Source organism: Streptomyces sp. NPDC032198, assembly GCF_040636975.1.
GTDB lineage: Bacteria > Actinomycetota > Actinomycetes > Streptomycetales > Streptomycetaceae > Streptomyces.
In genome coordinates, this window is record NZ_JBEZVL010000008.1 from 222,071 (window position 1) to 445,911 (window position 223,841).

Genomic DNA, 223,841 nt, shown 5'->3' on the forward strand with positions numbered 1-223,841 from the left:
GCGTTCATGCCGCCTTTGACGTCGACCGCCTCCCGGCCGCGCTGGGTGAGGAGTTTCGCGGCCTGCTGGGAGCGGTGTCCGCTGCGGCAGATCACCACCAGCGGGCGGCCGGAGGTCTCGGTCGGCAGGTCGGCGCCGGCCACCAGCTTCGACAGAGGCATATGAACGGCGCCGGGAGCGTGGCCCGCGTTCCACTCGGGCCTCTCGCGGACGTCGAGCAGGACGGCGTCCGGCCTGTCGCCGCTGGTGCGGCTGCGGGCCCGGTCCACGCTGACGCGGGGCTGGCTGCGGCGGAAGAGGAACATCGAGTTCTCCCCTCTCCTTCTCGTGCGGTGGACGGGGTGTCAGCCGGTGGTCAGGGGCAGGTTGGCCTCGGTGGCGGCGTCGAATCCGTCGTCGACGGCGACGACATCGCGACCGGCGGCATCCAGCAGGGACGCGGCGATCGCGGCGCGCATGCCGCCGGCGCAGTGCACCCACACCGTCCCCGGTGGAACCTCACCGAGGCGGCCGTGGAGTTCGTGGACAGGTATGTGCACCGAGCCTTCGATCCAGCCGCTCGCCCGCTCGGAGTCACGGCGCACATCCAGGACCACCACTCCGTCGCCGCTGTGGGCGGCGAGCTCGGCGAAGGTGGAGCGCGGGAAGGAGGCCGGGGCCTGCCCGGCGGACAGCCAGTCGGCGGGGGTGCCGGTGGCTGCGGCGGCCGGGCGGTCGATGCCCACCCGCACCAGTTCGCGCTGGGCGCCCGCGAGCTGCTCGGCCGATTCGGCGAGCAGGGTGACCGGCTTGCCCCAGGGGATCATCCAGGCCACGTAAGTGGCGATCTTGCCGTCGGCCTCGAAGTTGAACGACCCGGCCACGTGTCCTTCGGCGAACGCGACGCGGTTGCGCAGGTCGACGACCCATTCGCCGACCGCGAGGCGGGCGGCGATCTCTTCGGCATCCGCGAGGGCGGGCGGTGTCAGGTCCAGCGGTGCGGGGCCCTCGGCGTTGGCCGGGCCCATGTGCGCGTAGTAGGCGGGCACGTCCTCCAGGCCGGCCAGCAGGTCGTTGACAAAGGTGTCCACGTCGACGGTGAGCGCGGTGTTCGCACTCTTCTCCTTGCCGATGGTGGTCGCCTCACCCTCCGAAGGGGCCGAGGAGCAGAAGCTGCCGAAGCCGTGGGTGGGCAGCACCGCCGTCTCGTCGGGGAGATCGGCGGCCAGCCGGTGGGCGGAGGCGTGCTGGGCACGGGCCAGCTGCTCGGTCAGCCGCGGCTCGACCAGGTCCGGCCGGCCCACCGTGCCTATCAGCAGCGACCCGCCGGTGAAGACGGCCACCGGCCGCCCCGCCTCGTACAGCGCGTAGGAGGTGTGGTGGGGGGTGTGCCCCGGGGTCGCGATCGCTGTCAGCGTCAGCCGGCTGCCGGGATCGATGTCCGCCGTGTCACCGTCGGCGACGGGGACGCGGGCGAAGGCGACGTTCGCGCCGGTCGGCACGAGGTACTGGGCGCCGGTGATCCGGGCGAGTTCGAGGCCTCCGGTGACGTAGTCGTTGTGGATGTGGGTCTCCACCACATGGGAGATCCGCACACCGTGCCGGGCGGCGACCGCCAGGACCTGGTCGACATCGCGTGGCGGGTCCACCGCCACCGCGGCGCTCTCGCCGCCGGCCAGGTAGCTGCGGTTGCCGAGACCCTCCAGCTCGATGGTGTCAACGAAGAACACGCGGATACTCCTTTCGCCTGAAAATTACCCCGGGGGGTATCTGCTTTTCACCGTAACACTTGTACCCCCGGGGGTATATTTCATGCTCTGCCGCGCGCGAGGCACTGGCCGAGCAGGGCTTCGGGATCCTGACCGAGATTGATGTGCAGGCCACGTCGAAAGAGAAGCTGGGCCACGGGCTGGAGGCATGGCCACCGGCCGGACGGGACGCCCCCCAGCCCGTCGCGACGAGCTGCACGCCGCTCACGGCGAACAAGCCGTACGCCGACCATGGTTGATCCGGGCCTCACACCGTTGCGGCAACCTCCGTCCGGGGTGCGGTGAGGTGCCCGGTGCGGTGCAGGCGGGCCACGAGTCCCGCGCAGGCGAAGCCGGTTGCGGCGAGCGCCAGCCACGGAAGCCAGCTGACCCCTGTGTCGAACAGGGCGCCCACCGCGAGGTTGCCCAGGGAGATCGCGACGCCGGAGACGGTGTTGTAGGCGCCGTAGTACGTGGCGACCAGGCGGTCGCCGGACAGCCGTACGACGGTGTCCATCTCGAAGGGGTAGAGCAGCGCGCCACCCCAGGCGAGCAGCGCCGCGCACGACGCGAGGGCCACTCCGGCCAGGATGCGGTGGGATCCGCCCGGCAGCAGCGGCAGGAAGGATGCCCCCATCACCGCGAGCCCCCAGGTGATGGCACGCGGCCCCGGCATGGTCCGTTTCGCCCACGCGGTCAGCCGCAACTGGCCGGACAGGGCAGCCAGCGCGGACACGGCGAAGATCGCCCCGGTCACCACGCCGGTCTGTTCGCCGAAGAGGTCACCGGCCCGCAGGGGTAGGGCCAGATAGACCTGGAAGGCCAGGACGTAGCTGCCCGTCATCGCGACCGCGAAGAGCAGGAAGGGCCGGTTGGTGGCGATGGTGCGCCAGTCTGCGGCCACCGCGCGCCAGGCCGGCTCGGCGCTGCGGTCCTTGGGCGGGCGGGCCGGGAGCGCCCGCCACTGCAGCACGGCCAGAAGCCCGAAGACGATGGCCGCCGTGGCACATACCGCGCGGAAGTCCCAGGCCAGCAGGGCGAGTCCGGCGAGCGGGCCGATGAGGATGCCCGCCTGATAGAAGACATTGAAGGTGGCGAACGCCTCGACCCGGCGTTCCTCGCCCGCTTCGGCCGCGAGGTAGGCGCGTACGGCCGGATTGAACAGTGCGCCCGCGAGCCCGGTGGCGGCCGAGGCCGCGATGAGGGCGGGCAGGGACTCCACCATCCCCAGGAGCCCGAAGGCGAGGGTGCGCAGCACGCATCCGGTCATGATCATGGGCTTGCATCCGTACCGGTCGGCGAGGGTGCCGCCGATGAGGAACATGCCCTGCTGGGAGAGGTTGCGTACGCCGAGCACCAGGCCGACCGTCCATGCCGCGAGGCCGAGGCCGTGCGCGAGATGGTCGGCGAGGTAGGGCATCAGCATGTAGAAGCCGAGATTGATGGCGAACTGGTTGGCCATCAACAGACGGACGGCAGGCGGGAAGGAAGCCACCTGCGAACGGAAACTCTTCATCGCACGACCGCCTTCGCCGTGCCGGGCGTCATGCCGGGCGCCAAGCCGGGATTGCGCTCCCGGCCCAGTGGGTCACGCACATTGGTGCAGCGGGTCCAGGCGGTGACGGTGCACGCGTCGGGAGCGGCGATCTCGTCCGGTTCGTGCGGCTGTTCCTGCTCAACGAGGTCGTTCTCCTGGCACCAGGAGTCGTTGAACACCGTCTCGAGGTAGCGGTGCGGGCCGTCCGGGAAGACCGCGGCGATCCGGGTGCCCGCCGGCAGCGTGCGGGCCGCCCAGCCCGCGACCAGGGTGACGGCACCTACGCTCCAGCCGCCGGAGGCGTAGTGGCGGCGGGCCAACTGGCGACAGGCCCAGACCGCTTCGGACGGTGCCACCCAGTGCACCTCGTCGAAGGCCGGATAGTCCACGTTGCCGGGATGGATGCTGGAGCCCAGGCCGCGCATCAGGCGGGGCCCGGCGGGCTGCCCGAAGATCGCCGAACCCACTGTGTCGACACCGATGAGCTTGAGGCCCGGGAAGCTCTCGCGCAGCACGGAGGCGATCCCGGCCGAGTGACCCCCGGTGCCGACGGCGGAGACCAGGACGTCGATACGTCCGAGCTGGGCGATGAGCTCAACGGCCAGGGGCCGGTAGGCGGCCACGTTGTCAGGGTTCTGGTACTGGTCCGGGCAGTACGCGCCCGGCGCTCCGGCCAGCAGTTCGGCGACCCGTTCACGGCGGGCCTGCTGCCAACCGCCCTGCGGGTGCGGCGCGGTGACCTGGTCGACGCGCGCGCCGAGTGCGGTGAGCAGGCGCACCATGGCCGGCTCCATGCCGGGGTCGGAGACGACGGTCACCGGGTGGCCGTACGTCATCCCGGCGAGCGTCAGGCCAAGGCCGAGGGTGCCGCTGGACGACTCGACGACGGGCGCTCCGGGCGAGAGCTCGCCGCGCAGCTGGGCCTCGCGGATCATGTGCAGGCCGGGGCGGTCCTTGATGCCGCCGGGGTTGGCCCCTTCCAGCTTGGCGAAGAAGCCGCGTCCGTGAGCGGCGAAAGGCTCGTCGATCCATAGCACCGGGGTGTTGCCGACCAGTTGGGCGGGGCGTCGGGCGCTGAGGGGTGCGGGGGCGAGGGCGCCCGGGGAGAACGTTTCGAGCAGGCTGAAATCCATGAAGGGGTTCGACTCCTTCGCACACCGAGCCAAAGGGCAGGGGTGCGGATGCAGATCGGTCAGGGACGCGGGACACGCCGGGACCCGGCCCGCGAGGGCCGGTGAAAGGGCATGCGGGGGCGCCTACTGCCGCCAGGTGCAGTTCAGGACCAAGGCCGCACGGCCGCTGGGGACGCACGGGGCCCTGTTCCGAGGTCCTCCGGGGCACGGGAAGCTGAACGCAGTGGTGTCGGCAGCCGGTTGCAGCGTGCCGAGATCGTCCAGGGGGGCGGCGGCCGTATCTCCGGAACCGACACGCGGTCGGTCCACGGTGTGGTCGAAATGACTGTTCGCGTGGTGATCGTGGCCCGGGCGGTGCTCGCCTCCAGCGATTCCGGGGAGTTCGGTGTCGTCCCCAAGACCAGAGCAGGCGGCTGCCCCGACGACCGCGTGAGGCCCGGCGAACGTCGCGCTGTGCACGCCCCCTGAGAGGTGCGCCGTGATCAGCAGCACCAGGCCGAACAGCAGCGCGATTCGCCCCGCTCGCCCGGTGGGCACCTCACCGATCCACAACCTGATCACCAACACAAAGTAGCCGATTGGGTACTCATGGTCATAATGGTGCAGCCGTGCTTGCAGCTCGAATTGGGCGGCCAGCGGTGTCCGGTGCGCTGCGTGGACCTCGCCGCACAGGCGCACGTCGTTGCCGTGGGGCGAGGGCAGAACAAGCAGGAGGTCATCGGTGAAGCAGTCGCGCACGGCTGGTCCCGGATGCTGGGGCGCACCGGCGAAATGACAGCGGCCCGGGGACGGCTCCCTGGAAGGCCGGCGTCTCGGCCGGAGCCGAGCCCGCGGAGCGGACCACCGCCGCAACGCCTTCGCTGGCCGCCCGCTATGTGGTGAGCAGGTGCCCGCGGTTGTCCAGTACGGCGCGGACTTCCGGCACGTGGTCGAAGTCCTGAAGGCGCCGGAGGACGATCCTTCGCCCCTCTTGCTGCCGGGCGGGGGCATCGTGCTGTTCAGGGCCAGTCCAGCACGTATGCACCGAAAGCTGGGCCACCGACCGCGACGATGGAAATCGGGCTGGTCGGGTAGCCCGTTGCTCATGGGCCGGTGATCATCGCCGCGCACGACACCTTGCAGACCTCGTCACCTGAGCGGCCTCATCCCCTCCATCAGACCGCGAGCAACTGACCACCGGACCGGTCGGCGATGCGCATGGCCCCTGAACTCACTCCGAGCCCATTCCCGGTCGTCTTTCACGCGATTCACGCGATTCACCGCGGTGACATTCTGTGCGTCACATTCTGTGAAAATCGATTGCTCTTCATGTGTCCCTCGCTACGATTCAGAGAAATCGAAAGCGGGGGACATTTTGATGCGCTACCAGACACTACAGAAGGCCATGCCGCTGCAGGTGGACAGTACTTCGGTGAAGGACAAGGCTGATGGGGAATCTGCTTCTGGAGAGGGCTACAGGACGGCTGTGAGGGCACCGGTCAGCACACCCGCCGCTACCTCGTCCAAAAGCTCCTTCGAAACCCCGGGAACCACTCAGGAACCACCCGCGACTTTCCTCCCGGCTGAGAGGTTTTCCCCGCCGGTCACCCAGAACAACTACTACATCACCGCGCACCAATCGAATGTGGCCGTGAACAATGGCACAGTGAAACAGTCGCAGCACCAGGTCGAGCTGGAACGAGCGGCCGGAAAATTCCGTGCCGAACTTGGCGGGGACCTGGAGACGTTCGTCCGCGAGGCCTTCCCGAACACACAGCACACTCCGCGACCTGCCCCACCGTCGTTCCATCCCGCACCGCAGAATGGCGCGTACCCGGGCCTGAGCCGCCACCGCGAACTGGTCCTGCAGAGCGTGCGGGACACCGTGGACATGGTTCTGGCCGGGCTCCCCGACCTGGGCCTCGACCGGCCGGCCCAGGAGCGCGTCAGGCAGGCCGCCGCCGAGATCGACGCCGAACTGCAGCGCCCCACAAGTGATCCCCTGCGCGTTGGCAGCAGCCTCAGCAGCATGCTCGACGGTCTGACCAGGGCAAGGCAGACCGGCGGCGCAGCGATGGGCCAGAGGGCGACCGTGGCGGAGAGCATCAGGAACGTGCGGGGTCAGGTGCGCGCCCTCCCGACCGTGGGGACGGTGCAGCCATGACGCGGGCGGACGGAGCGCAGTTCTTCGGCCCGATCACCGGCAGTCAGATCGCCATCGGCAATCGCGAGGTGGTGCAGAAGCAGAACCAGTACGCCGCCACGGCCGCGCCCGACGCCGCCGGTCAGCAACTCGCCGCGACCCTGACGGCGTTGCTCGCCACCGTGGACGTCCTGCGACTCTCCGCCGCGCAGGCGACAGCTCTGCGCCAGGATGCCCAGGCGGTCCTCGCGGAGGTGGCGAGCGAGGAACCGGACGAGGGGCGACTGCGCCGCCTGGTGGCCCGGGTCAGGAACGTCCTGGCCACGGTCACGGCCGGGGCGGTGACCGGAGCCGCGACGGGCGCCGGGACCGGTGGGGCCCAGTGGGCGCAATCCCTGCTCGACGACCTGCAGCGCGCCCTTCCCTGACGAGCGGCACCTCAAAGACAAGCGGCCCCTCACATGCCCGCCGTGGGCCGGGTCACCACCGGGGGATGAGAGGCGTGTCCGGTTCGTGTTGCCGCCAGGCTTCGGTGAGGCGGGCGAGCCGGGTGGGGGGCGGCGAGGTCCGCTACCTCTTCCTGCACCCCGCGGTCCGCGACCTCTTCCCCGAGTGGGACCGGCAGATCACCGCGTGCGTCGCCCGCCTGCGCGCCATCGTCGGCACCGCTCTGGACGCCCCTGACCTCACCCAGCTGGTCGGCGAACTGCTTTTGAAAAGCCCGGACTTCGCGGGCCTGTGGGAGCGCTAAGAGGTGACCGGACGCAAACCCGCCCACAGGACGTTCCGGCACCCGCAGGTCGGAACCATCACCCTCACCTCGCAGTCCCTGCACGTCGAAGGCACTCCCGGCCAGCGCATCGGCGTCTACACCGCCGAACCCGGCACCCCCGACCACGACGCCCTGCTCCTCCTCGACATGGCGGCTTCATCCACCGCGACGTCCAGTACCACGTCCCACAGGAGTCGACTGCTGTCCCAGCACCATCGCCATCTGGCGTAGGTGAGGCTGGATCTTCGCGATAGGCCCCACGCCGCTGGCCGGGTCGGGCGAACGCCCCGGGGCCACCTCACTGGCGGCCCGCTATGTGGTGCGGCGTCGGCGAGGGCAACCGCCAGCCGTGAGCGGTACAGGGCCGGTTCGCGCGCGCTCATGCGAAGAAGCACAGAGATGCGTCCCGTGACAGCAGGGGGATCTCGGCGCGCTGTGGGGCAAGGGGTGGGTTCAGGGCGGTGTGAGGGTGTCGAGCCGGGCGGCAAGGTCGGGGTGGGCGGCGGCCAGGTGGGGACGGGTGGCGGCCAAGGGGGCGATGAGGTCGGCGGGGTCGTCATGGGCGAGGGCCGCGTGGAGCTTGTTGAGCGGGCGGCGGGCGGCGGCGGGGAGGTCGGTGAGGGCGGTGATCTGCCCGGCGAGGCGACGCAGATCGGCGGCGTTGTTGCGGGCCCAGGTGGCGGTGGTGCGCTCGGTGGCCCGGGCCTGGCGGGTGGCCGTCACGCGTTGCTCGCCGGTGGTCCCGGCGGGACCGGGGCGGCCGCGCAGATAGCGGCGTTCGGCGGCCTGGCGGCTGGCGACGCCGAGAGGGTGAGCGAGGTCCGCCCAGCTGGCGCCCGCGTCGCGAGCGGTCTCGATCAGGCCGGACTCCCATCCGGCGAGCTGCTCGCGCACCTGCCGCAGCAGCATCAGGGAGGCCAGCGCCCGCTCCGGTCCGGGACCGGGACCTTCGGGCGTGTCCGGAGAGTCCCGCTGGGCGTCGCGCAGGGCGTCGTCTATGGCGTCGAGAGCCGCCGCAGCGGCGAGGAACGACGCCGGGCTGTGGGCGTTCGTGCTGGTCGTGGGCGGTTGGTCGGCTGCGGTCACGGGGACCTCCCTCGGGTTGTCATCACTTCGACGACATCATGTTTGTCATCCATTGGATGACATGTTACAACAGTGTCAGTGCAGCGCATTGGCAGCAACTGCCTGAACCTGCTGGAGGTGTTCTCACATGTTGATGCGCACTGACCCCTTCCGCGAGCTCGACCGGATGGCACAGCAGCTGCTGGGCCCGGGAACGTCCCCCCGCCCGTCGGTGATGCCGATGGACGCCTACCGCGAGGGCGACGAGTACGTGGTGGCCTTCGACCTTCCCGGCGTCAGCCCCGACGCGCTGGACATCGACGTCGAGCGGAACATGCTCACCGTCAAGGCCGAGCGCCGGGCTTCGGCGAAGCCCGATGACGTGCAGATGGAGCTGTCCGAGCGGCCGGTGGGCGTCTTCTCCCGCCAGATCGTCCTCGCCGACACCCTCGACACCGAGCACATCCATGCCGACTACGACGCGGGCGTGCTCACCCTGCGCATCCCGATCGCCGAGCGCGCCAAGCCCCGCAAGATCTCCGTCGGCGTCGGTTCCGGCCACAAGGAGATCTCCGGCTGACACCGGCCGGACGCGTGCGGAGGACGGGCATCTGAACTCCCCTTCACCCCGCCCTCCGCACCCCCTGGGCAGTCCGAAGAGGAAGAGGTGACGGCCGAGATGACTCTGCGACGCGAAGCGTTCCTCGATCACGTGAAGGAACGCGGCACATACGGCACGGCGGAGGAGGCCGAGCGCGCGGCCCGTGTGGTGCTCGCCCTGCTCGGCGCGCATCTGGTCGGCGACGTCCGCGCCCAACTCGCGGCGCGCCTGCCGGAGGGCTTCGCCCTGATCCTGCTCAACCCGCTGCAGAGCGCCGAACCTCTGCCTCCTGAGCGGTTCGTGCGGGCGACCGCCGCCTGGATCGAGGGTGCCACCGAGCGGACCGCGGCCTGGGATGTCAGCGCCGTGCTGTCCACCGTCGCCGACGCAGCCGGCGACGACCTGCTGGGGCAGATCCTGCTCCAGCTGCCCGTCGGCTACGACCTCCTCTTCGGCCGTCCCCAACCCACCTGACCAGGACGGGGGGTGCCGCACGCCCGGTGCCGCCCCGTCCACCCTGGCCCCACGAAAGGAAAGCACCGCAGTGATCTCCGACGTACGCGTACCGTTTGGGCACCGGCAGCCGTACGGAACGGCGTATGAGCAGATGCTGGAGAGGGTCCGCTACGAAGGCGCCTACCCCACCCGCGAGCGGGCCGACGAAGCTGTCCGCTTGGTCCTCGGGGGGCTGGGGCGCCAGCTGACAGGCGATGAACGCGTCGATCTCGCCGCACGTCTGCCGTTGGAGGCCGCCTGTGTGCTCACCGCTCAGATCCCCGACCCCCATCCCATGACCGGCTGGGCCTTCGTCAAGGACCTTGCCGCCCGCGCCGGTAGCTCCCTGGCCACCACTCGCTGGGACACCGGATCCGTCTTCTCCGCCGTCGCCGCCCAGGCCGGCCCCGACCTCATCACCCGCATCTTGGGCCAGCTCCCCACCGGATACGCCCTGCTGTTCGGCCGCGCCGAACTCACCCCCGCCGCATAGACGGCGAGCTGCGTACTCGGGGCGGGCGCAACGACCGCCGCGTCTGATGCGCCCGCTCGCTGGAGGGACGCGACCGTACCGAGTACCGGCAGGCTGCCCGCGACCAGGTGCGGTGGGACCGTCCCGCAGGCTCCTACAAGTCCTCCAGCCGAGGCGGCTTCGGTGCGTCCGCTGATGGGGCGATCTTCGCGTACTCCCGGGCCGTGGTCGGGGCCGAGGTCTCCTGGGCTTCGAGGGTCTCCCGCGCCTGCGCAGGCAGGAGCTTGTCGCGCGCGGCTCCCGGGTCCCAGCCGGTGTCGACGACCTTCTTCTGCCAGGCGATCGCGGCGACGAGGACGGCGACGCCGATCAGGAGCATGAGGACGATGCCGGCCACCGAGCCCGCCTTCGCCGCGTTGCCGATGATCAAGCCGAACCAGCCGAAGTCGGCGTCCCCGAACGTCGTGTTGGCCGAGCCGAACGAACCGAGCACCCCGAGCAGGAATGCCGGCAAGAGCGTGATCAGGACCCCGTTGAGGAAGGTGCCGACGGCGGCGCCGCGGCGGCCGCCCGTCGCATTGCCGAAGACGCCCGCCGCGCCACCGGTGAAGAAGTGCGGGACCAGGCCCGGCAGGACGAGGGCCGTGCCGAACACCGGGTTGATGACCCCGGCCAGTAGCCCCAGGGGCACCAGGCCGCCGGTGAAGGAGCAGATGAAACCGACGAGGACCGCGTTCTGCGCGTACGGGAAGACGATGGGCGCGTCCAGGGCGGGGATGGCGCCGGGCACGACCTTCTGAGCGATTCCCTGGAAGGCGGGCACGAGTTCACCAAGGATCGTGCGGGCGCCGAAGAGGATGACGGCGACGGCGATGCCGAACTGGAGGCCCTGACCGAGCGAGGACATCAGGTAGTTGCCGATGCAGGTCGAGCCGGGGTCTCCCTTGCCCGACGAGTACGCCTGGAACGCTTCCGCCTTGCCGACCTTGGCCAGGAAGACAACGGCCATGATCATGTAAATGAGGACCATGGACAGGGCCGTCGCCACCATCGAGTCGCGCGGGAAGCCCAGGCCCTCGGGGAGGTCCATCTCCTCCGTGGAGCGGCTCTTCTTGCCGATGACCTGTCCGGTCGCGCCGGAGGCTATGTAGCCGGCCGTGCCGAAGCGCCCCACGGCGACGGTGTCGTTGCCGGTGACGCGTTTGGTCCAGGGATGGGCGAAGGCCGGCATCGCGACCAGCATGATGCCGAGCAGGATGTCGCCGGCCACCACCACGACCCAGGAGGTGACTCCCGCCGACCGCGACATGCTCGGCTCGGCACTCTTCTGGCACACGCAGCCCGCCGGGGGCCTGGCCTCCAGTTGGGACGCCTCCCCGCTCACCCGCGTGGGAGGCGATCGGCCGCGAAGGGGGGGTATTGCTGACGAGGGTCTCTTGCCTGCTGGGTGCCCTGTGCCATATGAATGCTTACACGTGTAATCATCTCTGTGGAAGGGCTTCCATCGATGAAGCTGAACATTCATGACAGCGGTCCCCATGACAGCGGTCCCCATGACGGCGGTCTTGCTGGTGACAAGGTCGCGCTGCTGATCCACGGCGGCATGTCCGATCACCGCACCTGGCATGCGGTCGAGGAGCACCTCATCGGCCTCGGATACCGGGTCGTGGCACCTGATCTGCGCGGCCATGGTCACAGCCCGCGCGGTGAGTACCGACCGGAGCTCCTCGCCGAGGACTTGGTGGAGAACCTGCCGACCGACGCGGACGTGGCGATCGGGCACTCGTTGGGCGGCCTGTCCCTGGCACTGGCGGCCTCCCGGCTGCGGCCCAAGCGTGCCGTGTACTCCGATCCCGGTTTCCTGCTGCGCAACGTGCCGGCCGGGGCGACGGCGGGCATGCGCCACATGGTCGCCTCCGCGACCGCCGAGAGCGTCCGTGCCATGAACCCGCGCTGGTCGCAGGAGGATGTGGAGGCGGAGCTGGCGGGCTTCGCGCTGTTCGACCCCGAGTTCCTGTCCTCCATGGAGTACTTCGAGCAGGCCTACCTGCCGGAGTCGGCCGTGGTGCCGTCACTGGTGCAGCTCGCCGACCCCAGCCTGTGCATCGACTCGCGCGGCATGGCACAGCTCGAGGAACGCGGCTTCGAGGTGTGCCGGGTGCCGCGGGCGGGGCACTGCATTCACCGCGACGACCCGCAGGCGTTCCTGAAGTCCCTGGACGGCTGGATCTGAGCTCATCTCTGACATCAGGTCCTAGGCACCGCATCGCACGCATCGAACCCGTGGTGTGGAGGCCCTGATGTCGTGCCGGGGTCCGGGCGCCCCCCGAGCGCTCGGACCCCGGCTCGTGGTGGTGGGGGTGGGAGCCGCGGAATGGGCCGCTCGGCTCCTACCCCGGCCCTCAGCGCCCGCCGCGCACGAAGCGTTCCAGACCCCGGGTCGCCCGGCCGGTGTGCGTACGGTCCGGGCTGATCGGTGTCACGGTGACGTAGCCCTGCTGGAGCAGCGCGAAGTCCGCTCGGGGCTTGGTCTCGGGGCGGCAGTCCGGTGAGCGCGGCACGCACAGCTCCGAGCCGATGGTGAACGTGTCGCCCGTGGCCGTGTAGTGAGAGTTGACGATCTTCTGCGTGCCGACGGACGTCCAGGCCGTCCCCCGCGGACGCTGCCGTTCCGCACGGTGCGGATAGTTCACGTTGACGACGTACGTCGCTGTGAGCAGGTCGCGTTCGCGCAGACCGGCGATGAACTCGGCCCCGAATGCGGCGGTCCTGCGGTAGGTGTGGTCCGCGACCTCGAACGAGTCGGTGACGGCGGGGTCGTACGCGCTGTTGAGGGCGACGGCGGGTACGCCCTCGTCGATGGCGGCGAGCGCGGCTCCGAGCGTGCCCGACTCATTGACGACCGAAGCGACGTTCGGGCCGAAGTTGCTCCCGGTGACGACCAGGTCCGGGCCGTCCTTCCAGCCCACCTTGGCGGCAAGGCCGCCGTTGATGCCAAGGCGCACGGTGTCCGCGGGTGTCGCGCTCGGCGTGGACTGCCCGCAGGTCGCCGCGCCCTTGCAGACCCCGTACACCGCGCCGCCACTGCGCGCTCCCGAGCAGTCGTCCGCGTACCCGGCGGGCAGTGCGGTCCGGCGCTGGACGGTCAGCCGGCCACCGCTCGTGGCGCTGGTGCCCGCGCCGCTCTGGTTGGCCCAGGGAGCCATGACGACGACGTCCGCGCCGGCCGCGCACAGCGCGCGGCGAACCTCGTACAGGCCCTTGCCGTCGGAGGCGTTGGGGCGGGCCATCTGCATGGAGTCGTCATTGCTGAGCAGGACGCGCAGGCCGGTGAGCGCGGGCCGGTCATGTGCGGATCCCGGCCGGCCGTGGGCGGCCTGCGCCTGGGTGCAGGCGAACAGCATGGCGCTGGTGGCGGCAAGGGCGCCGAGTGTCTTGCATCGGTTCACGGTGAGTTCCTCAGAAGGCGGTGGCGGAGGGGGCAAGCTCGGGGACAGCAGGCGGTGTTGTGCTGGACGGTCGACGGTTCACCGGACACCGCGGACGCGCAGCACGCCCAGCGCGCCGATGAGCGAGAAGAGTGCGGCGATCGGGAACAGGGCCTCGTAGCCACCGACGGCGACGATCCAGCCGGCGATGGAGGGGGCCAGGATCTGCGGGCCGGCATTGGCGATGTTGATGACGCCCATGTCCTTGCCCGCGTCCTCGCTGCGCGGCAGCACCTTGGTGATCAGGGCCATGTCGACGGCCATGTACACCCCGAAGGCCAGCCCGCCGACGATGTTGTACGCGAGCATGCCGCTCTCCGTGGGCCACAGCATCGGCAGGGTCAGCGCGAGCGCGGCGGCGATCCCGGAGGTGAGCACGAAGGGCTTGACCCTGCCGATCCGGTCGGCGATCGGCCCCGCCAGGACGGACGCGACCACCGTGCACAGGGCGTTGACGATCATCAGGAAACCGACCGTCGGCAACAGGTCCTGCGGCGGGATCTTGATGTGCTCGGCGAGCAGGAACATGTTGTACGTGAGGACGATGAAATAGCCGAGCATGACGCCGAGGCGCGACAGGAACGCCCAGCCGAAGTCAGGGTGACTCCTGGGGCGGACCCAGAAGTTGGCGAGGAACGACCTGAAGGAGAAGCGCTTGCGGGGCAGGGTGCGCGCGTCCCGGTCCGGCGACACGACCACGAAGATGACGGCGGCTGCGACGACGGCCGCCGCGATCAGGTAGTACCCGTTCTCCCCGGCGAACCGGCCGCCGAAGCCGCCGATCACTCCGTCCAGGCCGAACTTCACACCCGGCACACCGCCGATCACCAGTGCCGCGACGATCGTGCCGAGCGGTACGCCGAGGCCCACCAGGGCGGAGAAGGTGCCGTACTTGGCAGTCGGCACCCGGTCGGGCATCGTGGCGGTCAGGGCCGCCTGATAGCCGTTCATGATGAACTGCACGACACCCCAGCTCAGTCCGAGCATGGCGATGCCGGCGGCGTGGGCCTGCGCCACCAGGGCCAGGGCTCCCAGGAAGGCGCAGAGCAGGATCCAGGGGGCACGGCGGCCGAGCCGGGAGCGGGTGCGGTCGGAGAGCTGGCCGAAGACCGGGTTGCCGACGGTCGCGAGGACCGCGCCGATGGTGCTGGCCGTGGACAGGGCGGCGGTGTCGTTCGTGCCGGTGATTCGCGCGACCTGGAGAGGGAGCAGAAAGCTGCCCACGCCGAACCAAAGCAGATAGAGGGCGACGTTGGCGACCGGCAGCGTGACCTGGAGCAGGCGCAGCCGCGAGGCGACGACGGGCTCGCCGACGTGCGCGCCCGCGTGATCGGCCACGACGGTTGCGGGCGCGTCTGCAGGAAGTGAATGACTCATGAGGGCCCCTTGGAAGGCGATGCCTAAGAGAACGGGACGCGTCTGGGGGCACGCGTTCCGCAGGAGCGTAGATGACACGTGTAAGCGTGGGAAGGTGTCGTGCTGCCCGCGATGGTTTCGTTACTTAAGGCGTGGATGGCTCGCGCACGAGAACGGTGTTGAGAAGTTGAAGGCAGCAGGCAGCAGGCAGCAGGCAGCAGGCAGCAGGCAGCAGGCAGCAGGCAGCAGGCAGCAGGCAGCGCGAGGCTTGCCGGGAGTCAGGCGGATTCGCGTACGACGAGTCGCGCGCGGAGCATGTCGTGGGTCTCCGGCGGCGTTTGTGGGGCGCCGATCAGCCGGTCGAGCAGCTCGGCGATCTCGCGCGAGGGCATGTAGTCGAGACGGATCGTCGTGAGCCGGGGGCGCAGCAGCCTGCCGATCAGCAGATCGTCCGCGCCCACGACCGCGATGTCCTCCGGTACATGCACGCCGGTGTCCTGCAGTGCGCGCACGGCCAGCGCCGCGTACTCGTCGTTGTACGCGAACAGGCCGTCGGCCCCGTCCGCTGTGCACTGCCGGGCCCATCCCTGCGCCGCTTCCTCGTCGAGCGCGAGGTCATGCCGCACGACGGTGCCCGCGCCATGGGCCCGCACGGCCCGTTCGACACCGGTCAGCCGGGGTTCGGCGAAGCCGCGCAGCGAGGAATCGGCGGGCATGATCACGCCGAGGGTTCTGCGGCCGGTCGCCAACAGATGGGTCGCCGCGTGGAAGCCGACCTGCTCCTCGTCGGTGACCAGGGCGTGCGCGCCCGGGACCGGCGCAGGGCCGAAGCCGAGTACGACCTCGACGCCCGCCTGGTGCAGTACGGCCACGGCGTCCTCGTCCAGGCTGTCGTCCATCAGTGACAGCACGGCGTCGGGCCGCAGCTCGGCCCAACTGCGGCCGGCCGCCGCACCCCGGGTCCCGGTCGGGCCGTACAGCACGGCCGTGTGACCCAGGTCCGACAGGGCCTGCTGCAGCTCGGAGAACGCCCGTGCGAACAGCTGCCCCACCGTCACCGCCGGTGCGGTCAGCAGGACGATCCCGCTGCGCCCGGACCGCAGGGCCCGTGCTGAGGCGTGCGGCACGTACCCGAGCTGCCGGGCCGCCTCCCGTACCCGTTCGCGCGTCGCCTCGCCGACTCGTCCGCCCTCGGTGTTGTTGAGGACGTAGGAGACCGTGGCCCGGGAGACTCCGGCGGCCCGTGCCACATCACTACTGGTGGGCGGGGTACGGACAGGGCGGGGCGGAGACGGGGCCATGGTGGTCATCTTGGCAGAGGAGGGGATGCAGGCCTTGAAGGAGGTCGCACCGCCACGCAAAACTCGCCGCCACGCAAACTCGCCGCCACGCAAAACCGGCGCCCACGTAAATCCCGCCCCCTCAACTCGTTCGGTTCAAGGTGAAGGAGAAGGCGAACCGGCCGAAGGAAGCTTCGGGGCCAAGGCGTCCGGCCGTGGGTCAGGGTTTGCGTGCAAGTGCACCGAACTGGGGCAGCACGGAAGCAGAGTTGGGCTCGGGTCGCCATTGCGAGCACGACACCAGGCCGGGGGTGACAAGGTCCAGGCCGTCGAAGAAGGAGCTGATCTCCGCGCGGCTGCGCGCGGTGATCGGCGGGGTGGCGTTCTCGTTCCAGAACGTCATGGCCTCGACGTTGCCCTCGCCACCCAGGTCGGTGTCGGTGGTGGGGTGTGTCAGGGCTAGATAGCTGCCGGAGGGGACCGCGGCCATGACCCGGCGCACGATGTCCCGTGCCTCGTCCGTGTCGAGGACGAAGTTGAGGATGCCCAGCATCATGACCGCGACGGGTTGGTCGAGGTCGAGGGTTGCCGATGCGCCCTCCATGACACCGGCCGGGTCGCGGACGTCGGTGTCGATGTAGTCGGTGGCTCCCTGGGCGGTACCGGTCAGCAGGCTGCGCGCGTGGACCAGCACGATGGGGTCGTTGTCGACGTAGACGATCCGGGATTCCGGTGCGATCCGCTGGGCGATCTCGTGGGTGTTGTCGAGGGTCGGCAGGCCGGTGCCGATGTCCAGGAACTGCCGTACGGCACAGTCGGCCGTCAGGAATTGGACCGCGCGGCCGAGGAACTGGCGGTCGGCGCGGGCCACGTCCCGGATCACCGGGAACATCGTGGCGACCTGGTCGCCGACTTGCTGGTCGACCTCGTAGTTGTCCTTCCCGCCGATCCAGTAGTTCCACACGCGTGCGTTGTGCGCGACTGCGGTGTTCAGCCTGCCCGGCATGTCTGACGGGTACTGGCTCTCACTCACGTCTTCCTCTTTTCTCGTTCACCCGCTCGGCTGTTCAGGCGGGTGTTCCGCCCGAGGCGTGCTGGACGGGCGGCCGCCGCGGCGGCGACGGATTGTCCGCCATTGTGGAGTACGTAGATCACGGCGTCCGGGGATTGGGCGTCCCCGGGGGAGTGGCCAGCGGATTGCCAAGGGGCTCTGGTGCTTCTTTTGGGATCGCCTCGCCAGAGGTCTTGACAACTTGATTGGTCTGGACCAGCTTTGCGCACAGTAGCGGTGGCCACCGGCTCTCACCTTCGTCCTTCGCTTCTCCCTGGAGGCATTCCGTGGACCGTGTACGTAAGGGCAGATCCGGTGTTCGACAGAGAATCGGCGCGGCGCTCGCCGTCGGTGCGGCCGCCGCGCTCGCCGTCACCGGTCTCGCCGCGCCCGCGCAGTCGGCGGACGCCGAGGCGGCAGACGTCAACGTTGCCAAGAACGCAGGGTTCGAGTCGGACCTGAGCAACTGGACATGCACCGAGAACAGCGGTGTCGCCGTCACCTCCCCCGTGCACGGCGGCACGAAGGCGCTCAAGGCCACCCCGGCGGGCCAGAGCAGCGCCGAGTGTTCTCAGATCGTCAAGGTGAAGCCCAACTCCACGTACAAGCTGAGCAGTTGGGTGCAGGGAAGTTATGTCTACCTCGGTGCCCGGGGCACCGGCACCACCGACGTGTCGACCTGGACGCCGGGCGCCTCGTCCTGGCAGCAGCTCTCCACCAGTTTCACCACCGGCGCGAACACCACGTCGGTCACCGTCTACACGCACGGCTGGTACGGGCAGAGTGCGTACTACGCGGACGACATAAGCGTTCTTGGACCCGACGGGGGCGGCGGCACCGACCCGGTGGAGATACCCGCCGTGCCGGCCGGCCTCAAGGCGGGCACGACGACGTCCACGTCGGTGGACCTGTCCTGGACCCCGGTGTCCACGGCCACCGGCTACACCATTTACCGCGACGGCACGAAGGTCGCCTCGACCAGCGGCGCCTCCACGACCGTCACCGGTCTCACCCCGGAGACCACCTACAGCTTCCAGGTCAGCGCCTCGAACGCGGCGGGGGAGTCGGCGAAGTCGACGGCGGTGTCCGCACGGACCACCAAGGGCGGCGGCGGAGACGGCGGCACCGTACCCAAGCACGCGCTGACCGGCTACTGGCAGAACTTCGACAACGGTGCCACCGTGCAGAAGCTGCGTGATGTGTCATCGCAGTACGACATCATCGCCGTCTCCTTCGCCGACGCCACCACCACGCCGGGGCAGATCACCTTCAACCTCGACCCGGCCGTCGGCTACTCCTCCACCGCCGACTTCAAGGCGGACATCGCGGCCAAGCACGCCGCGGGCAAGTCCGTGATCCTCTCGATCGGTGGCGAGAAGGGCACCATCTCGGTCAACAGCGACGCCTCCGCGACGGCATTCGCCAACAGCGCCTACGCGCTGATGCAGGAGTACGGATTCGACGGCGTCGACATCGACCTGGAGAACGGCCTCAACCCCACCTACATGACAAAGGCGTTGCGCCAGCTGGCGGCGAAGGCGGGCTCGAAGCTGGTGCTCACGATGGCGCCGCAGACCATCGACATGCAGTCCACGTCCGGCGGGTATTTCCAGACGGCGCTGAACGTGAAGGACATTCTCACGGTCGTCAACATGCAGTACTACAACAGCGGTTCGATGCTCGGCTGTGACGGCAAGGTCTACAGCCAGGGCAGCGTGGACTTCCTGACCGCGCTCGCCTGCATCCAGCTGGAGGGCGGTCTCGATCCCTCGCAGGTCGGGATCGGCGTCCCGGCATCGACGCGCGGCGCGGGCAGCGGCTATGTGGCCCCGTCGGTCGTGAACAACGCCCTGGACTGCCTGACCCGCGGCACCGGCTGCGGCGCCTTCAAGCCGTCCAAGACCTACCCGGGGCTGCGCGGCGCCATGACGTGGTCCACGAACTGGGACGCGACGGCGGGCAACGCCTGGTCCAACTCCGTTGGCCCGAAGGTGCACAGCCTTCCGTAGCGAACGGCTTGGCGGGCCGGACAGGCCGAGGGCGCCTGATGGCCGCGCGGAGCTTGTCCCACCTAAAGAATGGCCCTTGACCCCGGCATCGGCGGTGATCGTCTCGATGTCCAGCACCTCGCCCTGGGCGAGGTGCTGGACGTGACCCAGTGCTGAGCATGGCGTGCCGATACCGATCGAAACCGCCGGCAACCGGAGCGTCTAGCGCGGGGGAACCGGGCGGTCGTAGACGTTGTTGGGGTGACGATCTCAGTGATCGCTCGGGCGACCAGCGAGGACGGCTCCTGGCCGTCATGGCTGATGTCGGTGTTGAGCAGCAGAACCAAGGTCGCCTTCTTTGAGTTGCCGGGCCCCGGCCGGTATCAGCGCGCCGCGCTGTTCAGTGCCGCGAGGACCGCTCCGGTGAGCGGGCAAGTTGGCGCACGCCGCGCCGTACCGGAAGCCCCGCCCGGGACGCAGTCGTGCTCAGCTCGCCGGCGGGGTCGTGCTCCGGCGGGCCGCGAGTTTCGTGGCGATCTCCGGGCCGGGCTGCGGCACCCTCTCCCCGCGGCCGTATGCGGGAGCCAACTCGGCTGCGGAGGAGGCCATTTCACTCGCCAGCTGATGCACCGTCATCAGCGGGGGAGCGGCCCGCACCGCGGCCGGCACGCCGTCCACCGGGTCGAAGTACGCCTGCGAGGACCTCCGGCGCATGCACGCACAGCCGGAACTGCACCGGCTCATCCTCGGTGACGGGGGTGACCGGCCGGCCGCCGACGGAATGTTCTACGGTTTCCGGAAGGCGCTCGGAGACTTTCGGGTGCACAGCTACGGAGGTGGGGACTGTGGCCGGGAAACGCGCCCAGCGCGATACAGGCACGGGGAGCCCGGACGGGGCGGTCAAGGTGACGATCAGCGAGATCGCACGGGAGGCCGGAGTGTCCGTGCCGACCGTCTCGCGTGTCGTCAACGGGCGCTCCGATGTCTCGCCCGCCACCCGGGCCCGCGTCGAGGACCTCCTGTACCGGCACGGCTACCGTCGCCGCCCGGTGGCACCCGGGGCCCGGGCGGCCCTGCTCGACCTGGTCTTCAACGACCTCGACAGCCCCTGGGCTGTGGAGATCATCCGTGGTGTGGAGGAGGTCGCGCACGAGCAGGGCGTGGGCACCGTGGTCTCCGCGATCCACGGCCGGGCGGGCGCGGCCCGCCAGTGGATGACCAACCTGCGGGCCCGCGCCTCGGACGGTGTGATCCTGGTGACCTCGGCGCTCGAACCCGGGCTCCACGACGAACTGCGGCGCCTGGGCGTGCCGTTGGTGGTGATCGACCCGGCAGGATCACCTGCCACCGATGCGCCCACCGTCGGCGCCACCAACTGGGCGGGCGGCATGGCCGCCACGGAGCATCTGCTCGGGCTCGGCCACCGCCGGATCGGGTTCATCGAGGGCCCGCCCCGGCTGCTGTGCTCCCGGGCCCGCCTCGACGGCTACCGTGCCGCGCTCGATGCGGCCGGCGCGCCGCTCGACGGCGAGCTGATCGTGCCCGGGGACTTCTACCACGAGTCGGGGTTCACCGGCGCTAACCGGCTGCTGGACCTGGACGTACCGCCCACCGCGATCTTCGCCGCCAGTGACCAGATGGCACTCGGCGCGATCGAGGCGCTGCGCCGGCGCGGCCTGCGCGTGCCGGAGGACGTGAGCGTCGTCGGCTTCGATGACCTGCCGGAGGTGTGCTGGTCGTCCCCGCCCCTCACGACGGTGCGTCAACCCTTGTCCGACATGGGCAAGTTGGCGGCCCGTGCGGTGCTCGACCTGGCCCGCTCCGTGGAGCCGGCCTCGCCGCGGGTGGAGCTGGCCACGGAGTTGGTGATCCGCGCAAGTACGGCGCAGCCACGACTCGCATAGCGAAGGTCGGCCTTCGGGGGGTGTCAACGGCCCGTTCTGTTAAGGCCGTTGACACCCCTTTCGTCTGCCCGCAACTCCCTAGCTGGGCTGTCTCCCGATAATTTGCGGATCGCTTCCGGAAGGACCGTCATGTCGCCCCTCGAGGGATGCAGCAGCACATCCAGCGCTTCGCCGATCTCGGCGTCGACGTCGCCCTGGCCGAGCACGACCTCCGCATGGCCCTGCCCTCCGCCGCGGCGAAACGCGCCCAACAGGCCGACTGGTACAGGCTGATGACCAGCGCCTGCCGGGCCGTGCGGCGCTGCGTCGGCATCACCCTGTGGGCTCCGACCGGCACTCGTGGATTCCCTCCACCTTCCCCGGCGAGGGCGCGGCCCGCCAGTGGATGACCAACCTGCGGGCCCGCGCCGCAGTGGTGCCGGGGCGCGGGGCAGCGGCCGGACGACCGTGGGTCAGCCGCCGATTTCCGAGTCCTGCGCGGCGGCGATGATCGCGGTCGCGTCCTCCGGCAACAGGTATCCGGCGTCGACGGCCGTCTGCGCGGCCCTGCGCACCTTGCCCACGTAGGCGGCGTGGGTCGGGTAGAGCCGACTGAGCACCGGCTCCGCGGTGGCCGGGAGGGACGGATCGGAGGGGTCGCCCTCGTCGTGCCGGTCCCAGGCGTCGGCGTCGCCGTTCCACGGGTCGCGGGCTCCGTACAGGCCGCAGAAGACGCCGCTGCCGGTGGTGTCGCGCGCACCGGTGAGCGTACGGGTGGGCACCGTGACATCCGGCAGGCGGACACCGCCGGTGGCCAGGCCGGTGGCCGGGTCACGCAGAACGGTGCTCATCGGCTGACCACTTGGCGGCCGCGCACCGTCCCGCGCCCAGACGGCCAGGTGACGCAGCGCCGCGTTCATCGCCCAGTGGCCGGGCCCGTCATTGAAGGGAGCCGAACCAGCGGCGCAGTCCGGCGACGGCGCGGCCGAGCCCGCCGACTTCTGCACGGTCGCGCTGCCGAGGTCGAAGGCCCACTGGTCGCCGTGCGCGGTGCCGGCCAGTTCCCAGTGCACGACGCTGCTGGTGTCCGGCTGCCGGGCGGTCGCGGCGCCCGGCACGTCGGTCTCGGTCAGCACTACGAACGTCGGCACCGTCAGGTCGGTCCTGATCCGGGAGGGGTTGGGCATCAGCAGGGTGTCGGCGAGCACACCGCTGATCGGCGCTGGGATCGCGCTGTTGCTGTGCACCATGAAGCCGTCGTAGACCTTGGCCACCGGCTGGACGGCGTTGACATACGTCGTCATGAAGCCCGCTGACTGTGACTCGCCGTCGGCGAGCAGGGTCCGGACCGGGAGCCCGCCGAGCGGGTCCGGCCCGTTCGGGGTGCGCAGCGCCTGGCCCGCCTGGGAGAAGATGTCGTAGGCGAAGGCGTCACCGGGGTGGACCAGGCCGGAGTACCGGGCCGGGTCCCAGCCTTTCAGACCCTTGATCTCACCCCGTCCGCCGTTGACCCCGACGGCCTGCGCCGAGACGCCGACCCAGGCATAGCCCTCGCGCAGCAGCTCGTCCCGCTCGAACCAGTAGTCCGGGGAGAGGTCGAGCTGGCCGCTGACGTTGAGCCACTCCACCACCACGGTGCCGTTGAACTTCGCGGGATCGGCGGGGCGGCGCACCAGCAGACGGCTCTTGTAGGCGGCGGTGCCGGACGCACGGACGTTCCACCGGCCGTCCGAGGTCCACAGGCCGGACTTGGCGTACGACGTGGCGGTGCCAGAGAAGAAGTACTCGCTCTCGGTGTAGCCGAACGAGGCGAGGTCCTCCGCCGCGGCGAGGAACGGGAAGCCATGACTGCCGACGGGCGGGACGGTGACTGTTGGGCTCGCGGTCGTGGCGGGGGAGGCCGCGGCCGGGAGGGCCAGCGGGGCGACGAGGAGGGCGCCGCAGAGCAGCGCCCCCAGCGCGGTGGCGGTGACGGACCGCCGGAATAACCGAGCAAGCATGCGCACGGGTTGCCTCCGTGAATGCGTGTCCCAATGGGTTGAGACCGCAGTCTCGACGGACCGTGAAGGGCTGCCATCGGCAAATCCACCGGTGTCCCGAGAGCGGTGATCGGTGGCCGGTGGCCGGTGACGGCCGGACCGCTGGATGGCTACCAGCCGTCCGGGAGCCGGCACACAGTCCCGGCAGGCCGAGGTGTTTCTGGCAGAGCGAAGGTGCTTCTGGCAGACGTAGGCTGACCGGAGGGCTGGGTGGGGTGGCCGGGTTGGCGAAACATTGAGGTCAGCGCCGGGAACGCCGGCGCTGAACACCTCAACTCCCCTCAGGAGAAGCCCCCTCATGAGCAGCCTTCCCGCCACCTCGCACAACACCCCCGGCAGCGACAACGCTCCTGTTGGCTCCGATGTGTGGTTCGTTACCGGTGCCTCCCGCGGCTTCGGCCTGGCGATTGTCCGCGAGGCGCTGGCTCGCGGCCACAAGGTGGTCGCCACCGCCCGCCGCTCCGACCGCATCGTCGCCCTGCTGCCCGAGGCAAGCCAGAACCTGCTCGCGCTGGACGTCGATGTGACCGATGCAGCGGAGGTCACGAGGGCGGTCGACGCGGCCACCGAGTGCTTCGGCCGGATCGACGTCGTCGTCAACAACGCTGGCCGTGGCCTGCTCGGCGCGGTCGAAGAGGTCTCCGACCAAGCGGTGCGTGCGGCCTTCGATGTCAACGTGTTCGGTGCGCTCAACGTCCAGCGCGCCATCCTTCCGCAGCTGCGCAAGCAGCGCTCCGGGCACATAGTCAACGTCAGCTCTGTCGCCGGAGTGGTCGGCATCCCGGGCTGGGGCCTGTACAACTCGACCAAGTTCGCCATGGAGGGCTTCACCGAGGCGATGTCCCACGAACTTGCTCCGCTCGGCATCAAAGTGACCCTCATCGAGCCCGGATACTTCCGTACCGACTTCCTCGACACCTCCAGCCTGAGCACGGAGAACAACGTCATCGACGATTACGCCGCCACCGCCGGCGCCACCCGCTCCCATGCCCAGGACGTGAACCACGCGCAACCGGGTGACCCGGTCAAGGGTGCCGAGGCGATCGTGAACCTCACCGAGCTCGCTCAGCCGCCGCTGCGGCTGGTCCTTGGCTCCGACGCCTACGGATTTACCCGGGCCAAGCTCGAGACCCAGGTCGCCGAACTGCACACCTGGCGCAAGGTCTCCGAGTCCACCGACCACGAAGACCAGGCTGTCCATGGCCGATAGGTGGGCAGGTCCGGGCCGGTACCGAAGATCAGTCACGCTCTTCCGTCGCGTACGCCCACTGCCGGGCGCCGCACCAGGTAGGCGCCGGCGGCAGCGGCCAGCAGCACCATGACACCGATGAAGACAAGCCCGGCCTCTTCCAGACCCAGTGGCTCGGAGAGCACGCCGATGCCGATGACGGGGATGGAGATGCCCGTGTACGCGACCACGAAAAGCGACGAGATGACGCCTGCCCGGTGCGCTTGGGGAGCGGCGTCCGCGACGGCTGACACCGCGGCCCGCAGGGCAAGTCCCTGACCCGCACCGCCCACCAGCGCACTGAGCACCACCAACGGAAGCTTCTCCCAGGCCAACGCCCCGGCCAGCAGGCCCAGACCGGCGATCAGCGCCAGGCAACCGAGCGGCAGCGCCCTTGCCACGCCGAGCCTGCTGACCAGGAGTTGGCCGATGGTGGATGCGAAGAACGCCAGGAAGACGATCAGGCCGATGAGGGCGAGGTTCGTGACGTCGAGCGTCCGGGTGAGGAAGGCGGGGGACACCGAGGTGAACACCCCCAGCAGGGAGAAGCCGACGAACGCCGCGAGTGCGGCGGGTACGAAGACCGGCCGGACCTCCGGCGGCAGGCTGGGTCCCTGGGGGCGTGCCGTGCGCAGGGGCCGCGGGTCGCGCACCGTCTCGGACAGTGACCAGATCATGGCGAACGCGACTGCCACCAGGACGAGATGCGTCACGAACGGCAAGGACAGCGGCATCGGCGCGTATTCGGCGAGCAGCCCCGCGAGCAGCGGGCCGCAGCCGAGGCCTCCCATGTTGGCCGCGGTCGACGCGAAAGCGGCCCGCCCCTCCTTGCCGGGAGGGGCGCACTCCATCACATACGCGGTCGCCGCGCCGGTGAACAGTCCGGCGGACAGCCCCGACAGCAGCCGTCCGAGGTAAAGGAGCGGCAGGCCGCCCTCGGCCAGGAAGCACGCAGCACTGAGCGCGGAGAGCCCAAGGCCGCAGAGCAGGACCGGTCTGCGGCCGACGGTGTCCGAGACGTTGCCCGCGAGCAGCAGGACACCGATCACCCCCAAGGCGTAGACGGCGAAGACGACCGTCACGATCAACTCGGAGAAGCCGAGCTCGTTCTGGTACAGGCCGTAGAGCGGAGTGGGAAGCGTGGTGCCGGCCATGCACACGGCGAAGGCCCCGGCGGCCCGGAGATAACCACCCCGTCGACGGTCCGGCATGCTGTTCTGACGATCAGTCACATCAGGAACCGTAGCCGCCGCCGGGAGGAGGCAGGCGTTTTGAAATGCTGGCGTGGTGTCGTCCCCTGGCAGGCTGGGGGACAACTCCCGCGAAGTGCCGACGCTGTCTTCGCGTCGAGGACAGGGCCCCTGGTGGTCGCGCAGAACTCGTCCCACGTACGCGCCCGGCTCATGCGCCAGCCGTGGATCGCTGGTGCGACGTCCGGCCGACCGCGCCTACGGATGCGTGTCCGTGATCGCGATGACCTGGTCGAGACGAGCCAGGGCAACCTGCAGGTCGTCGATCTTGGCTTGGACGCGGTCGCGCTCGGCGCGCAGCATGGCTCGTTGCTCGGCGTCGGTGTGCCCGGAGTCCCAGCACGGAAGGAGTTCCGTGATCCTTCGGCTGGTCAGGCCGGCGGCGAACATCTGCTGGAAGAAGCGGACCAGGGCGATGGCGTCCTGCTGGTAGAGGCGCTGGCCGGATGGGCTGCGCTCCGCGATGAGCAGCCCCTGCTGCTCGTAGTAGCGCACGGCGCGTACCGAGACGCCGGCACCCCGTGCCACTTCGCCGATGCGGATCAGCCGCTCGGTCGCGGCCTCGGTGACGGTCATGGTGATTCCTCTCGCCCCGGCCCTGAGGACCAGCACTTGCCTCTGACGTTAACGTCAGGTTTTAGCGTACTGGTCATGGACATCAACAACTCAGTTGCCCTTGTCACCGGAGCCAACCGCGGCCTGGGCCGCGCCTTCGCCCAGCGCCTGATCGAACGGGGCGCCCGCAAGGTCTACGCGACGGCCCGCCGGCCGGAGGCCGTGGACCTGCCCGGGGTCGAGGTGCTGCCCCTCGACATCGCCGATCCCGCATCCGTGAGGGCCGCCGCCGAGGCCGCCCCGGACGTCTCGCTGCTCATCAACAACGCGGGGATCCAGACGGGGACCGATCTGGTGACCGGGTCGCTGGAGGCAGTGCGGTACGAGCTGGAGACCAACGTGTTCGGCCACCTGGGAATGATCCGGGAGTTCGCGCCGGCGCTCGCCAGGAACGGTGGGGGCGCGATCGTCAACGTCCTCTCCGCCATGTCGTGGTTCGGGGGCAAGGGCGCCAATGCCTATCACCTGACCAAGGCCGCCGCTTGGGCCATGACCAACGGCGTCCGCCTGGAGCTCGCCGAGCAGGGCACCCTCGTAACAGCGGTGCACCTCGGCCTGGCCGACACCGACATGGCCGCGGGCTGGCCCGTGGACAAGATCGCGCCGTCGGACCTGGCCGACGCGGCGCTCGAGGGCGTCGAGGCGGGCTCCGCCGAGGTCCTCGCCGACCAGTGGAGTCGGGACGTCAAGTCCCGGCTGCCGTTGAGGCCGGAAGAGTTCAACGCCGCAATGGACCGCGCCCTGGCGGCGCTGACGGCGGCCTGAGGGGTCCCTGGCAACGGCCCAAGGTCCACAACCATGGTTGGAGTGCTAGGACTCCTAACAAACGTGGTGGGCCTGACCTGGGCAGAGGTCGGTGTCGTGCGCGAGGCCGTCGGGTAGCGAGGGGCGGTCAATCGCGTCGTCGCACGCAATAAACCTGGAGACGTCGGCGATCATCCCCGGGATACTGGTCGCCCATGGATGAGGTCAAAGTCGTCGTCGCCCATTCCGAGCGCGCGACTCTGCGCGTCGGTGACGTGTTCTTGAAGGTGGACGCCGATCAGGCGCGCGTCGACGCCGAGGTCGAGGCGATGTCGCTCGCGCCGGTCCCGACCCCGGAAGTCCTGTGGCGCAACCCGCCCGTGCTGGCGATCGCCGCACTCCCCGGGACGACGCTGGGGCGCCTCGGCGGGCCGTCGACCGGGGCGTCGGCGGCGTGGGCCGCAGCGGGCGCCGCTGTCCGGAAGCTGCACGACGCGCCCCTGCCACCCCGGCGGGGCCGGGCCGGCCGGAGCATCGGGGCGCTGGCGGCGGAACTGGACGACGAGTGCGAGTTGCTCGTGACCAACGGCGTCTTGCCCGTTGATCTGGTCACCCGCAACCGCCAGGTCGCCGAGGCCGCGCTCCGGCCGTGGACGCCGGCGTTCACACACGGCGACCTGCAGATCGCGCACGTCTTCGTCGACGGCGACGAGGTCACCGGCATCATCGACTGGTCCGAGGCGGGCCAGGGGGATGCCCTGTACGACCTCGCCACCTTCACGCTCGGACACGAGGAGCACCTCGACGACGTCATCGCCGGTTACGGCGCCGACGTCGACCTCGACGTGATCCACGCGTGGTGGTCGTTGCGAAGCCTGCTGGCAGTTCGCTGGCTGATCGAGCACGGCTTCGACCCCTTCTTGCCGGGGTGTGAGGTCGACGTTCTGCGATCCCGGATGTGAGGCCGCGCGGGCCGTCATTGCTGCGGCTTGCGTGAACGCAGAGGTCTGTGACCAATGCAGTCGCGAGGTCGGCGGCGAGTAGCCGTAGCCCCCCACATGCGCGACAGCGCCGACCTCGGCCTTTGCTCAGCAGGTCCATCGGCTGATCATTTGTTCCTGCAATTCGGTGACGGAGCGCGCGTCGGGGGGCGGGTCACGCGATTTGTCCGGTGGGCGACCTACATTTCCTCGACAGTGCAGGGTCCCGGACTCCGCTCGGGGCTCACCGCTTCAAGGAGATGGAAATGCTGGTTCGCAATGCCGTCAGCGGGTGTGTGGCCGTAGCCGTCGCCTCCGTGGCAATGACCGGTCTCGCGCATGCAGATGCTCCCACCGTGCAGGCTCCCCATACGGCCGCAGCACCGCGGGTCACGGTCACTCCGACGATGGCCAAGCAGAAGGCCACGGTCACGGTGAAGGTCGTGGGCGCTCCGAAAACGTGCCGTTCGGTGTGGGCGCGGTCCGACGCCTTCGTCAAGACGGCGGCGCTGGCCAAGAAGGGCAACCCGCCGGTGTACGCGGGCCCAGCAGGGGTGAAGGCGAATGCCGCCCCTGGTCCGCACCAGGTCGTGGTCGGGGGAGTCGGCTGCGGAAAGTGGACGGCGAAGGCCAAGCTCACTGTCCTCGCAGCGCCGAAGACGGTGAAGGGCAAGGTCATCTCCAAGACCGGCGTGCACGTACGCCAGCAGCCGAGCTCCAGTTCGCGCATCACTGGGGCCTACCGCAGCGGTCAGACCATCGACCTGATCTGCCGCAAGGTCGGTCAGCCCGTCGGCGGCAACCGCACCTGGTACCAGGTCAAGACACCCAAGGGATGGGTCACCGCTCGCTACGTGAAGGCCAACGGCCCGGTTCCTTACTGCAAGTGACGGATCTTCAGGAAGGGGTTCCTCTCTCCGCCCTGTGATGACGTTGAACTGGGCATGGAGCGGAGCGACTCGGTAGCCGTCCCCCAGCGCGCAGACGAGTGCGAGTCCAGGAGGGGCCCACCCTTGGACTCGCACTCGCCTGCTGTTGCAGCGCTCGTAGCTGCTGTCGTACCCGTGCCGACCAGAGGAGCCCGAGCCCGGCGGACACCGGCCCTTCGCCTGACCACCACCGCCTGCCACAGACTCGACGCCACCACGCCCCGACCACTGGGCCGGGGCGCGTCGCGCGTCGCAATCCTGTGTCAGGCCCGGCGGTACTGTGCGGGCGACCCCTTGGTCTCCGCGTCCTCGTAGGACCCCACCTTGCCCCGGTCCACATGGAACGTCGTCAGCGTACTGACGGGCGAGCGCGGGTCCCGGCGGTCACCCACGACCCGCATGTGCGCGCTGAACCGCTCCGGCGTCACCTCATACACGTCGTAGCCGTACCGGTTGCCCTCGAAGTACTTCAGGTGCGGATTGGCCTTGCCCATCAGGGGGCCGTTGGCCGCGTTCCAGTCCGCGGAGTACGCACCTGAGGTCACCGAGTGTGCGGTGAACTCCGTTCCCAGCAAAGGGGATTCCGGCTCGTCGAAGTCGGTGTGGATGTCATCGACGAACGCCGAGTGCCAGTCACCCGTGATGACGACCAGGTCCTCCAGACCGCTGTCGTGCACGTGCCCGAGGACCTCCTTGCGCTCGGCGAGGAAGCCGTCCCACTGATCGGTGAACATGTACGAGCCGCCGGGACGCCCTCGGAGCTGGCTCAGCATGATCGAGTTGGCCCATATGTGCCAGGCGTCGGGGGCGCGGTCGACGGTCCTCTTCAGCCACGTCTTCTGCTCGGTGCCCAGGATGGTGCCGTCCGGCAGGTTCTGCGCCGAGCGGTACGAGCGCAGGTCCAGGACGGTCAGCTCCAACAGGTCGCCCCAGCGCCGCACCCGGTGGATCTCCGGGTCGGGCAGCGCGGACCCGCCGAAGGAGTCACGGTGCGGCATGTGCTCGAACCACGCCTGGTACGCGGCTGCGCGACGCCGCATGAACGGGGCCCCGCCGCCGGTGCCGCTGTAGTCGTTGACGACCTCGTGGTCGTCCCAGGTCAGGAACCACGGGTGGGCCGCGTGCGCCTCGCGCAGCGACTTGTCGCCCTTGTACAGGGCGTGCCGCTTGCGGTAGTCGGCGAGCGTGAGGATCTCCGGGCCGTCGTGGTCCCGCACATGCTCCTCGGGTACGCCGCCGACCTGGCCGTGCTCGTAGATGTAGTCGCCGAGGTGGACGACGAAGTCGACGTTCTCGCGAGCGATGCCGCGATGAGCTGCGAAGAAACCGTCGTGGAACGCCTGGCAGTTGGCGGCCGCGAAGGTGACCTTGGAGACGTGGCCGCGCGGCGCAGTCTTCGTACGCCCCGTGCGAGATGTCTTTCCGAGTGCCTTGAAGGCGTACCAGTAGTGCCGGCCCGGAGCCAGGCCGCTCACCGGGACGTGCACGCTGTGGCCGAGTGTCGCCGACGCGGGCGCCGTGCCCCGGGCGACGACGCGACGCAGCCCGGCGTCCTTGGCGACAACCCAATCGACCTCGACGATGTCGGGAAGTCTCTGCTCGGCGGCGAGCGGTTCGGGGGCAAGTCTGGTCCACAGCACCACGGAGTGCGGCTGCGGATCACCGGAGGCGACGCCGAGCGTGAAGGGCGCGTGGTCGTACTCGGCCCCCAGGTTCTCGGCGGCCTCGCGGGCCTGCGCCGGGGTGAGGCCCGGGGCGAGCGGCCAGGCGACGCTGAGCGCGCCGACGGCCGCGGCGGACTTCAGGAGGTCACGTCGGTTGACGGTCATCGGCGGCCTCCGGTGGCGCTGAGGGTGAGGGAAAGGGCATCCGCGTAGCCGTCGTTGGAGGTACCGCTGCCGCTGCGGGTGAAGACGAGAAGGACCCGTGCCGAGCGGGAGGTGGGCGGCACGGCTGCCTCAGCCGTGCGTTCCAGGAGTCCGGTCTTGCTCTGCCGGTCGGCCGCGCCGACCGGTCCGAGGACGCTGAGGGCGATCGGGGTGCCCTTGGCGTCGCGGAACTCCACGGACAGGCGCGCGCCGTCTTCCTGCCCGGCGAAACCGCCGAGCCAACCGGCCAGCGTGTAGCGGACCTTGCCCGCGTCGACGGCGCGGCGTCCGGTGGGACCGCTCCTGGGCAGGTCGACGTCCTGCATCAATGCGGTACGCGGGCTGTTGCCGCCCGAGAAGAAGCGGCTGCCGCGGTGGGCCGGGCCGGGGTCCGACGCGGTCGGGTAGCCGCCGCCGAGACTGTAGGCGATGAGTGCCGGGGCTCCCTGGGTGACCTTCCAGCCGCGGACCTTCGAGACGGGGTCGGCACTTCCGCCGGACCCGCTCTCCGCGTCGCCGTTGACGACGAGATTCACGCACGCCTCCTGTGATCGGTGAGTTGAGCGCGGTCAGCCCACCAGCCCCGCATGAACCAGGAGAAGCATTCCGGCGAATTCTGTTACAGCCGTACATCGCTGTACATCGCTGCGCATGGCCGTATGCCGCCGGTTCACGGGGCCGCGCGTGCTCTCGTCCCCTGCCACAGGCCTACGCGGATCGCGTCACCAACGCTCCGTCCCCCAGGCCGGCTCCCACGTCGATGACCGTCAGCCCGTCCGCGTTACGGCGTGGGAGGCCGCTGCGGGGAGCGGAGTACGAGCAGGGTGATCTCGCTGGGCGCGAAGATGCGGAACGGCGGGCCCCAGAAGCCGGTGCCGCGGCTGGTGTAGAGGAGGGTGCGGTCGCCGTGGCGGCTGAGCCCGGCCAGAGCAGGCTGGTCGATGCGGACCAGGTGGTGGAAGGGCCAGATCTGACCACCGTGGGTGTGGCCCGAGAGCTGGAGGTCGACGCCGCCGGCCGCTGCCCGGTCGACGAACTTGGGCTGGTGGGCAAGGAGCAGGACAGGCAGGTCGGGGTCGGCGCCGTCCAGGGCTCCGGCGAGGTGCGCGCGATGGCCGGCCAGGCCGGAGGACTCGGCGGTGACGTCGTCCACGCCGGCGACCACGAGGGTGTCGCCGCCACGTTCGAGCAGCAAATGGCGGTTGCGCAGCGGTTCCCAGCCCAACTCGTCCATCAGGTCGACCCAGCCCTGGGCCTCGCTGTAGTACTCGTGGTTGCCGGTGACGTAGACCCGGGCCCGTGCGGCCCGCACGGTGCCCAGTGGGGCGGCCTGGGCGCGGCGGCGGTCGGCCGTGCCGTCCGCGATGTCGCCGGTGTGGCAGACCAGGTCGGCCTCCAGAGTGTTCACCGTGTCGCAGACCCGTGCCGACCAGCGGGCGCGGTCGAGCGGGCCGTAGTGGGTGTCGGTGATGAGGGCGACACGGGTGCCGTCCAATCCGGCCCCCAGGCGCGGGAGTTGCACGTCGAGGTGGCGCACCCGTGGTACTCGGCGGGCCTCGGCGTACCCCCAGGCGAGCAGCACGGCGGCCGTGCCCAGGACCGCCCAGGTGACGATCCGTGCCCGGTACTGCCCGTCGCCTGCGCCGGCCAGGGCCAGCGCAGTGCGCAGCAGGACACCGAGCAGGACGGACCAGGTGAACAGCACCCAGCTGACCCCAAGAAGGGTGTCGCCGACGATGGCCGCCCAGTCCTGCTGCCGCCGGCCGTGGCCACGCATCATCGCCAGCGGCATACCGATCAGGCCGAGGGTGAATACGGCGGTGCCGCCCAGCATGACGGGGAGCGGCCAGTGCTGGCCTGCGTACAGCAGCACCCCACAAGGCACGGTCCACAGCAGGACCGGCGCGATCAGGGGGATGTAGCGCATCAGGCGGCGCAGGCGGCTCTGCTGGGCCGCCTGCGCCGAATCGTCCCCGGCTCGCGCTTCGCTGGTGTCGGTCACGCTGCCCCTCCTCAAGTAGCCACCCTGTCAACGCGCGCAATGTATCTGGTTGCCTGAGGAGTCGTCTTGTCGCCCACTGCGGCGGGGCAGCCGGGGCGGGGGAGCTACTGCTGTGCAGGCGTGGCCGTGCGCCTACGGGTGGCGCATGAGCACTTCAGCATTTGTGGATCCGTGTGCCCGGTGGGCGGCCACGCCCGACACCCGCAGTTCGGCGGGCCCTCTTCGCGGCAGCCGCCAGTAGGTCCGCCATGGGCGGCCGGACCCGCGGGTCCAGTCGGAAAGTCTGCGCCACACCGGGCATCGGCCTCCGATGACGACCGTGACTCCGGGCGAAGCGCCTTCACCTGCGCGAGGTCTCACACGGCGGCGATATCGAGAACGACTTTGCCTGTAGTCCGTCCCGACTCGATCCGGCGGTGCACCTCGGCGACGTGTGCGAGTGGCGCTGTTTCGACCTGCAGGTGCAGGTCACCGCCGGCCACAGCGGCCACCGCCCGACGCAGGGCCCGCCCCGTCTCCTGGGGATGCGCGGCGGCGAAGGCGGCGAGGTTGAAGCCTGACACCGTCTTGTTGGTGAACCACAGTTCGTTCGCGGAGAACGGCACGTCGTCGGCGTTCGAGGCATTCCCCATGACCACCAGACGCCCCAGCGGCGCCAGGCGTTCCAGGCTCGCCCGCCGGGCGGGGCCGCCGACCATGTCGATGACGACGTCGAACTCGCCGGTGGACGCCACATCCGCGCGCAGGACGACCTCGTCGTACCCGAACGCCTTCGCCTGCTTCACCTTGGCCGCGCTGCCGACCGTGCCGACGATGCGTCCGGCCCCCAGGAGCCGTGCCACCTGGCCGAGTTGACTGCCGACGCCGCCCGCCGCGGCATGGACCAGCACACGCTCCCCGGCGGCGAGACGAGCCACCCGTTCCAGGACCAGGAACGCGGTGGTGCTGTTGGAGGGCAGTGCCGCAGCGGTGGTAAGTGCGGTGAGGTCCTCGGGCAGCGGCGCGACGAGATGCGCGGAGGTGACGACCACCTGGGCGTAGCCGCCGCTGTCGACGATGGTCAGCGCCGCCACCCGCTGGCCCACCGCCAGCCCGCTCACGCCCGCGCCCAGGGCACGGACACGGCCGGAGACCTCTATGCCGGGTACGAAGGGCAACGGCACGTCCACCACCCCGCGCCGGTAAAGGATCTCGGCGAAGTTCGCCCCCGCGTAGGCGACGTCGATCGAGACCTGGCCCGGCCCCGGTTCGGGCACCTGGCGGGTCTCGAGGCGAAGGACGTCGGCGGTGCCGAACTCGGGGATGGTGACGGCGTGCTGTTCTACGGTGTGGTTCGTCATGGGAAAGATTATGGTGCGGCGGGTGAAGGCGAGCCAGGTGGGAACTGATCCTGGGTCTGCCACCACCAGGAACATCACCAGGATGCTGACGTGGACGGTCCCTGGCCCGACACGACCCTCGGCCCGACATGGCGCCACTTCCTCATGTCATGGTCTTTCCTGAGCAGTTGGTGCCAGGACTGGTGTCACGTGGCGTACTGAGGGGCGCGGGTTCGGCCATGGGAGAACGGTCGAACGGCTGCTTCGCAATCGGCCCACGAGGACTCTCGCAGGGCCACGGGGCCCGACGGAAAGCCGATCTGGGTGCACGTCATCCGCTCGCCGCGTCCTCGGCCTCCCAGCGCAGCAGGTCGCCCGGCTGGCACTTGAGTACCTCGCAGAGCGCGGCGAGCGTCGCGAAGCGCACTGCCTTGGCGCGGCCATTCTTGAGCACCGCCAGGTTGGCGGGAGTGATCCCGACGCGGTCCGCGAGGTCCCCCACGGACATCTTCCGTCTGGCCAGCATCACGTCGATGTCGACGACGATCGGCATCAGATCACCTCGTCCAACTCGGCCTGCATCTGCGCCGCTTGGACGTCGCGCGCGACGGCTTGGGCGAGCAGCATCCGCAGGACGAGCACGATGAGAGCGACCCCGAGGATGGCCAGGCCGACCCCGCCCATGATGACGGGGACGCCCGGGTCGTCCCGCTGGCCCGGCGCGTTGAGGGCCGTGACCGTGAACCACAGCAGGGCAGCCGCCACGATCGCACCGATCACGGCGTCCACGTACCGGAAGGCGGCGTGGGAGAACACGGTTCCGCGCCGCACCATCGTCACCAGCCGCCATACGCTGACGAGGGCGACCTGCGCCGACACCATGCCCAGAATGGTGAGCACGCGCAGTGGGGTGAGTGGGAGCGACCCGTCCTCCGGGTCGTTCCCACTGACCAGCACCCACACCATCCCTGCCTGTACGAAGACGGTGCCGGCGAGCATCATCGCGAGCACGGCGCGAAGCGCACGCACAGCCAGTTTTCCCATGACTCACCTTCCATCGACTTGCGATGTGAATCTATCGAATCTCGATAGGTGAGGCAAGGGTCGGTCCGGAGGGTTGGCGGCGGTCGGGCGCCGCGTCGGGAGGCCATGTCAGAGCACGGGGAGTCGGTCCACCAGTAGTTGCACCCTTGCCTCGGCGTCGTCCGGCAGTAGCCGTCCTGTCCGGGCCAGGGTTGCCAGGCCGTGCAGGGAGGCCCAGAACACCTCGGTGAACAGCCCCGGGTGGACGCCGCTGCCGGTGACCTGGCCGAGGGTTTCCTCCAGGGCGGCGAAGGCGTCCTTCAGTTGCTGAGGGGTGTCTTCTTGCGCGTAGGCCAGGCCGCCGTCGAGTTGGAAGAGGGCGTCATAGACGGCCGGGTGGTGTTCGGCGAAGTCGAGGTAGCCGTGGGCCAGTGCGGTGACCTGGGCGCGCGGACCCTCCGCGGCGGAGGTCGCGGCCCGCAGGGCGCGGGCCAGTTCGGCGGCGCCGTCCAGGGCGACGGCGCCGATGATCTCGCGTTTGCCGCGGAAGTGGCTGTAGAGGACGGGCTGGCTGTACTCGATGCGCTCGGCGAGCCGGCGGGTGGTGACCGCGTCCCAGCCCTGCTGCTCGGCGAGTTCGCGGGCGGTGGCCACGATGAGGCGCTCGCGCTCAGCCCGTTCGCGTTCCTTGCGTTCCTTGACCGACATAACTCGAATCCTAGCATCGCTAGACAAGAGAGCGGCAGTAGTACTAGCGTTGACACATCAGCTAGCGACGCTAGATTCCGGACGCTGGATTTCAGAGGGGTCACCATGCTCAGCACACTTGAGGTCATCACCACCGTGCTCGTCGGCCTGATGGTGGGGGTGGAGCTTTCCGTCGCCTTCGTCATGAATCCCATCCTCAACGCCCTGCCCGAGGACAGCGCCCAACTCGGCCAGGCCCACGGCGGCCGGATGCTCGGCGCGCTGATGCCCATCTGGTACATCGGCTCACTCGTCCTCGTCACCCTCTGGGCCATCGCCGGTTGGCAGCACGACGGCGCCGGCCTCGTCGTCACCGCCGGCGCACTGCTGCTCCTCAGCGTGATCATGTCGATCCTGCTGCTGGTCCCGATCAACAACCGGAACAAGACGTGGACCCCGGACAACCGGCCCGCTGACTGGAAGCAGCAGTTGGACCGCTGGAATCGCTACCACTACGTCCGCGTCGCCGTCATCATCGCCGCCTTCACCCTGCTGGTCACCGCCCTCACCTGAGCCCGCCGGCGACACCGCGCGGCCGGGCGCCCGCACCCGCTCGACCGTGCGCTCGACGTACGACGCCTCCACCTACATCCACATCCAGGACCGATAGCGAGAGGAAGTGCCGAGAATGGCCAAGCTGGAGAGTCTCGACCCGCACACGCCGATGTTCGCGCAGTTCAAGGAGAAGACCGGACCCATCGTCCTGGCCAACACCTTCTTCGTTCCGAAGGAGAGGACCGAAGCGTTCCTGGTTCTCTTCCAACGGCAGGCGGAGTTCATGAGGGCTCAGCCGGGATTCGTCTCCCTGCAGATGCACAAGGGAACGGCGGGCAGTCAGCTTCTGATGAACGTCGCGGTCTGGGAGTCGACCGAGGCTCTCGCCGCGGCGTTCGGCAGCCCGCAGTTCCAGCGCATGGCTGCCGACTTCCCCGACGACCTCGTGTCCTACCCGCACATCTTCGAGCAGATCGACGTATGACACGGCAGCTGTAGCCGGGGGAGGGCAGCTGAAAAGGCCCTTCCCCGGCTGCCCTTCCCCGGGCCCGTCACGCATCCGTGCGCCACGCCGGGCCGGCCAGGGCCGCCGAACACCCCATCACACGTAGCACCGCCCTGAAGAGGAGTCACTATGACCGTGGAGCTGAATCACACCATCGTCCCCGCCCGTGACCCGCAAGCCTCAGCGCTGTTCCTGGCCGAAATCCTCGGCCTGCGTGTCGATCCGCCGATCGCGCATTTCACGCCGGTCACGCTGGCCAACCAGGTCAGCCTGGACTACGACCAGCTGGACGACTTTGAACCGCACCACTACGCGTCCATGGTCAGCGAGGGGGAGTTCGACGCCGCCCTCGCCCGCATCCAGCACGGCGGAATTCCCCACTACGGCGATCCCGCATGCCAAGAGATCGGGCAGATCTATCACAGCAAGCACACCAACGGCCGCAAGGGCACCTACTTCCACGACCCTGACGGACACCTCATGGAAATCCTCACCCGGGGCGGCGCCGGGGCATGAGGCCGCTGGCGACCCACCGGACGACCTGACGCCGCTGGACGAGCACCGACGGGGGCACGGCGGGCCGTACGGCCATCTCAACCGGGCCTGCATCGACGTCGACCGGGGCGTGGGCTGCCGGCCGGGCTGCCACTGCCCCGCTCTCCGGACGGCCGGCCGGTCCTGGCCGTCGACGTGTCACCGCGACTGCGCTCGGACGGCCCCACACCACTCAGCAAGCTCCACAAAGTTCACCAAGCCAACCAAGAACTGCAAGGAGAAGAACAATGTCCCTGAAGAAGATCAACACTGTCATGGCCGCCGCCTTCATCCTCTTCATCCTCTGGTTCGGGACGGAGTTCATCCTGAGCCCGGAGACCACAGCGCCGGACTTCGGCCTGCCGAGCTGGCCATCTGGCGACGGTGGCGGCTTCCTGATCATCAAGGGAATCCGCGATGTCGTCCTGGCCCTGGTCCTGGGCATCCTGCTGATCACGGGCCACCGCCGGGCGCTCGGCTGGGCGCTGCTGGTGGAGGCCTTCGCCGCGTACGGCGACATGACCACCGTGCTGGCCCACCACGGCTCCGTGGCCACCGCGCTCGGCATCCACGCCCTGACCGCGACACTGATGGTGGTCAACGGCCTCCTGATAATGCGCGAGACCCGCGAGGTCGCGGCCGCACCGGCAACACCCGCTCCGCAGCCCGCCTGACCCACGCTTTCATGAAGTGGGCTGTCGGCAGGTATCCAGTCAGCAGAGCCTGCAGCCCGTCTCGGGCGTCGAAGCTCTCGATCCCGCGCAATTGGCAGGGCTTCGCCGAGCATGCGCTGGGCGGCTCACAGCCGACGGGGCAGAAGCCCGATCCGGTCGAGGGCCGAGCGCGGGGCACGGCCCGGAGCCTTGCCCCGACCCTCAGTTCTCCATGAGTCGCCGGCGCCAATGTCCGCAAGCACTGAACGGAGTTGCCAGTACGAGGTGCGAGCTGAGGGTGACGGTCCTGCGGTCGAAGTCGGCGTCCAACCTGGCAACGAGCCTGCCGAGGTCAGCCCGAGCACCACGGGGAAGCCACAGCAGCACGTCCTCCAGACGATCTCGCGCCACCAGGGGATCACAGCAGTCGCAGCCCGTCATCGGATCCGGCAGAACGCGCCCCGGTTGCGCCAGATGCCACCGGCACTCCGCCAGGGCAGCGGCCACAGCTCCCGGCCACAATCGCTCGTCTTCCAACTTCCGGATCGCCACGCGAGTCGCCGCGGAAACACCGCGGATCCGGAGGGCCGGGACACCTTTTCTGGGCCGCCAACGCTCCGCGCGCAGCCCCTTCGGACGCCTACGCGGCATCGGCCTTTCGGATCAACATGCCGTCATCTTGCCACGGCCCGCACAACCCCCGCACGCGATCACGGCCAGCCCGCGCCATTTCAAGTGCTCCTACTTCTCACAGATATCCCTGCACTCTCCGGACGACGAGGGATACCGGAACCACCAACATGCGCTCTCGTTCAGGAGCTAGGTAACCAGCCCGTCGTACGAGCCCGGCATCGGTCATCGAGTCAGATGCCTTCACGATGGGGCACGGCATCCGCACGTCCGTAGGCGAGTACCTGGGCGAGGACTTCGCGGAATGCGGATAGATCGGCGGGCGGCGCTTCGATGACCGCTTCGATGTCACTGTCGTTCAACCGCAGGGCTTCAAGTGCTTGCGGGTTGAGGGAGATCCGCAGGATGTTGCCTGTCAGCGTGACCGCACGAACACAGCCGTACGCGGTGCCTTGTCCGGCTGTGACCAGGCAGTGTGTGTCCATCCCCAGAGCGACCTCTTGATCATCGGGCTCCTCCTCACCTGCCATGAACATCAAGATGAAACCGCTTCCGTCTGCTTCCTCGGCAAGGGCGGCTTCTTTGAAGTAGCCATCGGGATCTATCTCCGTCGTGGCGGCACGGGCAGTGAATCGATGTGTCATGACGGCGTTCTACCAGCGTCGCTCTTCTAGGCGTCAGGCAGGCCGGTCTCCGGATGAGGCGGCTCCGACGGCCAGGGCACGGCGCGAGCGCGTCCGGCCGGCTTGCCGCCCAAAGAGGGCACGCCCTTGCTTGTCGACGCCACCAGGAGGCCGAGGCACTGACCGCCTATCGCGAACCGGACCGGCTGTCTCTGGTCCTGCGGCTCGGCCTGGCGCGCAGCCTTAACGGTCAGGCCCGCCACGAAGAGGCCCTCGCCCAGGCGGAGCAGGCCGAGGAGGTGCGCCGCGGTCTGCCCCAGGAGCAGAGCCGCCCAGAGGCCGGCGCCGTCGAACTGGCGGTGGGCACCGCTCTCCTGGGGCTGCGCCGCGGTAACGAGGCCTGCCTATCGGCCGCGGCCGCTCACGACGTGTGCCTGGCTTCCTTCGGCCCGGGCCATCGCCGCACCGTCGAGGCTCGCACGCTGCTCGACCTCATCGACGGCGCCTGACCGGCCGCGCGACGACTCCTCCCAGAAGAGCGGCAGGGGCCACCGTGGGCGCCTCATCCGGCCACCGCGATGAGCCGGGCGACGGCCGAGCACGTCCCCCTGACTGAAACTCTGGCGCGGCGCGCCAAGCGCTTCAGTTGGCCGGTCGTGTCAACTAGCTGATGCCGCAATGATCGTCCGCCTGGGCGGGGATGCGACGGGGTAGGACGTTGGGAAACCAACGACAGGGGTGCGCCGAGTGGACGCTAGCGTCGCAGCGATACTTGGTGCAGCGATCGGTGCTGTCGGCGGCGTAGGCGGCGGACTGCTCACCCTCAGCACGCAGCTCCGGAGTCTCGATGCGCAGCATCGCGCAGAGGAGAAGCGTTGGCTGGCGGATGTGCGCCGCGAGGCCTATACAGGCTTTGTCACCTGCGCGAAGCAACTTTCCAATGCCGTTTGGAAGGCGTCCGATCTGCTTCATGGCGAAGGCGGTGTCGATGATTGGGAGAGTGCCCGCCGCAGCGTGCACGACGCCTGGACCGAGTTCAGTGCCGCGTCTGCGGCGGTCACGATGGCTGGCCCCCACACGGTGGCCGCGGCCGCTGAGGATCTGCGAGAAGCTCTGCGGCAGTGGGAGCTGTTGACTGGCACCTGGATTCGAGCCGCGATCCAGCAGGGTACTGGGCAACTAGCGGAATACGAGCGGCAATTCATGGCTGGGTTCGAGGCCAAGAAACCCCTGGAGGTCGCGTTCCAGGTCGCCGCACGGCGGGCGTTGGGAACCGATACCTGAGTCGCCAGGAGTCGGGGCGGCTCACAACGACAGCAGAGCCCGGATGCGGTTGCTGAGTGTTCGCCCCACTCCGACGTCTCAGTGGCACGAGTTGGCTTGTCAGAGGCATCGGCTACCTTGCGGGCCATGGGAAATTCAGGGGGATCATTGACGACCCGGTCGACAGGGGAACTTGACCAGCTGATGCGGGCAGCCGGGTTCACGGACATCGACGACACGAATGCGTTGGCTGAGGGCTGGCAGGTCGCGGACTTCGCCGACGCTGGACGGAACAGCCTGGCGAACCTCGTCCAGAGAACGGGGACACCAGCCGTCATGGTGACCTTCCACGACAGCGATGTGGGATTCATCGAGGCCCGCACGCCGGACGGCCATAGCTGGGAAGGCCTGCTCAACCGCGAGATGGCGGAGAGCTACGAGATACCTCTGGAGCACTTCCCCATCGAACCCGCCGTTGCCGGAGCACTCGCCTGGTCGACCGCTGCCGGACTGACACCGGACGAGAAAGCCATCCGGGAGACACTCACCGGGTCGGCCGTGTTCGCTGAAGAACTTTCCTCAGCCCTCTTGGCCGCCCTGGGGCTACCCGGCGCAACCCAGACTTCTCACGCCAGGACAGGGGGAATCGCGTGAACTTACCCCTGGGAAATAGCGCGATCGGCCACACACCGTTCCTGGCCTGCCGGTTGGCCCCTCTCCCCGGATCGCTGGGCGTTGGCGAATACGCGGTGGGCCCACCACCTTGAAGGTGGGGGCGCTCACCGTCGTACCGCGAAGAGGAGAGGATCAGGCTGCGAGAGCCCAAGCCTTCACATAGCCAAGCATGTCGCTGACCGAGGGCGGATCTGCGGTTCGACCTTCGCGCGGGCCACAGGCGGCGGCATGCGCGCATGCCTGCGGTTGCGCCGCCTCGGGTTGGGGCTTGCGTGCGGTCAGCCAGACCGCAATGTAGGCAGGCCCGGTCGTAATCACAGCTATGGCAATCTCGGTGAAGGCCATCGGTCTCACCCCCCGGCATGCTGTCGAGTTCGTATCACCATAGGGGCGGGGGGTGTTTCACGGGAAGCAGCCGGCCGAGAAGGAGCAATCGGGGCTGGATCAGGCCCTGTACGTGGCTGGATGCGGTTGTGGAGGAGCGCTGGTTCGCTCCCCCGACACGGTGGCAGGGAGATGGGCACGTGTTGCCGGTCGGGAGTCATCCCCGCGGGCACGGGGCTGCTCCCAGCCACGCCGGTCACAGTGCGGGCCGCAGGATCAACACATGCAGCCGACCCTCGTAGGCAGCCAGGTGCCGCTCAACGGCGGTCGGCGCCGAAGGCTTCGCTCTCGCGCAGCACCACGAGTGCGAAAGCGAGGCGCTTGTCCAGCCACCCTTCCCGCTTGACGAAGTACCAGTTGTAACTCTGGGTAGTGCGCGGGCAGGTCAGTACCGCTTCTCCGTACTCTCCGTCCGCCCCCTCCCCTTCCGCTGCTTCCGCGCCCGCCACCCAGACCACCGGCTTGGAGGTTGAGGCGGAGTCCGCCACTTCGTCGGATCCGAAGGACAGCAGGGATTCGACGACTCCGTCCAGGACATGGCCCACTCCTCGGCCCAGGGCTGCCCCTGAGCCGCCTCTGGCCCAGTTGCGGGGAGCCACGATGGGCGGATACCCGGGCTGTTGCATCCACAGGCTCTGCTGGGTGAGCCGCTTCGTGACCGGGGTGCGGCGGACCGAGCCGAGCTCTCGTCCGGTGGCATCCGTCACCTGGTAGCGGTCGGAGCCCACCGGCAGCACCGTACACAGCAGTTGTCGGCTGTCCTCGTCCTCGAAGAGGCGGAAACCGCCCTTGGAGAGCGACCGGGCCGGCTCCAGGGGGACGATATAGACGCCGGGGACCATGTACTCGTCGCCTGCGCGGCGCGCCATGAACCGGACAGCGTGTGAGCCCTCGCCCCGCTTCGACTTGCGAACCGTGTCCCGCATCATTCGGCCCACCGTGAACCGGGCGATCTCGTCCCAGTGCACCGCCTCAAAGGGCTCGACCCGCTTGCTCTTGCCGAATGCCATCCGCTTCCGCTTCCCCTCCCGGCCGCCCACATTCCGCTGCGGCGGAACGAGGATGAGGATACGGAAGCGACTGCGCACGCCATCGACCGGAGGCGCAGTGCCCGCCCTCGCCAGGCACAGGCCGGCTTGCCGAGCATGCTGACCTGTCCGAGCCGGTGTATTTGGAAGCCGAGCAGCACCTGTGCGAGCCTGCTGCCACTCCTCCGAAAGGGATGACCCTGATGCTTGGCATGGTTGTCTGGGACGTCCGCTCTCGCGCTTCGACGCAAGAGCGGTAACGGCCTCCTGCCTCAACGCACACGCCTGTCCCACGGACAGGCGTGGGTTCAGCCTGCTCCTCGTCGAAGTGCTCTTCGTGCCCCTGCACGTTCGACCACGAGGAGTACGTGGTGTCCACCCTTCACTGGACCACAGGCAACACCCAACAGTCCGCCCGCTGGCATTCCGAGAGCGCCGTTCCCCTTCCACACCGGACCGTCGTCGCCGACGACCGGATGAAGGCCAACGACGCCTACCGCCAGGCATGTGAGGGAACGGCCCTGCTCTGGCAGGGCGACTTCCACAACGCCCGGCAACTGCTGCAGGCCATGGGCCGCCGCATCGACGGCAAAACGCCCAGGTCCAGCACTTCCCTGAGCGAGTCCTTCCACCTGCACCGACGCAGCAGCAGTCACCGTGCCCGTGTCCTCGGCAAGCTCCTGGTGCTGCTCGACGACGACCACAGGCTGGCGTTGCGCCGGGCTCCCGACGTCCGCCAGGCGTGCCTGGAAGCCTATGGACCCCCAAAGGGGCCCACGGCGGTCTCTCTCCGGGAACTGCTCGGAGTGATCGGCGCTCACCAATGGCGCCTGAAAGGCGTCGAGGTGTCGGCGCTCGGCACCCGTATCCACCCCCATTTCGGCGTGTTCGCACCGATCAGAGGCGAGTACGTCGACCTGGTCGCCCACACGCCTTTTCCGCGGGCGATCCGGCTCAGTCCGGCCACCAGCACAGCGTTCGATCTCGGCACAGGAACCGGCGTGCTCGCCGCGGTTCTGGCCCGCCGCGGAATCGACCACGTCGCGGCCACCGACATCAGCCCACGCGCCATGGTTTGCGCCAGGGAGAACGCTCAGCGGTTGGCATTGGCCGACCGTATCGAGGTGTCGGGCCCCGGCCTGTTCCCCGAAGGCCGCGCCGACCTCATCGTGTGCAACCCGCCCTGGCTCCCCGCCCGTCCGACTAGCCCCATCGAACAGGGCGTCTACGACCCGGACAGCACCATGCTCCACAGCTTCCTCGCCGGACTTTCCGACCACCTCCGGCCAGGCGGCGAGGGGTGGCTCATCCTTTCCGACCTGGCAGAGCACCTCGGTCTCCGGACACGTCAGCAACTGCTGGAGACCATCCAAGCAGCCAACCTCCGCGTAGTGGGCAAGATCGACACCAAGCCCCGGCACCCACGCGCCAAGGACACCACCGACCCACTCCACACGGCACGAAGTGCCGAGACCACGTCCCTCTGGCGACTGACCACCTGACCGGAACTCCGATCACGCCACGGCGTCTTGGCAGACAGGGCGACTTGAGGGACCGCCCCCGGAGAGACTCGAGGGCAAGACGTGAAACAGGAGGAACTGTCATGCGTATCCCCGGACCCGAGCACCAGGAGGACGGCGGGCTGAGCGCCGTTGCGGCTGAGGGCGGGCTGCACCGGTACCAGTTACGCCTGCACGAGGCGTACGGACCCGTCGTGCGCTTCCAACTGCCGGGCGCCGGCACGGCCGTGTCGGTCGCCGATCCCGTGCTCCTGGAGGCCACGGCGCACCTCGACAAGCGACCCGAGGAGCTGTTCGCGTTCCTGGACCCACTGTGTGAAGCGGGCAACCTGCAAGTGCTACCCGCCGACGAGCACCCCCCCCTGGCGACGACTGCTGCTCTCGGTACTCGCCGGACGGCCCGCTCACGAGCGGCACTTCGCGCGCTTCACCGAGGTGGCGCGTGAGCTTGCCGACCGCTGGGCCGGGCAAGCGGAGGGCGAACCCGTCGAGCTGCAACAGGAGTTGACCGCGCTGTCGCTCCGTATGATCTGCGGGTTCGCGTTCGACGGCGCGGAAACCGACACGGACCGTGTCGTCGCCGCGTTCGAGGAGGTGCTCACCGAGCACCTCGGACGGCTCTACCAGGTGCCCCGGGCCGACCCGCGCGCGGCGGAGCGGGCCGAGGTGGCCCTGGCGTATCTGCGCGCGACGGTCGACCGTATGGTGGCGGCGCACCGCCCGGGCGGCCGCACCGACCCCAGCGACCTGATCGGGGCCCTCGTCGACGCCGGTCAGAGCCCGGCGCGGATCCGGGACACCGTCATGGTGACACTGTTGGCCGCCCACCACACCACCGGCGTCGCCGTCTCGTGGACGCTGCACCTGCTGGGCCGCCACCCCGACGTGGCCGATCGCGTCGCCGCCGAACTGGACCAGGTGCTGGGCGAGCGCGCCACGCCCGACTACGGCGATCTGCGACGGCTGACATATCTGGACAGGGTGCTCAAGGAGTCGATGCGCCTGTTCCCGCCCGGCCCGTACGGCGCGCGCGAGACGACCGAGGACATGGTTCTGGGCCCGTACGAGATCCCGGCCGGGACGACGGTGTTCTATCCGTTCTGGGCGGTGCACCTGAACCCTGAGTACTGGCCCGACCCGGAGCGGTTCGATCCCGAGCGGTTCACGCCGCAGGAGGTGGCCAAGCGGCCGCGGCTGGCGTACGTCCCCTTCGGGATCGGGCCACGCAGCTGCGAGGGCGCTGCTTTGGCCACGGTCGAGGCCCAGCTTGTGCTTGCGGTCCTCCTCAAGTGCCTGCGTTTTCGGCCTGCGACGGGGCACGAAGTGACGCCGGTGGAACGGTTCGTGCTGTGGGCACGGGACGGCATCCGGATGACGGTGCGGCCACGGGGCCTCTAGGGCCTGGGTGATGTCGTGCCGCCCTGGGAGCCGGCGGGCAGTCGTCCCTTGTGTCCCTCATGCCGGTCCTCCAGCTCGCCCGGGCCGACCGGTGGCCCGCCGATCCCACGCCGTCGCCGCGCACCCGCGCCCGCACCCGCGCCCGAGCTGTGGGTGCGCCGGCGCGAGCGCCACCGGCAGCCACCCGTCCGACCCGGGACGCGCCCTCAGGCAGAACCCTCAGGCAGGGACGAAGACGTCCTCGTCGGCCCCGTCGAGGATGAATCCGTTGTCGAAGCGGACCCGCACGCTCACGCGAGGCGCCCGTTCCTGGAAGGCGGTCCACGCGGGTTCCAGAGAGCCGACCTTCTCTTCGAGCTGCCTCCTGCTCTCCGTGGGCATCCCGCCCCCGAAGGAGTCGAGCAGCGACTTGAGCCGCTCGTACTCGCGCACCTCCTCGCTCTCATCCTGGTGGCCGACCACCTGCTCGACGATCCCCTCGGTGCCCGCCGCCAGGGACAGGAACCCGACGACGACCCCCGACACCTCGGCCGAATCGGTCAGCGGGGTGTCCGCTGCCAGCACCACGCGCTGGCCTGTCTTCAGAGTCATGCGCTCCCCATCTCCCCGGTGTCGGCTACAACCGCTACTTCCGCTACGCCCGCTACATCCGCTACGTCCGCGCGGTGCAGGAAGGCCTCGACGAGGCGGTCGGTGAAAGCCTGGTCGACGGGTTCCGCCGTCACCAGGACGCGGTGGTAGACCGGCCCCACGAGTTGGTCGATCTCCGCCGCCATGTCGAGCCCGGCGGCGAGTTGGCCGCGCTCCACCGCGCGTTCCAGCGGGAGTCGGTCGCGTCGGCGCTGTTCGTCGAGGTACCCGGACCGCAGGGCGGCGGCGAACGTGGGATCGTGCTGGGCGTGCCCGATGAGGGCCTTGAAGACGCCGCCCGCGTCGGACTGCGTGAGGAACAGGGCCAGTTGGCGCAGGTGCGCGCGCAAGTCCGGGGCCAGGTCGCCGTGGTCCGGTGGGCTCAGGGCTTCGGCCGCGTCCTGGAGGAAGGCGTCCAGGAGGACGTCGGTCTTGGTCTTCCACCAGCGGTAGACGGTCTGCTTGGCGACGCCCGCCCGGGCGGCGATGCCCTCGATGGTGACGCCGGTGAAGCCCTTCTCGACCAAGAGGTCGTCGGCCGCCTCCAGTACTGCCTGCCGGGCCTGTTCGCTGCGGCCGTGCCTGTTGCCGTGATGGCGTGCCGCCCGTTCCGACCCGGCCGCCGCGGCGGCCGTACTTCCTCGTTCCATGTCTGCCTCCTGGGGTCAGGGTAGGCCAGAACCTCTAGACGCTACGCAACGGTGCGTCTAGTCTAGGTCCATGACACCCACCAACACCCTCGAAGACCCCCGCGTCGCCTCCGCCCTCGACCGGATGTTCCGGGCTGCCGAGCAGGACGAGTCGACCAGCAGGCGGCTCCGGGCAGCGTGGCCCCAAGGTTCCGCGCCCCTCGGCCCGCAGGCGCAGGCCGACGCCAAGGCGGAGGTGTACATGCCGATTTCCGCCCAGGGCGGCCGCCTCCTCTACAACCTGATCCGGGCCACCCGCCCCGCCACCGTCGTCGAGTTCGGCACGTCCTTCGGAATCTCCACGCTCCATCTCGCCGCTGCGGTACGCGACAACGGGGCGGGGCGGGTGATCAGTACGGAGCTGAGTGCCGCAAAGGCTGCGGCCGCCCGCCGGACGTTCACCGAGACGGGTCTTGACGACCTGATCACCGTCCTCGAAGGAGATGCCCGCGACACCCTCGCCGCCCTCGCCGACCCGGCGGACTTCGTCCTCCTCGACGGCTGGAAGGACCTGTGCCTGCCCGTCCTGCAACTCCTCGAACCACGCCTCGCACCCGGCACCCTCGTCGTCGCCGACGATGTCGACCTGGAGGACCTAGCGCCCTACCTCGACTACGTCCGTGCCCCCCGGAACGGCTACCAGAGCGTCACGTTCCCCGTGGAGGATGGAATGGAGATCAGCTGCCGCCTCTAGGCCTGTGGGACGTCGCGATCAGTTGTGGGCCGCCGTCTTCGGAGCCATGGTCAATCCCTGTGTATCGATGAGTGAGGTCGAACTTCCCAGGTCGGCCGCTGGAGCTGATCGTTGTACACGATGATGTCGGCATGGTCGGTTGGGCGGGCGGTGGCGAAGTAGAGGTGCTGGGAGGGGATATAGCGGTTGCGTCAGGAGCGTTCGATCTCGGAGGCGTCGGCGATGGATCCGGCCGCCGCTGAATCTCGGTCCCGGGCGCGATCCACCGTCTGCTCGAAGGGAACGGACACGAAGATGCGCAGGTCCCACCGGTCGACGAGTTTTGGGCGCAGGAGGAAGACACCGTCGAAGAGCAGGACCCGGCACAGTGCGGCGCGGTCGAGGGCGTCGAAGTAGCAGCCTTCGGCGGAGTACTGGCCGCGTCGATAGCGCTGTGCACGAGGGAAAAGGAAGTCGTCGATGGTCGCGCGAATGACGTCGCGGTCCTGCGCGCGCAGGATGACGGCGAGCTCGTCGGCCAGCGTGGTCCTGCCGGAGGCGGGCGGCACGTCGATGGCGACCCGCAGTGGGTGCGCGGTCCTGACGGACCTGATCGCATCGGCCAGCCGACTGATGAGCTCGCTGCGGGTGCCTTGGTCCATTGCTCGCCTCTCTCACGGTGTCTCTGTTTAGTGCCGCACGTCAGGCTGCGGTCGCCGGCTCGCTTTCGACAAGGACGCGTCGTTCGAAGCGGGCGCCAGCGCAGACGAGGGCAACGAGTTGAGGTGCGGTGATCGCCCGTCAGCGTTGGCGTGGAGAAAGGCCTGTGGCGCACGCTCTTGGCAACAAGGGTTACGTTCCTCAGCCGCCGAGCCGCCGAGCCGCCGAGCCGCCGAGCCGCCGAGCCGCCCAATCGCCACGCTGGTGGGAGTCCGCGCGGGAGATCTTCCTCGGAAACTCGCGCACCGGACTCAACAGAACAGCCCCGGCATCCCTTATGTACTCAGGATCGACAAGCCGGCTCCTGGCAGTGTGCCAGGAGAGGCGAGGGAGAGAGGGAGGGCGCGTTGGCTGACATCGTGGCTGTCGTTGGGCCCATCACCATCGTGGTGCTCACGATGCTCATCCGGCTCCGGAGGGGGCACGGACGGATCGGGCCGTGGGAGGTGCTGCGGGAACTGGCCCGCGGTCGTTCAGCCACCGCAGCGGAGCGTGAATGCCGGGCCACTGCTGTCGAGGTGCTCGACCGTTTGCCCGCTGGCGGCAGATTGGACATGGTGGACGATCGCGGACACCGGCGCACCTACCATGTGTCCCCCCGGAGCGAGGAAAACCCGTGACCTCGGCGCGCGCGAACCGTACGGCACAGTGAGGACCGCATGCCGCAAGGACCACCCGGATTCGAGGAGTTCTTCAGGTGCTACCACTCCGCGGTCTGCCGATATCTGCTCTGGCGTGAGGCGGAACAGAGCGTTCTGGAAGATGCTGCTCAGCTCACCATGCTCGCCGCCTACCGCTACTGGGAACGCGTGGGCGCCATGAATGACCCCCGCGGGTGGCTGTTCAAAGTTGCCGGGCAGCGCCTCGACGACGCCCGGCAGGCTCGCCACCGTCAGGGCCTGCTTCTCGACGCCGCGACGTTACGGGGCCGGATCGCCGCACAGGACGAGGTCGCTGCCTGCGATCTGCGCCTCGACATCGTCCACGCCGTCCGCAAGCTTCCGGCACGCCAGCAGGAAGCTCTCGTCATGCGACTGCAGTTCGGCATGGGGTACGAGGAAATCGCGCAAGTGATGGAAGCGACCCCCGCAACGGTCCGCTCTCACGTCCACGCGGGCAGAAAGACCCTCAGAGCGATACTCGGGGACGGCGACACGGAAGGAGACCGCGCATGAGCATCGAAAGGCGTCTTCGGGCTGCCGTCGAAGCGGTCGACGAGCTGTGGTCTGGCGAGGAGGAGGCCGCCGAGCGGTACCGGCTCTTCCTCACGTCCCTGCAGCCCGGCCCGCTGCCAGATGCTGTGACGGCGTCCATCGGGAGGCTGCTCGACGGACTGCGCGAGGAGGTAGGGGCCTCGTTGTACTTCGCGGTCTATGAAGAGGGCGAGGTGCGGGTTGTCGCCGAGTCGTCCGGGCCGACTACTCCACCTGTCAGCGAGTGGGTTGAATTCGCTGGGACCGCTCACGCCCACTCGTTCGGCAAGTGTCTACTCGCCCAACTCGACGATGATGTCCGGCGCGACCACTTCGTGCGCCACAGGGTAGCGAGGGTGACGTCGCGCACCATCACCAACGAACGCGTCCTCGTTCACCAGCTGCTCAAGGATTCCCCGGGCTCGCTTTTCCTGGACCTGCAGGAGTACGCCGTGGGTTGGGTCTCCGTCGCGGTCCCCGTCGGCGCCGCAGGCCGCATCGGAGCTGTGGCCGCCTATCTCCCCGTGGAGATGGCCCATCGCCTCAGAACCGTGGGCGATACGCTCCTGCGCCTGGCCTGCCCGTCACTCGACCTTGCTCTCACGGGAAGGGGCGACACCCCGCCGGAGAACATTCAATGGGAGGATCGCTTGTCGCCGGGCGGCGACCGAACGATCGCGGACGAGCTTTCGCGGGTTGGCAGGGCGATGGCCAAGGGCTCCTGAGGCGAGCCGACCCGGTGGAACAGTGGCCTGCCGATCACAGGTTGCTCTCTATCGTCCGCGATCGCTACCGGGGGTAAGGACCGGATCAGTGCCACTCTGGGTGTCCATCTTTGCCTGTGGGGATCTCGTGCCCGCGCCGCTGTGGAGGGCTCGGCGCCGAGGGGGCTCTGCACTCACTGGGCCTCCGTTGTGCGTTCGTGCAGCGGTCCACAACGGCAACCTGGTCGGCCACCGCTTCGAGGGCCTGCTGTGCAATGCCATCGACCCCTAGATGTGCGCGGCTGCTACTTCCGCCCGGCCGGAGCCTGGCAGGTCAGGTTCTTGGTGGGGAGCCTGCCCGTGGTCAGGTAGAACGTTGCGGCCTTGTCCGCGCAGGGATTGCCGTCCGGCGCGTAGAGGACGCCGTGTCCCTCGCCGCCGGCGACGGTGAGCATCCGGGAGCCGCGCAGGGCCCGGTGCATGGCCTGGGCGGCGAAGAGGGGCGTCTGGGAGTCCCACTCGTTCTGCGTGATCAGCGCACCGACCTTGGTGTCAATCCTGGTCTGCGGCTCGCTGCCCTGCTTCCAGAAGGCACAGGGTGTGATGGCGGCCGCGAAGTCGCCGTACAGCGGATACCGCACCTTGTCGCGGATCGCCTCGCGGCGGTACTCCGCAGGGTCGTGCGACCAGGTGCGGGTGTCCGCGCACATGAAGGACCAGGCGATGGAGGCGTAGTTGTCGTCGGGATCCTGGACCTGACCGGGCGTGCCGGACGGGGCCGCGTGCTTGTCCTTGGCCGCCTTCTTCAGTGCGGCGATCCGTTCGGCGGCTTTCTCGACGTGGAAGAACGTGCGGTTGTCGGCACGGATGCCGTCGCCGGTGAGGCGCTGTCCCTCAAAGGGGATGGGCTTGCGGTTCGCCCGCGCGATCAGGTCCCAGTAGGTTGTGCGGACCTTGGCCGGAGCGTCGCCCAGGCCGTAGGTCGTGTGCCGATGGGCGGTCCATCTGGTCCAGCGCGTGAACGCCTGCTCGGCCGCCTTCGCCATGTCCTGGAACATCCCCCGGTAGATCCGGGTCGGGTCGGTTGCGCTGTCCAGCACCATCCGGTCGGCACGCTGGGGGAACAACTGCATGTAGACCGCGCCGAGGTAGGTGCCGTAGGACATCCCCAGGTAGGAGATGGTCTTCTCGCCCAGCACGGCGCGGATGACGTCCATGTCACGGGCATTGTTGCGGGTGGTGAGGTGCGGCAGCATGTCACCAGCCCTGGCCCGGCACTTCGCGGCGACGGTGCGGACCCGGTCCACGTCCTTCGCGAAGGTCTGCGGCTTGTACGGATGGTCGGCCTGCTCCTCGGCGGTCAGACCGCAGTTGACGGGGGAGCTCTGCCCGACGCCCCGCAGGTCGAAGCCGACGAGGTCGTAGCGTCGCTTCACTTCCGTGGGGAACTTCATGAGCGGGTCGACAGGCAGTCGCAGTCCCGGTGCGCCGGGGCCGCCCGGGTTGAGCAGCAGAGCGCCGTGACGTGCCTTCGCGCTGCCCGCCTTCAGCCGGGATATCGCGAGGCCGATCGTCTTGCCGCCGGGGTCGCTGTAGTCCCGCGGCACCTTGAGCGTCGCGCACTGGAAGGTGGCGGGGCCCTTCACGTCGCAGCGTTTCCACTGGAGCTTCTGCTGCGTGTACTGCCGCAGGGAGTCCTTGGCACTGGAGGCGTCGAATGCCGTGGGCGCAGTGAAGGCCGTTGCGGGTGTCAGCGCCGCAAGGGCGGCCGCCGCGAGGCCCGCGGCAAGTAGGGGGGCCTTGGGTGTGTTTCTGCTTCGCATGATGATGCTCGTCCTTGTCCAGGAGAGTGGGCAGCCGGATCACCGATGAGGGATGCGGTGAAGGATCCGGTGAGGGAAAGGCAAGACCGGTCAGTTTCCGTTCAAGTGCTCGCGGACGCACTGCGTGTACTGGTGGAAGCTGTCGGGCTGGTAGCACTCCTGGGTCTTGTTCGCGTACCAGACCATGACGACGGCGATCAGCCCGGACACCACGATCGCGAGGGACGACGTCACCACGGCGGTGACGGCCTTGCCCCGGCCCGTACCGGTCCGCTTGGCCGTTGTCAGGGCGGCGATGCCCAGGATCAGGCCGACCAACGCGAGCGGGCCGCCGATGAAGACGACCGAGGTGCCCAGGCCGATGATGCCCAGTGTCATGGCGGCCGTGGCCAGGCTGTTCTTCGGTGCTGTCGGGCCCGGTGCGCTTGCGTTCGGTCCCATTCCGTTCAGTCGCATTCCGTTCGGTGCGGTCCGACTCCGTACGGCTTGGTCCTGTGCGGACACCGAGTGGTTCAGCGGCGTCTCGATTCCCTGAGCGTTCATCAGCTCGTCCTTCCGTCCCGTCAACTGGTGAGAGCCCGATTCTGGTTTTAGGGGCTCACGGGCACATCGCGGGAAGGCGGGAGAATTCGCTCCCCCGATCGGGGGAGGCCGCCGGTGAGCCGTCCGGTCATACTTGCCTGGCCATGTTCAAAGGAATCCGGCCGCTGCTGCGCGGCTCCACGTATTCGGGTGCGCTATTCGCCTATTGCGGCGCGTTGGCGAGCCTTCCCTTGCTGCCTTTCGCCGCACTACCGGCGATGGCGTGGCCATCCGCCTCCGTGGGAGTGCAGCTCGCTCTGACCGCGCTGGTCTGGTCCGGACTGATCGGTGCGATCGGGCTGGCTCGTACGACGCGGCGGGTGCTGATCGCTTGTGCCCGGCGGATGCTGAGGGTGCCGTTGCCGGATCCCGTCGGCGAGCGTCGGCGGGCGGGCTCGCCCGGTGACGGGGCGGCTGCTGCCACGACATCGGGCGCCGACCGCCTGCGTACCCCGCTCTGGCTGCTGTCACATGTGGTGCTGGGGTGGGCAGGCGCACAGCTGAGCGTCCTGCTGTTCGTCGCGGGCCTGCTCCTGCCCGGCGGTTGGGCCGGCGCCGAGGCCGGGGTGAGTGTGAACGGCTGGTCGCTGAGGGCGGAGAGCGGCTGGCAGAGCTGGGCAGCCGCCCTCTGCTGCCTGCTGCTCGCGGCGGCCCTGTGCCTGGCGGTGACGTACGTTCTGCGGTGGCTGGCACCCAGGCTCCTTGGTCCGTCGTCGGCCGAGCGGCTCGCCCTGGCGGCCGAGCGGGAGCGGGCACTGGCGGAACGCAACCGGCTGGCCCACGAGTTGCACGATTCGATCGGGCACACCCTGACGGCCGCCACGATCCAGGCAGCGGTGGCGGGCGAGGTGCTCTGTGTCGACCCGGTGGCGGCGCGGGCCGCCCTGCGCAGCATCGAGGAGTCGACCCGGGCCGCCCTGGAGGACCTGGACTATGTGCTGGGCATGCTGCGCGAGGAGAAGGCGGGAACGGCGCCGGCCCGGACCCTGGCCGACCTGCCCGAACTGCTCGACCGGCTGCGGCACGCGGGCGCGGTGGTGGAGCCGGAGCTGTCGGGCGACTACGCGCAGGTGCGGGGAACGCTCTCCCGGGCGGCGTACCGGATCCTGCAGGAAGGGCTGACGAACGCGCTGCGGCACGGAGCGGGCGGTCCGATCCGGGTCAAGGTGGCGGCCGCGCCGGACTCACTGGAGCTCGACGTGGTCAACCGGACTGGAGGAGCTGGGAGCGGAACGAGCCCGGATGCCTTCCCGACGTCCGGGCACGGACTGCCCGGCCTCATGGAGCGCGTGCGGCTCCTGCACGGCGACATCGAGGCCGGCCCGGACGGACCGGAGCACTGGCGGCTCGCGGTCCGCCTGCCAGTACGCTTGCCCGCATGATCGGCTCACCGGCGAGCGCAGCGGTCGCGACCGGCCCCGACGCGAGCGCAGCCATCACAACTGACACAGCCGACGCCTCCGGCTGCACCACACTCCTGATCGCGGACGACGACGCGGTGACCCGCAGCGGCCTGCGCACGCTGCTCGCCATGCAGCCCGGGATCACCGTCGTCGGGGAAGCCGCCGACGGTATCGAAGCGGTCGAGCGGGCCCGGCAGTTGCGGCCGGACGTGGTCCTGATGGACGTACGGATGCCGCGCCTCAACGGCATAGAGGCCACCCGCCAGCTCCTTGCAGGGCCGACCGCCCCGCCGAAAGTCGTGGTGATCACCACCTTCGAGAACGACGACTACGTCACCGCCGCACTCAGCGCCGGGGCCAGCGGCTTCGTGCTCAAGCGGCTACCCGTCCCCAAGATCGCGGAGGCGGTGCGGGTCGTCGCTGCGGGCGAGGCGATCCTCTTCCCGGCGGCCCTGCGCCAGATGGTCACCGCCCGCCCACGGGAATCCGCCGAGGCGCTGCCGCAGGCGGCGCTGACGGGCCGGGAGGAGGAGGTGCTGCGCCTGATGGCCACCGGCCGCTCCAACCCGGACATCGCGGAGTCGTGCAGGGTGAGCCTGGAGACGGTGAAGACGCACGTCGGGAACGTGCTGACCAAGCTCGGCGCGCAGAACCGGACCCACGCGGTGGTGATCGCGTACGAAACCGGCCTGGTCGTGCCCGGGGTCACGGGCTGACGCGACTTCAGGTGCCTTGCGCCGGCCGTCTGTGCCGCCGGACCAGGCTCCCAGGCGGTCGAGCCCCGGGAAACCTGCGGCCCGGGGCAGGCCCGGCTAGGGGAACCTGGTGAGTTGCCTGCGCTCGCGGTGGGAGAGGGGGGAGGGCCGCGTAGGCGTTGCGGACCGGCTTTGCGCAGGCTTTTCTCGAAGTCAGGTGTGAGCCTGTGGCAAGATCGCGGGATGCTGCGACTCACCGATTTCATTATCGACTGCCCGGACACGATGAAGCTGGCGGCTTTCTACTCCGAGGTGACGGGCCGTCCGATCAAGGAAGGCAGCTCCGAGGACTGGGCCGGCATCCAGTTCGGCGAGATCGAGCTGGCATTCATCCGGGTCGAGGACTACCGAGCTCCGCAGTGGCCCGACACGGAGCACCCCAAGCAGTTCCACCTCGACTTCGAAGTGGATGAGATCGAGCCCGAGCAGCGTCGCGTCCTCGACCTCGGCGCGACGCTGAGGCAGGACTTCATCGGCCCCAACGGCTACGGCTGGCAGGTCTACACCGACCCGATCGGCCACCCCTTCTGCCTGTGCCGCAACAAGGGTGTCGTCTGGACCGACCAGGGCCCGACCTGGCCCAAGGCCAGCTAATCGGCTTGGACGAGGTTGGTTGCTGACTGTCGTGTCCGGTCGCGTTGATGGGGCATGGCTTTCATGGCCTGGGCGACGGCCTTGCCGATGGCGTCGGTGGCGGTCTGGGCGCGTTGCGGGTAGTTCCGGTACTTCGGAGACGTCCAGCGTCGTGCCGGCGCGGCACGGTCGTTGTCGCCGCACACCCTGGCCGAACGCCCCAGGCGTGAGGCGTCCGGCAGGCTTGACCCCGCTGCCGTGGAGGCGGTGGGCCGCCGCGCGGGCCGTGAGCACATCGCACTCCAGCAGGTAGGCGGCCTCCGGGGGCGGCCCTGCCGCGGCCGTGGGGCGGAGCAAGGGCGGTGACCTGCAAAGGGTCACCGCCCTTCGTGCAGATGAGCGATGGGTCAGATGGCGGCCCCGTCGCCCACAACGCCGGAGAAGCCGAGCTTGTCGACGGCCTGGTAGTAGGTCCAGGCCGTTCCGTTGCACGTGGTCTGCGTCGCGCCGCTGTACCGCGCGCACACTCTTTTCAGGTCCTCGTAGAAGGCGCTGTCGACGCGGGCCTTGTTGGCGCTGAAGCTGCCCGCTTCCTTGTAGTTGCGGTACCCGAAGTCGTGCCGGGCGCAGGCCGTCTTGAAGGGGAAGCCGAGGGGGTTGTCGGGCGAGCTGGAGCAGTAGTCGGTGGACCAGTTGAACTGGTACGCGCTCCAGGCCCCCTGGTTGGCATTGGCCGACACCCAGGCGTTGTAACTGCCCGCGTCGGTCTGGGTCCACTGGCTGAGCACCTGCGTCTTGTCAGCGGGCACGGCGGACGCGGGGGCGGCGGCTACTCCTAGGGCCAGGGTGAGGGCAGCTGTGCTTACGGCGAGAGCGGTCAGTCGAGGGCGCATGGGGCCTCCTGCGGGGGGATGACACTTCCGTCTCAACAAGCTCTGTCATTCCCACAGTTGGCACTTCAACAAACGAGGCGTTCGCGTGAACTCCGTTTGACCGACAGGGGTTTGGGGTGACACTGGCAGTGGGTCGCGCGCTGTCGTAGGGGCATCCGTGTGGGCCCTCGGGTTCCTCCGACACGTGCTGTCGTTATGCCTACGGATGTGTTCGGCGTGCTGGCTGATCCGGTACGCCGCAAACTGCTCGAAAGCCTGCGTTCCAGGCCTCGCTCCACTGTTGAGCTGGCCGGAATGTTCGAGCTCGGGCGGCCCGCCGTCTCCGAACATCTGGCGGTGCTTCGTAACGCTGGGCTGGTACGGGAGGAGCCGCGCGGTCGACACCGCTTCTACCACCTCGAAGCGGCCCGGCTGGCCGAGGTGAGCGAGTGGCTGCATCCGTTCGAGCACTACTGGAAACAGCGTCTTGAGGCGCTGTCCGATCTCCTGGACGAGGAAGACGGAACATGACGACCGAAAACGACACGATCACCTGCGAGAAGTTCCTCCCCCACCCCCCCCGGGCGGCGGTGTGGAAGGCCCTGACCGAACCCGAGCTTCATGCCCGCTGGTGGGCCGCCGGAGATGTCAAGCCCGTCGTCGGACACCGCTTCACCTTCGACATGGGCAACAACTTCGGCCACCAGCCCTGCGAGGTGACAGAGGTGGACGACGAGCGTCTGCTGGCCTACCGGTTCGCCGAGGGCGTCCTCGACACCACCATCACCTGGACTCTGCACCCCGAAGACGGCGGCACCCGCCTCGTCCTGACCCACGCTGGCTTCGACCTAGACTCCCGGATGGGACGACAGGCTCTCGCGGGCATGGGCAACGGCTGGCTCCACGTCCTGGACAACCTCGCCCAGACCCTGGCCGCCACCGCCTGACCCGCACCGCGCGATGAGTCAGCCGAGCCGGTTCAGTGCAGTTGAACCGCACGGCCGCTCACCGGCTCTGCCGCCCAACTCGACGGCGACCGCACGAAGCCACGGCTTCGTGCCGAGGCTGGAGTGTCGATGCCGTTCGCTCACCCCGGCAACCCGCTCGCCGAAGGTATTTCGTCGACAGGACGGCCGATAGCAGAACAACCGCAACACTCGAAGCCAGACCCGCAACGTCTGCCCGGTCAGCCGCCGTTCGGCGAAACTTCGCTCGCAAGGGGAGTGCGCCCGCTGGGCTCTCGCCCGACGCCCCGGACACCGTGGCGTCGGGCCGCCGGTGGGACTCCGGTCGGAGTCCAAACGCGGCCCCCATCAAGGCTGAGGATGGGAGGGGGAGTTGGGAGGGGGTGTGGAAGCGGGGGGCGTCTCGTCGGTCTCGGGCTCTTGGGGTGGGTCGCTGAGCTGCTCGCGCAGATAGTTCCAGACCACCGCGATCAGAGCTGCTACCGGTACCGCGAGCAGGCTGCCCACGACGCCCGCCAGGTTCGCGCCCAGGGTGACCGCCAGCAGGACCACTCCCGCGTGCAGCCCCAGCCCCCGGCTTTGGATGATCGGCTGGAACACGTTGCCCTCGAGTTGCTGCACCACGACGATGATCACCAGCACGATCAGCGCGTCGGTCAGACCGTTGGACACCAAAGCGATGAGCACCGCCACGAAGCCGGCGAACAGGGCACCCACGATCGGCACGAACGCCGATACGAAGGTCAGCACCGCCAGCGGGAGCACGAGGGGCACACCCAGGATCCACAGGCCCAGACCGATGAAGACCGCGTCGAGCATGCCGACGAAGGCCTGGGAACGTACGAAGGCGCCCAGAGTGTCCCAGCTGCGCGCCGCCACGATCGGGACGTCGGTGGCGAGCCGGCCGGGAAGCTGACGGGCGAGCCAGGGAAGGAAGCGCGGGCCGTCCTTGAGGAAGAAGAACATCAAGAAGACGGCCAGGATCGCGGTGACCACCCCGTTCAACACGGTGCTCACGCCCGTGAAGAGAGTGGTCACCATGCTGCCGACGCTGTCCTTGATCTGCGCGGTCGCCGAGTCGATTCCGCCTGAGATCTGGGCGTCGCCGATGTTGAGTGGTGGCCCGGCGGCCCACTTGCGCAATTTTTCGATGCCCTCGGTCACGCCGTCGGTCAGTTCGCCGGACTCGGAGGCCACCGGCACCGCGATCAGCGCCACGATGCCCGCGGCGGCGAGGAGGAACAGCACGGTCACCACCGAGGCGGCCAGGGCGGGGGGCCAGCCGCGTCGGCGTAGGAAGTGGGCCAGAGGCCAGGTCAGCGTGGTGAGCAAGAGGCCCACTATGAGCGGCCAGAGGACTGACCACATCTGACCGAGAATCCATAGGCCTGCCATTGCGGCTACAAGAACCAGCAGCAACTCGACGGAGACACGTGCCGATCTGCGGAGCGCGGCGGCGCTTTTCGTGGAACTCAGCGTGGCAGGCATGGGGGACACCCTATTGATACGTCAGCAACACCGGGGCACTGCAGTCGGCCGGAGCGGTCTCGGAGATTATCCGCGGCCCCAACGGGTCCAACGGCCCAACGGCCCACCGGCATCCGGAGCACGACGATGGCGGCTCAGCAGGACGCCCTGCTTGCTGAGGAGGATCGCTCCGACACCGACTGCTGCGTGCGCCACCGGTGGTCTGCTGCTGCGGGGCCGGCTGGAAACCCGTGTCGGCCGGTCGGACAGGCGGCGGGCGCGGATGAGCTGCTGGGTGCTCCTCCGCCATCGCCATCGGGCGGCCGAGTCGGGCGCCGCAGGCACGGACGGCATCTCTGGCCGAATGGCGGTAGTACGTCGGCGAGGGCCTGGGTCCGTGACGCAACCCTTCCCACGGATGGCACCCAGTGCCACAGTGTGAGCATGACTTCTCCAAGCATTTCGGGGGCCTCGCAGGCTTGGGCGGCACTGGGTGCCGATTCTTCGCTGCTCGACCGGGTGTCCTACGGCGGTCCGTCCGGAGGGCTGCCGGCGCGGCTGCCCGTCATGGAGCTGGCGCGGGCCACCGTCGCGGTGTGCTCGCTCGCGGCTGCCGAGCTCACTTCCGTACGCACGGGGCGTCCCGTGCCCCGTGTGCGGGTCGATGACGAGGCAGTGGCGACGGCGTTCCTCAGCGACCGGTTGGTGCGGGTCGACGGGCGAGCGTGGTCGACCTTCTCGCCCCTGTCCCGGTTCTGGCGGGCAACCGATGGATGGGTTCGTACACACGCCAACTACCCGCACCACCGGGCTCGATTGCTCGCCGCTCTCGGGGTGCCGGGGAACGCCGACGAGGAGGCAGTGGACGCGGTGGCCCGGGCGATCGCGGGGCTTACCGCGCTAGAAGTGGAGGAGAGCGTGTACGCGGCGGGCGGTTTGGCTGTCGCGGCTCGCGGCCCCGAGGCCTGGGCCAAGAGCGAGCAGGGGGGCATGGCTGCCGGGCAGCCGCTGCTGACGACGGCGCGCATCGATGATGCCCCGGATCGACTGCTCGGCGGCGCCGCACTACCGTGCGCGGGGCTGCGCGTCCTGGACCTGACCCGAGTGCTGGCCGGACCGGTCGCCACCCGGACCCTTGCGTTGCTCGGCGCTGACGTGCTGCGGATCGACGCCCCACAGCTGCCAGAGAGTCAGGAGGCCCACAACGACACAGGGATGGGGAAACGCTCGACCACCCTGGACCTGCGACAGGCCGCCGACCGTAGGCTCTTCGAGGAACTGCTCGATGCGGCAGACGTGGTGGTCACCGGTTACCGGCCGGGCGCGCTGGAACGGTTCGGACTGACGCCCGAGGCGCTCGCCGAGCGCCGTCCGGGTCTCGTCATCGCCCAGCTCTCCGCGTGGGGCCGTTACGGACCGTGGCGCGAGCGGCGCGGCTTTGACAGCCTGGTCCAGGTGGCCACCGGCATCGCCGAGCTGGAGGGCTCGCCGGACTCGCCCGGTACTCTGCCCGCCCAGGCGCTCGACCACGGCACCGGCTATCTGCTCGCGGCCGGTGTCCTGCGCGCGCTCACCGAGCAGCACCGCACGGGCGGCACCCGGCTGGTCCGCCTGGCGCTGGCGCAGACCGCGCACTGGCTGGTCCACGACCTGGCACCCGCTCCGGGCGAGGATGAGGGCTTCGACGCCGAACACCGGCTGACCGAGACCGACAGCCCCATGGGCCGACTGCGGCACGCGCTGCCGCCGGTGTCGTACGACGGGGGCCCGGCGAACTGGGCACGTCCGCCGGGCCTATGGGGAACGGACGCCCCGGTCTGGGGCGGCGCCTGACGCATACCTTCGAGGCGTGCGCCCGTCACACCGATGCAGTCGTGTCACGGCCGCCGGGAGTCCCACAATGCCTTCCGGACGCAGGTACGGGAACCGGCAGGCCCACGTCGTCGGGCACGCTCGGCGCCCCTGCGCCCAGTGACGGTTCGTAGCATCGTCCCCTCGCGCTTTGTGCACTGTGGCACACGACCCGTGATCTCCCCCGCCTCTAGCCTCGCCGCACCGGCGCGACAACCCAACGATCGAGGGGCGGCCCCTGTGAACTGGCTGATCCATGACTACCGCGAGAGCGATCTCGCCGCTGTGGTCCACCTGATGGATACCACCGCCGAGCTCGGCCAGGAATCCGTCTTCTCCGTGGCGGAGTGCATCAGTGCGCTGACATCACGCCAGCCCGGCGTCGTCGCTGTCCACCGGGGCGTACCCATCGGGACGGCTCTGGCTTGTGTGGCGGGGGAGCGGGCCTGGGTGATGCGGATCGCGATTGCCCCGGCCTGGCGGGGGCGCGGCCTGGCCAGCGCACTGCTGGTCGAGCTGGAGCGGCGTCTGGTCGCCGCGCGGGTCGGGCGGATCTCCTATGTCCTGCCCGAGGAGGACCTTTTCGGCGAGGGACTCCTCAACGCGGGCTACACCCGGCGGCCTGCCGTCGCCTACTTCGAGAAGGTCGAGCCGGTGCACGGGCCCGCCGCCAGCCTTCTCGACGATCTCGGCGGCCGGCTGCTGCCCGCTGACCTGTGGGCCAAGGTCGTCGGCATGGAGCGGGAGAAGGACCTGATCGAACGCCGGGTCGTGCTTCCGCTGGCCGAGCCGGAGCGTGCGGCGCTGCACGGTGTGCGTCCGCCGCGGGCGGTGGGCCTGTTCGGGCCGCCGGGGACGGGCAAGACGACCTTCGCGCGTGCGATCGCCTCGCGGCTCGGCTGGCCGTTCGTGGAGATCCTGCCCTCACGGCTGGCCGATGGGGGCAATCTGGCGGCCGCGCTGCGCTCCGCGTTCGCGGCGATCGGCGAGCTGGAACGCGTCCTGGTCTTCATCGACGAGGTCGAGGAGATCGCTCCGGTCCGCCAGGAACCGGCGCAGCCCGGCGGGATGCACGGGGTGACCAACGAACTGCTCAAGCTCATCCCGGGCTTCCGAGAGGGCGACGAGCGGCTCCTGGTGTGTGCGACGAACTCGATCCGCTCCCTGGATCCTGCTTTCTTGCGTCCCGGTCGTTTCGATTACCTGATCCCGATCGGTACGCCGGACAAGGCCGCCCGGGCGGCGATCTGGGCGCGCTACACGGACGGGCGAGCGGAGGTGGACATCGACGAACTGGTGGCAGCGAGCGACCTGTTCACGCCCGCTGACATCGAGCATGCCGCGCGCATCGCCGCCCAGAGCTCCTTCGAGCGCGATCTGGTTGCGGTTGGCGGGCAGGCGGCCGCCGCGGAGGCATTGCCGGGCGCGAGCACGGCGGACTATCTGGAGGCGATCGCCCAGTGCCGTCCCACGGTGACGCCTCAGATGATCGACCAGTTCGAGTCGGACATCACCACGCACGCCCGGTTCTGACCCAGCACGAGCCCCTGGAAACCCTGTCGGCTTCCGGGGGCTCTGGCCGGGGGTTGTCTGGCCGGATCAGGCTCAGCTGTTGCCGCCGAGCCTGAAATGGAAGATCCCCCAAGTGAGGTGAGCTTCGCGGCCACCGTTGATCCAGTGGCCGAGCCCCTTCTTCATCTGGGCGAGGTAGTCGTGGCTGACCCTTTTGGCCAGTCCTTCGGCCTCTTGGCGCTCGGTCTCCTCCAGGACCCGCGTGTAATGGTTCACCAGTTGTTCGCGGTGCTCTTCGAAACCGCTGTCGACGGAGGTGAACCCGAGTCGGCCGAGCTCGCGCGTGTAGAAGCCGGGCGAGCCCATGTCGTCCAGGTGGATCCGGTCGAGGATCGGCTGCAGCACATCGGTGCGGGCACCGTCCGCGGCCGCCATCGGGTCGGTGAAGATGAGATGGCCGCCGGGCCGCAGCACCCGAGCGATCTCCTCGAGGACCTGGACCCGGTTGCCACTGTGCAAGAAGGCGTCCTGGGACCAGACGACGTCGACATGGTCGTCCGGGTAGGGGATGTCCTCGAAGGACCCGTCGACGACCTCGATCCTGTCGGCGAGTCCGCGGGCCGAGTTCCGCTCCTTGTGGCGCTGGTTCTCCACCTCGCTGAGGTTGAGGGCAAGGACCCGGCAGCCGTACGTCTGCGCCAGGTACCGCGCGGAGCCACCGAACCCGGAACCGAGATCGAGCACCACCGAATCCCGGGTCAACTCCAGCTTCGACGCCATCCGCTCGACGGTCCGCCGGCTGGCGTCCGCGATGGGCTCTACGGAGCTCTCGTAGAGGCCGATGTGAATGTCCTCGCCGCCCCACACCGTGGCATAGAAGGTGTCGGCGTCGGGTGAGTTGTAGTAGCTGCGAGCGGTGCCGACCGCGCCTTTGTACTGTGCCTCGTTCTCCATCCGGTACTCCTTCTCCGCCACGTGCACGAAGAAGTCCGGCTGCTCACCCCGATAGGTGTGCTGGAAGTCGCCGTAGGTCTCGATGTGCTGGAAGCCCACTTCGGACATGAGACGCCGGGTGTAGTTCTTTCGCAGCGGGAACATGTTGAGGTGGTAGATCGAGCTGTCGGGGAAGCTGTACCGCATACGGCACAGGCCCTCATCGACATACTCCGGCTCTACGATGACGTCCTCACCGCAGTAGTAGTACCGGTGCTTGCTGGTATACCCGTCGTCCAGGATCGCATCGTAATTACGCTGGTCCAGTACGAGAATTCCGTCGTGCTTGAGCATCGCGTAGAACTCGGCCAGAGCCTTGCGCCGGTCACGCTCCGAGAAGAGATGCGTGAAGGAGTTTCCGAGACAGACGATGGCGTCGTACTCTCCGTGGACGTCTCTGTTGAGCCATCGCCAGTCCGCTTGCACAACTCGCAGGATGTGCCCTCCCTGCTGCGTACCGTTCTCGAAGGCCCGCGCCAGCATATCCGCGCTGCCGTCGGCGCTGACGGTCTCGAATCCGGCGGACAGCAGGGCTACAGAATGAAATCCCGTGCCTGTCGCGACATCGAGTACGCTCCGTACCCCCCATTTCCGCAGCAGGTCGATGAAGAAATTTCCTTCGCTTTCCGCTCGTTTCTCCCAGTCTATGAGGGAGTCCCATTTCTCGACGAAGCTGGGGACGTACTCCTCCGTGTAGTGCCCGGTTTCGCGTACTTCGACAGGGTTGTCGCCGAACTCTTGGGCCGGTTGCACGATGATGGAGACCCTTCAGCTATGAGGAATCTTGCCCTGGCGCGGCACCCCAAGGCGGCACAGGGCTCCGGGCCTTGAGAGCCGCACGGTCTGAGCGGACGCTATCCAGGACTGTGCGGTCTCATGCCTGCGAGGTTCGTATACGGGAGCGGGTTGCCGCGAAAAGCCTCCTTGGCCAGCGTCTTTGCCGCCTAAAGATTATTTCGCGCAGCGGAGGATTCCGGCCCCTCGCATATAGGGCAGTCGCGGGAAAATCACCGTTTCGTCGACAGTCAGGCGAGTCGCAGCGCGGCGCCTAGCGTCCCGCGCGTTCGGCGGCCCGGTCCCGCATCCCCCACCCGATCACTCACACACGCAGGACGCGCCTTCGCCATTCCTCCTGCGCGGAAGCCCGCCGTGAGCGGGGAGCGAGGCTGCTCGCTGGGCTTACGGGGCGGGAGCGCTGCTCTCAGGTGGGATCGACCCCGCTGGACAGACGAAATTGGTCGACAGCGTCGTCGGAAGCGGCATGAATGTGCACCGAGACCGGGCCGGGAAACGTGTAACCCTGTTCCGCCGCGTGTCGGCAGACCTGAGCGTCGAGCTGGCGTTGCACTTGCGCCTTGTACGGGGCCAGTCGCCGGTGAGAATCTGGTGGCAGTTCAAGCGTGTATGTGTTGGGTGCCAGGATGCATTCCCGATCGACGATGACCGTATTGTCGTCGCACGTCTGGCGAAGTTCGGCCAGAACTTCTGGCTGGTCCCGTTGCCCAGGCAGCACACGCTCCCACAGCGGGTCGGTCCACTTCTCCAGGGCGTTCTCCACGTTGCTCATGATTCCCATACCGATCGGGTGCCCGACGAGACGTGATGCACGCACGCCAACGGATGCTGGGATCGACTCGCCGAGCGGCGCGGCGGATGCGCGGTCCGAGGCAGGTGGAGCCGGCGTGCTGCGGATTCATGCCGAGGATCTCTCTTCGAGATTGAGGTCAGGGGCATGGGGTGTTGCGCGGGTGAGTGTGCTTGATGCATGATTCGCGCGCCTAATGGAGGGGTGGACAGTTGTCTGGAGCGGATCTGCGGGAGGTGTCAACGCAGCGCGTGCTGCTTCAGGACGTACCTCTGCCGCATCCCCGATTCCAGTGGTCCGTGGACGGTCTGTGCGACCGCTTCGGTACCTTGGCCCGCAGGCGCCTCGGTGCGCCACTCGGCAACGGCGCCACCGCCAACGCCTGGTTCGCGGCCCCGCCTTCGGACACCGACGGCGTGCACAAGGACTACAGGGAGTACTTCCTCGGCAGCCAGGATCATCTGCGCCAGGCCCAGACGGCGGCCAGGTCCGTGGTGCTGGCGGAGCTGGGCGACTGACGTGGACGAGGCAGTGATGACGGCGCTCGTCGCCGCGGGGGCCGCGATCGGCGGCGGAGCACTGACGGGGGCATTCACCCTTGCCGCCGCCAGGCGTCAGGCCGCAGCCGCCTGGGCGGCGGGCGAGCGGCAGGCGGCAGCCGCCTGGGAAGCCGGACGGCAACAGGCAGCCGCCGCCTGGGACGCGGGTCAGCTCCAGGCCACGGCCCAGCTCGACGTGGCCCGCCGCACCCTGACCGAACAGACGCTGGCGAACCAGCGGGCGGTGCGGCGGACGGCGTACGTGACCTTTCTGGGCCGCACCGACAGTGCCCAACTGGCGCTGACCGCTTGGCAGAACGCCATCGGCACGGCGGATGAGTCGCCACGGAGGCGGGAGTACGACTTCGCGATGGGCGCGGTAGGAGAGGCGCTCAACGTCGTACGTCTCGAAGGGCCGGACCCCGTGACGGCGGCGGCGGAGACGCTGCGAGGCTCCCTCGCCGTCACCGCTCCCGGAACCCAACACTCCGTGGCACAGGCGGCGTTCCTGGACGCGGCCCGCATGGCGCTCACGCCTGTGTAATGCCTGCTGGGCGGATAAGATCCGAAGCGCCGGAGATGAGGGGGCGCCTGGTGCAGCTGAAGGTGTCGTATGAGGACCAGCGCGACGACATCACCGTCGTGCGGGTCGACAGCGACGGTCCGGGGGGCGTGCTCAACTTCACCTCCGCGCCGGAACTGAGGAAAGTGCTGGTGCAGTTGGCCCAAGAGGGGCGGCTGCTCATGGTCGTCGACCTCAGCGGGGTGGACGAGATCGACGGTAGCGGCTTGGGCGTGCTGGTCGGCGGTCTGAAGCGGGTGCATTTCCAAGGGGGAACACTCTCGTTGGTCGTCACCACCGAGCAAGTGCGCGCCGCTTTGTCCAAGACCCGCCTGACCCGGGTCTTCCAAATCCACGACACCGTGCCGAGCGCGGTCGGAAAGCTGCTCGGGGACTACTCGGACGAAAGCATCGATCAGCGACGTGCGGCCATTGAGGAACGGGCACGCGAGCGGCGCGCCAGGGAAGCCGCCGGAGCGGCGACCCGCGTCGTGGTGTCGGACGGCTACTCCTACGAGCACCTGACCGAGAGCATCAGTCTGGTGAAGGTCGCGGTGGAACTGGACGTCTACACCACGCCGCCCCTGCGTAATGTGTTGGTCGACATGGTGAAACAGGGACGGTTCTTCCTGGTGGTCGACCTGACAGCCGTTGATCACATCGACTCGACCGGGGTGGGTGTCCTCGTCGGCGCACTGAAGCGCGTCTATGTGCACGCCGGCGCGCTGGCGCTGGTCGTGAGCTCCGACAGAGTGCTGAAGCAGTTTCGCATCACTGGATTGAGCAAGGTGTTTCCCATCTTCCGCACGGTGCATCCGGCCATCGAATTCCTCGGTCGGCAAGATCTCCGCGCTCATGGATGACGGTGAGGCTCGCCCCCGCACCGACCCCGATCGGGGCCCGTACGCCTCGGAGCTCACCCTCCTCGGGCCGATAGGATCCGCAGAGGCAGAGACGAGGGGGCGCCTGGTGCAGCTGAAGGTGTCGTACGAGGGCCAGCGCGACGGCATCACCGTCGTGCGGGTCGACAGCGACGGCCAGGGAGCCGTGCTCGACGACCGCTGCGCCCCGGAACTGCACAAGGCGCTGGTAGAGGTGGTCGAAGACGGGCGCCTGATTCTGGTCGTCGACCTGAGTGCGGTCGACGGCGCCGACAAGATGGGCCTGGCCGTGCTGGTCGAAGGCCTGAAGCGCGTGCACTGCAAAGGCGGGACTCTCGCGTTGGTCGTCCCCGGCGAGCGGATGCGCGCCGTGTTGTCCAGGGCCGGCTTGCACAGGGTCTTCCCTCTCCACGACACCGTGCCGAGCGCGGTCGCGACGCTCACCGCTGACTATGTAGAGGAAAGCATCGAGCAGCGACGTACGGCCATGGTGAAACGGGCCCGCGAGCGGCGCGCAGTCGAGCACGGCGTCATCGAAGCGGGCGACCACACGTACGAACACCTCTCCGAGGACATCACCCTGGTGAGAGTCGGGGTCGACGCGTTGGACGGACACACGGTGCCGCCCTTGCGTAACTTGCTCGCTGACCTCGTGAACCACGGAAGGTGCTACTTCGTCGTGGACTTGACTGCCATGGATCACATCAACTCCACGGGGGTGGGTGTGTTGGTCGGTGCCCTGAAGCGGGTCCGCGCCCACGACGGCGGGTTGGCGCTGGTGGTGCAGAAGGAAAGCGTTCTGAAAATGTTCCGGATGACTGGGCTGATCAAGGTGTTCCCCATGTTCGACACCGTGGACCCAGCCGTCGAGCACCTCGGGCGAAACGTGCTCAAGGCGCATGTCTGACAGCGAGGCCCGGCACCGCACCGCCGCCCAATGGAACCCCGTTCGCCTGGGAGTTCAACCCGCGCCGGGCCCCGACGAGACCGCCGACCTGCCGTTGACGGAGTACCTCACGCGCCCGCACGACGAGACCTTGCGGCAGCGGCTGGCCCGCACGGCGGCCACGAACGATGCCGCGTTCGTTCTGTTGGTGGGCCGTTCCGCCAGCGGCAAGACCCGTGCCGCCTATGAGGCGGTGGCGGCCGTCCTGCCCGACTGGCCCGTGGTGCACCCGGCGGACGCGGACGAACTGGCCGCGTGGATCGAGGCGTCGCGCATCGGCCCGCGCACCGTGCTGTGGCTCGACGAGGCCCAGCGGTATCTGAACGGCGCCCCGGGCGAGCGGGCCGCCAGAGCGCTGGGTCGGCTGCTCGATCAGGACGCGCCGCTCGCCGTGGTGGGCACCATGTGGCCGGAACACCTGAGGCGACTGACGGAGAACCGAAGGGACAGCAGGGACGAGTCCCCGCACACGCAGGCGTTGTTGACGGGACGCCACGCGATGATCACGGTTCCGGACACGCTGTCCGGTGATTCCTCGGCCGTCGCCGCGGCAGCGGCCCGTGACCCGCGCCTGGCCGCCGCCGTACGAGCCGCCGGGCCCGGGAACCGCGTGCTGCAACACCTCACGGGAGGACCGGAGCTGGTCCGCTGCTGGGACATGGGCCCCGACCAATGGTTCACCGCGCCCGAGCATGCCGTACTGACGGCGGCCGTCGAAGCGCGCAGGCTCGGCCACACGAGCGCCGTACCGGCCCGTCTGCTGATGGAGGCCGCGGCGGGGTTCATGGACTCCACCGCCCGCGCGACCGCGGGCAAGGAGTGGTTCCCGGCAGCCATCAGCGCGTTGACCACCCCGGCAGGCGGTCCGGTGCCGCTGATCGCGGAACGGTACGCGCGGGACGTCGGCGACCCGGACAGCTACCGCCCGGACGACTACCTCGAGCAGCACATACGCCGGGTCAGAGCACATCGGGCACCACCGGCCGGATTCTGGACCGGAGCGGCCCATGCCAGGACCGCCGATGACCTCTACGCCCTCGCAGGCGCCGCCGAGCTGCGGCGCCGCTACAGCTGCGCCGCCGAGCTGTACAAGCACGCCGTCGAGAAGGGCCACAGCCGGGCCCGGGCCGTCTGGGCCGTGCTGCGGGAGACCACCGACGGCCGGGCCGCCGCCGAAGAAACGGCTGCCACAGACCCCCTCGCCTGGGCGGCCCTGGCAGTGTCTCGGGAGTCCGACGGAGACGATTCTGCCGCCTACGACGCTTACCGACGCGCGGCCGAGGCCGGCGATGTGTGGGCCTGGTCGTCCATGGCCCGAATCCATGAGGAGGAGGGGGACCCGTCCGCCGCGGATGACGTCGCCGCCCGGGCAGCGGCGCCGGGGCAAGCGTTGGCCTGGCGCACGCTCGGCCGGATGCGCGCGGCCCACGGGCCGACGGCGGCGAAGGCGTTCGAGCAGGCGGTGAGTGTGGGCGACGGGTGGGGGCACATGGGCCTCGCGCAGGTCGCCGAACGAGCCGGCGACCTCACCGAGGCGCTGGAGCACGCCACCCGGGCAGCCGACGCGGGCATCACCGCGGCCTGGGCGCGTCTGGTACAGCTGCACTGGTCGCTCGGTGACCACGGGGCGGCCGTGGCCGCGGCCACCGGCGGCGCGGACGCGGCAAACCCCGAGGGCTGGTCGCTGCTGGCTCAACTGCGAAGTGAGGCAGCTGACTTGTCGGGGGCGGCCGCCGCTCATCGCGCGGCGGCCGCTCTGGGCGTCGGCGCGGCCTGGCGCGAACTGGCCCTGCTCGCCGATGCGGACGGCGACAACGTGGCCGCAGAGGAGGCTGCCGCACAGGCGGCCCGGATCGGCGACCCGGAGGCCTGGACCGCACTGGCCGAGGCCCGCGCAGAGCGCGGCTACGGCGCGGGCGCCGCCCGCGCCGCGGCGGAGGCGGCCCGCGCCGGTGACGTGGAGGCCTGGATCACGCTGGCGCGCGGCCGGGAACGCGCCGGGAATGCCGGGGGAGCGGAACTCGCCGCCGACCTGGCCGCCGACCGAGGCTCCGCCGCAGCATGGGCTGCGCTGTCCCGGATGCGGGAGCGTGCGGGAGACCGGGACGGATCTCGGCGAGCGGTGCTCCGGGCCGACGCTCTCGGCGCCTTCGACGCCTGGACCGCACTGGGCCGCGTGCGTGAGGAGCTGGGTGACACCGCCGCCGCCGAACGCGCCTACATCCGGGGCTACCAGGCCGGTGACACCGAGGCGCATGCCGTGCTTGGCGCCCTGTACTTGGAACAGGGACGGTCGCACGAGGCCTGCGACGCCTACCGGTCGGCCGTGGACGCGGGACTCCCCGACGCCTGGGAAGGGCTGCTGTCGGCGCTGGCGGCCCAGGCGCCCCGCCCGACTTCGGCCCAGCTGGTGGGCCGACTGCGTATGACGGGATTGCCGGCGGAGGGATGAGCGGGCAGGGCGGCGGGATCACCGGCTGGTGATCGACGCGATCACCGGCAAGTACCGCACGGGCTGCAGAGGCCACGGCCCGGTTACGGGTGGCGGCCCCTCGGCGGCCCCAGAGCCACCCCGGACGTAGTCCTAGCCGACCGTGAGGTTCGCGAACTGGATCGTGACGCTTTGGGCGTTGCCGGTCTGGGAGTCTTCGACCTTGATGACCTTGGGCTCTTGCAGGGTGTACTGCCTCGTCGCGTTGCCCGCGTAGTCCAACATGGCGAGGGTCGCTGTCGCGGGCTGGGTGCTGCCGTTGATCAGGTCGGTGAACTGCTGGGACTGTCCGTCGCCGCGGAGCACGGTCACCGTGCCCGTCGTCTTCTGCCGGCCGGGGATGAGCTTGTTGGAGGGGATCTGCTCCGTGGGCTGGTCCACGTTCAGTTCGGAGACTTGGGCGAGGGCCTCGGTGCCGCCGTCGATGCTCAACTGGAATTTGTGGGCGGTGAGGGCGTCGCCCTGCTGCAGGTTCGACTCCCCGCCTTCGGCCCGGGTGGACAGCTTCGAGTCGTCCTTCGCGCCGTTGTCGGAGGAGTTGGCACGCGACTCGGCCTTCTGGGAGGAACTGGCGCTCGACGCGCCGGTGTCCGAGGAGTCGGAGCCGCACGCGGTCAGCAGACCCAGGGACAGCAAGGCGGCGGTGGCCACCGCGGCCATGCGGCGGCGCGAGCTGATGGGGGAACGGGGCATGGGGAGACTCCCTGAGCTGTCGGCGCTGGAGCCGCCGACGGCGGGCCGGGATCATTTCCCTGGTGCCCACCTGTCAACGGCTGTGTGTGTTGGACGACTTGAGTCTGCGAGCTGGCCAGTCCCAGCCGCCACAAAAGATGGGCAGAGCGGGAAGCTGGGACGCACTTTCCCGCGCTGACCAGGTGAAACGAAGCACGGATGGAACGCTGGAACGGGACGCCCGCGCGGGAGCGCGGGAGCGGGGGAGTGCGGGAGGTCAGGGTCGGCGGGCGCGGCGCCTTCATCGGAGGAGGTCGGTCAGGAAGATGTGCAACCCACAGGTTGCACAGAAGCCTTCACTGTGCAACCCTGAAGTTGCACATTCTTCGAGTCGGCAGATGCCCGAACAGGCGGATGGCACGGATGGAGTACGCGATGACTGGTGACCGCATCGAGCGCGAGATCCTGATCGAGGCCGCCCCGGAGAAGGTCTGGCCGCTGGTGGCCGAGCCCGGGTTCTGGGTGACCGACGACGAGAGCATGCGTGGCATACAGGCCACCGAAGGCCAGTCCCTGGTGGCCCGGCACTCCGAGCACGGTGACTTCCCGGTACGCGTGGAGAAGGCCGATCCGCCGAGGTATCTGGCATACCGGTGGGTGAGTGCGTTCCCCGGCGAAGCACTGCGCGAGGACAACTCCACCCTCGTGGAGTTCACCCTGACGCCCGAGGGCGACGGCACCCGGCTGCACGTCGTGGAGAGCGGTTTCGCCGCTCTGCCGACGTCCGAGGACAACCGTCGCAATGTGATCAAGGACCACGCCCCCGGATGGGAGCAGTGCCTCACCACTCTCGCCGCCCGGGCCGCGTGACCCCACGTGGTGGATCAACCAACCGCCGACGGTGATGTCGTCGACAGTGTCCTGACCGCCCTCGCTGATCCCACCCGCCGGCAGATGCTGGACCTGCTCTCCGCGCGGGGTCAGGCCACCGCCACCACGCTCGCCGACGGGCTTCCGATCTCACGCCAAGCCGTGGTCAAGCACCTGACGGTTCTCGACACGGCCGGGCTGGTCGGCAGCGTGAAGGTCGGACGTGAAGTGCGCTACGCGGTGCGCCCCGAGGCGCTGGACGCCACGGCCCGCTGGATGGCCGCGCTCGCATCCGACTGGGATCGCCGACTGGCGAAGATCAAGCGCATCGCGGAGGCGGCCGAGCGGGACGACGCACACCGGCAGTGACCGCGCAGGCATGCAGGCATCCGAGATCAGTCAGGACACGACAACCTCAAGGAGTGACCATGAGCGATCGAGAAGCCGTCCACGCACCTCACGCCCGCGTGGCGCCTGTCATGCCTGCCGTGGTCGACCGGGCCGGCTTCCAGGCCGAACTGGACCAGCTGCGCGCCCGGGAGAAGGCGCATACCCGGCAAGCGGACCAGATTGCCGCAGCCCGGCGACGCCTGCCCATGGTCGAGGTGGACGCGAGCCTTGAACTGCTCGGGCCGCACGGGCCGGTGACCTTGCTCGACGCGTTCGAAGGGCGCCGCCAGCTCATCGCCTACTACTTCATGTGGAACCCCCGACGGCCCGCGGACGAGCAGTGCGAGGGCTGCACGTTCTACACCTCCCAGGTCGCCGAGCTGTCCTACCTTCATTCGCGCGACATCACGTACGCAGTCTTCTGCCAGGGCCGCAACGTCGCCGTCCAGGGCGCCGAGCCCCAAACATCCTACGAAGAGAGCCTCCGCTACCGCGCGTTCATGGGCTGGCACATGCCCTGGTACTCCGCGCAACCCTCTCTCGACGCGCTCCTGGTCGGGCGTACGGTCGGCCTGTTCCACCTGGTGTGCTACCTCCGCGAGGGTAACCGGGTCTTCGAGACCTACTGGACCACCCGCCGCGGTGTCGAGGCGATGGACTACAGCTACGCGCTCATGGACCTCACCGCGTATGGACGACAGGAGCAGTGGGAGGACTCACCGCCCAACTGGCCGCAGCACTGCTCCAATACGCGGACCAATGGCGGCTCCCCCGAGTGGCCCCCGGTTCCGACGTGGCCGGGCGGGCGCCCTGCAGCCCAGTGGCCGCGACTCGACGCCGGATGCTCCGACGACCTCGGCACTCCAGAGGCGCCGGCGGATTCGCCCCACCCTTGCCACTGACCGAGGCCGAAGAGCAGCGTCCGGCAGGGCGCTGCGCCCGCTCGGCGGCGCGACCCGTCCGCACGAACCTTTCGCATCCACTCCGCACACACACACACATCGGCAGGAGGAAGGCCATGGTGGACACCAACCCCGCTCCGGGACGCCTACCGAGCACTGCTGAACGCCGCGGCCACCGTGGCCGCAGCCGGTGACAGGAACCCCGCCCCGCCGGCCGGGGAGTGGAACGCCGACCAGATCCTGGCGCACGTCATCCTCGTCAACGCCGCCACCATCACCGCCGTTTCCTCCGCCGCCACCGGAGCAACCACGACGTACGACAACCGCACAGCTCAGGACACCTGGACCCTCGAGCGCGTCAGCACGCTCGCCGGCGGCAACGCAGGGCTCCGCGACCGCATCCGCCTCCAGGCGGACGCCCTGTGTGCACTCGGCGGTCCCATGCTCAGCGAGACCGAACTCGGCACTCTGGTTCCCGCCCTGCTTCTGTCGAACGGCAAAGTCCTCGTCGACCAGCCCGTGCCCCTGAGGGACCTCATCACCGGCCTGGCAGAAGTCGAGCTTCCCGGCCACACGCGACAACTCCTGGCCCTGCTGCCGGAAGACACCAGGAATCAAGCCACCACCTGACCTTCCCGCGTGCAGGGGCGGACAGCCCTCAACTGCCACCTCCGGCCGCTCCACCCCTGAACCCACCCCCATGGGGGTGGGGTTGTCCATACCTCCTGGTCGGGGGGCTCCGTCATGGCCGTGCAGTGCCCTTCCATGAGGCAATGATCTTGGAAGGCCGCAGGGCGCGGCCCGCCCGTCCGACACCGCAACACCCTTGATGTATGGGTGAGTTGTGCCCCGTCGGGCGTTCGACGAGCGAGATGGGACAGCCACCATGGCGTACATACGAAACTCCGCCCCCACGTGCCGCAGAGTCGCTCTGGGCGCGGTGACCGCGGCCACCGTCGCGGCGACCCTGGCGATGCCGCTCTCCACGGCCTGGGCCCAGCAGGACGCGCGGTCGACGGGTGCGGGGCGGGCGGCCTTGCAGCGGGATCTGGACGACATCGTCCAGAAGGACGGAGTAGTCGGCGCCCAGGCCGCCTTGGTGGACGGCAAGAGCCGTATCTCCGTGCGCAGTGGCACCGCCGAACGCGGCACCGGCCGGAAGGTTCCGCACGAGGGTTACTTCCGGATGGGCAGCAACACCAAGACCTTCGTTGCCACGGTCATGCTGCAGCTGGAGGCCGAGGGGCGCATCCGGCTCGACGACATGGTCGACGACTGGCTGCCCGGGGTGGTGGAGGGGCAGGGCAATGATGGGAAGCGCATCACCGTGCGGCAGTTGCTCCAGCACACCAGCGGCGTGCCCGACTACGTCCCTCACCTGCCGGGCCTCTTCGACGAGGGGGAATTCCAGAAGCACCGTTTCGATGCCTTCAAGCCGCGCGACCTGGTCCAGTTCGCCATGCGGGACAAGCCCACGTTCGAGCCTGGCAAGGGCTGGAACTACTCCAACACCAACTACATACTCGCCGGGATGATCATCGAGAAGGTGACGGGCCGGAACTGGAGCGAGGAGGTCCGCACCCGGATCATCAAGCCCCTCGGCCTCAAGCACACCTACTCCGCGCGCGAACGCGCCGACTTGGGCCTGCCGTGGCCTCACGCCAACAGCTACCAGCAGTTCAAGCCCGGGGGCCCGCTGGTCGAAAGCACCGAGGTCAACATGAGCTGGGGAGACTCGGCAGGTGACCTAGTCACCACCTCCAAGGACCTCACACGCTTCTGGCGGGGGCTGCTGGGCGGCGAACTGCTCAAGTCGAAGCAGCTGAAGGAGATGCAGACGACGGTGCCTGCGCCGAGGGAGGGCAACGATACGCAGGAGAGGATGGGGCTCGGCATCTTCTGGCGGCCGCTCAGCTGCGGAGGCGGGTACTGGGGGCATGGCGGGACCACCCTCGGCCACCTCAACGCCAACGGCTTCGTCGGCAAGGGGGAGCGGGGCGTCGTCATGATGCGCTCCACCAACCTCAACACGGAGGACCGCGACGTCCGCGCCGACGAGCTCCTCGACGACGCCCTGTGCAAGCGGAAGTGACCGTGCGGAGGGCCTGCTAGGACCTGTGACGAAAGCGGAGTTGTCGGACTGGACGTGCCCCGCGGCAGGTACCGTTTCACGGCAGGCTCTGTGTCAGGCTCTGGGGGAGCGCTGCCCCTGGGGCCTGTCCGTTGCAACCGGGAGGCTGCGCAGTGTCAGCGCAGTCGGCGGGGGTAGCGGTTCGTTGGCCGGGTCGGTGCGGAACGACTGGAGCAGATAGGCCACCAGGCGCCGGGACGCTGCACCATCATCCGGTAGAGCGGTCACCAGACCGCAGTGCGCCAACAGGACCACGGCAAGGTCGGAAGGGTGAAAATCGGCCCGCAGCGCGCCCGACGCCTGGGCCCTGCGCACCAGGGCCGTGAAGTCCCGCTCGACTTGTTGCCGGGCCTGTGCGTGTTCCGACGCGCTTTCCGGGAAGGCCGCGAGGAACGCGGCCGGGAACCCGCGTTCCTCCCGTTGCAGAGCGCAGACCGTCTCGACCAGATGCTGGAAGCCTTGCCACGGGTCAGGGGCGGACAGAGCCTCGGTGAGCGCCCGCGCGCAGGTCGCCATCTGATGCGCGAACGCGCCTCTCACCAGGGCGTCCCGGGTCGGGAAATGCCGGTACAGCGTCGCCACGCCGACCCCGGCCCGTCGGGCCACGGTCGCCATCGGGGCGTCGATCCCGTGCTCCGCAAAGACCGCACGGGCGGCGACGAGGACCCGCTCCCGGTTGCGCCGGGCGTCGGCCCGCACCCCATCCCGGGCTGTGATCCGAGAGGATTCCGCCATCACTGTCTCTCGCTTCCGGTCCAAGTGGACGATTGCGTCCACTTACGAGCTTACGGTCGATGCCAGATCCCTGTACGGCCCCCGGCGGCAAAGGCAGAACGATGAACGACCGCATGATGAAGGCAGTGCTCTACGACCGCTACGGCGGCCCCGACGTGCTCTACACGGGCCGCGTGCCACGCCCTGAGCCGTCCCCCGGCGAGGTCCTTGTGAAGGTGCACGCGTTCAGCGTCAACGGCGGCGAACTGGCAGTCCGTGCCGGCCGCCTCCGCCTCCTGAACGGCCGGAAATTCCCCAAGCGCGTCGGCTTGGACTTCACCGGCGAGGTCGCCGCGCGGGGGGCCGGAGTCACACGGTTCGCGGCCGGTGACCGCGTATGGGGGGTCTTGGGCCGCACCTCAGGCTTCGGCAGCGCCGCCGAGTACATGACCGTGCCCACCGAGCGGGTCGGCCGGCTTCCCGACGGCCTTGACCTGGTGGACGCCGCCGCACTGCCGGTGGCCACCACGGCCATCACCGCGCTGCGGGACAGAGCCGGGCTGCGCCCCGGCGAACGACTCCTCGTCCGGGGCGCGGCGGGCGGTGTCGGCAACGCCGCCGTCCAGCTCGGACGGGCCTACGGCGCAGAGGTCACGGCCCTGGCCCGTGCAGCAAACCTCGACTTCGTCCGCGGGCTCGGCGCGTACAAGGCCCTCGACCACCGGACCGTGCGGCCGGCGGAGTTGGGCCGCTTCGACGTGGTCCTGGACACCGCGGGGACCGACCTGCGTGCCTTCCGGCGCCTGTTGAATCCCGGCGGACGCATGGTCACCATCGCCTTCGACCTGAAACGGCCCGCTGCATCGCTCGGCTACCTCGCGGCCAGCACGCTCCACGGACACGGCCGGGTGCGCTTCTTCAGCGGCAACCCCACGCGGGCGGACTTCGACGACCTCGCCCGCCATGTGGCCGAGGGCAAGCTGAGCCCTGCGGTGGACACGGTCTTCCCCCTGGAGGAGACAGCAGCGGCTCACCAGGCGCTGGAGGCGGGCGGCGTCCAGGGCAAGTACGTGGTCAGGGTCGCGTAGGACATCTGTGGAGGTGCTGATCACACGAGCTTGATCTTGATTGCCTCTACCGGAGGGACTTGACCGCACCGCTCAGCGCGCCCGTGGCGTCGCGCCTGGTGTGGCGCACGGCATGGCGACCGGCCTTGGCTGCGCTACGGCCGCGGGATGCGCCGGACTTCGCGGCTGCGCGGCTGCGGGACGCGCCGGACTTCGCGGCCGTGCGGCTGCGGTAGGCCACGGAAGGCTTGCCGTGCGTGTCGGCCGCCGCGAGCAGCAGGCCGCCGAGCAGCGAGAGGTTCTTGATGAACTGGGTGCGCTGGGCGGCTCGCCGTTCCGGGTCCTCCTCCTTCCACCAGGCGTGGCCGGCCAGGGTCGTCGGCACCAGGGAACCGGCCAGCGCGAGCGCGGCGGCGCGCGGAAGCCGCCCGGTGGCCAGCATTACGCCGGCCCCGACCTGCACCGCACCGTTGATGCGGACCAGGCGTTCGGGGTCCTCCGTGAGCCGCGGTATCCGAGAACCCAGCGGGACTGCGACCGGCTCCGCGGCGGCGGCCACGCGCTTGGGGTCCCGGAGGGTACTGAGTCCTCCCGAAAGGAAGACGGAAGCGAGCAAGGGACGTGCGCATTTCCTGAGAACAGCCATGCCTTCCGGCTTCCCCCGATACGGATACTCAGACAGATTTCGCGCGGAGAGATCAGTACCTGTGTCTGCGTCTGTTTGCGTGTCTGTCTCGGGAGCCGGCTGGCACCCGCGACCTTGAAGCGAACCGCGCCTTCTTGCGGACGTTCGTTGCCCAGACCCTGCGGGTATCCGCTGCCGAGGCATGGTGGACGGGCAAGGCCATCCCCGAACTCGGCAGCGCCGGTGGTCGCCATCCGACCGACGGCGCTCCCCACACCTTCGTGCTCATGTCCCCCCTGGCGCCGGGCAATAGGCCCGTCCTCCTCCTGGGCGGCCCGGAAGGGCTTCACGGTCTGCGGCGTGCCCGCCGTCGGCCAGGTCTGCCGGGCCGCGGTGCGGCAGGCCATGCCGTCACGCGCGCCCTCATTACCGGTTGGCCCGTCGCGTGGCGGGGCGGCGTTTGGACGGGCGGCGTTTGCGTGCCCGTTCCTCTTCGGTCAGCCCGCCCCAGACCCCTGCGGTTTCCCCCGCCTCCATCGCGTAATCGCGGCACTCATACGTGACGGGACACCGAGCGCAGATCTCGCGGGCGGCTGCCTGATCCGCCAGCGCCGGCCCGGCCTGCCCTACCGGGAAGAAGAGTTCCGGATCTGTGTCCGCGCAGGCAGCCTTGCTCATCCACTTCTGGTCAAGCGGCAACACATCCATGCGCCGCCGAGTGCCCCTCGCGGGCCGGATGAAACGGTACGCCCTCGGAGTGACGGCCGGGACGCAAGAGGATTCGGTGGGCCGGGGACCAACCACCACAGGTCGGCAGCTCGGCCGCCGATCCCCCCCAGTGGGGGCGCGACGCTCGTCCGAGGGCGTGGGGTTCGGCTCACCCCGCGCCCCGGGACTCGGTGTCGCCCACCGGAGCGCGCGGCGTCCTCTTGCTCAACGGTGCGCCTTCTGAGGCGAAGCGAGGCGTTGGGCGGCCACCATGTGCAGGGCGCGCAGGGTCTCGCGCTGCTGGACCGCACGGCTGTGCAGTTCCTCGAGCCGCTTGGGGTCCAGGCGTGTGTCGTGGGAGGCGACGGCGCCGAGCGTCTGCCAGAGCAGTGTCTTCCCCTCCACGAGGAGCAACAGCCCCTCCACCTCGATGGCAGTGCTGAGCGCGGCGCGCCGCAACAGCCGGCCGTTGAGATTGAGCCGCCCCGCCTTCTCGGCCGCCCAGCCCCCATAAGCCTTGTAGCGGCGGACCGGCACGTCGAGCAGCTTCATGAAGCGCAGCAGCGACTGCCGGTCCAGCTCTACGTCGTTGGCGAGGCTCCCGAGCCCGGGTCCGTGCTCGGAGTGTTGATGGACCCGGGCCATCCGCTTGGCGAGCTCGACTCCGGCTGTGGCGCCGGCCAAATGGTCATTGAGGTAGACCGCCAGCCACTGTTGAGCCCGGTCCGCGCCGCTGCTCTCGTTCACTGCCACACCAACTCCCCGCCGTGCCGACCCTCTGATGGATGCCGTGGTTCCTCTCGTTCCTCTTGCGCGCTCCTGAAGTCCTGCCCCTGGCAGGCGGGTACCACTCAGCCGAGGACGTCATGACCGCCGCCCGGCGGTTGATCGACTGTTCGTGCCCGTGGGGCTGCTTACCGAGCACTGCTTGGGGATATCCGCAGTGCATGAGGTTGCTGACAAGTGTGAGCGAGGCGGACCGGGTCCTGACACAGTGGGCGGCTTCGCGGATCCCGCCGGGCGTGGCCAAGGTGCTCTCGGCGGTGGAGGAGTCCGCGGAGAGCACGAAGCTGTGGTGCGGGGCCGCCGTCGCCATGGCCTGGCTGGGCGGGTGGCGGGGACGTAAGGCCGCGGCAGCCGGATTGGGGGCCCTGGTGGTGGCGCAGCTCGTGTCGAACGGATTGTGCAAGCAGCTCGCCGACCGCCCCAGGCCGCCGACGGAGTGGATCCCGCACGATGAGGTCGCCGACCGTCCCGACTCTTCCTCCTTCCCCTCCGGCCACACCGCGGCCGCGGTCGCCTTCACTGCCGCGGCCGCCCCCAGTTGGCCGACCGCGGGCGCGCTGTGCGCGGTGCCGACCGCTTTGGTGGCGCTTGAACGGGTGCAGTCGGGCGCCCATTACCCCAGCGACGTGGCCGCCGGAGCCGCCATCGGCCTGGCCAGCGCCTGGCTCGTCCGGCACGCCCCGGCGCTCCTCCTGCGCCACTGGCCATAATTCGCGCATCGATCGTGCAGGCCTCGGGAACCGCATCGCGCGGCTGTCGCGGTATGAGCGCTGACGTTGTCGCGTGACCCGGGCGGGCTCGGCCGTGCGCCGAGCCCGCCCGCGCCGGCTCTACACCGGAGCCGGAGCCGACCGGAGCCGGACCCGACCCGGAGCCGGACCTGGCCCGTGTCACGCCGTCAGCGCTGCAGCGTCAGCAGACCCGGACGGTAGGGCAGGAGGCCGTAGTCGCCACCGGAGTTGGGGCTGCGCCCCTGGTAGAGCAACTGCAGATGGCAGGGATCGACGGTCATGGTCTGATCGGGGCTGGTGCGGATCAGTTCGCCATGGCTGATGTCATTGGTCCAGGTGGCGCCACTGTTGGCCTTGCCGGCGAAGGGACTGCTCTCGGACCCGGCCTGGGGTGTCCATGAGCCATTCAGACTGGTGGCCGTGAACGAGCGGAAGTAGCGGCCCTGCGAGCCGATCGCCTCGACGAGCATGAGGTAGCGGTTCTGGCCCTGCAGCTTGTAGACCTGCGGGGCTTCGAACAGGTTGTTCGTCGTATCGCTCATGACCACGGTCGAGGTCGTGCCGAAGCTGCCCGGGAAGTTCCCGATCGGCATGCTTGCCCGGTAGATCTTGCCGTTGTCGCCGGCGAAGAACAGGTACATGTTCGTCCCGTCAGCGATGAGCGTCTGGTCGATCGGGCCCGTTCCGGAGCCGGCGATGCTTCCGGAGAAGAGCTCGTGCTCCGCCGACCAGCCATTGGGGTTGGTGGGGTCGCTCGATGTCCGGTAGGAGAAGGCGGTCTTGCCCCACTGGTAGGTGAGCACCCAGATGTTCTTCGGCGCGAAGTAGAAGAGCGTGGGTGCGACGGTGGACGTCGACATCGTGTTCTGGCTTGCCGATCCCATCTCCGACCAGTTGGTGAACAGGCCGAAATTCATCGACCCCCAACGTGTCCCCGTGTCGTGCGTCGTCGCATAGACGAGTTGTCGGCCGTTGTACGGGACGACGGTGAAGTCCTTGAGCGAGGCCCACCCCGGCTTGGGCTGTGCCAGCGCGCCCGTTGACGTCCAGCGATAGGTCGACGGAAGGTCGCACGGGCCGGAGTTGTCGCCGCCGGCCTTGACGAGCTTCCACTGCTGGTTGGTCCCGCCCCAGTCGTCGTACTGGACGATGTTCGCGTTGTCGGCGGTGGAGGCCCCTTGCACTTCGAGGGCCTTGTTGCTGTGGCGCGAGATCAACCGCACGTAGCCATCGGAGCTATCGGCCAGCTTCCACTGCTGGTTGGTGCCGTTCAGGTCGGCCCACTGGACGATCGATCCACCGTTCGCGGTGGACTGGTTGTGGACGTCCAGCACCTTGCCCGAGAGGCGGGACTTGATGCGGTAGTAGCCGCCCCCGGAATCGACGAACTGCCACTGCTGCTGGTTCTGATCGTTCCTGGCCCACTGGGTGATGCGGGCGCCATCGTTGGTCGCCATGTTGTAGACGTCCAGGGCCTTGCCGCTGTTGCGGTTGACCAGCACATACGAGGCGTTGGGGTCCACGGTCGCCGCGGCGGCGGGCTGGGAACCGAGAAAGGTTGCCAGGAGCAGCAAGGGGGTGAGGACGGCGAGTAGGCGTCTTGGCCGGGCCAGGGACGGTAGGCGAAACCGCATCAGTGGGCCTCCTTCGGGGTGGGGTGAGGCGTCCGGGGGTGGGCTGGGGCGTCCCCGATGAACCGATTGCTCAGAGACGGGACGGTTCGATATCTCGAACCATGAACGGGGTCTCAGACAGGGATGATTGAGGCATTGACGGTGGATCGTCAATACACTCACCCAAGAAGTTTCCGTTCCATACCCGAAACTTTCCGGCCCTCGGCGAACCGGGCGTCGACGCCCTGGCACCGCCGACGCCGGATGCCGTAGGGCCAAGGCCAGCACGAATCCGCGGCCGCCGCTCGGTCAATTTCCCTCCTGCGGCAGCTTGTCAGGCCAAGAGGGAGGAGCTGTTTATGGACAGATCGGCGACGGACCTTGACCAGACGGCTCCGCATTCCTAACTTGTGGCGTCAAAGGAACCGGAAAATTTTCGAAAGTTATCGGAGCTGCCCCTGCCGCCGCACGGCCGCTCCCTGCGCTGTACGGCAGATCCGCGCACACCTGCACTACAGATCCGCACCCAAAACACCTGCGCCACCCCGCTTCTCGTTCCGGTGAGGTTCGCACCAGCGCACTCTGGCCTTCGCGCAGTTGGAGAGGTACGCGACTCCGCGTGGCGGCCCCCGGCTGAGCCGCAAGGGAGCACCCCCATGCCCGCGTCGAAGCACCGCCGCCCACCGCCCGCCGTTACGTCACCCGACGGGAGCGGACGGCACATGTCCTTGCGCTTCAGTCCTTCCGTGATTCCTGCCTAGGAGGCACACCCATGGGCTCGTATGCCCTTCCCAGACCCGCTATCCGCCGGAAGATCCGCGGCCTGCTATTGGCGCTGGTCGTCGGCGTCCTCGGTGCGGCCGGCGCACTGGTCGCACCGCCGTCCGCACACGCCGCCGAGACCACCCTCGGCGCCGCGGCGGCGCAAAGCGGCCGCTACTTCGGCACCGCCATCGCTTCGGGCAGGCTGGGCGACTCGGCGTACACGTCGATCGCGGGCCGTGAGTTCAACTCGGTGACGGCCGAGAACGAGATGAAGATAGACGCAACGGAACCGCAGCGGGGCCAGTTCAACTTCACCGCCGGTGACCGCGTCTACAACTGGGCGGCCCAGAACGGCAAACGGGTGCGCGGTCACACCCTGGCCTGGCACTCCCAGCAGCCCGGCTGGATGCAGAACCTCAGCGGCGGCACACTGCGCCAGGCGATGGTCGACCACATCAACGGCGTGATGGCCCACTACAAGGGCAAGATCGCCCAGTGGGACGTCGTGAACGAGGCCTTTGCCGACGGCAGTTCGGGAGCCCGGCGCGACTCCAACCTGCAGCGCACCGGCAATGACTGGATCGAGGTCGCCTTCCGCGCCGCACGCGCCGCCGACCCGTCCGCCAAGCTCTGCTACAACGACTACAACGTCGAGAACTGGACCTGGGCCAAGACCCAGGCCGTGTACGCCATGGTCCGAGACTTCAAGCAGCGCGGCGTACCGATCGACTGCGTCGGCTTCCAGTCGCACTTCAACAACGACAGCCCCTACAACAGCAACTTCCGTACCACGCTCCAGAGCTTCGCCGCTCTCGGCGTCGACGTGGCCATCACTGAACTCGACATCCAGGGCGCCTCGGCCACGACCTACGCCAACGTGATCAACGACTGCCTGGCCGTCGCGCGCTGCCTCGGCATCACCGTCTGGGGTGTGCGCGACACCGACTCCTGGCGACCGGAGCACTCGCCGCTGCTGTTCAACGGCGACGGCAGCAAGAAGCCCGCCTACACCGCCGTCCTCAACGCGCTCAACGGCGGCTCCACGACGCCTCCTTCGGGCGCCGGGCAGATCAAGGGCGTCGCTTCGGGCCGCTGCCTGGATGTGCCCAGCTCCAGCACTACCGACGGCACCCAGCTCCAGCTGTGGGACTGCCACAACGGCACCAACCAGCAGTGGACCCACAGCGCCGCTCGCGAGCTCAGGGTCTACGGCAACAAGTGCCTGGACGCCGCCGGTACCAGTAACGGCACCAAAGTCCAGATCTACAGCTGCTCGGGCGCCGACAACCAGAAATGGCGCCTCGACGCCGACGGATCCATCGTCGGCGTCCAGTCCGGCCTCTGCCTCGATGCCGTCGCAGCCGGCACCGCCAACGGCACCCTGATCCAGCTCTACTCCTGCTCGAACGGCACCAACCAACGCTGGACCCGCACCTGACAAGACCCGCTACAAACGAAAGGGTGAACCGCTGAGGACCTAGAGCACGGCTTCCCCCGCCCCTCCACACCCTACAAAGGCAACCGGCTTGCGGCTCTAGGGGAACCCAAGGTTCTTTGGGTGGTACGAAGTCAAGATGTTCTTCGTCTGCTGGCGGTACACAGCACTTGTACTCGCTGACCTGCGGAAACAAAGGAGGTTGGCTCGTGGGAGTAGATGTTTGGTCCCGGCTTGGTCCGGCTCTTGGCGGGCGTGAGCCGTGTTGGATGCGGAGGTGGTGAGTGTCCCTGTGGCACCACATGGCACAGGTAGGCGAAGCTGCCTTCTGGCGTCCATGTGGTCCCTGGAAGAGCACGTACCCCAACTTCCCGCGGAGCGGCGGAACCGGGCAGGGCTGGACACCTGCGATGAAGCCTTGAGGTGTGGTGCCCATGCCCCCCTGCGCAGGCGCTGCCCCGCTCGTTGGCCCGGCGCCGATCTTCCTCCCTTACATCGCCCCCCCGCATCGCCAGCCCGCAGTATCAGATGGCCCGATACTGCGGCGCGTATCCGATCGACCGGGCATGCAACCCGCAGGATGCTGTCCTCGGCGGCGGTAACGACAGTCTCCAGAAGATCGTCGGCAAGTTCATGCTCGGCAAGCTGGACCGGTACGAGACGTACGGCGAGGACAGCAAGGTTGCCCTGCAGGTCATGATGACGGATCTCACTGCGGCTCATAGGGCGGAGATGGCGAAGAGGTTCTACGAGCTCGGCAAGAAGCAGGACTCCTTAGATCCGAACTCTATCGGCGGCAAGAGCACGTCCGGCAAGGCACGGCAGTTGGGCAGCGACGCAAAGTCGGTCCTTACCGACGACGCGAATGTCGCGACAGCAGTTCTTGGCTCGTACACGACGAAGTGCAGGATCTTGCGGACCAATCCCATCGGAATGCAGGCGCGCACAAGTATTCGTAATCTATGTCGGTTTCGTCCCTTACGCACTATGCGACTGGGTGCGGAACATCCGCCGAACGGTTCGTTTCCAGGTGGGTGGACAACGACGGAATCATCGCCTTCGGTGGAGCCGCTCACCAACAGGACATGACGATCGTGTTCCGGGCCGTCATCCCCGCCCGAGGCGGCGTCATGGGAGGCCCTCCCGTGGAATGACAGGTCAATACAATCAGCAGACCGGCATAAACGAATGACATCGGAGTGACCTATGAGTATGGGGCGTTCAGGGACTGACCCGCGGCTCACACTGCGGAAGCCTGGATCCGCCCGGATCTTCCTGCTCGCCCCATGCTTTGTCGGCGCTTTGCTGGTCTGTACCTCCTGTGCCCCGTTGAGCGACCCCTATCCAGAGAAGGGGGTCGCAAAGCCCCAAACCCTGGTGCGGGAATGGAAGAACGGCGATACAGGGGCGACGCTCGACCTGCGGGACAAGGGCAAGTTCACCGTCAAGAACCTCAGGGCGCAGTACTCCTCGTGCTCGTCCAGTGGCCTGCACACCAAGTCAGGGGAGGGCACCTGGAAGTCTTTGGATCTGGCAGGGTCGACCTCGGTAGCGCTGGACTTCTCGGACGGGTGTGACACCACGCTTTATTACGGCGAGGAATCAGGGGGCCCCGTCCTCTACAACTCCGCCGAGGGTGCCGACATCGTCATGAAGCTGACGTAGTTGCGGTAGAGGTATCCGTTTCCCTGCTTCCCCCTCTTCTTCGCCGCGGCCCAGGGGGCCTCAGCGTTCCTTGAGGTGTCTGCGAACGCCTCAAGTGCCCGCGTGGGCGTTGCTGCCGCTGGGGCCACCCACCGCGGATCTGGTCCGGGCGCCCCGCACGTTGGTGCGCTGCCTCGTGGTGCGCACACCGTTGCGGACCCGCACCGGCCGTGATGCAACCTGATCCGAGGTGTCGGCCTTTGTGCCGCATGGCGAGCGGTCGACATCAGATCCGGGAAGTCTCGGGAGTCGGGACTGGGCATGCTCGCTATTTCTGGGTGGGGATGCTGTGACGGGCGGAAAGACGGGTGGATACTGTCCCGGGGCCGAGGTCTGACTCATGAGATCTCTGACAGAAGTGTCCTTTTCTCGCAGTGTTGGCCATGGGCTGAGGATGGTGCGTTGCCGGTGCTAGGGCGGCGGGGGTGCGTTCCGGTAGGGGGGGCGATTGCTGTGGCGTCCTCACGATTTTGGGCGCTTGACGCGGTCCGGTACTGGCAACGCGACGCGCAGTCGGGACCCTGAAGGGGAACGGACATACCGCTGCGGCGCTCTCGACGACGGGGATCGCGTTTGCCGTCGACGACCCCGATAACGCGCCGTGAGGCCTGCGTGCGGGCGCAACCGCCGTCCCCTTGCACCATGCCCCAGCAGGCAGCAGGCAGCAGGCAGCAGGCAGCAGGCAGCAGGCAGCAGGCAGCAGGCAGCAGGCAGCAGGTCCGGGCGACGCTCAACCGGATCGAACAGCCATCGACACAGGCAAGGTCGCCGCTGCCTGACCGTCTCCGCTTCCTCGTTGCTGGTGCAGGACACGGCGAAGACATCGGCGGAACGCACCAGGCTCGGAGTGCCTTTCGCCGCCCACATGACCTTCCCTGCGCGTGGCGAATCGGACTCCTGCGGCCTTGGCTCAGTGCGCGGTGAGTCCGCCGTCGACGACGAACTCCGCCCCGGTGACGTACGAGGACTCGTCGCTGGCCAGGAACAGCATCGTGGGGGCGATCTCCTCGGGGCGGCCGGCACGCCGCATCGGGGTCCGTACGATGTCGGGCTGCTGGTCCCCCTCCTCGTCGAGGATCTCCTGGATCATGGGAGTGGAAATGACCCCCGGGTGAACGGAGTTCACCCGTACGCCCCGCGTCGCGTACTCCACCGCGGCGGTCTTGGTCAGCAGGCGTACCGCTCCCTTGGACGCCTGGTACGCGGCAGCGGCCCCGCTGCCGATCAGTCCCAGGACGGACGAGGTGTTGACCACGGAGCCGTTGCCGCTGGCGCGCAGCAGCGGCATGGCGGTCTTCATGCCCAGCCAGGTGCCGGTCTGGTTGACCGCGATCACCCGGTCCCATGCCTGCGGATCGGTGTCCTCGACGCCGGGCCAGTCCACGATGCCCGCGATGTTCACCAGCACGTCCAGTCCTGCGAAGCGCTGCTCGACCTGGGCGACGGCCTCGCTCCACTGCTGTGCCGATGACACGTCCAGGCCGAGGCCCAGGGCCTCGGCGCCCTCGCTCTCCAGCTGTGCCGCCAGGTCCGCCGCGGCGGACGCGGAGGCATCGGTGACCACGAGACGTGCTCCTTCGCGGGCGAACAGCTGCGCGGTGGCCCGCCCGATGCCGCCCGTCGCGCCGGTGATCAGCGCTGTCTTTCCTGTCAGTCGTCCCGTCATGGCGGAAATCCCTCGATTCTCTGTCTGGTGCTGGTGCTGGTGCTGGTGCTCGGTGTGTCGTGTGCCTGATCAGAGCGCGGTGAAGCCGCCGTCGGCGGCGACCACGGCTCCCGTGACGAAGCTGGAGCGCGGTGACGCGAGGAAGCACAGGACCTCGGCGATCTCCGCGGGCTGCGCCACCCGGCCCAGGGGCTGTGCGTCGGCGAAGGACGCCAGGTGTGCCCGGCTGTCGGAGCGGAATGTGTCGAGGAAGTCGGTCTCGATCACGCCCGCGGCGACGAGGTTGGCGCGGATGCCCAGGGGTCCGCCCTCGACGGCGAGCACCTTGGTCAGTTGGGCCAGAGCGCCCTTGGACGCGCTGTAGGCGGCGCCCTCGGGCAGGGCCACGGTGCACGTGTAGGAGCCGGTGCTGACGATGGCTCCGCCGCCGCGGGCCTTCATGGCGCGGAAGGCTTCGCGGGCGAAGAAGAAGGAGCCGCGGGCGTTGACCGCCATCACCGCGTCCCAGTCCTCTGCGGTGGTGTCGGTGATGGGCTTGTTCAAGGTGCGCCCGGCGTTGTTCACCAGGATGTCCAGCCCGCCGAAGGCGTCGAGGGCGACCTGCACGGTCCGGGCGGCGGTCCCCTCCCGCGTCACGTCGCCGGTCACCGGCAGGACGCCGGGAAACTCGTCCGCCAGGGTCTCGATCTCCGGGCGCAGGTCGACGGCGACGACATGGGCGCCACGAGCGCTCAGGAGCGCCACCGTCTCCCTGCCCACGCCCCGCGCGCCCCCTGTGACGACGGCGACCTTCCCGGCGAACTCGGCGGCCTGCCGGTCGCCCTCATCTGTTCCGTCCATGGCGAGCTCCTCTCCTCGGTACTCCTCGATCAGTGCGCTTCTCTCGCAGGGGTCGCGCCCCACCGAGAATGGGCAGGCAGGCAGCCATCGGCCAGGGTGCGCTCTGCCTGGGTGCGGCACACCCAGGCAGAGCTCCGGGCCGGGCCCTACCCTGGACACATGTCTGAACGCACGGCCGACAACCACCTGGGTGACTTCCTGCGCGCATGCCGCGCCGACCTGGGGCCGGCGGACGTCGGCATGGCGAGTTACGGGACCCGCAAGGTCGCTGGTCTGCGCCGCGAGGAGGTCGCCGTCCTGAGCGGAGTGAATACCGACTACTACGCCCGCCTGGAACAGGGGCGCGAGCGCAACCCCTCACCCCAGGTGCTCGACGCCCTCACCCGCGCGCTGCGGCTCGGCACCGACGCCCGCGCGCACCTGTACCGACTGGCCGGGGCTACACCGGACCACCCGGTCGCCGCGCACACCGCAGAGCGGGTCAGTCCAGCACTGCGCCAGCTGATGGACGGCTACCCGAACACCCCCGCGTTCGTCCTCGACCGGACCCTGGACATCCTCGCCACCAACGCCCTGGCCGACGCCCTCTACGCCCCGTTCGACCCGGCGGACAACCTGGCGCGCATGACGTTCCTCGACCCCGCGGGCCGGAACTTCTACACGGACTGGGACCGGGCGGCCCAGACCACCGTCGCCAACCTGCGCCAGGCAGCAGGCTTCGACCCGAACGCCCCACGGCTGCGCGAGCTGGTCCGCACCCTCACCGAGCACAGCGCCACGTTCACCCGCCTCTGGAACGCCCACACCGTGCGCGGTAAGACCCAGGACGCCAAGAACCTGCGTCACCCGGACGTCGGTCCCCTCACCCTCACTTACCAGGCCTTCGACGTACGCGACGCGCCCGGCCAGCAACTCGTCATCTACCACGCCGAACCGGGCAGCCCCAGCGCCCAGGCCCTGGGCCTGCTCGGCTCCCTCCACGCCACCCGGCGCTAGCCTCACCCGCAGATTCCCCCTGACCGGCACCAGCGGCCACAGCCCCCGGAACTGCTCCCCGCCCGCCTTCCGCCGCCCACCCCACCGGACCGGCCAACCCCGGCTTTTGGACCGGGAACAGGGGAGTGGGCTATACCCCGCTTGCGTCGCAGTACGTGCGGGCCACCCTCGTTGGCGTAGCGGTCCGCGAGAAGCTGCGTACCGCTGTCGCCGCGCAAGCCCGGGGGGACGACGTCGTCGCGCACCGGCAGGCGGCGATGCCCGAGCAGATGCTGGCGCCCTCAGCTGCCGGCTCTGAGCGCGGTGACCGGGAACCGGTGGCGCCCAGACGTCGGGAGGAACAGTTCGAGGCCGACGCAGTGCACCATGTATGCCAGGGGCGGCCCCTCGAAGCGACCACCGGTCCCGCCGCACGGACCTCCGGAGCCCGGCCGCCGTCAGGGGTGGGGCGTGGTCTCGCGTGCCGCGAAGGCGGCCGGGGTGAGACCGGTGCGGTCGCGGAAGAAACGGCCGAAGTTCGAGGGATCAGTGAAGCCGAGGTGGGCGGCCACGGCCCGGGCGTCCCACCGGGCACTTCCCAGCAGGCGCCGGGCTTCGAGCACGCGCCGCTCGTCGATGAGCTCACGTACCCCCTTGCCCGTGGTCTCGCGGGCGGCGCGGCTGAGGGTGCGGACCGAACAGCCCAGCAGCTCCGCGTAGTCCGCGGCTTGGTGCAGTTCGCGAAAGTGCTGCTCCAGGGCGTCCAGGAAGCGTCCATACCGGTCGGTGCGGTCCGTGCCGACCGTGGCCGTGCCGACGGGGGTGATGTCCGGGGTGTTGGCCAGGCGCAGCAGCAGCGATTCGAGCAGGCTGCGGCGCAGGGCGTGGTGGACGTCGAGGGGGCGGCGTCCGAGTGCACGGTGTTCGTCCAGGAGCTGGAGCGCGGTCTGCTGGAGCCAGGCGGCGTCCTCGGGGTGCGGGCTGAGCACGGCAGGGGCTCCGTGCGCGGTGAGCGGGGCCAGAAGACGGGCGAGGTCGGGCCGCAGCACGTCCGGTTCGAACAAGATGAACGGGCCGCGGGCGGTGCCGGGCGGATGCCAGCACTGCGTGTGTCCCGGACGCACCCACAGCCACTGGCCGGGGGAGAGGGTCCGGGTGACGTGGTCGACGTCGTGCCGCAGCTCACCTTCGGTGACCAGGATGAGGTAGTGGAAGGTGGCGCGGCCCGGGCGGGGCGGGTTCCACGGCCAGTCGTCGTGCTGGGCGAAGAAATCCTCGACGGTACTCACCTCAAGCCCGTACGGAGTACCGACCGGCGGCTGGAAACCGTAGAGCGGGACCGCGGCCGGTCCGGCCTGGGCATTCGAGGCAGGTTGTCGCTTGTCGACCATCACGTGTCCGCAGCCTACCGCCCGGGTCCGGTGTTTTCCGGGCAAGGATGGACTGTGCCGCCGCGACCGGGCGCCGCGCTCTGCGCGTCATTCGGCGCCGCAGCCCGAACCCCCTCAAGGAAAGAAACATCTCATGAACGGACCGACGCTGCACAAGACCGCCACCGACCGCGCGCACGAGCTGCCCGGAGCCCAGCTGGAGCATCCCTTCGGCGACGACTGGGAGGTCTTCAAGGTGCGCGGCAAGGTGTTCATGCTGATGACCGAGGTCCCCGGACGCCCCGTCGTGATCCTCAAGTCGGACCCCGGCGAGGCCCACGCCCTGCGGGAGCAGAACAGCCACATCAGCCCCGGCTACCACATGAACAAGAAGCACTGGATCACACTGGAGGGCGGTGACGGCGTCGACAAGGAACTCGTCTGGGAGCTCATCACCGAGTCCTACCGGCTCGTCGTCCATCACCTGCCCAAGGCCCAGCAGCCCGTCGACCCGCACACCTACGGCACCAGCACGCGGGCGTCACGGTGAGCGCGGCCGGCGACCGGCTCCAGGACACCGCCCGCCAGACGGCTCTGGCCCTGCCCGACGTCAGCCACGGACGCCCCTTCACCCCGCAGCTAGACGTGTACAAGGTCGCGGGAAAGGTGTTCCTGATCGTCACCGACGACCCGGACGAGCAGATCATCACGGTCAAGTGCGAACCCGAACGGGCGCGCGCTCACGTGCGCGCCCACGCCTCGATCACCCCGGGCCGCTACCTCGACAAACGTCACTGGATGTCGCTCGGGCCGGGCCCCGGCATCACCAGGCAACTGATCACCGACGCGGTCGAGGACTCCTACGACCTGGCCGTGGAGCGGGTGCCGCGACGCGAGCGCCCCCGCACCCGGTAAGGCGTACGGGCTCTACCCCCAGCTTGAACGTTCGCCCGGCCGTGTCCCGTGCAAGGCTCGCCACGTCCGCACCCGCCCGCCACCGACCCGAGAGACCGATGGAACCCACCCTGCCGCTCTTCGACGAGGAGCCCGCCCGACCGCTGGCCGACCGGCTGCGTCCGCAGCAACTGGACGACGTCGTGGGCCAGGACCACCTCCTGGCCCCGGACGCCCCGCTGGGCCGCATGGTCGCCCAGCAGCGCCTCGGCTCCGCCATCCTGTGGGGGCCGCCCGGCGTCGGGAAAACGACCATCGCGCGGCTCCTCGCGGACGGCAGCGACCTGGCCTTCGAACCGGTCTCGGCCACCTTCTCCGGAGTGGCCGACCTGCGCAAGGTGTTCACCGCCGCCCGCAGCCGGCGCACCATCGGGCAGGGCACCCTGCTGTTCGTCGACGAGATCCACCGCTTCAACCGCGCCCAGCAGGACAGCTTCCTGCCCTACGTCGAGGACGGCACGATCACCCTGATCGGCGCCACCACGGAGAACCCGAGCTTCGAACTCAACGGCGCCCTCCTCTCCCGCACCCAGGTCCTCGTCCTCAAACGCCTTGACGAAGCCGCCCTGTCCACACTCCTGGACCGCGCCGAGGACCTCACCGGCCACCGGCTGCCCCTCGACGACGACGCCCGCCGCGCCCTGATCGCCATGGCCGACGGCGACGGCCGCTACCTCCTCAACATGGCCGAACAGCTCCAGGCCCTCCCGGACACCGAAACCCCCCTGGACACCGCCGCGCTAGCCCACCACATCCAGCAGCGCGCCCCGCTGTACGACAAGGCCCAAGAAGGCCACTACAACCTGATCTCCGCGCTCCACAAGTCGATGCGCGGCTCCGACCCGGACGCGGCCCTGTACTGGCTCGCCCGCATGCTCGACGGCGGCGAGGACCCCCTGTTCGTGGCCCGCCGCCTGGTCCGCTTCGCGAACGAGGACATCGGCATCGCCGACCCGCACGCAGTCCAGCAGGCGCTCGCCGCCTGGGACGTGTACGAGCGACTCGGCTCTCCCGAGGGGGAGTTGGCGATCGCCCAGGCCGTCGTCTACCTCGCCACCGCCCCCAAGTCCATCGCCGTCTACCGCGGCTTCAACGCCGCACACCGCGCCGCCCACCGCACCGGCTCCCTCATGCCGCCCGCCCACATCCTCAACGCCCCCACCCGGCTGATGAAGGACATCGGCTACGGCAAGGACTACCAGTACGACCCCGACACCACCGACGGCTTCTCCGGCGCCGACTACTTCCCCGACGGCATGGACCACGAGACGTACTACCAGCCCACCCAAAACGGCTACGAGGAACAGATTCGCCATCGGCTTGACCGGTGGTCGGCCCTGCGGAGGCAACGCCGGAATCGTGAGGGGTGACGCGGCGTTGCACGTACTCCTGCAAGTAGTGGCTTTTGTGGAGGCCCCTGATGCTGATGGCACATCCGTGTCGTGCTGAAGAGCCTGCTTGAGCAGTAGGAGACCCTGAGCGCGCTAAAGGCAAAGAAGGACACCAAGGAAGCGCGTCAGCGCATGACTCGCTTCCTGACAGCACATGCGACGAACCCGACGGGCTGTCAGTGGAGGCAGAGACAGAACGGGTGGCCGGCCGGGTCCGCGTAAATTCGCCAATTGGCTTCTGGGTGGAGTTGGTCCGTCCGCTCCAGCACGGTTGCGCCGAGGGCGAGCGCCCGCTTTTCCTCCCCGTCGAGGTCGTCCACGTCGAAGTCCAGGTGGAGCTGCTGCGGGCGCTCCTGGCTGGGCCATTCCGGCGGCCGGTAGCTCTCCACCCGCTGGCAGGCCAGTGGTGTCCCCTCGAATCCGTGCACCTCGATCCAGTCAGAATCCCCCGGGTCTGCGACCACCCGGCCGCCGAGGAGCTCCGCGTAGAACCGTGCGAGCCGTACCGGGTCGGCGCAGTCCAGCGCGACAGCCTGCAGCTTTCGAATCACTTACGCCACTCCTCTTTCGTCGGCCGCTTCTTCGACGTCCCGCACGAGTGGCCTCATGCCCGCTGGCCGGGCGGCTATGCCCGGCGGCACGTCGACAGGACAACCGACCGCACTGCGAGGTTTCCGCGGCACCGTCTCTTACGCAACGCCTACGGGCTGACCGTACGCCGCTGGACGGTCACCGACCTCGGCGACCGACTGGAGAAGGGCTCATGGAAGGGGTTCACGCGCCACGGCCGCCGCGTGACGGCGGCGAACCGGCGCCTGCGAGGACTGGCACGGAGCGAGGGTGATGCGAAGTGACGGGCAGTGGGTGGGCTACGGGGTCGTACCTTCGTGGCCGCTCCACGCACCCGGGGCGACGATAAGTCCATGAGTAAGAGCGCGGTCATCGTCATCGACATGATCAATACGTACGAGCACCCCGACGCGGACCTACTCCTTCCCGGAGTCGCAAGGCCGTGCCCGCCCTCGTCCGGCTGTTGCGTGAAACGCGCGGCGCTGAGCTGCCCAAGGGGCGGCTGGCGTTGCGGGGCTACGAAAACGGTAAGGGGGGCGGGCCAGTCCGTCGTAGACCGACCAGCGCAAAGCATCGAACAAGGCAGACCGCGGTCATCCGTGGCTACTTGGCCGTCGCCGGCAAGCGCTTGGCTGACGACCGCGCGGTGTCGTCAGCGCGGGGCCGACACGCGAATGCATGAGCGTGGAGAAGAAGGGCACCGGACGCGTGCGGGCCGGGAGGGTCATGATGCCTGGGGAGGTCGAAGGCCCTCCCGGCTCGACCACAGGGGCCAAACAACGCCAGGGCAGTCTGTTTCATTCGCTGCGGAGTCGCTCCGGTCGAGGCGTCGTGAGCTGGTCCTTGTTTCAGGGGTGCGGGTGGCCCTGTTCGGGGTCGTCGTCGGGGGTCTGCCAGGTTTCACCGCGCTGGGCTTCGCCACTGGGGGGAGTGCGGTGGGACGGTGCAGTTGGTTCGGTGCGGCGGGCAGCGCGGCGCCGGCCGCTGATGAACATGGCGAGTAGCCCTGCGACCACGGCGATGCCGACGATGAGGAAGATCAGTGAGCCGCCACCCTCGAGGGCGAGAACGGTCTGACGGTGAGTCTGCATGACGATCAACTACCCGAACTGTGGCGAAACAGTGCAACGAGTCGCTGGCTTGGGGGGAAAGCGCCGCCGTGTACGGGGCTGGGGCCCCAAAGCGGCCCCAGCCCGGTCGACCACGCAGGGCCGGGTATCGGTTCTGATGCATGCCCACGCGTTGGCCTAACTGGGAGGGCCGCGTAGTGGCTACCGCTCTCCGGGCCGTCATGGAATCCGGAGAGGCAGGGCAGCGGGGGCTCAGACGGCTGGTCCGTGGCCAGGTCGGTCAGGGCCTTCATCCATGGTCGGTAGGTCTTGGTGCCCCTCGTCCCACGGGTTGGTCCAGCCGCACACCCCGCAGGCGTAGCGCCCGCTGATGCCTGAAATCTGGGTGCCGCAGCCGCGACAGTCCGTTGTTGTAATACCCGGTGGCTGGAATCCCCCGGCCGGCGGGGGAGGCGTCTCGGACGTCATGACGTCGACCCTACCCATGCCGCTGTTGCCGAACGGCTGATAGGGCCGCACTGCCCGCACGCCCAGGAGCCGTCCGAAGCTTGCTGGGCCGATCCACCGCATGAGGGACAGTTCACCTGACTCAACTCCATGCCCAGCGGCCCTCGCTGGTCCTTGTCCGTGTGCCCCCTAAACGGAGGGGTAAGCGAACGGCTATCTGGTTCCCCGCATGCGGAAGCCTCGGGGCTGACGTTCTCGAAGCCCACCGCCCAGCGTTACCGAGGTCGGATCGTGGAGCCGCTGTGGCACAGTCGCTTCGGCTCCTTGCCAGGGCCGCGGTTCCGTCGCCGCCGGTGACCCACTGGTCCGGCTCCCTCCCGTAGCGGACGCAGACCGGGCCGATCCGGCGGCCGCCGACGGTCCAGGTGTCGTGAGACGGGCCTTGCCAGGCGCGCCCTACGGCGGTGTCGCCCGGCTCGACTTGTCAGACCCTGCATCTAGAGTGCGGCGAGATGGGGCCGGTTCCGAGGCCACCAGCACGGGAGAACGGCAGCCTCCCTGGTCTGCACGGGGGTGGTTTCGGCCCAACCGGCGTCCAGGCAAAGTCGAGGGCCACGAGTGCAGCCTGCCAGCCCGGCCCCATCCTGGCGGCCGACCAGATCACCGCCAACTCGCCACAGCTGGTGCACTTGTCTCTGTACTCCGCGGCGCACTTCGAGAAGTACGCCGACACATGCCGGTGTACGTGAGCATGGACTTAACGAAGTGCAGACAGACGTGCCCAGTCGGAGCTCGCCCACGCCAACATCAAGTACACCTGTGGCGACTGGCGGGCCCATCCTGGAGCTCGACTGGCCTCGCCTCCGACATCCCGGAGAAAGCTGCCGCCCGAGCTACCTGCAGGCGAGCAGGCCCGGCCAAAAATTCCCGGCAAGGGCCTTCGCCGTGCCCATAGAGTGCTGCCTCGATGAAGAGACGAGTGCAGTTCACCGAGCAGGTTGTGCGGTTTCGTGACTACATGCCGGCCGAAGACCGGGAAACGTTCCTGCGTCTGGTCGACAGGATCGCAACTGAACCAGAGGGCGCTGGCAGCCATCTCACCTACACGACCGATACCGTGACCCGCTCGGTCTGGGAGGACCACGTCATGGTCCAGTACGTCGTCACGAGCTTCTACGTGGTCTTCATCGAACTCGACATCTACGACGCGTCGCGTGGCTTCAACGAGGTGTAGTCGGCCACGAGAGGCCCCGATCACCGATCGGGGCCCGTCGTCCGGGCCGGGTACCGCCGGGCGATGCACCGGCCCCAGCACACCACCAACTGGGCACGTTCGTCCTTACATAGGTGAGTACGTCCACGTGTACGCGGACAGGCGGGGACGGGACAGAGATCGCGGTAGCTCCGGCAGCGGATATCGGATGAGGCTCAGTTGCGCCGTGCTGACATCAAACCGCCTCTCAGAACACGATCGAGTGCTGCCCGGCCTGCGGGTCCCCGTGCCGGCTTGCCGCCAGGAAGGCCCCGGTCGCCGTTTTTCCGCTTCGGTGAAGATCCGACCGGCCCTCGGTCAGTCGATGCCTTCGGCGATGCGGAAGTCGCGCTCGACGCCGCCGGAGAGGGCGACCAGCGCCTCCTGGCAGGCCGCACTCTCGCGCGCTGCGACGGCCTGCTCGAAGTTGTCGAACTCGATCAGGCGGCCGGCTCGTCGATGCCGGGGAAGAGCGGACACGGGGACGTTGTGGCGTCGAGAGGTCAGACGCGGAGCAGGTCGGTCGAGACCGTCCAGAGGCGCTTGGCGATAGCGGGATCGAGCGCCCATTCCTTGACACCGTGCGGGTGTTGCGCGAGGTCGACGTCGTTCGGCACGGTGTAGGCCTCTTGCGCGTCATCGAGGTAGTGACCTCCGGAGTGGGCGAACTCCGGGGCGACAGCCGCGACAAGACTGGTGGCGGCGCCCTGCTGGACCGTTTTGTACGTAAAGACTCCAGCGGCCTCGGCAGCATCGAGTGACTGCTTCTGTTGTGCAGTGAAGTTCCGCTGCAGACCCGTCGCGACACCGCCGGGGTTCACAGCATTGGCGACGATACCGTCGGACGCCCACAGGCGGGTCGCCTCGACAGCGAACAGGGAGTTGGCCGTCTTCGACTGGGCGTAGGCAATCTGCGGGTCGTAGCTGCGACGCTCGAAGTGGAGGTCGTCGAAGTCGATGCCGGAACGCATGTGCGCTGTCGAACTGACCGAGACGATCCGTGCTCCGCCGCGCTCGGACGCTCCGAGGGCCAGGGCGTCGTGAAGGCCAAGGGCGAGTGCGAGGTGACCCAGATGGTTCGTCGCGAATTGCAACTCCCAGCCCTCGCCGGTTCGTTCCAGACCACCGGTGACTACGCCCGCGTTGTTGATCAACAGGTGAAGCGGGCCGCTCCACGCGTCGACGAACGGCGTGAGGGTGGTCCTGTCGGCGAGGTCGAGGCGGACGACTCGGGGGCGGATCCCTCCGGTCGATCTCTCGATCGTTTCGGCGACGGCGTCACCCGCAGCCGTGTTCCGCACGGCGAGCGTCACCTGTGCCCCGGCTGCGGTCAACGCGCGAGCCGTCTCGATCCCGATTCCGGAGGAACCTCCCGTCACGATCGCGCGGATGCCGGTGAGGTCAACGCCCCGCACCACCTCGTCCGCCGTGCTGGAGGCGGTGAAGGACGTGGAGAGGAGTTCGTGAGCCGTCATAACGGCGAGGCTATACACGCTGGACTGAACTTGTATAGCTCGTTCACCGCTCCTATGCTCGTCCCATGAGCAGTCCCGAGGCCGGCCCCTTGTCGTCGCCCATCACCGATACCGGCCGTCGGGCCACGGTTTTGGACTGCGCTCTGGCCACGTTCGCGCGATTCGGCTACCGCAAGACCTCGATGGAGGAAGTGGCGCGGGCCGCACGCATCTCCCGCCCCGGGCTCTACTTCCTCTTCTCCTCGAAGGAGGCTCTCTTCCGTGCCGCGGTAACCCAGGCCCTGGAGCGCGACATCGCAGCAGTCGGACATGTCCTGGCCGATGTCGGCCGCCCTCTTCCAGAGCGCCTCGTCGAAGCCTTCGACCGGTGGGCGGGCCGCTACGTCGGCCCACTGACGCGAGACGTCGCGGTGGTCATCGAGGACAACCCCGGCCTCCTCGGAGAGATCGCAGAGACTGCTCCGCGACGTTTCGAGGAACTGATCACACATGCGATCGCCCTCGAGTCAGGACAAGAGACGGCCGTTCCCCTCGCACAGACGATGATCAGCGTATCGATCGGCCTCAAGCATCAAGCCGCATCCCGGGAGTTCTACCTCGAGCGCCTGAAGGTCGCCGTCGAACTCATCGTGCGCTGAAGACACGCGGCAGAGCAGCGCGGGAATCCGGCCCGCCTCGGGGGCTGTGCTCTCGGATGGGCGCAGGCGCCGTCATTCTCGCCGCAGCGACGGTCCCGGGCGCCGCGGCGTGCCGCGAATGCCGTAGCCGGCCAGCCGGCGCAGATTCGCCCCCGGCCCAGGCCCCCCGACCAGCATGGTCCGGTGGGACCGGACAGAGCCGGTCCTGCCGACCAAGGCTGGTTGAGAATCCGAAAGCTCGGATGAGACCGAGTGAGAATCCGCCAAGTGCAGGGAGACAGGACACCCGCCCGTCTCAGCGCCGTGTGCCATCGGCCGCCGACTGGACATCGACCGTGAGACTGAATGCGTAGGAGCGCACCGGGTGTCGGTGAACGATCCTGTGCCTACGAACCTTGGTCCTTGCTGGGGGCGACCGGGAAGGACGCCTCGTCGCGGTCCGTGCCGTCGGTGATCCACCACCTGTCCTTGCCGAGCAGGGCCAGTTCTGCGCGGCCATCGCGGTCCCAGTCGTGGACGGCGAAGAGCGTGCCGTCGACAGGGCCGTCGTCACCCGGCACGGAGCGCTTGGTGGTGCGCCAGGGCTTCGACCCGAGACCGTGCTCAGAGCCGCCCCGCAGCATCTCAATCCGTGCGTCCCCCGTCTCCTTCTTCTTGGTGAGCTGTACGGCCAGGTCGTCGCAGCCATCACCGTTGAAGTCCCCGGCGGCGAGCCGGGTGCCAAAGCCCTCCTTGAAGTCACCGCCCTCCATCGTGACCCACTTGTCCGGCTCCTTCCCGTAGCGGACGCTGACTTGGCCGCGGCGGTGGGGTGTATCGACCTCGTCGTAGCTGTCGACGAAGCTCCGGCCGAGGGCGACGTCCCGCCGCCCGTCACCGTCGAAGTCGCCGAAGACGACGTTCTCGCCCTCCGGCAGATGCTCGGGCTTCTTGCTCAGGCCGCCGGCGGTATGGGCGCCGCCGGTGAACAGCAGGGGCGGATCGTAGGGGGAGTCGTAGAGCGCGAGATCGGTGGCGGCGTCGCCGTTCGCGTCCCCGGCGACCAGCACGGGTGACGCGCCCTCGTGGACCGGGCTGGGGATCTCCACCGTCCGGGCGGGGGCCCCGGAGCGCTTGAACGGCCCCTTGAGGACGATCAGTTCCTGTTTCTCGTTCGAGTCCCTGAAGGCCGCGAGGTCGGTGTGGCCGTCCCCGTCGAAGTCCCCGGCGATCGGCGCGGTGTTGTATCCGCTCCCCGGCAGTCGGACGCTCCCGTGCGGACCGCTGGCCTGCGGGCCCTTGGGACCTCCCCACAGGACCTGGGCGGCGCCGCTGACGATGAGGTCGGCGTGGCCGTCCTCATCCAGGTCGGCGATCGTGGGCTGCCACGGGTCGTCACCCGTCTGGATGCCGTCGGGCACACCGAGGTCCTCCTGGGTGAGGAGGGTCGTGCGGTCGTGGTCCGGACCGTGCTCGGAGCCGGGTACGACGAGCACGTCGACCTTCAACGACCGGGAAATCTCGTGCACCAGATCGACAAAGCCATCCCCGTCGAGATCGGGGGCCGCGGGCACGTCCTTGCGCGCCGAATCGGCTGGTCGGCAGGGGCTGTTGGGCACCGCGCGCACGCCGTCGGACGGGAGAAGGATGAGGCACGCCACCACTGCTACTCCTACGAGGAAGGCCAGTACGGCGTGCCACATACGCAGGTGGCGGACGAACGGACCGCCTGCTGTCGGAAAGTGCATCAGCCCACTTCACGGGCGTGGACTGGGGCCGCACAAGGAAGCAGATCATTTTGTTACGGGGGTGATGCACGACGGTCCTGCCCCCCCGTGAACGAGGACGACCTCAGGGCAGCGCGGCGTGTGAGCGACACCAGGCAGAGGCCCACCCGAGCTGGTCTCCAACATCCCGTCTTCGTGGGTGTCGCCATCTCGGGTGGTGTGCTGGCACTCACCGCACAGGTATGGAGCCAGAGGGGCAGTCACAGGGATCTCCGCTCGATGCAGAGGGAGCAGGCGGCCGCTCGCCATGAGCTCACTTTCGAGCGGCCGCCTCTTCCCGCTGCGGCCAGTCCGACGTAGCCGCGGCGGGTGCTGGGGATGGCGGCGGACGTATCCGGCCCGCTTGGCGCCCTTCTCGTGCAGGGTGACGGCCGCACCACCCGCAGAGATGGAGAGCTTGACGAAGGTGGTGGTGGGGTGCCCCTGTTTGATCAGCTGGTCGCAGGGCCGGCAGAACCGTCCGGTCACCGCCGTGCCGCCTTCAGGATCTGCCGCAGGGCAGTAGTGGTGCGGCAGCGCGCAGGCTCGTCCGCGCATTGCTCGCATGTCTGGGTGTGGTCGAGCTGCGCCCGGCATACGTGCAGAAGGACACAGGGGCGGCACCCGTGGGGGAACCAGTGAGCGGAGCTGCCGTGGGCGTCCACGGCGCGCTCGCCGAAGTTCGCGGCTGTCGTGTTGGAGAGGGCGGTCAGTTCGAACGCTCTCTCCGTCATGGGCGGCGCGCAGCCCCGCCGCCCGTGCTGGCAGCACGTCGTTTCGGGGATGGTCGCCGACGTCCAGGGTCTCTTCGGCCGGGTCGCCGGCAGTAACGGTCGTCCCGTACGAGGGTCTCGCCTACGTCGAATGCGATGGTGCGGATCACGCGGCGACCCTGATGGACACGACGAAAGGCCCCCCTCCCGCCCGAAGGCGAGAGGGCGGGAGGGCGATTTCAGTCCGGCGGACCGGACCACCTCCTGGTCGCAGCGGTGGTCGGTCGACGGCCACCGGGAGGACGTCTACGCAGAGCCCGCCTTGCTGGCCGTCAGTGCGTAACGGGTACGCGTGGTGTGCTGGGCGCTCGTGCCGTCGTGATAGGTGATCGTCGCGGTGGCCTGCCGGCCGGCCGCCGACGTGGACGCGCAGAACGTCGGCGCTGCCGAACGCGCCCCTGGCCCGCGGAGCCTCGGCGAGGTGCTCGATGGTCGTGAAGACCTGCCGTACCCCGGCGGCAAATCGCCCTCTGTTACACACCTGTGCCGATTCGCCCTACAACGAACCCCGCGGCCGCGTCGTCTAGCAGGTGGGATCCGAGCCGCGGACCAATGACGAACGAGGAGTGGGCAGCAATGGGGGACATACGCAGACGAGGAGCTGTGGCGCTGGGGATCACCGTGCTGGTGGCACCGCTCACGGTGGCGCTCGGCACGGGCAGCGCTCAGGCCGCGTCGTGCTCGACGCAGACCGGGCCCTACCAGCAGCAGGTCGAGAAGTTCCTCGGCCGCCCGGTGGACGGCAAGCAGTCGGCAGCTGACTGCAAGGTCATCAAGGCCTTCCAGACCAAGCACAACATCACCCCGAACGCCGGGTACGCGGGCAGCGTCACCTGGGGCGTCATGAACCTCATGAACAAGCAGAAGGCGGTGGGCAACAACCCCAACAAGGCGGGTAAGTGCCCGACGAACAAGGGGCGCATCGCCTGTGTCGACCTGACCCTCCAGCTCAGCTGGATCCAGGACGGCAAGAACCTCAAGTACGGCCCGATCGCGGTGCGCACAGGCCGCAACGGCCACGAGACCCGCACGGGCCTGAAGAAGGTCTACTGGCGCGACATCGACCACGTGTCGAGCATCTACCACGTGCCGATGCCGTACAGCCAGTTCTTCGACGGCGGCCAGGCGTTCCATTCGGTCGGCATCAGCGTCTGGTCCCCGCCGGGCTCCCACGGCTGCGTCAACATGACGAAGAAGGACGCCGTGAAGTACTGGAACATGCTGCGCAAGGGCGACGACGTCTTCGTCTACGGCCGCAAGCCGGGCACCTGATCCGCCATCCGCCGGTTTCGCGGACCGACGGCCCGAGCGAGGGGCGCCGCCGAATGAAGCGGCGCCCTCTTGAAGTGGCTGAGCGGAGAGCTCGCCGATGTCGTCCCCCGGAGCTTGTGCTGGTCGTGGGCGGCTGTTGCGAAGGAGATCGTCCGGCAGGGGTGGGCTTCTGAAGGCTTCCGTGGTCCGCGACTGCGGAAGCCCCCGCCCTACTGACCGAGCACCTGCGCCAAACGGTCGGCGCCGCCCCGGCCTCCCTGCTGGGGCTGCGCGATCGGGCCATCGGCACCCTGGCGTTCGCGGAGACCGATGGAGGCCCGGATCTACCGTCGTGGAGGGCTACTTCGAGGCCGGGGAAGGCTGGGAGGGGAACGCGATGAACGGGCGCGTCGTTCGGAGCGGCGGTCAGGGCGCCGGCGGCAGCCACGCATCTGGCAGGCTCAGGCCGGGCGGCAGCGGCCCGCCCCCCTGTACCAGGTCGATCGGCGCGAGGCCGGTCGCCGCGGTGAAGTCGAGCGTGGCACCGGTGAATCGGGCGCCGCAAAAGTCGACCGTACCCCCCGAGAACGTGGCGCCGAAGTCGACTCTTCCACCGCGGAACACCGCTTGGCTGAAGATGACCGTGCCGCCCGAGAACGCTGCGCCGCCGAACGAGACAGTGCCGCCGGAGAAGCACGCATCGACAAAGGAGCACGTGCCGTCGGAGAACCGCGCGTCGCGGAAGGAGACCGTGGCCCCGGGGGCGAACACCGCGCCGGTGAAGTCTCCGCCGTCGAAGACAACGCCGGTGAAGTCGAGGTCGTACCCCTGCCAGGAGACGGAAGTTTCCTCGGGGTCGACCGACGTGCGGTCCCGGATGAGGCGGATGATGGTGTGCCGCACCTCGCGCAGCGCCAGGTAAGCGTGCCGGGCGGCAGCGTCGTCCGGCGGCAGGTCGGCCTCAGCGCTGTAGGGCAGGCGCAGATACGCGCACAGCACGTCGATGCACGTCTGGCGCAGCAGGTCGGTGGGTGCGTCGTCGGCGAGCCCGGCCAGCGCGTGCACCCCGCCCAGGCGCACCGCGGCGGACTCGTCGCCGATCTGGGAGACGGCGGTGGTGAAGCGTTCGGTGTGCAGCCGCGTCGCCTCGCGCAGCGCACCGTCCTCGTCCACCCGTTGACGCCGGTAGGCCACCACCAGGGCGACCAGCGCACCGGCCCCGGCCACCACCCCGAACGCCAGCTTCACCAGGTCGAACAGCGTCGAGGCGTCCAGGCGTCGCTGGGTCTTCAGGCCGCGGGCGCCGAGCAGGTCCCACCCGGCGAAGAACACCCCGACCGCGATGCCGACCGTAGTGATGAAGGTCAGGGACAGGACGAGGCCGACCGGCCATAGGCGCAGGCCACGGGACTTCGGGCGGCGTATCAGTTGAGGGATCACACCGAAGGATCTCTTAGGACTCCCACCGGCTGCAGCCCGTCAACTCATCGCATCTCGTCCCAACGCTCGACACTCGACGCCCGACGCAGACCGTAAAGCGATCGTGGCAAACCCCGGCACCTGCGCAGGAGGCCCGACTCCGTGTCACCGCTGACGGATCAGTAGAAGAGATCTACCCATGCCCGCACCCACGATCACGCCGCGCGCGTACCGTGACGGTAGGGACCCGCAAGGAGGATCAGCCGATGAGCGCGCAGCCCGACCATGCCCCCGGCACGCCGTACGCCCCCGCCCCGGGAGCTCCGGCCGAACTCCTCGCACAGCTGCGCGCCGACCGGCGCGCCGCACAGTGGGTGCCGGCCTTCGAGCGGGACTGGGCGGCGGCCCTGGAGGAGTCGCGCCGGACGTTCTCCCTGGCCGGGCTGTACGAGGTCGTCCAGGAATGGCAAGGCCGCCTGGCCCACGCCCCGGCGGTCGACGCGTTCGTCGCCTCCGGCTACGACGACAGCCCATCCATCGGCATGGCGGAGCTGCGGGGCAGACGCCGGTGACCGCACAGTCGTACGCGGTCCGCTTCTCCCCGTCGGCCGCGAAGGTCGTCGGCATCCTGCCTGAACACGCCGAAGACACGGTGTGGGACGTCCTGGACGCCGCCGCGGCAGACCCCTGGGGCTTTGGCCAGTGGAACGCGGAGGACCCTGAAGGCGAGGACGTGCGGTACGCGTCCGTCGGCCGGCTGTCCCTCACCTACTGGGTGAACAGGCCCCTGCGCCGCCTGACCGTCCTGAACATCGTCTGGCTCGGATAGCCACCCGGCGACAACGCCCTGACCCCGGCATCCCCCCAGCGGGGGCAGAAGCCAGATGTTCCGCATCGTCGCCACGGCCGTATCCGCCGACAGCCGCCCGCCGGGCACTGCCCGCGGCCCGCAGGTCAGCCTTGTTCTTGTTCGGCGGCCATGGAGTCGAAGGTCTCCCGCATCAGTTGATCGATGACTCCGGGCCGTCCGGCCAGGGAATCGAAGAGGTCGGCCAGGAGCCACAACACGAAGCCGTGTACGAGAGCCTCCTCCGGCGGGATCTGCCCGAAGCGGTCGCGCCACTCCACGGTGTCCATGCCCATCGCAGCGGCCATGAGGACGCCGGTGGCCATGGGCACCTGAGCCGGGTCGGCCGTCTCGAACGTGGGGAGTCTGCGGATCACGGCGGGGATCAGATCGCTGAGCGGATCAAGCCGATCCTCGCTACCGGACTGTTCGGCGATCAGGTATCCGGTCAGCACGCCCACCAGGAAGACCGTGCCCCGGGACACCTCCTCACGCCCGTACGCGTCCACCGCGGCCGTGACGCGCTGCTGCGCCTCCTGGCGGTCCTCAGCGGAAGTCTGTTTGTCCAGGACCCGGTATGCGGCCCACGCCGCACGGATCGCCTCATCCACGACTACGCCGTCACTCGTCATGGAACAAACCGTAGGCGAGGAAACGCGCTGCCCGAGAACTCCGTCAAGGAAATCGCCACGCCTCGCGCGTGGCATGAGACAACGGTCCGCGCAGCTCACGCACCTGCAACACGCGTGAGCTTCCTCAAGGCGAAACCAACAAAAGGAGGCCGGGCCACGGGAAGCGTTCCCGTGGCCCGGCCTCATGACGTGGCCGCTGGGCCTGTCATCGTCGCGGACGCCTCGTCACGGAGCGAGCCGGTACGCGTTCGTGATCGTCTCCGTCACGGTGTTGCCGCTCGTGTCCTTCACATACACGCGGTACGACACGGGCTTGGCCGCTGCGGGGTGCTTGACGCTCGCGGTGTGCGCCCCGCTGGTGTCGGTCGTGACGGGGGCCGACTTCCATGTGCTGCCGCCGTCGTAGGAGACCTTGACGGTCAAGGCGGCGATCTTGCCGGGTCCGGCTGCCGCGCCGGCCACCTTCAGCGGCACCTTGAACGTGCTGCCTGCCGGGGCCGTGCCGTTCAGCGCCAGTTTCGGCGCGAGGCGGACGGTGGACAGGGGCAGCGTGGTGGGCGGGGCGTCGGGCGTCTTCGCCGACTTGAACGTCCAGGCCGCGGCCACCTTGGTGCTGGTGGTGGCGACCGTGGCCGCGCGGGTGGCCTCCATGGTCAGGCGGTAGGAGGCGGAGGCGGCCGGGAGATCGGCGTTGACCGCGCCGGGACCCCCCTCGGCGATGGTGCGGCCGCCCGACTCCAGCCGGGTGAAGCCGCCGGTCGTCACGGAGCTGCCCGCATGCCCCGCGCCGTCGCTGAAGAGCTGGACGTAGGCGTCCATGGAGTTGCCCGCCCGGCGCGCGCCCTGCCCGTCATCGGCGTTCAGGTCGGGGCCGACGACACCGGTGTTGAAGTTCAGCGTGTAGCGCTTCCCCGCCTTGTACGCGACCGCGTCGGTGCCGTAGTCGATGGTGGAAGCCCCCGCGCCGTCGAGCTGCGCCATGGACCAACTCCAGCGCAGATCATTGGTGTTGACATAGCTCGTCCCGGAGGTCGGGAGCTTGAGCTCCGTCAGCGGCTGCAGAGGCGGGTTGTAGTCGTTCGTCCCGATCGGTGTGGCGGACAGCGTGCCCTTGCGCCCCGCGGCGGAGGAACCGACGCCGTATTTCACCTCGGCGAGTTCGGCCTTGGTAGCGGCGTGCTTCAGGCCCGAGAACCAGCTGCCGCTACGGCTGAAGCCCAGCCGGTAGTCGACCTTCCGCGCCGCCGTCCTCGAGGCCTTCCAGACGCCGTTGTACTGGGCGTTCAAGGTGGGAGATGCGGCGCCAAGGCCGAGGGTGCGGATGACGGTGTCCCCGCCCAGGCTCCAGCTGCTCGCGATGCCCAGTGCCGCATCGTCGTAGCTGATGTCCGACGTCGTGAGACGCGCGCCGGCGTCCGGGGTGGTCACGGCGACCGGCTTGGCCTTGCGGGAGTCCAGCGTGACCGTCGCCTTCGCGGCGACCTTCAGCTTCGGCTGGACGAAGACCGCGAAGCTCTTCGTCGGGCCGTAGACGGAACTCTCCAGCGCATACGTGCCCTTCGGCACCCGCAGGGTGACCGGCCCCTCCCGGTAGGGGACCTCGATCTTCCGCTGCGTGCGGTCGGTGAGCGTGGTGGTGTAGTTGGACGAGTCCTTGCCGTTGACGTCCAGGTGGTCGACCGTGAGGTCATAGGACTCGACCTCACGGTCGACCACCAGGCCGGTGCGCACTTCCTGGCCGTCGCCGGCGGCCAGCAGCGTCCCGCCGTAGATGCCGTCGGAGGTGCCGAGCGTGGTGTCGGCGGTGACGGTGGTCTTCGCGGTGCCGCTCGCCGGGACGGTGAGTTTGGCGTCCTTGACGGTGAACATCTTGGCCGGCCCCGGGCGGCCCTTGGGGTCCAGGGCGGCGGCGGAGAGCGTCAGGGTGACGGGCTTGGTGCCGAGGTTGCGGTAGGTGACGGTCTTGGCGACCGGCTTGTCGTCGGTGTGCGGCCAGGCCTGCGTGCCGAAGGCAACTGTGCCGGGCTCAGGGAAGACGGACGCGGTGACGGCGCGCGTCAGGTCGACGCGGCCCGCCCCCTGCTGATGGGCGTTGAGTGTGGGGTTGGGCTCGGCGGAGCCGGTCAGCGCGGCCTTGAGCTGCGGGCCGGTCCACTTCGGGTGCTGCTGGAGGAGCAGGGCGGCGGAACCGGCCACGTGCGGCGTCGCCATCGAGGTGCCCGACATGGCGACGTAGGGGTCGCTCTCGGAATCGCCGGGGATCTGCGTGGAGCGTGCGGCCGTGATGTCGTCGCCGGGCGCGGTGAGGTCGGGCTTGGCGACCCCATCGGCCTGCGGGCCCCGGCTGGAGGTCTCCGCGATGTTGTCCTGCTTGTCGACGGAGCCGACGGTCAGGGCGGCGGGGGCGCTGCCGGGCGAGTTCAACGTACCGGCCTCGGGGCCGTCGTTGCCCGCCGCGATGACGAACAGCGCCTTGCCGGAGAGCCGTGCGACGGCTTCCTCCAGCGGGTCGGTCCCCGGCGAATCGAGGCTGCCGAGACTCAGATTGACGATCTTGGCGTCGCTGTCGACCGCCCACTGCATGCCCGCGGCGATGCTGGACTCGGTCCCCGTGCCCTCCACTTCGGAGATGACCTTGCCGTCCAGGACCTGTACGTCGGGCGCCACACCCTTGTACTTGCCGCCCGACTTGGCCCCGGAGCCCGCGAGGGTCGAGGCGACGTGCGTGCCATGGCCCATGCGGTCCTTGGCGTCGGGCGCGGACTCGGTGAAGTTCTTCTCGGCGACCTCGACACCCTTGAGGTCCGGGTGCGTCTGGTCGACGCCGGTATCCAGGACGGCGACCTTGACGCCCTTGCCGGTGTATCCGGCCGCCCACATGGTGGGGGCGCCGATCTGCGGCACGCTCTTGTCGAGAGAGGGACGGACCGTGGCGTCCAGCCAGACGTGCGCGATGGCCGGGGCCGCGGTGGACCGCGCGTTCGTACGGCCGCCCGTCCCGCCGGTGAGCTTCGTCCAGACGTCCTCTGCGCCGGACTTGGGCGCGTCGAACGCCTCGCCGCCGATGGCGGGCAGCGTACGGCGGTCGCGGGCCAGGCCGTGGAAGGTGTCGTCCGTGCGGCTGTTGACGCGTCCGGGCCGGTACTTGACGATCAGCGGCAGCGAGGTGCGGTGGGCGTCGTCGTACTTGTCCCCGACGAGCCGTGTGACGTCGAAGAGCCGCCGGTCCAGCCTGCCCGCGCTGATCAGTGACTGGGCATCCTGCGGCACGACGTAGGTGTGCCCGGCCTCGCGCCGTACCGCGATCGCGACCTTCTCGCGCCCCTCGCCGCGGATCAGCCGGACGACCTGCTTGCCTCCTGCCCGGACGACCACACGGTCGCCGGTCACCAACGTGACGGTCGCCGTCTTCCCGCCTTGCGCTGCCCGACCGGTCGTGGTCTCCCCACCGGGACGTATGCCCGCGCTATGGTCAGGCCCTGGATCTGGCCTGGAGTCGGCCGAGGCCACCCCCGCGACCAGTGCACCGGACATCACGGCGGCTATCGCCGCCGTCCCCACCCTTGATATGACTGCCACCCGATTTTGCCTGTCTCTGAGCGTGCCTGACGTGGTCGCCCGTAACACGTGATCTTTGAGGTGTTTGGTTCTGGGGAGACGGAAGATGTGCTGGAGATATCTTTTGGAATGGCGGGTGACGTCCTACCAGAGACGATCAAGTCCCGCTAAATAAGGGCATTTGCCATGCTCGCTTTACCTCTGGGCGAGGAGAGCGACGGTGCAGCGCAGCAGAACTCCGTGAGAGCGGCTGCGCCCTCACGGCAGAGCTTCGGCAGGGCGTCCGTCTCTTGGCGGCTGGTGGTCGAAATGCGCTGGTGGAGCTGATGGGCGAACGCCTTCACCATCAGCCCGGGGTACTCGGGGTGGGCTCTTGGCCGGGTGACTCTGCCGTCCGGGTCAGCCCTGGGGTGTAAGCCCGCGGGTGGAATCGATTGGCGTGTGTGTGATCGGTGGGCCGATGCTGCGGGGGTGGGGCAGGTGACAGCGTCGTCCTGTGTCCGCGGTCTGGCCGCAGGGCAGTTGACGACCCGTCACCAGGGGAGGGCCCATGACCAACACTACGTTCACCGGCCGAACGGGCATGACGCGCCGCCACATGATGGGAGCTGCGCTGGCCGCCGGGGTGGCGGTGCCGCTCGCCCGCGTTGCTGGCTCCGCATGGGCAGGCCCGGTCGTCGCTGACGTGGCCGCGAGGCGGCTGACGCTGCCCGCGCCGAGGGGGCCGTACCCGGTGGGCACGGTCCAACTGCACCTGGTCGACCGGTCGCGTCCGGACCCTGTCGCGGGTCCCGGGCACTTCCGTGAGCTGATGGCCACCATCTGGTATCCCGCCCGGGATGTCCGGCGCTACCCGGTGGCGCCCTGGATGCCGGCCGACGTGCTTCAGGCGTTCCTCGCCGACGCCGGGTTGAGCGATCTGACCTCGCGGGGGCCGCTGACGGCCGGCCGTGTGGGTGCTCCGGTGCGTCGAACGGGGCGGCGGCTGCCCGTCGTTGTGTTTTCGCACGGCGCGCACAGCCACCAGGGCGATCACACCATCGTGGTCCAGGAGCTGGCCAGCCACGGATATGCGGTGGTGACGGTGGCTCACCAGTACGACACCTACACCCAGTTCCCCGACGGGCGGATCGCCGTCCCGCTCCAGGATGGGCAGGCGCCGACGCTGCCCGGGGACTTCGCCGCCGACCTGCGCTTCGTCCTGGACTGCGTCGAGCAGCTGGCCGCCGACCGCAATCCTGATGCCGGCCGCAGAAGGCTGCCGGCCGGGCTGCTGGGCTCCTTCGACGCGCGGCGCATCGGCGTGTTCGGGTGGTCCAAGGGTGGGACGGCCACCGCCTGCGCCATGCTCGCGGACCAGCGGATCCGGGCCGGGCTGAGCCTGGACGGGCCGATGCAGATGAGGCCGCCACTGGCCGGCGACCTGGAGCGGCCGTTCATGATGATGTCCGCCGAGTTCACCCGGGAGAGTGTTCCCGCGGTCGCCGCATTCTGGTCGCACCTGCGCGGCCGGCGGCTGAACATTGAGGCCCGGGGTGCCGCCCACGTCTCCTACGGCGACAACGAGGCGCTGTTCCCCCAGGTGGCGAAGCTGTATGGATGGAGCGAGCAGCAGCTCCAGGACGTGATCGGCACCCTCGATCCCGAACAGGCGGTGCAGATCCAGCAGGCTTATCCACTCGCGTTCTTCGATGAGCACCTGCGCCGCCGTCGGGGGCACCTGCTCGACGGACCGTCCCCGGCCTTCCCGGCGGTGACGTTCCTTCCGTGAGGACGCACGCGGGATGGCAGCACCGGTCCCATCCCGCAGTCGGGAGCGCGCGCCGCCGAAGTCGGGAAGCTGACCTGGACCACGCCACCCGCACCGCAGTATCCGGCCCGCCGATAGGCGCGCAGCGGAGAGGAGGTCTGTCCGCAGTCGCGGCCGGCTCGGCGCAACTGCGGAGCCAGCGCGGCAACTCAAGGGTGAACAGGGCGCGGCACGGGCTCACGGTCACTGTGCACAGCGGCACCGTGCCAGTCCAGGATGAGGATGGTGGCGTCGTCCTTGAGGTTGCCCCGGCAGGCATCCAACACTGCTGTCGTCAGGGTGCGCACGGCTTCCCTGGGATGCGCGGCACGGGAGTCGCGCACGAGAGAAGCCAGATCGGCATCTGCGGCACCGCGCTCCTGCATGCCGTCAGTGAGGAGGACGAGGCGGTCGCCGGGGCGCAGCTGAAGCTTCTGCAGTCGGTACGAGTTGGGTGCCGCCACACCGAATGGCAGGTTGACTTCAAGTTTGATCTCCTGGGTTTCGGTGTCGCCGTCCCGTAGGAGCAGCGGCCAGGGGTGTCCTGCATTGACCAGTTCGCAGGCGCCCGTCTCCAGACGAATGCAGAGCAGTTGTCCGGTGGCCAGTCCATGACCGTGGGCCAGCAGAGCCTCGTGGGCGCTACGTGCCTGAGCGAGGGCGTCGCAGCCAGTTCGGCGGGCGCCGCGCAAGGCACCGGTAACCAACGTGGCCAGCAGGGCGGAGTCGGTGTCGTGGCCCATGGCATCGGTGATGGACAGGTGCAGCGTCTCCCGATCGAGCGTGTAGTCGTACGTGTCACCACCAATGTCGTCGGCCGGGACCAGTCCGGCCGCCAACGTGAACTGCGGGGCCTCGCAGCACGAGGCAGAAGGCAGCAGCTGGTGCTGGATTTCTGCGGCCAGGCTGGTCCGGGTGGTGCGCCGGCCTGCCTGGTACAAGTCGGTGAAGCGGCGGTCGGTGACGATTATGTAGGCCAGCGCATGGGCCGCTTCACTGATCTGCTTGAGCACGGTGTCGTCGGCGTACTGGAGCGTCACCTCCAGCACACCGATGCAGTCACCGCGATTGGTCACGGGTGAGATCACGAGCCGTCCGCCCTGACCATCCGATTCCACATGCTGTCGCTGGCTGCGCAGAACTGTGTCGTAGACGCTGCCCTGCAAGTCGCTCCGCTGCGCAGCTTCCGTCCACTCTCCCTCGTCTGGCGCGCTCAGACGCAGTAGCCGCTGCCCCATGAGATCGGCGAACAGGAATGACACGCGCTCCGCCCCGAAGCGCTTGCGCAGGTCGTGCGCGATGACGCTGACGGACTCCCCGGGCGGCGCGGACTCCGCTGCGGCCAGAAGCTCGCCCAGCTCCAGATCTCTGCCATCCATGGCAACCTCCCATCGGCTGTCGCCACTTATGCCCAAGGATCCGCATCTCTCACCTGGCAGATCCGTCGCGCCTGGTCACAGCGCTCATCCTTCTGGCCGATCCTTGGCGTGGGAGTGCCCGGCCGACGACCAACAGCACATGTGTTCTGACTGCCGGGGCGGTCACGCCGGTCAACTCCTGCCAAGGACGCAGGAATGAGGCGAAGGACGCGCAGCTGCCTCCGGCCGTGCTGCGGGAAGTGGGACGGCATTCTGAAACGATCAGTTGAAGCTCCGGGCCCCTCACCTAGCGGTGCGCGAGCAGTACTCCGCCGAGCTTGCGCGCCGCCGCCGTGAGTGTGGGGTGGGCATCGAGGGTGAAGCCGGCCTCGTCGAGCCAGGCAGCGACTTGGCTCGGCTGGCGGCGACGGACGTAGGACTCGGGCCAGGGCTCGCCGTTCTCCTTTGGCGCAGGTGGTGAGGCATCGCCGACGTGAAAACCCAGCAGCAGCAGACCGCCGGGTCGCAGCACCCGACGGAAGCCGGCAAGGACGGTGCCGATCGCTTCATCGGGGACGTGGATGATCGAGTACCAGGCGATCAGGGCAGCCAACGAGCCCTCTGCAAGATCGAGGTGTGTCATGGACCCCACCTCGAACCGCAGACCGGGATGCTCACGCCGCGCCTCCTCGATCATCCGGGGCGACAGATCGATACCGAAGGCGTCCACGCCGAGCTCCCTCAGGTGGGCGGTGATCCTCCCAGGGCCGCACCCCACGTCCGCGACGGGCCCGCCGCCGTGCGCCCGCACCTGCTCGGCGAACAGCGCCATGACCTCCTGCTCGGGCGGCAGTTCGGCCAACAGGTTGCGCGTCTCGTCCGCGTAGCTGGTGGCATCGGCATCGTAGGACGCCCGCGTGTCCGCCAACCACCTCTCGGCTTCTGGGCCTTCCCGTCCGGTGCTCACACCTGCAGGCTAGCCCAGTAGCCGCTCGCCGCATCAGGTCAGCTTGACGGTGTCGCGCCGTCAACTCTGTGCGACGCGACACGGAGCGCATGGGACTTCGTACTGCCAGACGGCGTCGTCGAGGCGGAGGCGCTGTTCGCCGAGTCTCTGCTGCTCCAGCGGGCCGCTGCGGCGTCGCAGCTACATCAGTCCGTCGCAGCTACATCAGCCCGTCGCTCCTCCCAGCCCCGCGGTCCAGCCGTGAAGACACCCCGCAATCGACAGTGAACCTGCAACAAGCGCTCCGTGAACGGAAGCGGCGAGTGTCGGATGCCCCGAACTGGGCCTCGGTGGAGAGGCGTTGAGGCATCTGCCTGCCCGCCGAATCTCTAGGCAGGCCATATATAGGCTATGTAGAGGACGAGTATGGTGATGATGCGGATGACCCTGCAGACCCAACTGGTTCTGCGGGCTTTGCTGGAGGATCCCGCGAAGCAGCGCTATGGCCTGGAGCTGTGTGAGCTGGCGGGACTGCCATCGGGCACGATCTACCCGATCCTGGCCCGGTTGGAACAGGCCGGTTGGGTGCTGAGCAGTTGGGAGGACCCGTCCGTGCACGAGGAGGCCGGCCGGCCTCGGCGGCGCTTCTACCGGATCACCCGCGATGGCGCCGAACAGGCTTGCGAGGCCTTGGCGCGCGCCTACCGCTCCCGCGGGCAACCGCTGCCGGGCTGGGCTGTGGCCCCTCCGGCCACCGAGGGGGAGTGCCATGAGCGGTGCGTGGTGACGTACATGGCGCGGCAGGGGAGCGGACGACTACCTCTCCTGCCAGGCCCTGGTGGGCAAGGTTCGCGCCCGCCAAACGGATGCGGACGTGGCACAGCTGAAGCGGGCCTATTGCGAAGCCGCTCATCTCGGTCGCCACCAGGGAGGCGGTCCCGAAGTCGGTGCTGTGGCGCCGACTGCTGCTGGTGCTGTTCGCGCTGGGCACGAACTGGGGCTTCAATCGGGGCGCGGTCACCGGCGGGCACGGCGGGAGCGAGTCCGTCCTGCGCCGGGTACGGAACCTGTTCGTCAACCGGTCCCAGCTGCGCGCCGCGTTGGTGTGCCTGGTCAATGCCACCTTCGCCACCCGCGATGCGGCGTGGTGGGGGAGGGCACCGCCTGCGCGAGCGACTCCAAGAAGTTCGGCTCCTGGTCCAGTAACTTCATGACCGAGTGGCACCAGCGCTACCGCGGGCCCGGGGTCTGAGAAGTGGCTGAAGCGGCTCACCGACGGCGACCGGCGAGCGTTGCCCCCACCGTTATGGACACACGAGAGCCCCTACGCCGGTTCGAGCGGGACATGAACTCCACCTCGACCTCGCTGTTGTGGCGCGAGCCTAAGTGGCCTGGCCTGAATCGTCGGTCAGAGCAGCCGCGGTCAAGGTGAGGTGCTGGACCAGGACCGCGGCCGCGGTGTCGGCGTCGCGGGCCAGCACCGCCTCCTCCAGCCTGCGGTGTTCCTCGGCGCCGTCCCGGTCGGGGTTGCGGTGCGCCGACCAACGGCGGGTCAGCTCACTCGCGGTCCACAGCCGGTCGAAGGTCTCCAGCAGCTCGCGGTTGCCACACCCCTCCAGCAACGTGCGGTGGAAGGCTCTGTGAGCTTCGGCCCACGCGGCGGTGTAGTACTCGCCCTCCTCCGGCGCGTATGCCGGAGTGCGAACCAGACGATGGTGGGCGGCCCGCACGCGCGCTTCCCAGTCGACGTCGCCGCGCTCGATGGACATGCGCAGTACGACCGGTTCGACGGTCCGGCGGGCTTCCGCGATCTCCTGCCAGCGCCGGTCGGAGAAGGGCGGGACGGCGAAACCGCGGTTGGGCAGCCGGTCGGCGAGCCCCTCGCCGACCACTCGCACGAGCGCCTCGCGCACCACGGCCAGGCTCACGCCCTGTTCCTTGGCCAGGTCCTGCGGCTTGAGAGGGGCGCCAGGGGGGTGGTCCCCGCGCATGATCGCGTTTCGTAGGTGTGCGTAGACCTGCTCGGAAAGCATCTGCTTCCCCGGCGGGGTCGAGGAGGGCGCCGTCTGAGTCATGAGCCCATCCTAGACGATCCCCTGGATAATCGATTATTCATGTTACTGTCGATTCAGTAGCCGACCAGGACACCTTCGTCCGGAAAGGAACGACCGCTATGCCTGCCAACGACCCCTTCGCCCGCCTCCCCCAGGCGGCCTCGTTCACCGTCACCAGCACCACCGTCACCGACGGCGCCGCGTGGCCGCCCGAGCAGCACTCCTCCAGCCTGCCCGGCGGGAAGGACGCCTCCCCGCAGCTGTCCTGGAGCGGCGCCCCGGACGGCACCAAGAGCTATGCCGTCACCGTCTACGACCCCGACGCCCCCACCGGGTCCGGTTTCTGGCACTGGGCGGTCGCCGACATCCCCGCCACGGTCACCGCGCTGCCCGAGGGCGTCGGCGACGACACCGGCTCACAACTGCCCAAAGGTGCCTACCAGTTGCCCAACGACGCCCGCGTGGCCCGCTACATCGGCGCCGCACCGCCGGCCGGACACGGCCCGCACCGATACTTCGTCGTCGTGCACGCCCTCGACATCCCCTCGACAGGCGTCCCGGCCGACGCCACACCGGCCGTCCTCGGCTTCACCATGGCCGGTCACACCCTGGGACGCGCGGTGTTGACCGCCACCGCCGAAACACCCGCCTGACACAGCGCCACCCGACTCCCGGAGATACCGCCACCATGCACCTCGACGCCCTTCCCGACTCCGTCCGTTCCGACGACGGCCAGATGGACCTGCACGCCGTCCGTGACGTCAGCCGCGCCATCAGTGCCGCTCACCTGTTCATATATCTCGTCCCCGAGACCGCCGAGGAGGCAGCCGAGCTCGGCGTGACCGACCGCGGGCCGGCGTATCTGGCCTTCCGGTCGGCTGCGATGGGCGTAGTTCCGTGGCAGGTCACGCTCGCGGCCTTCTACAACTTCAGCCCGCGGGCAGTGCGGGCCATGGCGGGCGTATGGGACGCCGCACCGCCCGAGCGGTGGCAGGCCGCCCGCTTCCTGGCCGCCGGCCGGGCGATGCGGCGCGTCGACATACATCTCACCGACGACCACCTTGCCGAGGCGCGCTCGCTGATCGACCCGGTCGTCGCCGGTGTCGACTACGCCGGCAAGGTGCTGGCCGCCGCGAACGCCTCGGTCGTGCTTCCCCCTGATCCTCTCGTCGCGCTCTGGCAACAGATCACGGTGGCGCGCGAGTGGCGCGGCGACGCCCATCTCGTCGTACTCGCCGCAAACGGCCTCGGGCCGTGCGACTGTCTCGTTCTGCACACCGCGACCGGCCGCCTCCCGACAGCTCTGGCGCGAGCGACCCGCCGGTGGGACGACGAGGAGTGGAGCGCGGCGGCGGCACGCCTCGTCGCGCGCGGCTGGCTCGACTCCCACGGCGTGATCACCGACCCCGGCAGTGCGGCACACGAGCGCATCGAAGTGGAGACTGACGAGCACTGCGCCGCGCTATGGGCACCGATCGGCAACGCAGGCGCCCGCCGCTTCGCCTCGCTCATCGCGCCGATCGCCAACGCGTTCACCGCAGCAGGGACGTTTCAGGCCGTTCGCGGACAGTCTGATCTCACATAAAACAGTCCTGTGCGCGAGCAAGATCAATCACGGGCCCCCGAACTCCTGCCGATCGAGGGCGGCGCAGTGACGGCCGGGTCAGTCATTGATTTCCCGGTCGAAATCCTTCGCACACGCGTCACGTTCACTCTTCGAGTCGGCGTGCTTCACGCAGTCATCGAAGTTCTTGTACTCGTCGGAGTTCAGAATCGACGCGCCGATCGCGATGATCACGGCGGATGCGATGAGGCCCAGCGCGCCGAGGACCGATCCGATGACCGACATCTTGCCGTAGGGTGCCCTGCCCTCACGCGCCTTACGAGCACCGATGATGCCGAAGATGACCGCCAGCAGGCCCAACAGTATGCCGCCGAAAACGGTCCAGAAGAGCAGGATCGCCAGAATGCCGAGAGTCAGCGCGGCGATCGCCATGGCGTTGTTGCGCCTCACCGCTGGGTGCCGGGGAGGCTGGTCGTAGTCGCCAGATGTCTGGGGACGGTCGGGGAAAGACATGGCATCACACTCATCTCTGTTTCCGCCTGGCCGAGTTGTCGTGGGCGCCGAGTGCCCCGCAGTTGGCCATGAATGCGCGCGCTGTGGAATTCCGCAACGACAACAAGAGGAACAGGCGACTCGGTTCGCCCCGGCACGTCTATGGAGCAGGCGAGGCGGACGCGCGGCTTGGACCGGCTGACCCAGGCCGAGGAGAGCATCGAGGCCTCCAGCGTCCGTACGTCAGTCCTGCCCCCGGATCAACCACTGGCTTTGTGCGTCCACACGCGCAGGAGATCTCGGAGCCGGTGCGCCCCTGGCGGGCTGTTCGATCGACGAGTTTGCGCAACCACCATGAAAGCCGGGGCAGTTGGAGCCAGTCCGAGCCTCGCACCGCTCGTGGCCGCGCTCTTGAGCATCAGTGGCACGAGCCGCGGGCCCACCGGAGGGAGGCAGGCAGCATGCATGATCGGGACAGCTGAAGCAGTCGGCCCCGGACAGGGTGCTTCGTCGACGGGTAAGGTGCACGCGCGGGCGCGCAACAGTACCGGGGGGTAGCGGATAAATGATCACGCGGCGTGATGGCCATGGGATGGTGGCCACCGGCGAGAGCCACCGGGTGACGCCGGCCGAGCTGTTCTTCGACCTCGCTTTTGTCTACGCCATCACCCAGGTCACTGCCCTGATGGCAGCAGACCCGACAGTGACGCGCCTGCTCGGTGCGGGGGTAGTGCTTGCCCTGCTGTGGTTTTGCTGGTGTTGCTTCGCCTGGTTGGGCAACGTCGTTCGCGCCGACGCCGGCGCGCTCTTCGGTGTGCTCGTGGTGGTGATGGCGGGGGTGTTCGTTGTCTCGCTGACGGTGCCGGAGGTGTATACGGACGCCCAGGGTGGCGTGAACGCGCCGTTGGTGTTCGTCCTTTGCTACGGCGCTTTCCGGGCGCTGCACCTGATCGCGTACTGGATCTCCCATCCCAATGACGCACGACTGCGGGCCACGCTGCGTAAGACGGCGCTCACCTCGGTTCTGCCGCCGTTCCTGATCCTGTTGGCGGGCAGCTTCTTCACTGGCCCAACACAGATCCTGATCTGGCTGTGTGCGGTCCTCGTCGACTACGCGGCCATTTACGTCCTGCGCGCTTCGGGTTGGCGGGTTGCCTCGCCTGGGCATTTCGCCGAACGCCATGGCCTGATCGTGATCATCGCCTTGGGTGAGTCCATCGTGGCGGTAGGGGTCGGTGCCCGTGGTTACCCACTCACGTATCCGGTGCTGGTCGCCGCTGTCGGAGCGTTGCTCATCGCCGCCATGCTGTGGCGGCTCTACTTCCGCCAGCTCAGTGACGCCGCCGAGGAGCGCATCCTCGCGGTGGACGGCGACGTCCGTACGCGGCTGGCCGGCGAGGTGTACACCTTCCTCCACCTTCCGCTCGTCGGTGGCATCGTGCTCACCGCGCTGGGTGTGGAGAGCCTGGTGCACCAGGTCGCCGATACCAAACACTACGACCTGTCGGAACCGTTGCATGGTCTCGCCGCGTGGGCGTTGCCCGGCGGCGTCGGACTGTTCCTGCTCGCAGTGACCGCGATCCGGTGGCGAATCGGCCGTCTGTCCGCAGTGTTGCTCGCGGGTGGGGCGCTCTGCTCGGTGGCCGGAGTCGGCGTCGTACACATCCCCGGGCTGCTGGCGCTCGCGATGGTTGCCGTGCTGTTGCTGGTGGCCGTTGCGCTGCATCATCGCGAGGTGCGTACCCGCACCGTTGCGGAACGCGGGCAACCGGGCGGGGCCGGGCACTCGGGCGGGGCCGGGCACGGAGCCCAGGAGGAGTCTGCGATCGTGCCGGTGCCCAAGACCTGATCAACTGCTAGTGCCAGCAGGCGCGATCCACGGGCTCGCGCGGCGGATCTGCGCTGCACAGTCGGGCCCTGGGCGCGCACCACATGGATCCGGAATCCAGTCAGCGGTCAGGAAGGCCGATGAACTCTCGGTGAGGTGGACGGGCGGGCGGCGCGGCGCAAGCAGGTCAGGAGGGGCGGCTCAGCCCGCCGCCCTGTCCGGCCCCGCACAGGCGACGTTCCCTCGCGCGTGCGGGGGAGCTTCACACAGCGGCGATGTCGCAAGCGACTTTGCCTGTTGTCCGTCCCGACTCGATCTGGGGCTGCACCTTGGCGACGTCTGCCGGCGCTGCTGCTCCACCTGTACGTGCTGTACGTGCTGTACGTGCTGTACGTGCTGTACGTGCTGTACGTGAAGGTTACCGTCGGCGACAGCGGCCACTGCGCGACGCAGCGCCCGCCCTGTCTCCTGGGGATGCGCGGCGGCGAAGGCGGCGAGGTTGAAGCCTGGCACCGTCTTGTTGGTGAACCACAGTTCGTTCGCGGAGAACCGTACGTCGTCGGCGTTCGAGGCGTTCCCCATGACCACCAGACGCCCCAGCGGCGCCAGGCGTTCCAGGCTCGCCTGCCGGGCGGGGCCGCCGACCATGTCGATGACGACGTCGAACTCACCGGCGGACGCCACATCCTCGCGCAGGACGACCTCGTCGAACCCGAACGCTTTCGCCTGCTTCACCTTGGCCGCACTGCCGACGGCCCATGAAATGCGACAACGGAGCGCTGCGGGCTCCAGGCTCCGGACGCCGTGCGAGTGCACTCTCAGGCTCGATAGGCTCATTCACGGGATCACACGCTTACGGGGGATGACATGAGCCAGGTGCTCTATTCGGAACGGTCGATGAATCCGCTGGCGAGGACCGTTCAGCTGACGGAGCAAGAACTGCGGCGTGGCGGCAGGGTGATGCCGCTGAGCGAGCTGAACCTGCCGGCCATGGCCGACGCATTCCAGCGCGGCCAATGGCTCGGTGGCGGCGGCTCGGAACGTCCGCTGGACCGGCTGACCACCGCCAGCGGCATCGTCCCGATAACTCGCGTCACCGGCAGCACCGTTCCCGTGAAGGTGCGCCAGGCGGCCGAATTCGCGCTGAAACTCGGATCGGCTGCGGTATGGCACTGTGGCGGGCCCGCCCAGGTGCACGCCTTGGCCGACATGGCTCGGACGGAGGGCGTGCCGTTGTGGATCGCCCGACGCTAACGGCGTCATGATCGCCCCGAAGGTCAGCCTCATCACCGGAGGCCATCCACTGCCCCTGGCCGAGCGCCGCGAGTACCTCTCCTTCGCCCCGATCGTCATCGAGGACGACGTCTGGATCGGGACGGCTGCCGTGATCACGCAGGGGGTGACCATCGGCGCCGGTGCGGTGGTCGCTGCCGGTGCGGTGGTCGCTTGTGATGTTCCTGTCGGCAGTGTGGTCGCGGGAGTGCCCGCCCGTGTGATCAAGACGATCGACTGAGCCTAGCCAGGCTGCCTCCCCGGGTGCGCAGCACCTCTGCGGTCCGCTCCTGATGCCTCGTCGCACCCGGCTGACCGACCGGCAGGGGGACCGCTTCCGACCTCTGCTGCCCTCCAGTGCCGGTCGTCGTGGCAGGCTGTGGGCCGATCACCGTCGCATTGCGGAGGTGGTCGTCCACCGGTACCGCACCGGTATTCCTTGGCGAGACCTCCCAGCCGGGTTCGGAGCCTGGAAGAAGACGTCCAGGGCCGCTCTTCGCCCCACCTTCTTCAGGCTTCAATCCAGTGAGGGCCCGTGCGGATGAAGGCCCCACTGACGGTCAGCTCGAGGGAACCCGGTGATCGCCGGTGAGGAATCGGAGCATGCCGCGCAGTCCGTTGTACGTGTACGTCGTGCCGAGCGGGCAGCCGGACTCGACGCCCTGGTAGGTGAGGTTTCCTGCGGCCTCGTAGCAGTACTGCCAAGACCGCCGTCGTCCTCACCGCGAAGTCACGTCGATGACCGGATGGCCTCCGGTGGCACCAACGGGGACGGTAAGGACGACATCGTGATGGCCTACCAGTACACCGACGGCACCTACGGCCTTTACACCTCGCTCAACGGCCTCAATTACGACGGCATCTGGTTCACCGGCGGCAGCTACAACCTCGGCAGGGTGGGTGGACGCCTCGTCCTCGGCGACTCGTAAGCACCGCTGCCGAGAACCGCGCCACGGACTGTGCTGACAACGGCCGGGCGCCGACAAGCGGCCTGGCCCTTTCCGCGCCGTGCCACCACCCAGTCTTACCGCGTGCGTCGCCGGGCCGGGCAGCAGATGCGGTGCCGACAGGCGCAACCCGCTTCCCACTGAGTCCTCATGGGCGGGAAGCGCGCGCGGCAGGCGTCGGAGCCCCGCGCCTATGGACAGCCGTCGTGTGCCCCTTATGTGGCTTTCCTCCGCATAGTTGAAGCTCGCAGAGCTGGATGTCACGGAAAGCACGAGTACCGGGCCCCCTTCCTTTGTGCGTTCGGTCCCGGCTATCACTGATCGGGGTCGCACATCCCGTGCCTCCCGCGTATCCGGTGCGTCTCACACGTTAGGAAGAAGGCCCCATGGAAGCCAAGAACGGCTGGTACGTCGATTCCCGCTGCACCAACTGCGACGTCGCCCGGCAGCTCGCGCCCGGACTCGTCACCGAGGTCGGGGGCCGGTCCGAGGTCGTACGCCAGCCGCGCGACGCTGCCGAGCTGCGCGCGCTGCACGCTGCCGCGTACGCCTGCCACACACGCTCGATCCGCCACCCCGAACTGCGACTGGACCCGGCCCTCGACCCGTACCCCTTGGTGCTGGACGGAGGCGGCGACGTGCTGCTGTGCGGGCACAATTCGACGCACACGGCCGGGGCCAACGCGTACCTGCTGCGTCGCCCGGCGGACGGCACCACGATGATGATCGACACGCCGCGCTGGAGCGCCGCACTGGCCGAGCGGTATGCGGCGTACGGGCCCGTCACCGACGTGCTCCTCACCCACCGGGACCACGCCGCACACGGACGGCGCTACGCGGATCACTTAGGCGCCCGGCTGTGGATCCACGAGGGCGACCTCGGCGCCGCCCCGGACGCCGACCGGGTCCTGCGCGGGACCGACTCCGTGGAGGTGGGACCCGCAGGTTCCGGGGTGATCGCGTACCCGCTCCCCGGTCACACCGAGGGCAGCGTGCTGTATGTGGCCGACGAGCGGTATTGCTTCAGCGGCGACAGCTTCTACTGGTCGCGGACAACCGACGACCTGGAGGTGGCGGCCAGCGTCACCTGGTACTCCATCGAGGTCCTCGCCGCGTCGCTGGAACGGACCGCGGGAGAGCTGCGGTTCGAGTGGCTGCTGCCCGGCCACGGGGATCGCGCGCGCCGCCCGGCGGATGAGATGGCCCGGCGGATGCGTGCCCTGACGGAGCGCACACGCCAACTCCGCCCGCAGCCGGTCGACTTCGGGGCGCTGCGCTGGTAGGTCAGGAACGAGGAGCGCCCACGGGCGCACCGGCTTCGGGCCGGGGCGGCGGCGCAGCTGCCTTCCCATCTCTCACTTCGCGCGAGCTATCCTGCGTGCATGCGCGACCAGTTCCAAGGCTGGCCGGAGCAGGCCATGGACGTCTTGTGGCAGCTCCAGGGCGAACCGACCCAAGCGACCCGCGAGCGCTGCCGTGCGGATCGCGAACGTCTGGTCCGGCAGCCGATGATCGCTCTGCTCAACGAAGTCGCGGACAACGACCCCCGATACCAGGACTTCTCCGTCTGGCACTACCGCACCAACTCCTGGTGGTGGCAGCACCAGAGCGCGGTGATCCGTCTCGGCCGCAAGATCGAGATCAACCTCCGGTTCTCCCTGGAGGGCCTGCACGTCCAGGGCGCCTGGTGGTATCCCGATCCCGGCCAGGTGGACACGTTTCGCCAAGCCGTGGCCGCCGAGGGGAGCGGCCGCGCACTGGCCGCCATCGTCGAGGACGTGCGCAAGAAGGGCTACGGCATCTCCGGGGACGTGATGAAACGCCCTCCGCGCGGCTATCCGGCAGACCATCCCCGTACGGACCTGCTGCGCCACCGCTCTCTGATCGCCGCCCGTCACCTCGGCTGCGAAGAATGGCTGCACACCCCCGAGGCGGTCGACCGGGTCCTGGCGGCCGCCACGGACCTGGACGATCTGCTGGTGTGGCTGGTCCGCCACGTGAAGCGCGCCGCCTGACCTCACCAGGGAGCAGCGCGGCAGGGGAGGAACTCCGGTGGTGTGGGCGTCGAAGGGGTCGAGTCCGAGCAGCGCGGGCGCGAAGTGGTCCACTTCGCGGTCGGCGCCCGACTCGGCGCGCCGGCCCGGGAACTGGCCCCCTGCACCTTGTCCTCGACATCCATGGCCTCGACCGCCGCCGCACCCGCGCCATCGTCCTGGCCGACCTTGGCGGTGTACGCCTAGGCCAAGGCAATGTCGACGGTGCCATGTCCACGTGGTCAGACGTTCTCGACTTCGCCGAGGGCGTCCACTCCGTCAAGGTCCGTGCTGCCATCCAGGACATGCGCGTTCGCCTACGCTGCTTCCCAAACATGTCCGAGGCCCAGGAACTCAGGACGCGAGCCGCAGCCCTCCGATGAAGCCCCTGGGCAGTGCAAATCGATGTCGACGTCTTATCGGCCGGACGTCGACCACTTCAAAGTGCAGCGGGAGTGCTTCGCCCGGGAACACACGATCTCCCCAGGGATCATCTCCGGCAATTCACACTCCGGGGGTGCCGGGTGGGGGTGGGTCCGAAGCGAAGCCCTGGGCCGGGGAGTGTGCGGCTCTGGCGCGGTCCACGTGTGGTGTCAGCCGCAGGGCGCGCCGTTCAGCGGTTCGGGGCAAGAGCCCACTCTGGAGGGTGACGCAGCTGGTCCCACAGAAACGGTTCAGCAAGAGTGAGGCTCCGTTCTGTCTCATGCGAAGGAATCGCCACGTGCCCAGATCAAGTCTGCTGCTCTCACTGCTGGTTGCCCCACTCATGATCCTTTGCACCGTTGTTGCCGTGCCTGCCGTTGCCGAATCCGCTGCAGGCCGTCCGCCGGCCGATTGCTCACGCGCTGAGGTGGATGCCGATGCCAACACCGGATGGGTGCAGACTGCCCGCGTGCACCTGCGCATCCGGGAGCACCCCACGACCCGCAGTCGTGTACTGGGGTTCCTGCCGCCCTGCGCGGTCGTCCCTGTCTCCGGCAGTCAGGCGGGCCAGAGAATCGGCAACACCCGTACCTGGTACCGGCTGGCGGGGCGGGGAGGATGGGTCAGCGGCGCCTACACGCGCACCTTGCGCCCTGTACTCACCAACTAGCCGGGGCCGAAGGCCGTCCCTCCTCGACCGCCTACTCGGCAGCAAGACTCTCCTGGACCGCGGCGGCCTCTACCGGGACATCCGCCCCTCCCACCACCTGCCCACCCTGGAGATCCGTATCGCCGACGCCGCCCTGACCGTGTCGGACACCCTGCTGCTCGTCGCGGCCGTCAAGGGTCTCGCGGTCACCGCACTGACCGACATCCGTCACGGACTGCCCGCGCCTCGCCCGCAGCCGGAGATGCTGCGGGCCGCCTACTGGCGCGCTGCCCGCGACGGCCTGCGCGGCAAGAGCATCAACCTGTGCACCGGTCGGCTCGAACCCGCCGCAGTCCACCTCGACCGCCTCTGGGACACCGCACTGGCGGCCCTCGAAACCCCAGGTGATGTCGCGCTCCTGCGCACCGCCTACAGCCTCCTGCGTGCCGACGGAAACGGCGCCGAGCGCCAGCGTGCAGCCCACCGTCGCCGACACCAACTCACCGACGTCGTCGACTACCTCATCCAGAACACCACCGCCCGGGCAACACCACGCAGGCCACACCCTGCTCCTTCAGACGCCGACGGATGAAGCCCGACCGCGACGACGGCCTTACTCACAGGACATGAAGAACGCGAGCGTCCCAGCGAAGCTCGCCACTGATGGAGCGGCGACGACGAACGTCCAGGCCCCAGCGCATGGCTGTTGCCGGGCCACGGGGATCGCATGCGTCGCCCGGTGGATGAGATGGCCCGGCGGATGCGCACCCTGACGGCGCGCACACGCGAACTCCGCCCGCAGTTGGCCGACTTCGGGGCGCTGCGCTGGTAGTCCAGGAGCGAGGAGCCCCACGGACGCACTGCCTGCGGTGTCCGGTGCGGGGCACACCTGCCCGTGACGCGCTCCGCGCGAGCTGGACCGCGGTCCAGGGTGTGGGCCGGCTCCTGGAGCCGCGCCGCTTCCGTGTACTCGCCTGTCAGGCTCCGCACGGGGCGGGGTGCGGCGGCAGTGCCCGGGCGAGAGGCGGTGTTGGGCTCGGACCGGTGCCGACGCGGCATTTCGGACGTGCAGCGGAGCCGTGTCAAGGCGGTCGGGATCCGGGCGGGGGCGTCGGCGGGCGTGCTCGGTGTCGTCGATCCGGCGCGCTGTGGTGATCAGCTCTCGACAGGTATGGGTTCCGTGTGGAACGACACGGCGGTGAGGTAGAGGCCGTCGCCGCTGAGCCGGAGCGTTGGGGGCAGGCCCTCGCTGAGGGCATCGGAAACCTCGGCGGCCGGGTAGCCGAAGAGGTCGATGCCGCGGAGGACAACCGGGCAGGCCGATGGCCCGGTGAGCGTGAAGGGGCCGCGGGTGAGGGCGATGCCAGCCACGCCAGGGGCATCTGGGTGCCGGCCGTGGCGGTCCGTGGTGTCGCCGTATGCGTCGAGCGTCAGGCCCTGGTACTGCGCGCTGAAGGCCCAGCGGGCGCCACAGACCCAGCCATCGCGAACGTCCGCGACAGTGGCGACGGCCCACTGGGCGGTGCGCTCGTCCATGCCGAAGCGGAGGGTGCCGGCACGGCCGGGGAGCCGGAGACCGACTTCGGGGAGCAACTCGAACATGCGCAGAGGGTCCCAACCAACGGCACTGCGCCACAAGCCGGAAACGACGAACGAGGCTCACCTGCTGCTGAGCAGCTGGTAGAGCTCGTGTGCGGTCGAACAGGCGCTGCCGTACCCGCTGGGATGCGGCCCCGCTCTGCAGGGCGTCGGCGACGCGCAGCGGCTACTCGCCGACATCGCGCCGGCGACCCCCGCGTGCGAAGAGCTGCGAGAGCGGCGACGGACCGGTATGCGTCTTGCCCCTGTGCCGGACTGTCTTGTGCGCTACGAACCAGGTCCGGCGCCATAGCCGTGGGATCCCCCGAGGCTTCGGCACTGCCCCGGGTCCGGCCACTTTGATGACCGGACCCGAGGGCGCCTGCTTTCGCCCTGACTGTTGCTGGACAGCGCGTTTTGTTCGTGGCTTACGCCGCATCATCTGGCCGGAGAGCTGTCGCCGGGGCCGGTGCCGGAAGGCGAGGCCCCGTACCGACAGCCAAGGGCTGTGGATGCTGTCCGAGTCAGCTGGCCGTCAAGTCAGCGTGCACGAGGTCGTGATCCGAGTAGTTGTCGTGTACGCCGACCCCCGGCGCGGTGAAACTGCCGTTGCGCAGCAAGATGTAGTCGAACTTCTTTCGATACGGTCGCGCGTCCGCGGTCGGCTGGCACGGAGGCCGGTTTTGCGTGGCGGTGCATTCGGGGTCCGCATCGCGGAACCAGGTGAACATGGGCGCCACTTCGGTGGTCGGCTCGGAGTTGAAGTCTCCCAGAACGATGGTGTCGTTATAGGCGAGGACGTTCTCGAGCAGCTCGCTGACCTGCTGTCGACGCACCGACCCTTGCGGCCCCTGGGCCAGGTGAGTGGCGAAGACACGCACGGGCTTGCCGGCCACGGTGGTATCGACCGCAACGTAGCCGCGGTTCTCAGATCCGCCGGCGCGGTAGATGTGGTTCTCTGCGTTGGAGATCGGAGCCGCAGACAAGATGGCGTTGCCGAAGGCTCCTGGGTTCCAGGGGGTGCCGCCGCACCGAGTCCAGTTCCTCAGCACGCTTCCATGCTGCACGTGGTAGGTCAGGCCATAGTCCTCTTCCAGGATCTCGCGTACCCGATTCGTCTGCGACACGCAGATTTCCTGGAAGGCGATGACCTGCGGCCTGTACTTCGCAACCTCGGCGGCGATGATCTGCGGTTTCTCCAATTGATCACTGGGGTTGAACACGTTGAAGGTTGCCACCCGGTTGTCGAACGGCGCCTGCGTCTGAGCCACACCTCCTTTCGGTCCGGCACGGTCTGCTGCGGGGGACTCCGAAACTTGCGCTTGCGGCGGCGTGGCCGACGCGGTGGGAGCCCCCAGGAGTAAGACGGCGGCGAAAACCCCGGCTACGGTGGCTTTCCAGCTCCTGGCTGACACGATTCCTCCCTCACTCTTTGTTGTGGCCGGTGGCGCCGGCCTTTGCGTACACCGCCCGTGCAGAGCAGGGTTGCCGATCCGTGCGGGCAAGGCCTGTAGGGAAGCGACCCGCAGGCGGCCCGGTGCGGAACCGACGTGGTGTGAGGACCGACTGTCATGCTGCCGCCGCGCCCGGCGCCGGTCGTTATCGCCCAGTGCACTCTTGTACGTGCTCCACGCACACTTCCTCTCTGCCGGTCCCTGCGGCAGGCTGTCCGTCGATCGAACGGTGACCCAAGGGACATGCATGACCAGCATGTCCATGAGTGGGGGAAAGAATGGAGACGGTTTTCGACACCGCGCACTTACCCGGCCCCGTCCGTGTGGAGGCCTGGATCGAGACGACGGCCCTGGCCCTCGTTAGAACGGACTTCACCCTGGTGGACCCCGACGGCTTCGGCGCGCGGATGAATGCGGCAAACCTGGGACCCATGCAAGTGACCGAGATGTCGTACGGTCCACTGCACTCCCGGCGGACACCCAGACTCATCCGGCAGTCAGACCCGGAGCAGTACCAGATCGCCTACATACGCAGGGGGTACCAGGGCATCGAACAGGCTCGGCGGCAAGCACTCCTGGGCCCCGGTGAACTGGTGCTCTACGACAGTTCCCAGCCGTTCAACGCCTCCGTCGGAGGAGGCCAAGGCGTGGCCCGGTCCCTTATGCTGCAGTTTCCCAAACAGCTGCTGCCCCTGCCCGTGACCAAGGTCGCCGAACTCCTCGCGAAGCCGTTGTCCGGCACGCAAGGCATCGGCCGCCTCTTCGCCCAGTTCCTGGCCACCCTGGCCGACGACCACGCCACATACACCCGGCACGACACGGCCCGCCTGGCTAACACCGTACTGGATCTTGCCACGGCCGTCTTGGCGCACCAGCTCGACGGTGATGACGCATCCCCGGCATCGGCGCCGAGCGTCCTGTTCCTGCGCATCACCTCCCACATCGACCAGCAGCTGCATGCACCCGACCTGGAGCCCACCACCATCGCGGCGGCCCACGGGATTTCGCTGCGCTACCTGCACCGGATCTTCCAGCAGAACGGAATGTCGGTCAGCGCCTACATCAAGCGGCGGCGCATGGAGCGGTGCCGGCGCGACCTGGTCGACCCAGCCCTGAGTCACCTCACCGTCCACGCCATCGCCTCCCGGTGGGGCTTCCCTCGCCCCGCAGACTTCACCCGCGCCTTCCGTTCCGTCATGGGGGTACCGCCCACCCACTATCGGGCGCGGTACACGCCGGGCCCCGGCGTGTACCGCGCCCGGTAAGGGGGCATGTCACCGGCCCGGCGCAGGAGGATGGCCGTCGGCTGGGGGCGATGGCCGTGTGACCGCACAGGGTGGACATGGGGAGTGAGCGGCGGCGGGCCAGCCGGGTTCGCCGCCGATCAACAGTTGCGCCGCACGAAGCTCAGCCTCGTCATCGTCGGTACACGGGTCGATCCGGGGCCGTCTCGTAAGGGCGGCAACGAGGGTGTTCCGCGCCCCGACGTTCCGCCAGAGTGTCCTGGCCACGGCAGGACGGGCAGCCGTTCAGTAGATACGTGTGCGGCCAGGGCTCGCGTTCCGCCGTCCGCGAGGGCGCGCGCAGCGCCCGGTCCGTCTCCGTGGCCGCGTCGATGCGACGCCGCACCTTCGCGTCCAACTCCCTCACGATGCGCCGCGCCTCCTCGGGCGTGGGCCGGCTCAGTGCGTCCGGTAGCGGGTGTCGACGGGGGGTCCGGTGAAAGCCCGAGGCGGGCGGGGATGTTGTGCTGGCCGGGCCGTGCTGTCGGCCCCACGTCTTGGAGGACAGCTCCTGCACGTCTGGAGCCAAACCCCCGGGGTACTCGGCGGAGTGTTGTTCCCGGCAAGCACCAATGAGACCCCATGAACTGTGAGGCCAGATGACCGCCAAGCCGTCGACCGAGCAATCGTCGAGCATCCCGGCGTCGGCCCAAGGAGCGCCCAGCGAGCAAGCCGAGAGGCACGAGTCGTCAAAGGACCAGGAGACGAAGACCACCGTGTGGGTGGCGCTTGCCGCGAACCTGGTCATCGCCCTGGCCAAGGTGGTGGGCGGACTGTTCGCAGGCTCGCCCGCGCTTCTGTCCGAGGCGGCTCACTCGATCGCCGACAGCATGAATGAGGTGTTTTTGCTGGCCGCGCTGCGCCGCAGCCGTAAACCGGCAGACCCTCAGCACCCATTTGGTTACGGCAAGGAACGCTTCTTCTGGTCGCTGCTCGCCGCCGTCGGAATCTTCGTCACCGGCGGCTGCTTCTCCGTCTTCCAGGGCATCGAGGCGCTGCGCTCCGAAAGCTCCGAAACAACGACCGGCTACATCGTGGGTCTCGTCGTACTCGGGGTCGCCTTCCTCGCCGAGGGCGGTTCCCTGGTCCGCGCGCTGTGGCAGGTGCGGCACCAGGAGGGCGGCGTCGGCTCCGACCCGGCCTTGCGTACCGTCATCGCAGAGGACGGTACCGCCGTGCTCGGCGTGACCCTCGCGATGATCGGCATGGGCCTGCACATGGCGACCGGCGAGGTGGCCTACGAGGCAGCAGCCTCGGTGGGGATTGGCCTGCTGCTCATCGCGGTGGCGTACCGCCTGGGCAAGGAGGCCAGGGACCAGCTCATCGGAGAGTCGGTCGATCCGGAACTGCGTACGGAGATAGCCCACTTCCTTGCCGAGCAGCCCGAGATCGACCGTGTCGCGAGCCTGCTCACGATGCGACTCGGTATGGACTCGACCCTCGTCGCCGCCCGCATCGACCTCGCGCCCGGCCATGACAGCGAGGTCGTAGAACTCGTCATGGAGCGCATCAAGTCCGGCGTGGCAGAACGCTGGCCACAGGCCGACCAGGTGTTCCTCGACGTCACTGAGGCGCCACCTCTCCCGGGTGCCGGGGTCGACCCGAACGTGCACGTGCAGTCCTGATCCCGGGACCCGCATGCAGGAAACCGATCCCTAATGGAGAGGAGGACTCGTACGGGTGATCCTTGCAATCTTCGCTTTCGTCGCCGGAATTACGCTGATAGCGGCGAGGAAGAGGTTCGGAAAGAAGGCAGTCAATCAGCAGAATATTTTCGGCCGCATGAATGCTGCTGCCGGAGATGGAGCGGCTCGATCGGGCCCGCTGATCATCGGATGCTTCTTGATTGTCCTGGGCGTGCTGGTGGCTGCTGGGCTCGTGGAGCCCGAATAGAGTAAGGAGACCAGAGCGGGCGGCACTGGCGGACCTGCTTTCTCGCACCCCCGGGGCCCACGCATAGGTGTGGCATGGGGTTGGGGTCGGTGGCAGGTTCACAACCTGCCGTCCCGGCCGTCATCGACCCCAGAGCCAGGCGGCGAAGCCGGTAGCCGCGCTCGACAGGAGCATCAGCAGCTTCACGGGTGCGCGGTCCGCGACGATGCGGAAGCCGCCCACGCGAAGCTCAAAGTACGGGACTTTGTTGAACGTCTTCTGCGGCATATCAACGTCCCGTCAGATGAGGCCTGTTGGGGTGGGCGCCCATCCGAAGGTAACAAGAGATCGACCGTTCGCAAATTCAAGTTCGCAGGTCACAGCAGGTGCCGTAGTCCGACCGGTACGCGGCTACACCCCTGGTACGGCACTCCGCCGTCTACGCTCGCCTTCACCCGTGGAGCAGAAGTACGCCGACGCGGCGTCCACGGCTCCGCCCCGGTCCGCATTCCCGGCTACCCTGCCTGGCGCACCGCCAGGAGCGCGACCCGCCCCGGCACTTGACCGGGTGCCCGGTGACTTTGGTGGGGCTGCTGTCGCAGGGACGGTCTGGTGTGCTGATCGGTGGAAGGTCAGGGCCCAGGCGGGGGGAGGTGGCGGTGGATGCCGGAGGGCGACCCATGGTGGCGGCGGGGGATCCGGCGGTGATGGCGCCGAGGACGAAGGCGACGGCGCGGAGTAGATCGGCACGATGCCGCGCCCGGCGCAGACCAGCGGATCGATGCGCGAGAAGAAGGCGTCCGCGCCGCTTGCACCGTGGTGGGCGGCCCGGTCGACCGGGCCGCCCACCACGTCACCGCGAGGCTGGCCGGGGCGGCGGCGGTCAGGGTGGGCAGGCCGGTCGATACCCGTGGCGCCTGGCACTAGCCGGGGGGCGACGCCTCGGGCGACGGTGCATCGTGCCGACGCCCGAGGCTCACTGCGAGGGTGGCGAGGGCAGCTATCGCGAAGGAGAGCAGGGAGGCGCTCATCCATGGTTGGACGGTGAGGCCCACGGCGTCCTGCAGCCAGGCCCACATGTCGGACCAGCCGGCGATGTTCGTGGGTGCGATCAGCTGGTAGGTGGCGAAGCCGAGGGCCCAGGGCACCAGCATGATCCAGCGGGTGGGGGCCTGTTCGGAGACGTCCCAGGTGCGGTGGCCGCCCAGGACGAAGAAGTCCACGACGAGGACGGCGAACATCGGGATGAAGACCGCGCCGATCAGGTAGAGGAAGCTGGCGTAGCTGTCCATGTTCACCAGGAGCGCCAGTGCGGTGGCCAGGGTGCCGCTGATCAGGCACAGGATGCGGCGGTCGGCCCGGGGGAGCAGGTTCTGGGCGGACACGGCGGTGGAGTAGACATTGGCGAAGGACTGGTCGACCTCGCGCAGTACCAGGACACCGAAGCAGATCACGCCGACGCTGGTGGCGGTGAAAGGGTCGAAGACCTTGTACGGGTCGGTGCTGTCGAACGCGATCACCGCGAGGGCGGCCACGCCGAGGACCGAGCCTGCGACGCCCGCGAGGGTCTGGCCGATGACCAGGCCGCCGAACGCCGCCTTCTCGCTGCGGGAGTGGCGCGAGTAGTCGGCGACCAACGGCAGCCAGGAGATCGACACGGCGATCACGCTGTCGGTGGCGAACCAGAAGTCCTTCCAGGAGCCGCCCTCCATCGGGATGCCGCGGCCGGCCAGGTCCCAGCCCAGGTAGCAGATGGCCAGGACGACAGCGACGGTGACGTAGCGGCGGATGAGGCGCAGGGCGCCGAGCGGGCGCAGCGTGAGCGCTGTGGTGACCGCCCCCGCGACGAGCACGTACAGCCAGCCGGGGCCCGGTTCGCCGAAGGCCTGGCGGGCCAGGATCTTCAAGCCGGTGGAGATGACCACCAGTTCGAAGATGGCCCAGCCGACCATCTGCAGCACGTTGAGGACGGTGGGCAGGTACGACGCCTTCGCGCCGAACAGGCCGCGCAGCAGCACCATCGAGGGCGCGCCGGTGCGGGCCCCGGTGATGGCAGCGAGGCCCAGGGCGAGGGTGCCGATCAGGGTGCCGACGACGGACGCGGTGACGGCGGCGGCGAACGACAAGGTCGGACTGCCGGTGCCCAGCGGGTCGAGGACTACCAGCATGCCGCTGAAGCCGAGCAGGCTCACACCCAGATTGGCCCAGAAGGTGCCCTGGTCCAGGCCGCTCAGGACCTTGGGGGTGGGCTGGTCGAGGGTGAGTGGCGCTTCGTTCGCCAGCGCCGGTGTCGGGGTGGTGGTATCGGTGGTGGTCGTCACTTCGCGCACTCCGTCCCCTGGGCAGGAGCGGCGCCGAACGGCCAGGACTCCACGCGCCAGGCGGCGTCCCAGAACATCCACTCCCAGGTGGAGGCCGTGGTGAAGACCGTACGCATCCGGGCGCGGGTGGCCGGGTCGGCCTGGTCCGCGAGCCGGTTGACGATCTGCCGGGCGTGTTCGGTGGCGGCTTCGAACTCTTCGTCGGCGTACGTGGCGATCCAGTCGCCGTAGGGGTGGGCAGCCAGGTCGCCGGCCTGCTCGAAGAGCCCCCGGCCCACCTCGGCGTAGATCCAGAAGCAGGGCAGGACCGCGGCGGCCAGCTCCGGGTATCCCTGGGTGTGGGCTACGGAGAGCAGGTAGGAGGTGTATCCGGTGCAGGTGGGGGAGGGGGTCCAGGCATCGACGTCGACGACGTTGCTCTGGTGCAGGGAGCTTTCGACGACGACGGCGTCGTGGGCGGACTTCGCGAAGAACGCGATGTCCTGTGGCCGATCCGCTTTCGCGGCGGCGCTGGCCAGCGCACGGGCGTAGTCGCGCAGGTAGAGGGCGTCCTGGGCCAGGTAATAGACGAACTTCTCCCGGTCCAGGGTGCCGTCGCCGAGACCGGTGAGAAACGGCAGCTTGTCGATGGCCGAACGTATCTCAGCCGTGGCCGTCCACAGCTCGTCGCAGAACGTCGTGGGCATGGTGCTCAGCTCCAGTACTGGTGGAAGTGGTGGACGGGACCGTGACCGTGGCCGACGTGCAGGGTGTCGGCCGCGCGCAAGGCCCCGGTCAGGTAGTCCTTCGCGGCGCGGACAGCGGTGTTCCAGTCGCTGTGCTGCGGGCGCAGGGCGGCGATCGCGGCGGAGAGGGTGCAGCCGGTGCCATGGGTGTTGCGCGTGTTCACGCGAGGCGCGGACAGCTCGGTGACGCCCGCGCCCAGGGCGCCCGTGGCGTCTGTGCCGTCGGCGAGGATGTCGACGGAATCTGCGTCGTGCGTGTGGTGGCCGCCCTTGAGCAGGACCCGCCGGGCGCCGGTGTGGAGGAGCGCGTGGGCCTGCTCGATGGCGTCGGTGCGGTTCTTGGCGGCGGCGATGCCGAGGAGGTCGCCGGCCTCGGGGAGGTTGGGGGTGATGAGGTCGGCGAGAGGCAGGAGACGCTCGCGCAGCACGGTTACCGCATCGGCCTCCAGGAGGCGGTGACCGCTGGTCGAGACCATGACGGGGTCCAGGACGACGTAGCGGGGGCGGTGGCGCTCCAGCGCGTCCGCGACGGCTGCGGCGATGGCGGCGTCGGCCAGCATTCCGATCTTGACGGCGTCCACCCGGACGTCGGCGAACAGCGTGTCGAGCTGCTCGGTGACGAACGCCGCAGGCACGGCATGGATGCCGGTGACGCCCTGGGTGTTCTGTGCGGTCAGGGCGGTCAGGACTGCTGTTCCGTAGGCGCCGTTGGCGGAGAACGCCTTCAGGTCGGCCTGGATGCCGGCGCCGCCGGAGGGGTCGCTGGCGGCGATGCTGAGGGCGATGGGCGGGCTGGTCACGCGGGGACCTCCTGGCGCAGGGTGCGGATGAGGGAGTGCGCTGCGGCCTCGGGGTCGGACTGTCCGCAGACCGCGCTGACGACAGCGAGCCCGGCCGCACCGCTTGCCCTGACCGCGGCGGCCTCGGATGCGCCGATCCCGCCGATGGCCACGCATGGCAGCGGGCTCTCCTGGACGATCCGGGCCAGGCCTCCCAGGCCGAGCGGGGCGTCCGCGTCTGGCTTGGTGGACTGCGGGAACACCGGACCGACACCGAGGTGGTCGACGGCATCCGGTACGTGCGCCAGCTGCCCGGGACGGCTGACGGACAGGCCGATGTAGGCATGGGGGCCGAGCCGCTGCCGGGCGGTCGTGGGGGAGAGGTCCCGCTGCCCCAGGTGGACGCCGTCCGCGTCCAACCAGACCGCCACATCCAGACGATCATTGACGATCAAGGGGACACCGGTGCCGGCGAGTTCGGCCTGGATCCTCCGGCCCAGCGCGCACAGCGTGCGGGCGTCCGCGTCCGGATCGCGCAACTGGACAGCGGTCACACCGCCCTTGACGGCGGCCGCCACTGTGGCCGCGACACCACGGTCGCCGCAGAGCCGGGTGTCGGTGACGAGATACAGGGATAGGTCAAGTGGTGGTCGCATGGGTTGCTCCTTGGGGTCTCCCGGCCGGGGAAGGGCGGGGGAAACGCATCGGGAGGTGCAGGGAAAGGCAGGGCCCTGACGTGCAGGAACCTTGAGTTGTCCGCAGGGGCGAGGGTGTGCGTCTGCGGGGTCTGACGCACTTGGTGGTGGGGTCGCACCCCAGGTCGGCGGAGGCTGTTCAGCAGGTGGCGTTCGGCCGACCGCTCGCTGCCAACCCGGCAACACCGCTGCGCTCAGCGCAGGTTGAGAGCCTCGGCGAGCCGGTCCGGGCTGAGCTCGTACAGTGCATCGATCAGTGCGACCGCGAACGTGCCGGGCCCCGTCGAGCGCGTGGCGGCACTCTCCGCGGCCACGGTGAGCAGGCCCGACGCGGCAGTGGCGGCCAGCAGTGCATCGCCCGTGACGGCCGTGCAAGCAGCCACCAGGGCGCCCAGTGAGCAGCCGGTACCCGTCACCCGTTGCAGCAGCGGGTGACCATTGGCCACACGCACCACGCGCGTCCCGTCCGTAAGGACGTCCTCCGGACCGCTCACAGCGACCGCGCAGCCGTAGCGCCGGCCCAGCCCGCCGGCCGCGTCCAGCGCCGCCTCGGGGGCGTCCGTGCTGTCCACGCCGCGCCCGCCCGTGCCGCCGCTGTCCAGGGCCAGGATCTCGGAAGCATTGCCGCGAATGACCGCTGGAGGCGCGATCTCCAGGAGTTCGCGGGCCAGGCCGGTGCGCCAGGGCAGCGCGCCGACCGCCACCGGGTCGAGCACCCACGGGCGCCCGGCCCCGGCCGCTTCTTTGACCGCGACGCGCATCGCCTCGGCCGTCGCGGACGTGACCGTCCCCAGGTTGATCAGGACGCCCCCGGCCACCCGGGCCAGTGCTCCGGCCTCCTGCGGGCTGTGCACCATCGCGGGGGAGGCCCCCGCCGCGAGCAGCACGTTCGCGGTGAACTGCGACACCACGACGTTGGTCAGGCAGTGCACAAGGGGTGCGGAGCTCCGCAGCGACGCGATCACGTCCGCCACGGCATCACGGGAAACGGCAGGGCCGTTCTGGGCAGGTACGGAGGCAGCATCCATCGTCAACACTCTTCCTACGCCGGCATTACCCGGTCCAGGTTCATGCGGTCGGCGGAAAGGGGAGCAAGTCCCGTCCGCCCTCTCAGCCCGGCTACTCCCGAGCTCCCGCGGTGGTCACCACGCAATGTACCTCCCCCGGGAACGGGAGTTCGCACTCGGGGCACCGCACGGCAGGACACGGCTCTGCCGGAGGAACTGACAAGGCCGCCGCCCTGGTGCACACTCTGGGCGCAGACTCGTAGCCCGTGTCGTATTGCTCGCCGGGCGGGAGGTCCGTGACGAGGTCTCTGAGGCTGTGCAGTGCGTCGGTGAATCCCGCGACCACCTGACCGATGCGATCCTGCATAGCTCCAGATTTCGTCAACCCGTCAACCTTTGCAATGGGAGATCTCTCCAAGCTCGGCGGTTGGCCCACCGGGCTTCACGTCTCGGCACGGCGGAACTTATGGTTTGTGGGTTACCCAGAGCAGTTCCGCCGGCCAGCGGTGTGCCCAGTCGGGAGGGTCGGTTTCGTTGTAGCCGTTGGGTGTTCCGAGTTCGGGCCGCGGCTCGATGAGGTCGTCGATGATGAGACCCGCGCCGCGCAGGACCTTGACCCAGTCGCCGTAGGTGAGCTGATAGCTGGTCGCGCCGTCGTCTTCGGCGATGGCGCTCAGCCCGAAGTAGTCCTTCTGCAGCGTCGTGGTCACGCGGCTGGCGGCTTCGTCGTAGCAAGCTTCGAACCAAGGGCTGGCGACGTTGAACACCAGGCGCCCGCCTCGGCCCAAGACGCGTGCGGCCTGCGGGACGGCCAGGTGCGGGGGCGCCCAGCTGAGCCCACCGAAGTCGCAGAACACCAGGTCGAAGCTGTCGGCGGCGAAGGGGAGTTGTTCGGCGGCGCCTTGCACCAGCGGGTAGCGGACGGCTCCCATCGCGCGGGCCGCTGCGGCGAGTTGGGCTTCGGACAGGTCGATCCCGACCACGGAGGCACCCTCGGCGGCGAGCGCCCTGGACCACTGGCCGGCGCCACAGCCGAGTTCGAGGACGCGCTTGCCGGTGACGTCGCCCAGGGCGTGCAGGTGCGCGTCGGGGATGGAGTACATGCCCCACAGCCGGGGTGTGGCGCCGATTTGCGGGTCGTGCTCGTGCTGGTAGGCGCTGCTGATCTGGTTCCAGAGCCGCCGGTTGGCGGGGATGCTGTCCACGCGCCGACTCCAGCACTGCCTGCCGGGGGCGGTCAACACGATTATGGCACTGGGCGGCCCTCGCCTCGGTTGCTTCCCCGGCGCTTTGCCGACGGCGAGCAGATCATGCGTGTGCCCCTCGACGGTGGTGAGCGTCGGTCGGTTGGTATCGCCGACGTGACGGTCCATCGCAACTTCTACTCGATAGTGGACAAGAACGGTCAGCTCGAAGACACCGTGGAGGTTCCAGGGCCCGGCGGGCGGGGAGCTGGCAGGTCCAGCCGTGCCGTTTGAGCAGGGCCGCGACGCCCTGGGCGGCTCGGCGCATCGGTGACCCCGGTGGCCCTCGTCGTCGGAGCGTCACCGCGCAGCGGTCAGCGGTCACGGGTGAGCGCGGTGGCGAGTTGGGTGCGGGAGCGGATGCCGAGTTTGCGGTAGATGCGGCTCAGCACGGTTTCTACGGTCTTGACCGAGATGAACATCTGCTGGGCCGCTTCCTGGTTCGTCGCGCCGGTGCGCACGAGTTCGGCCAGATGCAACTCGTGTTCGGTCAGACGCTGGGGCGTCGGCGGAGCCGAGCTGCTGGGTGCGGAGGGATGGCCTGTCAGGTGGGTCAGGTGGTTGTTCGCGAGCGCGGTCCAGGGGCGTGCTTCGGCGTCCTCGAAGAGCGTACGAGCCCTTTCCCACGCCGTTCGCGCAGCGGCGGCACGCCGACGGCGGCGCTCGACACGGCCGCGCAGCAGGTGGGTGCGGCCCTCCTCGACGGGGAGGCCGAGCGCGGCGAAACCGTGGGCAGCGTCCGCCAGGAGTTCCGCGGCCTCTTCGACGGCGTCGGCACCGTCGAGGTAGCGGCACAGGCCTCGGGCGCGGGTCAGCGCTGCGCGCAGAGCGGCGTGCGCGGGGTGCGCTCCCACCCGTTCCTGCATGTGCTCCAGCAGACCGCGGGCCTCGTCCGTACGACCGCAGAGCGCGTACGCCTCCACCGCGTCCCCCTGCCAGCGCAGCACCGCCGGATCAGCGGCCCCCGAGCGCGACTCCAGCTCCGCGACCTCCGACAACGTCGCGGCGGCCTTCTCGACGCGACCGGTGTGCAGAAGCGCAGCCCCCAGGGCCCACAGGCCGCGTGTGGTGTGCAGCGCATCCTGTTCCTCGCGCGAGGCGCGCACGCCGTGGGCGGCGTAGCGCAGTGCATGGGCGAAACTGCCGCCGCCGGCCTCGGCCATGGCCGCCGTATACCAAGCGGGACCGGGTGACAGGCCTGCCGCCGCCGTGAGGTCGACGGCGCGCGCCGACCAGCGCAGCGCCTGACCGCAGGCACCACGCCCTGCCTCGACCTCGGCGAGGCTGCGCCACAGGTCCACCAGGTCCTCCGGCTCACCGCACTCCTGGGCCGGGGGCATCAGCTGCAGGAGGAGAGCGCGGGCCTCGGGCAGGCGGGCGTCGAACACCGCGTGGCGGGCGGCGAGGTACTGGGGGCTGTTGCGGATCCCCAGCCGCGCGGGCGGCACGGCCAGCGCCAGTGCCCGGTCCAAGGTGGCCGTGGCGGTGTCGAGATGGCCCAGGACGCGCTGCATCCGGGCGGTCATCGTGAGCGCGGCCGCCTCCAGCGGGATGTCGCGAGCTGTCTCGGCCAGGCCGGTGGCGGCCTGTGCGTGGTGCAGGGCGCTTGTCGCATCCTCGCCGGAGAGGTTGGCCTGCACGGCGGCGCGTAGTTCGACGGCGGCGAGCAACGCGGGGTCCTGGGCGGCGGTTCTGCGGGCGGTGGCCAGCAACGGGCGCGTGCCGGCGGTGTCCTGACCGTGCGCGTCGACCACGGACAGCAGGGCGTGCACCTGCTGGGCGGGAGCGCCGTGTTCCGCCACGATGCGGTCCGCCGCCAGGCGGGACAGCGCGGCAGAGCCACCGGCCGCTGCCTCCTGCGCCGCCTCGGCGAGGCGGTCCAGGCGCAGCCGGTGCCGATCGGCGGGAGTAAGGCGCGCGGCGAGGAACAACAGCTCGGCCGCGCGCAGACGTTCGCCCACCGCGCGGGCCATGGCCGCCGTGTGCGCGGTGTCTTCGGCGACGGCCAGGTCCGGGGACTCCTGGGCCAGCGCGGTGTGCAGGGCGCGCGCGACGGTTCCACGACAGCAGGCGGCCAGCGCACGGTGGATCGCGGTGCGTCGCTCCCGGGTGACCGTGGTGGCCGCGGCGTCGGCCAGCGCCGGCGCGGCGAACCGGTAGGGGAGAGGCACACCCGCGGGCAGAGAGCCCCTGGTGCCGTCGGTGGTGAGCAGCCCGGCGTCGAGGGCGTGGGCGAGATGGTCTTCGGCGCTGCGGCATCCGCTCTGCCGCAGCAGGTCCGCGTCACATCCGCCCGCGAGCGCCGCGACCTGAAGCGTGGTGCGGACGTCGGCGGGAGCAGTGGCGAGCCAGGCGGCGGCGAGGTCGCACACCTGCCGTGGCGGGTCAGGGGGCCCGGTGCGGCCGTCCGCGACGCCAGGAGGGGATCGCAACCAGGCGTCGAGCAGCCCCCGATGGCCGCCGCAGTAGCGGTGCAGGGGCGGCGCCCACCGAGCGGGCCACCCCAGGCGCGCGCATTCGGCTGCCGTCTCGGCGAGGTCGCAGGCGGGCATGGGCAGGACCACTGGATGGCCGCCGAGGAGCGCGGCCGCGGCTGAGGGGTGGCCGCTGGTGCGTTCGGCTGCCACAGCGGTCAACCGATCGGCGGCAAAGGTGCGGAGGGCGTAGCCGATCAGGTCCGCGCTGGCGGGGTCCAGCCACTGTGCGCCGTCGATTACGAGCAGAACCGGAGGACCTTCGGCGAGCAGGCGGGTCAAGGCCAGTCGCAGCCGCAGCGGGTCGTCGGCGGTGCCGGTGGGCAGGGCGGCGATCCACGCGGGGTCCTGCGTGAGGGAGTGCGTGGCTGGGGCTGATGCGGCCTCTGCGGTCTCTGTGATCCCGGTGCTCCCTGTGACCCCCGAAGCCTCCGCAACCCCCTTGATCCCCGTGAGCCTCCCGGTTTCTGGCATCTGAGCGGGTGCCGCAGGCAGGATGCTGGTCGCCCCGTCCTCCAGAGACGCGGTGACCTGCGAGGACTGCGCACACTGGGCGTGCTCTGGGGACGTGGGGGACTTGGGGGAGAGGGCAGCACATGCTGGACGAGCGCCCGCCACCCCGGCACGTGCGGCGCCAGGGTCGGCCCCCTGCACCGTCCCACCGTGCACGCCATCGCCGACCTTCTGCGGCTGTGCCGCACTGAGCAGCTGCACCAACGCGCCGTAGCGGACCCCGGCATCACCCTCCTGCGTACGCACCCGCAGACATCGACGCATCACACCGGCATCCCGCACGGCTGACGCCTGCTCGGCCAGCGCGTCCAGCAGAGTGCTCTTGCCCGCACCCCACGAACCACTGACCGCCAACCGCCCGTGGCGCTCCAGCAGCGCGGCGGCGTCGCGGACCACGGCGGCCCAGCCGTCCTCCGCTGGACCTGTCTCGCCGTCCCCACTCGTGTGTCCTCGCACAGCGGGCACCGTAGACGCCCGCCCGCCCCACCACAACGCTTGGGTACGGCCCGCGTACGGGACGAGGGATCTCCCTGACACGCCCCTCTCACCGACCAGGTCCGTCGTGCACGCTCCCCACCGCCTCCGGCCGTGGGGAGCGTGCACGACGGGGGCCTTCCCGGATACCGCCCACGCCCCGTCACCAGCACGCTGTGGGCCGTCCCGGCGGCATGCCCACCGGTCTCCCCACACCCGCCCGAGACACCACAGCGCTGCTGATGCCTCGTCACCGGCGACCCTCCCCGAAAGGACACACCCCCATGCCAACCCATTCCCAACGACCGCTCCTGACCGGCCTCTTGGCCGCGGCGGCGCTCGCCGGACTGGCTGCCCTGCCGGCTCTGCCCGCCCAGGCGGACACCCCCTCCGAGCCATCCCCGAAGACGACGGCCGAGCCGCGACTGTCGGCAGAACTCCGCGCCGCCCTGGCGCGAGACCTTGGGGTGAGCCCCGCGGGTGTGGCCACGCGCCTGGCCGACGAACGGCGCGCCCAGCGCGTGGCCACGGAGGTCCGCGCCACCATCGGCGACCAGGCCACCTCCCTCTGGTTCGACGCGGCCGACGGCCGCCTGCATGCCACCGTCACCACGCCCCGGGCCGCCGAAGCCGCGCGGACGGCGGGAGCCGTGCCGCACCAAACGCGCCGTACACGCGCCGAGTTGGAGGCGGCGGCGCACAAGGTCGGTGCGTGGAGCCGGGGCGTACCCGGCGTGCGCTCGTGGGGTCCAAACGCCCGCGCGGGACGCGTCGACGTGGTCATCGACCCTGACGCAACGTCCGCGGCCACCCAGGCTCTGCGGGCCAAGCTCGCCTCCCTCGGCGGCCTCATACGGGTGGTCGAGTCCCGCGACGTACCCCGCCAGCAGGGCGGAAACGTGGTGGGCGGCGAGAAGTGGACGCCCGGCAGCGAATCACCCTGCTCGATCGGCTTCCCCGTCACCCGGACCAGCGGTGCCGGCAAGGCGTTCCTCACCGCCGGGCACTGCACCAACGACGTGAGCCAGCCCGCATACGGAAGGGACGGCACGCGCGTCGGTACCTCGAACAAGAACGGCACCGGGTCGGTCAACGCCCGCGAAGGCGACATGGGCATCGTCGACGTCGACCAGACCGGCTGGTCGCTCGCGCCCACGGTGGCGGGCTGGGGCCAGGGGGATGTCACCGTGACGGGCTCCGCCGAAGCGGTCGTGGGCACCGCCGTATGCCACTCGGGCCAGACCACCGGATACCAGTGCGGTGAGGTCACCAAGGTCAACCAGAGCGTCGACTACGGCAACGTCGTGATCGATGGACTGTCCTACTCCAGCGCCTGCTCGGCAGGCGGCGACTCGGGCGGCAGCTACATCACCCCGGCCGGTGGCCGGGCCGTGGGCCTGCACTCCGGCGGCGGCAGCGCGACATGCAGCGGCGGAAGCGGCGAGAAGTACACCATCTTCCAGCCGGTCAACGAAGCGCTCACCAAGTTCGGCGCGCAGCTGGTGACATCGGACCCGCAGCCCGGCGAAGTGCGAGTGTCGGCGGTCTCCGCACAGACCACCGCCACCGGCAGCAAGGTGGAGCTGCCCAACAGCGCCGAGGGCGGCACCGCCCCCTACACCTGGTCCGCCATCGGCTTGCCCACGGGCCTGTCCATCGCCGCATCCACCGGCACCATCACCGGAAGCCCGACGGCCGCAGGCACCCACCAAGTGACGCTGACCGCAACGGACGCGGCCGGAAAGAAGGGCACCACGTCCTTCACCTGGACCGTGACGGCGCCCGGCACCGGCGCGCCCAAGCTCGCCGACCCCGGCAGCCAGAACGGCTACGTGGGCAAGCCGCTGAGCGTGCCGCTCAAGGCGACCGGCGGCACAGCCCCGTACACCTTCTCCGCGACGAACCTCCCGGCAGGACTGACGGTCAACCCGGCCACGGGCGTGATCGCGGGCACGCCCACGGTCTGGGGATTCAGCAACGCGACGCTGACCGTCACGGACGCGACAGGCAAGAAGACCTCCCTCACCGTCACCTTCACCATCTGGTCCTGACCGATGAACGACCGCCGTCCCGGCCCCACCGACCGGGACGGCGGCTGAGCGGGCTACGTAGGGTATGCGGCGTCGCACGCGGAGCCGCCGGAACGTGGCGTCCGCGGTCCGGGCTGCAGTCAACTGATCAGCAAAGGGGGGCCCCGTCATGAGCACGGGAAACGCGCAGTGGATACGTATCGCGTCGGGCGTCGTCATGGCGGCGAGCATGGTGTGGGCGGTGTGCCTCGCCTTCTGGCCGGTCCAGTACGAAGGCAAGGGACAACTGCGCGAGGGCAGGGCTGCGGAGTGGCCCGCGCCGTGCGGGGCGCCCGCGTTCGTACGAGCAGTCGTCCTTCGCCGAATGGTTATTCGACGAGCGGGAGTTGGCCGACAGGGACGCCAAGCGGTTCGCGGCTGCATGCACCCGAGTCTGCGGCGCGGTGGGTGTCATCGTGATCACGTTGCCCATCGCCGTGCTGTGGGTACGCAGCGATGTCACCCGCCAGGCCAAACGCGCAGGGGTGGTCTGAGGCGCCAAGTGCCGAAGCAGGCACTGCTCCGACGTCAGCAGGCCGGGGATCCGCTCAAGCAGCGCCGGCAACTGTGACTGATGGCCTGGCGCGGCGAACCACTCAAGCAGACATCGCCGACGGGCGTGACAGTCACTCCCGAGCGAACGCCACCGCTCACCGATCGGATACGGACGGGGTTCGGGGTCAGGATTGGCTCGGCTCCTCATCCGGGTGAGGGAGCGTGCCTCAGCGCGATGGCTGGGTCTGCCCGTGCAGGCTACGAAGGCTCGCAGCCAGCCTTTCGAACGGAGCTCTGTGCGTCTCTGCCCCTCCCACACCGCGATCCGCTCCCGCTCGTGCCCGGACAGGGCCAAGCACCGCGTGCGCGCGCACCGCTTCAGGACCGAGCCGCGCGGCGCGCTCGTCGCCACACTGCTTGCCCTGTCCCTGGTCGGCGCCCCCACCTCGGTGGCCCGGACGGCGGAGCCCGCCAAGTGCATGAACGGGCAGAGGGATTCGAAAGGACACTCCTCCGTCGACGGCGCCGAAATCGCGTGGGAGGACGCGAGCCGGTTCGACGACGCGCGCCGCCATGCCCATGCGGCGTGGTCGCGAACGGGCCTCGATCGGGTGAGATTTCCCGCCGATGGCGCCACCCGGATCGCCGATCTGGAATGGTCAGACGTCGCTACGACACGGCCACCGTGGAAGGGCGTTCTGGGGCGCTGGAAGGGGATGCAGGGCACCGACGCACTGAAGCTCAACAGGGCCTACCGAGGTGTTCAACGCACTCGACCTCGACTCCTCCGGAAACCTGTCGCGGAGCGAGTACCACAACGCCGTCTCCGAGTCCTTCTACGGGGATGACCCCGACTCGCCCGCCATCCACATATTCGGCCGTCTTGCGTAAGGGATGGGCAGCCGGCTCCCTGCCCCCCTTGACACCTGAGGCTTCGATGGAACCCGGGTGACCGGCTCCCGGGCCCTGGGCCGGGCCGACCCGCTTCGGGGCCCAGCGTGTACGCGCCGTACGCAGCATCCGCCGACGGCACCCAGTACGTGCGCTTGATCACCAAAACGCGGACGTCAGGTCTGTACCGCGGTGAGTCGGCATGACATGAGAAGCCCCATCAGCCACTCCGTTCAAGGAGCCCCCATGGCGCATGACAGCACCGAACGGAAGTTCACCTTCCTGTTCACCTGGTTCGACCGCACGGGCGACGGCTACCTCACCCGCAGCGACTTCCAGCAGATCGGCGAGGTATTCGCCGCGGTAGCCCCGGACGAGGGCAACAAGAGCGCGCTGCGCGACGCCTTCATGCTCTGGTGGGACGTCATGGGCGAGGCCGGTGCCCGGGACGCTCAAGGCCGCATCGATCGCCAACAGTTCATCACCGCCATGCGCTCCCACGTCGCCGCCGACGCCAAGACCGTCGAACGCCTGGTGACGCCCATCATCGACGCCCTCATGCGCGCCCTGGACACCGACAAGAGCGGCATGCTGACCGCTGATGAGTACGTGCGCATGTACGAAGCCCTCGGCATCGACCCGGCCACCTCCGGCGCGGCCTTCCAGCGCCTTGACCGCAACGGCAGCGGCACCATCACCCATGACGAGTTCCGCACCGCCATCGAAGAGTTCTACCTCAGCACCGATACCGAGGCCCCCGGCAACTGGTTGCTCGGATCGCCCCTGCCGCGTGGCTGATCGGTCCCGATGAGCACCGTGTCTTGATGCCGCCGCGGTGGTCATGCCCACCGCGGTCGGCGCGCATCGTCCTTGTCGAGTGCACGCCCTTGAGGTGACGGCCGCTGGCTCTCGCAATGTGTACCGGGGCCGGGGAGCGCGAAGAGGATTCATGGCTGGGAGTCGGCATGGCCCACGGTCGTCTGGTCAGTCGTTGCCGCCCGCTACGACATAGGGGGACTGGAACATGTCGTCTGTCCATTCGCTCTGCTTGGAGACGACGTAGGCAGTGATGGCGGTGGTCTTGCGGAAGTTCCCTGCGGGAGCGGATGTCAGGCACTGTGTGCCGGGTGAGGCGTCAGCCGGCTGGAGATCAGAGGGAACGCAGTCCTCGGGGGCCTTCCCCAGGCCTTTGCACACCGCGAGTATGTCGGTGTTGCCCCGGGCGGATTCGTGGACGCCCACAGCGAGGCGGCGCCCCGCCGTGAGCTCATTCTGGTCAGAGTAGGCCTCAAAGTAGTCGCCGGAGTGAACTCCGCAGGAGCCGAAAACCTGGGAAGGTCGGCCGCCGTACACCTGTTCGTACGGAGTCCGGTTGAGAGTCAACTCTCCAGCTCGGCCGAGCGGAAACGAGGGGCGGAAGTCTTTCCTGTCGGCGAAAATCCCCACGGACAGCACGCTGATGTTGTCCGGGTCCACCAGGAGTTGAATGCGCTCCCACTTCCGGTTGTACTGATAAACCCTGTTACCGGAGGGCAGCCTCTGTGTGTAGTGCGGCTTGTCATCCATGATCTCGGTCGTGCGGTCGAACGTCTGTCCCGGCCTCAACTGCTCGACTAGCTGCTGCTCCTCCTCCACCGGCGAGTCCTGGGTGATTCGTCGGACCGCCCACACCCCACCGCCGATCACAGCGATCAGTGCTGCCAGCGCACCCAGCAGCCGCTCAACCGTGTTCCATTTCCGCCCACGCCGCCCGGTCTCTGTAACGTTTCCTGCAGCCTCGTCGCTGGCGTCCATCACTAGGCTGCGCCTCCTCGTCCCACCTAGAGTCCTGCGCACTTCACCACGCGGAAGGGGAACAGCCAGGAAGACGAGGCCAGAAAAGAAGCCCGTACACCCGGTTTGCGCAGCTCTGCGCCCGCAGCCACCACCGCGCGCGAAGCAGTGAAGACGCCCGCGGGGGTCTGCAGGAGATAGCCTCCTCCTCGGGCTGCGGTGAGGGTTCCGGCCGGAGTTCGGGTGATGTTGGGCTGCGCGGCCAGGACCGCATCCAGGGTGGCCAGCCATGCCCGGGCGTCGAGGAAGCCCTCCTTGGGCAAGTACCAGGCCCGCAGGGCACGATCGTTGTCCAGCGGCCGGTACCGAATATCCGCCGGGGCAGTCTCCTGACAGGGCAGACCGTACTCACGGGCGGTGCGGGCGACGGCGGTGAACGAGACCTCATCCAGAGCGGAGGAGACCGAATTCAAAATCATGAAGGTGCCGGTGCCGTAACCATCGTGCTGCGGGGCAGTGGGCGCGCAGACACGGACTTGCTCCCGCCAGGACGGCCAGCGCCCGGCCGCCTCGATCGCAAGTTCCGTACGCAGCCGGCCATGCCGGGTCCGCGGCCCAAGGCCAGTGACCTCACCCAGCGCGCTGAGCATCGCCCCCGCCGCTCCCGACGCCGCCGACGTCCCACCGCCGGTGTCACCGGCCAGCACTACCCGAATCGAAGGCTCCGCCGCCGCGAGCGCGAACGCCAGCGAACGACCCACTACGCCCGCCCCCACCACCAACACATCCGCTTGTCGTGCAGCCACGCCCGCACCTCTCGCCACCGGAGCCGCTCCGTCGACCATCCATCCTTGGGCGCCAAGATCAGGCCACGGGCCGACCACGCTTCGCCAGCCACCTCGCCGCCCGCAGCCGGTATAGCGAAGGACCTGCCAAGAGGCGGCATGGGCCGACCATGCTGCACCCCCAGACAGCACCGGCAGAGAAGGCCCTCGCCCTTGCGCTTCTTCTCCCGCTTGAACGAGGGCCGCAGCAGTTCGGCCCCGCGCATGACCAGGTCATCAACTGTCCGACGCGGTCGCCGAACTACATCGCGATGCACGCGCCGCGGCCAGAGGACGCCGCTGAGCAACCATCACCGCTAGGACGACGGGCGCGCGCACCGAGGTCGTGCTCCAGGTGGTGGATGCGGCACGCGGATGGCCGTCCAGCCAAATCCCCGCTCAGGGCACCGTGCTGCGAAAGGGGCGTCGTCCGACCCGCATGGGCCATCGCCGGCCTGGAGCGAGCCCGGCGGGAACGGGGCTGCTGGAGGATGCCCGGCCCCGGCTGCCCTCGCTCAGGCGTGCGGCACCGGGTTGGTGAGCAGACAGCACGCTAGGCAAGGAACGACAGCTGTCCGCGCTTGTCCACATGGATGGCCTGGTCAAGCCACTTCACATCCTGCACGCCGTCTGTACAGCTCGTCGAGATGTCCTGGCAGAAGTAGCCGGTATTCTTACCAGGCTCCGCCGTGAAGACCTTCGGCAGCCGATCGCACCGCGGATCCACCGGCGCCAGAGGGCCTTGTGTCGTCCCGTTCTTCCCCTGCTCCCAGGCATACAGGTCGTAGACCGACTGGGCGGTGTGCACGGTCTTCAGCGGCCGGGCCGTGTAGACGAAGTCCTGGCTGAATATGCCGGCGGTGCCCGATGTCATCCCCTTGCTGGTCACCAGCCACGGCACGGTCACACCCTCGAATTTCACGGTGCAGCGGACCGTCTCGCCGCGTGGCCGCACGACCTCGCCCTCACACTTGCCGGCGTCGGTCTTGCCGATGGCACCTGCCATGTCCAGGGTCTCCTGCCGCAGGTGGTTGAGTACCTTCTCGACGGGATCCGCCTTCAAATCCGGCGGGGGGAGCGCCTTGTCCAACGCGGAATCGGCGATACCGGGGTGCTGTTGGCTCGGCTCGATCTCCACCGGCCGCTTCTCGCCCTTGGCCGACGAGAGCTTCGGCTTCGCGTCGCAGCCGCTCGGCTCGTCAGCGCAGCCGCCAGTCATGGCCAACACGGCTGCCACGGCAGGGATCATGAGACGCCTCATCTCCCTGTCCTATCCACTCGCGCTGGATGGCACACCCGTCAGGCGGGAGGAGGAGAGGCCTCCCCAGCCGGGCTTCTTCTCGTCGTACGGGCCCCCTCGCCGACGACAATGTCCGAGCCTTGCGAGATCGCCGGCCCCGGGGCCTGAGGGCGTGTCCAGCTTGGCTCTCTGACGGCACGATCGTGGAGGTTCGCGGCATCCGCCGGACCGTCGCCTGCGAGCACAGGTTGAAGATCGGTGGTGCAGACGCCTCTTCACCAGCCAAGCGGGTCTCAACTAATCTTGTACGAAGTGCGTGTTGGCTGGGGCTCCTTGTCGTCGGTGTTCATGCGACAGGAACCTGCTGGCGCACTCCTGGGCTACGGGCCGTCGGAACACCACAGGTCAGACGGCCATCCACCGGGAATTCCGGTGGCCATCAGCCCGGACTCCACTGGCCGCACACCTGGACTTTGCCACGCCCGCCGTCACTTGTTTTTATCGGGTCCTCGCGCCATATGGGGACATGCAGGTTGAGGAGCCGTCCAGGGGCTGGATCGGCATGTCAGACCGAGGCGCTCTATCCACAGCCGAGTTGTAGGTCTGAAAGCCCGGTGAGGACGAGCCTGACCTGCTCAAGTTCGGCGAGGTGCGACCGGAGGAGTTGGCCGCTGCCCTCCGGCGGACGCAGTCACGGAGAATCTGCAGCAAGGGGGCACGAAAGGCCGATGAGGGTCAGGGCAAGATGACGGGAACTGCCCCAGAAGGCCAGATCCCTACTGCGACCGCAGCGTCTACGCTGTCGCAGTGACGACCTTCGGAAGTGGCCATCGAATCCCGAACCTCCCGGACGCGCTCACGACATGGTTCGCCGAGAACGGAGCGGTTCTCCGCACACGTGGGATCACCGCTGAACTGCGGCACTCCCCAGAAGACGGCCGACTCAAGAACAGCGCATGGCTGACTGCCGAGGTCGGGAACCGGGTCATACAAATCACCGTCTGGAACAGCGGTGAAGCCGAACTCGACTTCGTGGACCTCGGCAGCGGTGACCACCGTCCCGAGCACCGAGACCTCCGAACCGAGCAGGAACTCCGTGCCCTCCTCGGATCCGTACTCGACTGGATCGTCCTCGGCACGAACAGCTGACCGTCAAGATCTGTGGAGCGCGGCGCTATCCGGCACCTTCGGGTCTCGTGCCGAAGCGCAATGCAGCAGCTCCTGTTCCTGCGCGGCGACGCGCCCGATGTAGCGCACCCGTTGGGTGGCCGCCGAACGGCGGCTTGGCGACGTGCCGCACCCGCCCATGCTGGTCTCCACCCCCCCTCATCGGCCGCGCCCGTACCGCACTGCTCCGCGTAGTGTCGCGCTCTCCAGGAGTACACCCAGTGACGACGCCTCAGCGACGTCACTGGGCTCGCCTGCACTGCGGAAGACAGATTGTCCTCGCGGTGCCCCATGCCCTCGCAGCCCGGACCCGGTTTGCCTGGCTGGCGCCAGGGTTCAGGCGCTGCAAGGGTACCGACGTACAGAATGTCCCTGCCCCCCCTGCAGGCACGGCGGGACAACCGGGCCGCTTGTCGTGCGTCAGGCGTGGAGGCGTCCAGCCCGGAGGTCGCTGATGAAGTTGGAGAACGAGGCGGGGGTGATCAGCAGGACGGGGCCACTGGGGTTCTTCGAGTCGCGGACGGCGACGCCCTGGTGTGACTCGATGACGTCTGCGACCTCGACGCACTGGCCTTACTCGCCGCCGCTGTGCGACGACTTGCGCCATGTGGATCCGGACAGGTCTGTTGCCATGAGGGTCTCGGTGGTCACCTGGTCTTTCCTCTCAGGTACTGGCTGATGAGATCCCACGATTTGGTCATGGGATGTGCAGCGTCGGCGGCCTTCTTGAAGACCTCTGCCATGTAAGCGATGCTGCGGGTGCCCCTCAAGGCCACGCGCCTTCCACCCCGGAGAGGTGATCTAGCGTCGGCACACGAACGGCCCGACAGCGCAGGGGTGTTGCTTGCGTAGGCGTTCGGCGCCCCCGCAGTGGGGCCGGCCATACCTCGAGGCGCCCTGGAGGCGGAACACCGTGGCCCTCGGCGGTTGACGGCCAAGGACTGGGACCCTCACTGCTGCCGTAGGGCGTGGGAGTGAACGGGCGGCCCCAGTAGACAAAATAGCCGACTCCACCCTTGGATTTCTGCGCGCCACTTCCAGGGGCGATTCCTGGAGCACATCCCGGAAATCGCTTTCAAGTACGACGGCTCGGTGGAGCGCACCGCGCAGATCATCGACGCTGCCGGGTTCGAGGTCGACTGGAAGGTGTGGGAGGCGGGTTACGCCAAGTGCGGCCGCTGCAGGCCGGGCGAGAACTGCCACTGATCTGCCGACAAGTGATCGGGCCCGGAGGCGCGATGAGCGCCCGGGCCCATACTTGCGCGTCCGAGTGGGCGAAGTGCGTCGTTCCCGGTTGACGGGTGGCAGGCGCGAGTACGGTGATCAGCTCACCCAGCGGGCCCCACCGGCATCTTGAGGAGCCTTTTGCCCACCGCGCCGCACAGTGCCGCCGAGTACTGGGACCGCTACCTGCCCCACCACGGCGACGGCGAGCACCCCGCCCTGCAGCCCGAGTTCGAGTGGACCCAGTACAGCGGCCACGGCCCCGGCGCCGAAGTCCTGGGCCGGCCCGCCCGTGCCCCTGGACCTGGGCCCCGCCCGGGGCAGGGAAGCCTCCTACCTGGCCCGGCAGGGTACCGAAGTCACCGGCGTTGACCTCTCCCGCCTCCAGGTAGAGCGGGCCCGCGCCTGGTGGTCGGCCGAACCGCGCCTGAGATTCGTGCAGTCCGACGCGTGCGACTTCCTGCGCGAAGACGACACCGCCTACCACGCGATCTACTCCGTGTGGGGCGCCGTCTGGTTCACCGACCCCGACGCGCTGCTCCCCTTGATCGCCGGACGCCTCGCACCGGGCGGCATCCTGGCCTTAAGCCACGCCGAGCCGGCAAATGGCGCCTACGGACCCCAGGCCATGGGCGGCAAGTACCTGGAGGGACGCAGGAACGAACTCACCGTGCTGCGCTGGCAGTATCCGCCGCGCAGCTGGCATGACCTGCTCAAACGGCACGGATTCGCCAGGGTCGAGGCGAGCGTGCTGGCCGCGCCGGAGGCAGGCAAACTGGGCACGCTGATGGTGACTGCGCGACGAGGAGACCCCACGGCTCCCTGATCCTGACAAGGTCAGCTGATGCCGACGACGGCGACCCCGCCCCGCCGCTGAAGGGCAGGGGCACCGCGCTCTCACTCCGGAAGCATCGATCGGAGCGATCGTGCCGGCGCGCCTGACGGATCGCGGGTGACCTGGCTCTGCAGAACCCAGACGCACACGGCCGGTCGTCGTCCCCTCCCTTGACAGGGGGAGACCGAAGACACCGTTTACCTGTCGAAGCCCGAAGCCCGAAGCCCGAAGCCCGAAGCCCGAAGCCCGGAATCGGTGGCGGCCCGCCAAGCGGCCGCAAGGTGTGCCGCGCTTCCGTGGGCACACATCCCGCCCCAGTTCACGGCGAGGCGAGTGGTACTTCAACGCCGGGTGGTGCTCCAACGGCCAGGTCCATGTCACGTAGGCGTCGAACGATGCCGCACAGACCGCGTAAGCCCTCGGCCTTGCGACCGGGTCCCTCGTGGTGCCCCGGTCCGCCAGGAGGCTGACCGGGGCAAGGGCATGCGCACTGATCAGTCAGCGCAGCCGGTTACGCGCTCTGGTTCAGCAGACAGGTGTCGATGACCTCGGCGACCAGGGCGGCGCCCCGGCTGTTCTGGTGGATGTGGTCGGTCGTGAGCACGAGGCCTCGGCGCCGCGAGATCGTGTCGAGACTGTGGCGCAGCACGGCGTGCCGCACCAGGACGCCGAGGCCTGCCGCGGGCGTTAGTTCCCGGTAGGGGATCGGTGGCGGGTCTGCGTGGCGTAGTTCCTCGATCTGGCGTTCGTGGAGCGGGAGGTAGGTCGCCCCGCCGGTGGTGGCCACCTCGGCGATCAGTCGGCTGTAGGTCTGCGATGCCTGTGCGGCCGCGCCGTCGAGTTGTTGGCCCAGGATCGGTAGCGAGAGTAGACCGATCGTCGCGTCGGTCTGCGTGCGCAGCCGTTCGACGAGGCCTCCCAGGCACTGCTGGAACCAGCCGGCCGACGGGCGCTGGGGGAGTTGTTTGCGCGTCATGGTGCGTTCGATGGGGTAGCCGGCGAGGCTCGCTCGGGCATCGTTGGTCCCGATCAACACGGTGATCACCTCGGGCGGGTCCGCAACGACGGCATCGAGGTGCCGGAAGAGGTTGTAGGCGAAGTCTCCGTTGGCGCCGAAGCGGGCGAGGTGCACGGCGCCGGGAGGGTGGCGTCGTTGGAGCAGGTCCAGGTAGTCGACGCTGAACTGCGCGCGGGTGAGGCTGTCGCCGAGGCAGGCGATGCGTGTCCTCACGGCGTGTGCGTTTCGGGCGTGCCGGCGTGCTCTGTGGGGCGGGCGTCGATCCGGGGGCGGTGGTCGGTGCCGAGGCCGGCGGTGATGGTCAAGATGGTCGCCGGCCCCGCCATATCGACCGCGTGCCACGTCCCGGCCGGATTGACGGTGGCCTCGCCCGGCGCGAGCACGACGTGGTCGGTCACCCCGTCCACGTCACGGGTGACTGTCACCGACCCGCGCAGACAGACGACCAGTTCGTCGCCGGCGGGGTGGCGCTCCCAGTCGTCGCCGACGCCGACGCCGTCGCCGTCGAAGATCGTCACTATCCGGCCCTCGGCACCGTCCGCCGCGACCGCGGCGCTGTAGGCCTTGAGCACCTGTGAGTCCCAGGAGAAGCCTTCGATGGGTTTCGCTGTCGATCCCAGCCCGAGGTGCACGGGGGTTGTCCGCAGGTCGATGGGATTGTGTTCGTGGTTGCCCAGTCTCATGCCGACGATCGTCACAGGACAGCGATCGGGTGGTCTTGAAGGAATGGGAACGAAAGCTGACGCGATGGGCAGCCGGGCGGCGACTACCCGCTCCCCAGGAGGATTTCGCCCCGGCGCCAGGCCGTTGGCGATCGGCCCGTGAACTCGCGCCAGTCGCGCACGAGATGGGCCTGGTCGGCGTAGCCGGAGACACTTGCCACCTCGGACCACGCGAGCGGGTCGTGTGCGGTCGCCAGTTCGTGCGCGTGCTCGAAGCGCAGGACGCGGGCGAAGGTCTTCGGAGAGAGGCCCACCTCGCCGCGAAACCGCTCGGTGAGGTAGCGACGGCTCCAGCCCAGTTCCGTGGCGATCGCCCCCACCTGGATGCGGCCCTGCGCGGCGACGAGGCGGCGCCATGCCTCGGCCACCTCGGGGCGCACCCGGGACGCGGGGTCGCCGCCGGAGCTGCGGCCGACGGCTCGCAGGAGCGCCTCGTCCAGCGCGGCGAACCGCGCGGCCCACGTGGTCGCCTCTCGGAGCCGGTCGACCAACTCGACACCAAGCGTCCCGAGAAGCTCGTCGAGTGGGACCAGTTGGTGGGCGAGCGCGGCGGCCGGCACACCGTAGATGGCCCGGGCCCCGAGCGGTGTCAGCGACACCTGCACGCCTTGCTGGCGTCCGTCGTGGTGGATCGCGACGGACCGGCACATCAGACCGCCGCCCAGGCCGTCGAATCGCGAGATCGGTGACCCGTCATCGACGCCCGCCGCCACCTCCAAAGGGCCGGACAGGCTGATCACCGCAGTGAGCAGGCGGCCCGGCGGACCGCAATGCACCCCAGACGGGAAGCCGCGAAGATCGAAACCGACGTACGAACCGACGTACCGCCGCAAGGCGAGCGCCGGACGTGCAGCCATCCTGGTAGCCGTATGGTCCTCCACCCTCGTCAGTGTACGAACCGGCGGGACCCTGGGCGTCCTTGTGCTGCACCGCATGGTGAAGGCCACCAAGGATGCTTCCTGGAGCCGCTGGCCCGGCTGGCGGAGGAAGGGTCCAGACCCAGCCGCTCGCCGACCGCCCCGACCTGCACCGGGCCGTCGGCCTCCGCACGATCGCCAGGAACTTGCGGCAGTCACCGGGCAGCGCGCCCTCGGCGGCCGCGTTCGCGGCTCCTCGCTCCAGCGCAACATGCCTCGGCTCTCTTGGCGTCCGCCCGGAGCCGGACGGGATCGGCGGGCGGATCCCACGAAGACGGGGGCGAGCAAGTCGCCGGAGGCGAAAACTCAAGCTGAGGGGGCGGGCGGCCGGGCAGAGGTCCAGGGTCGGCTCCGCCTGAATGGCCCACGCGAAACGCGAAAGAATGGCCCACATGCTTGGGCTGCCTGCATCCTAGGGTGGAGGCGAGCATCGTGGCGCACGCAAGCGCCCACCTCCCGCACCTCGGAGGAATCCTCATGCAAGCCATCACCGTCCAGGACCGCGAGGTCGGCGCCTACGGCCTCGCCCTCACCGAGCTGCCCCATCCGCACGCCGCGGAGAACGACGTCATCGTCAAGGTCCATGCCGCCGGCTTCACAGCGGGCGAACTGGCCTGGCCCGGCACCTGGACCGACCGGGCCGGACGCGACCGGACTCCGAGCGTGCCCGGCCACGAACTCTCCGGCGTGGTCACCGAACTCGGCTACGGCACCACCGGCCTGACCATCGGGCAGCGCGTGTACGGCCTGACGGACTGGGCCCGCAACGGCACCCTGGCCCAGTACACCGCAGTCGAGGCCCGCAACCTCGCCCCGCTCCCCGCCGACGTCGACCACGTCACGGCTGCCGCACTGCCGGTCTCCGGACTGACCGCCTGGCAGGCCCTGTTCGACCATGCCCACCTCCAGACCGGGCAGAGCGTCCTCATCCACGGCGCCGCGGGCGGCGTCGGCTCGATCGCCGTGCAGCTGGCCCGCGCGGTGGGCGCCCGAGTGATCGGCACCGGACGCGCCCATGACCGCGATACTGCACTCGGGCTGGGAGCCCACGCCTTCGTCGATCTCCAAGCCGACAAGCTGGAGGGCATCGGCGACGTCGACGTGGTGTTCGACGTGATCGGCGGCGCAATCCTCGAACGTTCCACCGCTCTGGTCCGCCCCGGCGGCACCCTGGTCACCATCGCCGAGCCCGTCAGCATCCATCCCCGCGACGGACGCGCTGTCTTCTTCGTCGTCGAACCCGACCGCGACCGCCTGAGCGACCTCGCCCAACGGGTACGGGACGGACGCCTCAAGCCGATCATTGGAGACGTACGGCCGCTCAACGAGGCGATCGCCGCCTTCACACCGGACAAGCGGACCTCCGGAAAGACGATCATCCGCGTCGCCGAGGACTGAGCCAGCGAGCCGCGTATGAGCAGATCGCCTTCCCCGCAGCGACGGGCCCAGGCATTGCGCAGGATTCCCTCATCGGCGCCTTCCAGACCCATCCCGTTCACCGTGGGGCGGGTGTGACACACGGTCAGCAGGGGGCGTCTAGGGTGTGCGCCGCCAACAGACGGCGCCATCGGGGGCTCTCGTACGGCAGCCAGCCTTCGTGGTCTGAGCTTCGTGCGGCCCTGGGCGGCGCGGTCGGGTCGGTGCGATGGGTGTCAGTCGTCGTCGACGATGAAGTCTGTTATCGCGGCGGCGATAGCTTCGGGCTGCTCTTCGGGGATGAAGTGTCCGGCGTCGGGTACGACGAGTCGGGTGGTGTTGTCGGCCCATGGGCTGATGGAGGCGGCCATGTCCGGAACGGAGCCGTGGCTGCTGGAGATTCCGAGGATGGGCACGGTCAGGTGCCGCCCCTTGAGCGCCTCGCGGTTCTTGCGCGCTGACTCCGCGGCGTCTCGGTAGTAAGCGAGGGAAGCGCGCAGGCCGCCGTCGATGGCGACGGCCGCCGCGTAGTGGTCGAGCTCGGCATCGTCGAAGGTGTCGGGTGACAGGGCCTTCATCTTCAGGAACCAGCCGACGTACTCGCGTTCACGGCCGGCAAGCAGTGTCTCGGGCAGATCGGGCACGGTATGGAACGCGAAATGCCAGGTTTTCCACGCTCGATCCGGGTCGGTGGGAATCGCCTCGGGGAGAGTGATTCCGGGGATCCCAGCGTCGAGCAGGGCGACCTGGCGCAGGCGGCTCTCGAAGGTGAGCGCGAGGGAGAAGGCGACCCAGGCGCCGATGTCGTGGGCGGCCAGGGAATAGGTCGACACGCCCAGAGCCTTCACGGCGGCGTGGACGTGCGCGGCGACCGCGTGCGTGTCGTAGCTGCGCTCCGGACGCTCGGAGTGCCCCTGCCCCGGCAGGTCGATCGCGATGACGTGGAACCGGTGGGTGAGGGTAGGCATGACCTTGCGCCAGGCCCACCAGGTCTGCGGGAATCCGGCGAGCAGGACGACGGTCGGGCCGCTCGGACGTCCGCCTTCGACGGCATGAAGGCGGACGCCGTCCGCGTCGACCCAGCGGTGAGTGAATCCGGCCAGATGCTGCAGGGGCAGGTCGCGGATGGGGTTGCTTTCGGCGATGTGCGAAGTGCTGGTTGCCGGGCTGGTCACGGGGATCCTCCGTGGGTGTCAGGTGTCAGGTGTCAGGTGTCAGGTGTCAGGTGTCAGGTGTCAGATGTGCGGCTGGAGCGGTGTAGCTGACGGCGTTGGCTGGGACCGCGTGGTGTGTTGCTCGCGCGGTCGCGAAGTGCTCGGTTGCATGGCGCCATGACCACGCTTGAAGGCTACACATCTTGAACCGAACGGTTCAAGATAGAATGGTGCGCAACGCAGTCCGCACCATCGACGCATCGGCAAGGAAGTTCCGCGTGGCAGGCAAGAAACAGTTCGACATGGACACGGTGCTTGACGCCGCGATGATCCAGTTCTGGCGCGACGGCTACGCCGACACCTCGTTGGACGATTTGTCTCGGGCAACCGGCCTGAACCGCAGCTCCATCTACTCCTCCCTCGGCGACAAGGACACGCTCTTCGTGCGCTGCCTGGACCTCTATGCCGCGCGCTATGGCCAGAAGTACGACGCCGCCCTGTCGTGCGCAGCCTCGGAACCCGTTTCTGCGGTCCGTGCGTTCTTCGACGTCACCCTGAAGCGCATCGCCGATCCCGAACTGCCTGACGGATGCTTGATGGCCCAGTCAGCCATGGCCATTCCCGTGCTGAGCCCGAGCGTCGCAGCGCACGCCAAGCAGGCGCTCGGCCTCCAGAGCCAGCGCCTGCGCGCCGCGCTGAAGGCCGGCCGACTGGCCGACCAGGACGCCGAGGCCTTCGCTGTACACGCAGCGGCCGTGAACCAGTCGCTCGCCGTCATGAGCAGGGCCGGGGCGAGCCCGGCGCAGCTCCTGGCCATCGTGGGCGTGACCCTTGACGCGCTGTCGCAGGCATTGCGCGCCTAACACATCTGATAAGGCCGTCGGACTCGCAGCCCGGTACGCACACTCATTTCAGAGGTACGGCTATTGCGGCGGCGACGAGGCCAACGACGCGAACCCAGTTCACCCGGCGCAGCGTTACACGTCTCCCGGCGGGCTGGACCCCGCAATGGCGTCGCGGATGCACCACGCGAAGGCCTCACCACGTCCGGCAAACAACGTAGGGAAGTCGTAGGGAAGGTTGAGTGGTGCTGGGTAACGCGTGTACCGAGCCACGACAGTTGGCGCCTGGGCACGCTGATTGGCATCGCCCTCGCTCGTCTGTGCCAGGATGCGCGGGTGGATATGAATGACGTTACGCGTGCCATTGCGGCCGCGACTTCGGTCGCCGCATCGCTCGACCTGCCGGCCAACGATGCAATCGTTCTCCACAACTCGAACAAGCTGGCACTGCGCCTGACGCCATGCGACGTCTTTGCCCGAATCGCCCCTGTGGGGCAAGAGGTTGCCCAGTTCGAAGTCGATCTCGCTCAGCAGCTCACCGAGGTCGGAAGCCCAATGTGTCCCTTGGAACCTCGGGCGGACCCGCGCGTACACATACGCGATGGCTTCGCAGTGACGCTGTGGACCTACTACGAGTCCGTGACACCGCACACCTCACCCGTCGACTACGCCAAGGCGCTCGAGCAGCTGCACACCGGCATGCGCAAGGTGGATCTGCCGAGCCCAAGATTTGCGGACCGGATCACGGAGGCGGAAGAGGTGGTCGCCGACCCGGATCGCTCGCCGGAGCTCGCCGACGCGGACCGTGTGTTGCTCAGCGGCAGGCTGGCAAGCCTGCGACGGGGGATCGAGGGCCGTGGCGCCGTGGAGCAGTTGCTCCACGGCGAGCCGCATCCAGGCAACGTGCTCAGCACGAAGAACGGCCCGTTGTTCATCGACCTCGAGACGTGCTGTCGTGGCCCCGTCGAGTTCGACCTTGCCCATGTACCCGAGGCGGTCTGCGAGCACTACCCGAACGTTGACCAAGGGCTGCTGGACGAGTGCCGGCAGCTCGTCATCGCGATGGTCGCCGCGTGGCGTTGGGAGCTTGGCGACCAGTTTCCCCATGGGAGGCAATTCGGAGAGGAACTCCTGCGCCTGCTGCGCGAGGGTCCTCCTTGGCCGACACTCGACACAGTGATCAGGCGACTGGAATGCCTGTCGAAATCGCTGAAGGTCACGTGAAAGCGGCAAGGAGCCAAGCGAGGAGACGGTCGCCGTTGCAACCATGCGTCGCCTCGTGGCCTATGTGGCCGCCGGGGGGCACCGCATAATACCAGCCCGGGAAGCTGCGGTCACCGCTGCGACAAGGGGGCCCCGTACCGGTGTGACAAGGGGACCCCCGTACCGGCGCCACTCTCGCGTGCCGGATGCTCTCGGAGCGCGGGGTACCTCGTCTGCGGGGCGAAGTGGGGTTTGATGGCCGCAGTTTCGGCGCGCCACCGGCCATGACCGCAAGGCGCGAATCGGATTCCGGACCGAGACGTATTGCGTTAGAGCGCACGCCAACTCCTAGGTTCGGCAGCATGCGATACGTCAAACTCGGAACCACCGGACTGGAAGTCTCCGCCATCACCCTCGGCTGCATGAGCTTCGGCGAGCCGGGCCGGGGCGGCGAGCCCTGGTCGCTGGGCGCGGACGCCAGCCGGGACATCATCAAGCAGGCCCTCGATGGCGGCGTCAACTTCCTCGACACGGCCAATGGGTACAGCGCCGGAAGCAGCGAGGAGATCGTCGGCCAGGCGGTCAAGGACTTCACCCGGCGAGAGGAGGTCGTTCTCTCCACCAAGGTCTGGATGCGGATGCGCCCCGGCCCCAACGGCGCCGGGCTGTCTCGCAAGGCGATCTTCGCCGAGCTCGACGCCTCCCTGAAGCGGCTGGGGACCGACTACATCGACCTGTACCAGATCCACCGCTGGGACTACGACACCCCGATCGAGGAAACCCTCGAGGCGCTGCACGACGCGGTCAAGTCGGGGAAGGTCCGCTACATCGGAGCCTCTTCCATGTACGCCTGGCAGTTCACCAAGGCCCTGTACCTGGCTGACCTGAACGGCTGGACCCGGTTCGTGTCGATGCAGGACCACTACAACCTCATCCACCGAGAAGCAGAGCGGGAGATGCTCCCGCTCTGCGCCGACCAGGGCATCGGCGTGATCCCGTGGAGCCCGCTGGCGCGGGGCAGGCTGACGCGGGCCCAGGACACCGTCACGGCGCGTGCCGAGACCGACGAGGGCGGCAAGATCCTCTACCGCGACGAGGACCAGGCAGTGGCCGAGCGCGTCCACGAGATCGCGGGCAAGCGGGGTCTGTCCCCGGCCCAGGTCGCCCTGGCCTGGGTCATGCGCAATCCGGCGGTGACCTCGCCCATCGTCGGCGTCACCAAACCGGCCCAACTGGCCGACGCGCTCGCCGCGGTGGACGTCGAACTCGACGAAGACGAGGCCGCCTACTTGGAGGAGCCCTACCAGCCGCATGAGGCTGACTACCTGGAGGAGTCCTTCTACAAGCCGCAGCAGGTGGCGGGCTCGGGGTCGCGGTAGTCCGGGCTACCGCCGGGCCTTCGACGCGTCCTTGGCCTCGGCCTTTCACAGCCCTCAAGTCGGCCCGGCGGTGCTCGCGGGCGGTCGCGCGTACCTGCTTGGTCCGAGCGCTGCCCGCCCCGCGGCCAGCAGCAGTACCACGCGCAGCGGAACGTGCCGATGACGGCGGACGCGCCCGTGGAAACCTGTGGCACATGCGTACCCGCCCACGCCAGGATGCGGCTATGCGTCACCTCCTGAGCGATCCCGAGTTGCAGGATCTGGTCCGGCGGTTCGTCACGCCTGATCGGCGATACCTTCGGTTGGGTGGGGGCCTTCTGCGGCTGAGCTCGGTCGAGCGCTCCGCGTTTGCGCGGGATCTGGCTCAGGCCGCGTACGAAATCACTCCGGTGGAGCTTGGGGTCCTCTTCGAGGGCGGATGGCGTGAGCGAAAGACTGCTGCCTGGCTGGTTGCTGTGGCTCACAGAAGCGAGTTCCGCGACCGCATAGGCCGGCTCCTGCTGGCCAGCGAGGGACCGTATGCGGGCGCGGCATACTGTGTCGCCCTTGCGAAGTTCGGCAGTGCAGCGGACGGCGAACTGCTCAGCGCCTACCTTGAGCACTACTTGGCGCGTCCCGACCTCGACTACGACCAGGCAGTCGTCCTGGGGACGCTCCTGTACCTCGATGAGATGCTTGGCGCCCAATACGCAAGACGGTTCCTGGCCTCGGGTGGTGCGTGGGACCGATGGCTCGAGGCCCGGGCCGTGCCGGCATTCGACCCGCAACACTGGCGGCAGACCGTGCAGCGGCTATGCGCGTTCGTCACTGAGACCGCTGAGACCTTCGTCGCGCCGGACTGCGGGAACCGGTCGTGACCGAGCGAGACAACATCCTCAACGAACTCGCCCAAGGCCTGCGCGCGATGTCACAGGGCATCGAGTGGTTCGACACTCACGGCCCCCAGGAGCAGGCCGAGATACTCCTGTTCCTGCGCCATCACTGCGTGCAGGCCCGCGCCGTCACCGAAGACGGACCGGAGAGCATCCGCCGTGCCGGACTGCGCCCGACACACACGCCCGCGGTTCTGATCACCCGCGGCCCGATCGACCAGCAACTGGGCAAGATCGCCGGCCTCATCCCTGCCGACGAACGCCGCAAAGCATTTCGGCTGCTGGTCGCCGTACTCGCGGTCGCTGACGCACGGCGCCGCGAACGCTTCTGCTCCGGCGGATGCGGCCACTGGTGGCACAACCTGCCCGTTGCCGACGGGTGATGACGAGTCCACCACCGCTGTTCTCTGCCCCTGGACTCCATCGGCGGCAACACGGGCTGACGCCAGTGCTCATGAGCCTGTGTCGTCCGTCGGTGTCGGAGCCGGTCACTGCGCTCAGGGCCCGCGAGTCGTGAGGCCGGCTCCCATATCTCTGATGCCACTACGCTGGTGGAGCTGTCGCACGTGAACGAAGGACGCATATGGCTCGCCCCTACGCACTCGGACCAAAACGGTTTGTCTTCGCTGTCGGTGATGGCAACGACCAACAGGTCTCCGTGGGCGACCCTCAGGAAGCCTACGCAGCGTTCTCTGCGTTCTTCCGCGGTCGAGATGCTGACACCTACACCATCAATGATGAACCGTCGCGGCAGAGTTTGGTCCTCATGCCCGGGCAAGGTCTGATCTCGCGGATCAACGACGCGGACCCACCTCGGTCGCAATACCTCCAGGTCGACAGAGCCAACCGCTACCTTCCGAGCGCGATGCTGTTCTTCGAGAACGGATTCGCCGGCCTCGACCGCTTCGGAACACGCCTCGACGTCGAATGTGCACGGTGGTCGTGAGCCCCTGAGAGACATCGTCTTCACGCGGCAGAGCGGCTGGATCCCGAGCGTGGTCCGCGAGGACGGCGAGCTGAAGCTGACGCTCGGTGCCGGGGCCGACGCCAACCACGAGCCTCGCACATTCCCGTTCTCGATCAGCGAAGCCCACCTTGCGGTGATCCGGGAGAACCTGGGCAGACACCTGCTGCTGTGGAGCGCGGCCCTTCCGCTGTGCGACGCCGCCGGCACCCGGGGCCGGCTCGACGAGAACGCTGCCATCGCGCTCCTGGAGCCGATCCTCCTCGCCGCGGACGTAGCGGACCCACGGCGTCAAGCCCTCTCTGAGCGCCCCCCCCCGGGAGCACCCCGACCGACAACAAGCCGGCACAAGGCAATGCCTCCAGTGAGGGCTTGCAGTCCACGATCAGTTCGGGGCTGACGTGGCACTGCTCACGGTGGTGGTGGGGTCGTTGTCCGTGCGCATCCATACCGTGCGCTGTGAGAAGGGCATCGCTACCCCCGCCGCGTCGAGGGCTTCCTTGACTCGTCGGCGCAACTCGCGGGTGACGGACCACTGCTGGAGGGGCACGGTCTTGACCGCCACCCGGACCACGACGCCGTCCGCGTCCAGCGACTGCACTCCCCACACCGCGGGGTCCTCCAGCAACACGCCAGCGAACTGGGGGTCTTGGCGCATGTCGTGACCGGCCTGCTCCATGGCGTTGTAGACGGTGTCGAGATTGGACTCGTAGGCCACCGAGACGTCCAGGACGGCGCGGGCCCACTCCTGGCTGTCGTTGCGGACGCGGAGGATCTCGCCGTTGCGGATGTGCCACAGGCCGCCGTTGAGATCACGTATCTGGGTGAGCCGCAGCCCGACGTGCTCCACCTCGCCGATGGCCTCGCCCAGGTCCACGGAATCACCGACACCGTACTGGTCTTCGAGCATGATCAGCATGCCGGACAGATAATCCGCGACCAGGTTTTGCGCGCCGAAGCCGATGGCCAGTCCCACCACGCCGGCGCTGGCCAGCAGTGGGCCCAGTGCGATACCGATCTGGTCCAGGACCATGGCCAGCGCGACGGCGCCCACGACCACGGTGACGATGCTGCTGAGTACCGAGCCGACGGTGCGAGCGCGCTGCTCACGCCGCTCTTTGGCCCGACTGCGGTCGCGATGCAGCACGGCGGGGCCACGGCCGGTGCGGCGCGGTTCGCCCTGCTCCTGGGACGGCTCCAGGATGCGCTGCACGACCCGGGTGATGGCCTTCTTGGCCAGCCCCTTGACGATCATTGCTCCCACGACGATGAGTACGATGCGCAGCGGAACGCCTATCAAGGTATCGACGTGGTCCCGCAGCCAACCCGGGGCTGCTATCGCCTGCTCGTCAGCGTGGCTGCCAGGGACGTACGACGCCAACGCGCTGGAGGATGACACGGGATTTCGCTCCACTCAGTCGAACTGAATATCTACGGCAGCGGGGACCGTAACCACGGTTGCCGAATGCGGTCAAAAGGTGTGGAGGGTGTGTGTGGGCGGAGCGGCATCAGCGTGAGCAACGTGGGTGAGCCGGAGCGCCCTGGGTAGGCGAGCGGCGGCCTGCGGTCAACGGCTGAAGCATCTGCGGGTACGGGCGGTTCTGTGCAGCGATAGGCGCCGCTCGCCGCCGTATGGACGTCGCGCTCCACGCGCCGTACCAGCTTGTCGTCGGTGACGGTGAACGCGTCGTCGCGGACGTAGTTGCTCCGCAAGACCTGCGCACTGGGCGTGCCGGGCGGGCGTACGACCATGAAGTCGAAGACGGGCTGCTGCGCGGTCGGGGCAGTGGTATCGGCCACGGCGCCTGTCCCCCTGTGCTGAGCGCTCTGTGCTGCGCTGGTCCCAAGGGAACGGACAGTGGGGGCGCAGGCGCTTCACCGCCTCGGGGACGGTCCCGGGAATGTCCCTGGGGGCGCCCCGGACCTCGGCCCGCGCCCCCAACGACAGTACCCCTCGCGCGGGTTGAAGTGCAGGCCATGTGACGAGGTGAGGCGACCGGGCTGCCCGGAGTGCTTACACACTCGCCAGCTCGAACTGGGTGATGGTGCCCGCCCGTACAGAACCCCCTGCCAGCATGAGCAGGGGAGCGTGCGACATCGGGTGAGGTCTCCCGGTCGGCGCTGAGGTTGATCATGGTCTTGCTGGGCCGGGCCGGAACTCTGCAACCGGGCCGTGCATGAAGGCTGTCTAGCAGGCATGAACCTGTTGTCTGACCTGGCCCAGAGGCGTTCTGCCCTGACCCAGAAACGAAGGAGCGCTCGCCGACGAAAGAGCGCTTTGCGGGTAGGGGCCGCGCTGGACCGACGCCGGGAGCGAGTCAGGAGAGCCGACCGTCTTCGGCGGCGAGGGCTGGTTGCCCTGATGGCGGTAGGAGGCCTCGCACTTGTGGTCGGCCTCCCGTGGCTCATCTGGCGCGGCCCCTATGTCCTGGACGCCAAGTACATCGATCGCAAAGCTCTCGGTGAAGGCTCAGCCGCCCTCGTCACCGGTCTGCGTACCGCTCTGGTCGCGGTCGTTGCCGCTCTCGGCGCCGGCATCGCCCTGCTCTACACCGCCCGCACCTACCGGCTCACCCGGCGCGGGCAGATCACCGAACGCTTCACCAAGGCTCTTGAACGGCTGGGCTCGTCCGAGATCTACGTCCGGATCGGTGGCATTCTCGCCCTTGAGCAGATCGTGCGGGACGCCCCTGAACAGGCAGCCACCGACGCTGCCGAGGTCCTCGGTCATTTCATCCGCCACCGGGCTCCCAAAGCCCGACGTCAGAGCGACCCCGACCCCGGCGGCCTTCCCAGCGAACTGGAGGCAGACGTACAGGCAGCGCTCACCGCACTCACCCGAGCCGAGTCACGCACCCACGTCGACCCCCGCCAACAGCTTGACCTGCGTGGGCTTCACCTCGCTGGGGCGTACCTGAAGGCCGCAGATCTCACCTATGCCGACCTGCGCATGGCAGATCTGACGGGGGCCCACCTGACCGGGGCAACGCTGACGGATGCCACCCTGATCAGGACGACTCTGACGAAGGCCACCCTCTTCGAGGCAACCATGACGAGGGCTGACCTGGCTTACGCCACGCTGACGGCGGCCAATCTGCGCAGGGCTGATCTGACGGAGGCCTATATGGGCCAGGCAACGCTGACGGGGGCCAAGTTGGGCAAGGCGACGTTGACGGATGCCAATCTGAAAGGGGCGAATTTGACGAAGGCCGCCCTGCCCGAGGCCACGCTGACGGGGGCCGACCTGTCCGGGGCTGATCTGTCCTGGGCGGTCCTTACGACGGCCGACCTGTCCAGGTCAGTTATGACAGGCATCGTGACCGACAAGCGCACGAAGATGCCGGAGGGATGGGCCCCGGAGGCGTAACGGTGGGGGGGTGGGGATGGCGGTCAGGGCCTGCGGATGCCCCGGCGTCGCCACCGATGAGATCATCGGGGCCGCCCGCGACCTGCTGCCGACCTCGGTCGCTCGACCACTCGATCACCTCAGTGAACCGAACGTCGAGCTCGGTATCAAGGGCCCATCCCCGCAGGTAGGGGAGCAGTTCGGTTGCGTCCAGGGCCGGACCCGTGCAGACGGGACGATCTCCGCGCACGGCGATGTCACGGCCCGAGCCGACACGGCCCTCGAGAACGCCGCAGAAACACTCCGCCCCAAGGGACCAGCGAACCACCGCACAGAAAGCCGCGAGTTTAAGATCTGCACGCCCCTCGACGCATGACGCAGGCGCCCGTCGGCGCAACCTCCCGTCGGTTCGGGAGTCTTACTTCCCGGGGTGCACATGACGACAGAGCATCAGATTGCCTTCTTCCTGAGGGAACTGGAGACGGGCGACACCTGGCGGCGGGCAGCAGCGGCGAAAGGGCTCGGCAAACTCGGCGGCACCGAGCACGCCGCGGTGCTCCTCAGGGCAGCTGCCGACCCTGCGCCCGAGGTGCGGCAAGGCGCGGCGGTGGGCCTGGGCAGGCTGGGGGTCTCCTCGGCCGGGGCGGCACAGACCCTGTGCGCGCTGATGGACGACGTCGATCCGTGGGTGCGCAGGCGGGCCTCTCTGGCGTCCATCCGGCTGGGGCTGCGCGATCGCGAGGTCGTGGACGCCTATGGGCGACTGCTCAGCGATCCGGACCATCACCTGCGGATCAACGCCTTGGAGGCGTTGCTGGAGCTGGGCGTGCCCGGTGATGTTCCCACGCTCGTGCGGCTGATGGGTGATCCGGCACATGGCATCTGGGGTCGGGCGAGGTCCTTGGTCTTCATGTTCGAGAAGGACCCGGCCGTCGAGGCGGAGCTGGTCCGTACGGCCCAATGGGGTGCGGATGCCGCCCGTGTGTGCGCCGTGTTGATGCTGCCGGACCAGCACGTCGACCGGCTGCTGCCGTGGCTGCTGAGCGAATTGACGGACAGCCCCTCCATCGAGGTGCGCTGCGCCGTGGCTTTCCGACTGGCGCGCGTGGACCGCCCAGAGGTGCGGGACGGGCTGTTCGCTGTCCTGGAGGCGGAGCGGGATCCGACGATGGCGAGGCAACTACTGTTTCTGTTCGGGCGATCGGGTGACGAACGGCTGCTGAATCCGGCCTCGCGCTGGCTGAGCGACCAGCGGGCGGGGCCCTCGGCTGCCTCTGCCCTGGGGTGCGTCGGCGGCAAGGCCGCCACGAGGCTCCTGCGGGCTCTGCTCACCGACCCGACCACGGCCGCCCCCACGCTCGCGGCAGCAGCCACGGCCTACGGCGACATGGGCAGGTGGGACGCCGTGTGGCTGCTGCTCCCGCTGCTGGACCATGCCGCGCCCGAGGTGTACGCAGGCGCATTGCGCGGCCTGGACGCCATGGCGCGCACCGGGTTCAGGCCATGGGAACGCGCGGCGGTCGCCCGGGCGGTGGTAGCCCGTCTTCATGTCGACGCCACCCTGTTCGGGGTGGCAGAAAGGGTCCTCACGGGCCTGGCGGAAGCCTTGCCCGGTCTGCGAGAACTGGTGGACCGGACCACCTCCCCCCTGGTCCGATCCGCCGCGCTGTCGCTCCTGGACCCGCACAATGCGACGGACGCCGGCACCCCGCACGATCTGCCGCTCTTCGAGCGGCACTTGGACGACGGGGATAATTGGGTGCGCCGGGCCGCCGCTGAGGGGATCGCCCACTGGGTGGAGGAGACGGGCACGCTCCCTGCGGGCCAGGAGAGGCTGCGCGAGCGGCTCGCCGCCCTGGACTCAGACCCATGGGATTCCGTACGCGAGGCGGCGGCCGAAGCGCTGCGGGCCCTGAACGAGGTCCGCAACGACTGACGAGGCAGGGGCGCCAGCGGCAAGAGGATCACGTGGAACGGACCGTGAACTCCGGTTTCAGGGAAGGGCCTGCGTCGGTACGGCAACGAGACGCATCCAACGGAGGTTGGCCCCCGGGTAGACCCTCGCGCTCGGGCGTGTCTTCAATGCAGTTGCGCGGGATGAGGGGTCTTGTGAGTCGTCGTTTAACCGGGGGGTGACTCGTCGGCGAGCTGGTTGCTGCGGTCGATCTCCGGCATGTGCGTCTCGGCCCAGACCCGCAGGGCGGAGAGCGGTCCTTCGAGGGACAGGCCGAGCTCGGTGAGCCGGTAGTGGACGGCGGGCGGCACGGTGGGTTCCACTCGGCGCGCGACCAGGCCGTCACGGACCAGGCTCTGCAGGGTGACGGACAGCATCTTCTGTGAGATGCCGGGGATACGGCGCCGCAGTTCCGCGAAACGGAGCTCGTCCGGCGCCTCCTCGGCCAGCATCTTGATCGCCATCGACGTCCATTTGGTGCCGATACGGTCGAGCAACTGGCGGGTCGGGCAGAGCGGATCCAGCAGATCACCCCGCTCACCGCGCCGCCGGCTGGGTCCGCCGGGCCTCGATGTGGTCACTCAGGGCTCACCACCTGAAGGGAAAGTGCCGTCTTGGAGGAACCAGGTTAGTTCCTTAGCGTGACGTGGTCACTATTCCTCACCACATCTGGAGCCTCTCCATGCCCGAGCTGCGACGCGTCCCCGTCAACGGCATCGAACTGAACGTCGCCCTCGCCGGATCGGGCCCGGCCGTCCTGCTGCTGCACGGCTTCCCGCATACCTGGGAGCTGTGGACGGACGTCATGGCCGATCTGTCCGGCCGCTACCGCGTCATCGCGCCGGACCTGCGCGGGTTCGGCGCGAGCAGCCGGGCCGCCTCCGGGTACGACGCGGGCACGCTGGCCGAGGATGCCGCGGTCCTTCTCACCACACTCGGCGAGTCCTCGGCCGCGGTGGTGGGCATCGACGCGGGTACCGCGCCGGCCTTCCTCCTCGCCCTGCGCCGCCCCGATCTCGTCCGGCGCCTGGTCGTCATGGAGTCCCTTCTGGGCAGGCTGCCCGGCGCCGAGGACTTCCTCGCCGACGGGCCGCCGTGGTGGTTCGGCTTCCATTCCGCCGCACCCGGCCTTGCCGAGACCGTGCTGGAGGGCAACGAGGCCGCCTACGTCGACTGGTTTCTGCAGGCCGGCACACTCGGCGACGGGGTGCGCCCCGCCCTCCGGGACGCCTTCGTCCGCGCATACACCGGCCGCCAGGCGTTGAGCCGCGCGTTCTCGTACTACCGGGCACTGCCCGAGAGCGCGGTGCAGATCGAGCAGGCGGTCGCCACTGCCCGCCTGACGGTGCCGACGATGGCGTTGGGTGCCCGGCCCGTCGGCGCGGCACTGGAACGCCAGCTCCGCCCATTCACCGACGATCTCACCGGACACGTCATCGAAGACTGCGGCCACATCATCCCGCTGCACCGCCCGCGAGCCCTGCTCACGCTGCTGCGTCCCTTCCTGGCCGGTGAGGACGCGAAAGCAACGTGACCTGGGCTGGGGACTGACTTTCCACGCCCGTCCCGGGCCGCCCGGCTCGGTAGGGAGAGCAAGTGGGACTGCCAAGGCCCGTCCGCACCAAACAACAGGCAAGCATGCCGCGACCGAAGCGGGACGCGACGCCGACTCCGGGCAGGGCGTCGACGAGCTACACAGCCAACAAAGTCAGCAAGCCCGGCTCCAGTTCCGTAGCGCGCGCTGTCGACCAGCCTCTTTGTGCTTCACCCAGCCGATTCGAGGACTGATTCCGCCGCTGCTGCCCCCTACAGGAAGGCTCAGGTGGGCGGGGGAGGGACGAGGGCTGCGGGCTTGATGGCGGATGGCCCGAAGCGGGCGCGGGCCGGCCGTCGACAGCCTCGAGCAGGAGGTGGAACTTAGGGGTGTTGTTCCGCTTCCGCTCGGCGCCCGGGCCACGAGCCAGGCGGGCAAGGCCTACGCGTCGACTCGCTCTGGTCCTGGGCAGGATTTCCGGTCGGTTGCACATCCATGTGCGTCCCGCTTTCGTCGTCATCTTTGCCCGAAATTCTGCCCTAAAGGGCCACCAAATCCTCCTAATGAAGTCGATCAGGACATTGGGCAGTTAATTTCAGCCGTGTGCCATTTGAGAGATTGCCATGCGCAGGAGCCCTGCACGATCGTCATCGTGCAAGCGGAAAACGTCTCCCGGAAATGACCGCAGAATGTGGTCACGTACGGGCTCGGAATCAGGGAGTAATTGTGCTTTCGAAAACCAAGAGGGTCGCGCGCTCCGCAACCGTGGCGCTCGCTGCCGCCGCCGCGTTCACCGTGGTGATGCCCAGCGGAAACGCCTTCGCCATCGATAAGGTCGAGTGCCGCGGCGGCGAAAACTTCTTGAAGATCTGGTCACACTCCAACGGTCGGCAGAGCGTGGACTGCTACGCGAACAAGGGCCGGACCAACTTCGGCAACTGGTGGGTCGACCGGATCTCCACGGGCAACAACGACCTGATCTACTACGACGCCAACGGCGACTCCGTGCGCGTCAACCGGTGGACCGACATTACCTTCCCGAACCGGCCGCCGAAGGTGAAGGACATCGAAATCCTCTGACGAGTGACGGCTCGGACAAATACGAGTCGATAACTCGGTGAAACGGTGGCCATCTTCGCACCATGGCCATTTCGCGTACCGCCGGTCACGCCCTTTCGGGCGTGGCCGGCGTAGGCCATGGTGGCCGACGCCCGCCTGTGCACGGTCCCGTGCTTCCCCGCGGCACCACCTCGTCCTGCACCCGCCCGAACAAGCCGTGGACCCTTTGGGACTACTCGCCGATCACCTCGCGGCGGGAGCCGTACCAACTCACGCGACGCGCCGTCCACGCGTCCACGCGGCCACGCGCGGATACGACGCCTCCGCTTTTCAGCCGTCGGACACAAGTGCCGCTAGGGCGTGTGTCGAAAACCGATCTTGGACTGTGAATGATCACAGTTCATGGGACGGGGAGATCTCACGGATGAGCAGTGGGCGATGCTGGAGCCGCTGCTACCGAAAGGCACGAAGGCGGGCCGGCCGCCCGTCTGGCCTCGGCGGCAGCTGATCGACGGCATACGGTTCCGGGTCCGGACCGGTGTGCCGTGGCGGGACGTGCCCGTCGCGTACGGGCCGTGGGGCCGGGTCTACGACCTTTTCCGCCGGTGGCAGCGGAACGGGACCTGGCATCGGATCCTCACCCGGCTCCAATCCTTGGCCGATACAGAAGGTGCGATCGTGTGGGACTTGAGCGTCGACTCCACAGTCTGCCGCGCCCCTCAGCACGCGGCCTGGGCTCGTAAACAAGGTGACCGACAGAAGGAATCACCGGGCGGCGTCTTCATCGAGCCCCAGGATCAGGGCGAACCGCGCTGCTCACGCCGCTCTTTGGCCCGGCTGCGATCGCGGTGCAGCACGGCGGGGCCGCGGCCGGTGCGGCGCGGTTCGCCCTGCTCCTGGGACGGCTCCAGGATCACGGGCTGGGACGCTCGTGTGGCGGGTTCACCACCAAGCTCCACCTGGCCGTCGAGCAAGGTCAGAAACCCATGTCGATCGTGGTCACGGCAGGACAGCGGGGAGACTCGCCACAGTTCGAGCCCGTTCTGGCGAAGGTCCGCGTGCCCCGCATCGGGCCGGGCCGGCCACGCGTCCGCCCCTACCGTGTGCGGGCCGACAGGGCCTACGCCTCCCGCAGAAACCGTGCCTACCTGCGCCGCCGAGGAATCCGATGCACCATTCCCGACAAGGCTGACCAGTCACGCAACCGCCAGAAGCTCGGCTCCCGCGGCGGCCGACCTCCGCGTTTCGACCCCGCCGACTACCGCGAGCGCCATGCTGTCGAGTGCGGGATCAACCGTCTCAAGCGACATCACACGGTCGCCACGAGATACGACAAGCTTGCCGTCCGCTATGACGCCGTCGTGCTGGTCGCGGCCATCGGAGAGTGGCTGCGACCAGCACCCTCCCGTCCCTTGACCACCCAGGCTTGCCGACTCAGGCGAGGTGCTTGCTGAAGAACTCGACCAACTTGGCGACGGCAGGGGTTACGTACTGGTCGCGGTCGTACAGGTCGACGTGGGTGGTGCCCTCGACGAGGAACAGCTCGGCGTTGCCGGGGCTGTCGGCGACGGCCTTCTCGGAGAACCCGCGGGTCACCGCCTCGGTGCCGGCGATCATGAGCAGCGGGCGAGGCGCGATCTTGGCGACGTCGGCGAAGGAGTCGAACTGGTCGAGGAGGCCCGCGCTGCGCACGACCATGTCACCCGTGGAGCGCGGGTGCCTGCCGCGGGGCGTCTTGTAGTAGTCGACGAACTCGGCCGTCGGGGCGGGGGTGTCGGCAGCGGCCGTCTCCGGCAGCACGGCGAAGGTCGCCGCGGGCTCGCCGGCGGCCTCGGCGCTGCGAAGGTTTCCGGAGTTTGCCACCATCTGCTGCCAGCCCTCAGGGTCGGCGCCGCGGAAGAAGCTGGGAACGTCGGTCCCGGACACGCCGGCCACGGCCTTCATCCGGTGGTCGGTCTGGGCGGCGTAGGGCACGTAGGCGCCGGAGCCGCACACGCCCATCACACCGATGCGGTCGGAATCGATCTCGGGGCGGCTGGTGAGGTAGGAGACCGCCGCGCGGAAGTCCTCGGCGCGCTGGAAAGGGTCCTCCAAGCCCCGGGGCAAGCCCTCGGATTCGCCTTGGAAGGCGGCGTCGAAGGTCAGGACGGCGAATCCCTCCTTGACCAGGCGTGTCGCGTACGCCGCCGGCGCCTGCTCCTTGACTCCGGTCGTGGGGTGGCCGACGACGATGGCAGCGAGCGGTCCGTCGACGCCATCGGGGAGGTAGAGGTGGCCGGCGAGTTGCAGGCCGTTGGTCGGGAAGCGGACGTCAGTCCTCATTTTCTGCTCCTGCGGGATCGTGTAGGGCCGGCGATCTGCGGGCCTGTATCCACTGTCCGGTCGACAGCCGGGCGCAGGAAGGTCGTGTTGTTTCCTAGGAAAGATCTTTCCCAGGCAGAGCCTTTTCCCCGGTGCCATGCTGGAGGAATGACGGGTTCCGCGCATCTTCGTGAGCTCGGTGAGTTTCTCAGGCACCGCCGTGGCGAGCTCACACCCGCGCAGGTGGGGCTCCCCGAGCGCGCGCACACCCAGCGGCGGGTGCGGGGGCTGCGCCGCGAGGAGGTGGCCGAGCTCGCCGCGATCAGCACCGACTACTACGTACGCATCGAGCAGGGCCGACTGGCACCGTCACCGCCGGTGCTCGAGTCCCTCGTACGCGAACTACGGCTGGACCACGACCAGAGAGCGTACGTGGAAGGTCTGGTCACCCAGGCCGCACGGGCCGGACACCGCAAGACGCCGCGTCGGCCCCCTCGCCCCCACGTGCACCCCCACCTGACCCGGCTGCTCGGCCAGCTCATCAGCACACCAGCCATCGTCTTCGGCCCACGGCTCGACATCCTCGCGTGGAACCCACTGGCAGCGGAGCTTCTGTGCGACTTCGCGGCCGTGCCCGAGTCCGAGCGCAACTACATCCGCATGGTCTTCACCGACCCGGTGATGCGCGACGTCTACCCGGATTGGGAGGACGTGGCCCGCACCTGCGTCGAGGTCCTGCGGATGGAAGCCGGAACGAATCCGACGGATCCGGCCCTCACAGCTCTCGTGGGCGAGCTGGCCGTTGCCGATCAGCAATTCCGGGCCTGGTGGGCCGAGCACCGCGTCGCGCACCAGGACTTCGGCAGCAAACGCATTGCTCACTCCACCGTCGGCGAACTCACCCTCGACTGGGACACCTTCCGCTACGCCGGTGCCCCAGAACAGCAACTCGTGCTCTGGTCGGCCGAACCCGGCACCTCAGATGCGGAACGACTGGCCGCTCTGGCCCGCGGTTCGGCCCAGAGCCTGTGACGTTCCTGAGCACCACTGCGACTGGAATGCTCGAGAGCAGCGGACCGTCACCACTTACGAAACAGGCCCTCAGCGACCGGGACGGCAATCGCTCGGCGCACGGTCGGGCGGGAGAAGACGGACGCCATCGGCGGCGCTTGATCAGTTCACCAAAGAGCGCGCCCCGCCTTTTCAGGCTGCTCCCCGCGTCCGCAGGGATGGACCCAAGGTGGACCCGAGCCGGCGGGGGAGCGGGTCCTGCTCCCCAGACACGTGGGTGAGTGTGGCGGATGACCCGGGGCGGGGCAGGGGGGGCTTTGGTTGGGGGAGGGGTGGTCGGTATCTACCGCCTCGTCTTCTCACGCTGCCCGCCGCTGTGCATACAGCGCTTGTACCGCCGTATGGGCCCGCCCAACGAGCCGATATCTGACCGGTGATGGGGGCTCCGCGCTGTCAGGCGAAGGGAGCTTGCTGTCCTTGTCTGGCTGCGTTCCGGTGCGGGATTGGTCGGCATTGGCTAGGGTCGGCTGATGTCCAGTCCCGGAGATGTGCCGCCCGAGGTTTTGGACCGGTTGCGGTCGATTGTCGGGCGGCTGCCCCAGTCGTATGAGGAACCGGCCTGGATCGGCGTGCGCTGGCGGATCCGGACCCGGACGTTCGCTCATGCCTACACCCCCGACCTGGATCGCCACCCGCTGTACGCCCCGTATGTGACCGCGGATCAGGAACCGGTCGTGCTGACGTTTCGGGTACCCGTCGACGATCTGCTGGGCCTGACCGCCGGCGGGTTTCCTTTCCTTCGTGCCGGCTGGGGCCACAACGTCGTCGCCGCCCTGCTCGGAGAGCACACTGACTGGACCGAGCTCGCCGAACTGATCACCGACAGCTACCGCGAGATGGCCCCGAAGTTCCTCGCCGCCCAGGTCCCCCTCCCGGCGCCGGGCAGCTGACCGGCGCCGGGCCTGGTCTCTTGCCGCGCCACGCACGGCAGGCGGACCTATGGGGTGAGAGCTGCAGCGCCCCGACACTTGGCGCAACCCGCCCGCCGCCACCCACCAGAACGTCGCCAGTTGCCGTCTCTGGCACGGCCGGTAAAGGGCCGCTGAGGGCGGTGAAGCTGCTTGGTGCGCAGAAATGGGCCGCCGGCACGCCCTAGCTGCCCGGGGAGTGCCGGTGCTGGTGGCAGGTCGGTGCCCCTCTGGGGGTCTAGCCGATGGGATTGGCGGTTTGCGTGGCGAGTGGTGAGGCGTTTTGCCTAGCCTGCCTCGGCATGAGGGGTGGCCATCAGGGCTGGCCTCGTGGCGATGGGTATGGGAGAACGATCGGTGGAGCGCCACAGCGAGTACGGCAAGTTGGTGCGGGACCGGATTCCGTAGGTCATTCGTGAGGGCGGGGGTGAGCCGGTCACCTATATCGCGGGTCCACAGGAGTACCGCACGCGGTTGAGGGACAAGCTGGGTGACGAAGTCGTCGAGTTCCTGGAGGCCGATGACGCCCAGGCGCCGGAGGAACTTGCGGACGTTCTGGAGGTGGTGCGCGCGCTCGCCGCGGAGCTGGGGATCGACGCAGATCAGATGGAGACGATCCGCGAGGCGAAGGCGAGGGAGCGTGGCAGCTTCGCTGCGCGGATCGTCTGGACCGGCAACTGTTGACCGCCTGGACACCGCTGGGGTGGCCGGCATCGTGGATGTGGCTGTCCGCACTCTGTCTGCTGCAGGCTTGCGGCTGTCGACGGAGCGGGGGCGTGCCGACAGGGGCGGTCAGTCGTAGAGCAGTGGTGCCGAAGGGGTATGCGCGGACTGCCGGCCAGGTGTGGTGTAGGCGAAGTTGAGGACGGTGCGACGGATTCCGGGACGGCGCAGGGGTGTGACGCGGTGGGCAGTGGCGTCACTGCGCAGCAAGTAGCCGTCGCCGGGCCGGTGGTGGAGTCGCAGTGCGAGCGGGCTGTCCAGAGCCTTGAGGGTCCGTGTATGCGGTACGTACTCGAGGAGCCCGCCGTCTTTCGGGTCGTCGGGGGCCTGGAGGAACAGCACCAGCGCCAGGGGGTAGTCGTCGGTGTGCGCGCCATGTGTGTCGCCGGGCTGGTGCAGGATGTTGAGGACATGACGTTCGACCGGGTCATCGACGCCCATGGCGTCCAAAGCGGCTACCGGCCCGAGGAAGGCGAGCAGCGCAGGGTCCCAGTAGAGAGCGGACACCACGGGGGACTCCTCGGCGATGACCCGCCCGCCCAGTGTGGTCATGTGGCGGGGTGAGCCTTCCATGCAGTCCATCGCGAAGTCCCGCCGGGTGGCGATCTTCTCCAGGCGCTCCATCTCGGCGAGCAGCAGTGACAGCGAGTCCGGGGGCAGCAGGTCTGGCAGAGGCAGATAGCCGTGGGTGACGAAGTGGGCCCGAGACTGCTCGGTGTACGCGGGTAAGGAGATCACGGAACGGCACTACCCGCACGAACACCAGATCAGTCAATTCACGCCGGAGACAACCAGGTTCAGGGCATCCGCCCGCCCCATTCCTGGACCGTGCTGCCTCGTTCTTCGGGTTCGAGGCAGGACGAATCCTTGAAGTACCTCCCGTTATGCGCGGCCCACCCCGGGGGAAGGTCACTGATGCGCTGACTGCGTCACTGACATAAACCCGGCCGCTGACATGAAGTTCAGTGGTGGCATTCCGCCCAGCGCCTACCTGGCGCCAGCTCGTGCCATCCCCTCGCGGGCGGAGTCTCCCGGGGGAGAGGGCTGGAGGGGTGGCCTCCGCTCTCCTGCGGACGGGCTGTCCCTTCTCGGCGCGCGGGATGCAGCAGTTGTCGCGCGAGCTCCTTTGAGGCCCGGCCCTGTGAGTCAATCAGCGGCCGGTCCTCAGGCCTGCTCGGTGCAGTGGCGCTCGGTCACGCGTTCGCTGCGTGGACCCGGACCGGTACTCGCCCAGGCGGCCGGGGGGCGCGCATCCCCCTGATCACCCACACGCCGTGCCTGACTGGCCCTGGCACCGCACGAAATGGCGAAGAGACCGCTGATGGCGGCACCTGCCGAGCGCAAGTACGGTACAGATCACCGGCGCGGCGGCGACGGACAGCAGCGACGCAACAACCCACCGTTCCCACAGCGGCGAGGGGGCCCGCGTTACCACCGAACCCCACCACGTCCAGCCCGCCATCACGTAGAAGAGCACGGCCCGTCGGCGGCAGCAGGACGGGCGGGGCCCACCGTGCGACGTCGCCGCAGGGCATGCTGCCCGGTCTGGTGGCCAACCTGGGTCAGCCACCCCACGTACACCGGCACCCCCACCGCGATCACTAACCACATCAAGACCCGCAGGCCCCGTAACGCGCCGGGCTCACCCATCCTTTGGCTTCCTCCCCCTCGATCGCCAGCCCAGGGGAACGTACCGGCCAGGCAGCCTTGACCGCAGGGCGCTGTCACCCGCGAGAGTGGCGCATTGCCACCGCAGGATTCCCGTGCGATCTGGCATGTGGGCGCAGCCTGGAACGAAGGGAGGGCAAGGTCACCTACACGAGTGGGTGGGGCTTGTGCAGGTCCGGTATGGCCCCGTAGGTTCCGCGCGTGACCGCAGCGGTGTCCGTAACAGCCACGATCCTGGTCGTCGACGACCACGAGCCGAACCGCTTCGCCATGGGCAGTGTGCTGCGCCGGGCGGGCCACCGAGTGCTGGAGGCCGGCTCGGGCCCTCAGGCGCTGGCCGTCTTGCACGAGGCCGATCCACTGCCGGAACTGGCCATCCTTGATGTGCGGCTGCCCGGAGTGAGCGGGTTCGAACTCGCCCAGGAGATGAGGGCCGACCCCAAACTTCCACACATCCCGGTCATCCACGTCTCCGCGGAAGCCAACGATCCAGGCGACCGCATCCGCGGCCTGGAAGCGGGCGCTACCGCCTATCTGGCCTCCCCAGTCGCCCCCGAGGAACTGCTGGCCACGGTCGAAACCGTGTTGCTCGCGCAGCGCGAGGCAAAGACGGCCCGGGAGGAACGCCGCTTCGCCTTCGACCTGCAGCACGCCTTCCTTCCCCGGGCGGAGAAACTGGCCGCACTGGAGGCCATCGACCTCGCCGTCGGTTACGTACCGGCGATGGAGCGCGCGCAGCTTGGCGGGGACTTCTACGCGGCCTTCGCCGTGGACCGCGGGGTGCTGCTGGCCGTGGGCGACGTGGCCGGGCATTCCCTGGCCGCAGCCACGGTCATGGTCGAGCTGCGTCACGTCCTGCGGGCCTACGCCCTCGAAGGCCACGAGCCGCACCACATCCTGCGGTTGATGGATCGCCTTCTCGTGCATTTCCATCCCGACATCACCGCGACCATGTGCCTGGTCGTCCTCGATGCGCGCTCCGGGGCCATGGACATCGCCAACGCCGGGCACCTGCCGCCGCTGGTCATCTCACCCGGCGGGCAGGCGCGCTACCTGCCCGTCCAGGGCCCGCTGCTGGGCTTGAACCTGCCGCACAAACCCGCCGCGCAGGCCCGTCTCGAGGACGGCCAGGTGCTGCTGATGGTCACCGACGGCCTGATCGAACGGCCCCGCGTCGACCTCGCCGTCTCGTTGGAAGACCTCCGCCGGCGCGCCGCACACGCCCCCTGCACCCCCCACACCCTGCGCGATGACTTGCTGCAGCACTACAGCAGGGACACCGAAGACGACATCGCCCTGCTCGCCGTGCGCCGGCAACCGCCCGAAACCACCTGAACCACCTGAACCACCGGGACGTGACACCGGCCCCCCCCCGGCTGGCAGCCAGGCCCGCGCCCGTGTCCTGGTTCAGGCACCAAGCGCAACGTAGCGAGATCGCGCTGGCAGCGCGGAGCAGCACTGCGTGGCCGGGACCTGCAGGGGGCGGATTTCGGTGCTAGGGATCCTTCACCGAGAGGCAGGTACGAGATCGACAGCGGTTTCAGGATGGGGTCTCCAGCGCACTGGCCAGACCTCACCGCGCTGAAACGTCAGCCTCTCGGGAGCAGATGACTGGCCCACCAGGCCCTCTTCGCCTCGAGGTTGAGCCACTTCCGCAACGACCGCCCGGCCGAATGAGGGGCGAGTAACCGGCAGCTGGCGCGCTACGAGGACGCCTCTGTGCTTTGCGGATGCCCGGGGGCTTCCTCCGGGGTGGGGCAGCGGGATGTGGGTTGTGGGGTTGCTGTGGTCCAGTTGTCCGCCAGGTGTTGTGGCTTGTGGTGGGTGGTGTTCCGTTGCTGGGGGGCGTGCGACCGGTCCCCGCGACTGAGCGTCCTGTGCGCGGTCGGTGTGACCGGTCGTGTTCGCTGCCCTGGCTGTCGGGCGGTTCAGCTTGCCAGTTGCTGGAGCCATTCGCGCAGCAGGGCTGTTTCGGTGTCGCGCAGGGGTAGCGCGGTGCCTGTGGCCGGGGGAGTGGTGGTGAGTGTGGTTTCGAGTGCGGCATCGAGGGCGAGTGCGCGTGAGGCCAGGTCCGGCCCGGGTGGGATGGGCGGGTTGGTGGTGAGGGAGGCGATGACGGTGTCCCGCAGCCGTGCGGATGTGGTCAGGTCCCGTTCGGGGGGCGCTTCGCCGATCAGTGCCAGGGTGGCGCCGGTGGTTGCCGCGTGGATGATGCGGGTGGCCTGCGCGACGGGGATCCGCAGGCGCCCGGCCTCGGCCGTCCGGCGCAGCAGTTTCACCAGCAGGGCGTGCGCTTCGTCGGCGGCCGGGGGGCGCCGTCCGGGCTGCACCGTGCCGTACATGAGCATGTAGAACGCGGGGTGCTGCACCCCGAAGTCGACGTGCAGGTCCCAGCCGCGGTAGAGGTCGGCCACCGGGTCGTCGGGGGTCAGTGCCAGAGCCTCGCGTTTCTCGGCCAGGTACATCTCGAATCCGTAGGCGGCCAGCTCGGCCAGGAGCCCGTCCTTGTCGTCGAACATCCGGTAGAGCGCGGGGGCCGTGATGCCCGCGGCTGCGGCGACGGCGCGCGTGGAGAGCGCTTGGCTGCCGCCCTCCTCCAGCAGCTGGGCGGCCACCTGCAGTACCTGGCGTCGCGCGGGGCGTCGTCCTTCATCCATGGAACAACGATATCGCGTTTTGCGTATCACTGCCTTATCGGTGTTACGGTTTTGATCGTAACGTTGATCCACGCTGCTGGTGGTGGTCGACGCGGCCCCTCGTGTTGGGGCGTGCGCTACGCCCTGCCGGGGCCTCCTTCGGTAGCCGAGGCGGGGGAGGGGCAGCACGGCCGACCGCCACAGCGGGCGGCTCACCGTCCGCCGCCACACCAGCGAACACGCCGCCATCGCGGCAGGAGAGGAACACCCGTGTCCGATATATCGATCGTCATCGCGTCGCATTCCGGCTACGGCCACACCGCGCAGATCGCCGCGGCCGTGGCTGATGGCGCGCGCTCCATCGCCGGGACGCACGTCCAGCGCGTGGACGTCGCCGCCCTCAGCGACGCCGACTGGGAAGCGATGGACGCCGCAGACGCCATCATCTTCGGTACCCCCACCTACATGGGCAGCGCGTCAGGGGCGTTCCACGCCTTCGCCGAGGCCAGCAGCAAGCGGTGGATGACCCGTGCCTGGAGCGACAAGCTCGCGGCGGGGTTCACCAACTCCGGGTCCATGAGCGGCGACAAGATGCACACCCTGCAGTACTTGTCGCTCCTGGCGGCCCAGCACGGGATGCTCTGGGTGAGCCTGGGCCTCCTGCCGGGCTGGAACACCACCACCTCCAGTCCCCAGGACGACAACCGCCTGGGCTTCTACCTCGGTGCCGGTGCGCAGAGCTTCAACGACACCCCCGCCGTCCACGACGCGGATCTGAACACCGCCCGCCATCTTGGCCGGCGCGTCGCCGAGCACACCCGCGTCCACCGCGCCGGACTGCTGGCGACAGCGCACTGACCCAGCGGTCCGCCAGGAATTGCCCACCCCGTTTCTTTCCGAGGAGTGAGTCATGCAGCACCGGACACTGGGAAGCCAGGGCCTTGAGGTCTCGGCGATCGGCTATGGCGCCATGGGCCTGACGATGGCCTACGGGCCCACCGACGAGGCGGCCGGCGTCGCCGCGCTGCGCCGCGCGTACGAGCTGGGCGTCACCTTCTTCGACACCGCCGAGATGTATGGCTGGGGCACGGGATCCAACGAGATCCTGGTCGGCAGGGCGGTCAGGGACTTCCGCGACGACGTGGTCCTGGCCACCAAGTTCGGCGTCGACATGTCCGTGCCTGCGGAGCGGATCGGCGGTGCTCTCGACAGCCGGCCCGACACCATCCGCAAGGTCGCCGACAACAGCCTGCGCTACCTCGGCGTGGAGCACATCGACGTCTTCTACCAGCACCGTGTGGACCCCGAGGTGCCCATCGAGGAGGTCGCGGGCACCGTCAAGGAGCTGATCGAGGCGGGCAAGGTGAAGTACTTCGGCCTCAGCGAGGCCGGACCCGAGACGATCCGCAGGGCGCACGCCGTGCAGCCGGTCTCCGTCCTGCAGACCGAGTACTCCCTGTTCGAACGGGACGTCGAGCAGCTCTTCCCCGTCCTGAAAGAACTCGGCATCGGCTTCGTCGCCTACTCGCCCCTGGGTCGCGGGTTCATCACCGGCACCGCACAGCCCGCCGGCCAGTACGAGGCCACCGACCTGCGCAACACCGACCCGCGCTGGCAGCCGGGCAACTTCGAGAAGAACGTCGCAGCCGTCGACCGGCTCGCCGCGCTCGCGGCGTCCAGAAGTTGCACCGTCTCCCAGCTCGCCCTGGCCTGGCTCCTGACCCGGGGCGAGCACATCGTGCCCATCCCCGGCACCCGCAGCCCCCAGCGCATCCAGGAAAACGCCGGCGCCGCAGGCCTCACCCTCACCGCCGCCGACCTCCAGGCCATCGACGAGATCCTGCCCCAGGGCGGCTTCGGCGCCCGCTACACCGAGGGGCACGTGCCCACCTGGATCTGAGCCCCCCTGGGGCAGATGCACGCATGCCCGCTCCGGTGAGGTCAGCGCAGGGCCGACGCAGAGCCACGCAGGGGACCGCAGGCCAAGCGATCCGCGCATGGCTGCGCCCGTGATCCGTCGGGTGGGTGTCTCGAATGGGTCCGTCGGGCGGGACCTCAGGGGTGCATGACGATCTTTCCCACGTGCTCCCTGCGAGAGAGTTCTTCCTGCGCCCGAGCGGCCTGCTCCAGGGGGAAGGCCGCGGCGATGACGGGCTGAACATCCGCCCGGCGGGCCAAATCCATGAGGAGGCCGAAGTGCGTGGGTGTGTGCATCGCGGAGCCGATGACCTGGGCGTTGTGCAGGTAGAGGCGGCGCACGTCGAAGGTGACGTCGTAGCCGCCGAGTGCGCCGGCAATGACCCACCGGCCCCCTTCGCGCAGCAGCGGCAGCCCCTCACCGACCAGCTCGCCGGCCACGACGTCGAGTGCGACGTCGATGCCGTCCGGGGCGGCGGCGCGGGTCTGCTCGGCGATGTCTCCTGCCCGGTCGATGACTGCGTGTGCGCCTGCCTCACGCACCGCATCGATCTTGGGTCCGCTGCTGATGGCGAGCACCGTTGCGCCGCGCGCACGGGCGAGCTGCACCAGCGCCAGGCCGACGCCGCCGGACGCGCCCGAGACCAGGGCGGTTTCCCCCTTCCGCAGCCGGCCTCGCTCGATCATGCCCAGCGCCGTGCCGTAGGCGGTGGGCAACGACGCGAGCTGGTCGTCGGTGAGCGGGGATCCCGTCACGTCATGGACGCGCTGGGCTGGCGCTGTCACGTACTCGGCGTATCCACCGTCGCGTTCGCTCCCCATCAGACCCACCGGGTTGGCGTCCGGCCCCTCCGAGTCGTAGATCGCGGGATCGACGACCACCCGGCGCCCGACAAGGCTGCGCTCCACTCCGGTCCCGACGGCCACCACGCGGCCGGCCACATCGGCGCCCTGGATACGCGGGAAGCCGATTGGGCCGCGCCAGCCCGACTTGGCCCCCGGGTCTCCCGGCCGGCCATAGGCACCCTCCCGGGTCCACAGGTCGGTGTTGTTCAAGGCCACCGCACCGACCCGGACCAGTACCTCTCCCGCTTCGGGAGCAGGGACAGCGACCTCCGCCAGCTCCAGTACCTCCGGCCCGCCGTGCCGGGTGATCCGCACCGCTCGCATGACCTGGGACGCATTCATCGCGTGAACCTCCTCGCGGGTATACTGATCTGTGAACGTCTCCCACCGTACACCGATCAGTAAAGGAACGCCGCAGTGCAGAAAGAACGGCCTGTGACGCCGGCCGGCCGCCGCATCCTGGCGGCCGCGGAGGAGCTGTTCTACCGCCGCGGAATCACAGCGGTCGGCGTGGACCTGATCGCCGAGCGCTCAGGGGTGACCAAGCGGACCCTGTACAACCAGTTCGGTTCCAAGGACCACCTCGTGGCGGCCTACCTCACGGGCCGCGACCAGCGCTGGCGCTCCCTCGTCCGTGCCGCCGTCGACGCCAGCGACACACCAGCCGCAGCCGTCACCGCCCCCTTCGAGGCACTGCGGACCTGGAGCAGGACCAACACCCGCGGATGCGCCTTCATCAACGCCCTGGCTGAACTCCCGGACCCCTCGCACCCCGCCCACCACATCGCCGCGCACCAGAAGCTCTGGCTGCTGAACCTGTTCAAGGAACTCGCCGCCACAGCCGGCTGCCCGCGCCCGGCCGCCCTCGCCACCCAACTCCTCGTGCTGCACGAGGGTGCTCTCGCCACCCAGCCCCTCCCGCTCGACTGCCTTGCGGAGAGTACTGACCTGGCGCGATCTCTGGTGCAGGCCAGCGCGTCGCCCTGCCACTAGGCGGGCGCCCTGCATCGGTGTAGCGGGCACAGCAACTGTGCCCTGGCCTGAGGCCTGGACGGCGGCTGCCCTCTACCTCGGTAGTTGCAGGCGGCTCATCTCGTACCGCCCTGATTTCGCCGGGAGTCAAACCAGCAGGGGACGCCGGCCCGGTTGCCGCGGGGCTTCTCATGCACCCACTAACCATCTCCGTCGAGGAACTGCAGAATCGCCTGCAAAGTCGCCGTATCGGCTCCGGAGGATCAGCAACTGAGCGCGCGATCCGTGACCTTGAAACGGAACTCGCCCGCCCACGCCGAGGCCGGGCTGATTGCCGACCAGGACATCGTGCAGTGGAGAAGGACGTGGTGCCGCTCGCCCTCGACGGGCAGACGGAAGCCCCGCCAAATGAGCAGACTCCGGCCACAAAGCTTCCCCGAGCAGGCAGGTGTTCCTGCCGTTCAGCCTCGTGGAGGGCTGCCTTTGCCCAAGCCGGCATCGCGGGCCGCGGCAACAGCGGCGGCCCGGTCGTGGACCTGCAGCTTCGAGGTGATGGCGGACACGTGGTTGCGGACCGTCTTTTCGGAGAGGACGAGTCGACGGGCGATCTCGTGGTTCCCGTAGCCGACGGCGACCAGAGCCAGAACTTCCCTTTCGCGACCGGTGAGTTCGGGGAAGACTTGGGCGGCGTATTGCTGTTGCGTATCGGTGAAGAAGTTGACGATCCTGCGTGCGACGGCAGCGCCATACAGCGCTTCCCCGGATGCAACGGCCAGGATCGCGCGGATGATTTCGGCTCGGTCGGCGCCCTTGAGCAGATATCCGAGGGCGCCGGCGCGGAGGGCGCCGAACAACATCTCATCGTCTTCGTGCATGGTGAGTACGAGGACGCCCGTGCTGCTGTGACGGTTGAGGATGGCTCGAGTTGCGGCGGTACCGTCGAGGCCGGGCATGGCCAGGTCGGTGAGAACGACATCGGGCGATGTCTGTTCGACCACCCTGAGCAGTTCTTCGCCGGTGGCGGCCTCGCCGACGACCTCTACCTCCTGGGCTGCGGCGAGGACGGCCTTGAGGCCATAGAGGAACATGGGGTGATCATCGGCGATGACCACTCGGACCGGGGCGGTAGCGGTCACGGGTCCTCCAAAGGCAGAGTGGCGACGACGGTGGTTCCGGCCTGCGTGGAGTGCACGGTGAAGTCACCGTGCAGTGCTTCGGTCCGTCGGCGCATCGAGGTCAGTCCGATGCCCGAGGCTGCTGTGCCGATGCCGGTGCCGTCATCACTGATGACGATCCGCAGTGATCCGGTGTCGGCTGTGATGGTGACGTGAGCGTGGTGGGCGTGCGCGTGCCGGGCGGTGTTGGTCAATGCTTCCGTGATGATGCGGTAGGAAGCGGTCTCCACGTCCGGCGGAAGGATTGGCAGTGCCGTGGCCGTTACGCCGACGGGCACGGTCAGAGCCACCGTCCGGGCGTGCTCGCGCACGGCGTCGGCCAGTCCCCGTGTGTCCAGGACAGTCGGGCGGAGGGCGTCGATGATGCGGCGGATCTCCCCGATGGCGGTGGTGGCCTCGATACGGACCCGGGCCAGCAGAGCGGTGCACGTGGGCATGTCACCAGCGGTCAGCGCATCAGCGAGAGCCTGCAGACCCAGGCCCATGCCGGACAGTGAGGGGCCAAGGCCGTCATGCAGGTCGTGGCGGAGACGGTTGCGTTCGGCTCGGGTGGCTGCCACCACGCGGTCGCGTTCGGCTTCGAGGGCTTCAGTAAGTTCCAACGCCCTCACGAGCACCGCGATTTGCAATGCCATCGCGGTCAGCAACCGAGTCTCGGCATCGTTGTAGCTCTCTGCCGGGCCGCGGGTGGCCAGGGTGAGGGTACCGACGTCACGGCCGCCGACTCGCAGGGGTATCACCGGGCCGGTGACCGTCATCTCCCCTTGTACGTTCACGAGCCGGCCGTCCGGTGCCGCCACCATGGCGGCAGGCGCACGAAGAGCGTTCATGACGACCTTGAGCGCGGCCGACAGCAGGTCCACATGGCCTGCGGTGGCGACCTCGTCACCGAGCTGGGTGATCGCACGCAGTGGGTCCCGGCGAGCGCCGTACACCAGACGGTCCGCTGCCCGCTGCAGCCGATCCCGCGCCGGAGCCAGCAACACCGCCACCAGCGCCGCCGCCACGACCCCGGGCAGTGGGCGACGGTCCAGAGCCGAGCCGACCACCGCAGTTGCCGTCAGATAGACCGCGATCACCGCGAGGGTCAGCGACCCGTAGACGAGACCACGCCGCAGCACCGTCTCGATGCCGAGCAGCCGGTAGCGCAGCACCCCGACCGCCACGACGACAGGAATGAGATACACACATACTGCTGTGACGGGTTTGGGCACGTCGATGAACATGACGACCAGCAAGGGCCCGGCCCCGCATACGAACCAGGTCAGCTGCTGCCGCTCGGGCGTCCTGGCACGGACGAGGCGAACGATCGTGCCCACCCAAATGGCAAGGGTCGAGAACACCAGCAGCGGCAGGCAGACGCCTGTCATCAGCCACGCCAACACCTCAGGGGGGAGTGCGACCGCAGGAGCGTGACCAGGGGCGACGTCGTCGTAGGCTTGCGGGTCGAACGCCTCGACGCACACCATCAGCGCCATCATTGTGGCGGATCCGGCCACCGGCCACCGCCACCACCGGCTCGGCAAGTGACCGTTCGGATACAAGGCGAGCACGATCGTCGGCGTGAGAAGCATGGAGGGGAACCAGAGCCCGCTGCCGACTGCTGCGGCCAACTGCGCTCCCGGCCACTGGGGTTGCGCTACCGCGACGCCGTAACCGCCGTAGCCGGCGAGGCCCACCTGCCATATGGAAGAAGCCCCCGCGCCGAGGAACAACCACCCCAGCATGTTGCGCGGGCGCAGCCCGATGAGTACTGCGCCGGTCAGCTGCCACTCCACGCTCGCGCCGCCGACAACCCACACGAAGTAGACGCTGTCTCCCAGACGATCGGCATGGGGCAGCGTCGAAATCCAGCCCGCGCACGCCAGTATGGCGGCGCTGGAGAGCAACACCATCCAGGAAATCGTGCGTGCGGCCATGCGCCCAGCGTCCCGCTCCCCACGTCCCGAAGGCCATACGACGTGTCCTTCAACGTCCGGGCAATGAGCCCGAGGCAGTCAGGACAGGCGCCTCAGGCGGAGCAAGGGCCGGGTGCCGCACAGTGCTTGATGCCACGCGGCGGGAGGCGGTCGCTCGCTCTACCCGTCGACATCCAACAGTGGCGAAGGAGATCTCCATGAGAAGCCGATCAATCCGACGGAGCCTCGGATGCATGACTGCGGCCGCCGTCATCGGGGGGAGTGCCATGACTTCCATGGCCTCAACGGCGTACGCGGTACCCGCAGAGCCGACGGGGAGTACTCACGCGACTGACGGGGCGCCCACAGTATCCGCCGACCAGAACTACGAGTTGGTACTGGAGTGGGGCGGTCGGTGCCTGGAGGAATGGGGGGGCTCTGTCTATCAGTGGGACTGCCACGGCGGCGATCACCAGCAGTGGCGCTTTGTGAGCAAGGGCGACGGCTACTACCAGATCGTCAACAAGCGCGATGGGCTGTGCCTTGACGTCTATGGCGGTTCGCCCCAGAACGGGACTTCGGTGGTAGGGGCCGGTTGCCACGAAGGGAAGTGGCAACAGTGGAGTCTCAACTTCGTCGGAGCAGCCCGCTACGAGTTGGTGGCCCGTCACAGCGGACGCTGCCTCGATATCGCCCACGGCGGAAATGGATCGAAGGCGCTGCAGTGGGACTGCCATCACGGGGGCAATCAGCGCTGGTACATCAACGAAGAGCGATGACCGTGCTCAATGCGGCGTACAGCATCAGCGCATAAGAGACCGGTGTGGATATCCAGTGGCCTGACGCCTGGATATCCGCACCACCTTTCGGAACTGGGCACGAAAGCCCAGCATCCTACCTGCATCGATAACATCGACAACGAGGGTGCCATGACGCATCGAGGTAGCAAGCAGAAGAATTCCCGAGGGATCGTAAATGCAACAATCGAAGCCGCAGTCCCTCTAGAGGCCACGAAGCAAGTAAGCAGTGCGATGGTGGCCTACCTTCGTCACCACCCTCCCACCATCGGCGTCATCGGAGCCTCAGGGACGGGAAAGTCCTCGACGATCAATGCGATGTTCAAGACGAATCTGCCGATCAGTCACGCGGTGGCCTGCACGAAAGAGTTCCTGAACGTCGACCTGAACGTAACGGCGACATCCGCATCGATCGCAGGTGACAGTTTGAAGCTTTGCGTAGTTGACGCGCCGGGTCTTGGGGAAGACTTGGCGCGCGATCCCGACTACCTCGACATGTATCAGACTCACCTGAGCCGCTGCGACATCGTGTTATGGGTGATGGCCGCACGCCAGCGCGCGATCGCGCTCGACCAAGGCTATCTGCAACTCCTGGCCGATCATCACGAGAAGATCGTATTCGGGCTGAATCAGATCGATCTCATCGATCCAATGAACTGGAATTGCCGCCTCAATCTGCCCAGTGATGACCAAGAGAAGATCATCACGGAGATCGCCCAGGATCGATCCGCGAAGATTTCGGCGACCCTGGGGCGACCCGTCGAGATGCACCCGTATTCGGCGGGCAATCTCTACGGACTTCAGGAGCTATTTTCCGGGATGATCGCATCCTGCCCCGACGGAAAACGCGCTTGGATCTTTGATCCCATTAAAGCCTTCGGGCCATTCGACTTTATCCCCGAGGGCGTGCGAGGTCAGGTATTGGAGCAAATCGATGCGCGAACCGATGATTGAGAGGAATCTGTGCCGAACATCGACAGTCTGACTGACGCCGAGCTAGGCCGACTAGTCCGGGCCGCCTCAAGGGCAAGTGGCTCTCTGATCCAAGAAAAGGCAAGGGCCCTCGACACTTTCTGCGAGTGGCTGAATTCCGTAGGCTTCGAGTGGCTGTCAGCATCAATTCAAAGCGCCAACTTGGCATGGGACGGTATCAAGTGGCTCTACTATAGAATCTTTACATAAACGGAATCGCGCCCGGAAAGAACGGGCGGACCGTCATGCTCGACGAGGGCCGAGACCTGGAATGAGCAGGCCACCCTGTAGGCCGTCCATGGAACGGCTGCCCCCGCCGCTACACATTCTGCACGGTCGCGATGCGAAGAAGATGGCTGCGCTGCTGAGCGGGAACCATGCGCTGGTGCACGAGTCGGGGCTTCTCAGACATCCACTAGCTAGATTGGAGATCCGCTGCGTTGGAGTGGCGCGCTCACCTCCGCGCCACGGCCCGCCTACGGTGGCCATGTCCGGGCACCCCTCCCCGGCACGACAACGTGGAGGCCCCGTGATTTCGGCGTACCTGAAGTCCGATGAGGATCACGCGGCGGGGCGCAGCACGGGACTGGTGCTGGCCCGCGAGAGCGCGTCCTGCCTGCGGGACGCGACACAAGCGGCCTGGCACGGGCGCGGCGGCAGCCGCTGGCGACTGGCCCACTGGATGATGCGCCGGTTCGCAGGCGCGGCCGGGACCCCGCTGGCCGAGGACGGTCTGCTGCTGTTTCGCATCGCCACGCCCGGCGGGCCGGCCCAGATCTTCATCCGCCGCAACCAGAGCGATCTGCTCATCCTGTGGCAGATCTTCCTCCGTCGCTTCTACGAGCTCAATGACACCTACCAACTCACCCACCCGCTGCGGACGCTGGACACCGTGGTGGATCTGGGAGGCAACACGGGCCTCGCGGCCGCATATCTCAGCAGCCGCTACCGCCCCCGCCGCCTGCTGACCGCCGAGCCCATCGCCGAAAGCCGGGCAGTGCTACGCCGCAATGCCCATTTGTCGAGGGTCCCCTGGATCATCGACGAGCGGGCGGTCACCGGCCACGGGGAGGGCCCGGAACTCGAATTCGCCGTCAGCGCCTTCTGGGATACCTGCACCGCGGTCCCCGAGGTGCACGAGCTGAGGAGCACCCGGCCCTGGCGCCTGGAGAACTCCCTGGCTCTTCCCCGGCGCACCGTAGAAGCCGTGGACGTCTCCAGCCTGCTCGACCAGCACGACATCGACCATATCGATCTGCTCAAGGTCGACATCGAAGGGAGCGAAGCTGCCGTCTTCGCCACGCCGCAGCCGTGGATGAACCGCACCGACCGCATCGTGCTGGAAGTCCACGACAAGTACATCGACGGGGACACCGTCCGAGCGACCATGCACGAGGCGGGGTTCTGCCGCATCCCACCGCGCGTGCCGGACCCGGCCGGCTTCAACCCCGTCGAGCTTTACGTCCGCCGCGGGGTTCCGGCATGACCCTGCCGATGCCGAGGGCCGTGGTGTTCGACTGCGACGGCACGCTGGCCGACACCCAAGCCTGCGTCCGGACCGCAGTCGACGAGGCCTTCGCCCGCCGAGGGCGTACCTGCGACAGGCGCTTTCACGCTGAACTCTGCGGTCTCGGGTTGGCCGCCCTCAGCGCCCGGGTGGCCACGATGTTGGATGTCTCCCCCGTCGGGCTGGACCGGGAGCTGCTGACCACCATGGTGCAGCAGGCCAAGCGGTGGGCGGTGACCCTGCCAGGGGCGCGGGAGTGTGCCGAGGCGACCGCTGCCCGGCTGCCCGTGGCCATCGCCAGCAACTCCCCCCGCCTGCTGCTCGACGCCACACTGACAGCCACCGGCCTCTCGCGCCTTACCTCGGTGACCATCAGCGCCGACGACGTGGCCCGCCCCAAGCCGGCTCCCGACATGTATGTGCAGGCATGCCGCGCCCTGAGCGTGTGCCCGTGCGACGCCGTTGCCGTCGAAGACTCCCCGACCGGCATCACGGCAGCTCGCGCGGCCGGAATGACCGTGATCGGTGTCGGCGAACACGCCCGGAACGCCGAAGCGGATCACTGGCTCCCCGCGCTCAGCCCCGATACCTTCCACGAGCGCGGCCCCTTGCGTTCCGGGGCGCAGGCGCCGACCGCGACGGGGTCAATATTCCGCCGACCACCGGTTACGGATGCTGGTACACCGCTTTCGCGTGGGGCACACGGCTAATGGCGGTTTGCTGCCTTGATTGCGCTCCCGGGGGGGGCAGCGCACTGCCTGTATAGCGGGCGGCGGGGTTCCCCTGGGTGTCGACAACGCTCTCGGAGAGGTCATCTGAGGTCCAGAGATGGGTTCTCAACCGTGAAAGGAGTTTGCAGGGGCCAGCTGGATGATCTCCTCCAGAGGAGGGGCGGGCGGCACTCCCAGCTGCGCGGCCAGGGCGGGGCGCGGGGTGCGTTCGAAGGCGGTGAGGCGGTGGTTGCGGCGGCCTCGTTTGAGTTCGTCGAGGAACGACTCCCGGATTCCGGTGCTGTCGACCTTGCCGCTCATGACCGCTTCGTCAGGCAGCCCCTTCGCGTCACGCGTGCGCCGCAGGTCGAACACGTAGCGCTTGCCGATGTTCACATGGGAGGAGGCCAGGCGGGTGGACTCGGCAAGCAGCAGGTAACAGGCGGCGAGCTGGGGGAGTTGGGCGGCGATGCCAAGCAACCCCTCGACGGGAGTCTGCGCGAGGTCCTGCACGGTGAGGCCGCTGCGCTCCAGGAGGTGGTCGGGCAGTGGGGTGCGGCCGATGAGTCGGTCAGGCGCTCTTGGCCCTCGAGGAGGAAGGGGCGGTAGAGGCGGCGTACGTAGCAAAGTTCATCCTCCCAGGTCAGGCAGGAGCTTTCGCGTTTCTGCCCCACCAGCCGCAAACCAAGTTAACGGCGAGGCTGGGGGCTTGGTCGGCACGGTTCGCAACTTCCGTGGACGGAGCCGTCGGTGACCAAGTAGCGTCTGGTTCCGACCACGCCGCGTGAGACGAACGGAAGGAGGCGAGTGCCGTGCAGTTCTCAACCATCCAGCGCTCCCTCTCCGCTATCCCGGTGTGGCACCTCTGATCCGACCGGGAGCGCTCCTGCCGTACGCATCCCGGAGGAACCCATGACCGATACGGTCATCCGCGCGCTCGACGAGAGCGACGCCCATCTGTTCGACGCACACCCCGACCCGCTGAACGCCCGTGCCGCGCACCAGCGGACCACGCATCGCCCCCGCTGGAAGCGGGTGGCCCTGCGCGACGGCGCCGTCGTCGCCCGCGGCGCCTGGTGGGGCGGCCCCGATGACGAGGAACCCGTCAACCTCAACTGGTTCGATGTCGCCGAGGGCGAGGTCGAGGCGGGGGCCGCACTCCTGCGCTCCGCCCCGTGGCAGGTCGAACTCGAGCTCAACCTGCCCGGCGACTGGCGCGAGCACCCCGCTCTGGCCGCGGCCGCCGAGACGCGCTTCGCCGCCGCCCGGGCCGCCGACTACGAGCTCCTGGTGGAACGCTTCCTGTACCGGTGGACACCGGAACGCGGCCTGCCCGAGCGGCCCGGACGGCTCGTCTTCGGCCCCGAGCCCGACGACGCGGTCTTCTTCGACGCGCTGCGCCGCATCCACGCGGCCACGCTGGACGCCCACGCGCTGAAGGCCATCAAGGAAGGCGGCCTCGACCTGGCCGCGCGCGAAGAACTGGAATTCTTCCACTGGTGCCCGTCCCCGCGGGAATGGTGGCAGCTCGCCCGCACCCCGGAAGGCGAACTGGCCGGCATCCACATCCCGGCGCACAACCCCTCCGGGCCGACCATCGGGTTCATCGGCGTCCTGCCGGAGCACCGCGGCCACGGCTACGCCTACGATCTCCTCGCCGAGTGCACCCACTTCCTGGTGGAACAGGGTGCGGAGGTCGTCACCGGCGCCACGGACCGGGGCAACTTCCCCATGGCCGCGAACTTCACCAAGGCCGGTTTCCCCGTGGTGCGCGAACGCATCAACTTCCACCCCGTCGCCCGGACCGCCTCCAGTGCCCGCTGACATCACCGACTGACACCAGCAGTGGCGGTCGTGGGCGATCACTGGCGATGCACGGCAGCCGTAGTCCTGTCGACCGGGAGGGCGGTTCTGGCCGCGAGGCAGGCGCTGCTGCCTACTGCGCCCGCAGGGGTGCGTGTCCAGGCGGACGAGGCGCTCCTGGCCGACGCCGGGTTCCAACCGTATGTACGTAGCGCACCGTCGAGTCGGCCCGCACTTGCGCCGTGGGCGGATCTCGTGGGGATAGGCGAGATTGGGACTGGATCTGTACGGGTCGGGGTGATTGGCGGTTGCTGATCTCATCCGTTGCCGGGGCCGCATGTCCGGACCGAAGGGGACAGGTGCCGACTCGCTGAAGCCCGCATCTGGAGTTCGATCCGCCGGCCGGGGCCCTCGATTGCTGCGGCGGCTGGGAAGAGACGCAAGAGGGTGCTCCCTGACGCCTTAGCGGATGGACTCCCTGACGCTTTCGGTATACGGCGTTTGTATGCCGTCTTCCACAGTCCGAAACGCTCCGGCAGATCCCACCACTGCCTCCCCATACGCACCCGGTACAGCACCTCGTTGATCACACGCCGGTGATCACTCCGCTGGTCCCCACACCACCGCGAGGTAGGAACGACGCCAGTCAGTCCCACTCCGCATGCGTCAGACCTCCACGACCCATGCATCCAGCCCGACCTCAACAGTGCTGTGAGTGGTGGACACCAACCAAGGCAGCGCCGCTCTTCTCGTCGGGCTCCTGCTCGACCAGGGAGAGCCGACGGGCAGATCCGCGAGGAGGTCCGCTACTTTCGGCGTCGGAAGGTCAGCCACAGGCGGGCCCCGATCAGGCCCAGGACCACCACGCCGACCGTGATCTGTACCCAGCGCGGGAGCGCGCCCGACCCGGGGAGGTAGAGAGCGAGGAGTGTCACGGGCGCCGCCTACGCAGGTCGAGCCGCTGTGCGAGTTCATCCATCGGACGGTCCCTGGGGTTCACCGCGGGCAGGTCAATCGGCGTCGGGTTCGCTGAGGTGGGGCGAAGCTGCCGATTCGATCAACTATCTCATCTGCGCGCCGATGGCATCCGTTCTGGAACCGATGAGAGTGATCCCTCTGCCCTTACGTGCACCATCGGCTCAGCACCGTAGCGGGGCGCCGCGCCGGTTGCGCCACCGCCAAGCGCGGTCAGATCCCAAGAGCGGGCTCTGATGTGTTCTGCTGAAGATGCCCGAGTGAGTCGAATGGACATTGAGGGCGACGGTCGTGCGCGAGCGCGTTTCGGATCGACGGGTGCCACCCGTGCACCCCGTATGCGCGCTGCGCCACGCACCTTCCGCCGATGAGTTTCCGGCGGTGGTGTGGTCTACCTGTCGACGAAGGGAGCACACCATGCGCAAGATCATCGTTTGCACGTTCCTGACGCTCGACGGCGTCATGCAGGCGCCGGGCGGTCCGGACGAGGACGCGGGGAGCGGTTTCAAGCACGGCGGCTGGCAGAAGATGGTGTCCGACGACGAGGTCGGCGCGGCCATCGCCGGTTGGTACCAGCACTCCGACGCGATGCTGCTCGGCCGCAAGACGTACGAGATCTTCGCGTCGTACTGGCCGAGCGCCGATCCCGGCAATCCGTTCACCGATCGGATGAACAGCACGCACAAGTACGTGGCGTCTCGGACCCTGACGTCCCTCGAGTGGCAGAACTCCACGCTGCTGGAGGGCGACATCGTCGATGCCGTGCGCACACTGAAGGCCACCGACGGCGGCAACATCAACGTCGTGGGCAGCGGCGACCTCGCCCAGACCCTCATGCGGCACGACCTCGTCGATGAGTACCGGCTGACCATCCACCCGGTGATCATCGGCACCGGCAAGCGGCTGTTCGCCGACGGAGCGATCCCCACTGCGCTGGAGCCGGTCAGCGTCTCGACGACGAAGGGCGGCACCGTCCTTGGCGTCTACCGGCCCGACGGTAAGCCCAGCTACGACAGCTACTAGTCATACGTCGCGGGCCGCTGACGACCATCGTCGCAACTGCTGCGGCGCAGCCGTAGGTCAGTGGAGCGCGAGGTTGCCGCAAGGTGACCTACCGTCAGCTCTGGAGTGATTCCGTTGAGGTGGATGACGACAAGGAGCCGGAGCAGAAGCCACTTGCCTTGAGACCGGCGAGGCGGGACGGACGCCGCAGAAATCAGCTCTCATACGATGACCGGTCGTTCGGCGGGCGGCTTCGGCGGGCTCGCCCTGACCGTCCAGGTATGGGTACCCAGGGACGCGGGGCGGATGTGAGTACCCGCACGGATACGTATGGGCCAGAGGCTGCCTACGGTGACGTCCATGCCTGCACCCGAGCCCGCCTCCACGCCCAGCCGCAGACGACGCTGGATCATCGTCCTCTTGGTCACACCGGTGGTGGTGTTGTTCGGCGGTGCCTGGTTCGTGATGTACGGCTGGCCGGAGAGGTACGACAGAGAGCCGCCGCCGGAAATGCTGCGACGTATCGCGGCCCACAATCAGGATGCCTACCGTGTACTGAATCTCGGGCCCGTGCTGAAGCCGCGGTCCGGGCCGGACGATCCCGCTGAGCACCGCTCCAGCAACTCCGCTTCGACGGGTGAGTGTTACCCCGACGGTCTGGAGGCGATGAAGGACGAGCCCCTCGACGGTGTCTATAACGTCCAACACGGCTGGACCGCTGTCAGGAAGGATGGCTCCGGGGTGCGGGTCGCCTTCCATCGTCTGGAGCGCCATCTCGCGGCGAATGGCTGGGACGTCGACTGGAGCGAATCCATCAACAAGCAGAACTTCAGCGTGATCGCCGGCAAGGACGGCTACCAGCTGTCAATCAGTTGGGATGCAGAATTCAAGGAGGTCACCGGCCTTGGTCGCAGTCCCTGCGCCCGCTTCCCCGACCGCTCGCAAGAGCGCGCTTATCGCCCCGCCGACCATTACGAGGCCCCGGACCGGCAACTGACACCGCCTGCCCTCGTGCCCCGTCAGCGCCGCTGATCGGAACACATGATCAAAGCCACTGCCCCTCCTGCGCATGTCACCGCCTCCAGGCGGGCTTCGTCGCGCAGTTCGCCGATCGCGTCGACCAACGCACTGATGGGGGTGATGACGTCCGGGTCGGCATCTGCTCGGCCGAGTCACTGTTGACGACGCGGCCAGCGGTTCAGTGGAGCCATTGACTCCCCGTTGGCGGCGCATGCGGGCGCGAGCTCTTCTCCACGCTCGGCGAGTTCGGATCGGAGGCCGAGGAACTGCTGTTCCAGCTTGGCGGCCCGGCGGCCCGTCAGGATGACTTCCGGCAGCAGGGCGGCGCCCCGCACGTCGACCAGACCGCGCATATGTCCCGGCCGACCTGTTTTTGGCCAAGCTCAGCTGACCGCGCCGGGCCTCAGGGATCCGACGGCGTTCACCCGAGCTCGACGAGCAGTTCTAGGGTGGTGAGGAGAGGACGTCGATCCGCACTCTCGGGCCCGTTTCGGCAGGCGGTCGTCGTTGGTGACCAGAGTGCACTGCCCGGAGACAGCAGTGATGCCGATCAGGGCTTCGTTCGTGTTGCCAACGTTGGCGGATCGCAGGACCTCAACGACTGTCGGCGTACAGACTTTTATGCCCAGGGGTCTCGGTTGAGATCGATGCCCAGACCAGGGACACTCGCGCGATGAGCCACAGCACGTTGTCTGAACCGGTCGAGCGAGGGTGGGACGAGCCGTGGTATCGGGTCCGTATGGAGGACTTCCAGGCGTCGTTCCTGCCCAGCGACGGCGAGGACTTGGACGAGGTCTGCAACGTTGATGTCTTCGTGACTCTGAAGGATGGATCTCGTTGGACCGCGACTGTGTTCACCCTCGTGGAAGTCGAGCGTCTGATGAAGCTCTGGGCAGGGACCGACGAGGCCCTCGAGGGCTGGTACTTCTGGGTCTCGGACGGCCTGATCGTCAGGGATCCCGGCATCGACAGCATGACCGACGTGATCGCCGGACTGATCGCGAAGGGCGAGTTCTCCGAGATCTTCCAGCGTGTGATCAACGACTGATCAAGTGCTAGGCCGCCGGAAGCGACGTGGGTGGCCGGCCACGTCGTTGTCCCGGCACCGAGCACCGAGCACCGAGCACCGAGTCGCCGCGCTCGACTCGACGGATGACCCGCACCGTCGTGCCGTGCAGCTGTGCGGGGAACTGCCACCCCTGGACAGTCGGCGGCGCGCCCAGAACGAGGCGTGGGGTCCATACAACCCCCTCATGGTCAGAGCGAGCGGCCGGACTCCCCGCGTTCTGGCCTACGGCTGGGTGTCCGCTCCGGCCGTGCGAACGTCCAGAGGAACGCCGCCGATGTGGTAGCCCTGTTCGTCGAGGAGGTGGCCGCTGAGCTTCAGTGGCCACAGGGCCACGGCTCGGTCGGTGATCTCCAGGCCGGGTACGCGCTGGGTGAGTCGTACCTCGAAGCGCTGCACGTCGGTGAGGGACTTCACCCAGGCGATGATGAGGACGTTGTTCCGGCCGGTGACGCCGGCGCACAGCCGTACCTCCCGGGCGCCGGTGACTCCGCGTGAGACGCGTTCCAGCTCTCCCGCGGCCGTGCGCCCCCATTGGATCACGGTGACCGGCCACTCCGACAGGGGGCGTGCGACCTCGCAGCGGGTCTGGAGCATGCCGGCGGCGAAGAGCCGGCCGAGTCGTCGGCGGACCGTGTCCGGGCTTGCCCCGCAAGCGTCGGCGAGCGCGCGGTAGGTGGCGCGGCCGTTCATGGAAAGGGCGGCGATGAGGGCGTGGTCCAGGTCGGTGAGCGGGAAGACGGGGGCCTCGGTGCGGGCAGTTTCGGTGTCGGCGAGGCGGGCGATCTGAGTGCGGTCGAGGGCGCGCAGCCGCCAGCGGCTGCCCTCTGTATAGACGGTGCTTGCGAGGTGGGTGCGGCTGGCGACGATGCCCGGCATCGCGCCGATGCTGCGAGTCATCCAGTGGGTGAGTGCCGCGAGGTCCGGGACCATCACGGTGAGCAGCAGGTCGCGGTCCCCGCTGACGTGTTCGACGGTCGAGACGTGGGGCACCTGGGCGAGGTCCTGGGCCACGGTCAGCAGGCTGCCGCTGGCGCAGTCCACCTCGACGAAGGCGAGCAGTCCCTGTCCCGCCGAGGCGAGGGCGGGCGACGGGGAGCAGCTGATCCAGGCGGCGCCGGCTTCGGTGAGCCGGTGCCAGCGGCGGGCCACCGTCACGGCGTCGAGGCCGAGTACGGCGCCGATCTCGTTCCAACCGGCGCGTGGGGCGATCTGCAGTGCGTGCACCAGGGCCTGGTCGACGTCGTCGAGCGCCCGCACCCCCGCATGCGCGTAATGCTGCGTCATTCGATGTCCCTTGCGTCTTTCCTGCGATTCAGAGCCGAGGGGATGGCGAGTACTTCATTCTTGCGTCACTGAAGGCCGGAACCGTACCAGGAGGTTGACGCAGCATGTCCGCACTGGAATGCGCCAGGGAACTCCAGCCCGATCTCGTGCGGCTGCGCCACTCGCTCCACCGTGAGCCGGAGCTCGGTCTGCGGCTGCCGCGTACGCAAGAGAAGGTCCTCGCCGCGCTCGACGGTCTCCCGCTCGACATCACGCTCGGCCGGGAGCTGTCCTCCGTCACGGCCGTGCTGCGTGGTGGCCGTCCCGGCGGGGCGGTCCTGCTGCGGGGCGATATGGACGCGCTGCCGGTGGACGAACGCACCGGGGTGGAGTACGCCTCCGAGGTGCCGGGCCGGATGCACGGCTGTGGGCACGATCTGCACACCGCCGGACTCGTCGGCGCGGCGACGCTGCTCGCGGACCGCCGGGAGAGCCTCCAGGGCGACGTGGTGTTCATGTTCCAGCCGGGCGAGGAGGGGCACAACGGCGCTGGCGCGATGATCGACGAGGGTGTCCTGGACGCGGCGGGCAAGCCGCTCGACGCGGCCTTCGCGCTCCATGTGTCGGCCAACCGGCTGCCGGGCGGCTGGGTCGCGTCCAGGCCAGGCACCGTCATGACGGCGTCCGACGTCCTGCGGGTGACCGTGCGGGGCGAGGGCGGGCACGGTTCGGCTCCGCACCACGCCAAGGACCCGGTGCCAGCGGTCTGCGAGATGGTGACCGCGCTGCAGAACTGGGTGACGCGCACCTTCGACATCTTCGACCCGGTGGTGGTGACCGTCGGACGGCTGCGCGCCGGAACGCAGCAGAACGTCATCCCCGACACGGCCGAGTTCGAGGCGACCGTACGCAGCTACTCGGAGGCGAACCACGATCGGCTGGCCCAGGGGCTGCCGCGACTCGTGCGCGGGATAGCGCAGGCACACGGCCTGGAGGCAGAGGTGGCGTACGAGATGCTCTACCCGGTCACGGTCAACGAGCCGGTCGCGACGGAGTTCGCCCTGGAGACGGCGCGTGACCTGTTCGGCGCGGGCGAGGTGTGGCTGGCCCCGCAGCCCGCCAGCGGTTCGGAGGACTTCTCCCTGGTCCTGAACAAGGTGCCCGGCGCGATGCTGCTGGTCGGCGCGGCGCCCGAGGGCGTGGACGTGGAGAAGGCGCCGCAGAACCACTCCCCGCGAGCCGTGTTCGACGACCGAGTGCTCCACCGCCAGGCGGCGCTGCTCGCCGAACTCGCGGAACGGCGGCTCGCCGCGGGGACATCCGCATGAGGGCCCCGCGCGGGACGGAGGAGGTGGCGGCGCCGCCCCGGGTCACCCCCGTGGCCGGTCTGCTGGTCGTCTTCGAGCTGGTGAGCGGCTTCCTCCAGGGTTCAGGCCCGGCGCTGGTGCCGGCCGTGCAGGACTGGCAGTCCATCAGCGCGTCGCAGGCGCAGTGGTACATGGCGGTCCAGTTCCTGGCCGCCGCGGTGGGGGTACCGGTCTTCGGGCGGCTCGGCGATCTGTACGGGCACCGTCGACTGATCCGGGTCGCCCTGGCCTGCGTCGCGGTGGGCACTGTCCTGGTGGCCCTCGCACCGAACCTCACGGTGCTCCTGGTGGGCCGTGCCCTGATGGGGCCGCTGGCGGCGCTGCTGCCACTGGAGATCGGTCTCGTACGGGACCGGCTCGACCTCGAGGGCGCACGGCGGGCCGTAGGGCTTCTCGTCGGCGCGCTCACCCTCGGCTCGCTCCTCGGCCACAGCCTGGCGGGCCCCCTGCTCGAACTCACCGGTGGCGTCCAGGTGACGCTCTGCGTCCTCGCCGCGATCGCGTGCGCCTGTCTGGCCCTCGCATACTGTCCGATCCCCGAGTCCCGGACGCGCGCGCCCGGCCGGATGGACTGGACCGGGGCGCTGCTGCTCGGTCTGGCGCTGCTGCTGTTCCTCGGCACGACGGCGCGCGGCCAGGCGTGGGGCTGGACCTCGCCGCTCACCCTGGGCGGCCTCGCCGTCTCCCTGTCCCTGCTCGCCTGGTGGGTCCGGCTCGAACGGGACCGGCCGCACGCCCTGGTCGACGTCCGGGCGGTGGCCCACCCCCAGTCCGCGCCGTACTACATCTCCGGTTTCGTCTTCGGCGCCGTGATGTTGGGCGGGCAGGCAGTCGCCATCTCGTACCTTGCCGCGTCGACGGCCGACGAGGGGTACGGATTCGGGCTCACGACGTGGGAGATCAGCGCGTGGGGCGCGGTGCCCCACGTCCTGGCCTTCGCCGGGGCGAGCCTCGTGGCCCGGGTGGCGGCCCGCACCGGCTACCGCCGTGTCCTGTTGCTCGCATTCACACTGATGGGGGTCGGCAGCGCGGGGCTGATCGCCGCCCACACCACGCTGCCGCTGTTCGCCCTGGCTTCCGCCGTTGCCGGCTTCGGCATGGGCCTGGCTATGGGTGGCTTGCCCACACTGATCGTGGAGCGCAGCACCCCGGACCGCACGGCGAGTGCGACCGCCGTCTACAACAACCTCAAGACCCTGGGCGGCAGCATCGCGGGCGCGGGCTCGGCGGTCGTCCTCGGCTCCCTGGTCGTCGGGGATACGGACGTCCCGGCGCTCTCCGCCTATCTGACGATCTGGGGACTGAGCGCGCTGCTGTGCGTGGGCGCGCTCATACTCCAAGTCCTGACCAGCCGTCAGACGGATGCCCCGGGTTCGGCGAAGAATCGCCCCACAGATACTCGTCCGCACAGCGACGTGGGCACGTCAGCCGGAGCGTAGCGGGCGATACCGGAGATCCATCCCGACGTCAGGACGAACAGCTGCGAGGTCAGCATCAGCGACGGGCCCGACGACTACTGCGGGCCCGATGGGTGCCGGTGCTGCACAGCGAGTCTCATCTCGGCTGCACAAGTGCAGTCGAAGTGCGGCCAGCCCTGAGACTGTGCAGAGAATTTCGAGACCCTACAGGACGACATAGGACAGCAGTTGTCCTTTGACAGCAAAGTTGGTCCGGCCGGAGCCGCTGACCTGCGCGGACCAACTTCGCTGTCAGCTCAGCTCCCCTTCGTGCTGTGGAGAGCGTGGGTGTACTGCTCGTCGGTGACGGGCTCCAGCCAGGTGGTGCCGTCGCTGTCGGCGTCGCCTACGACCATGGCGATGTGCGCCATGAGGGTGGTGTCGGTGCCGCCGTGCCAGTGCTCCTCACCTGCCGGGCACTTGACGATCTGTCCGGCGCTGACACGCACGACGTGGCCGTTGCGGGTACCGACCAGGCCGATGCCGTCCGTGATGTAGAGGGTCTGGCCGTTGGCGTGGCTGTGCCAGTTGGTGCGGGCGCCAGGGGTGAAGCGGACCAGAGCGGCGGCGAGGCGGGCGGGCTCGGTGGGCGCTTCGATCGGGTTGAGGTAGACGTCGCCGGTGAACCGCTCGGTCGGCGCCTTGGCCGTCGAGGTCGAGATGATGTGCTCCATGGTCTTCATCCTTGTCAGATGGGGGTGTTGGGGGAGAGGAGGCAGGTTCAGGAGGAGTCGCGCTGGTCGGCGATCTTCTTGAGTTTGTTGATCGCGGTCATGGCGTTGGGCCAGCCCGCGTAGAAGGCGAGGTGGGTGATGGCTTCGGACAGCTCCTGCACGCTCAGCCCGTTGTCCAGGGCAATGCCCAGGTGGTAGTCGAGTTGCTCGCTGCGGTAGAGGGCGGCCAGCGTGCTCACGGTGACCAAGCTCCGGTCGCGGGGCGTAAGACCGGGGCGGTTCCAGATGTCACCGAAGAGGACGTCGTTGGTGACTTCGACGAGCTTGGGGGCGATATCTCTCAGTTCCTCGGGGGCGGACTGCTCGGGCATGGCGGGTCTCCGTGTTCTGTAACGGTCTGATGGAGGGTGGAAGCTGGGCGTTTACTGGGCGGTGTAGCCGCCGTCTACGGGCAGGGCGATGCCGGTGACGTAGCTGGCGCCGGGGCTGGACAGCCACAGGACGGCCTGGGCGATCTCGTCGGCGGTGCCCAGCCGGTGGATGGCCTGGCCGGTCTCGGCCTGGGTGCGGTTGAGTTCACCGCCGTCGACCATGGCGTCAACCATGGGGGTGCTGATGGTGCCGGGGCACACCGCGTTGATGCGGATACCTCGGGAGCCGTATTCGAGTGCGGCGCTCTTGGTCAGGCCGATGACCCCGTGCTTGGAGGCGTGGTAGGCGGCACGGCCGGGGTTGCCGACGAGGCCGCCGAGGCTGGAGCAGTTGACGATGGCGCCGCTGCCCTGGGTGCGCATGTGGCGCAGTTCGTGCTTCATGGCCGCCCAGATGCCGCGCAGGTTGATGTCCTGGACGCGGTCGAACTGGTCGGCGCTTTCGTCGGCGGCGTCGGTGGGCGGGGGCATGATGCCGGCGTTGTTGTAGGCCATGTCGAGCCGTCCGAAGGTGTCCACGGTGCGGTCGACGGCGGCGGCGATCTGGTCCTCGACGGTGACGTCGCAGACCAGAGCCAGGGCCTGGTACCCGTGGTCGACGAGTTCCTTCGCCGCGGCGGTGACTGCCTTTTCGTCGATGTCGGCGAGGGTGACGGCGGCGCCCGCTTCGGCGAAGGCGCGGGCGGTGGCCAGACCCATGCCGGAGCTGGCGCCGGTGATGAAGGCGACCTGGCCGGTGAAGTCGTAGGTGGGGTTTTTGGGGTTCATGGGGCGTGCTCCGGGTGGGTGGGGTGCGAGGCGGCCGGATCGGTTCAGCTCTGCGCCGACGTCACTTCAGTGGTCGTGCGCGCCGGCGGGACAGGCGTGTCGCGAACGCTGTGGGCGACGGTGCGCGTCGTCCCGTGCTTGCTGGTGACGGCCAGGGCGATCAGCGGCACCAGGGTCAGGCCCGCGAAGACGGCACCGATCAGGGCGGGTCCGGTCACACCGAGAGGAGAGGCGAGGGCCTGCCCGGCGAGCGCGGAACCGGCGGCGATGCCGGTGTTGTACGCGGACGTGGTCAGCGCCGAGGCCAAGGTGGGGGCGTCGCCGGCCAAGCGGACGGCGAGGGCGGTGACGACCGGGTTGATCGTGAACCCGGCCAGGGCCATGAGGAAGGTCAGGGCGATGGCGGCGGCGGGGGCGGTGGACAGCGGGACCAGCGCGAGCAGGATCAGCGCGGTCGCCGAGGCAGCCGGGATCGTGGTGGCCATCGGACGGCGGTCGCCGAACCGGCCGCCGATCGCGGTGCCGCCCAGCGCGCCGGCGCCGAACGCGATCAGCACCAGCGGCACGACACCGGCCGGGATGCCCGCACGGTCGGTCAGCAGGGGTGTGATGTAGGTGTAGACGGCCAGCACACCGCCCATGATCAGCACGGCCGAGGCCAGTGCCAGCCACAGGCGGCCCTGCCACAGCGCCCGAATTTCGTCGCGTACGGAGACCCGGGTGCGTTGCTCCGTTCGGGGGATGAAGTGCCCGATCACGGCGGCGGCGAGGGCGGCGAGCGCGGCCAGGGCCCAGAACAGTCCGCGCCAGCCGGTCACGTGACCGATGAGGGACCCGGCGGGGACGCCGACGACGTTGGCCAGGGTCAGGCCGCCCATCATCACGCTGACGGCCCGGGTGGCATTCGCGGGTCCGGCGGCGGTGGTGGCGATGACGAAGCCGACGGCCCAGAACGCGCCGGTGGCCAGCGCGGTGACGAACCGGGCGGCCAGGACGACGGTGAAGGAACTGGTGAGGGCTGCCACGACGTGCCCGGCGGCGAACACCGCCAGGGCGAGGACGAGGGTGAGGCGTTGAGGCAGGCGCAGGGTGGCCAGGGCCATGGCCGGACCGCCGACGATCATGCCGACGGCGAAGGCTGTGATCAGCAGTCCGGCGTGGGAGACGCTGGCGCCGAGGTCGGGGGCGATTTCCGGGAGGATCCCGGCGATGACGAACTCGGTGGTGCCCATCAGGAAGGTGCCGGCGGCAAGCACCCACACGACGAAGGGCAGCTTGCCCGGCGCGTGAGCGGCGGGAGCGGACATAGGGGTAATTACTCCTTGCGAAGGGGGACGGGGTCAGGAGGCGGGCTGGATGCGGACGCGGTCGGCGTCGGCCAGGCGCGCGATGTCGCCCCGGTCGGTGAGGTGGCCGAGGATGACCAGGTCCGGTGAGGGGTGGCCGTCGCGGTAGAAGAGGGCCAGGTTGCCCCACGGCGCGTAGAAGGCCAGGTCACCCGCCTTGGGGTCGGACGACGCCGGGGTGCCGTCGGTGCTCAGCTTGCGCGGCAGGTCGGCGACGCGCTCGGTTTCCTGGAAGTCGTCGAGATCGAGGGTGAGCGGCAGCAGCGCGGCGAAGTCCCGCGCGGTGGAGCTGTCGTTCAAGGCGGCGTCCACGCTGTGGCCGTCGGTCATGAGGCGGATGTGCATGGCGCTGTTCTCCTCCGAGGGCTCGGTCGTCGGCCGATCCGTCGCGGACTGCCGCGATGAACGCTGGGGCGGCGAGGCCGCAGGTGTGGTGTCCGGCGTAGTGCTGCACGCCGTCACAGCGAGCAGCAGCGCCGCGGCCGGGACCGCGTGAGCGATGGTGCGCTGGGCGGTGCGGGGCATGGCAGTCGGGCTCCGGCTCAGTCGGGCATCGGTTCGGCGTAGTGCCGAAAGCCGTCCCGGTCGGTGTGCAGGCTGTACAGCCGCTCGGCCAGCGCGCTCGGGCTGGAGTGCTCGGCGTCCGGGCTGATGGCTCCGGGGACGATGAGCTGAGCGGCGTGGATGTTCTCGCCCGCGAGCGCTTGGTGCAGCATCGCCGCGTACGCGCTCTCGCCGGCGAAGGCGATCGAGGTGCCCGCACGGTCGGGGTGCGGGCGGACCGCGCTGCCGCCGTTGACGAACAGCAGCGTGCCGCGCCCCAGCGCCCGCATCTCGGGCAGGACCGCGTTCACGCAGGTCAGCGGGCCCTTGATGGAGAAGGCGAGCGGATCGTTCAGGTCGGCCGGGCTGGTGTCGAGGACCGGCTTCATGAAGTCGGCGCGGGGCACTGGGCTGAACTGCAGGACCTCCACCGGCCCCAGCTCCTCACCGGCCCGTCGCAGGGCGGCGCTGAGGGAGTCGGGGGCCAGGACGTCGGCGGTGTAGCCGCGGGCCTGGATGCTGTCCCGGTTCAGCTCGGCCACGAGGGAGTCGAGGTGTTCGGCGTTGCGCGAGAGGAGGGCGACGGTGTGGCCGGCGGCGCCGAAACGGCGGGCGCAGGCCAGGCCGAGGCCGGGACCGGCGCCGACGAGGGCGAAGGTCGTCATGAAAGGTGCCTCCGAATGATCAGAACAGAGTGAGGACGAGGACACGCCGCTGGGACGGGCGCGCTGTCCTGGTCAGGGCTTCAGGAGGGCCTTGATGGCACGGCGCTCGTCCATCGCCCGGTAGCCCTCGGCGACCTCGTTGAGCGGCAGGGTGAGGTCGAAGACCTTGCCCGGGTCGATCCGGCCCGACTGGACGAGGCCGATGAGGTCGGGCAGGTAGCGGCGTACGGGGGCGGGACCACCGCGCAGGCCGACGTGGGAGAAGAACAGCTCCTGGCCGTCGACCGCGACGTCGTGGGGGACGCCGACGAAGCCGACGTTCCCGCCGGGCCGGGCGGAGTGCAGAGCCTGCCGCATGGCCTGGGCGGTGCCGACGCACTCCAGCACACTGTCGGCGCCGATCCCGCCGGTCAGCTCCTTGATCCGGGCCACCCCCTCCTCGCCGCGCTCGGCGACGATGTCGGTGGCGCCGAACTCGCGGGCCAGCTGCTGCCGGGAGGCGTGGCGGGACATGGCGATGATGCGCTCCGCGCCCATCTCCTTGGCGGCGATCACCGCGCACAGGCCGACCGCGCCGTCCCCGACCACCACGGCGGTCGAGCCGGGCCTCACCTCGGCCGCGTCCGCGGCCCACCAGCCGGTGCCCATGACGTCGGAGACCGCCAGCAGGCTTGGCCACAGCTCCTCGCCCGGCACCTGGTCGGTGGAGACCAGGGTGCCCTGAGCGTTGGGGATGCGGACGTAGTCGGCCTGGCAGGTGGACATGAATTCGCGGTGCAGGCAGTTGGACTGGAAGCCGTTCCTGCAGTTTGCGCAGGTGTTGTCCGAGGTGGCGAACGAGCCGATCACGAACTGGCCCGGCTCGACCGCTGTTACCTCGGAGCCGACCTCCTCGACGAAGCCGACGTACTCGTGGCCCATCGGATGCGGCGCGTCCGTCGGCTCGGCGCCGCGGTAGGGCCACAGATCCGATCCGCACACACACGTCACCGCCGTGCGGATGATCGCGTCGGTGGGGTGGAGGATCTTGGGGTCGTCCAGGGTCTCGAAGCGGATGTCGCCGGGGGCGTAGATCATTGCGCCGCGCATGAGGGGTTCCTTTGCGAGCCGAGGCGCCGTGCCGGGGGAGCGGCCGTCGCCGAGTGCAGGGGCAGGTGGATTTCCACCCAGCCGACGCACAGCCGGGCGGAAAGCACCACGTCATCCAGGTAACCCGCTCTGGGCGCGCGCAGCGAGGCACGGTCAAAGGGTGTACTGCCAGTACATCGCTGCGGCCCCGAGCGCGACGTACCGTCGAAGGCGTGGACAACCAAGCAGAGGTCCGCGAGTTCCTGACCTCGCGGCGAGCCAAGATCACCCCCGAGCAGGCGGGTCTGCCCTCCGGCAGCCGACGCCGGGTGCCCGGCCTGCGCAGGAGCGAGGTCGCCGCCCTGGCCGACATGAGCGTGGAGTACTACTCCAAACTCGAACGCGGCAACCTCGCCGGCGCATCCCCGACCGTCCTGGAAGCCCTCGCCCGCGCCCTGAAGCTGGATGACGCCGAACGTGCTCACCTGCTGAACCTCGCCCACACAGCCGACGGCTCCGACGCCCTCACGCGCCCCCGGCGGCGTAGCCCGCAGTGGAAGGCGCACCGCAGCCTGCAATGGGTCCTGGACGCCGTCACCGCCGGCCCGGCCTTCGTCCGCAACGGCCGCATGGACCTTCTCGCTACGAATCAGCTCGCCCGCGCCTTCTACGACGACGTCTACGTAGCTCCCCACAACCAGGCCAACCTGGCCCGCTTCAACTTTCTAGACCCCGCCTCACGGCGCTTCTACCCCGACTGGGACCAGGCCGCCGACGTCGCCGTGTCGATCCTGCGCACCGAAGCCGGCCGCAACCCCCACGACAAGGGCCTGCACGACCTCGTCGGCGAGCTCTCCACCCGCAGCGACGACTTCCGCACCCGCTGGGGCGCCCACAACGTCCGCCACCACGGCACCGGCACCAAACGCTTCCACCACCACGCCGTCGGCGAACTGACCCTCGCCTACGAAGGACTGGAGATGGCCGCCGAACACGGCCTCACCCTCACCATCTACACCGCCGAGCCCGGCTCACCCTCCGAAGAGGGGCTGCGCCTGCTCGCGTCCTGGGCCGCCACCCGAGATGCCGACGCCACGGAGCCCTCCGCGTCGAGCTGAGCCTGACCTTCGGCGAGCGCGCGCCATCTCCTCCTTCGTCAGCGAGGTTGGTCGTGTGCAGCCAGCTGTCTTGGGCCGGCGGGCTGGGATATCAGCGAGTCTGCTCGTGACGATGGCCTTCAGGGCCGTGTGTATCTCATGTAGGGGCGGATGCCGTCGTAGGTGACCAAGTAGTCGTGGTGGCCGAAGAGTTCTGTCCAGATCTGCCTTTCGGTGAGCCAGATCCCGGCGCCAGGAGAACGGATTCTGCTGGGGAGGCGTCGATGTGGTCTGCTCGTGCCGCCCAGGGCGTTGGCGTCGGCCAGGGCACGTTCGAGTGCCTTTCAAAGGCCGAGTTGCCGCGCGGCTGCGGTAAGGAAGTCGAGGCGGCCGTTGATCCACACGACCGCCTCTCCATCTAGGACCGTCCCGGGGCGCAGGACAGCTTGGCTGGGGAGCATAAGGTCCATCCACGCGCTGGTGACGGTGCGCCCGGATCGGGTGTGACAGTGGGTCCTCTCGCCTCCCGCCACATGACCAGGCGATGCCCTTCGTTCTCCAGACTGCGCGGTGTCTCATGGGGCTGGATCGGCTGTCAGCAGCCTTGTGCGGCTATCGCTTCTGCCGTGTCAGATCTGGTTCTTGTCTGGTCAGCCACAACGCGAGCGTGGCAATCAGTGCGCAGCCGGTCATACCGAGGAAGAGCGGCATGCTGGTGTGTCCGCCTGCGATGCCCATCAAGGGAGCGACGGCCGCGCCGAGGATGCTTTGCAGCGTGCCGAGCACTGCCGAGCCGGTACCTGCCGCGTGCGGTACACGTGCGAGGGCGAGTGCGGGGGCGGTGGCGAACACCTGCCCGAGGCCGAGGAAGCCGATACCGACCAGGCCCAGGGCCCACACCCGGTTGAGATTTCCGGTGGCCGTAACGAGCAGGGCGAGGGCGCTCGACGCCAGGAGGACGGCCAGTCCGGTGTTCAGCAGGAGCCGGGAGCCGTAGCGACTGACGAGGCGGGTCGCGGCGGCGCTGGAGGCGGTGGCGGTGAGGGCCCCGACGGAGAAGGCCATGGACGCCTCGCCGACGCTGAAGCGCAGAACGTTTTGCAGCAGGAAGGGGGAAGCGGCGATGTAACAGAACAGGGTGGCACTGGCGAAGCAGAAAGCAAGGGTGTAACCGAGGTAGAGGCGATCGGTCAGGACCGAGACGGCGGCCTTGAGCGTGGTCCGTATGCCGCGGGCGTGTCGGCGTTCGACGGGCAGGCTCTCGGGAACGAGGAGGAGCGCGGCCAGGAACATAAACGCGGTCACGCCTGCCAGCACCCAGAAGACCGTGCGCCAACCGCCAGGACCGTTCACTATGGCCCCGCCGGCCAGCGGCGCCACGATGGCTTGCAGGCGGCTCGGCTCATGGTCCGCGCCAGAGGTTGGCGAAGGCAGCGTTTTCGATGGTCCGCCTTTGGCGTACGGCCTCCAGCTCCATCACCGCGTCGTGGACGGCGGCCAGCACGGTCGTCACCGCCTCGTCATCGAGGCCGGGCTCATCGTCGGATTGTTCGTCGTCGATGCCCACCACCGAGGCGAGGGCGGCCAGGACGGGTTCCCTCTCTTTCCAGCGGTCGGTGGCACGGCGGCGCGCGGGCGTGTCGACCGGTTCCAGGCGTTGCGAGCCGAAAGGCGACCGGCCGCTTCGCTGCGGCTTTAGCTCCTCGTTCTCCTCCAGGGCGGCCTGGTAGGCGGCCGAGAGGTCTCGGCCCCGCCGCCACAGCCAGTCCTCGATCCGCTCGTAGGGCTCCTGGCGGGTGAGTCCCGCCGCGGCCTCGCCCATGAATCGGTCGTCCGGCGTCGGCTGTCCGCCCGGCATGATGCGGTCGCCGTCCACGGTGATGGCCCCCGCACCGATGAGATCGATCAGCTCGGCTCCCGCGAGTGCGAGGGACAGGTCGCCTTGTCCCACGGAATGCTTCGGGTCCATGGCGATGATGAACAGGTCTTTCGCAGTGGTCATGAACGGCTCCCCTCGAAGGCACCGGCAACGGTGCGTCCCCGCCGACCGGGCCCGCGTCCTGGGCCGGCCCGGCGACGGGGCGACTGTCGCCCTCAGTATCGCTCCGCCCGCGCGGCCGGAGCCTTTGCGCAGGGCGGCGGGGGTTGGGCCGACGACGTCAGAAGGGTGGGCTGTGGCTGTGCTGGTTCCCTGGGCCGCTTCGTCCGCCGGTCCGCCGAGCGGCTGTGAACGGTCGATAAGAACAAGATCATCAGGCGCTCGGCGTGTCAGGAGTGTCCGGACGCGGCCTGCCGCATGGAGGGATGACACAGGTTGAATCAGCCGCATAGCGCGCGAACTTCGCTATCAGCTCCGCTAGCCGGAAGCACAGGCCCTTCGCAGCCGTCAGAGGCCTGTCCCCGTCGAGCCCGCGCTGACGGATCCGATCGAAGCAGCACCGGCCGCAGCTGCCCGCGGCGCGGCTGGTCGCTTCGGCTCGCGCATCCGAAGGCTGATCAGCGCGGTGACGGCGAAGACGGCAGCCTCGTAGACCATGGCGTGCCGGAACGCGGCGCCCGGGCCGGCGGCGGGTGCGAAGTAGACAAGGCCGGCCGCGGCCACCCCGATCGACCCGCCGAGCTGCTGAGCCGTGGGCAACAGCCCGGACACCGAACCGGCCGCGGAACCATCCACCCCCGCCAGCACCGACGCGAACACCGAAGCGGTGAACGAGCCGAACGCGGCGCCGCCCAGAGCCAGGACCGGCAACGCCCCCCAGCGCCCGGCCGCCGTACCGATGAGCGGGGCGAGAGCCAGGGCCGTGCCCGCCAGTACCAGCGCCGAGAACGTGAGCACGGCCGGCCCGTGCCGACGCGACAGCGCGGGTGCGCTGCGGCTGCCCAGCACCGCCGCGGCCGCGAAGGGCGCCGACGTCAGCGCCGCCGTGAGAGCCGAATACCCGATGGCCGACTGCAGATGCAGGAACAGCAGATACGTAAAGGAGGGCACCCCGGCGTTGAACACGAACACCAACAGCACCCCCGCACGCGCCCTCCGATCGCGGAACAGCGACGGATGCACCAGGGGGTCCGGCCGGTGCGGCAGGGTCAGAGCGAAGCAGCCGAGAACGGCCACGGACCCGGCCAGGCAGGCCCAGGTCCACCAGGGCCAGCCGGCCTGACCCCCCACCGCGAGCGGCAGCACCAGCGCGCCGAAGCCCAGGGCTGTCAGCACCGCGCCCACCCCGTCCACGCGCTGTCCGGCCCCGCCTCGCGTACGCGGCAATACCCTCGCCCCCGCGAGCGAGCCGAGCGCCACCGGCACCGTGACCAGGAACACCGAGCGCCAGCCGAGACCGAAGAGGTCGGCGCCGACGAGGAGTCCGCCGATCAGCGGCCCGGCCAGCGACGCCACTCCCATCGTGGCGCCGAACAGGCCCAGAGCCCGTGGGCGCCGCGCAGCGGGAACGGCGACCTGGATGATCGACAGGACCTGCGGGGCCACCAGGCCGCTGCCCGCGCCCTGGACCAGCCGGGCCGCGATGAGGATCGTGGCGTCAGGAGCACACGCGCTGGCCACCGAACCGGCCGTGAAGACGACGGTGCCCAGCACGAACAGCCGCTGATAGCCATACCGTTCGCCCAGGCGCGCGGCCGTGATGAGCAGACAGGCGTAGGTCAGGGTGTACCCGGCCAGGATCAGCTGCACAGCGCCCGGGCCGGCGCCCAGGTCGGCCTGGATCGCCGGAGCGGCTATCTGCGCGACAGTGACGTTGAGCAACTGCACGAAGGTCGCGCTCAGCACGACCGGCAGCACGAGCCGCCCGCCGCCACCGGCCGCGGGCCGTTCCCCGCTCAGGGACAGGGGACCGTTCACGGGCCGATGCCGGCTCGTGGCGCGAGGGCTGTTCATGAGGCCAGGGCCCCGGCGAGCTCGCCCGGCCGGGCGGCGAACGGGCTGTGGCTGCCGGGCAGGGTCCGCACGGTGAACGGGTTGCCGGGAAAGGCCCGGTCGGCTTCCGCGATCATCAGGTCCTGCGCGGCCGGTGCCAGCGCCCGGTCCTCGGCACAGCGCAGGAAGGTTCGCGCAACGCGTCCCCACCGTGCTGCGGTCAGGGGGACGGGAGCCGTCGGGATCGCCAGGGGAAGATCGGGGCTCAGCGCGGACCGCCACCGGTCGAAGCGGGCCAGGGGAGTGTCGTGGTAATGGGTTTCGCGCAGTTCGTCGAGGTAGGCGGGATCCGGTGAGAGCGGATTGATCCGTACGGCGCCCAGGGCCCCGGGGTCGCCGAGGTTCAGGCTCTGGCCCAGGGCGGAGGCGTTCTCGGGTGAGCCCAAGTAGTCGAAAAACCGCGGCCGTCCGCCCGGGACGAACGCGGACAGGTAGACGATCCGGTCCACCAGCTCGGGCGCCCGCTCCGCGGCCAGGGAGGCGGGACCGCCGCCCGCGCTGTGCGCGACGAGCACGACGGTGCGGTGGTGGCGCACCTGGCGCAGGACGTTGAGTACGGCCCCGGCGCAGTCGTCCATCGTCACGGTGGCGAGCTGCGACTTCTCGGTCAGCAGGCCGGGCTGGCCGGGCAGCAGGTAGCCGGTGGGCAGGGGTGCGTCGAAACCGTGCCCCGGCAGGTCGACGGCCACGCTCGCCGCGCCCAGTCCGCTCAGCGCGCGCTGCGTCGCCGCCCACTGTCCAGAGCTGTGCCAGGCGCCGTGCACGAGAACGAAGACGGTGTCGGTCAGAGATTCATTGATCACGGCTCCATCTCAGACGGAAACCACAGCGTCATCCATCGAAAGAGCTGGTAAGTGGCATCTTGATACCTTTGAGGTATCGCCAGAAGCCTGGGCCAGAAGCCTGGTAGGCCGAGAGGAGGGGGCGGGTCATGGAAGCGCGACACCTGCGGTACGCGGTTGCCCTCGCCGAGCACGAACACTTCGGCCGGGCGGCCGGCGCGCTGGGCATCGCGCAGCCGCCGCTCTCCAAGCAGATCGCCGACCTGGAGCGCGAGGTCGGGGCCCGGCTGTTCGACCGCACACGCCAGGGGGTGTTCCCGACTGCCGCCGGCGAGGCGTTTCTCGCGCGGGCGCGCCGGGCGCTGGAGGAGATCGCGGCGGCCGCGATCGACGCGGGCCGGGCCGCGCGCGGCGAGACGGGGCGGCTACGCCTCGGCTTCATCGCCTCGGCGCTGCTCGACCCGCTGCCGGGCGTCCTGAGCCGGTTCGGCCGGGAACGGCCCGACGTGCGGCTGGAACTGCACGAGATGGCGACCAGCCGCAGCAGCACAGCTCTCGTCGCCGGGGAGCTGGACGTGGCCATCACTCTCGGCCCGCCACGGGGTGCCGGGGCCGAGCATCTCGTGTCCGTCCCGATCGGGCACGATCACATGATCGCCGTGGTGAGTACGGCGCACCCCTATGCGGGTCAACCGTCGGTAAGCGTCGCCCAGTTGCGGCAACAGCCGCTTATCGTGTCGGCAGGCGAGGACGAACCCGCCGTCGTCGCCGCACTGCGCACCCTGCTGGGCGCGGACTCATCGGCACTCGGCGGAGCGACCTTCGCGAGGGACGTGCACACGATCATCGGCCTCGCCGCCTCCGGCGTGGGCGTGGGCCTGGGGCCCTCCCGCATGAGGGCGCTCCCGCGTCCCGGGACCCGGTACTGCGAGGTGACTCCGCGCACGCCCCTGCCCGACCTCATCCTGTCCTTCGCGGCCCGCGACGACTCCCCGGTGCTGCACGCCTTCCTCGACACCATCCGCAACAACTGCCCCGATGTCGGCGCCGCACTCGACGACCGGCTCAGGCCCCCTGCCTGATGCGGGTCGGTTCCTTCGCATGCGCATGTCCCGGCCGTCCGTGATCTTCGCGCGTTCCGAGCGCCGCACCTGTATCGCAGCGTCCGCCACGTGGTCCCCGCCGTGCGGGTGGTCATGGGCGAGCAGCCACCGGCTCCGCTCCCGCACGACGGCGTGGGGGTGGTCGTCCTGCCTCTCCTGGGCCTCTCCGCGGGCCCGGGCTGCTGCGAGTGTCAGTTCGGCCACCGGCACACCGAGCCCCCTGGTGAGAGGAGCCAGCCACGCCTCTGGTAGTCCGAACGGTAGCCCGCTCCTAAGCTAGGAATCGATCCATCGGGATTTGAACGCGGGGTTGGTTGCGTTCACGCTTGGCCGGTGGCCGGTGGCCGGTGGCCAGTGGCCGGTTCGGCTGACGACCTCTCTGATCGGCGTGCCTGCCATCGTGAGCTGCGTTCGGTCTCTGCAAGATCGCAGCTGCTTCTCCTCCAGGCGGGCCTTCAGGTCGGGCTCCTGCGGCGCGATGAGGCCATTTTTGGACCGGCTTTCAAGCTGAGCGACTTCTACGCGGAGCAGCTCGGCAGCCATTGCAGGCTGGTGGGAGTTGAACGCTGTTGCGGGAACAAGGTGCGATCATGCATGCATGAACCATCCGGGCGACGCGAACCTTCGCACTTGGACGCTGCGCTGGATGGCCCTCCTGGCGGCCGACACTGGCGATCAGCTTGTGTGGCTGGGCGAGCGGGAGGTGGAGATGAGGGACGTCGTTGAAGAGGTGGAGCTCCTCTGCCGCGTCTGCGAAGGTCTGGCGGAGCGCGGAGCCTTCGATTCCAAGGACCTGCACGATATTCGGGCCATGGGTCGTCGCCTAGACGAGATCGATACCCCCTCACGTGTTGGCCTCTGGGGCAATGCCCTTACCGCAGATCCGGTGTGGGACGACCTCCGTCCTCTGGCCCGCCGTTTTCTCCTCACGACGCTGGGCGACTGGCATCAGCCACTGCCACGCCCCGTGCGCCCGTCAGTTCACGGCTTGTTGGAGTGAGACAGGGGAGCCCGGGTGAACCAAGCCTCTGCTGTCACCGACTAGACGGGCGTCTCATCCTTCCCCCCAGCCCCAGAACTGCAGGGTCAGAAAACTGCACCAGGTCGCCAAGGAAAAGAAACAACCCATCAGCCAGAGCCTGTCTTTGGCCCCCTGCCTGCGCCCCAGCGCCCGGCACGGGGGTTCAAAGCCAGGCTCCTATTCATCTGGGGGGAGTTATTGCAAGAAGCTGTCGATGGGCGCCGCATCGTATTCCGTCGCGCCCGCCGTGGTGATGCCGCCGGCTGAGCCCGGCAGCCGCAGAGAGTCGAAGGCGCTCACATGCAGGTCGGCTTTTCCGTCACCGTTCGTGTCGCGCAGCCGGACCAGGCCACCGAACTGGTCGTCAGCCGCCAACGGGCCCGGCACACCGGGGGTGTTGCGGGCGAACCACTGCGAACCGGCACCGGACAGGCCGCTCGCCCGCCCCTTGAAGACGTGCACGCCGCCCGCGTATTCCTGGCCGTCGATCTCCTCGCCCCGCACGCCGACCGCGAGATCCGCGTAGCCGTCGCCGTTGACGTCGCCGGCCGAGACGGATGAGCCGAACTCGTCGCGATTCTCCGGGGAACCGGCGACGCCGCTCGTCGACTGGGTGAGGCGGGCGCTTTGGGACGGGCCGCCGGAGGCGCCGTACCAGACGCTGACGCGGCCCTTGTGCTTCGAGTAGAGGGAGGTGCCGATGGCGATGTCGCCATAGCCGTCCTTGTCGAAGTCGGCGATGACACCGTCGCCGCCGCGCTCGGAGCTGCCGCCGTTGCCGGACTGGGACTCCAGGCGCAAGCTCTTGCCCGGAGTGAGTGAGCTCGCGCCACCCTTGATGAACCAGGCGTCGGACGCGATGGATGTGGAGCTGACCACGTCGCCGATGATTGCGAGGTCGGTCTTCTTGTCGCCGTTGACCTTGCCGGAGATCAGGGCCGAGGCGTAGAAGGACGTCGTCTTGTCGAGCTTGGTCACGGTGCCGGTGGTGCCGGAGCGCTTGAGCGGGCCGCGGTAGACGTAGGTCATGGATTCGTTGATGACAGCCAGGTCCTGCTTGCCGTCGCCGTTGAAGTCGCCGGTCGCCAGGTCCTGCCCCATGTAGTTGTTGCGGCCCGGGTTCTTGTTCGGGAGAGTCGTGCCTTTGGACAGGCCGGAGGCGGAGCCCCACAGGATTGTCACGGCGCCCTGGTCGGCGCCGTTCGAGCCGTTCTCGCCGGTTGCCGCCACCGCGAGGTCGCCGTATCCGTCACCGTCGAAGTCCGCGGCGGCCCGTACCTCGCCGAACATGTCGTCGGCCTCGTCGGTGCCGGGTACGCCGGGGCTCGTCTGGGTGATGCGCTGCTGTGTGGATCCGGGCCCGGTAGCGGTTCCGAAGACCACGGTGACGCCGCCGCCCCCTCTGGCGCTGAAGCTCGAATACGCGTAGTCGCGATAGCCGTCGCCGTTGAAGTCGTCGCCGTGCTTCGCGGGCGCGGCACTTGCTGCCGCGGCGGGCAGGGCGAGGGGGACGAGGCCCGCCACCAGGCAGGTGGCGAGCGAGGTCGATGTGCTGATGCGCATGGGTGTTGGGGTTCCTTGTGAGCCGAGGGTCGATGAGAGTGAAGGGGCAAAGGCGGTGCGGTCAGTCGGCGATCTGGGCGCCGAAGCAGGGGTGCGTGGCCAGGTGGTGCGTGGGGGCGCCGCGCCGTTCACCGCAAGTTGTCCCGAGTGGCGTGTGGGGTCGGCGAACAAGAGACCAGTGGTGGAGCCGAAGGGTTGTACGTTGGCGCAGAAGAACGCCGTAAGTACTTTTCAGGAGCCGGTCTTGAACCCTGCCGCCCGTGCGGAACGCGGATGCAGCGGCGGCCGGGGCATGCGATCAGCGTGTGGGCCAGGCGTGAGGCACCCGTATCTGGATCGCGGACGAGGAGCGGCGGCAAGCCAGGCGCGCCGGGGGCGCTGTCGCCCGGCCGGCGGCCCCGGACGGGATCATCGAGCAGGAGCCCGGTATGGGGGCCGCGCTGCTCATCCCGGCAGTGCGGCGTCGAAGGCGGGCACGTCCACGGCGGTGCCCAGCCGGAGCCGGGCGAAGCGCACCGGAGGCCGCCAGCTCCCCGCTCCCGGGCGGCGCCGACGGTGATCTCGGCGATCAGATGCAGCCCCTGGCCGACCTGGCCGACCTGGTCGACACCCACGGCACCGAAGCCATCCTCGCAGCCGTCGCCTGACTCGCCCCGAAGGGACTGCCGACGTGACCGTCTCCACCGCTCACAAATCCAAGGGACACGACTGGGCGACTTCCCGCCCTGGCCCACGACCTATCACTCCTTTGCCTGCTGGCAGGAGGACGGTGTCCTCGCCCAACTCACCGGGCTGCTGTGGCACCTGGTCCGTACGGCCGAAGGACGCGACGGCGAACCGTCCGCTTGCGTGCTGGACTCCCGGACCATCAAGGCCTCCGCCAACGTGCACCGGGCCGACCAGGGCACCGACGCGGGCAAGCGGATCATCGGCCGCAAACGCCACCTCGGCTGCGACCCCCCTGGGCCTGCTGCTGACCGTGCTGGTCACCGCCGCGAGCGTCTCCGATATCGCGGCCGGTCACCTTGCTCGCCCGCATCGCCGCCGCCCATCCGCAGATACGCACGGCGTGGGTGGACGCCGGCTACCGGACGGACAACCGCCATCGACCATGGCGTGCGCCTGGGCATCGACGTCCACCCTGTCCAACGCTCGCCGGGCGTCAAGGGGTTCACGGTCATCCCCAGACGCTGGACCATCGAGCGAAGCATCGGGTGGCTCATCCACCACTGCCAATGGTGTGTGCATGAAGTGCCGGAGATCCTGCTGGCGGGCATGCTTCGCAACCTGTGGTCGCTGCTGGAACCTGGTGTCGCTCAGAGGTACTCCTGGTACACCCCGGTGCCGTTGCAGGACCGGCAGCTCTCGAACCAGTTCCCGGCGCCTGTGACTTGGCCTGTGCCATTGCAGCTCGTGTATCCGCGCCGGCGTTTCCGCGCCGCCTCCTTCGCCCGGTCCTCGGCCGCCCACTCGTTGACCCACCGGTTGGTCCGTCGCCACAGCGAAGGATTCTCGAGCCGCTTCAGCGCCTTGACGTACTCGACACGGGCGGTTGCCAGGTCACGCAGGGTTTCGCGGTTCTGCTGGGTGCTCGGCATGCTACGTACCTGCGTCTCGAGTTCGTTGATGCGCGCGAGTTTGTCTCGGCAGTAGCGGATCCGCTCCGCGGGCGGGAGGTTCTCGAATGTCATGATCTGAGCATCTCCAAGCGAGCCTTGTAGGAAGTAGCCTGCAGTAGCGACGCCAGGTAGAGCCACACTCCCCGCGAGGGTCCAGCCGAGGCAGACGGCCCGTGGAATCCGGTGAGAACCGACGCCAGGGTCAGGATGCCGAACACCGACCGCGCCGCTTGTGCTTGGTCCACGGCAGGGTTCGGTGGTGGCAATCGCGGTTGGAGACGGTTGTTGACGGCTTTGAGTGGTCGGCCGACAGGAGCCGGACAGCGCCAGCGAAGAGAGAACGCGACATGTGCTGCTCCCCGACACGTCCGATTGTGGAGATGGCACCTAAGAACATTGTGGAGATGGCACCTAAGAACATTGTGGAGATGGCACCTGAGAAAAGCTGGTCCGCGCGGATCCGCCTCTTGTGGTCAAATTGTCGGCTGGCGATTCCTGGCGCGACTACTACTGAAATCGCTGACGCGCCGCGCTGGCCGCCCCGTTCCGGATCCGCATGCGTAATTTCCCTACGGTCGGAAGAGAGCCGAGGACAGGGGCGGCATCCGTGGCTTATCAGGGACATCGCTCCGGTCGAGTGTCTGTGGCGGACAGCGGAATCCGTCCGAGCCCAGCGGTTGCTGTCGAGTGGAGAGGGCAGCCTTCTTGGCAAGCAGGTCGGAACGACAGCGATGTCCACCGGGGGTGAGGGTGAGCACATTCGAGGCTGCCGCGGTGGCCATGATCGCCCTACTGCCGGGGGCTCTCTATCTCTTCGCTGTGGAACGCGAGACGGCTGTCGTCCGGGCCGGGCTGGCCGACCGTGTTATGCGGGTGGCTGCGACTGCGACTCTGTTCCATCTGGCGTTGGCTCCGCTCACTGCGTGGGCGTATCTGCGCGTCTGGGAGTCGGGGCGGTTGACGCGACCTCCGGTGCCGTGGGCCTGGTGGTGGCTGCCGCTCCCGTACGTCGTCGTGCCGCTCTTGGCGGGGTTCGCCGTCGGCAGTGCGTTCCGCAGGGGGCGCCGCTGGGCACGGATCGTCAACGGGCAGACACCCGAACCGCTGGCCTGGGACGCCCTGTTCGGCCATGATGCCGCGCTGTGGCTCCGGATCAGGCTGCGGGACACCGATGGTGGGACCAACGGCTGGATTCTGGGGGTCTTCGCCCGTGATGCGCGTGGACGGCTCGACTCCCGTGCCTCGGCGTACCCGCAGCCGCATGACCTCTACCTCTGCGACACCGCGGCGGCCCTGCCGGACGGAAGCTTCCGGCGTGGCGACGACGGGCGACCGGTACTGCGCAATATCGGCCTTCTGATCTCCCGCGAGGAGATCACCTATATCGAGGTGATGTGGGGATGACCACGGATCAGCCCGAAGTGCCCGAACCGCCGGACATGACGCTGGCCGAACCAGAACAGGTGAAAGCGTTGGACGACGAGTTCGATCCGACCGAGACGCTGGGGGGTGGCGTCGGCCGCTCGCACGGGCGCTCGATGCTCACCCCGGAACAGATGTGTCCGCCTCCGCAAGGGGCTATGGAGGTGTCTCCGGCGCCGGTCCCGCCAGGAGAGGGGGACGCCACGACGGATCCGGACCCCGGCGACTGACGGTAACGGTACCGGCCCGTCGTACCGGGCACAGGCGCTCCTGGACCGGACCTCGTCAGGCACCGGTGTACGCGAAGGTGGCCCAGGCGAACGGATTGACCAGGAGGCCCTGGCGCAGGACGGTGGCCTGCGCACGTGCGAGTGCAACCGAGGGATGGGCGCCGCCGAGCCAGCATCGGTAGAACTCCGTCATGAGCGGCGCCGTGAAGTCGTCGAAGCACATCCATTGCGTGGCGACAATCCCGCACAGACCGGCCTGGATGAGCGCGGCCGGCAGTCCCACCACCTCGTCGGGCAGAGCGTCGCCCGTCACAGCGGTGCCGCAGGCCGAGAGCACGGCGAACATGGCACGCACCTCGTGTGCGGCCAAAAGGTCGCGTACCTTCAGCCGGGCGTCACCACCGAGGTGCAGGCCGCTGTCGAGTGGATTGCTGCTGTTCACGTCGCCGTGACCGGTGAAGTGCAGGACGTCGGTGGTCCGCAACGCATCGAGTAGGCGCGCCCTGGAGACCTCCTCGGGTTCGATCTCCGTCATCGTGACACCGGTGGGACGAGCAGATCTGACGCCGCTCAACTCCGCCGCCACGTTCAGGGGAGGCTGGCTCGCTCCATGAGCCGGGGGCGGGGCGGGGTGAACAAAGGCGAGCCGGGTGATCGCCTGCTGGCTGCGCGCCGCACTGCGCAGCGCAGCGGCGTGCGGGGCATAGGAGAGAGCGGTCGTCTCCAGGAGGAACCGCCATTTGTCGACCCGCTGCGAGGCACATGTGCCAGCCGCGTGGAGGGGCAGCATGCCCAGCAGCCCTCCCGGCAGAAGGACGGCCCGTTCACAGTCCGCGAGCACGTTGGCGATCGGCTGCATCACCTGTGCCCAGAGGTCGTTGACCACGTCTCTGGTCAACTGCCCGCGCGTCCTGCCGTACTTCGGGGACTTCTGCCGGTCCTGGAGGACTTCGGCTTCGTGCAGCCTGTCGAGCAGTTTCCCGGCGACGTCCACGGTGAGCGCCGGAAGGTCCACCGGTACCGGACCGGTCCTTCGGCATTCCTCGCCGGTCACCACGAGAGCCGCGCCGCCGTCCCTGGACACAGTGAGGTACACCAGGGGGGCGTCCCCAGCGAGCGTGACGATCTCCTGCCAGTCGGGAGAGGCCGCCTCGTCGGATTCGTCCCGGCTGCGGGCGTGCACCAGGGCCAGTTGCCGCTGACATGCGGCCATGCGTGCCGCGCCCTTCCACTCCGTACCGGCAGGGTGGGCGAGTTCCTGTCGCCGGAGCCCGTCCAGCTCACGAGTGAGGTACTCGATGGCCTGTGCCGTCCGGGCATCGCCCTCGACGGTCGAAGAGAGCCGCGAAGTGGCCCGGTCGGTGGTGGGACCTGCGCGCAGGCCGAGCCCTTCGGCCAGCAGGACGCCACGGGCTCCCTCCAGGGCGAGCACGGCCTCGATCCTGTCCTCCGTGGCGGACGAATTCGCCAGCTCCCTCGCGCACATCGGCAGCACGTCGGCAGCCATCGCCAGGGCCGACTCTTTGTCCGCGCGGGTGATCTGGGTGTGTGTGAGCACGGGGAGCACACGGAACGCGGCGGCATAGGCCCGGGCAGCCACCAGGCGGTGGCCGTCCCGGTGCGCCCACCCGGCCTGCTGGGTCGCCGCGTCCCAGGCCGTACGGAGATTGCTGCGCGCGCCTGTCAGGTAGGACTGCTCGAATGCGTCCTGGGCGAGGGGCCTGTACCGTTCGTCGCCGGTGCTGTCGGCGAGGAGCATTCGTGTCGTGGCCAGACTCAACTGTGCAGCCGCGATCAGCGACTCCTCGGTGAGATCCGGAGCTTCGAGAAACCCGAGGAGCACCTCCTCGGCCCGGCGCAGATCACTGATGCGTGCTCCGGGGCCGCTGAGGGCTTGGGCGAGGAACATCCGAGTGCCGAGCCAAGTCGAGCGTGCCCCTGTCGCGTCACCCGGTGGGGCGTAGGGGACCAGGTCCAACTCGGTGACGACGGCGCGCATTTCGGAGCCTGAGCCGGGGCCGGCCGGCATGTCGGCGTACTTCAAAGACACGAGGTAGGCCTTGATGGCCTGAAGCTGGTGCCTGCAGACCTGGAGTTGCGGATCCGAGCCGTCCCGGTGAGACGGCAACCGGGCGGCTCCCCGCTCGATGGCCCGGAAGGCCTCCTCCAGGTCGGCCCTGACCTCGTCCGGGCGCACGGGAGGATCGGGGTGCACCAGGAATTCACGGTTCAGGTTGTAGCGAGTTCCCAGCGCCCCGGCCAGGGAGCAGTCGACCGAGTGGATCTCGGCGAACGCCGACCGCTCGGCTTCGCCCGCTGCTTCCCATACCTCCAGGCAGGTACGCCACGAGATGATCGCCGCATCAAGGCACTGCCGGTTGCCTGTGAGGGCCTGGTCGAAGCGGACCAGGGCCAGATAAGTCAGGCTGTACATCCGACGCGCCGGTCCGGACGGCCGGTCCAGGTGGCCGGCTGCGAACATCGCCTGCCTCGCGCCGCCGATGACGCCGGTTTCGAGCATCGACGCGGGCGGTGTCCGCAATCGCTTACGCAGTTCGTGCGCCTCGACCGTCGACATTTCCTCGCCGGGCTCCTCCAACTCGTCGTGCGTCCGCACCGCGTCGGCGTAATCCTGTTGCGTCCACCGAGAAACGCGGAGCAACGCCCTTGCTCTGAGGACCGCGTATTTCTCCGTCGTCACACCCCCCACGCCCCTTCCCCACGTCGATGAGCGTTTACATGACCGAACTCAGGAAGTTGCTGAATAGCAACGCGCCATTGCGCTGTGCTCAGGTATGAGCAGGAGGCTTCGCCAGCCCCTGAACGGCGAGAACAGTGTGATCACCCATAGTTTTCAACGCCAAAGCATCGGACGAGTTCGGCCTGTCGCCACGCCCGCTTGTCCGGCGGTACGAAGGTCGTTCCTCAAGGCGGGTTGGTGCCGCGCTGTCAGGCGACAACAACGATGGACCGAGAGATCAGATCCGCATAGGTTTGCCGCTTACCATTCCATAAAGGTCTAAATACACCGATTATGGAGCAGGCGTCGATTATTTGCGCCACCAGGCGCAGGAGTGATCGACTGAAACCTATTGGTTGAAAGGTGTGAGCGTCTACGACTCGGATGTGTGCCATGCGCCTGCCGCGTGTCTGGCCAGTCCTGCCGACCTTGTAGGCCATTTTGAAGATACCGACAATATTTCCTACCAACCCCAACCATCCGATCACCCTGACGATCGAGTGGCTCGCATTTTGGGCGATGATGGTCAAAACGAGAGTTGATACGGGGGAGGATACGATCGAAAACACCGAATCGGCTGTCCGAGCCTTCAGTCGGGAACCCCAACTTGCGTATTGCAGGACGGGGTAGGGTGCGTTGAATCCAGGATTCCGGCTCATTTTCAACCTGCCTGCTAGGCGAGGCACTCTCGCGGATTCCGCTGTCGACGCCCACTCCTGTGGGGATCTCGCTACGCGTGGTGAGGCTATGCGGCGCGTCGATGGCGCCCGATCCGTATGAAAACCGAGGTCACTGACTGTGGCCCCCTTTGTGCGGGAGCGGGGGCAGTTGGAGCCCGCTAGCTACGGCGCATTGAAGTGGAAAAGGGGGCGTAGCCGGCGCATACGGCGATGTCGATACTCATCCGCATCACCCGCCTCGGTTCCGTGTCCGACCAGAGGCAGTCAGGATTTGGACCGGCGTCGGCCTGCGTGATCGATGTCCCGCCCTCACCCCAGGTGGAGTGGGCCGACGCCACCCACTCGGATCATGGTCCCCTATGGCCAGGCGCGAGCAATTCCCACTCCGCATCGGACAGATCCGTCGGATACGCGAGTCGACGCCTGGTCATCTGGGCCTCCACCAGGGCGGGAACTACCAACTCGCCTGCCCTGAGCGGGGCTTCCCAGACGCCCTCTAGTCGAAAGGGCCGACCGTGACCTGGAGGGCCAACTTGCCGTCCTGCTTGTGGATCTGGGCGTCGAGGACGGATGGCTCGGTGTAGCCGTCTTTGAGGTCGACGGCCAAGATGCAGCCGTATTCCTTGGTCATGCACGAGGCGTCTACGCCGGACATCCCGACCGTTGAGACGCCCGGCACCGCCTGCAGCCATGACCCGATCACTCCCTTTTGGCCGAGGCTCGGTGCACCAGGAACGGGCCCTCCCATGTAGACGACTCGCGCCCGGCCGCCGTCGACACGAGCTTTGGATTTCACGGTGAAGTCCGGCGGATGGCCCATGGCTTCCACTGCCCGGAGATTGTTCTGATAAGACTCCTCCCCCTGATCGGGGATCAGTATCGCGGCTGCCACCGAGGCCAGCACTGCCGCACTGAACCACGCGCCCCAACGGAATATTCGGCGGCGGGCGGTTACGGGCGTTCCGGCAGGCGCCGTGGGCCGACGCGCCGGACCCGCGGGCGGTATGACGGGGGCCTGCGCGGGGGCCGTGGGCCAATGGGCCGGGCCTGCGGGCGGCGCGTTGGGAGGCGGCGGTGCGTCGGCCACCTGATCCAACTGGGCCTGCAGCTGTTGCATGGTCAGACGTCCGGTTGGTTCCTTGCGAAGCAAGCCCTCCAGCATGGGGGTGAGGGGCCCAGCCTGCACGGCAGGGGCAGGGTCCTCGGTCACGACGGCGACCAGTACGGCGCTCGGGGCCGTCTCTGCGAAGGGCGGGTGCCCTTCCACGGCGGTGTAGAGAGTGGCCCCCAGTGACCAGAGGTCGGATGCGGCGGTGGCCGGAAGGCCCCGTACCTGCTCCGGGGCCATGAATGCGGGTGTACCCATGATCATGCCGGTGGCCGTGAGGGTGGCGTCACCCTCCAGGGCCGCGATCCCGAAGTCGGTCAGGACGGCCCGCCCGTCCTCAAGCAGGATGTTGGCGGGCTTGATGTCTCGATGGGTGATTCCCCTCAGGTGCGCGGCGCTCAGCGCGGCGGCCACCTGTCGCCCGATGTGGGCAACGTGCTGAGGGGACAGGGGGCCCTGCCGGTGCAGCAGGTCGTCCAGTGATCCCCCGGTCACCAACTCCATGACGATCCACGGCCGCCCGTCCGCACCGGTAAGGCGGTCGTAGACGGTCACGATGCCTGGATGCTTCAGCCGCGCGGCCGCCCGCGCCTCGCGTTCCAGCCGGGCAATCCAATTGGCCCGCTCCTCGGCCCCCAGATGCTCAGGCAGGCGCAGTTCTTTCACTGCCACGTCCCGCCCCAACTGCTCGTCGTAGGCACGCCAGACCGCGCCCATCCCGCCTTGACCAAGCAGATCGGTCAACCGGTATCTGTCCGCGAGGAGTTGCCCGTGATCGTCGTCCACGGACGGAATATAGCCGAGCGGACCTCGCAGGGCGGCTGCTGACCCAGCCTCGTGAATCAGCCTTCGGTGCAGTTCCTTGGAAGGGGGGCAGCCTCACCGGCACGGACCTGCGGATCCGCAAGTGGCACGTGATCCTTCCAACCACTTCGAGCACCCTGCTTGATGTCGAAGGGGAATTCGTCGTCGGCATGGGCCAGTTGGGTGCCACAGTTTTGGCGGATGACGGTCAGCAGCAGCTGCTGGTCGCGGGAGCTGATCAGGGCGCGCGTGGCGGCCACGTCGAGCAGGTACACGGTCAGGGAAGCACTCATGCTCCGACTGGCTGTGCACGTGAGAACGGGCTCGGGCCCACTTTCTGGATGTTGTTGGCGATCTTCAGCGGGGTCGCGGTCGCATTCCAGGAAGCACCGGTCAGCCGTCGCCGCCCCGCAGCAAGGGCGCTGGCCGAGGACCACCCGGTGGGTTAGCTCCGAGCTGCCGAATCAGCACGCAGCGCAGGGCGCGGCGGCGCGGTTCCACGAAGGCACTGCAAGATCGCCAACAGCATCGCTTCCGTGAGGGCTAGGTCAGAAGGACGGCGCTCGTCCAGGCCGTCTTCCCCGGGCAGGGGACGCGACAGCACGGTGTCCTGCCCGGGATGGTGGTGGGGTGTCGGTCAGCAGCTGGTGGCGGTGTCGCCGGGGTCGGTGGTGCAGGTGTCGTTGCCGAGGCGGCCGTTGGCGGTGTCGCCGCCGACGCCGTCTTGGACGTTGATGGTGTCGGTGCCGACGTGGCCGCTCATGGTGTCGGTGCCGGAGGTGTCGGTCGGGGTGTTGTTGCCGGTCTTGCGCAGAGTCGGCGCGCGCTCAACGAGAGTGACAGCGAAGCCGTGCCTGGTGAGCCAGTAGGCCAGCACCGGACCGGCGACGCTGGCGCCGGAGACGAGAATCCGCATGGCACCCCTCCTTGTCATTCAGTCCACCCGTACGGCGTGGATCGTGGTGAAGGCCAGCAGAGGGATGGCGGTCCGTGGGGGATCCTCGAGTATCGGTGAGTGTCCGAGACCGGGCAGCAACTCGACTTTCGCGCCCGGGACGGCGCGGTAGTCGGCGGCGGATGAAGATCGCCATCTGCGGTCGTCCTTGCCGAAGATCACCAGTAGCGGTTTGCCGAGGGCCGTCAGCCGGTCCGGGAGCGCGCGCTGCTCCAGGTAGTCGCGGGTGGCCTGCATCGTTGTGGTGAGCGTGTGGTGGGTCATGCGGCGCACGTCGTCCAGGAGCTCTGGTGGGATCGGGTAGCCCGCGCGGCTGAAACCGGTGCTCGCGAACCGGCGGATCTGCTCGTCGGTCGGCGGCCACTGCGAAAGTCCGATTGGGACGGACTGCGGTGCTATGAAGGCGTCCAGGCTGGGGCCGGTGTTGATGAGCGTGAGCGCGGTCACCAGGTCGGGTCGCTGTTCGGCGAGGGCGGTGGCGACCACGCCGCCGCTGGAATGGCCTACGACCACGGCGTGCTCGACGCCGAGCCGGTCCAGTGCCGCGCCGACCCGGCGTGCCTGGTCCGGGAGCGCATAGCTGCGGTCGGCCGGTTTGGCCGACCGGCCGTGCCCGAGCAGGTCGATCCGGATGACGTGGTGAGATCCGGTCAGCATCGGAACCAGCGGGTTCCACGAGCGGGTCGAGGATGCGGATCCGTGGATGAGCAGGAGTGCGGGGGCGTCGCGGAGGCCCTCCTGACAC

At 68.8% G+C, this 223,841-nt stretch carries 217 protein-coding genes, 17 pseudogenes and 1 riboswitch (2 of these 235 running past the window's edge); of the genes and pseudogenes, 122 read left to right on the forward strand and 112 right to left on the reverse strand.

All coding sequences use genetic code 11. From position 1 onward, the window contains the following. The 5 genes from AB0E78_RS22690 to AB0E78_RS22710 form a co-directional block, all read right to left on the reverse strand. A protein-coding gene (locus AB0E78_RS22690) for a rhodanese-like domain-containing protein (RefSeq protein ID WP_361835269.1) crosses the window boundary here: on the reverse strand, window positions 1-305 show its 5' portion. Its footprint begins 61 nt before the window's first position; the window shows 305 of its 366 coding nt (coding positions 1-305); the start codon lies at window positions 303-305; the stop codon falls past the left edge of the window. A gap of 39 nt (window positions 306-344) precedes the next feature. Beyond that, window positions 345-1,709, reverse strand: coding sequence for an MBL fold metallo-hydrolase (locus tag AB0E78_RS22695; RefSeq protein WP_361835272.1), 1,365 nt, complete (start codon window positions 1,707-1,709; stop codon window positions 345-347). Window positions 1,710-1,995: 286 nt separating this feature from the next. Continuing rightward, the gene (locus tag AB0E78_RS22700) at window positions 1,996-3,243 is read right to left on the reverse strand and encodes an MFS transporter (protein ID WP_361835275.1); all 1,248 of its coding nucleotides are present in this window, start codon (window positions 3,241-3,243) and stop codon (window positions 1,996-1,998) included. Further along, on the reverse strand, window positions 3,240-4,397 hold the full coding sequence (locus AB0E78_RS22705; RefSeq protein ID WP_361835278.1) for a PLP-dependent cysteine synthase family protein: 1,158 nt from the start codon (window positions 4,395-4,397) through the stop codon (window positions 3,240-3,242). The genes AB0E78_RS22700 and AB0E78_RS22705 overlap by 4 nt, the downstream gene beginning before the upstream one ends. A 123-nt stretch (window positions 4,398-4,520) precedes the next feature. After that, window positions 4,521-5,135 carry a hypothetical protein gene (locus AB0E78_RS22710; RefSeq protein ID WP_361835281.1) on the reverse strand — a complete coding sequence of 205 codons (615 nt, stop codon included), beginning with the start codon at window positions 5,133-5,135 and terminating at the stop codon, window positions 4,521-4,523. A gap of 619 nt (window positions 5,136-5,754) precedes the next feature. On the opposite strand from AB0E78_RS22710, the gene AB0E78_RS22715 reads away from it, so the two are divergent. The 3 genes and pseudogenes from AB0E78_RS22715 to AB0E78_RS22725 all read left to right on the forward strand — a co-directional run. Next, window positions 5,755-6,540 (forward strand): hypothetical protein, encoded by a 786-nt coding sequence (locus tag AB0E78_RS22715; RefSeq protein ID WP_361835284.1) that lies wholly within the window; start codon window positions 5,755-5,757, stop codon window positions 6,538-6,540. After that, the gene (locus AB0E78_RS22720; RefSeq protein WP_361835287.1) at window positions 6,537-6,947 is read left to right on the forward strand and encodes a hypothetical protein; all 411 of its coding nucleotides are present in this window, start codon (window positions 6,537-6,539) and stop codon (window positions 6,945-6,947) included. Before AB0E78_RS22715 ends, AB0E78_RS22720 begins: the two co-directional genes overlap by 4 nt. Before the next feature lie 140 nt (window positions 6,948-7,087). Then, a pseudogene (locus AB0E78_RS22725) lies at window positions 7,088-7,522 on the forward strand (transcriptional regulator); the annotation flags it as partial. A 222-nt stretch (window positions 7,523-7,744) separates the two neighbouring features. On the opposite strand, the gene AB0E78_RS22730 reads toward AB0E78_RS22725, so the two are convergent. Continuing rightward, a complete protein-coding gene (locus AB0E78_RS22730) occupies window positions 7,745-8,377 on the reverse strand; it encodes a type III effector protein (protein ID WP_361835289.1) in 633 nt (210 codons plus the stop codon). A 127-nt stretch (window positions 8,378-8,504) separates the two neighbouring features. On the opposite strand from AB0E78_RS22730, the gene AB0E78_RS22735 reads away from it, so the two are divergent. From AB0E78_RS22735 to AB0E78_RS22745, 3 genes are all read left to right on the forward strand, one after another. Then, entirely contained in the window at window positions 8,505-8,936 is a 432-nt protein-coding gene (locus AB0E78_RS22735) for an Hsp20/alpha crystallin family protein (protein WP_361835292.1), read from the forward strand. 99 nt (window positions 8,937-9,035) lie between these two features. Beyond that, entirely contained in the window at window positions 9,036-9,431 is a 396-nt protein-coding gene (locus AB0E78_RS22740; RefSeq protein WP_361835294.1) for a DUF2267 domain-containing protein, read from the forward strand. 70 nt (window positions 9,432-9,501) lie between these two features. After that, the gene (locus AB0E78_RS22745) at window positions 9,502-9,945 is read left to right on the forward strand and encodes a DUF2267 domain-containing protein (RefSeq protein ID WP_361835295.1); all 444 of its coding nucleotides are present in this window, start codon (window positions 9,502-9,504) and stop codon (window positions 9,943-9,945) included. A gap of 133 nt (window positions 9,946-10,078) precedes the next feature. On the opposite strand, the pseudogene AB0E78_RS22750 reads toward AB0E78_RS22745, so the two are convergent. Continuing rightward, window positions 10,079-11,224: pseudogene (locus AB0E78_RS22750) on the reverse strand (PTS ascorbate transporter subunit IIC); the annotation flags it as partial. Window positions 11,225-11,431: 207 nt separating this feature from the next. Between AB0E78_RS22750 and AB0E78_RS22755 the strand changes: the two are divergent. Beyond that, entirely contained in the window at window positions 11,432-12,157 is a 726-nt protein-coding gene (locus tag AB0E78_RS22755) for an alpha/beta hydrolase (RefSeq protein ID WP_361835297.1), read from the forward strand. A 169-nt stretch (window positions 12,158-12,326) separates the two neighbouring features. On the opposite strand, the gene AB0E78_RS22760 is transcribed toward AB0E78_RS22755, so the two are convergent. The 4 genes from AB0E78_RS22760 to AB0E78_RS22775 all read right to left on the reverse strand — a co-directional run bounded on the left by AB0E78_RS22760 (window position 12,327) and on the right by AB0E78_RS22775 (window position 17,081). Beyond that, on the reverse strand, window positions 12,327-13,373 hold the full coding sequence (locus AB0E78_RS22760; RefSeq protein WP_361835299.1) for a 5'/3'-nucleotidase SurE: 1,047 nt from the start codon (window positions 13,371-13,373) through the stop codon (window positions 12,327-12,329). Window positions 13,374-13,451: 78 nt separating this feature from the next. Continuing rightward, window positions 13,452-14,789 (reverse strand): MFS transporter, encoded by a 1,338-nt coding sequence (locus AB0E78_RS22765; protein ID WP_361835302.1) that lies wholly within the window; start codon window positions 14,787-14,789, stop codon window positions 13,452-13,454. A gap of 257 nt (window positions 14,790-15,046) precedes the next feature. Then, window positions 15,047-16,069 (reverse strand): LacI family DNA-binding transcriptional regulator, encoded by a 1,023-nt coding sequence (locus tag AB0E78_RS22770; protein WP_361835304.1) that lies wholly within the window; start codon window positions 16,067-16,069, stop codon window positions 15,047-15,049. Between the two features lie 199 nt (window positions 16,070-16,268). Next, a complete protein-coding gene (locus AB0E78_RS22775; protein ID WP_361835306.1) occupies window positions 16,269-17,081 on the reverse strand; it encodes an SAM-dependent methyltransferase in 813 nt (270 codons plus the stop codon). Between the two features lie 305 nt (window positions 17,082-17,386). Here AB0E78_RS22775 and AB0E78_RS22780 point away from each other — a divergent pair, with 305 nt between their 5' ends. Continuing rightward, the gene (locus AB0E78_RS22780; RefSeq protein ID WP_361835309.1) at window positions 17,387-19,108 is read left to right on the forward strand and encodes a glycoside hydrolase family 18 protein; all 1,722 of its coding nucleotides are present in this window, start codon (window positions 17,387-17,389) and stop codon (window positions 19,106-19,108) included. A 201-nt stretch (window positions 19,109-19,309) separates the two neighbouring features. Here the strand turns inward: AB0E78_RS22780 and AB0E78_RS22785 are convergent. Together AB0E78_RS22785 and AB0E78_RS22790 are read right to left on the reverse strand one after the other, a co-directional pair. Then, window positions 19,310-19,449, reverse strand: a pseudogene (locus tag AB0E78_RS22785) (serine hydrolase); the annotation flags it as partial. A 124-nt stretch (window positions 19,450-19,573) separates the two neighbouring features. Beyond that, window positions 19,574-19,801: a hypothetical protein gene (locus AB0E78_RS22790; protein WP_361835312.1), complete on the reverse strand. Its 228-nt coding sequence runs from the start codon at window positions 19,799-19,801 to the stop codon at window positions 19,574-19,576. A 131-nt stretch (window positions 19,802-19,932) separates the two neighbouring features. On the opposite strand from AB0E78_RS22790, the gene AB0E78_RS22795 reads away from it, so the two are divergent. Both AB0E78_RS22795 and AB0E78_RS22800 read left to right on the forward strand, forming a co-directional pair. Then, complete coding sequence (locus tag AB0E78_RS22795; protein ID WP_361835315.1) at window positions 19,933-20,991, forward strand: LacI family DNA-binding transcriptional regulator; 1,059 nt, start codon at window positions 19,933-19,935, stop codon at window positions 20,989-20,991. 146 nt (window positions 20,992-21,137) lie between these two features. Then, on the forward strand, window positions 21,138-21,380 hold the full coding sequence (locus AB0E78_RS22800) for an endo-1,4-beta-xylanase (RefSeq protein WP_361835317.1): 243 nt from the start codon (window positions 21,138-21,140) through the stop codon (window positions 21,378-21,380). A gap of 63 nt (window positions 21,381-21,443) precedes the next feature. Here AB0E78_RS22800 and AB0E78_RS22805 read toward each other — a convergent pair whose 3' ends face one another. Further along, window positions 21,444-22,970, reverse strand: a complete 1,527-nt coding sequence (locus AB0E78_RS22805; RefSeq protein ID WP_361835889.1) for an alpha/beta hydrolase domain-containing protein — start codon at window positions 22,968-22,970, stop codon at window positions 21,444-21,446. A gap of 337 nt (window positions 22,971-23,307) precedes the next feature. Here AB0E78_RS22805 and AB0E78_RS22810 point away from each other — a divergent pair, with 337 nt between their 5' ends. Then, window positions 23,308-24,219: an oxidoreductase gene (locus AB0E78_RS22810; protein ID WP_361835321.1), complete on the forward strand. Its 912-nt coding sequence runs from the start codon at window positions 23,308-23,310 to the stop codon at window positions 24,217-24,219. 32 nt (window positions 24,220-24,251) lie between these two features. Here AB0E78_RS22810 and AB0E78_RS22815 read toward each other — a convergent pair whose 3' ends face one another. Together AB0E78_RS22815 and AB0E78_RS22820 are read right to left on the reverse strand one after the other, a co-directional pair. Then, complete coding sequence (locus AB0E78_RS22815) at window positions 24,252-25,448, reverse strand: MFS transporter (RefSeq protein ID WP_361835891.1); 1,197 nt, start codon at window positions 25,446-25,448, stop codon at window positions 24,252-24,254. Window positions 25,449-25,685: 237 nt separating this feature from the next. Beyond that, window positions 25,686-26,063: a MerR family transcriptional regulator gene (locus AB0E78_RS22820; protein WP_361835323.1), complete on the reverse strand. Its 378-nt coding sequence runs from the start codon at window positions 26,061-26,063 to the stop codon at window positions 25,686-25,688. A gap of 75 nt (window positions 26,064-26,138) precedes the next feature. On the opposite strand from AB0E78_RS22820, the gene AB0E78_RS22825 reads away from it, so the two are divergent. From AB0E78_RS22825 to AB0E78_RS22835, 3 genes are all read left to right on the forward strand, one after another. After that, a complete protein-coding gene (locus AB0E78_RS22825; RefSeq protein WP_361835325.1) occupies window positions 26,139-26,867 on the forward strand; it encodes an SDR family oxidoreductase in 729 nt (242 codons plus the stop codon). A gap of 194 nt (window positions 26,868-27,061) precedes the next feature. Then, window positions 27,062-27,808 (forward strand): phosphotransferase, encoded by a 747-nt coding sequence (locus AB0E78_RS22830; RefSeq protein ID WP_361835327.1) that lies wholly within the window; start codon window positions 27,062-27,064, stop codon window positions 27,806-27,808. Between the two features lie 284 nt (window positions 27,809-28,092). After that, on the forward strand, window positions 28,093-28,716 hold the full coding sequence (locus AB0E78_RS22835; RefSeq protein WP_361835329.1) for an SH3 domain-containing protein: 624 nt from the start codon (window positions 28,093-28,095) through the stop codon (window positions 28,714-28,716). Window positions 28,717-29,018: 302 nt separating this feature from the next. On the opposite strand, the gene AB0E78_RS22840 is transcribed toward AB0E78_RS22835, so the two are convergent. The 7 genes from AB0E78_RS22840 to AB0E78_RS22870 all read right to left on the reverse strand — a co-directional run bounded on the left by AB0E78_RS22840 (window position 29,019) and on the right by AB0E78_RS22870 (window position 35,675). Then, on the reverse strand, window positions 29,019-30,584 hold the full coding sequence (locus AB0E78_RS22840; RefSeq protein ID WP_361835332.1) for an alkaline phosphatase D family protein: 1,566 nt from the start codon (window positions 30,582-30,584) through the stop codon (window positions 29,019-29,021). Next, window positions 30,581-31,159, reverse strand: coding sequence for a phosphoesterase (locus tag AB0E78_RS22845; protein WP_361835335.1), 579 nt, complete (start codon window positions 31,157-31,159; stop codon window positions 30,581-30,583). Before AB0E78_RS22845 ends, AB0E78_RS22840 begins: the two co-directional genes overlap by 4 nt. Window positions 31,160-31,404: 245 nt before the next feature. Continuing rightward, window positions 31,405-32,625 carry a metallophosphoesterase gene (locus tag AB0E78_RS22850; protein ID WP_361835338.1) on the reverse strand — a complete coding sequence of 407 codons (1,221 nt, stop codon included), beginning with the start codon at window positions 32,623-32,625 and terminating at the stop codon, window positions 31,405-31,407. Window positions 32,626-32,981: 356 nt separating this feature from the next. Continuing rightward, complete coding sequence (locus AB0E78_RS22855) at window positions 32,982-33,965, reverse strand: zinc-binding dehydrogenase (RefSeq protein WP_361835341.1); 984 nt, start codon at window positions 33,963-33,965, stop codon at window positions 32,982-32,984. A 310-nt stretch (window positions 33,966-34,275) separates the two neighbouring features. Beyond that, a complete protein-coding gene (locus AB0E78_RS22860; protein WP_147993614.1) occupies window positions 34,276-34,497 on the reverse strand; it encodes a helix-turn-helix transcriptional regulator in 222 nt (73 codons plus the stop codon). Continuing rightward, window positions 34,497-34,988, reverse strand: coding sequence for a DUF2975 domain-containing protein (locus tag AB0E78_RS22865; RefSeq protein ID WP_361835344.1), 492 nt, complete (start codon window positions 34,986-34,988; stop codon window positions 34,497-34,499). The genes AB0E78_RS22860 and AB0E78_RS22865 overlap by 1 nt, the downstream gene beginning before the upstream one ends. A gap of 108 nt (window positions 34,989-35,096) precedes the next feature. After that, on the reverse strand, window positions 35,097-35,675 hold the full coding sequence (locus AB0E78_RS22870) for a TetR/AcrR family transcriptional regulator (RefSeq protein WP_361835347.1): 579 nt from the start codon (window positions 35,673-35,675) through the stop codon (window positions 35,097-35,099). A gap of 105 nt (window positions 35,676-35,780) precedes the next feature. On the opposite strand from AB0E78_RS22870, the gene AB0E78_RS22875 reads away from it, so the two are divergent. From AB0E78_RS22875 to AB0E78_RS22895, 5 genes and pseudogenes are all read left to right on the forward strand, one after another. Beyond that, window positions 35,781-36,227 carry a DUF1772 domain-containing protein gene (locus tag AB0E78_RS22875; protein ID WP_361835349.1) on the forward strand — a complete coding sequence of 149 codons (447 nt, stop codon included), beginning with the start codon at window positions 35,781-35,783 and terminating at the stop codon, window positions 36,225-36,227. A gap of 115 nt (window positions 36,228-36,342) precedes the next feature. After that, window positions 36,343-36,693 (forward strand): antibiotic biosynthesis monooxygenase family protein, encoded by a 351-nt coding sequence (locus AB0E78_RS22880; protein WP_361835352.1) that lies wholly within the window; start codon window positions 36,343-36,345, stop codon window positions 36,691-36,693. A 150-nt stretch (window positions 36,694-36,843) separates the two neighbouring features. Then, window positions 36,844-37,230, forward strand: coding sequence for a VOC family protein (locus AB0E78_RS22885; RefSeq protein ID WP_361835355.1), 387 nt, complete (start codon window positions 36,844-36,846; stop codon window positions 37,228-37,230). Window positions 37,231-37,246: 16 nt separating this feature from the next. After that, a pseudogene (locus AB0E78_RS22890) lies at window positions 37,247-37,437 on the forward strand (transposase); the annotation flags it as partial. Window positions 37,438-37,496: 59 nt separating this feature from the next. Continuing rightward, window positions 37,497-37,922 (forward strand): DUF4267 domain-containing protein, encoded by a 426-nt coding sequence (locus tag AB0E78_RS22895; protein WP_361835358.1) that lies wholly within the window; start codon window positions 37,497-37,499, stop codon window positions 37,920-37,922. A gap of 842 nt (window positions 37,923-38,764) precedes the next feature. Here the strand turns inward: AB0E78_RS22895 and AB0E78_RS22900 are convergent. Next, window positions 38,765-39,175, reverse strand: coding sequence for an Imm10 family immunity protein (locus AB0E78_RS22900; RefSeq protein ID WP_361835361.1), 411 nt, complete (start codon window positions 39,173-39,175; stop codon window positions 38,765-38,767). A gap of 53 nt (window positions 39,176-39,228) precedes the next feature. Here AB0E78_RS22900 and AB0E78_RS22905 point away from each other — a divergent pair, with 53 nt between their 5' ends. The 3 genes from AB0E78_RS22905 (at window position 39,229) to AB0E78_RS22915 (ending at window position 41,071) form a co-directional block, all read left to right on the forward strand. Next, the gene (locus AB0E78_RS22905; RefSeq protein WP_361835363.1) at window positions 39,229-39,663 is read left to right on the forward strand and encodes a hypothetical protein; all 435 of its coding nucleotides are present in this window, start codon (window positions 39,229-39,231) and stop codon (window positions 39,661-39,663) included. 238 nt (window positions 39,664-39,901) lie between these two features. Next, window positions 39,902-40,438, forward strand: coding sequence for a hypothetical protein (locus AB0E78_RS22910; protein ID WP_361835365.1), 537 nt, complete (start codon window positions 39,902-39,904; stop codon window positions 40,436-40,438). Window positions 40,439-40,564: 126 nt separating this feature from the next. Then, complete coding sequence (locus AB0E78_RS22915; protein WP_361835367.1) at window positions 40,565-41,071, forward strand: hypothetical protein; 507 nt, start codon at window positions 40,565-40,567, stop codon at window positions 41,069-41,071. Between the two features lie 153 nt (window positions 41,072-41,224). Here AB0E78_RS22915 and AB0E78_RS22920 read toward each other — a convergent pair whose 3' ends face one another. Together AB0E78_RS22920 and AB0E78_RS22925 are read right to left on the reverse strand one after the other, a co-directional pair. Continuing rightward, on the reverse strand, window positions 41,225-41,437 hold the full coding sequence (locus AB0E78_RS22920; RefSeq protein WP_361835370.1) for a hypothetical protein: 213 nt from the start codon (window positions 41,435-41,437) through the stop codon (window positions 41,225-41,227). Window positions 41,438-41,733: 296 nt separating this feature from the next. Next, window positions 41,734-42,486, reverse strand: coding sequence for a hypothetical protein (locus AB0E78_RS22925; RefSeq protein ID WP_361835373.1), 753 nt, complete (start codon window positions 42,484-42,486; stop codon window positions 41,734-41,736). 389 nt (window positions 42,487-42,875) lie between these two features. Between AB0E78_RS22925 and AB0E78_RS22930 the strand changes: the two genes are divergently transcribed. Both AB0E78_RS22930 and AB0E78_RS22935 read left to right on the forward strand, forming a co-directional pair. Further along, window positions 42,876-44,006, forward strand: coding sequence for a class I SAM-dependent methyltransferase (locus AB0E78_RS22930; RefSeq protein ID WP_361835375.1), 1,131 nt, complete (start codon window positions 42,876-42,878; stop codon window positions 44,004-44,006). Window positions 44,007-44,107: 101 nt separating this feature from the next. Beyond that, window positions 44,108-45,422: pseudogene (locus tag AB0E78_RS22935) on the forward strand (cytochrome P450). Between the two features lie 219 nt (window positions 45,423-45,641). Here the strand turns inward: AB0E78_RS22935 and AB0E78_RS22940 are convergent. Further along, the gene (locus AB0E78_RS22940) at window positions 45,642-46,013 is read right to left on the reverse strand and encodes a hypothetical protein (protein ID WP_361835378.1); all 372 of its coding nucleotides are present in this window, start codon (window positions 46,011-46,013) and stop codon (window positions 45,642-45,644) included. Further along, window positions 46,010-46,702: a TetR/AcrR family transcriptional regulator gene (locus tag AB0E78_RS22945; protein WP_361835381.1), complete on the reverse strand. Its 693-nt coding sequence runs from the start codon at window positions 46,700-46,702 to the stop codon at window positions 46,010-46,012. The genes AB0E78_RS22940 and AB0E78_RS22945 overlap by 4 nt, the downstream gene beginning before the upstream one ends. Window positions 46,703-46,772: 70 nt before the next feature. On the opposite strand from AB0E78_RS22945, the gene AB0E78_RS22950 reads away from it, so the two are divergent. Further along, a complete protein-coding gene (locus tag AB0E78_RS22950; protein ID WP_361835384.1) occupies window positions 46,773-47,435 on the forward strand; it encodes a class I SAM-dependent methyltransferase in 663 nt (220 codons plus the stop codon). Between the two features lie 191 nt (window positions 47,436-47,626). Here the strand turns inward: AB0E78_RS22950 and AB0E78_RS22955 are convergent, their stop codons facing one another. Further along, entirely contained in the window at window positions 47,627-48,076 is a 450-nt protein-coding gene (locus tag AB0E78_RS22955; protein ID WP_361835387.1) for a hypothetical protein, read from the reverse strand. Between the two features lie 405 nt (window positions 48,077-48,481). Between AB0E78_RS22955 and AB0E78_RS22960 the strand changes: the two genes are divergently transcribed. From AB0E78_RS22960 to AB0E78_RS22970, 3 genes are read left to right on the forward strand one after another with little or no spacing between them, the layout of a single operon-like run. Then, a complete protein-coding gene (locus AB0E78_RS22960; RefSeq protein WP_361835390.1) occupies window positions 48,482-48,754 on the forward strand; it encodes a hypothetical protein in 273 nt (90 codons plus the stop codon). A gap of 39 nt (window positions 48,755-48,793) precedes the next feature. After that, on the forward strand, window positions 48,794-49,309 hold the full coding sequence (locus tag AB0E78_RS22965; protein WP_361835393.1) for a sigma-70 family RNA polymerase sigma factor: 516 nt from the start codon (window positions 48,794-48,796) through the stop codon (window positions 49,307-49,309). After that, entirely contained in the window at window positions 49,306-50,052 is a 747-nt protein-coding gene (locus tag AB0E78_RS22970) for an IclR family transcriptional regulator C-terminal domain-containing protein (protein ID WP_361835395.1), read from the forward strand. Before AB0E78_RS22965 ends, AB0E78_RS22970 begins: the two co-directional genes overlap by 4 nt. 284 nt (window positions 50,053-50,336) lie before the next feature. Here the strand turns inward: AB0E78_RS22970 and AB0E78_RS22975 are convergent, their stop codons facing one another. Both AB0E78_RS22975 and AB0E78_RS22980 read right to left on the reverse strand, forming a co-directional pair. Next, complete coding sequence (locus AB0E78_RS22975; protein WP_361835398.1) at window positions 50,337-51,854, reverse strand: alpha/beta hydrolase; 1,518 nt, start codon at window positions 51,852-51,854, stop codon at window positions 50,337-50,339. A gap of 90 nt (window positions 51,855-51,944) precedes the next feature. Then, window positions 51,945-52,397: a DUF4190 domain-containing protein gene (locus AB0E78_RS22980; protein WP_361835401.1), complete on the reverse strand. Its 453-nt coding sequence runs from the start codon at window positions 52,395-52,397 to the stop codon at window positions 51,945-51,947. A 143-nt stretch (window positions 52,398-52,540) separates the two neighbouring features. Between AB0E78_RS22980 and AB0E78_RS22985 the strand changes: the two genes are divergently transcribed. From AB0E78_RS22985 to AB0E78_RS22995, 3 genes are all read left to right on the forward strand, one after another. Then, window positions 52,541-53,818, forward strand: a complete 1,278-nt coding sequence (locus AB0E78_RS22985; RefSeq protein WP_361835404.1) for a histidine kinase — start codon at window positions 52,541-52,543, stop codon at window positions 53,816-53,818. Then, window positions 53,815-54,555: a response regulator transcription factor gene (locus AB0E78_RS22990; protein ID WP_361835407.1), complete on the forward strand. Its 741-nt coding sequence runs from the start codon at window positions 53,815-53,817 to the stop codon at window positions 54,553-54,555. Before AB0E78_RS22985 ends, AB0E78_RS22990 begins: the two co-directional genes overlap by 4 nt. Before the next feature lie 222 nt (window positions 54,556-54,777). Beyond that, the gene (locus AB0E78_RS22995; protein WP_361835410.1) at window positions 54,778-55,188 is read left to right on the forward strand and encodes a VOC family protein; all 411 of its coding nucleotides are present in this window, start codon (window positions 54,778-54,780) and stop codon (window positions 55,186-55,188) included. A gap of 386 nt (window positions 55,189-55,574) precedes the next feature. On the opposite strand, the gene AB0E78_RS23000 is transcribed toward AB0E78_RS22995, so the two are convergent. Then, on the reverse strand, window positions 55,575-56,060 hold the full coding sequence (locus tag AB0E78_RS23000) for a phospholipase (protein WP_361835413.1): 486 nt from the start codon (window positions 56,058-56,060) through the stop codon (window positions 55,575-55,577). Window positions 56,061-56,267: 207 nt separating this feature from the next. Here AB0E78_RS23000 and AB0E78_RS23005 point away from each other — a divergent pair, with 207 nt between their 5' ends. Continuing rightward, entirely contained in the window at window positions 56,268-56,570 is a 303-nt protein-coding gene (locus tag AB0E78_RS23005; RefSeq protein ID WP_361835416.1) for a metalloregulator ArsR/SmtB family transcription factor, read from the forward strand. Beyond that, window positions 56,567-56,986: an SRPBCC domain-containing protein gene (locus tag AB0E78_RS23010; protein WP_361835419.1), complete on the forward strand. Its 420-nt coding sequence runs from the start codon at window positions 56,567-56,569 to the stop codon at window positions 56,984-56,986. The genes AB0E78_RS23005 and AB0E78_RS23010 overlap by 4 nt, the downstream gene beginning before the upstream one ends. Window positions 56,987-57,352: 366 nt before the next feature. On the opposite strand, the gene AB0E78_RS23015 is transcribed toward AB0E78_RS23010, so the two are convergent. Further along, the gene (locus tag AB0E78_RS23015; RefSeq protein ID WP_361835422.1) at window positions 57,353-58,492 is read right to left on the reverse strand and encodes an AI-2E family transporter; all 1,140 of its coding nucleotides are present in this window, start codon (window positions 58,490-58,492) and stop codon (window positions 57,353-57,355) included. 423 nt (window positions 58,493-58,915) lie between these two features. Between AB0E78_RS23015 and AB0E78_RS23020 the strand changes: the two genes are divergently transcribed. Together AB0E78_RS23020 and AB0E78_RS23025 are read left to right on the forward strand one after the other, a co-directional pair. After that, window positions 58,916-60,304 (forward strand): CoA transferase, encoded by a 1,389-nt coding sequence (locus tag AB0E78_RS23020; protein WP_361835425.1) that lies wholly within the window; start codon window positions 58,916-58,918, stop codon window positions 60,302-60,304. 258 nt (window positions 60,305-60,562) lie between these two features. Next, the gene (locus tag AB0E78_RS23025) at window positions 60,563-61,855 is read left to right on the forward strand and encodes a bifunctional GNAT family N-acetyltransferase/ATP-binding protein (RefSeq protein WP_361835428.1); all 1,293 of its coding nucleotides are present in this window, start codon (window positions 60,563-60,565) and stop codon (window positions 61,853-61,855) included. 72 nt (window positions 61,856-61,927) lie between these two features. Here the strand turns inward: AB0E78_RS23025 and AB0E78_RS23030 are convergent, their stop codons facing one another. After that, window positions 61,928-63,580: a methyltransferase domain-containing protein gene (locus AB0E78_RS23030; RefSeq protein ID WP_361835431.1), complete on the reverse strand. Its 1,653-nt coding sequence runs from the start codon at window positions 63,578-63,580 to the stop codon at window positions 61,928-61,930. Between the two features lie 448 nt (window positions 63,581-64,028). After that, window positions 64,029-64,394, reverse strand: coding sequence for a DUF3662 domain-containing protein (locus tag AB0E78_RS23035; protein ID WP_361835434.1), 366 nt, complete (start codon window positions 64,392-64,394; stop codon window positions 64,029-64,031). 254 nt (window positions 64,395-64,648) lie between these two features. On the opposite strand from AB0E78_RS23035, the gene AB0E78_RS23040 reads away from it, so the two are divergent. The 7 genes and pseudogenes from AB0E78_RS23040 (at window position 64,649) to AB0E78_RS23070 (ending at window position 69,792) form a co-directional block, all read left to right on the forward strand. After that, window positions 64,649-64,930 carry a hypothetical protein gene (locus AB0E78_RS23040; RefSeq protein ID WP_361835437.1) on the forward strand — a complete coding sequence of 94 codons (282 nt, stop codon included), beginning with the start codon at window positions 64,649-64,651 and terminating at the stop codon, window positions 64,928-64,930. 1 nt (window position 64,931) lies between these two features. After that, window positions 64,932-65,495 (forward strand): hypothetical protein, encoded by a 564-nt coding sequence (locus tag AB0E78_RS23045; RefSeq protein ID WP_361835440.1) that lies wholly within the window; start codon window positions 64,932-64,934, stop codon window positions 65,493-65,495. 35 nt (window positions 65,496-65,530) lie between these two features. Continuing rightward, window positions 65,531-65,875 (forward strand): annotated as a pseudogene (locus AB0E78_RS23050) (STAS domain-containing protein); the annotation flags it as partial. Window positions 65,876-66,034: 159 nt separating this feature from the next. Continuing rightward, the gene (locus tag AB0E78_RS23055) at window positions 66,035-66,376 is read left to right on the forward strand and encodes an STAS domain-containing protein (protein ID WP_361835894.1); all 342 of its coding nucleotides are present in this window, start codon (window positions 66,035-66,037) and stop codon (window positions 66,374-66,376) included. Then, window positions 66,369-66,812, forward strand: a pseudogene (locus AB0E78_RS23060) (STAS domain-containing protein); the annotation flags it as partial. The gene AB0E78_RS23055 and the pseudogene AB0E78_RS23060, both read left to right, overlap by 8 nt. 114 nt (window positions 66,813-66,926) lie before the next feature. Next, window positions 66,927-67,301, forward strand: a complete 375-nt coding sequence (locus tag AB0E78_RS23065; RefSeq protein ID WP_361835897.1) for an STAS domain-containing protein — start codon at window positions 66,927-66,929, stop codon at window positions 67,299-67,301. Next, window positions 67,294-69,792 carry a hypothetical protein gene (locus AB0E78_RS23070; RefSeq protein ID WP_361835443.1) on the forward strand — a complete coding sequence of 833 codons (2,499 nt, stop codon included), beginning with the start codon at window positions 67,294-67,296 and terminating at the stop codon, window positions 69,790-69,792. The genes AB0E78_RS23065 and AB0E78_RS23070 overlap by 8 nt, the downstream gene beginning before the upstream one ends. A gap of 132 nt (window positions 69,793-69,924) precedes the next feature. Here AB0E78_RS23070 and AB0E78_RS23075 read toward each other — a convergent pair whose 3' ends face one another. Next, complete coding sequence (locus AB0E78_RS23075; RefSeq protein WP_361835446.1) at window positions 69,925-70,524, reverse strand: hypothetical protein; 600 nt, start codon at window positions 70,522-70,524, stop codon at window positions 69,925-69,927. Between the two features lie 414 nt (window positions 70,525-70,938). Here AB0E78_RS23075 and AB0E78_RS23080 point away from each other — a divergent pair, with 414 nt between their 5' ends. From AB0E78_RS23080 to AB0E78_RS23100, 5 genes are all read left to right on the forward strand, one after another. Then, on the forward strand, window positions 70,939-71,373 hold the full coding sequence (locus AB0E78_RS23080) for an SRPBCC domain-containing protein (RefSeq protein ID WP_361835449.1): 435 nt from the start codon (window positions 70,939-70,941) through the stop codon (window positions 71,371-71,373). A 6-nt stretch (window positions 71,374-71,379) separates the two neighbouring features. Next, window positions 71,380-71,742 carry a metalloregulator ArsR/SmtB family transcription factor gene (locus tag AB0E78_RS23085; RefSeq protein WP_361835451.1) on the forward strand — a complete coding sequence of 121 codons (363 nt, stop codon included), beginning with the start codon at window positions 71,380-71,382 and terminating at the stop codon, window positions 71,740-71,742. 59 nt (window positions 71,743-71,801) lie between these two features. Continuing rightward, window positions 71,802-72,665: a DUF899 family protein gene (locus AB0E78_RS23090; protein ID WP_361835453.1), complete on the forward strand. Its 864-nt coding sequence runs from the start codon at window positions 71,802-71,804 to the stop codon at window positions 72,663-72,665. A 177-nt stretch (window positions 72,666-72,842) separates the two neighbouring features. Then, entirely contained in the window at window positions 72,843-73,295 is a 453-nt protein-coding gene (locus tag AB0E78_RS23095; protein ID WP_361835456.1) for a hypothetical protein, read from the forward strand. A 256-nt stretch (window positions 73,296-73,551) separates the two neighbouring features. Continuing rightward, window positions 73,552-74,757, forward strand: a complete 1,206-nt coding sequence (locus tag AB0E78_RS23100) for a serine hydrolase domain-containing protein (protein WP_361835459.1) — start codon at window positions 73,552-73,554, stop codon at window positions 74,755-74,757. 93 nt (window positions 74,758-74,850) lie between these two features. On the opposite strand, the gene AB0E78_RS23105 is transcribed toward AB0E78_RS23100, so the two are convergent. Further along, window positions 74,851-75,531, reverse strand: coding sequence for a TetR/AcrR family transcriptional regulator (locus AB0E78_RS23105; RefSeq protein WP_361835900.1), 681 nt, complete (start codon window positions 75,529-75,531; stop codon window positions 74,851-74,853). A 101-nt stretch (window positions 75,532-75,632) separates the two neighbouring features. Between AB0E78_RS23105 and AB0E78_RS23110 the strand changes: the two genes are divergently transcribed. Continuing rightward, a complete protein-coding gene (locus tag AB0E78_RS23110; protein WP_361835462.1) occupies window positions 75,633-76,598 on the forward strand; it encodes an NAD(P)-dependent alcohol dehydrogenase in 966 nt (321 codons plus the stop codon). Window positions 76,599-76,644: 46 nt separating this feature from the next. Here the strand turns inward: AB0E78_RS23110 and AB0E78_RS23115 are convergent, their stop codons facing one another. From AB0E78_RS23115 to AB0E78_RS23125, 3 genes are all read right to left on the reverse strand, one after another. Beyond that, the gene (locus AB0E78_RS23115) at window positions 76,645-77,223 is read right to left on the reverse strand and encodes a DoxX family membrane protein (protein WP_361835465.1); all 579 of its coding nucleotides are present in this window, start codon (window positions 77,221-77,223) and stop codon (window positions 76,645-76,647) included. A 405-nt stretch (window positions 77,224-77,628) separates the two neighbouring features. Then, entirely contained in the window at window positions 77,629-77,910 is a 282-nt protein-coding gene (locus tag AB0E78_RS23120) for a WhiB family transcriptional regulator (RefSeq protein ID WP_361835467.1), read from the reverse strand. A 225-nt stretch (window positions 77,911-78,135) separates the two neighbouring features. Beyond that, window positions 78,136-78,663 (reverse strand): hypothetical protein, encoded by a 528-nt coding sequence (locus AB0E78_RS23125; RefSeq protein WP_361835469.1) that lies wholly within the window; start codon window positions 78,661-78,663, stop codon window positions 78,136-78,138. 194 nt (window positions 78,664-78,857) lie between these two features. On the opposite strand from AB0E78_RS23125, the gene AB0E78_RS23130 reads away from it, so the two are divergent. Beyond that, window positions 78,858-79,406, forward strand: coding sequence for a phosphatase PAP2 family protein (locus AB0E78_RS23130; RefSeq protein ID WP_361835472.1), 549 nt, complete (start codon window positions 78,858-78,860; stop codon window positions 79,404-79,406). Window positions 79,407-79,594: 188 nt separating this feature from the next. On the opposite strand, the gene AB0E78_RS23135 is transcribed toward AB0E78_RS23130, so the two are convergent. Next, entirely contained in the window at window positions 79,595-81,061 is a 1,467-nt protein-coding gene (locus AB0E78_RS23135) for a non-reducing end alpha-L-arabinofuranosidase family hydrolase (RefSeq protein WP_361835474.1), read from the reverse strand. A 751-nt stretch (window positions 81,062-81,812) separates the two neighbouring features. On the opposite strand from AB0E78_RS23135, the gene AB0E78_RS23140 reads away from it, so the two are divergent. The 3 genes from AB0E78_RS23140 (at window position 81,813) to AB0E78_RS23150 (ending at window position 84,905) form a co-directional block, all read left to right on the forward strand. After that, window positions 81,813-83,243: an endo-1,4-beta-xylanase gene (locus tag AB0E78_RS23140; RefSeq protein ID WP_361835477.1), complete on the forward strand. Its 1,431-nt coding sequence runs from the start codon at window positions 81,813-81,815 to the stop codon at window positions 83,241-83,243. Window positions 83,244-83,768: 525 nt separating this feature from the next. After that, window positions 83,769-84,329 carry a hypothetical protein gene (locus AB0E78_RS23145; RefSeq protein WP_361835480.1) on the forward strand — a complete coding sequence of 187 codons (561 nt, stop codon included), beginning with the start codon at window positions 83,769-83,771 and terminating at the stop codon, window positions 84,327-84,329. A gap of 288 nt (window positions 84,330-84,617) precedes the next feature. Continuing rightward, window positions 84,618-84,905 carry a hypothetical protein gene (locus tag AB0E78_RS23150; RefSeq protein WP_361835483.1) on the forward strand — a complete coding sequence of 96 codons (288 nt, stop codon included), beginning with the start codon at window positions 84,618-84,620 and terminating at the stop codon, window positions 84,903-84,905. 949 nt (window positions 84,906-85,854) lie between these two features. Here AB0E78_RS23150 and AB0E78_RS23155 read toward each other — a convergent pair. Both AB0E78_RS23155 and AB0E78_RS23160 read right to left on the reverse strand, forming a co-directional pair. Further along, a complete protein-coding gene (locus tag AB0E78_RS23155) occupies window positions 85,855-86,610 on the reverse strand; it encodes a glucose 1-dehydrogenase (RefSeq protein WP_361835486.1) in 756 nt (251 codons plus the stop codon). A 69-nt stretch (window positions 86,611-86,679) separates the two neighbouring features. Further along, window positions 86,680-87,450, reverse strand: coding sequence for an SDR family oxidoreductase (locus AB0E78_RS23160; protein WP_361835489.1), 771 nt, complete (start codon window positions 87,448-87,450; stop codon window positions 86,680-86,682). Between the two features lie 159 nt (window positions 87,451-87,609). Between AB0E78_RS23160 and AB0E78_RS23165 the strand changes: the two genes are divergently transcribed. After that, a complete protein-coding gene (locus tag AB0E78_RS23165; RefSeq protein ID WP_361835492.1) occupies window positions 87,610-88,446 on the forward strand; it encodes a helix-turn-helix transcriptional regulator in 837 nt (278 codons plus the stop codon). A 437-nt stretch (window positions 88,447-88,883) separates the two neighbouring features. Here the strand turns inward: AB0E78_RS23165 and AB0E78_RS23170 are convergent, their stop codons facing one another. Beyond that, window positions 88,884-89,816 (reverse strand): AraC family transcriptional regulator, encoded by a 933-nt coding sequence (locus tag AB0E78_RS23170; protein ID WP_361835903.1) that lies wholly within the window; start codon window positions 89,814-89,816, stop codon window positions 88,884-88,886. A 133-nt stretch (window positions 89,817-89,949) separates the two neighbouring features. Here AB0E78_RS23170 and AB0E78_RS23175 point away from each other — a divergent pair, with 133 nt between their 5' ends. From AB0E78_RS23175 to AB0E78_RS23185, 3 genes are all read left to right on the forward strand, one after another. Then, window positions 89,950-90,345 (forward strand): MmcQ/YjbR family DNA-binding protein, encoded by a 396-nt coding sequence (locus AB0E78_RS23175; RefSeq protein ID WP_361835495.1) that lies wholly within the window; start codon window positions 89,950-89,952, stop codon window positions 90,343-90,345. Next, entirely contained in the window at window positions 90,342-90,710 is a 369-nt protein-coding gene (locus tag AB0E78_RS23180; RefSeq protein WP_361835497.1) for an MmcQ/YjbR family DNA-binding protein, read from the forward strand. The genes AB0E78_RS23175 and AB0E78_RS23180 overlap by 4 nt, the downstream gene beginning before the upstream one ends. Before the next feature lie 98 nt (window positions 90,711-90,808). Continuing rightward, on the forward strand, window positions 90,809-92,119 hold the full coding sequence (locus AB0E78_RS23185; RefSeq protein ID WP_361835500.1) for a replication-associated recombination protein A: 1,311 nt from the start codon (window positions 90,809-90,811) through the stop codon (window positions 92,117-92,119). Window positions 92,120-92,316: 197 nt separating this feature from the next. On the opposite strand, the gene AB0E78_RS23190 is transcribed toward AB0E78_RS23185, so the two are convergent. The 3 genes from AB0E78_RS23190 to AB0E78_RS23200 all read right to left on the reverse strand — a co-directional run bounded on the left by AB0E78_RS23190 (window position 92,317) and on the right by AB0E78_RS23200 (window position 94,248). Continuing rightward, the gene (locus AB0E78_RS23190; protein ID WP_361835504.1) at window positions 92,317-92,691 is read right to left on the reverse strand and encodes a VOC family protein; all 375 of its coding nucleotides are present in this window, start codon (window positions 92,689-92,691) and stop codon (window positions 92,317-92,319) included. Between the two features lie 867 nt (window positions 92,692-93,558). Beyond that, window positions 93,559-93,801 carry a DUF6479 family protein gene (locus AB0E78_RS23195; RefSeq protein ID WP_361835506.1) on the reverse strand — a complete coding sequence of 81 codons (243 nt, stop codon included), beginning with the start codon at window positions 93,799-93,801 and terminating at the stop codon, window positions 93,559-93,561. Between the two features lie 231 nt (window positions 93,802-94,032). Beyond that, entirely contained in the window at window positions 94,033-94,248 is a 216-nt protein-coding gene (locus tag AB0E78_RS23200; protein ID WP_361835509.1) for a hypothetical protein, read from the reverse strand. A 958-nt stretch (window positions 94,249-95,206) separates the two neighbouring features. On the opposite strand from AB0E78_RS23200, the gene AB0E78_RS23205 reads away from it, so the two are divergent. Beyond that, the gene (locus tag AB0E78_RS23205; protein WP_361835512.1) at window positions 95,207-95,461 is read left to right on the forward strand and encodes a hypothetical protein; all 255 of its coding nucleotides are present in this window, start codon (window positions 95,207-95,209) and stop codon (window positions 95,459-95,461) included. A gap of 194 nt (window positions 95,462-95,655) precedes the next feature. Here the strand turns inward: AB0E78_RS23205 and AB0E78_RS23210 are convergent. From AB0E78_RS23210 to AB0E78_RS23220, 3 genes and pseudogenes are all read right to left on the reverse strand, one after another. Next, window positions 95,656-95,766, reverse strand: a pseudogene (locus AB0E78_RS23210) (aminoglycoside phosphotransferase); the annotation flags it as partial. A gap of 31 nt (window positions 95,767-95,797) precedes the next feature. Beyond that, a pseudogene (locus AB0E78_RS23215) lies at window positions 95,798-95,923 on the reverse strand (DUF1330 domain-containing protein); the annotation flags it as partial. 59 nt (window positions 95,924-95,982) lie between these two features. Beyond that, window positions 95,983-96,954 carry an SDR family NAD(P)-dependent oxidoreductase gene (locus AB0E78_RS23220; protein WP_361835515.1) on the reverse strand — a complete coding sequence of 324 codons (972 nt, stop codon included), beginning with the start codon at window positions 96,952-96,954 and terminating at the stop codon, window positions 95,983-95,985. A 65-nt stretch (window positions 96,955-97,019) separates the two neighbouring features. Here AB0E78_RS23220 and AB0E78_RS23225 point away from each other — a divergent pair, with 65 nt between their 5' ends. After that, entirely contained in the window at window positions 97,020-97,592 is a 573-nt protein-coding gene (locus tag AB0E78_RS23225) for a TetR/AcrR family transcriptional regulator (protein WP_361835517.1), read from the forward strand. A 386-nt stretch (window positions 97,593-97,978) separates the two neighbouring features. Here AB0E78_RS23225 and AB0E78_RS23230 read toward each other — a convergent pair whose 3' ends face one another. The 3 genes and pseudogenes from AB0E78_RS23230 to AB0E78_RS23240 form a co-directional block, all read right to left on the reverse strand. Further along, window positions 97,979-99,319, reverse strand: coding sequence for an FG-GAP and VCBS repeat-containing protein (locus tag AB0E78_RS23230; protein WP_361835520.1), 1,341 nt, complete (start codon window positions 99,317-99,319; stop codon window positions 97,979-97,981). A gap of 503 nt (window positions 99,320-99,822) precedes the next feature. After that, on the reverse strand, window positions 99,823-100,071 hold the full coding sequence (locus AB0E78_RS23235; RefSeq protein WP_361835523.1) for a hypothetical protein: 249 nt from the start codon (window positions 100,069-100,071) through the stop codon (window positions 99,823-99,825). Next, a pseudogene (locus AB0E78_RS23240) lies at window positions 100,070-100,162 on the reverse strand (HAD family hydrolase); the annotation flags it as partial. The pseudogene AB0E78_RS23240 and the gene AB0E78_RS23235, both read right to left, overlap by 2 nt. 524 nt (window positions 100,163-100,686) lie before the next feature. Here AB0E78_RS23240 and AB0E78_RS23245 point away from each other — a divergent pair. Beyond that, complete coding sequence (locus AB0E78_RS23245; protein WP_361835526.1) at window positions 100,687-101,382, forward strand: L,D-transpeptidase; 696 nt, start codon at window positions 100,687-100,689, stop codon at window positions 101,380-101,382. Window positions 101,383-101,787: 405 nt separating this feature from the next. Here AB0E78_RS23245 and AB0E78_RS23250 read toward each other — a convergent pair whose 3' ends face one another. Continuing rightward, complete coding sequence (locus AB0E78_RS23250) at window positions 101,788-102,801, reverse strand: pentapeptide repeat-containing protein (RefSeq protein WP_361835529.1); 1,014 nt, start codon at window positions 102,799-102,801, stop codon at window positions 101,788-101,790. 245 nt (window positions 102,802-103,046) lie between these two features. Here AB0E78_RS23250 and AB0E78_RS23255 point away from each other — a divergent pair, with 245 nt between their 5' ends. Together AB0E78_RS23255 and AB0E78_RS23260 are read left to right on the forward strand one after the other, a co-directional pair. Then, on the forward strand, window positions 103,047-103,352 hold the full coding sequence (locus tag AB0E78_RS23255) for a DUF6247 family protein (RefSeq protein ID WP_361835532.1): 306 nt from the start codon (window positions 103,047-103,049) through the stop codon (window positions 103,350-103,352). After that, window positions 103,349-103,609, forward strand: a complete 261-nt coding sequence (locus tag AB0E78_RS23260; RefSeq protein WP_361835535.1) for a hypothetical protein — start codon at window positions 103,349-103,351, stop codon at window positions 103,607-103,609. The genes AB0E78_RS23255 and AB0E78_RS23260 overlap by 4 nt, the downstream gene beginning before the upstream one ends. Window positions 103,610-103,734: 125 nt before the next feature. On the opposite strand, the gene AB0E78_RS23265 is transcribed toward AB0E78_RS23260, so the two are convergent. Then, window positions 103,735-104,259 (reverse strand): hypothetical protein, encoded by a 525-nt coding sequence (locus AB0E78_RS23265; protein ID WP_361835537.1) that lies wholly within the window; start codon window positions 104,257-104,259, stop codon window positions 103,735-103,737. Between the two features lie 225 nt (window positions 104,260-104,484). Beyond that, window positions 104,485-107,649 carry a S8 family peptidase gene (locus tag AB0E78_RS23270; RefSeq protein WP_361835539.1) on the reverse strand — a complete coding sequence of 1,055 codons (3,165 nt, stop codon included), beginning with the start codon at window positions 107,647-107,649 and terminating at the stop codon, window positions 104,485-104,487. Between the two features lie 718 nt (window positions 107,650-108,367). Here AB0E78_RS23270 and AB0E78_RS23275 point away from each other — a divergent pair. Beyond that, entirely contained in the window at window positions 108,368-109,588 is a 1,221-nt protein-coding gene (locus AB0E78_RS23275) for an acetylhydrolase (RefSeq protein WP_361835542.1), read from the forward strand. 188 nt (window positions 109,589-109,776) lie between these two features. Here AB0E78_RS23275 and AB0E78_RS23280 read toward each other — a convergent pair whose 3' ends face one another. After that, the gene (locus AB0E78_RS23280; RefSeq protein WP_361835544.1) at window positions 109,777-110,985 is read right to left on the reverse strand and encodes a PP2C family protein-serine/threonine phosphatase; all 1,209 of its coding nucleotides are present in this window, start codon (window positions 110,983-110,985) and stop codon (window positions 109,777-109,779) included. A gap of 286 nt (window positions 110,986-111,271) precedes the next feature. Further along, window positions 111,272-111,931 (reverse strand): class I SAM-dependent methyltransferase, encoded by a 660-nt coding sequence (locus tag AB0E78_RS23285; protein WP_361835547.1) that lies wholly within the window; start codon window positions 111,929-111,931, stop codon window positions 111,272-111,274. 420 nt (window positions 111,932-112,351) lie between these two features. On the opposite strand from AB0E78_RS23285, the pseudogene AB0E78_RS23290 reads away from it, so the two are divergent. Together AB0E78_RS23290 and AB0E78_RS23295 are read left to right on the forward strand one after the other, a co-directional pair. Further along, window positions 112,352-112,576, forward strand: a pseudogene (locus AB0E78_RS23290) (helix-turn-helix transcriptional regulator); the annotation flags it as partial. Window positions 112,577-112,821: 245 nt separating this feature from the next. Beyond that, window positions 112,822-113,162 (forward strand): annotated as a pseudogene (locus AB0E78_RS23295) (Tn3 family transposase). 130 nt (window positions 113,163-113,292) lie between these two features. On the opposite strand, the gene AB0E78_RS23300 reads toward AB0E78_RS23295, so the two are convergent. Then, window positions 113,293-113,985 (reverse strand): GntR family transcriptional regulator, encoded by a 693-nt coding sequence (locus tag AB0E78_RS23300; protein ID WP_361835550.1) that lies wholly within the window; start codon window positions 113,983-113,985, stop codon window positions 113,293-113,295. Between the two features lie 98 nt (window positions 113,986-114,083). Here AB0E78_RS23300 and AB0E78_RS23305 point away from each other — a divergent pair, with 98 nt between their 5' ends. After that, the gene (locus tag AB0E78_RS23305) at window positions 114,084-114,617 is read left to right on the forward strand and encodes a YbhB/YbcL family Raf kinase inhibitor-like protein (protein ID WP_361835553.1); all 534 of its coding nucleotides are present in this window, start codon (window positions 114,084-114,086) and stop codon (window positions 114,615-114,617) included. 35 nt (window positions 114,618-114,652) lie between these two features. Next, on the forward strand, window positions 114,653-115,549 hold the full coding sequence (locus tag AB0E78_RS23310) for a hypothetical protein (RefSeq protein ID WP_361835556.1): 897 nt from the start codon (window positions 114,653-114,655) through the stop codon (window positions 115,547-115,549). A 78-nt stretch (window positions 115,550-115,627) separates the two neighbouring features. Here the strand turns inward: AB0E78_RS23310 and AB0E78_RS23315 are convergent, their stop codons facing one another. Continuing rightward, window positions 115,628-116,041, reverse strand: coding sequence for a DUF4190 domain-containing protein (locus tag AB0E78_RS23315; protein ID WP_361835559.1), 414 nt, complete (start codon window positions 116,039-116,041; stop codon window positions 115,628-115,630). Between the two features lie 544 nt (window positions 116,042-116,585). Here AB0E78_RS23315 and AB0E78_RS23320 point away from each other — a divergent pair. Further along, on the forward strand, window positions 116,586-117,869 hold the full coding sequence (locus AB0E78_RS23320) for a low temperature requirement protein A (RefSeq protein WP_361835562.1): 1,284 nt from the start codon (window positions 116,586-116,588) through the stop codon (window positions 117,867-117,869). A gap of 180 nt (window positions 117,870-118,049) precedes the next feature. Here the strand turns inward: AB0E78_RS23320 and AB0E78_RS23325 are convergent, their stop codons facing one another. Then, window positions 118,050-118,685 (reverse strand): zinc-binding dehydrogenase, encoded by a 636-nt coding sequence (locus tag AB0E78_RS23325; RefSeq protein ID WP_361835564.1) that lies wholly within the window; start codon window positions 118,683-118,685, stop codon window positions 118,050-118,052. A 30-nt stretch (window positions 118,686-118,715) separates the two neighbouring features. Here AB0E78_RS23325 and AB0E78_RS23330 point away from each other — a divergent pair, with 30 nt between their 5' ends. The 9 genes and pseudogenes from AB0E78_RS23330 to AB0E78_RS23370 all read left to right on the forward strand — a co-directional run. Then, window positions 118,716-119,102, forward strand: a complete 387-nt coding sequence (locus AB0E78_RS23330; RefSeq protein ID WP_361835566.1) for a hypothetical protein — start codon at window positions 118,716-118,718, stop codon at window positions 119,100-119,102. Continuing rightward, window positions 119,101-119,361, forward strand: a pseudogene (locus AB0E78_RS23335) (DapH/DapD/GlmU-related protein); the annotation flags it as partial. The gene AB0E78_RS23330 and the pseudogene AB0E78_RS23335, both read left to right, overlap by 2 nt. A gap of 52 nt (window positions 119,362-119,413) precedes the next feature. Further along, on the forward strand, window positions 119,414-119,665 hold the full coding sequence (locus AB0E78_RS23340; RefSeq protein WP_361835569.1) for a transposase: 252 nt from the start codon (window positions 119,414-119,416) through the stop codon (window positions 119,663-119,665). Window positions 119,666-119,866: 201 nt separating this feature from the next. Beyond that, window positions 119,867-120,049 carry a hypothetical protein gene (locus AB0E78_RS23345; RefSeq protein WP_361835571.1) on the forward strand — a complete coding sequence of 61 codons (183 nt, stop codon included), beginning with the start codon at window positions 119,867-119,869 and terminating at the stop codon, window positions 120,047-120,049. A 404-nt stretch (window positions 120,050-120,453) separates the two neighbouring features. Next, on the forward strand, window positions 120,454-121,350 hold the full coding sequence (locus AB0E78_RS23350) for an MBL fold metallo-hydrolase (protein WP_361835574.1): 897 nt from the start codon (window positions 120,454-120,456) through the stop codon (window positions 121,348-121,350). A 99-nt stretch (window positions 121,351-121,449) separates the two neighbouring features. Next, window positions 121,450-122,082, forward strand: coding sequence for a DUF2461 family protein (locus AB0E78_RS23355; RefSeq protein WP_361835577.1), 633 nt, complete (start codon window positions 121,450-121,452; stop codon window positions 122,080-122,082). Window positions 122,083-122,866: 784 nt separating this feature from the next. Further along, window positions 122,867-123,193, forward strand: a complete 327-nt coding sequence (locus AB0E78_RS23360; RefSeq protein WP_361835906.1) for an SH3 domain-containing protein — start codon at window positions 122,867-122,869, stop codon at window positions 123,191-123,193. Between the two features lie 139 nt (window positions 123,194-123,332). After that, complete coding sequence (locus tag AB0E78_RS23365) at window positions 123,333-123,764, forward strand: hypothetical protein (RefSeq protein WP_361835580.1); 432 nt, start codon at window positions 123,333-123,335, stop codon at window positions 123,762-123,764. Between the two features lie 108 nt (window positions 123,765-123,872). Next, window positions 123,873-124,004 (forward strand): annotated as a pseudogene (locus AB0E78_RS23370) (MBL fold metallo-hydrolase); the annotation flags it as partial. Between the two features lie 323 nt (window positions 124,005-124,327). Here the strand turns inward: AB0E78_RS23370 and AB0E78_RS23375 are convergent. Together AB0E78_RS23375 and AB0E78_RS23380 are read right to left on the reverse strand one after the other, a co-directional pair. Continuing rightward, complete coding sequence (locus AB0E78_RS23375; protein ID WP_361835583.1) at window positions 124,328-124,774, reverse strand: hypothetical protein; 447 nt, start codon at window positions 124,772-124,774, stop codon at window positions 124,328-124,330. Window positions 124,775-125,274: 500 nt separating this feature from the next. Further along, a complete protein-coding gene (locus tag AB0E78_RS23380; protein ID WP_361835586.1) occupies window positions 125,275-126,021 on the reverse strand; it encodes an endonuclease/exonuclease/phosphatase family protein in 747 nt (248 codons plus the stop codon). Between the two features lie 461 nt (window positions 126,022-126,482). On the opposite strand from AB0E78_RS23380, the gene AB0E78_RS23385 reads away from it, so the two are divergent. The 3 genes from AB0E78_RS23385 (at window position 126,483) to AB0E78_RS23395 (ending at window position 129,380) form a co-directional block, all read left to right on the forward strand. After that, a complete protein-coding gene (locus AB0E78_RS23385) occupies window positions 126,483-127,469 on the forward strand; it encodes a helix-turn-helix domain-containing protein (protein WP_361835589.1) in 987 nt (328 codons plus the stop codon). 617 nt (window positions 127,470-128,086) lie between these two features. Further along, entirely contained in the window at window positions 128,087-129,112 is a 1,026-nt protein-coding gene (locus tag AB0E78_RS23390; RefSeq protein ID WP_361835592.1) for a cation diffusion facilitator family transporter, read from the forward strand. Window positions 129,113-129,167: 55 nt separating this feature from the next. Then, a complete protein-coding gene (locus tag AB0E78_RS23395) occupies window positions 129,168-129,380 on the forward strand; it encodes a hypothetical protein (protein WP_361835595.1) in 213 nt (70 codons plus the stop codon). Between the two features lie 120 nt (window positions 129,381-129,500). On the opposite strand, the gene AB0E78_RS23400 is transcribed toward AB0E78_RS23395, so the two are convergent. The 8 genes from AB0E78_RS23400 to AB0E78_RS23435 all read right to left on the reverse strand — a co-directional run bounded on the left by AB0E78_RS23400 (window position 129,501) and on the right by AB0E78_RS23435 (window position 139,573). After that, the gene (locus AB0E78_RS23400; RefSeq protein WP_361835598.1) at window positions 129,501-129,647 is read right to left on the reverse strand and encodes a hypothetical protein; all 147 of its coding nucleotides are present in this window, start codon (window positions 129,645-129,647) and stop codon (window positions 129,501-129,503) included. Window positions 129,648-130,282: 635 nt separating this feature from the next. Continuing rightward, window positions 130,283-131,680 (reverse strand): cytosine permease, encoded by a 1,398-nt coding sequence (locus AB0E78_RS23405; RefSeq protein WP_361835601.1) that lies wholly within the window; start codon window positions 131,678-131,680, stop codon window positions 130,283-130,285. Beyond that, complete coding sequence (tenA, locus tag AB0E78_RS23410; RefSeq protein ID WP_361835603.1) at window positions 131,677-132,366, reverse strand: thiaminase II; 690 nt, start codon at window positions 132,364-132,366, stop codon at window positions 131,677-131,679. Before tenA ends, AB0E78_RS23405 begins: the two co-directional genes overlap by 4 nt. A gap of 5 nt (window positions 132,367-132,371) precedes the next feature. Then, window positions 132,372-133,205: a bifunctional hydroxymethylpyrimidine kinase/phosphomethylpyrimidine kinase gene (gene thiD / locus AB0E78_RS23415; protein ID WP_361835606.1), complete on the reverse strand. Its 834-nt coding sequence runs from the start codon at window positions 133,203-133,205 to the stop codon at window positions 132,372-132,374. Continuing rightward, window positions 133,202-133,840 carry a thiamine phosphate synthase gene (gene thiE, locus AB0E78_RS23420; RefSeq protein WP_361835608.1) on the reverse strand — a complete coding sequence of 213 codons (639 nt, stop codon included), beginning with the start codon at window positions 133,838-133,840 and terminating at the stop codon, window positions 133,202-133,204. The genes thiD and thiE overlap by 4 nt, the downstream gene beginning before the upstream one ends. Window positions 133,841-134,073: 233 nt before the next feature. Then, a complete protein-coding gene (thiM, locus tag AB0E78_RS23425; protein WP_361835610.1) occupies window positions 134,074-134,853 on the reverse strand; it encodes a hydroxyethylthiazole kinase in 780 nt (259 codons plus the stop codon). Between the two features lie 47 nt (window positions 134,854-134,900). Then, window positions 134,901-135,026, reverse strand: a riboswitch (TPP riboswitch). A 324-nt stretch (window positions 135,027-135,350) separates the two neighbouring features. Further along, window positions 135,351-136,091 carry a class I SAM-dependent methyltransferase gene (locus tag AB0E78_RS23430; protein WP_361835611.1) on the reverse strand — a complete coding sequence of 247 codons (741 nt, stop codon included), beginning with the start codon at window positions 136,089-136,091 and terminating at the stop codon, window positions 135,351-135,353. Between the two features lie 353 nt (window positions 136,092-136,444). Further along, the gene (locus AB0E78_RS23435) at window positions 136,445-139,573 is read right to left on the reverse strand and encodes a helix-turn-helix transcriptional regulator (protein ID WP_361835615.1); all 3,129 of its coding nucleotides are present in this window, start codon (window positions 139,571-139,573) and stop codon (window positions 136,445-136,447) included. A gap of 302 nt (window positions 139,574-139,875) precedes the next feature. On the opposite strand from AB0E78_RS23435, the gene AB0E78_RS23440 reads away from it, so the two are divergent. The 3 genes from AB0E78_RS23440 (at window position 139,876) to AB0E78_RS23450 (ending at window position 143,844) form a co-directional block, all read left to right on the forward strand. Beyond that, window positions 139,876-141,642, forward strand: a complete 1,767-nt coding sequence (locus AB0E78_RS23440) for a putative Ig domain-containing protein (protein ID WP_361835618.1) — start codon at window positions 139,876-139,878, stop codon at window positions 141,640-141,642. Window positions 141,643-142,914: 1,272 nt separating this feature from the next. After that, on the forward strand, window positions 142,915-143,046 hold the full coding sequence (locus AB0E78_RS23445) for a hypothetical protein (RefSeq protein WP_361835620.1): 132 nt from the start codon (window positions 142,915-142,917) through the stop codon (window positions 143,044-143,046). A 246-nt stretch (window positions 143,047-143,292) separates the two neighbouring features. Beyond that, complete coding sequence (locus AB0E78_RS23450) at window positions 143,293-143,844, forward strand: EF-hand domain-containing protein (protein ID WP_361835623.1); 552 nt, start codon at window positions 143,293-143,295, stop codon at window positions 143,842-143,844. A 186-nt stretch (window positions 143,845-144,030) separates the two neighbouring features. On the opposite strand, the gene AB0E78_RS23455 is transcribed toward AB0E78_RS23450, so the two are convergent. From AB0E78_RS23455 to AB0E78_RS23465, 3 genes are all read right to left on the reverse strand, one after another. Next, on the reverse strand, window positions 144,031-144,840 hold the full coding sequence (locus tag AB0E78_RS23455; protein ID WP_361835625.1) for a hypothetical protein: 810 nt from the start codon (window positions 144,838-144,840) through the stop codon (window positions 144,031-144,033). 26 nt (window positions 144,841-144,866) lie between these two features. Continuing rightward, the gene (locus AB0E78_RS23460; RefSeq protein WP_361835628.1) at window positions 144,867-145,625 is read right to left on the reverse strand and encodes an FAD-dependent oxidoreductase; all 759 of its coding nucleotides are present in this window, start codon (window positions 145,623-145,625) and stop codon (window positions 144,867-144,869) included. 571 nt (window positions 145,626-146,196) lie between these two features. Further along, window positions 146,197-146,880 carry a hypothetical protein gene (locus tag AB0E78_RS23465; protein WP_361835631.1) on the reverse strand — a complete coding sequence of 228 codons (684 nt, stop codon included), beginning with the start codon at window positions 146,878-146,880 and terminating at the stop codon, window positions 146,197-146,199. A gap of 810 nt (window positions 146,881-147,690) precedes the next feature. Between AB0E78_RS23465 and AB0E78_RS23470 the strand changes: the two genes are divergently transcribed. After that, window positions 147,691-148,032 carry a hypothetical protein gene (locus AB0E78_RS23470; protein ID WP_361835634.1) on the forward strand — a complete coding sequence of 114 codons (342 nt, stop codon included), beginning with the start codon at window positions 147,691-147,693 and terminating at the stop codon, window positions 148,030-148,032. A gap of 438 nt (window positions 148,033-148,470) precedes the next feature. Here the strand turns inward: AB0E78_RS23470 and AB0E78_RS23475 are convergent. After that, window positions 148,471-148,608 (reverse strand): annotated as a pseudogene (locus tag AB0E78_RS23475) (DUF397 domain-containing protein); the annotation flags it as partial. Window positions 148,609-149,566: 958 nt separating this feature from the next. On the opposite strand from AB0E78_RS23475, the gene AB0E78_RS23480 reads away from it, so the two are divergent. Further along, the gene (locus tag AB0E78_RS23480) at window positions 149,567-150,100 is read left to right on the forward strand and encodes a class I SAM-dependent methyltransferase (protein ID WP_361835636.1); all 534 of its coding nucleotides are present in this window, start codon (window positions 149,567-149,569) and stop codon (window positions 150,098-150,100) included. Between the two features lie 520 nt (window positions 150,101-150,620). Here the strand turns inward: AB0E78_RS23480 and AB0E78_RS23485 are convergent. The 3 genes from AB0E78_RS23485 to AB0E78_RS23495 form a co-directional block, all read right to left on the reverse strand. Next, window positions 150,621-151,340 carry an SGNH/GDSL hydrolase family protein gene (locus AB0E78_RS23485; protein ID WP_361835639.1) on the reverse strand — a complete coding sequence of 240 codons (720 nt, stop codon included), beginning with the start codon at window positions 151,338-151,340 and terminating at the stop codon, window positions 150,621-150,623. Beyond that, complete coding sequence (locus AB0E78_RS23490) at window positions 151,337-151,825, reverse strand: cupin domain-containing protein (RefSeq protein ID WP_361835641.1); 489 nt, start codon at window positions 151,823-151,825, stop codon at window positions 151,337-151,339. Before AB0E78_RS23490 ends, AB0E78_RS23485 begins: the two co-directional genes overlap by 4 nt. A gap of 68 nt (window positions 151,826-151,893) precedes the next feature. Continuing rightward, a complete protein-coding gene (locus tag AB0E78_RS23495; protein WP_361835644.1) occupies window positions 151,894-152,730 on the reverse strand; it encodes a helix-turn-helix domain-containing protein in 837 nt (278 codons plus the stop codon). Window positions 152,731-153,243: 513 nt separating this feature from the next. Between AB0E78_RS23495 and AB0E78_RS23500 the strand changes: the two genes are divergently transcribed. After that, window positions 153,244-154,164, forward strand: coding sequence for an NADP-dependent oxidoreductase (locus AB0E78_RS23500; RefSeq protein WP_361835647.1), 921 nt, complete (start codon window positions 153,244-153,246; stop codon window positions 154,162-154,164). A 254-nt stretch (window positions 154,165-154,418) separates the two neighbouring features. Here the strand turns inward: AB0E78_RS23500 and AB0E78_RS23505 are convergent, their stop codons facing one another. Next, on the reverse strand, window positions 154,419-155,357 hold the full coding sequence (locus AB0E78_RS23505) for an alpha/beta hydrolase (RefSeq protein ID WP_361835649.1): 939 nt from the start codon (window positions 155,355-155,357) through the stop codon (window positions 154,419-154,421). A 257-nt stretch (window positions 155,358-155,614) separates the two neighbouring features. Between AB0E78_RS23505 and AB0E78_RS23510 the strand changes: the two genes are divergently transcribed. From AB0E78_RS23510 to AB0E78_RS23540, 7 genes and pseudogenes are all read left to right on the forward strand, one after another. After that, window positions 155,615-156,199, forward strand: a complete 585-nt coding sequence (locus tag AB0E78_RS23510) for a TetR/AcrR family transcriptional regulator (RefSeq protein WP_361835652.1) — start codon at window positions 155,615-155,617, stop codon at window positions 156,197-156,199. A 321-nt stretch (window positions 156,200-156,520) separates the two neighbouring features. Next, window positions 156,521-157,402 carry an aminoglycoside phosphotransferase family protein gene (locus AB0E78_RS23515; protein ID WP_361835909.1) on the forward strand — a complete coding sequence of 294 codons (882 nt, stop codon included), beginning with the start codon at window positions 156,521-156,523 and terminating at the stop codon, window positions 157,400-157,402. A 341-nt stretch (window positions 157,403-157,743) separates the two neighbouring features. After that, window positions 157,744-158,760: an aldo/keto reductase gene (locus tag AB0E78_RS23520; RefSeq protein WP_361835655.1), complete on the forward strand. Its 1,017-nt coding sequence runs from the start codon at window positions 157,744-157,746 to the stop codon at window positions 158,758-158,760. A gap of 224 nt (window positions 158,761-158,984) precedes the next feature. Next, window positions 158,985-159,617: a DUF6000 family protein gene (locus AB0E78_RS23525; RefSeq protein ID WP_361835658.1), complete on the forward strand. Its 633-nt coding sequence runs from the start codon at window positions 158,985-158,987 to the stop codon at window positions 159,615-159,617. After that, window positions 159,614-160,015, forward strand: coding sequence for a DUF5958 family protein (locus AB0E78_RS23530; protein WP_361835660.1), 402 nt, complete (start codon window positions 159,614-159,616; stop codon window positions 160,013-160,015). The genes AB0E78_RS23525 and AB0E78_RS23530 overlap by 4 nt, the downstream gene beginning before the upstream one ends. A 200-nt stretch (window positions 160,016-160,215) precedes the next feature. Continuing rightward, window positions 160,216-160,578, forward strand: coding sequence for a hypothetical protein (locus tag AB0E78_RS23535; RefSeq protein WP_361835663.1), 363 nt, complete (start codon window positions 160,216-160,218; stop codon window positions 160,576-160,578). A gap of 4 nt (window positions 160,579-160,582) precedes the next feature. Beyond that, window positions 160,583-160,867 (forward strand): annotated as a pseudogene (locus AB0E78_RS23540) (DUF6357 family protein); the annotation flags it as partial. Window positions 160,868-160,981: 114 nt separating this feature from the next. On the opposite strand, the gene AB0E78_RS23545 reads toward AB0E78_RS23540, so the two are convergent. After that, window positions 160,982-161,995, reverse strand: a complete 1,014-nt coding sequence (locus AB0E78_RS23545; RefSeq protein ID WP_361835665.1) for a mechanosensitive ion channel family protein — start codon at window positions 161,993-161,995, stop codon at window positions 160,982-160,984. 987 nt (window positions 161,996-162,982) lie between these two features. On the opposite strand from AB0E78_RS23545, the gene AB0E78_RS23550 reads away from it, so the two are divergent. Further along, entirely contained in the window at window positions 162,983-163,963 is a 981-nt protein-coding gene (locus tag AB0E78_RS23550) for a pentapeptide repeat-containing protein (RefSeq protein WP_361835668.1), read from the forward strand. A 415-nt stretch (window positions 163,964-164,378) separates the two neighbouring features. After that, on the forward strand, window positions 164,379-165,878 hold the full coding sequence (locus tag AB0E78_RS23555) for a HEAT repeat domain-containing protein (RefSeq protein WP_361835670.1): 1,500 nt from the start codon (window positions 164,379-164,381) through the stop codon (window positions 165,876-165,878). 185 nt (window positions 165,879-166,063) lie between these two features. On the opposite strand, the gene AB0E78_RS23560 is transcribed toward AB0E78_RS23555, so the two are convergent. Continuing rightward, on the reverse strand, window positions 166,064-166,477 hold the full coding sequence (locus AB0E78_RS23560; RefSeq protein ID WP_361835673.1) for a helix-turn-helix domain-containing protein: 414 nt from the start codon (window positions 166,475-166,477) through the stop codon (window positions 166,064-166,066). Window positions 166,478-166,578: 101 nt separating this feature from the next. On the opposite strand from AB0E78_RS23560, the gene AB0E78_RS23565 reads away from it, so the two are divergent. The 4 genes and pseudogenes from AB0E78_RS23565 (at window position 166,579) to AB0E78_RS23580 (ending at window position 169,943) form a co-directional block, all read left to right on the forward strand. After that, the gene (locus tag AB0E78_RS23565; protein WP_361835675.1) at window positions 166,579-167,430 is read left to right on the forward strand and encodes an alpha/beta hydrolase; all 852 of its coding nucleotides are present in this window, start codon (window positions 166,579-166,581) and stop codon (window positions 167,428-167,430) included. Between the two features lie 726 nt (window positions 167,431-168,156). Beyond that, the gene (locus AB0E78_RS23570) at window positions 168,157-168,510 is read left to right on the forward strand and encodes a beta/gamma crystallin domain-containing protein (RefSeq protein ID WP_361835678.1); all 354 of its coding nucleotides are present in this window, start codon (window positions 168,157-168,159) and stop codon (window positions 168,508-168,510) included. 381 nt (window positions 168,511-168,891) lie between these two features. Further along, a pseudogene (locus AB0E78_RS23575) lies at window positions 168,892-169,230 on the forward strand (transposase); the annotation flags it as partial. A 179-nt stretch (window positions 169,231-169,409) separates the two neighbouring features. After that, complete coding sequence (locus AB0E78_RS23580) at window positions 169,410-169,943, forward strand: IS5 family transposase (RefSeq protein WP_361835911.1); 534 nt, start codon at window positions 169,410-169,412, stop codon at window positions 169,941-169,943. Here AB0E78_RS23580 and AB0E78_RS23585 read toward each other — a convergent pair. Beyond that, window positions 169,924-170,811, reverse strand: coding sequence for an alpha/beta hydrolase (locus AB0E78_RS23585; RefSeq protein WP_361835681.1), 888 nt, complete (start codon window positions 170,809-170,811; stop codon window positions 169,924-169,926). The genes AB0E78_RS23580 and AB0E78_RS23585 overlap by 20 nt on opposite strands. Before the next feature lie 147 nt (window positions 170,812-170,958). Between AB0E78_RS23585 and AB0E78_RS23590 the strand changes: the two genes are divergently transcribed. The 3 genes from AB0E78_RS23590 (at window position 170,959) to AB0E78_RS23600 (ending at window position 173,453) form a co-directional block, all read left to right on the forward strand. Next, on the forward strand, window positions 170,959-171,822 hold the full coding sequence (locus AB0E78_RS23590; RefSeq protein ID WP_361835683.1) for a helix-turn-helix domain-containing protein: 864 nt from the start codon (window positions 170,959-170,961) through the stop codon (window positions 171,820-171,822). A 509-nt stretch (window positions 171,823-172,331) separates the two neighbouring features. Beyond that, window positions 172,332-172,751: an MmcQ/YjbR family DNA-binding protein gene (locus tag AB0E78_RS23595; RefSeq protein ID WP_361835686.1), complete on the forward strand. Its 420-nt coding sequence runs from the start codon at window positions 172,332-172,334 to the stop codon at window positions 172,749-172,751. A gap of 492 nt (window positions 172,752-173,243) precedes the next feature. Continuing rightward, window positions 173,244-173,453, forward strand: a complete 210-nt coding sequence (locus tag AB0E78_RS23600; RefSeq protein ID WP_361835689.1) for a nucleoside triphosphate pyrophosphohydrolase — start codon at window positions 173,244-173,246, stop codon at window positions 173,451-173,453. Between the two features lie 108 nt (window positions 173,454-173,561). On the opposite strand, the gene AB0E78_RS23605 is transcribed toward AB0E78_RS23600, so the two are convergent. After that, window positions 173,562-174,230 carry a hypothetical protein gene (locus AB0E78_RS23605; protein WP_361835692.1) on the reverse strand — a complete coding sequence of 223 codons (669 nt, stop codon included), beginning with the start codon at window positions 174,228-174,230 and terminating at the stop codon, window positions 173,562-173,564. Between the two features lie 1,131 nt (window positions 174,231-175,361). Between AB0E78_RS23605 and AB0E78_RS23610 the strand changes: the two genes are divergently transcribed. Next, window positions 175,362-176,495 (forward strand): fused response regulator/phosphatase, encoded by a 1,134-nt coding sequence (locus AB0E78_RS23610; RefSeq protein WP_361835695.1) that lies wholly within the window; start codon window positions 175,362-175,364, stop codon window positions 176,493-176,495. 593 nt (window positions 176,496-177,088) lie between these two features. Here the strand turns inward: AB0E78_RS23610 and AB0E78_RS23615 are convergent. Beyond that, a complete protein-coding gene (locus tag AB0E78_RS23615) occupies window positions 177,089-177,817 on the reverse strand; it encodes a TetR/AcrR family transcriptional regulator (protein ID WP_361835698.1) in 729 nt (242 codons plus the stop codon). Window positions 177,818-178,066: 249 nt separating this feature from the next. On the opposite strand from AB0E78_RS23615, the gene AB0E78_RS23620 reads away from it, so the two are divergent. Further along, window positions 178,067-178,654: a flavodoxin family protein gene (locus AB0E78_RS23620; protein WP_361835701.1), complete on the forward strand. Its 588-nt coding sequence runs from the start codon at window positions 178,067-178,069 to the stop codon at window positions 178,652-178,654. Window positions 178,655-178,706: 52 nt separating this feature from the next. After that, complete coding sequence (locus tag AB0E78_RS23625; RefSeq protein ID WP_361835704.1) at window positions 178,707-179,696, forward strand: aldo/keto reductase; 990 nt, start codon at window positions 178,707-178,709, stop codon at window positions 179,694-179,696. 155 nt (window positions 179,697-179,851) lie between these two features. On the opposite strand, the gene AB0E78_RS23630 is transcribed toward AB0E78_RS23625, so the two are convergent. Then, complete coding sequence (locus tag AB0E78_RS23630) at window positions 179,852-180,901, reverse strand: zinc-binding dehydrogenase (RefSeq protein WP_361835707.1); 1,050 nt, start codon at window positions 180,899-180,901, stop codon at window positions 179,852-179,854. A gap of 93 nt (window positions 180,902-180,994) precedes the next feature. Here AB0E78_RS23630 and AB0E78_RS23635 point away from each other — a divergent pair, with 93 nt between their 5' ends. Further along, the gene (locus AB0E78_RS23635) at window positions 180,995-181,552 is read left to right on the forward strand and encodes a TetR family transcriptional regulator (RefSeq protein WP_361835710.1); all 558 of its coding nucleotides are present in this window, start codon (window positions 180,995-180,997) and stop codon (window positions 181,550-181,552) included. A 440-nt stretch (window positions 181,553-181,992) separates the two neighbouring features. On the opposite strand, the gene AB0E78_RS23640 is transcribed toward AB0E78_RS23635, so the two are convergent. Both AB0E78_RS23640 and AB0E78_RS23645 read right to left on the reverse strand, forming a co-directional pair. Beyond that, a complete protein-coding gene (locus AB0E78_RS23640) occupies window positions 181,993-182,667 on the reverse strand; it encodes a response regulator transcription factor (RefSeq protein ID WP_361835713.1) in 675 nt (224 codons plus the stop codon). After that, window positions 182,664-184,625 (reverse strand): ATP-binding protein, encoded by a 1,962-nt coding sequence (locus AB0E78_RS23645; RefSeq protein WP_361835716.1) that lies wholly within the window; start codon window positions 184,623-184,625, stop codon window positions 182,664-182,666. Before AB0E78_RS23645 ends, AB0E78_RS23640 begins: the two co-directional genes overlap by 4 nt. 233 nt (window positions 184,626-184,858) lie before the next feature. Here AB0E78_RS23645 and AB0E78_RS23650 point away from each other — a divergent pair, with 233 nt between their 5' ends. From AB0E78_RS23650 to AB0E78_RS23665, 4 genes are all read left to right on the forward strand, one after another. Beyond that, the gene (locus tag AB0E78_RS23650) at window positions 184,859-185,383 is read left to right on the forward strand and encodes an RICIN domain-containing protein (protein WP_361835719.1); all 525 of its coding nucleotides are present in this window, start codon (window positions 184,859-184,861) and stop codon (window positions 185,381-185,383) included. A gap of 42 nt (window positions 185,384-185,425) precedes the next feature. Continuing rightward, window positions 185,426-186,355, forward strand: a complete 930-nt coding sequence (locus tag AB0E78_RS23655) for a GTPase (protein ID WP_361835722.1) — start codon at window positions 185,426-185,428, stop codon at window positions 186,353-186,355. A gap of 316 nt (window positions 186,356-186,671) precedes the next feature. Next, the gene (locus tag AB0E78_RS23660; protein ID WP_361835725.1) at window positions 186,672-187,859 is read left to right on the forward strand and encodes an FkbM family methyltransferase; all 1,188 of its coding nucleotides are present in this window, start codon (window positions 186,672-186,674) and stop codon (window positions 187,857-187,859) included. Continuing rightward, complete coding sequence (locus tag AB0E78_RS23665; protein ID WP_361835728.1) at window positions 187,856-188,590, forward strand: HAD family phosphatase; 735 nt, start codon at window positions 187,856-187,858, stop codon at window positions 188,588-188,590. The genes AB0E78_RS23660 and AB0E78_RS23665 overlap by 4 nt, the downstream gene beginning before the upstream one ends. A 126-nt stretch (window positions 188,591-188,716) precedes the next feature. On the opposite strand, the gene AB0E78_RS23670 is transcribed toward AB0E78_RS23665, so the two are convergent. Next, window positions 188,717-189,103: a hypothetical protein gene (locus AB0E78_RS23670; RefSeq protein WP_361835731.1), complete on the reverse strand. Its 387-nt coding sequence runs from the start codon at window positions 189,101-189,103 to the stop codon at window positions 188,717-188,719. Window positions 189,104-189,502: 399 nt separating this feature from the next. Here AB0E78_RS23670 and AB0E78_RS23675 point away from each other — a divergent pair, with 399 nt between their 5' ends. After that, a complete protein-coding gene (locus tag AB0E78_RS23675) occupies window positions 189,503-190,414 on the forward strand; it encodes a GNAT family N-acetyltransferase (protein WP_361835734.1) in 912 nt (303 codons plus the stop codon). A gap of 296 nt (window positions 190,415-190,710) precedes the next feature. On the opposite strand, the gene AB0E78_RS23680 is transcribed toward AB0E78_RS23675, so the two are convergent. Both AB0E78_RS23680 and AB0E78_RS23685 read right to left on the reverse strand, forming a co-directional pair. Continuing rightward, window positions 190,711-191,082 carry a transposase gene (locus tag AB0E78_RS23680; protein ID WP_361835737.1) on the reverse strand — a complete coding sequence of 124 codons (372 nt, stop codon included), beginning with the start codon at window positions 191,080-191,082 and terminating at the stop codon, window positions 190,711-190,713. Between the two features lie 117 nt (window positions 191,083-191,199). After that, entirely contained in the window at window positions 191,200-191,328 is a 129-nt protein-coding gene (locus AB0E78_RS23685) for a hypothetical protein (RefSeq protein ID WP_361835739.1), read from the reverse strand. A 457-nt stretch (window positions 191,329-191,785) separates the two neighbouring features. On the opposite strand from AB0E78_RS23685, the gene AB0E78_RS23690 reads away from it, so the two are divergent. Together AB0E78_RS23690 and AB0E78_RS23695 are read left to right on the forward strand one after the other, a co-directional pair. Continuing rightward, window positions 191,786-192,391, forward strand: a complete 606-nt coding sequence (locus tag AB0E78_RS23690; protein WP_361835742.1) for a dihydrofolate reductase family protein — start codon at window positions 191,786-191,788, stop codon at window positions 192,389-192,391. Between the two features lie 339 nt (window positions 192,392-192,730). Next, window positions 192,731-193,402, forward strand: coding sequence for a hypothetical protein (locus AB0E78_RS23695; RefSeq protein ID WP_361835745.1), 672 nt, complete (start codon window positions 192,731-192,733; stop codon window positions 193,400-193,402). 140 nt (window positions 193,403-193,542) lie between these two features. Here the strand turns inward: AB0E78_RS23695 and AB0E78_RS23700 are convergent, their stop codons facing one another. Next, window positions 193,543-193,743: a hypothetical protein gene (locus AB0E78_RS23700; protein ID WP_361835748.1), complete on the reverse strand. Its 201-nt coding sequence runs from the start codon at window positions 193,741-193,743 to the stop codon at window positions 193,543-193,545. Between the two features lie 320 nt (window positions 193,744-194,063). Here AB0E78_RS23700 and AB0E78_RS23705 point away from each other — a divergent pair, with 320 nt between their 5' ends. After that, window positions 194,064-194,438: a hypothetical protein gene (locus tag AB0E78_RS23705; protein WP_361835750.1), complete on the forward strand. Its 375-nt coding sequence runs from the start codon at window positions 194,064-194,066 to the stop codon at window positions 194,436-194,438. Window positions 194,439-194,681: 243 nt separating this feature from the next. Here the strand turns inward: AB0E78_RS23705 and AB0E78_RS23710 are convergent, their stop codons facing one another. Beyond that, the gene (locus tag AB0E78_RS23710; RefSeq protein ID WP_361835753.1) at window positions 194,682-195,743 is read right to left on the reverse strand and encodes an Lrp/AsnC family transcriptional regulator; all 1,062 of its coding nucleotides are present in this window, start codon (window positions 195,741-195,743) and stop codon (window positions 194,682-194,684) included. 104 nt (window positions 195,744-195,847) lie between these two features. Here AB0E78_RS23710 and AB0E78_RS23715 point away from each other — a divergent pair, with 104 nt between their 5' ends. Both AB0E78_RS23715 and AB0E78_RS23720 read left to right on the forward strand, forming a co-directional pair. Further along, entirely contained in the window at window positions 195,848-197,050 is a 1,203-nt protein-coding gene (locus tag AB0E78_RS23715; protein WP_361835756.1) for a M20 family metallopeptidase, read from the forward strand. Beyond that, the gene (locus AB0E78_RS23720; RefSeq protein WP_361835757.1) at window positions 197,047-198,528 is read left to right on the forward strand and encodes an MFS transporter; all 1,482 of its coding nucleotides are present in this window, start codon (window positions 197,047-197,049) and stop codon (window positions 198,526-198,528) included. The genes AB0E78_RS23715 and AB0E78_RS23720 overlap by 4 nt, the downstream gene beginning before the upstream one ends. A 275-nt stretch (window positions 198,529-198,803) precedes the next feature. Here the strand turns inward: AB0E78_RS23720 and AB0E78_RS23725 are convergent, their stop codons facing one another. From AB0E78_RS23725 to AB0E78_RS23745, 5 genes are read right to left on the reverse strand one after another with little or no spacing between them, the layout of a single operon-like run. Continuing rightward, window positions 198,804-199,220 carry a cupin domain-containing protein gene (locus AB0E78_RS23725; RefSeq protein WP_361835760.1) on the reverse strand — a complete coding sequence of 139 codons (417 nt, stop codon included), beginning with the start codon at window positions 199,218-199,220 and terminating at the stop codon, window positions 198,804-198,806. A 47-nt stretch (window positions 199,221-199,267) separates the two neighbouring features. Then, window positions 199,268-199,591, reverse strand: coding sequence for a carboxymuconolactone decarboxylase family protein (locus AB0E78_RS23730; RefSeq protein ID WP_361835763.1), 324 nt, complete (start codon window positions 199,589-199,591; stop codon window positions 199,268-199,270). A 51-nt stretch (window positions 199,592-199,642) separates the two neighbouring features. Then, window positions 199,643-200,419 (reverse strand): glucose 1-dehydrogenase, encoded by a 777-nt coding sequence (locus AB0E78_RS23735; protein WP_361835766.1) that lies wholly within the window; start codon window positions 200,417-200,419, stop codon window positions 199,643-199,645. A gap of 44 nt (window positions 200,420-200,463) precedes the next feature. Then, window positions 200,464-201,726 (reverse strand): MFS transporter, encoded by a 1,263-nt coding sequence (locus tag AB0E78_RS23740; RefSeq protein ID WP_361835768.1) that lies wholly within the window; start codon window positions 201,724-201,726, stop codon window positions 200,464-200,466. Between the two features lie 33 nt (window positions 201,727-201,759). Continuing rightward, complete coding sequence (locus AB0E78_RS23745; protein WP_361835771.1) at window positions 201,760-202,110, reverse strand: cyclophilin-like fold protein; 351 nt, start codon at window positions 202,108-202,110, stop codon at window positions 201,760-201,762. Between AB0E78_RS23745 and AB0E78_RS23750 the strand changes: the two genes are divergently transcribed. Continuing rightward, the gene (locus tag AB0E78_RS23750; protein WP_361835774.1) at window positions 202,109-202,261 is read left to right on the forward strand and encodes a hypothetical protein; all 153 of its coding nucleotides are present in this window, start codon (window positions 202,109-202,111) and stop codon (window positions 202,259-202,261) included. The genes AB0E78_RS23745 and AB0E78_RS23750 overlap by 2 nt on opposite strands. A 46-nt stretch (window positions 202,262-202,307) precedes the next feature. Here AB0E78_RS23750 and AB0E78_RS23755 read toward each other — a convergent pair whose 3' ends face one another. Continuing rightward, window positions 202,308-202,973, reverse strand: a complete 666-nt coding sequence (locus AB0E78_RS23755; protein WP_361835777.1) for an SDR family NAD(P)-dependent oxidoreductase — start codon at window positions 202,971-202,973, stop codon at window positions 202,308-202,310. Between the two features lie 72 nt (window positions 202,974-203,045). Further along, window positions 203,046-204,062 (reverse strand): zinc-dependent alcohol dehydrogenase family protein, encoded by a 1,017-nt coding sequence (locus AB0E78_RS23760; RefSeq protein WP_361835780.1) that lies wholly within the window; start codon window positions 204,060-204,062, stop codon window positions 203,046-203,048. Window positions 204,063-204,274: 212 nt separating this feature from the next. Here AB0E78_RS23760 and AB0E78_RS23765 point away from each other — a divergent pair, with 212 nt between their 5' ends. Then, a complete protein-coding gene (locus AB0E78_RS23765; RefSeq protein WP_361835783.1) occupies window positions 204,275-205,159 on the forward strand; it encodes a helix-turn-helix transcriptional regulator in 885 nt (294 codons plus the stop codon). A 591-nt stretch (window positions 205,160-205,750) separates the two neighbouring features. On the opposite strand, the gene AB0E78_RS23770 is transcribed toward AB0E78_RS23765, so the two are convergent. From AB0E78_RS23770 to AB0E78_RS23785, 4 genes are all read right to left on the reverse strand, one after another. After that, window positions 205,751-206,518 (reverse strand): MFS transporter, encoded by a 768-nt coding sequence (locus AB0E78_RS23770; RefSeq protein WP_361835786.1) that lies wholly within the window; start codon window positions 206,516-206,518, stop codon window positions 205,751-205,753. A gap of 22 nt (window positions 206,519-206,540) precedes the next feature. Next, window positions 206,541-207,140 carry a GPP34 family phosphoprotein gene (locus AB0E78_RS23775; RefSeq protein ID WP_361835789.1) on the reverse strand — a complete coding sequence of 200 codons (600 nt, stop codon included), beginning with the start codon at window positions 207,138-207,140 and terminating at the stop codon, window positions 206,541-206,543. 384 nt (window positions 207,141-207,524) lie between these two features. Then, window positions 207,525-208,994 carry an MFS transporter gene (locus tag AB0E78_RS23780; protein ID WP_361835792.1) on the reverse strand — a complete coding sequence of 490 codons (1,470 nt, stop codon included), beginning with the start codon at window positions 208,992-208,994 and terminating at the stop codon, window positions 207,525-207,527. A 32-nt stretch (window positions 208,995-209,026) separates the two neighbouring features. Further along, a complete protein-coding gene (locus AB0E78_RS23785; protein WP_361835794.1) occupies window positions 209,027-209,872 on the reverse strand; it encodes an alpha/beta fold hydrolase in 846 nt (281 codons plus the stop codon). Between the two features lie 128 nt (window positions 209,873-210,000). Between AB0E78_RS23785 and AB0E78_RS23790 the strand changes: the two genes are divergently transcribed. Beyond that, complete coding sequence (locus tag AB0E78_RS23790) at window positions 210,001-210,933, forward strand: LysR family transcriptional regulator (protein WP_361835797.1); 933 nt, start codon at window positions 210,001-210,003, stop codon at window positions 210,931-210,933. Window positions 210,934-211,230: 297 nt separating this feature from the next. Here AB0E78_RS23790 and AB0E78_RS23795 read toward each other — a convergent pair whose 3' ends face one another. Further along, on the reverse strand, window positions 211,231-211,497 hold the full coding sequence (locus AB0E78_RS23795) for a hypothetical protein (RefSeq protein ID WP_361835800.1): 267 nt from the start codon (window positions 211,495-211,497) through the stop codon (window positions 211,231-211,233). A gap of 55 nt (window positions 211,498-211,552) precedes the next feature. On the opposite strand from AB0E78_RS23795, the gene AB0E78_RS23800 reads away from it, so the two are divergent. Continuing rightward, on the forward strand, window positions 211,553-211,954 hold the full coding sequence (locus AB0E78_RS23800; RefSeq protein WP_361835803.1) for a hypothetical protein: 402 nt from the start codon (window positions 211,553-211,555) through the stop codon (window positions 211,952-211,954). A gap of 216 nt (window positions 211,955-212,170) precedes the next feature. Here the strand turns inward: AB0E78_RS23800 and AB0E78_RS23805 are convergent, their stop codons facing one another. After that, on the reverse strand, window positions 212,171-213,538 hold the full coding sequence (locus tag AB0E78_RS23805) for an FG-GAP and VCBS repeat-containing protein (RefSeq protein WP_361835805.1): 1,368 nt from the start codon (window positions 213,536-213,538) through the stop codon (window positions 212,171-212,173). Window positions 213,539-213,966: 428 nt separating this feature from the next. On the opposite strand from AB0E78_RS23805, the gene AB0E78_RS23810 reads away from it, so the two are divergent. After that, a complete protein-coding gene (locus tag AB0E78_RS23810; protein ID WP_361835808.1) occupies window positions 213,967-214,185 on the forward strand; it encodes a hypothetical protein in 219 nt (72 codons plus the stop codon). Between the two features lie 669 nt (window positions 214,186-214,854). Here AB0E78_RS23810 and AB0E78_RS23815 read toward each other — a convergent pair. Next, a complete protein-coding gene (locus AB0E78_RS23815; RefSeq protein WP_361835811.1) occupies window positions 214,855-215,229 on the reverse strand; it encodes a hypothetical protein in 375 nt (124 codons plus the stop codon). A gap of 678 nt (window positions 215,230-215,907) precedes the next feature. On the opposite strand from AB0E78_RS23815, the gene AB0E78_RS23820 reads away from it, so the two are divergent. Both AB0E78_RS23820 and AB0E78_RS23825 read left to right on the forward strand, forming a co-directional pair. Further along, the gene (locus AB0E78_RS23820) at window positions 215,908-216,561 is read left to right on the forward strand and encodes a DUF6338 family protein (protein ID WP_361835814.1); all 654 of its coding nucleotides are present in this window, start codon (window positions 215,908-215,910) and stop codon (window positions 216,559-216,561) included. Beyond that, window positions 216,558-216,809 (forward strand): hypothetical protein, encoded by a 252-nt coding sequence (locus AB0E78_RS23825; protein WP_361835817.1) that lies wholly within the window; start codon window positions 216,558-216,560, stop codon window positions 216,807-216,809. Before AB0E78_RS23820 ends, AB0E78_RS23825 begins: the two co-directional genes overlap by 4 nt. A gap of 55 nt (window positions 216,810-216,864) precedes the next feature. Here AB0E78_RS23825 and AB0E78_RS23830 read toward each other — a convergent pair whose 3' ends face one another. The 6 genes from AB0E78_RS23830 to AB0E78_RS23855 all read right to left on the reverse strand — a co-directional run. Then, a complete protein-coding gene (locus tag AB0E78_RS23830; protein WP_361835820.1) occupies window positions 216,865-219,426 on the reverse strand; it encodes a CHAT domain-containing protein in 2,562 nt (853 codons plus the stop codon). A gap of 332 nt (window positions 219,427-219,758) precedes the next feature. After that, window positions 219,759-220,208 carry an RDD family protein gene (locus AB0E78_RS23835; RefSeq protein ID WP_361835824.1) on the reverse strand — a complete coding sequence of 150 codons (450 nt, stop codon included), beginning with the start codon at window positions 220,206-220,208 and terminating at the stop codon, window positions 219,759-219,761. Window positions 220,209-220,725: 517 nt separating this feature from the next. Next, complete coding sequence (locus tag AB0E78_RS23840; RefSeq protein WP_361835826.1) at window positions 220,726-222,123, reverse strand: serine/threonine-protein kinase; 1,398 nt, start codon at window positions 222,121-222,123, stop codon at window positions 220,726-220,728. A 56-nt stretch (window positions 222,124-222,179) separates the two neighbouring features. Beyond that, on the reverse strand, window positions 222,180-222,434 hold the full coding sequence (locus AB0E78_RS23845; protein WP_361835828.1) for a hypothetical protein: 255 nt from the start codon (window positions 222,432-222,434) through the stop codon (window positions 222,180-222,182). A 344-nt stretch (window positions 222,435-222,778) separates the two neighbouring features. Continuing rightward, window positions 222,779-223,057 (reverse strand): hypothetical protein, encoded by a 279-nt coding sequence (locus AB0E78_RS23850; protein ID WP_361835917.1) that lies wholly within the window; start codon window positions 223,055-223,057, stop codon window positions 222,779-222,781. Between the two features lie 18 nt (window positions 223,058-223,075). Further along, window positions 223,076-223,841, reverse strand: the 3' portion of a protein-coding gene (locus AB0E78_RS23855) for an alpha/beta fold hydrolase (RefSeq protein ID WP_361835831.1). 92 nt of this gene lie beyond the right edge of the window; only the last 766 of its 858 coding nucleotides appear in the window; its start codon lies beyond the right edge, outside the window; the stop codon is at window positions 223,076-223,078.

Coding starts and splice junctions, on each gene's coding strand:
- AB0E78_RS23440 (WP_361835618.1), top strand. CDS start 139,876: ATGCCAACCCATTCCCAACGACCGCTCCTGACCGGCCTCTTGGCCGCG.
- AB0E78_RS23745 (WP_361835771.1), bottom strand. CDS start 202,110: ATGCACATCCGCCTCATGACCGACGGCCACAGCGTGGACGCCGCCTTG.
- AB0E78_RS23145 (WP_361835480.1), top strand. CDS start 83,769: ATGGCCCGATACTGCGGCGCGTATCCGATCGACCGGGCATGCAACCCG.
- AB0E78_RS23850 (WP_361835917.1), bottom strand. CDS start 223,057: ATGCGGATTCTCGTCTCCGGCGCCAGCGTCGCCGGTCCGGTGCTGGCC.
- AB0E78_RS23035 (WP_361835434.1), bottom strand. CDS start 64,394: ATGAGCAACGTGGAGAACGCCCTGGAGAAGTGGACCGACCCGCTGTGG.
- AB0E78_RS23015 (WP_361835422.1), bottom strand. CDS start 58,492: ATGCCTGCCACGCTGAGTTCCACGAAAAGCGCCGCCGCGCTCCGCAGA.
- AB0E78_RS22720 (WP_361835287.1), top strand. CDS start 6,537: ATGACGCGGGCGGACGGAGCGCAGTTCTTCGGCCCGATCACCGGCAGT.
- AB0E78_RS23105 (WP_361835900.1), bottom strand. CDS start 75,531: ATGGCGGAATCCTCTCGGATCACAGCCCGGGATGGGGTGCGGGCCGAC.
- AB0E78_RS23565 (WP_361835675.1), top strand. CDS start 166,579: ATGCCCGAGCTGCGACGCGTCCCCGTCAACGGCATCGAACTGAACGTC.
- AB0E78_RS23805 (WP_361835805.1), bottom strand. CDS start 213,538: ATGCGCATCAGCACATCGACCTCGCTCGCCACCTGCCTGGTGGCGGGC.
- AB0E78_RS23775 (WP_361835789.1), bottom strand. CDS start 207,140: ATGACCACTGCGAAAGACCTGTTCATCATCGCCATGGACCCGAAGCAT.
- AB0E78_RS23680 (WP_361835737.1), bottom strand. CDS start 191,082: ATGCATGGGTCGTGGAGGTCTGACGCATGCGGAGTGGGACTGACTGGC.
- AB0E78_RS23740 (WP_361835768.1), bottom strand. CDS start 201,726: ATGTCCGCTCCCGCCGCTCACGCGCCGGGCAAGCTGCCCTTCGTCGTG.
- AB0E78_RS23320 (WP_361835562.1), top strand. CDS start 116,586: ATGATCACGCGGCGTGATGGCCATGGGATGGTGGCCACCGGCGAGAGC.
- AB0E78_RS23175 (WP_361835495.1), top strand. CDS start 89,950: ATGAACGGACCGACGCTGCACAAGACCGCCACCGACCGCGCGCACGAG.
- AB0E78_RS23515 (WP_361835909.1), top strand. CDS start 156,521: ATGAATGACGTTACGCGTGCCATTGCGGCCGCGACTTCGGTCGCCGCA.
- AB0E78_RS23825 (WP_361835817.1), top strand. CDS start 216,558: ATGACCACGGATCAGCCCGAAGTGCCCGAACCGCCGGACATGACGCTG.
- AB0E78_RS22895 (WP_361835358.1), top strand. CDS start 37,497: ATGTCCCTGAAGAAGATCAACACTGTCATGGCCGCCGCCTTCATCCTC.
- AB0E78_RS23170 (WP_361835903.1), bottom strand. CDS start 89,816: ATGGTCGACAAGCGACAACCTGCCTCGAATGCCCAGGCCGGACCGGCC.
- AB0E78_RS23760 (WP_361835780.1), bottom strand. CDS start 204,062: ATGCGCGGCGCAATGATCTACGCCCCCGGCGACATCCGCTTCGAGACC.
- AB0E78_RS23000 (WP_361835413.1), bottom strand. CDS start 56,060: ATGCGCCCTCGACTGACCGCTCTCGCCGTAAGCACAGCTGCCCTCACC.
- AB0E78_RS23720 (WP_361835757.1), top strand. CDS start 197,047: ATGAGGGCCCCGCGCGGGACGGAGGAGGTGGCGGCGCCGCCCCGGGTC.
- AB0E78_RS22705 (WP_361835278.1), bottom strand. CDS start 4,397: ATGGATTTCAGCCTGCTCGAAACGTTCTCCCCGGGCGCCCTCGCCCCC.
- AB0E78_RS23265 (WP_361835537.1), bottom strand. CDS start 104,259: ATGACGAGTGACGGCGTAGTCGTGGATGAGGCGATCCGTGCGGCGTGG.
- AB0E78_RS23735 (WP_361835766.1), bottom strand. CDS start 200,419: ATGAACCCCAAAAACCCCACCTACGACTTCACCGGCCAGGTCGCCTTC.
- AB0E78_RS23390 (WP_361835592.1), top strand. CDS start 128,087: ATGACCGCCAAGCCGTCGACCGAGCAATCGTCGAGCATCCCGGCGTCG.
- AB0E78_RS22800 (WP_361835317.1), top strand. CDS start 21,138: ATGCAGCAGCACATCCAGCGCTTCGCCGATCTCGGCGTCGACGTCGCC.
- AB0E78_RS23100 (WP_361835459.1), top strand. CDS start 73,552: ATGGCGTACATACGAAACTCCGCCCCCACGTGCCGCAGAGTCGCTCTG.
- AB0E78_RS22735 (WP_361835292.1), top strand. CDS start 8,505: ATGTTGATGCGCACTGACCCCTTCCGCGAGCTCGACCGGATGGCACAG.
- AB0E78_RS22940 (WP_361835378.1), bottom strand. CDS start 46,013: ATGACTCTGAAGACAGGCCAGCGCGTGGTGCTGGCAGCGGACACCCCG.
- AB0E78_RS22860 (WP_147993614.1), bottom strand. CDS start 34,497: ATGCCGATCGTCGTCGACATCGACGTGATGCTGGCCAGACGGAAGATG.
- AB0E78_RS22700 (WP_361835275.1), bottom strand. CDS start 3,243: ATGAAGAGTTTCCGTTCGCAGGTGGCTTCCTTCCCGCCTGCCGTCCGT.
- AB0E78_RS22835 (WP_361835329.1), top strand. CDS start 28,093: ATGCTGGTTCGCAATGCCGTCAGCGGGTGTGTGGCCGTAGCCGTCGCC.
- AB0E78_RS23010 (WP_361835419.1), top strand. CDS start 56,567: ATGACGACCGAAAACGACACGATCACCTGCGAGAAGTTCCTCCCCCAC.
- AB0E78_RS23160 (WP_361835489.1), bottom strand. CDS start 87,450: ATGGACGGAACAGATGAGGGCGACCGGCAGGCCGCCGAGTTCGCCGGG.
- AB0E78_RS23800 (WP_361835803.1), top strand. CDS start 211,553: ATGAACCATCCGGGCGACGCGAACCTTCGCACTTGGACGCTGCGCTGG.
- AB0E78_RS23360 (WP_361835906.1), top strand. CDS start 122,867: ATGATCCTTTGCACCGTTGTTGCCGTGCCTGCCGTTGCCGAATCCGCT.
- AB0E78_RS22965 (WP_361835393.1), top strand. CDS start 48,794: ATGCCGCAAGGACCACCCGGATTCGAGGAGTTCTTCAGGTGCTACCAC.
- AB0E78_RS23135 (WP_361835474.1), bottom strand. CDS start 81,061: ATGCGGTTTCGCCTACCGTCCCTGGCCCGGCCAAGACGCCTACTCGCC.
- AB0E78_RS23675 (WP_361835734.1), top strand. CDS start 189,503: ATGACCGATACGGTCATCCGCGCGCTCGACGAGAGCGACGCCCATCTG.
- AB0E78_RS22855 (WP_361835341.1), bottom strand. CDS start 33,965: ATGACGAACCACACCGTAGAACAGCACGCCGTCACCATCCCCGAGTTC.
- AB0E78_RS22815 (WP_361835891.1), bottom strand. CDS start 25,448: ATGCCGGACCGTCGACGGGGTGGTTATCTCCGGGCCGCCGGGGCCTTC.
- tenA (WP_361835603.1), bottom strand. CDS start 132,366: ATGCCCACGACGTTCTGCGACGAGCTGTGGACGGCCACGGCTGAGATA.
- AB0E78_RS22770 (WP_361835304.1), bottom strand. CDS start 16,069: ATGGCCCCGTCTCCGCCCCGCCCTGTCCGTACCCCGCCCACCAGTAGT.
- AB0E78_RS22825 (WP_361835325.1), top strand. CDS start 26,139: ATGGACATCAACAACTCAGTTGCCCTTGTCACCGGAGCCAACCGCGGC.
- AB0E78_RS22975 (WP_361835398.1), bottom strand. CDS start 51,854: ATGCGAAGCAGAAACACACCCAAGGCCCCCCTACTTGCCGCGGGCCTC.
- AB0E78_RS23810 (WP_361835808.1), top strand. CDS start 213,967: ATGGGGGCCGCGCTGCTCATCCCGGCAGTGCGGCGTCGAAGGCGGGCA.
- AB0E78_RS23325 (WP_361835564.1), bottom strand. CDS start 118,685: ATGAGCCTATCGAGCCTGAGAGTGCACTCGCACGGCGTCCGGAGCCTG.
- AB0E78_RS22950 (WP_361835384.1), top strand. CDS start 46,773: ATGACACCCACCAACACCCTCGAAGACCCCCGCGTCGCCTCCGCCCTC.
- AB0E78_RS23525 (WP_361835658.1), top strand. CDS start 158,985: ATGCGTCACCTCCTGAGCGATCCCGAGTTGCAGGATCTGGTCCGGCGG.
- AB0E78_RS23660 (WP_361835725.1), top strand. CDS start 186,672: ATGGAACGGCTGCCCCCGCCGCTACACATTCTGCACGGTCGCGATGCG.
- AB0E78_RS23625 (WP_361835704.1), top strand. CDS start 178,707: ATGCAGCACCGGACACTGGGAAGCCAGGGCCTTGAGGTCTCGGCGATC.
- AB0E78_RS23130 (WP_361835472.1), top strand. CDS start 78,858: ATGAGGTTGCTGACAAGTGTGAGCGAGGCGGACCGGGTCCTGACACAG.
- AB0E78_RS23665 (WP_361835728.1), top strand. CDS start 187,856: ATGACCCTGCCGATGCCGAGGGCCGTGGTGTTCGACTGCGACGGCACG.
- AB0E78_RS23455 (WP_361835625.1), bottom strand. CDS start 144,840: ATGGACGCCAGCGACGAGGCTGCAGGAAACGTTACAGAGACCGGGCGG.
- AB0E78_RS23195 (WP_361835506.1), bottom strand. CDS start 93,801: ATGCAGACTCACCGTCAGACCGTTCTCGCCCTCGAGGGTGGCGGCTCA.
- AB0E78_RS23255 (WP_361835532.1), top strand. CDS start 103,047: ATGAGCGCGCAGCCCGACCATGCCCCCGGCACGCCGTACGCCCCCGCC.
- AB0E78_RS23750 (WP_361835774.1), top strand. CDS start 202,109: ATGGCGCTGTTCTCCTCCGAGGGCTCGGTCGTCGGCCGATCCGTCGCG.
- AB0E78_RS22715 (WP_361835284.1), top strand. CDS start 5,755: ATGCGCTACCAGACACTACAGAAGGCCATGCCGCTGCAGGTGGACAGT.
- AB0E78_RS22945 (WP_361835381.1), bottom strand. CDS start 46,702: ATGGAACGAGGAAGTACGGCCGCCGCGGCGGCCGGGTCGGAACGGGCG.
- AB0E78_RS22955 (WP_361835387.1), bottom strand. CDS start 48,076: ATGGACCAAGGCACCCGCAGCGAGCTCATCAGTCGGCTGGCCGATGCG.
- AB0E78_RS23400 (WP_361835598.1), bottom strand. CDS start 129,647: ATGCCGCAGAAGACGTTCAACAAAGTCCCGTACTTTGAGCTTCGCGTG.
- AB0E78_RS22920 (WP_361835370.1), bottom strand. CDS start 41,437: ATGGCCTTCACCGAGATTGCCATAGCTGTGATTACGACCGGGCCTGCC.
- AB0E78_RS23330 (WP_361835566.1), top strand. CDS start 118,716: ATGAGCCAGGTGCTCTATTCGGAACGGTCGATGAATCCGCTGGCGAGG.
- AB0E78_RS23310 (WP_361835556.1), top strand. CDS start 114,653: ATGCACCTCGACGCCCTTCCCGACTCCGTCCGTTCCGACGACGGCCAG.
- AB0E78_RS22810 (WP_361835321.1), top strand. CDS start 23,308: ATGAGCAGCCTTCCCGCCACCTCGCACAACACCCCCGGCAGCGACAAC.
- AB0E78_RS23630 (WP_361835707.1), bottom strand. CDS start 180,901: ATGAATGCGTCCCAGGTCATGCGAGCGGTGCGGATCACCCGGCACGGC.
- AB0E78_RS23235 (WP_361835523.1), bottom strand. CDS start 100,071: ATGACGGAGAGAGCGTTCGAACTGACCGCCCTCTCCAACACGACAGCC.
- AB0E78_RS22880 (WP_361835352.1), top strand. CDS start 36,343: ATGGCCAAGCTGGAGAGTCTCGACCCGCACACGCCGATGTTCGCGCAG.
- AB0E78_RS23500 (WP_361835647.1), top strand. CDS start 153,244: ATGCAAGCCATCACCGTCCAGGACCGCGAGGTCGGCGCCTACGGCCTC.
- AB0E78_RS22990 (WP_361835407.1), top strand. CDS start 53,815: ATGATCGGCTCACCGGCGAGCGCAGCGGTCGCGACCGGCCCCGACGCG.
- AB0E78_RS23795 (WP_361835800.1), bottom strand. CDS start 211,497: ATGGCTGCCGAGCTGCTCCGCGTAGAAGTCGCTCAGCTTGAAAGCCGG.
- AB0E78_RS23340 (WP_361835569.1), top strand. CDS start 119,414: ATGCCTCGTCGCACCCGGCTGACCGACCGGCAGGGGGACCGCTTCCGA.
- AB0E78_RS22865 (WP_361835344.1), bottom strand. CDS start 34,988: ATGGGAAAACTGGCTGTGCGTGCGCTTCGCGCCGTGCTCGCGATGATG.
- AB0E78_RS22970 (WP_361835395.1), top strand. CDS start 49,306: ATGAGCATCGAAAGGCGTCTTCGGGCTGCCGTCGAAGCGGTCGACGAG.
- AB0E78_RS22830 (WP_361835327.1), top strand. CDS start 27,062: ATGGATGAGGTCAAAGTCGTCGTCGCCCATTCCGAGCGCGCGACTCTG.
- AB0E78_RS23200 (WP_361835509.1), bottom strand. CDS start 94,248: ATGACGTCCGAGACGCCTCCCCCGCCGGCCGGGGGATTCCAGCCACCG.
- AB0E78_RS22905 (WP_361835363.1), top strand. CDS start 39,229: ATGAGGCGGCTCCGACGGCCAGGGCACGGCGCGAGCGCGTCCGGCCGG.
- AB0E78_RS23225 (WP_361835517.1), top strand. CDS start 97,020: ATGAGCAGTCCCGAGGCCGGCCCCTTGTCGTCGCCCATCACCGATACC.
- AB0E78_RS23730 (WP_361835763.1), bottom strand. CDS start 199,591: ATGCCCGAGCAGTCCGCCCCCGAGGAACTGAGAGATATCGCCCCCAAG.
- AB0E78_RS22870 (WP_361835347.1), bottom strand. CDS start 35,675: ATGTCGGTCAAGGAACGCAAGGAACGCGAACGGGCTGAGCGCGAGCGC.
- AB0E78_RS22740 (WP_361835294.1), top strand. CDS start 9,036: ATGACTCTGCGACGCGAAGCGTTCCTCGATCACGTGAAGGAACGCGGC.
- AB0E78_RS22875 (WP_361835349.1), top strand. CDS start 35,781: ATGCTCAGCACACTTGAGGTCATCACCACCGTGCTCGTCGGCCTGATG.
- AB0E78_RS23555 (WP_361835670.1), top strand. CDS start 164,379: ATGACGACAGAGCATCAGATTGCCTTCTTCCTGAGGGAACTGGAGACG.
- AB0E78_RS23155 (WP_361835486.1), bottom strand. CDS start 86,610: ATGACGGGACGACTGACAGGAAAGACAGCGCTGATCACCGGCGCGACG.
- AB0E78_RS22985 (WP_361835404.1), top strand. CDS start 52,541: ATGTTCAAAGGAATCCGGCCGCTGCTGCGCGGCTCCACGTATTCGGGT.
- AB0E78_RS23375 (WP_361835583.1), bottom strand. CDS start 124,774: ATGTTCGAGTTGCTCCCCGAAGTCGGTCTCCGGCTCCCCGGCCGTGCC.
- AB0E78_RS23590 (WP_361835683.1), top strand. CDS start 170,959: ATGACGGGTTCCGCGCATCTTCGTGAGCTCGGTGAGTTTCTCAGGCAC.
- AB0E78_RS23450 (WP_361835623.1), top strand. CDS start 143,293: ATGGCGCATGACAGCACCGAACGGAAGTTCACCTTCCTGTTCACCTGG.
- AB0E78_RS23535 (WP_361835663.1), top strand. CDS start 160,216: ATGGCTCGCCCCTACGCACTCGGACCAAAACGGTTTGTCTTCGCTGTC.
- AB0E78_RS22980 (WP_361835401.1), bottom strand. CDS start 52,397: ATGAACGCTCAGGGAATCGAGACGCCGCTGAACCACTCGGTGTCCGCA.
- AB0E78_RS23140 (WP_361835477.1), top strand. CDS start 81,813: ATGGGCTCGTATGCCCTTCCCAGACCCGCTATCCGCCGGAAGATCCGC.
- AB0E78_RS22915 (WP_361835367.1), top strand. CDS start 40,565: ATGGGAAATTCAGGGGGATCATTGACGACCCGGTCGACAGGGGAACTT.
- AB0E78_RS23070 (WP_361835443.1), top strand. CDS start 67,294: ATGTCTGACAGCGAGGCCCGGCACCGCACCGCCGCCCAATGGAACCCC.
- AB0E78_RS23645 (WP_361835716.1), bottom strand. CDS start 184,625: ATGGCCGCACGCACGATTTCCTGGATGGTGTTGCTCTCCAGCGCCGCC.
- AB0E78_RS23725 (WP_361835760.1), bottom strand. CDS start 199,220: ATGGAGCACATCATCTCGACCTCGACGGCCAAGGCGCCGACCGAGCGG.
- AB0E78_RS23120 (WP_361835467.1), bottom strand. CDS start 77,910: ATGGATGTGTTGCCGCTTGACCAGAAGTGGATGAGCAAGGCTGCCTGC.
- AB0E78_RS23110 (WP_361835462.1), top strand. CDS start 75,633: ATGAACGACCGCATGATGAAGGCAGTGCTCTACGACCGCTACGGCGGC.
- AB0E78_RS23275 (WP_361835542.1), top strand. CDS start 108,368: ATGACCAACACTACGTTCACCGGCCGAACGGGCATGACGCGCCGCCAC.
- AB0E78_RS23220 (WP_361835515.1), bottom strand. CDS start 96,954: ATGACGGCTCACGAACTCCTCTCCACGTCCTTCACCGCCTCCAGCACG.
- AB0E78_RS23280 (WP_361835544.1), bottom strand. CDS start 110,985: ATGGATGGCAGAGATCTGGAGCTGGGCGAGCTTCTGGCCGCAGCGGAG.
- AB0E78_RS23790 (WP_361835797.1), top strand. CDS start 210,001: ATGGAAGCGCGACACCTGCGGTACGCGGTTGCCCTCGCCGAGCACGAA.
- AB0E78_RS23705 (WP_361835750.1), top strand. CDS start 194,064: ATGAGCCACAGCACGTTGTCTGAACCGGTCGAGCGAGGGTGGGACGAG.
- AB0E78_RS22755 (WP_361835297.1), top strand. CDS start 11,432: ATGAAGCTGAACATTCATGACAGCGGTCCCCATGACAGCGGTCCCCAT.
- AB0E78_RS23350 (WP_361835574.1), top strand. CDS start 120,454: ATGGAAGCCAAGAACGGCTGGTACGTCGATTCCCGCTGCACCAACTGC.
- AB0E78_RS23315 (WP_361835559.1), bottom strand. CDS start 116,041: ATGTCTTTCCCCGACCGTCCCCAGACATCTGGCGACTACGACCAGCCT.
- AB0E78_RS22820 (WP_361835323.1), bottom strand. CDS start 26,063: ATGACCGTCACCGAGGCCGCGACCGAGCGGCTGATCCGCATCGGCGAA.
- AB0E78_RS22840 (WP_361835332.1), bottom strand. CDS start 30,584: ATGACCGTCAACCGACGTGACCTCCTGAAGTCCGCCGCGGCCGTCGGC.
- AB0E78_RS23755 (WP_361835777.1), bottom strand. CDS start 202,973: ATGACGACCTTCGCCCTCGTCGGCGCCGGTCCCGGCCTCGGCCTGGCC.
- AB0E78_RS23615 (WP_361835698.1), bottom strand. CDS start 177,817: ATGGATGAAGGACGACGCCCCGCGCGACGCCAGGTACTGCAGGTGGCC.
- AB0E78_RS23075 (WP_361835446.1), bottom strand. CDS start 70,524: ATGCCCCGTTCCCCCATCAGCTCGCGCCGCCGCATGGCCGCGGTGGCC.
- AB0E78_RS23815 (WP_361835811.1), bottom strand. CDS start 215,229: ATGACATTCGAGAACCTCCCGCCCGCGGAGCGGATCCGCTACTGCCGA.
- AB0E78_RS23710 (WP_361835753.1), bottom strand. CDS start 195,743: ATGACGCAGCATTACGCGCATGCGGGGGTGCGGGCGCTCGACGACGTC.
- AB0E78_RS22900 (WP_361835361.1), bottom strand. CDS start 39,175: ATGACACATCGATTCACTGCCCGTGCCGCCACGACGGAGATAGATCCC.
- AB0E78_RS23185 (WP_361835500.1), top strand. CDS start 90,809: ATGGAACCCACCCTGCCGCTCTTCGACGAGGAGCCCGCCCGACCGCTG.
- AB0E78_RS23090 (WP_361835453.1), top strand. CDS start 71,802: ATGAGCGATCGAGAAGCCGTCCACGCACCTCACGCCCGCGTGGCGCCT.
- AB0E78_RS23020 (WP_361835425.1), top strand. CDS start 58,916: ATGACTTCTCCAAGCATTTCGGGGGCCTCGCAGGCTTGGGCGGCACTG.
- AB0E78_RS23080 (WP_361835449.1), top strand. CDS start 70,939: ATGACTGGTGACCGCATCGAGCGCGAGATCCTGATCGAGGCCGCCCCG.
- AB0E78_RS22790 (WP_361835312.1), bottom strand. CDS start 19,801: ATGCGCCGGAGGTCCTCGCAGGCGTACTTCGACCCGGTGGACGGCGTG.
- AB0E78_RS23245 (WP_361835526.1), top strand. CDS start 100,687: ATGGGGGACATACGCAGACGAGGAGCTGTGGCGCTGGGGATCACCGTG.
- AB0E78_RS23300 (WP_361835550.1), bottom strand. CDS start 113,985: ATGACTCAGACGGCGCCCTCCTCGACCCCGCCGGGGAAGCAGATGCTT.
- AB0E78_RS23695 (WP_361835745.1), top strand. CDS start 192,731: ATGCCTGCACCCGAGCCCGCCTCCACGCCCAGCCGCAGACGACGCTGG.
- AB0E78_RS23345 (WP_361835571.1), top strand. CDS start 119,867: ATGGCCTCCGGTGGCACCAACGGGGACGGTAAGGACGACATCGTGATG.
- AB0E78_RS22805 (WP_361835889.1), bottom strand. CDS start 22,970: ATGCTTGCTCGGTTATTCCGGCGGTCCGTCACCGCCACCGCGCTGGGG.
- AB0E78_RS23845 (WP_361835828.1), bottom strand. CDS start 222,434: ATGAGTGCTTCCCTGACCGTGTACCTGCTCGACGTGGCCGCCACGCGC.
- AB0E78_RS23835 (WP_361835824.1), bottom strand. CDS start 220,208: ATGAGCCGGAATCCTGGATTCAACGCACCCTACCCCGTCCTGCAATAC.
- AB0E78_RS22995 (WP_361835410.1), top strand. CDS start 54,778: ATGCTGCGACTCACCGATTTCATTATCGACTGCCCGGACACGATGAAG.
- AB0E78_RS23385 (WP_361835589.1), top strand. CDS start 126,483: ATGGAGACGGTTTTCGACACCGCGCACTTACCCGGCCCCGTCCGTGTG.
- AB0E78_RS23355 (WP_361835577.1), top strand. CDS start 121,450: ATGCGCGACCAGTTCCAAGGCTGGCCGGAGCAGGCCATGGACGTCTTG.
- AB0E78_RS22925 (WP_361835373.1), bottom strand. CDS start 42,486: ATGGCATTCGGCAAGAGCAAGCGGGTCGAGCCCTTTGAGGCGGTGCAC.
- AB0E78_RS23115 (WP_361835465.1), bottom strand. CDS start 77,223: ATGGCTGTTCTCAGGAAATGCGCACGTCCCTTGCTCGCTTCCGTCTTC.
- thiE (WP_361835608.1), bottom strand. CDS start 133,840: ATGCGACCACCACTTGACCTATCCCTGTATCTCGTCACCGACACCCGG.
- AB0E78_RS23700 (WP_361835748.1), bottom strand. CDS start 193,743: ATGCGCGGTCTGGTCGACGTGCGGGGCGCCGCCCTGCTGCCGGAAGTC.
- AB0E78_RS23595 (WP_361835686.1), top strand. CDS start 172,332: ATGTCCAGTCCCGGAGATGTGCCGCCCGAGGTTTTGGACCGGTTGCGG.
- AB0E78_RS22765 (WP_361835302.1), bottom strand. CDS start 14,789: ATGAGTCATTCACTTCCTGCAGACGCGCCCGCAACCGTCGTGGCCGAT.
- AB0E78_RS23165 (WP_361835492.1), top strand. CDS start 87,610: ATGTCTGAACGCACGGCCGACAACCACCTGGGTGACTTCCTGCGCGCA.
- AB0E78_RS23305 (WP_361835553.1), top strand. CDS start 114,084: ATGCCTGCCAACGACCCCTTCGCCCGCCTCCCCCAGGCGGCCTCGTTC.
- AB0E78_RS23520 (WP_361835655.1), top strand. CDS start 157,744: ATGCGATACGTCAAACTCGGAACCACCGGACTGGAAGTCTCCGCCATC.
- AB0E78_RS23650 (WP_361835719.1), top strand. CDS start 184,859: ATGACTGCGGCCGCCGTCATCGGGGGGAGTGCCATGACTTCCATGGCC.
- AB0E78_RS23715 (WP_361835756.1), top strand. CDS start 195,848: ATGTCCGCACTGGAATGCGCCAGGGAACTCCAGCCCGATCTCGTGCGG.
- AB0E78_RS23585 (WP_361835681.1), bottom strand. CDS start 170,811: ATGAGGACTGACGTCCGCTTCCCGACCAACGGCCTGCAACTCGCCGGC.
- AB0E78_RS23690 (WP_361835742.1), top strand. CDS start 191,786: ATGCGCAAGATCATCGTTTGCACGTTCCTGACGCTCGACGGCGTCATG.
- AB0E78_RS23230 (WP_361835520.1), bottom strand. CDS start 99,319: ATGCACTTTCCGACAGCAGGCGGTCCGTTCGTCCGCCACCTGCGTATG.
- AB0E78_RS22885 (WP_361835355.1), top strand. CDS start 36,844: ATGACCGTGGAGCTGAATCACACCATCGTCCCCGCCCGTGACCCGCAA.